Genomic DNA, 227,483 nt, shown 5'->3' with positions numbered 1-227,483 from the left:
CGGCCGCCACGATGTAGGCCAGGCCGGCCCAGGCCAGATACCACGGCCGGCTGACCTGCCAGATGGTCGGCTGGGCGAAGAGCAGCAGCCACGGCACGCCGACGATGGTGAGCGCAAGCCAGCCCCCGCCCACGATCCGGGCGCCGGGGCGCTCGCGCGGCGGCCCGTGAATCGCCCAGATCATCAGCGGCACCACCCACACCCAGTGATGGCTCCAGGAGATCGGGGACAGCAGCAGCCCGAACAGCTCGACCACCAGCAGCTTGCCCAGCCGATCCGAGGGCTCCAGCGCCCGCCACGCCAGGACGGCCAGGACCGCCGTGACCGCGATGGCGACCAGGACCGGCGGCCCGAAGCCGGCGTCGTGGCCCAGGATCCGGGAAATGCCGCCGCGCCAGGATTGATTGATCGACGTGGCGATGGGCCCCACGCGGTGCGCGTCGCCCAGCAGCTTCGTGAAGTAGTAGCGGGTCTGATCGCCGACGACCAGGACGGACACGCCGACGGTGCCGAGGAACACCACGAAGGAGAAGGCCGCCGCGGCCCAGCGCCGCACGCCGACCAGATAGACCCCGGCGATCGCGGGCGTCAGCTTGATCCCGGCCGCCACGCCTACCAGTAGCCCCGACAGCCACCAGCGCGCGGTCAGCGCCGCCCCCAGCACCGCGACCATCAGCAGCACGTTGACCTGTCCGTAGTCGAAGGTGCTGCGCAGCGGCTCGATCCAGATCGCGACCGCGGTCCACACCATGGCCGTGCGGTGGCCATCGGCGCCGGTCGCAACGCCCATCAACCGCTGGCTGATCCGGATCGCCGCGTACAGGGCGGCCATCGTCGCGATCTGCCACGCGAAGGCGACCACGCCGAACGGCAGCAGGCTCAGCGGATAGAAGACGACCGCCGCGAAGGGCGGGTAGGTGAACGGCAGCGGGAAGTCCGGTGTCTGGTCGGCGTAGACGTAGCTGTACAGCGTGCCGGGATGGTTGATCGCGGCGGCCCCGCCGAGGTAGACGTGCAGGTCGACGAAGTTCGCGCCGTGGGGCGTCAGATAGGTCCAGGCGAGCCGCGCGGCGACGCTGGCGGCCAGCAGCGCGGGCGCCGCCGCCCGCAGCAGACCCGCGATCCGCCGGCGCGGGGGGACCGCCGGGGGGGCCGAGGTGGTGTCTATCCGCCCGACTTTAGCGACGGCCGGGGCCCGCGCGGTATCGGCAGGCCTGGTCGCGGCCCGTCGGTCACCGCCGTCACTCGTATCAATAACGATCAAATAAATGCCACACGTGTCACTTGAGTCCCATCAGTATCAACGTAACTTCGGCGGCGGACCCGTTTTCCACAACCAGGGAGAGTCATGCCAACCATCTGGACTTACATGCGTGCAGCGGCCGTCGTCGTCGGTTCGTCCGCAGCCCTACTCACGGGCGGTATCGCCCACGCCGACCCGGTGCCGGCCCCGCCCATTCCGAACATTCCGCAGCAGCTGATCAGTTCGGCGGCCAACGCGCCGCAGATCCTGCAGAACCTCGCCACCGCCCTGGGTGCGACCCCGCCGGCCGCACCCGCCGCTCCGGGTATCACCTTCCCGGGCGTTCCGTCCGCCGCCGCGACGTCACCGGCGACGTCGGCCGGCGTGCCCTCGATTCCCGGGTTGCCGCAGGCGGCGACCCCGTCCGCGCCTGCAACGACGCAGGGGCTGCAGGGCCTGATTCCGGGTCTGACGCAGCAGGCACCCGCGGTACCCGCCGCCCCGGCCACGTCCCCCATTCCCGGACTGCCGGCCATCCCGGGGCTGTCGACGCCGACCGCCCCCGCCACGCCGCCGGCCCCGCAGATCCCGCAGGCCAAGGTCGATATGCCGGCGTTCCTGCCCAACCTGCCGGTCAACATGCCTGCGCAGATGACCCTGCCGCAGGACCTGCCGGCACTGGCCGGGGCTCCCGCCGCACCGGCCGCACCGGCCGCACCGGCAACCGGGGCCAACCCGGTCGCGCCGTTGCTCGCCGCCCTGCCCTGATCAGTTCGCCAGACAGCCAACGCCACCACCTAACGACCGGAGGACACACCGTGGCAACCACTTGGAATCTGTCCAAAGGTTTGGCCGCTGTCGTCACGGCATCGGCTGCCGCGTTCGGGCTCTGCCCGAGCGCGGCAGCCGATCCGGCGGCGCCGCAACCGAACTCGACTCAAGAACTTCCGGGCCTGCCGGCGCTCTCGCAGCTGAGCCCGATCATTCAGCAGGCGGCCGGCAATCCGGCGCAGGCGACTCAGCTCCTCATGGCCGCCGCGCAGGCCTTCAGTCACAACCAGGGCGCGCCCACCGAATCCCGCAACGTGGCCGCGTCGGTGAACCAGTTCCTGGCCGAGCCCGGCGCGGCCCTGCCGGACGGCTCACCGGTGCCGCACGTGCCGCCGGCCGGCGTCGAACCGGGCGCCCAGTCCCACCTGCCGACCGGCATCGACCCGGCCCACGCGGCCGGGCCCGGACCGGTCGCCTCCCCGCCCGCGGCGGGCTTCGAACCGGGCGCCCAATCGCACCTGCCGGCCGGCATCGACCCGGCCCACGCGGCCGGACCGGGACCGGTCGCGGCCCCGCCGGCCGCCGCCCCGTCGGTGGTCGCGCCGCCCGCGTCCGCACCGGCGGCGGGCACCGTCGCACCCGTGGCCGCGCCCGTACCGGTGCCGCCGGCGCCCGAGGCTGCACCGGCAGCCGCTCCGGCGCCGGACACCGCACCGGCTCCCGCGCCCGCCGCGGCACCCGCGGCGGCTCCGGGTTTCGGCCCCGACGCCCCGCCCACGCAGGACTTCATGTATCCCTCGATCGGCACCAATTGCCTGGCGGACGGCACCACCGCGATCGCCACCGCGCTCTCGGTGGCGGGGCCGGCGAAGATCCCGACGCCGGGGCCGGGGCCCGGGCAGACCGCCTACGTGTTCACCGCCGTCGGCACGCCCGGCCCCGCCGAGGTGCAGAAGCTGCCGTTGAACGTCACCTGGGTGAACCTGACGACGGGCAAGTCGGGAACGGTGGCGCTCAAGCCGCGCACCGATATCAATCCCGAGGGGCCGACGACGCTGACCGCGATCGCCGACACCGGGTCGGGCAGCATCATGTCGACCATCTTCGGTCAGGTCACCACCAAGGAAAAGCAGTGCCAGTTCATGCCCACGATCGGCTCCACGGTGGTGCCGTAGGCCGCACCGACACCGTTCCGGGCGCGCGTGTCCCCCACGGGACACGCGCGCCCGGAGTGTCGGCGCTAGTACGCCATGAACAGGATCGCGTCCCGGTCGTACTCGAGGCCCGGGTGATCGCTGGCCAGATGAGCCTGCGTCAGCTCGACCAGTTCGTCCTCATCCTTGCCGACGATGGCTTCCCCGCACGGACACGTCAGGTGTGTCTTCACGTTGCCGCCCTTCCCTTCTGGTCACCCAGCTACTTCGCCGCCTTGGCTGCTGCCTTCATCTGCTTCTTGTAGGAACGCACCTTGCCCATCGACTGGGCGTCGACGATGTCGGCGACGGAGATGTGGGTGCCGTCCTTGCCGAACTGCCCGGCCGCCGCGCGCCAGCCTTCGACGTCGACGCCGTACTGCTTGCCCAGCAGCGCCAGGAAAATCTGCGCCTTGACCTCGCCGAACCCTGGGAGCCCCTTGATGCGGCGCAGCAGCTCCGCGCCGTCCGGGTCGCCGGATGTCCACAGCGCCGCCGCGTCGCCGTCGTAACGGTCCACGATGATCTGCGCCAGGGCCTGGATCCGCTTGGCCATCGATCCGGGAAACCGGTGTATCGCAGGCTTTTCCGCGCACAGGGCGGCGAACTTGTCCGGGTCGTACTCGGCGATTTCATGGGCACCGAAGCCGCCCATCCGGTCCGCGATCTTCTTGGGCCCGGCAAATGCCGTCTCGAAGGGCACCTGCTGATCGAGCACCATCCCGATGAGCAGGGCCAACGGGTTCTCGTCCAGCAGCGCGTCGGCCTCGGGGTCTTGAGCGAGCCACAGTGTCACCGTCGACGACCTCCCTTTCCGCTGAACACCCTAAGCCCGAAGTCCCCCGTGGTCGACAGACTACCTACCGGAAAGGCGCTGACGACCAGCAGATAACCACCGCGTTATCGTGACCGGGTGGTGGACGAGGCCCGGTTGGCGCTGATGCTGGCCCGCGACGAACTGCACGCACTCGTCACTGCCTATTGCCGCGCGGTCGACCGCGCCGACTATGCGACGCTTCGCGGCCTGTACCACCCCGACGCGACGGACTCACACGGCTCGTTCTCCACCGGCGGCGTCGACGAGTTCATCGCGCAGCTGCGGGCGGCGGAACCGTATGTGCTTGTCTCCCAACACAACATCACCACGACGAACTTCGTGATCGAGGGTGACACCGCCCGCGGCGAAATCTACTGCCTGGTGTTTCACACCTTCGCCGGTCCCGAACACGACTCAGACGTCGTCATCGGCGGCCGGTACGTGGACTCCTACGCCAAACACGAGGGCCGCTGGAAGTTCACCCGGCGCACCATCGTCGCGGACTGGGCCTATCAGAACGACCCGTCGCAAGTGAACTTCGGGCACCCCAGCACCCGGGGCAGCCTGCGCGGCCAACCGGGCCAGGCCGACCCGTCGGTGGGCCTATTCGCACCGCCGAACGGCTGAGCCGGCTTTGCGACGAAAGCCGTCGTAGCACAACACGTCCCGGCGCCTCTCACCCGCTCTTGCGGCGGAATTCACGGCGGTTCTCCACCGGTCCGTGCGCACGCGACTGCTTGCCGGCGCCGTTCTTGTGGTCGGACCCGCCCGACGACTTGGCCATCTTGCGGTCGAGGGCTTCGCGGAACTTACGCTTGGTGTCGTCGTCCGATTGCGGCGCCTCGGAAGACTTGGGTTCAGCCATACCGGCAGCCTAGCCCGGGATCTCCGGAATCGGGCGGCTACCGCATCCCGGGCGGCATGCCGTACACGTGCGAGATCGGCAGCGTCAGCAGCACCCGCCGGTCGGTGACCATCGCCTGGCGGTATTCGTCCCAGTCCGGGTGTTCGCCGGCGATGTTGCGGTACAAGGCAATCAGCGCCTCGACGGTGTCGTCGCCGGGGTCGGCCGCCGGCGGCGTCAGGATCGCCGTGCCCTCGGCCACCGCGTAGGACCACCCGTCGTCGGCGTCGACCAGGATGGACGCCCGCGGGTCGCGGCGCAGGTTGCGGGTCTTGGCGCGCGGCTCGGTGATCGACACCCGCACCGCCAGGTCGCGCGGGTCGAAGTGGTAGCTCACGTTCGACAGCTGAGGGCGCCCGTCACGCTTGATGGTGGCCAGCACTCCGAGCGAGTTTCCACTGATCACGGCCAGCAGCTTGTCGTCGAAGACTTGGCGCCCCATGGGAGAAAGCCTACGTCGCGCGTCCAGCAACGGGTCCCGGATCGGGTCAGCGCGAGCCGCCCTGGTGAAATCGGATCATGACCGAGTACGCGGCCTTCCTGCGCGGTGTCAACGTCGGCGGCGTCAACCTCAAGATGGCCGAGGTGGCGCGCGCATTCACCGACGCCGGCTTCACGGGCGTGCGCACCATCCTGGCCAGCGGCAACGTCGTGCTGCAGTCACCCGCCGGTGCCGCCGCCGTGCGCAAAAAGGCCGAGGCCGCGCTGCGCGAGAGGTTTGGCTACGACGCCTGGGTGCTCGTTTATGACCTCGCGACGGTGCGGGCCGTCGTCGACGCCTACCCGTTCGAGCCGGAGGTCGACGGCTATCAGTCCTACGTCACGTTCGTCGCCGACAAAGCCGCGCTCGACGAACTCGCCGCACTGGGCGAGGATGCCGGCCCGCACGAGAGGATCGGCGCCGGCGCGGGCGTCATCTACTGGCAGGTGCCCAAGGGCGGCACCCTGGACAGCACGATCGGCAAGACGATGGGCAAGCCGCGCTACAAGTCCTCGACCACCACGCGCAACCTGCGCACGCTGGCGAAGGTGCTGCGTTGAGACGGCGCGCTCAGTCGTCCGGCACGTTGGTGAGGTAGCGCATCGCGTCGGATTTGGTCAGCCCCAGCGCCCGGGCCACCTCGACGTACTCCTTGGCGGCGGCGGCCATCGCGGCGTCCGTCGGGTCGAAGCGGGAGATGAAAGTGCCGAAGCGCCCGCGGGTTTCGACGATCGCCGCCGACTCGAGTTCCCGGTAGGCGCGGGCGACGGTGTTCGCCGCCACGCCCAGCTGCCCGGCCAGGTCGCGCACAGTGGGGAGCCGGGTGCCCGGGGGGAGCGCGCCCGCCCGAACGCCGTCGATGACCTGGGTCCTGAGCTGGTCGAACAGCGGTTTGCCCGCCTTCACATCGACCTTCAGCAAATCCCGCAGCTCCACGTCCTCAGTATGTCCCAAGCACGGCTATCTTTGTGGGATGCGAGTAACGGTGCTGAGCGGCGCGGGGATCTCCGCGGAGAGCGGGGTGCCGACCTTCCGTGACGACAAGAACGGATTGTGGGCCCGCTTCGATCCCTACGAGCTGTCCAGCACGCAGGGCTGGCGCGACAACCCCGAGCGGGTCTGGGGATGGTACCTGTGGCGTCACTACCTGGTGGCCGACGTCCAGCCCAACACGGGGCACCGCGCCATCGCCGCCTGGCAGGACGGCGCCGAGGTCAGCGTGATCACCCAGAACGTCGACGACCTGCATGAGCGCGCCGGCAGCATGCCGGTCCACCACCTGCACGGCAGCCTGTTCGAATTCCGTTGCGACCGTTGCGGTATGCCTTACACCGGCGCGCTGCCCAAGATGGCGGAACCGACGCTCGAGGTCGAGCCGCCGGTCTGTCACTGCGGCGGCCTGATCCGGCCGGACATCGTGTGGTTCGGTGAGCCGTTGCCCGACGCGCCGTGGCAGAGCGCCGTCGAGGCGACCGAGGCCGCCGACGTGATGGTGGTGGTCGGGACCTCGGCGATCGTCTACCCGGCGGCCGGGCTGGCCGAGCTCGCGCTGTCCCGCGGCACGGCCGTCATCGAGGTCAATCCGGAGGTCACGCCGCTGTCCCGGAACGCGACGATCAGCATCCGCGAGACCGCGAGCCAGGCGCTGCCCGGCTTGCTGCAGCGGCTGCCCGCCCTGCTGAAGTAGCCGGCGACTACGGCCTGCGGGCGCGGCCCAGCAGCAATTCGGACACCGGCATCGGCGCCCACGCCGGCAGCGTGAACTCGCGCCGGGAAACGCCGACTTCGAATCCGGCGTCGACGATCGCACGCTCGGTGTCCCGGTGGGTGTGGCAGTTGCCGAACAACCGGGGCCACACCGTCGCGTCGGCGATCCGTTGCAGGCGGCCCCGCGCGCCGGCGCTCGCCACGTGCTCGAGGTACCGCAACTCGCCACCCGGGCGCAGCAACGAATACAGCCGCCGCAGCACGCCGCCGGGGTCGCGCACCGAGCACAACACCAGCGAGCACACCACGGCGTCGAACGGCTCACCGCCGCTGAAATCCTCCGCCGTCTCCCCCGTCACCAACACCCGGGCGGGCACCACGTCCGCCGCGGCCCGCGCCTGGGCCGCCAGCCGCGGCTCGGGCTCCACCGCGACCACCTCGTGGACCGACTCCGGGTAGTGGGGAAAGTTCGTCCCGATGCCCGCGCCGACCTCGAGCACCCGCCCCGACAACCCGGCCAGGTTCTCGCGGCGCAGCGCGCGGATGGCCTCGGTCTCGTGGGTGGCGACGACGGGCCAGATGCGCGCGAAGAACGGGTTGTCCACCGCCGTTGTCATACAGGTCAACCTTCCGATCGAATCGGCCTCAGGATAGGGGTGTTGCCGGCGAGGGCGGGTGCTTAACCGATGTTGGCCACGGGTTCCCCCAGCGGGCCGCCGTCAAGCGGGATCGCCTCGACGTATCCGCGCTCGTGGGCCCCGCCCTCGCTGATGCCGAACCGCTCGTGCAGCCAGGCCAGCGGCCTGGGCGCCCACCAATTCCACCGGCCCATCACGTGCATGAAGGCGGGCACCACGACCATCCGCACCAGGGTGGCGTCGGCGAACACGGCGAGCGTCAGGCCGAGGCCGAACATCCGCATGAACGACACGTGCGCGGCGATCAGCGCGGCGAACGACATCGACATCACCAGCGCGGCGGCGGTGATCACCCGGCCGGTGCGGGCCACCCCGAGCGCCACGCTCTCGTCGTTGGCGGCGTCGGCCTGCTTCGGGCTCGGCTTCGCCGGTCGAGCGGCCCCGGACGCGAGCCAGTACTCCCGAATACGGGACAGCAGGAACACCTCGTAGTCCATCGACAGCCCGAAGGCGATGCAGAACAGCAGCACCGGCATGTTCGCGACCAGCGTCCCGCTCGGCGTCGTGCCGAGCGCGCCGAGATGCCCGTCCTGGAAGATCCACACCAGCGCACCGAACGCCGCGGTCAGCGACAGGATGTTGCAGGCCAGCGCCTTAACCGGCAGCAGCACGCTACCGGTGAGCAGGAACAGCAACGCGAAGGTGATCGCGGCCATCAGCCCGAGCACCAGCGGCAGGCGGTCGGTGACCGCGTCGACGCTGTCGCGGTTGACCTGCGCGACGCCACCCATCGCGACGGACCGCCCCGCCGGCCCGGGCACCTGGTGCAATCGCTGGAGTTGGGCGTCGCTCGCCGCGGAGAACAGCGGCGCTGTGCTGCTGACGGTCAGGAACGCGCTGCCGTCGGCCAGGCCGGTGGCCCCCACCGGCGGCCCGGTCCGGTTCCCGCCGACGAACGCCCCGCCGGGGGCCGACACGGCCGCGACGCCGGGCACCCGCGACAGGTCTGCGGCGTAGGTGTCGAGGTCCGCCGGGTTCAGGCCGCGCGCGTCGGGGACGACGACCGGCACGGACGTCGCGGAGTCGTTCGCGAAATCGTTGCGCAGCTGGTCACCGACCTGGTGCGACGAGGTCGACCGCGGCAGCACCCGGTCGTCCGGGAAACCCCATTTGACGCCCATGAACGGCAGCCCGAGCAGGAGCAGCAGCGCAACGACGGTCACACCGATCGGCGCCCAGCGGCGCATCACCAACTTGGTCGATCGATACCAGAACAGCTCTTCGACGGGCTTGCGCACCGGCTCCGGACGCCGGAAGACCCGGCGCATCAGCCGGCGCACGTCGAGCGCGTCCAGCCGGGGGCCCAGCAGCACGATGGCGGCCGGGGTGATCACGATCGAGGCGGTCGCGACGAAGGCCACGGTGGCCACGCCGGCGTAGGCGAACGACTTGAGGAAGTACATCGGGAACGCCACCGTCGCCGACATGGACAGCGCCACGGTGACCGCGGAGAACAACACCGTCCGCCCGGAGGTCGCCATGGTCCGGATCAGCGCCTCGTCCCGGTCGGCGCCCTCGGCCAACTCGTCGCGGTAGCGGCTGACGATCAGCAGCGTGTAGTCGATGGCCAGCGCCAGGCCCAGCGCGGTGCTCAGGTTGAGCGCGAAGATCGACACTTCGGTGGTGAACGTGATCAGCCGCAACACCGTCATGGACCCGACGACGGCCAGCGCGCCCAGCGCCATCGGCAACGCCGCCGCCAGCAGCCCGCCGAACACCCAGATCAGGATCAGGAAGCTCAGCGGCAGCGCGATCATCTCCATCACCAGCAGGTCGGCCTGGTTCTGCGTGTTGATCTGCGCGTACTGCATGGCCGCGCCGCCGGCGCGGACGGTGACGCCGTCACGGTCGTGGACGAATTGGTCGGCGACGGTTTGGGCGTTGCTCTGTGCGTAGTTCTCGCCGCCCTTGAGGTTCACCACGATCAGGCCCGACTTGCCGTCGCGGCTGAGCAGATCGGCGGCCGCTTGAGGTGGGACCGTCCACGGTGACGACGCGTTGTAGACCAGGGGTGACTTCTGCAGCTGGTTGACGAGGTCGGTGCCCACGGTGCGGGCCTGTGCGCTGTCGCTGCCGCCGGGAGCGGTCACCACGATCAGCATCTGCTGACCGCTCTGGCCGAACTTGTCGGTCAGCACCTGGATCGCGCGGGCGGACTCCGAGTGGGGGTCCTGGAAACCGCCGGGAGACAGACTCTTGGCGACCGGGATGCCGAAGATCGCGGCGGCGACGAAAACCAGGACACCGATGGCGATGATGCGGCGGGGCGCCGCGATGGCCATGCGGGCGATCCCCTGCAGCATGTCGAGCCCTTCCGCCGCCGTGCTGATCGCGCTGGCCGCTGGCGTACCGGCGACAACCTAACAAACGCTAGTTTTCACGCGTCAAACAGATTCCTCTTCAAGCACGCGCGGGGGCGGCCGCAGGGTTCAACGCGCGATTTCTAAACCGGTGCCACCCTAAGAGTCCGGCCAGAAACTTGGCCGGTAATTAAGCAGGTCACGAGGCCAAAAGCCGGGCTTGACAGCCCTGAACCTACCCGCCGGTAAATTGCCACCATTTTCCGAATCGTGACTCAAAGATTCCTTAATGGTGGCCCATACGCTCAGTGTCATGTGGATCGACGACACGAGTGCAGACGTCATCAAGGTTGACTTCGAAGCCCTCTACCACGGCGACGTGCTGGTGGAAGGCGAGACCTCCGAGCAGTTCGAAGAACTGCAAGCGGCGAGCTGAGCTGACGCCATGAGTATGCTCGCACGGCTGTTGATGGCCGAACCCGCTGTCAGTCGATGGTTCCGTCGATAAAAGTCTCTCTCCGATACGAAAGCCCCCCGCTTCTCGCGGGGGGCTTTCGTGTTCGGGGGACTCAGCGGGGCGCCATGCGGATGGCACCGTCCAGGCGGATGACCTCGCCGTTGAGCATCGGGTTTTCGATGATGTGGACCGCGAGCGCGCCGTACTCGTCGGGGTCACCGAGCCGGGCCGGGTGCGGCACCTGCTTGCCCAGCGACTTCTGGGCCTCCTCGGGCAGCGAACCGAGCAGCGGGGTCTTGAACAGCCCGGGCGCGATGGTGACCACGCGGATGAGTTCGCGCGACAGGTCGCGCGCGATCGGCAGCGTCATGCCGACCACGCCGCCCTTGGACGCCGAGTAGGCGGCCTGGCCGATCTGGCCCTCGAACGCGGCGACGGAGGCGGTGTTGATGATGACGCCGCGCTCCTCCCCGATGGGCTCGGTCTTGGCGATGCGCTCGGCGGCCAGCCGCAGCACGTTGAACGTGCCGATCAGGTTGACCCCGACCACCTTCTTGAACGCATCGAGCGGGAACGGGCCGTCCTTGGACAGCGTCTTGATGGCGTTGCCGATGCCCGCGCAGTTGACGTTGATGCGCAGCGGGCCCATCGACTCGGCGGTGTCGAGCGCCTTGCCGACGGCCGCCTCGTCGGTGACGTCGGCCTGCACGAAACGGGCGCGCTCGCCGAGTTCTTGGACGGCCTCTTCGCCCCGCAGGTCGATCACCACCACCTGCGCCCCGGCGTCCAGCAGCCGCTTGGTGGTGGCCAAGCCCAGGCCCGAGGCGCCCCCGGTGACGACGGCGACGGCGTCCTTGATCTTCATACGAGTCCTTCCTTGAGAATCGTTGCGAGTCCAGCCAACCAGTTGGTTGGCGACTATACCCAGTCGCTCAGAACGGCTTCGACGTCGGGCAGCGGCGCGGCCGGCGGCCGGGGAACGTCGGGCTTGGTGCGGGAGAACCGCGGCGCCGGCAACGGCTGCAGACCGCCGTCCACGTCGTAGAACGTGTTCCGCTCGGTGATGTGCGGCTCGGTGTGCACCTCGCCGAACGCCAGCACCGGTGTCACACAGGCGTCGGAATCGGCGAACACCTTCGCCCAGTGGTCGCGGTCATGCCCGGCGAAGGCCGCCGTCAGCGCCTCGCGCAGCTCGGGCCAGCGGCTGACGTCGTTCTGCGCCGGCAGGTTGGCGGCGTCCAACCCCAGCCCGGCCAGCATGGCCGCATAGAACTGCGGCTCGATGGCGCCGGCGGCGACGTAGCGCCCGTCGGCGCACTCATAGGTGTCGTAGTAGGGCGCGCCGCCGTCGAGCATGTTGGTGCCGCGCACGTCCGACCACATGCCCAGCCCGCGCATCGCCCACATCATCTGGATCAGCACGCTGGAGCCGTCGACCATGGCAGCGTCGATGACCTGGCCCTTGCCGGAGGTCTGCCGCTCCCACAGCGCGGACAGGATGCCGACCAGCAGGAACATCGAGCCCCCGCCGAAGTCACCGACCAGGTTCAGCGGCGGCACCGGTCGCTCGCCGGCCCGGCCGATGGCATGGAGGATCCCGTTGAGCGAGATGTAGTTGATGTCGTGGCCCGCCTGCTGACTGCGCGGGCCGGCCTGCCCCCAGCCGGTCATCCGGGCGTAGATCAGCCGCTCGTTGACCTCGGCGCACTGCTCGGGCCCGAGGCCGAGCCGCTCGGTGACACCGGGACGGAAGCCCTCGATCAACACGTCGGCCTTGGCCACCAGCTGGAGCACGACGGCTCGGCCCTCGTCGGACTTGAGGTCGACGGTCAGGACGCGCCGGTTGCGCAGCATGGCGTCCTTCGCGACACCGCCGGGACCGGTCCATGGCCGGTCGATGCGCACCACGTCGGCTCCCAGATCCCCCAGGATCATCGCCGCGTGCGGGCCCGGCCCGATGCCGGCCAACTCGACGACCCGAAGTCCCTTCAGCGGTCCAGCCACGACCCACCGACCTTTCGTCTGCTCTGACGTCCGTTGTTGTTGGCATCTTCGCAGCCGCCCGCAACGGGCGCGCAGCCCGGTCACTTAGGGTGAGCCCATGCCGCAATCCGCGATCGACACCCTGACCCCCGTCGCAGGCCTTTCCGTCACGCTGACCGACGGCGTGCTGTCGGTGACCATCGACCGGCCCGACAGCCTCAATTCGCTGACCGTGCCGGTGATTACCGGGATCGCCGACGCAATGGAACGCGCCGCGACGGATCCGGAGGTGAAGGTGGTGCGCCTCGGGGGTGCGGGCCGCGGCTTCTGCTCCGGCGCGGGGATCAGCGCCGACGACGTGTCCGGGACCGGGCTCTCGCCCGACGAGATCGTCCTAGAGATCAACCGGCTGATCCGGGCGATCGCCGCCGTGCCACACCCGGTGGTCGCCGTGGTCCAGGGACCGGCGGCCGGCGTCGGCGTTTCCCTGGCCCTGGCGTGCGACATCGTATTGGCTTCGGAGAGCGCTTTTTTCATGCTCGCCTTCACCAAGATCGGCCTGATGCCCGACGGCGGCGCGTCGGCGCTGATCGCGGCCGCCGTCGGCCGCATCCGGGCGATGCACATGGCGCTGCTGCCCGAACGCCTACCGGCCGCCGAGGCGCTGTCGTGGGGGTTGGTCAGCGCCGTGTACCCGGCCGCCGAATTCGAGGCCGAGGTGGCCAAGGTGATCGCCCGGCTGTTGGCGGGGCCCGTCGCCGCGTTCGGCAAGACCAAGCTGGCGATCAACGCGGCCACGCTCACCCAGTTGGAGCCGGCGTTGCAGCGCGAATACGAGGGGCAGGCAGTGCTGCTGCGATCCCACGACTTCGTGGAGGGCACAAAGGCTTTCCAACAGCGCCGCGCGCCGGAGTTCACCGATCGCTGAGCCCGTGGCGCTTACCGGTGGCCCACGCCGGTAATCCTCCCCGCGTCGGGTCCGAATAATTCCGAAGGCGACGGACGGAGAATCCATGGCTGGACAGGTGCGATGCCTGGTGACCGGGGCGACCGGCTACATCGGTGCCCGGCTGGTGCCCCGACTCCTGGACGAAGGCCACCCGGTGCGCGCCCTGGCCCGCAACCCGGCGAAGCTGGCGGACGTGCCGTGGCGGCAGCAGGCGGAGGTCGCGCGCGGGGACCTCGGTGACGTCGATTCGCTGATCGCGGCGTTCGCCGGCATCGATGTCGTCTACTACCTGGTCCATTCGATGGGCTCGGCGAAGGACTTCGCCGACGAGGAGACGCGCGCGGTGCGCAACGTCGTCACGGCGGCCCGTCGCACGGGGGTGCGGCGCATCGTGTACTTGAGTGGGCTGCATCCCGAGGGCCGCAAGCTCTCACCGCACCTGGAATCGCGGACGGCGGTCGGCGATGCGCTGATCGCCTCGGGCATCGAGACGCTGGTGCTGCAGGCGGGCGTCGTCGTCGGCTCGGGGTCGGCGTCGTTCGAGATGATCCGGCACCTCACCGACCGGTTGCCGGTGATGACCACCCCGAAGTGGGTGCACAACAAGATTCAGCCGATCGCGGTGCGCGACGTGCTGTACTACCTGGTGGCCGCGGCGACGGCCGCGGTGCCGTTCTCGCGCACCTGGGACATCGGCGGACCCGACGTGTTGGAGTACGGCGACATGATGCGCGTCTACGCCGAAGTCGCGGGGCTGGGTAAGCGCTATCTGATCGTGCTGCCGTTCTTGACGCCCACGATCGCCAGCCTCTGGGTCGGAACGGTGACGCCGATCCCGCCGGGGTTGGCGCGCCCATTGATCGAGTCGCTGGAATGCGACGCGGTGATGCGCAACCACGACGTCGACAGCGTCATCGCGCCCCCGCCGGGCGGCCTGATCCCCTACCGCCGGTCCGTCCAACTGGCGCTCAGCCGCGCCGCTCGGGGAGTCCCGGAACCCTCGTGGTCGTCGTTGCGGTCCGAACCGGCCGAGGCGCTGCCCAGCGACCCGCAGTGGGCGGGCGAAATCGTCTACACCGATGCGCGCGCCGCGCACACCCCCGCCGAACCCGCCGCCGTCTGGAAGGCGGCGGAGGACGCCGTGACTTCGCGGGCGGCCTGGACGGTCGAGGAGCGCAAGCCGGGAACGCTGTTGCGGCTGCGCTCCACCAAGCGGGCGCCGGGACGGGAATGGCTCGAGATCGCGGTCGCACCGCAACAGGGCCGCGGCAGCCGCTACACCCAGCGGTCCATCTTTCTGCCGCGCGGCATCCCGGGGCGGGTGTACTGGTTCTTCGCGCGGCCGGTCCACGCCGCCAGGATGCGTGCGCTGGCCCGCGAGGTCGTCGGCCCGGCCGGCGTTAGACCCCGAACATCGGGGGCAGCACGAGAACCATGATCAGCCCCCACACCAGGTGGGTGAGCATCGGCGCCAGGACCCCGCCGGTCGCCCGGCGCTCGAACGCGCAGACCGTCCCCAGGATGACCGCGGCGAAGCCGAGCATCGGATTGCCGCTGGCCAGCGTCGCGCAGGCGTAGAGGACGGTCGAAATCAGGACGGGGTGATAGCGGCCCAGGGCCGTGTAGAGCGCGCCGCGAAAGAACACTTCCTCGGCGACGCCGTTGACCAGGGTGATCGCCACGATCACCGGATACCACCCGTGGTGGGCGTATTCCAGCACCCTGGTTATCAACTCCGCCACCGGCGTGATCTCCCGGGCGATCAGCCCGCCCACCACGAAGACGGCGCCGAGCAGGAGACCGATCGTCGTTCCGGTGATGACCGGCCGTTGGTTGCGGCCACGCCAGCAGATGCCGCCCAGGTGTAGCGGGCCGGAGATGAGCCCACCGGCGAACCACACCCCCGCCAGCGCCAGCGTGAGCCAGTAGAAGCTCGACTCCCCCGGGTGACGCCGCAGCGAGAACCCGAGCATCGCCGCGCCGACCACCAGCGTGATCGTCACGATGACGCGCCGGCGTCGCACGACGGCCGGCGACTCATGATGGGGCACGGCGACCTTGTTGAGGGCGCGCCACCACTCGGACAGCACGCCGGTGTTGGACGGGGCGGTTGACTGGCTCATGCGGGATGCACCTTCGGGGTCAGGGCGATCAGGAGGTCGAGGCCGGTTCGAAGCGCGCCGGCGAGCGGACCGGGGACCATGCCCACCAGCCCCAAAGCCGGCCGCACGACGGGCGGGGTGAGGCGGCGGGCCAGGTGGCGGATGCGCCGCGCGTCACCGCCGGCCCACGCGGGATCGGTGTCGGCGAGGTGATGGGGGTCGGCCAGGGCGTTGACCGGGGACGGGCGATTCGGCTGATCGGCCAAGGCTAGGGCAATGGCGTCCTGGACGCCGAGCAACCCACCGGGCGGGTCGGCCACGCGATCGCGTAGGTCGCCCTTCGACGCCACCATCGGGTGATCCAGCGATTCGACCAGATCGCCGGCCAGCCCCGGCGGCACCGGAAGGGCGACGCCGGTGATCAGCGACGCCAGCCCCGTGTCGACCCTGCCGACCGGCAAGCCGGCGTGCCACCGGCCCGAGATGCGCGTATACGTCTTGAGCAGCTCGCGGTAGGACGTGGTGTCCGGGCCAGAGATGTCGTACGCCCCCGCCGGCACCACGCCCGGGTCGGCGGCGGCGACGAGGTAGTGCAGGACATCGCGAATCGAGATCGGGTCGATCGGGTTGTCCATCCAGGTCGGTATGGGGATGAGCGGAAAACGGTCCCCGACGTAGCGCATCATCTCGAACGAGGTCGATCCCGCCCCGATGATCATCGCCGCGCCCAGCCACACCACCTCCGGCCCGCCCGGGATCGTCAGCGCCTCGGCCACCTCGGCCCTGCTCGTCAGGTGCTCGGACAGCACCTCGTCGGCGGGCACGAACCCGCCCAGGTAGACGATGCGTCGCACGCCGGCGTCCCGGGCCGCCGCCGCCACGTTGGCGGCCGCGGCCTTGTCGGCGTCCCGGAAGCCGGGCTGACCGATGGCGTGCACCAGGTAATACACCACGTCAACGGGTCCGGATTCGGCGAAGGCCGCTCGGGTCGAGGCGGGATCCGCGGCATCGAGCGCCACCGGTGTGACCTCGCCGAACCAGCCGAACCGCCTGAGGCGCGCGGGTTTTCGGGTGGCGGCCACGACGTGGTGCCGGTCCGCCAGCAGCGCCGTGACCAGCCGCGATCCGACATAGCCGGTGGCGCCTGTGACCAGGATCCGCATACTTGGACACTAGCCCCGCGGCGATGCGCGCAAACCTAACGGGCACGAGAATCTCTCGTCGCGTACGTAACGCCACGGCGCTTTTCGGGCCGAATTTTCGCCATGCCGTTACGCTCGCGGGGTTGAACCGCCGCGTCGGCGGCACCGTGGGTACAAGGAACCCTCATCCATAGATAGTGGAGACATGTATTACCTGCTGGTCCTGGCAGTCGCCATCGAACGCGTCGCTGAGCTGGTGGTGTCCAACCGGAACGCGCGGTGGTCTTTTGCCCAGGGCGCCAGGGAGTTTGGTCGCCCGCATTACCCGGTGATGGTGCTCATCCACACCGCACTGCTGGTCGGCTGCATTCTCGAGCCGTGGGCGCTGCACCGGCCGTTCATCGGCTGGCTGGGCTGGCCGATGCTGGCGGTGGTGGCGCTCAGCCAGGGCCTGCGCTGGTGGTGCATCGCCACGCTGGGCCGGCGGTGGAACACCCGGGTGATCGTGCTGCCGGATGCCCCGCTCGTGCGCCAGGGCCCCTACCGCTGGCTGCACCATCCCAACTACGTTGCAGTGGTGGCCGAGGGGGTGGCGCTGCCGTTGGTGCACACGGCGTGGCTGACGGCCGCCGTGTTCACGCTGGCCAACGCGGCGTTGCTCAGGGTGCGGCTGCAGGTCGAGAATTCGGCTCTGGGTTACACGTGAGCGATTACGACACCGACCTGTTGATCGTCGGGGGCGGACCCGGGGGCCTGGCCACCGCGTTGCACGCACGCCGGCACGGGCTCTCGGTCATCGTCGCCGACCCGCGCGAGGGCCCCATCGACAAGGCGTGCGGCGAGGGCCTGATGCCCGGCGGGCTCGCCGAGCTCACCTCCCTCGGCGTCGACCCCGCCGGTATGCCCTTTCATGGCATCGCCTATGTCAGCGAACACCGCCGGGCGCAGGCGCGGTTTCACCGCGGGCCCGGCCGGGGGGTGCGACGGACCACGCTGCACGCGGCGCTGGCCGCGCGCGCGAAAGAGCAAGACACCGAATGGCTTCGGGCCCGGGTGACCACCGTGCACCAGGACGCTCGCGGGGTGGCCGCCGCCGGTGTGCGTGCGAGATGGATGGTTGCGGCCGACGGACTGCACTCACAGGTCAGGCGGGCCACCGGAATCGCGGCGACGGCCGGGACACCGCGGCGCTACGGCGTGCGCTGGCACTACCGGGTGCCCGCCTGGTCGGAATTCGTCGAGGTGCACTGGTCGCGTTGGGGTGAGGCGTATGTGACGCCGGTGGAGCCGGACCTGGTCGGCGTCGCGATCCTGTCCCGGGGCCGGCCCGACCTGGGCTGGTTCCCCGGGCTGGCCGGGCGGTTGCAGGGCGCGGCGCGGGGGCCGGCCCGCGGATGTGGCCCGCTGCGGCAGGTCGTGTCCAGGCGGGTCGCGGGGCGGGTGCTCCTGGTGGGCGACGCGGCGGGCTACGAGGACGCGCTGACCGGCGAGGGCATCAGCCTGGCGGTCAAACAAGCTGGCGCCGCCGTCGCCGCGATCGTCGACGAAACGCCCGCGTCGTATGAGCTTGCGTGGCAACGGATCACCCGCAGCTACCGGCTACTCACCCGGGGGCTGGTGCTGGCCAGCGCCCCGCCGGCGACCCGCCGCACCATCGTGCCGGCCTGCGCGCTGCTGCCTGGCGTGTTCCAGCGCGGGGTGAACGTCCTGGCGGGTTAGCGGGCCTTCCAGACCGGCTCCCGCTTCTCGGCGAAAGCGAGCGGCCCCTCCTTGGCGTCTTCGGACCTGATCAGGATGCTCATTTCGGCCATCGTCCGCGCCCAGCCCGCCTCTTCGTCGGTGATGACACCCTCGTCGACCCCGTAGGCGATGCGCTTGCTGGCCTGCACCGACAGGGGCGCGTTGACGGTGATTCGCGCGGCCAGGGCCAGCGCGGCCTCCAGCACCGTGCCCTCGTCGACGACCTGGTTGATCAGGCCCCACTCGAAGGCGTCGGCGGCGGTGATCGGCTCGCCGGTCAACAGCAGCTCCATCCCCACTTTGCGCGGGAGCTGCTGCACGATCCGGAAGACACCGCCGGCGGCCGCGACGAGCCCGCGTTTGACCTCCGGCAGGCCGAACTGGGCCCGCTCGTCGGCGACCACCAGGTCACTGGCCAGGGCCAGCTCGGTGCCCCCGCCGAACGCGGTGCCGTTGACCGCCGCGATGGTGGGCTTGTCGATGAAGTGATGCACGTAGCCGGCGAAACCCCACTCGCCGTGGTCGGGGTGATACAGGTTCTCCCGGCGGGAGATCGCCTTGAGATCGGCGCCGGCGCAGAACGACTTGTCGCCGGCGCCGGTGATCACCACGGCCCGCACTTCGGGGTCGTGCTGCGCCTCGTCGAGCGCGTCGCCGACGCCGATGCTCACGGCGCCGTTGACGGCGTTGCGGGCCTCGGGCCGATTGATGGTGATCACCATGACGTTGCCGCGGCGTTCGACCAGCACCGCCGGCTGGTCGGCGGGGGCGTCGGTCACAGGAGCTCCACGATGGTGGCGTTGGCCTGGCCGCCGCCCTCGCACATGGTTTGCAGGCCGTAACGAATTCCCTTGTCCCGCATGTGGTAGAGCAGGGTGGTCATCAGCCGCGCGCCCGAGCCGCCAAGCGGGTGACCCAGCGCGATGGCGCCGCCGTTGGGGTTGAGCTTCTTCTCGTCGGCCCCGATGTCCTTCAGCCACGCCAGCGGAACCGGCGCGAACGCCTCGTTCACCTCGTAGGCCCCGATGTCACCGATCGAGAGGCCGGACTTCTTGAGCGCCTTCTGCGTCGCCGGGATGGGCGCCGTCAGCATGATCACCGGGTCGGCGCCGGCCAGTACCGCGGTGTGCACCTTGGCGATCGGCGTGAGGCCCAGTTCCTTGGCCTTCTCGGCCGACATGAACAGCAGGGCGGCCGAACCGTCGGTGATCTGCGAGGAGTTGCCCGCGTGGATCACCCCGTCCTCCTTGAAGGCCGGCTTCAGCGACGCCATCTTCTCCATCGGGGTACCGCGGCGGATGCCCTCGTCCTTGAGAACCACGTTCCCGTCCTGATCCTTGATGCCGACGATCTGGTCGTCGAAAGCACCGGAATCCTGTGCGGCGGCGGCCTTTTCGTGCGATCCCAAGGAGAATTCGTCGAGCGCGAGCCGGTCGAAGCCCCACTGTTCGGCGATCATTTCCGCACCGATGCCCTGGTTCGGCGTCCGGTGGTATCTGTCCTTGAAAGCCTGGGGGTACGGGTTGCCGCCGTTGGCCAGCGACGATCCCATCGGCGTCCGTGACATCGACTCGACACCGCCGGCGACGACGACGTCGTAGTGCCCGGCGACCACGCCCGCCGCGGCGAAGTGGATGGACTGCTGGCTCGACCCGCACTGCCGGTCGACGGTCACGCCGGGCACGGTCTCGGGCCAGCCGGCGGCCAGCAGCGCGGTGCGGCCGATGTCGAGGGCCTGCTCGCCCGCCTGCATCACGCAGCCCCAGATGACGTCGTCGACGATTCCCGGGTCGATACCGGCCTTGTCGACCAGCCCATTCAGGACCTGCGCCGACAGGTCGGCCGGGTGCACCCCGGCCAGTCCGCCGTTGCGCTTCCCGAGCGGTGAGCGCACTGCCTCGACGATGACGGCTTCGGCCATGGTTGTGTCTCCTTTGACGCTAGAACCTCAGGTATTGGTGAAAGTGAGCCTCGCGTCGATTGTCAACCAACGCGTTGGGAGGGCGCGTGGCGGGGTGGGTTTGGTTGCGCTCACGGCCGCGCCGAGATCGCCGCGGTGGTCGCGGTCCGACCGCGAAGCGCGACCGTGGCGGCAATCTCGACGAAAGGTGAAGCCGAAAGGTGCAGCCCTAGCCGGCGGGGTACGCGACCGATTTGATCTCGGTGTACTGGTCGAACCCGGCGACGCCGTTCTGGCGTCCCACACCGCTGTATTTGTAGCCGCCGAAGGGGGTGTCGGCGCCGTACGGCGCGCCGCCGTTGACACCCATGAAGCCGGCCCGGATCCGGCGGGCCACCGCCAGCGAGCGCTCCAGCGAGCCCGACATCACGTTGCCGGCCAGCCCGTACTTGCTGTCGTTGGCGATCCGGATCGCGTCCTCCTCGTCGTCGAACGGGATGACGGCCAGCACCGGCCCGAAGATCTCCTCCTGGGCGATGGTCATCGAGTTGTCGACGTCGGTGAAAAGCGTTGGCCGGACAAAGAATCCCTTGTCGAAGCCGGTCGGCGCGTCGGGGCCGCCGACCAGCGCCGTGGCGCCCTCCTCCACGCCCTTACGGATGTAGCCCATCACGCGGTTGCGCTGCACCTCGGAGATCACCGGGCCGCACAGCGTTCCCGGGTCCTGCGGGTCGCCGCACGTGACGTTCTCGTAGATGCTCTTCAGAATCTCCACGCCCTCGTCGTAGCGCGACCGCGGCAACAGCATCCGGGTGGGGTTCGCACAGCCCTGCCCGGCGTGCATGCACGGCGCGATGCCGATCGCGCAGGCCATCCCGAAATCGGCGTCCTCCAGCACGATGGTGGCCGACTTGCCGCCGAGCTCCAGGAACAGCCGCTTCATGGTCGCGGCGCCCTTCTCCATGATCCGCTGGCCGACCACCGTCGACCCGGTGAACGAGATCAGGTCGACCTTGGGCGACAGCGTGAGCTCTTCACCCACAAAGTGATCCGACGCGGTGACGACGTTGACGACGCCCGCGGGAATGTCGGTCTTCTCGGCGATCAGCCGGCCGAGCCGGGTCGCGTTGAACGGCGTGTTGGGCGCCGGCTTGAGCACCACGGTGTTGCCGGTGCCCAGTGCCTGGCCGAGCTTGTTGAGGGTGACCTCGAACGGGAAGTTCCACGGCACGATCGCGCCGACCACACCCACCGGCTCGCGCCAGACCTTGCGGGTGGTCAACGTGCCGGTCAGGCTGACCACCTTGTCGCCCAGGTCGGTTTCCCAGGCGTATTCGTCGATCAGCCTGGCGGGGTAGCGCAGCCCGTCCTCCAGTGGGGCGTCCAGCTGCGGGCCGTACGTGATCGCCCGGGGCGAACCCACCTCCAGGATGAGCTCCTCGCGCAGCTCTTCCTTCTCCGATTCGATCGCCTCGTGCAGTTGCAGCAGGCAGCGCTTGCGCAGTTCGCGGTTGGTCGACCAGTCGGTCTCGTCGAAGGCCCGCCGGGCGGCGTCGATCGCCCGGTGCATGTCCTCTTTCGACGCGTCGGCGACCTCACCGAGCGGCTCCTCGGTGGCCGGGTTGATGTTGGTGAAGGTGCCGGCCTGCCCGTCGACGAGCTTGCCGTCGATCATCATCTTGGGCTCGAAGCGGACCTTTACAGCTTCGGTCATGTTTGTCACTCTCTTCTGAGTCGTTGAGGGGCTACTGAGAGCCTTACCGGAAACTAGCCGATTGGCAAGCGAAAACCCGTACGGGGCCGGTCATTGGGGGTCGAACAGCACCGGCACCGACGTCGGCGACCGGAAAACCTGCCCGCGGATGTGCGGGTCGTCCCCGTCGGGGTCGAGCCGCAGGTTGGGCAGCCGGTCGAGCAAAACGTTGATTGCGGTGCGCATCTCCAGCCGCGCCAGATGCATGCCGAGACAGACGTGCACGCCGTGCCCCCAGCCGAGGTGTGCCCTCGCCTGCCGGAAGATGTCGAACCTGTCCGGATCGGGATACCGGTCCTCCTGCCGGTTGGCGGAGCCCAGCATCGGCATCACCGTCGAGCCCTCCGGTATCGCCACCCCGCCGAGTTCGGTGTCGCGGGTCGCCACCCGGGTGATGGTCAGCAGCGGCGGTTCCCACCGCACACCCTCCTCGATGGCCTGCGGCAACAGCGACCGGTCGGCGCGGATGGCATCCAGCTGCGCGGGATTCGTCAGCAGCGCGAGCAGCAGGCTGCCCAGTGACCGGTACGTCGTCTCCACCCCGGCGGGCAGCAACAGCCGCAGGAACGAGTAGATCTCCTCGTCCTCGAGCTTCTCCCCGTCGATCTCGGCCTGCGCCAGCGCGCTGATCAGGTCGTCCCTGGGTTCGGCCCGGCGGGACGCGAGGATAGGCGCGAAGTACTCACAGAGCGCTGCCGAGGCGGCCAGGCCGCGTTCGGGATTGAGGATCCAGCTCAGCAATGAGATGGACCACCGCTGGAACTGCGGATAGTCCTCCTCCGGCAGCCCCAGCAGGCCCGCGATGATCCGGCTCGGGTAGTCGAAAGTGAACTCCTTGACCAGATCGGCCTTGCCGTTCGCCGCGAACTCGTCGATCAGGCTATTGCCCACCCGGCCGACCAACTCATCCTGCCAGCGCGCCAACGCCTTCTGCGAGAACGCCTTTGACACCAGCGACCGTAGCCGGCCGTGCACCGGCTCGTCCATGCCGAGCATCACGCGCTCCCCCAGCACGGGGCCGAAGGCTGCGATGACGGCCGCCGACGAGAACGTCTCGTTGTCGCGCAGCATCTGCTGGGCTTCCTCGAAGCGGTAGACGATGAAGACCGGTTTGGACTCCTCATGCGGCATCCCGGACACATCGAGCCGCTGGATGGGCTCCTCGCGGCGCAGCCGAGCCAGTTCGGTGTATGGGTCGCGCACGTCGCCGGAGACCGCGTCGTCGAAGGCGCCGAAGTCCTCCAGGTCGTCGAATAGCTGTTCCATACTTCCCCTCAGTCCCCTTGAGTTCCCTTGCGCTTCGCCGCCAGCGCGGCCAGGCGTTGCAACACCGGCGGCGGTAGAACGCGCGCGGCAAGCACCATTGCCCGCTGGCTCCAGGTCAGCGGCCACACCCCGTCCCGCATCGAACCCTGCCGCGGAATGCCCAGCACGGCCCGCGACACGTGGTGCATGCCGGAGGCCGGCAGGATCCTGTTGGCAACCAACAACATCGACGCATCCGGCCCGACGCCGCGTCGGCGGAACGGAGCCCGGTCATCGAGCGCCTTGAGCAGGCCGTCGGTGAACCGCTCGGGCGCTCGGGCCAGTCGCATCGCGGCCCTGCCCCGGGTGTTCATCGTGGTGTGCAGCCGGGCGTACGGGCCGCCGAAGTCGCGGTTGTCGGTGGTGCCCTCGTCGGTGATGATCTCGGTGTCGTACATGCCGGCCACCAGGACGGTGACACCCAGGCCGAAGGGCGCGATTTCACACGCCATCGATTCACCCCAGCGCTCCAGCGCCCCCTTGGCCGCCGAATACGGCGCGGTCGCCGGCTGCCCGCGCACCCCCGCCGCGCTGGACACCAGGACGATGCGCCCGCGTCCCGCGGCCCGCATCGACGGCAGGACGGCCTGGGTGAGCGCAACCGGACCCAAGACGCTGGTGGCAAACATGTTCTGCCATAGGGTCATATCGGTCTCCTCCACCATTCCGGCGGCGGAGATGCCGGCATTGTGCACCAGCGCGTAAGGAGCACCGACAGCTTCTTCGATGGCCTTTGCCGCCGCCGAGATCGATGCCGGGTCCAAGAGGTCGAGCTGCACGCCGATCAGCCGGTCGTCGTCGTCACGTGCGCCCGCCGCGTCCCGCAGCGACGGGAAGCCGCGGTCGGGTGTCCGCATGGCCGCGACGACGCGCCAGCCTTCGCGGTACAGGCGCACCGCCGACGCGAAGCCCAGCCCCCTGGACGCGCCGGTGATGACGACGGTGCGCGGCTCAACCATGCTGACCCGCAGTGGCGCAGGCGCCCTGGCCCGGTGGCGGCGGGTCGACGTGGGGCCGCCCGTTGGGCTCCCCGCTCGCCCAGGTCGACCAGATGCCGACGGAGTACGGACCCTGGGCACCGGCCTTCTCGTAAAACCCCTGCGGGTCGTAGACCTTGGCTTCGGGATAGGGCCAGGGGCAGGCGACGGAGGTCGCCGCATGGCTGGCCTTGATGGCCCAGAACCACGCTCCGTAGGCGAAGTAGGACACGTTGATGATCGCGAACATCACCAGGAACGTGCCGAGCACTGGGCGCGTCGGAAAGATCCTGGCCTTGGCGGCCAGCTTCTCGGCCACCGACTTCCCGGTGTCGTCGCGGTAGCAGAGGATCGCCGCGGGCACCATCACGAAGGTCACCGAGAACGACTCCCAGATCAGCGGGAACTCGAACGTGGTGCCGGTGAACATTGAGCCCCACGGGATCACCTGGGAGTAGATGTACATGCCCCAGTGGATCAGCGTGTTCTCCAGGAAGGCATCGAAGGCGAATCCGATCACCAGGGTGATCAGGCCCAGGGTGACCAGCGGGTGCCGCGACGCATAGCTCGTCGGCCCGTACTTCGCCTGCAATCTGCGCACCAGCCATACCGCGGGGAAGTAGGGCCCGAAGTAGAACATCACGTAGCCGAAGACCACGAACGGCTCGACCGTCGGCGACAGCGACACCAGCGGCCACGACTCCGGCCAGTGCACGAGGTCGGGGTTGTAGACCGCGAACGGTGACCAGTTCATGATCGGGTCCTGCCACACGATCAGCGTGGTGCACAGGAACATCAACATCACCGGGCTACCGGGATTGCGGCGCCAGCCCGTGATGAACACGATCAACAGGACGAGCAGGGCCACGACCGTGGCCCAGTCCAGGAACCCGATGTAGTCGAGCCCGAACATGAATTTCACCGGTCGCGGGCGGCCCTGCACGTTCGGGTTGGCGACGCGCGGGTCGAGGGCGACGCGGCAGTTGGCGATGAAGAAGAGCGCGAACGCCGCCAGCGCGACGCCGGCGATCCAGCCGCCCCAGCCGCGTTTGTCCGCACGCCCCGGGAGCGCCGAATCTTCCTGCGCGGCAAGCGGTGCCGATTGATCAGTGCTCATGTCGTTGCCAGCCTTACTCCCCGAAGCGATCGACCAGGTGCGAGTTGGTGCCGTCGGCGTCCAGAGTGCGGGCCACCAGATAGCCGGCGCCCATCCATGCGCGGCGCGTCCATTTGCCGAAGGAGACGCGCGTGCCGGGGGCGCCCGATGCGGCGGGCATCATCTTCACCCGCTCCAAAGCCTCTTTGACCCCGCGCGGGCTGAGCGGGTGCGCATCGGCGAACGCGCGGACGAGTGTCGTGGCAACGTCATGGTTGACCACCGATACGCAGTACTCGGGCCGGCTGCCGTTGTACTTCTGCGCGTACCGGTCCAGGAAGTCCTGGCCGAGCCGGTTCTCCTCGTCGTACTGGTCTACCCCGACCCAGCCCATGAACGCTTCCCACATGATCGGGTTCACCCACGCGTTTTGAAATGCGGTGGTGGTGAATCGCGGCGGATCCCAATCGACGGCCTGCAGCGCGGGGTTGATGAAGACGATGCCGAAGCCGAAGCCCAGATGCACGATCGCCTCGGCCTTGGCCTCGTGCAGCGTGCGGACGGAGTCGTTGATGTCCTGCGCGGTCTGGGCGATCGCCGCCTCCGCGACGATGCGAATCCCCTTGCGGCGGCAAGCGCTTCGCAGATTCTTCAGGTAGCTCTCACCGATCAGGTTCTGTTCCACGAGGACACCGATTTCGGAAAGCCCGCGTTTGGCGACGAGGTCGGCGATGAAGATCGGCTCGTCGGTCATCGAGCCCTGCGGGAACGCGAACGTCCAGTCGCCCAGCCAGTCGTCGGTGCCGGTGACGCTGATCGCCGGCACCTTGAACCGGTCCTCGATCGCCTCGCGGGTCGGCACGCAGTTGTCGGTGATGTGCGGTCCGAACACCACCAGACAGCCCTCGTCGACGAGCTCCCCGAACGCGTCGATCACCGCCTTGACCGAACCCTTGGGCAGGCCCTCCACCTCGCGGTAGATCATCTGCACGGGGCGATCGATCAGGCTCTGCTCCACGGCTTCTTCGAAGACGAGGTCGAAGCATCGCGTGAAACTCGCCATCAATTCCTCGGGGAAACCCGGTGGCAGCGTGAAGTCCATCAGGTAGCCGACCTTGATCGGCTCGGCGCTGCTTTCGTAGGACATCGGACCTCCCGGACTTCACGCGCGCCGATTCATGACAAACCTAATATTTGTTCAGACCCTAGCGGCGGCCGTATGCAGCGTCAATCATTCGCCCGGGCCGCCCAGATAGATCTCGATCATCTCGCCCAGGGCCCTGCCCACGACCACGTCGTCCGTGAGCGGTCCCGCGATCGCGGCCCGGGCCGCCTCCCGCATGGGGAGCGCCTCTGCCACCAGCCTGCCGGCGGCGATCAGCACACGGGTCGATGCGACCTCGCGCAGCCCACCGGTTTCCAGTCGGCGGATGGCCTGCCCCAACCGCACCAGCTCCGCGGCGGTGGTGGCGTCCACCCCGGCCTCGTGCGCGACGATGCCCTCTTCGACATCGGCTGCGGGAAAATCGAATTCGATGGCGACCATTCGCTGCCGGGTCGAATCCTTGAGGTCTTTCAGCACGCTCTGGTAACCGGGGTTATAGGACACCACCAGGCCGAACCCGGGCGCCGCGTCCAGCGTGACGCCGAGACGCTCGATCGGCAGTTGCCGCCGGTGATCCGCGAGTGGATGCAGGACAACCGTGGTGTCCTGCCGGGCTTCCACCACCTCGTCGAGGTAGCAGATCGCCCCCTCGCGCACCGCCCGCGTCAAGGGGCCGTCCACCCACACGGTTTCATCGCCCTGCAGCAGGTACCGGCCGACCAGGTCGGCGGTGGTGAGGTCGTCGTGGCAGGCGACGGTGATCAGCGGCCGGCCGAGATCGTGCGCCATCGCCTCGACGAATCGGGTCTTGCCACAACCCGTGGGCCCCTTCAGGACGAGGGCCAGACCCTGGCGGTACGCCGCCTTGAAAACGGCTTCCTCGCCGCCGATCGCCTGGTAGTAGGGGCGCGGCCCCTCGGCCTCGGGCATCGCGCCGTTCCGGTGCACCAGCCCGGACTCGTTGGCCATAGCGTCCCCTCTGCTACCTAATGAATGCAGCCTAGCGCGGAACAGATGTTTGTTTCAAGCTTCCTGACAAGCGCGTTTAGCCTCGAGAATCGATTTCCGGGCCGCGTCATGACACCCGGCGCCGGACCTCGGCCGAGCGCAGCGCGGACCGGAACAACGGGCCGATGACGCCCGCGAGTTGGTCCGGGCGCGCGATCGTGGCGTGCGCGGCGCCACCGAACACACGGCGCAGCGACTGCACGTCGGTCCCCGCGCCGATGGTCAGGCACACGCAGCCGGTGCCGCGGCGGCGGGCCTCGGTCAAGGCGCGACGCGCATCGGCCGCGCCGTAGGCCCGCTCGTAGCCGTGGTCGTAGGCCAGTCCATCGGAGAGCACCACCAGCAGCCGTCGCGACGTACCGCCGCGCGCCTCCAGCACCGCCGACCCGTGCCGGATGGCGGCACCGAGACGCGAATACGCGCCCGGTTCAAGGCTGTTGAGCCGTCGCATGACTCGGGCGTCGAGGTGGTCGTCGAATCGCTTGACCGGCACCATGTTCACCGCGCTCCGGCCCTGCGAGTAGTAGGCGTAGAGCGCAACCCGGTCGCCCAGGTCGTGCAGCGCGACCGTTAGGTCGGCGACCGCCGTGAGCTGTTGCTCGTGCACGGTGCGGCCAACCGTGCCAGGCTCGGCGGCCGAGCCCGAGACGTCGAGCAGAAGGAGCACCGACAGATCCCGCCGGCGCCGCAGGCTGTCCAGGTACACCGCCTCGTCGGGCACGGACCGCGCCAGCACCTCGACGCGGGCCTCGACCGCGGCGTCGATGTCGATGTCGTCGCCCTGCGGCTGCCGGTGGCGGCGGTGCAGGCCCATCCCGAGCCGCGACAGCGGGCGCCGCACGCTGATGGCGGCTTCGATCGCATGCATCGCCGACGGTTTGATCTCGGCCTCGATCTCGCGCACCGTGCACCAAGCCGGCCGGTACCTCCTGCGCCCGGCATCCCATTCCGGGTAGGTGAGGCCGTCCATGGACGCCGGCCGGTCCGCGTCGTGCTCGCTCGACGTGGCGGCCAGCGACGTCACCGCGTGCAACCCGCGCTTGGCGGAGTTGGTCCGGTGCGTCGGGGTGTCCGCGCCGGGCGGTCCCCCGCCGCTCCCGGTCTTGCGCACCGACGAGAGCATCTTCTTCAGCCACCTGCCGATGAAACCACCGCCCCCCACGGGGCTGGTGAACATGTCGGGATCGTCGGAATCGTCCGCCTCGTCGTCAAGTTCTTTCAGTTCGTTGGTGCCGTTGCTCCTCGGGATGTGCCCGGGCGATTCGTTGTCCCGCTGTTCGGCCGCCCGGGCGGAGGTGGCCAGTACCTTCGCCGCGCGGATGACACCGAATTCCGTTGGGGCATCGTCGATTGCATCCCGGCCGCTTGCGATCCGCAGCGAAGCGGCAGGCGAATCGCTGCGCGCCGCGGTGTCGGGGTCACCCAGGGACGCCAGAACTCCCGGCAGCAGGCGGGCATTGGCGGCGAGCGCCCGGTGCCCCTCCACGGCCAGGTAGCGCTTGGCCACCCTGGGGCGGCGCAGCAAGCGGCGCATCACGTCCGGATCCAGGCTGCCGGCCGCGATCATCGACGCCTGCACCGCAACGGCTTCTAGCTGCCGGCGAGGGCTGGCACCCGCGTCGACGTGAATGGTCCGTCCGTCGGTCCAGGACGGTTCGCCCGGACGCAGTTCGGCCACCGCCACGGCTCGGCCCGCGAGCGCGGATGCGAGCATGCCGAGGCCCGGCAGCCGGTCACCGCGAACGTCGGTGGACACGCTCAATCTCCGAACCGCTTGGACTCCGTTGACCAAATATCTGTTCCACCGTAGAGTCCGGTGCCACCGCAGTCAATCAGGGCAAGGAGCACATGGTGATTGACTTCACCGGGCAGGTCGCGATCGTCACCGGCGCCGGACGGGGACTCGGCCGGTTGTATGCGCTGGACCTGGCGAGCCGCGGCGCCGCGGTGGTGGTCAACGACGTCGGGTGCGGAATGCGCGGCCTCCCAGATGCGGCCACCGACTCCCGCGTCGCCGACGACGTGGTCCAAGAGATCAAGGAGGCCGGTGGCACCGCGATCGCCTCCTATGACTCGGTCGACAGCCCCGCGGGCGGCCAGGCGATCGTCGACGCGGCCGTCGCTTCATTCGGGCGGCTGGACGCGGTGGTCAGCAACGCCGGGATCTTCGGCACTGTCGCCTTCGAGGACCTCTCGCTCGACGACTGGGCCCGGATGCTGCGCGTGCATCTCGACGGCGGGTTCTATCTGTCCCAGCCCGCGTACCGCGTAATGAAGAACAAGGGGGGCGGCCGGTTCGTGTTCGTCTCGTCCTCCGCCGGGATCTTCGGTCAGCCGATGGAGGCCCACTACGCCGCGGCGAAGGCCGGCCTGGTGGGGTTGACGAACGTGATCGCGATCGAGGGTGAGGCGCACGGAATCGTCGCGAATTCCGTTATGCCGACCGGCTTCTCGCGAATGGTCACCGAAACCGTCGGCGACGAGAAATTCCTCGCCGAATCCGGCTTCATGCAGGCCATCCGGCCCGAGCTCGTGGTGCCGCTGGTGACCTTCCTCGCCAGCAGCGCCTGCAGGTTCACCCATCGCAACTATTCCGCATCCGCAGGCCGCTACGCGCGGGTGTTCGTCGGGCTGAGCGAGGGGTGGCTTGCGGACGCCGGGAGCCAGCCGACGGCCGAAGACATCGAGGCGCATCTCGACCAGATCTCGTCGACGGAGAAGTTCATCGTGCCCGCCTCCATCGTCGACGAGGTGCTCGAAGTGTGTGAGCGCCGTGGCGTCAGCCCGATGCCGGGCAACGCCGAGGTCGCCTTCCCCGAGCCAGGAGGCCACTGACCGTTATTGACCGGCTATCTGCTCAAACGTAAAGTCCCGAAAAATGGATTTCTCCTACCCGGCGGAAGTGGAGCAGTTCCGCGTCGAGCTGCGCGACTGGCTATCGAAGAACCTGACTGACGAGCTGGTGGCCGCCCGTCGACCCTCCGGACGCGATGATGCCGCCTTCGAGATGCTGCGCGCCTGGAGCGCGACGATGGCAGACGCGGGCTGGGCCGCGGTCTCGTGGCCACGCGAGTACGGCGGCCGGGGCGCGACGGTTCTCGAGCAACTGGTCTACACGGAGGAGACCACGCGGGCCCGAGCCCCGATGCCGCTCAACGTGATTGGGCTGAACAACATCGCACCGGCCATCATGCAATACGGGACCGAGTCGCAGAAGCTGACGCTGCTCCCCCGCATGATGCGGGCCGACGACATCTGGTGCCAAGGGATGTCGGAACCCGAAGCGGGTTCCGACCTCGCCGCACTGCGGACCCGCGCGGTGCGCGACGGCGACGACTTCGTCGTCAACGGCCAGAAGATCTGGACGTCGCTCGGGCATCGGGCGGACTGGTGCCAGCTCTACGTGCGCACCGACCCCGAAGCGCCCAAGCACAAGGGCATTTCCTGCCTGATCGTCGACATGACACTGCCGGGCATCGAAGTCCGTCCGCTGGTCACGCTCAACGGCGACGCCGATTTCGCCGAGGTTTTCTTTCACGACGTGCGCGTTCCGGCGGACGCGCTGCTCGGTCCGCTGAACGCGGGCTGGCAGGTGGCCACCACCACCCTCAGCCATGAGCGTGCCGGGGCGGCCCGGCTGTACGCCGAAATGCAGGTGCGGCTCGAAGAATTGACCGACGACATCGCCGCGCACACCGAGGCGCTCGCAGATCCCGTGACCCTGCGCCGCCTCGGCGAAATCGCGCTGCGCATCAAGTATTTGGAAGTCCTGTGCCAGCGGTCGATCTCGGCCGCGCTGCATGGCGGTGACGCCTTCGGATCGGCGAGCCTCGCCAAGACCGTGTGGGGTGAGATCGGACAGGATATGGCCGCGCTGGCGTTTGACGTGCTGGGCAGCAGCGGCGCCGGTGCGCCGTGGGCGAGCTACCGCCTGACGTCGCGCTCGCTGACCATTGCGGGCGGTACCAGTCAGATCAACAAGAACATCACCGCCCAGCGGGTACTCGGATTGCCGCGCAAATGAACCTCGAACTTTCCGACGAGCAGGTCGCGCTTCGCGACACCACCCGCCGTTATCTCGCCGAAAAGGCCTCCATCTCCAACCATGTGCGCCCGCTGCTCGACGACCCGACCGGCACCACGCAACCCGTGTGGCGCGGCCTGGCCGACCTCGGGACGACCGGTCTGCTGGTGCCGGAGACCTACGGCGGCGCCGGCATGACGATGGTCGAGGCCGGCATCGTGGCCGAAGAGCTGGGCGCGGCCCTGCATCCGGGTCCGTGGTTGTCAAGCGCGGTCGCCACCGCCCGGGCGCTGGCGCGGCTCCGTCCTGCCGAGGCCGTAGCCGAGTTGTTGAGCGGGATCGCCGACGGCACCAAGATCGCCACCGTCTGCTTCCTTGCTGACAGTCCGGTCGCCGCGAGCCGGGAGGACTCCGAGCGCATCGTCTTGTGGGGCGAGATGACCGCCGTTCCCGACGCTGCCGTCGCGGACGTGCTGTTGGTGCTCGCCGAGGATGACGGCGGTCAAGGGCTTTTCGCGGTGCGCAGCGGCTCGCCGGGTGTCTCGGTCGCGCCCGAGCGTGGTATCGACCAGACCCGCAAGCAATTCCGGGTCACACTCGACTCGGCGCCCGGGCAGCGACTCGCCGCGGCGTCCGCGGAGGACGTCGCCGCGGTGATCGACGATGTGCTGATCGCGATGGCCGCCGACGCTCTGGGCGCCGCGCGAGCCGTCATGGAGATGGCCATCGAATACGCGAAAGCCAGAACACAATTCGGGCAGCCGATCGGCTCCTTCCAGGCGGTCCAGCATCTATGCGTCGACATGTTCGAGACCGTGGAGTTGGCCCGCAGCGGCGTGATCCATGCGCTCTGGGCCGCCGACAGCGCCGACCCTGACGAGCGGCACCTGGCCGCGCTGCGGGCGAAGGCGTTCGCGGGGCGCATGGCCACGGTGGGCGACACGGCCATCCAGGTGTTCGGCGGGATCGGCTACACCTGGGAGCACGACGCGCACCTGTACCTCAAGCGCCTGCTCAGCTGGAGCGCGTTCCTGGCTGGTCCCGATCAGTATCTCACCGAACTCGGTGCGCGCCTTGCCAAGAGAGGCAAACCGTGATGGATGTCGAGTACCTGCTCACCGCAACCCGCTCGGCGCGCAAGACGCTCGACCTGGACGCGCCGGTCGACCTCGCGGAGGTCCGAGAGTGCTTGCGGATCGGTTTGCAGGCGGCCAACGGCTCCAATCAGCAGTCGTGGCGCTGGCTGGTGATCGCCGACCCGGCGTTGCGTGCCGAGATCGCCGAGCTGTATCGCGCGGCGTACCTACTGCGGGTCGGTGGCCAGCTGATCGCCGACCTGGTGCCGGCCGGAACGCCGGAAGGCCGGATCATGTCGTCGACGGAGTGGCTCGTCGAGAACATGTCGAGGGTTCCGCTGCTGGTGATCCCCTGCTATCAGCCATACCTACCCCGCATCGAGGGCGACGAATCGTTTCATCAGGCCACGCTGTACGGCTCGATCTTCCCGGGGGTCTGGAACTTTCAGCTGGCGCTGCACACCCGGGGATACGGGACCTGTATCACCACCCTGCACCTGCATCGCGAGGCGGAGGTCCGGCGGCTGCTCGGGATTCCCGAAAGCTACGTCCAGGGCTGTCTGCTTCCGGTCGGCCGGCTGCGTGCCGGGCAGACATTCCGGCCCGCCCGGCGACGCGCCGTCGGCGAGGTGGTCACGCGCGACGGTTGGGACGGGCCGGCGCTTTAGAATGGTCCCGAGAATGGTCCGGCACCGCCGTTATGCAGCGCATGCTTTGCGCCCGCTCTGATAGCCTTTAACAAAGATTTGGTTGGCGGGAGGGACGAATGCGCATGTTTGCCGGTCCGCAGTCGTCCGGATGCGCGCACGGCTGATCATGCCGAGAGCCGAGTCGTTGAAGGCAAGTCTCCCAGCCGATTTCGGTACCCGTCGGACCGAGATCCTCACCACGGCGGCCACGCTGATCGCACAGTCGGGACTGCGGACCTCGCTGCAGGAGATCGCCGACGCGGCCGGCATCCTTCCCGGTAGCCTCTATCACCACTTCGAGTCCAAAGAGGCGATCCTCATCGAGTTGATCCGCCGCTATCAGGACGACCTGGATCGCATCGGGCGGGCCGCGCAGGCCAAGCTGGACAAGCCGGACCCCCGCCCGGTCCCCGAGCAGATCGTCGAACTGGGCTCGGCGATCGCGGACTGCGCCGTGCGGCATCGCGCCGCGCTGCAGATGTCGTTCTACGAGGGACCGAGCACGGATCCGGAGTTGATGAAGCTGACCCGGCAGCGGCCCGCGGCGATTCAGGAGGCGATGCTGCAGACGCTGCGCGCGGGGCGGTGGAGCGGCTACATCAAATCCGACATCGACCTGCCCACGTTGTCCGACCGCATCTGCCAAACCATGCTGCAGGTCGGTCTCGACGTGATGCGCCACAAGTCGCCCGCAGACCAGGTGGCCGCCCTGCTGTGTCGAATCATGTTGGAAGGGTTGGCGACGCGGCCACCCACCGACTCGGCGCTGGACGGGTCCCCTGCTTTCGCCGCCGCCGGCGCGGTCATCGACACCTGGTCGGACGACAGCGACGCCGACCCCGACGACAAGGCGGCGCACGTGCGCGCGGTGGCGCGAACGGAATTCGGCCGCAAGGGCTACGAGGCCACCACCATCAGGGACATCGCGTCCGCGGCCGGCCTCGGCACGGGCACCGTCTATCGGGTGATCGGCTCGAAGGACGAACTCCTCGCCTCGATCATGGAATCCTTCGGCAGGAAGGTGGAGGCGGGTTGGGTCGGCGTCCTGCGCTCGGATGCGACGCCCATCGAGAAACTGGACGCGCTGAGCTGGGTCAACGTCAATGCACTCGATCGGTTTTCGGACGAGTTCCGGATTCAGCTCGCCTGGATGCGCCAATCGCCGCCGGACACTCCGAACCCCGGCTGGTTGTACGCCACGCGGCTCCGGCAGATGAAAACGCTTCTTTCCGAAGGCATCCGCTCGGGAGAGATCACCATCGACGCTGCGTCCACCGCGATGCTGGCCCGATGCGTCATCGCCTTGCAGTGGATACCGGAGAACATCCTGGCCGAGGTCGGCAAACGCGCCGCGCTGGTGCACGTCCGCGACACGGTCTTGCGTGGCGTCGCGGTTCGCGCCAAATAGGTATTGAACCAAAAAACTGTTACCCATACAGTTGGGCGATTAGAACCGCGTTGGCAGTGAGCGAGAAGGGGATTTCCATGACTGTTGTCGATCGGCTGCGCTACGACGGAAAGCGGGCTCTCGTCGTCGGCGGCGCCACCGGCATGGGCGCGGCGGCGGCCAAGTCGGCAGCCGAGCTCGGCGCCGAAGTGATCGTGATGGACTACGCGCCGGTGAACTACGACGTCGCCCAGGCCATCCAGGTGGACCTGCGCGACCCCGCATCGATCGACTCTGCGCTCGAGCAGCTCGACGGTCCGATCCACGCCGTCTTCTCGGCCGCCGGCATCGCGGACGGGACCACCGACCTGATGGCGATCAACTTCATCGGTCACCGCCACCTGATCGACCGCCTGCTCGAGAAGAACCAGCTTCCCCCGGGCTCGGCGATCTGCTTCATCTCCTCGGTCGCCGGGATGGGTTGGGAGAACGACCTGGAGCTGCTGACGGAGTTCCTCGCCACGCCGGACTTCGCGTCGGCCCAAGAGTGGGTCAAGGCGCACGAATCAGAAGGCATCATCCACTACGGCTTTTCCAAGAAGGTGGTCAACGCCTACGTCGCGACCCAGGGCTACCCGCTGCTCAAGAAGGGCATCCGGATCAACGCGATCTGCCCGGGTCCCACCGACACCCCCCTGGCCCAGGCCAACGCCGACCTCTGGCTGACCTTCGCGCAGGACTACCGCGACGAGACCGGATCGAAGGTGCACACCCCCGAGCAAATGGGTGACGTCATGGCGTTCCTCAACAGCGCCGCCGCCTTCGGCATCAGCGGGATCACGCTGCTGGTGGACTACGGGCACACCATGGCCTCGCTCACGGGCGCGTACCCGCCCGGGAAGCCGATCATCGATCTGATCATGGGGCGGGTGAAGCTCTAGCGGGGCTAGCTCGCGTCGACACCGATGAGTAGGCGTTTCGGGCTGCGGCCGAGGATGCGACGCCACGCAATGTCGGCGGGGTCCTGCCCCAAGTGCAGGGCGGGCCGTGCGGCGAGCAGGGCCCGTACGCACTCCTCCACGACGACTTTCGCGAGCGAGGTACCCAGGCAGTAGTGCGCACCGGCGCCGAAGTTCATCAGCCGGGGCGTGCCCGCACGCATGAACCGCTCGGGATCGAAGCGGTCCGGCGACGGCCACGCCGCGGCGTCACGGCACGCCGAGGCGATGCACAGCAGAACAATCGATCCCGCCGGGATGGTCGTGCCGTGCAGGTCAATCGGCTCGAGGGCGGTGCGCGGAATGAGGGGGATGCTGGGCTCGAGGCGCATGGTCTCGGCGACCGCGCTGGCAAGCCGCACGTCGTCGCCCGCTACCCCGGCAAGGCGGTCGCGGTGCTGCAACGCCACCAGCAGGCTGCACGGTATCTGACTGCCCGTCGTGTCGTGGCCGGCGACAAGAAGATTCGCGATCATCGCCACGGTCTCGTCGCGGCTGAGCCTGTCACCGTCGGCCGCTGCGGTCAGCAAGGCGGTGATGAGATCGGGACGGGGATCTTCGGTTCGACGCTGCGCCAGCGCCTCGATATAGCGCTGCAACTCGACGATCGCTCGCGTCGCCCCCGCGATCTGGTCGGGTGTCATCACGTAGAAAACCGGGCTCAGGGCATCCGCCCATCGCGTGAATGCGCCGACATCGCCGTCCGGGACTCCGAGGAGGCGGCAGATCAACCGGGTTGCCAGCCCCGCGCAGGACGCCACCAGATCTCCCCCGTCCAGCGTTGCAGAAGCGATGGCGGCAGCGGCCATGCCCGCTGCGGTCGACCTCAGCCCCTCGACGGAGCGCGGCGTGAAGGCACGGGACACCAGCGACCGAAGGCGGCGATGGGAGTCACCCTCGGTGGTGAACATCAGCCTGCTGTACCAGTCGCGCAGTGGGCCGTCGCTGATACCCATGACGTCGAACAGGGCCAGCCCGATGCCCTTCAGCCGCTCGTCGCGGGCCATTGTTTCAACGTCGCATTGACGCAACACCACCGTCGCGCCCGTGATCTCGTCGGTAGCCAACGGTCCCCGTCGCGCCGCCTCGGCGAGTACCTCGTGCATCCCTGTGGCGAAGCTACCGGTCAGGTCCACCATAGTTGTGGAACTCATACCTCACTTCCCTCCAGTCGACTCACAGAGCATGGTGGTGTCGCAGAATCTGCCCGGCGCGCTCGCCGATGATGACACAGGGAGCCATCGTGTTCCCGGTGGTGACCCGAGGCATGATGGAGGCATCGGCAATCCGAAGGCCTTCGACGCCATACACTTTCAAGGAGCCATCGACCACTGACATGCTGTCCCGGCCCATCTTGGCCGTGCATGTCTGGTGGTGGTAAGTCGTGGCCTCGTTGCGGATAAAGCGCACGAGGTCCGCTTTGTTCAGGCTCCCCGGCATGACTTCGCGCTTGCTAAATCTACGAAGAGGCCCCGAATTGCCCAGTTCGCGACACAGTTCAAGACACGCGAGTGCGGCACTGAGGTCGTCGGGGTGCGACAGGAGATTGGCGTGGATTCGCACCGGGTCGTCCGGGTTCGGCCCAGTCAGACGAATCTGTCCGCGGCTTTTCGGGCGCACCACTGCGCCATACATGCTCCAGCCTGACTCCGGTAAGCCGAATCTCTCGGCGTTCTTCTCGCTCGAGAACGGAAACTCGAGTTGATAAGCCTGGAGGTCCGGAGTCCGTAAACCCGAGTCGCTTCGGGCGAAGACGGTCATTTCACCACCGCTGTTGCGCCAGGGTAGCGGGTCCCGGTACTCCCAGACGCATGAGAAGCCCGGGTGGTCCTGGAGGTTTCGGCCGACGCCTGGCAAATGCTGTACGACCCGAATACCGTGCGTTTGCAGTTCATTCTGGTCGCCGATTCCGGATTGCATGAGAACCTTGGGCGTGTGAATCGCTCCGAGCGAGAGAACCACCTCGGATTTCGCTTCGATCCGGTGCAACTTGCCGTCGAGTAGGAACTCGACGCCGGTGGCGCGCCCGCCGTCGAGCGCCACTTGAGTAACCAACGCGCTCGTCAGAACCGTCACATTCGGCCGGTCCATCACCGGGAACAGGTAGGTGCGAAAGACTGACTGCCGCAACCCGTTCCGGATACGCAGATCAACGATCGACGCGCCGCCTTCTCCTTCCATCAGATCACCGTTCTGACTTGTGAAGGTCGGAATGCCGAGGGAGGTTGCGGCTGCGAGTCCTGCATGCGCGAGCGGGCTGGCCTCTGTTGCGGGTTCGACGTATACCGGCCCACCCGTGCCTCGGCGTTCTGGATCGGGAACACCGTGCCAATCCTCGATCGCCCGATAGATGGACAGCACCGATTGATAGTTCCATTGCGGGTCCTTGGCCTCAGAGGCGAAGTAGTTCCAGTCGTTTCTGTGGCCACGTGCCCACACCATGACATTGATGCTCGAACCGCCACCCAAGACCTTGCCCATCGAGTACGGGATGGCCCGCCCGTTCAAGTGGCAATTCGGTTCGGCGGTGAAGTTCCAGTCGCGCTCACTTCCCAGATTCGAAAGCCACATCTCGGGTTGCCTGATTTCTGGCCCGTCGTCGCAGCCACCGGCCTCTAGGACCAGCACGCTGACGTCGGGGTTTTCCGCCAGCCGGCGGGCCACCACGGAGCCGGATGAGCCCGAGCCACACACGATGAAGTCGTATTGCGGCTTCAGCCGGGCGGCAAGTCGCCTCTGATTGCGGTGCACGCGGTCCGCGAATACCGCTGCAAGAAAGCCTCTTTCATCTGACGCTGATGTCATTTCGTTTTCATCTCCTCGCACCGGCAAGACGACTTATCGACGCTCGTCGAAACCGCTTGATTTGAGCCATGTTTCATGGCTACACCACCGGTGTGAGCGCTGGCTACGTCCGGCGGGGACGGGTGCGCTGCGCGGCTATCGCTCCACGTTTTCCGGCTAGAGCGCGTTAGTCGGCGCGAGCACGAAGGGTCTGGGCCGGCGTCTCGCCGAACTGGGCTCGGTAGGCCGCGGCGAACCGACCGAGGTGGCCGAGCCCCCAACGCTCGGCGATGGCCGCGACGGTGGTTTGCGAGGAATGCGCCGAACGCAGATCGGCATGCGCACGGCGGAGCCTGACCACACGGAGGTAAACCATCGGCGACATCCCGAGGTGCCGCCGGAAGGCTTCCTGCAGTGCCCGCACGCTGACGTTGCATTGCCGCGCCAACGTCGCGGTCGACAACGCCGACTGCGGTGCTCTTTCGATGATGTCCATCGCTTCGCGCACAGCTGCTGGTCTGGCGGGCCGCACCGCGGAGTCCAACTCGTCGCGGTGGGGATGGTTTGCCACCAGGAGGAGACCGTAGACAAGGCTCTCCGCCAGTCGGTCCAGAACGGCCCAGTGCCGCAGCGGGTTGTCCACGCGCGCCAATTCGCGGTTGATCCAGAAAAGCTGACTCAGCCAGCTCCGGATGGGGCCGTCAGTGAGCGGCAAGGTCGGGTCGAACGCGACGGCGTCCTCGATCCGGCGGCCCAGGAGAGTCTCAAGCGCAGTGTCGACAACCAGTCGATCAATATTGACCCCCAGATGACGACTGCCGCCGGGCCATCGGGTCACCGCCATGTCGGCATTGGGGCGGTATACCGACGCGGTCATCGGAGATGACACCAGCTCCTGCCCAAGTTGGTGCGACTCGAGCCAACCCTGAATCGGAATGTGTATGTAGTAGCTGTCGCGGCCCTCCGCGAAAGCGAGCGACACGTCGGTGTCGTAGGTGAGGTCGGCCAGCGTGATCGATCCGGCCTGCACGAGTCGTTGGGTGAAGCCGAAACCCTTCGACGGACCGAGCAGGCGAAGTTTGTGGGGATGGAACGCCGATTCACAAAGATGGATCGCGTGCTCCGGTGACCGGGTGCGAAAGGTGGTCGATCCGTCGCCATCGGAAGCTACCCCTGCCATCGTTCCTCTCTCGTTCGACAAACCGCTCCTCTGCAAGTACGGCCGAGCACGGCCAGCAGTTCACTGCGTCGTTGTCAGCCGGCGAACCCGCAATTTGGGCACCGCGGCGCACCACCCGGAAGGCCTGTGAGCGGCACAAGCGCTAACGTCGGGGGCATGGCACGAATCGTCGTGATCGGCGGCCACGGCAAGGTCGCGCTGCAGCTGGCCCGCATCCTGACCGACCGCGGCGACGAGGTGAGTTCGGTCTTCCGCAACCCCGACCACGCCGACGACGTCGCGGCCACCGGTGCCGAGCCCGTGGTGGCGGACATCGAGCGGCTCGACACCGACGCCCTGGCCGGCCTGCTGGCCGGGCACGACGCGGTGGTCTTCTCGGCGGGAGCGGGCGGCGGCAATCCGGCGCGCACCTACGCCGTCGATCGCGACGCCGCGATTCGGGTGATCGATGCCGCCGCGAGGGCGGGCGTCAAGCGATTCGTCATGGTCTCCTACTTCGGCGCGGGGCCGGACCACGGTGTACCGCAGGAGAATTCGTTCTACCACTACGCGGAGGCCAAGGCGGCCGCGGATGCCCAGCTACGGGCCAGCAATCTTCAGTGGACCGTCCTGGGGCCGGGGCGGCTCACGCTCGAACCGGCCACCGGCCGCATCGCGCTGGGGCAGGGCAAGGGGGAGGTGTCGCGGGCCGATGTCGCGCTGGTGGTGGCCGCCGCGCTCGCGGACGACTCGACCGTCGGCCGAACGATCGACTTCAACAACGGCGAGACGCCGATCGCCGAAGCGCTGGCTGACCGGTGAACGCCGCTCCGGGCGTGGGGCCTTTCGAGCTGGGTCCAGCGCGCGCGACGCCGACGTGACAACCGAGGCGCGCGCACTCAGTCGATGCCCGGCGCCTAAGGTTGCGCGGGACGGGGCGCAACCGCGTTCCCCGACAGGCACTGCTGAAGCTCCGGACTGCCGGGGGCGAAGTTGAAGCCGCAGTTGCAATCGCGAGCGTCCTTGGCCGGGAGCGAATTGCAGAAGTCGGAGTCAGCCGAGACCGATGGCGCGGTCCACATAACACCGGCCGCCAAGATCGCCGCTGCCGCGCCGAACATGGCCACCAATAATTTCGCCTTCATGTTGGGATTCCCCTTCTCTGGAAAGCCCCGCGCGACCGCGGCGGACTGCCGCCGGTGGCGACAGTGGCGACAGCACGTGTAGCAGTTCGGACGGCCCCGGCCGATAACTAACGGGCACGTTAACAGACGATCAGTCACAGCTCACCTCGAGACGCGTTGAGCGCCAGGGCCTCGCTCTGATAGTCGACGCTGTAAACTCCGCTGCGCAGCTGGTCTGCCGTCGCCGCGAGGCGACGGCATCGAGCGGAGCACGTTAGTAACGCTTCGCGAGAGGGAACCCGGTGTGAGTCCGGGACTGTCCCGCAGCGGTATGCAGGAACGACCGCCGTCACCAAGCACTGGTCTCAGCAAGACTGGGAAGCGACGGCCAGTAGGAACACCGACAGGTGTGCGCCTGCGAGTCCGAAGACCTGCCAGCCGTGCCGGGCGCGCCGCGTCCGGCGGCTCACCGCCTCGTGGAATGGGCGTTCGGCTGAAGGCGTTGCGGTGTGCGGAAGGTGCACCGCGGCGGATCGGCTGCGCGTCCTCTGGCGGTGACCACCCCGCTGATCGATAGGACCACATCGTGACCGTTCAACCATTCACCGCCACCGTCATCGGCTCTCCGCGCATCGGGCCGAAGCGCGAACTCAAGCGCGCCACCGAGGGCTACTGGGCCGGACGAACCAGCCGGGCCGAACTCGAAAACGTCGCCGCCACCTTGCGCCGCGACATGTGGAAAGGTTTGGCCGATGCCGGCCTGGACTCGGTTCCGGTGAACACCTTTTCCTACTACGACCAGATGCTGGACACGGCCGTGATGCTGGGGGCGCTGCCCGCCCGTGCCGCACGGGTGTCCGACGACCTGGACCGGTACTTCGCCGCCGCGCGCGGCAACTCCGACGTCGCGCCCCTGGAGATGACCAAGTGGTTCGACACCAATTACCACTACCTGGTGCCCGAGATCGAGCCCGCGACCACCTTTTCGCTGAACCCGGACAAGGTGCTGTCCGAGCTGAAAGAGGCGCTCAGTCAAGGGATTCCGGCCCGTCCGGTGGTGATCGGACCGATCACGTTCCTGCTGTTGAGCAAGGGCGTCAAAGGCTCGGCCGCCCCCATCGAGCGGCTCGAGGAGCTGGTGGGAATCTATGCGGAACTGTTGTCCCTGCTCGCCGACAACGGCGCGCGGTGGGTGCAGTTCGACGAGCCGGCGCTGGTCACCGACATCTCCCCCGATGCTCCCGCGCTGGCCGAGGCCACGTACAACGCGCTGGGCAACGTCGCGAACCGGCCCGCAATCTTTGTCGCGACCTACTTCGGTGACCCCGGCGCCGCCCTGGCCGGGCTGGCCCGCACCCCGGTCGAGGCGATCGGCGTCGACCTGGTTTACGGCACCGGCACGGGGGTGGCGGGCATACCCGAATTGTCCGGCAAGACCCTGGTGGCCGGTGTCGTCGACGGACGCAACATCTGGCGCACCGATCTGGAGGCGGCGCTCGGCAAGCTGTCCCACTTGCTGGGTTCGGCTGCCGCGGTGGCGGTTTCGACCTCATGCTCGACGATGCACGTCCCCTACTCGCTGGAGCCCGAAACCGGACTCGACGACGCGTTGCGCAGCTGGCTGGCCTTCGGGCAGGAGAAGGTCGCCGAGGTGGTGACGCTCGCGCGCGCACTGCGCAGCGACCTTGGAGGACGCGACGTCGTCGCCGACGAGATCGCGGCGTCCACTGCCGCGGCGGCCTCGCGTCGGAGCGATCCGCGGCTGCACAACGATCGGGTACGCGCCCGCATCGACGCGATCGTCGCGTCGGGCACCCACCGGGGTGAGGCGGCAGCGCGCCGCGCCAGCCAGGATGAGCGGCTACATCTGCCGCCGCTGCCGACGACGACCATCGGCTCCTACCCACAGACCGCCGTGATCCGCAAGGCGCGCGCCGCGCTGCGGGCCGGCGAGATCGACCAGGCGGAGTACGAGAAACGGATGCGCAAGGAGATCGCCGACGTCGTCAAGCTGCAGGAGGAGCTCGGGCTCGACGTGCTCGTGCACGGTGAGCCGGAGCGCAACGACATGGTGCAGTACTTCGCCGAACAGCTGGAGGGCTTCTTCGCGACGCAGAACGGCTGGGTGCAGTCGTACGGCAGCCGCTGCGTGCGCCCACCGATCCTGTACGGCGACGTCATCCGCACCCACCCGATGACCGTCGAGTGGATCACCTACGCCCAGTCGCTGACCGACAAACCGGTGAAGGGCATGCTGACCGGCCCGGTCACGATCCTGGCGTGGTCGTTCGTCCGCGACGACCAGCCGCTGGCCGACACCGCCAACCAGGTGGCGCTGGCCATCCGTGACGAGACGGTGGACCTGCAATCCGCCGGCATCGCGGTGATCCAGGTCGACGAGCCGGCGCTGCGGGAGTTGCTGCCGCTGCGCCGCGCCCAGCAGGAGGAGTATTTGCGTTGGGCCGTAGGGTCTTTCCGGTTGGCCACCTCCGGGGTCGCGGACTCCACGCAGATCCACACCCACCTGTGCTATTCCGAGTTCGGTGAGGTGATCGGGGCCATCGCCGACCTGGACGCTGACGTGACGTCCATCGAGGCGGCACGCTCGCACATGGAGGTGCTGGACGACCTGAACGCGGCCGGCTTCTCCAACAGCGTCGGCCCGGGCGTCTACGACATCCACTCGCCGCGGGTGCCGAGCACGCAGGAGATGGCGGAATCGTTGCGCGCGGCCCTGCGCGCAGTGCCGGCGGAACGGCTGTGGGTCAATCCCGACTGCGGGCTGAAGACCCGCAACCCCGACGAGGTGACGGCGTCGCTGAAGAACATGGTTGCCGCGGCGCAGGAGGTCCGGGCCGGGGCCTAGGGTCCTCACCCCATCTGGTCCGCGAGCGTAACGCCACTGCGATATCCGGCCCGATTTTTCGCAGTGGCGTTACGCTCGGCGCAACCCCTATTCCGAAAGCACCTGCACGGGAACGTCGTCGGCCCACGGCTGCCGCGTCACCATGTCCGCGACCCGGACGATGCCGCGCTCGAACTCACCAGTCGCCGCGTCAACCAGCCGGTAGGCCTGGGTCTGCTTGTGGATGGGCTGGGCGTCGAGCAGGACCACTCGCACCTCGCCCGGCTCGAAGTGGCAGCGTTCCTGCAGCGCGGCGATCAACTGCTCGTTGTGCATGTGGCCGTCCCCGAAATTCCAGCCGATGGCGGTGCTGCAGATGCGCTCGCCGTCGATGAGGATGTAGTCGTCCTCGTTCTGGCCCGCCATCGCGCGGTGCGCCAGGGTGAACAACGCGCGGCCGTGAGTGTTGAACCCGCGGAACGCATATCCCATGTAGAGCGGGATCTGGGCGGCCTCCGGGCTGCCGTAGAACCGCTCCAGCTGGGCCTGCGGCATGCTCGCGATCGCCACGATGCCCCGGGTGATCTTGTCGTTGCCCGACGGCTTGATGCACCACAGCGTGGTGTCCCAGTTCCCGGCGTAATACCGCATTCCCGGCAGGAACGAGATCTTGCGGGGAAACAGGTTGCCCAGCACCACGATTCCCGCGATGACGACGAACAGTATCGCCACCGCCACGGGGTGTCTCAGGTCGCGCAGGCCTAGGCGGGCGTGCGCGACGAACAGCGCGAGCACGCCGTAGATCATGAAGACGTTCCACTCCAGCGGCACGCCCATCGGGATCGAGAGCAGGATTCCCAGGTGGAAGCAGACCATCACGATGGCGGCCACCGTGATGGGCCAGCCGCTGTGGCAGAAGAACAACGGCAGCGGCACCAGCATCTCGATGGCGGTGCTCAGGTGCGCCAGCCATCGCGACAGCCGCCCGGGCCGCAGATCGTCGGGAAATTTCTCGAAGAACTGCCGCTTCAGCCATCGGGGCCGCACCAACGGGTTGTTGGACATCATCGTGGAGATCACGAACGGGAAGTGCTTGTTGAGCTTCGACGTCGCGGCGCCCATCCAGATGACCAGGAACACCACCTTGGACGCGACGATCATGTCGACGCCCCCGAACAGGAAGGTCACCGCCATGGTCGCGTAGACCTCACCGCGGGCGGCCAGGAAAATGACTTTGTCGCGCAGCCCCAGCACGCCGAGCAGCAGCAGGATCAGCACGACCTTCCAGGTCGGCAGCAGCCCGACCGTCGTGCCCAGCTCGGGTATCGGCCCGGTGCCATCGGCGAACAGCGCGCTGAGCGTCACCAGCAGGAACAGCGCGTACAACGCGACATCGATCGGCTTGCGCTTGGTTCCCCTGGTCAGCGGGACCCGGTCGGGCCACGGTGGCAGGCGGATGGTGCCGAACCGCATCCAGTACAGGATCGAGCCCATGGGCGGGAAGAACCGGTTGTTCAGCGGCCCGAAGCCGCAACCCAGACCGATCACCTCGAACAGCATCGTGTAGAGCACGACCTTCTCGAAGGCGATGGGCTCCGACCACCATGAGGCGACGTTGGTGAAGCCGCCGAACCCTCTGGTCGCCGAGGCGAACAACCAGGCGCCGAGGATGTAGAGCAGGATCTTGAGGACGTAGAACAGGTGCAGCGCGACCGGCGTGCCGAAGCCCACCTCGGCCCAGTGCTTGGCCATCGGCCGGATCTTTTCGCTTCGGGTGCCCGTGTTCCACTCGGCCATGTCGAGCTGCGGCAGCTCGGGCTTGAGAAATCCCATGGTGGTCAGATTAGAACGCGCTCTGGGCGGGCGGGACCCAAGCCGCGCAATGAACCTTTGCCTGCTACTCGGGCGCCGGATAGCGTGGAGGCGGGTCGGCATGGCATGAGGAGACGCCACCATGAGCAGACTTCGAATCCTCGGCTCGGCGGCGGTGCTGGCCGGCTTCGCCGCCGTCTCACCGGTCGCCCGGGCCGACGCGCCCGCGCCGGGCGACGCGTGCACGGTGCTGCACGCGACCGCCCAGGACGCCAACAACAGGACGATGTGGTGCAACCCCACGATGACCGGCGCCCACGACCTGGTGTGGCAATACGGCGGGCCGGGCTATGCAGCCCAGGGCTTCATTGTGCGCTGAGGGCGAGAAATCCGCACAATTCCCGCCCTGGTTGCACACTCAAAGCCGTGAGTGCACAACCGATTTCACTCACCGAAGATTCCCGGGCCGATCACCGGCGCCCGTTCGAGCGCCCGCGGATCGACCCGCACGTTGAGCGCGTCCAGGTCGCCGGCTCGGAGATCGGCCAGCGCATCGACGGTGGAGAGAAACCGTTGCCGCTCAGCCGGTTCCACCACGTCGCCGGCGAGCTCGGTGAACTTCTGCACGTACTGCGGGCGCCGGAACGGCCGCGCGCCCAACGGGTGGGCGTCCGCCACGGCCAGCTCGTCGACGATCACTTCACCGCTCTTCAGGGTGACCTCGGCGCGCGCCCCGAACGCCCTCGCGGCCGGGTCCGCCGCGTGATAGCGGCGGGTCCACTCCGGGTCCTCGACGGTGGAGACCTTGCGCCACAGTCGGATGGTGTCGGGCCGGTGGGCCCGCTCCGCAGCGTAGGAGCGTTCGTGGTGCCAGCTGCCGTCCTGTAGCGCGACGGCGAAGATGTACGGCAGCGAGTGGTCGAGCGTTTCCCGTGACGCGTCGGGGTCGAACTTCTGCGGATCCCCCGAGCCCGTTCCGATCACGACGTGGGTGTGGTGGCTGGTGTGCAGCACTATCGTGGCCACCTCGTCGAGGTCACCGACGCGTGCCCGCAGCCGTCGCGCCAGGTCGATCGGCGCCTGGCTCTGATACTCCGCCGAGTGCTCCTTGGTGTAGCTGTCCAGGATGGCGCGCTTGGGCTCGCCGGGAGCGGGCAGCGGCACACGGTATTCGCGCTCGGGTCCGCCCAGCAGCCAGGCGATCACCCCGTCCTCCCCTTCCCAGATGGGCGCCGGCGATCCCTCACCGCGCATCGCGCGGTCCACGGCCTCGATGGCGACCTTGCCCGCGTGCGCGGGGGCGAACGCCTTCCAGCTGGAGATCAGGCCCTTGCGGGATTGGCGGGTGCTGGTGGTGAGGTGCAGCGCCTGCCCGACCGCCTGATAGATCGTCTCGGTGTCCAGCCGCAGCATGGTTCCGATTCCGGCGGCCACGGACGGGCCCAGATGTGCGACGTGGTCAATCTTGTGCTCATGCAAGCAGATTCCGCGCGACAGGTCGATCTGGATTTCGTAGGCGGTGGCCAGGCCGCGGATCAGGTCGGCGCCTCCCAGCCGCAGCTGCTGGGCGACCGCGACCAGCGGGGGGATGTTGTCGCCGGGGTGGGAGTACTCGGCGGCCAAAAACGTGTCGTGGAAGTCGAGTTCGCGCACCGCGACGCCGTTGGCCCAGGCGGCCCACTCGGCCGAGTAGGCTCCGTCGACGCCGAAAACCCTGGCCCCCCGGGACGCGGGATGGGCCAGCGCCTGCTGCCGCGCCACGGTGACCGGCCGGCGCAGCACGGCGGCCGCACTGACCGCCGCGTTGTCGATGATCCGATTCGCCACCATCTCCGCGGTCTCGGGCTCGACGGCGACCGGGTCGACGGCGACGGCGGCGATCTTCGCCGCCAGGTGTTGGGCGCGCGGGAAGTCGTCGGAGCTGCGCCGCGTCCGCACCGTATGCATCAACACAAACCCGAACCTTATGGGTGGCGAGAACGCGTCCGGAAATCTCCGTTAACCCACCGACACCCGCGCCGGGCAAGGTGTAGTTTGCTGCTGAGGCGGTGCCTAGGTTGAGGAGCCAGCCATGTCAGAGGTCGATTATTGCGTGGTCGGAGCGGGATTCGCGGGATTGACGGCCGCCCTGCGGTTGAAACAGTCGGGCCATTCGGTGGCCTTGCTGGAGGCGCGTGAGAGGGTCGGCGGCCGCACCTTCACCGAGTACCTGCCCGACGGCACATGGATCGATCGCGGCGGCGCGTGGATAGGGCCGGGACAGGACCGCATCTACGCGCTGATGGACGAGTTCGGGGTGTCCGAGTACAAACAGCACCACGACGGCGACGCCATGATGATCGTCGACGGCAAGAAGCACCGCTACGGGGGCACCATTCCGTGGACGATGAGCCCGTGGGCGGTCGCCAACCTCGGTGTGGGCCTGATGTCGATCGAAAACATGGCCAAATCCCTTCCGCGCGAGGCACCTTGGGACGCCAAGCAGGCCGACGAGTGGGATCGCATCAGTGTGGGGGAATGGATCGAGCAGAACACGATGTCCAAGGCGGCCCGCGAGATGCTGGACATGGCGCTGGCCGGCACCTACACCTCGGCGGGATCGGAGACGTCGCTGCTGTGGTGCCTCGCGCAGATGGGCTCCGGCGGCGGCCCCACCTTCGTCATCTCCGGCAAAGGCGGCGCCCAGGACGCCCGCCCGGTCGGCGGCATGGGCGCCATCTACGGTCGCATCGGGGCCGAACTGGGCGACTCTCTGCACCTTTCGCAGCCGGTGCGGCAGATTGCGCAGGACGCCGACGGCGTCACGGTCAGCGCGGCCGACCTGACGGTGCGCACACGGCGGGTCATCGTGGCCATTCCGCTGGCGATCGCCTCCTCGATCGTCTACGAGCCGATGCTGCCGGTGGATCGGGCGATGCTGCACCAGCGCATGCCCAGCGGCGCGGTCATCAAGACGTCGATCGTCTACGACGAGCCGTTCTGGCGCGCCGACGGGCTGTCGGGTCAGTCCGCCGCACCGGGATCACCGGCCACCCTGACCATCGACGCCTGCACCGACACCGGCGACCCCGGCGTCATGTGCGTCATCACCGAAGGGCCCGCGGCGCGTCGGTTGACGAAGCTCAACGAAGCCGAGCGTAAGGCGACGCTCGTCGGCGAGTTGGTCGACCGGTTCGGCGAGAAGGCCCGAACGCCGCGGGAGTACCACGAACAGAACTGGACGACCGAGCGCTATTCCGGCGGCGGGATGATCGGCCACGCCCCCACCGGCGTGCTGACCGAATTCGGCTACACCCTGCGCGAGCCGTGTGGTCGCGTCCACTGGGCCGGGACGGAGAGCTCGGCCGTCATGTGCGGGTGGATCGACGGCGCGATCCGCTCCGGCGAGCGCGCCGCGATGGAAGTCCGCGAAGCCGAGACCGCCGCGGTCACCTAGCCGGGCCAAATCTCTTGCGCCAAGCGGTCAGCCGCTGACCATAAGTTTGGAGGTAATGTCGCACTGGCCGGCAGACCGGCAGCACCGCCGTGAAGGAGACGCCGTGGGCCTGTTCAGGAAGAACACTCACCCCGCGCAAGCTGCCGGTGAGGCCAAGGTCTACTACTCCACCCCTTTTGGCAACACAAAGGACGGCAACCAAAAGCTGTTTCTCCTCGGACGCGGCGAAATGCAGTTCTTTCCGGTCTTCCGCAGCAAGGAGTCGCTCATCGCCTTCTACGAAAAAATGAATCGCGCGGCCTACATGATTCTCGAGGGTGACGTACAGCGAGTCCTCGAAACTACTCGCTCGATCGAGCTGATGAAGGACGTGGGCATTGTCATCGAGCCTTTCGGCGCAAATCCTGTTGAGATCATGCCCAACTCATGACGGGCGTCGGCTGACGAACGGACGAAAGGAAACCGGGTGCGCGCCAGGGCAATCGATGTAGTGGGCGTCGTAGCTGCCACAGCGTCCGCAGCATTGACGCTTCTGCCATGGGTCGATGTGAGCCCGTTGGGCTTGCCCGTTCGCTGGGACGGTCTGGGCATCTACATCGGCGAGTATGGCGAACACTATGGCGGTCTGTTCAGCGGCCTGATCAACGGAACGCCGGGCTGGGTCCTGCTGATCGCCTCGATCGCCGCCGGCGGCGCGCTGCTTGGCGCGAGCAGGGTGCGGGTGCTCGGACTCGTCGCGTGCGGATGCGCGGTCGTCGCATTCGGCAGCGCTGTCTTGTATTTGGTGTATCCCCCGGTACTGGCCGGCGATGCCAAGCAAGAACTGGGCATATCGCTGGTCCCGGACCGAGAAGTGCTGAACACCTCGGCGTTGGTCGCCGAAGCCGTGTCCACTGGCGTGCTGGTGGTGTGCGCCGTGCTCAGCGTCGCCCGGAGACGACCCGTAGCTAACCGGCCTGCTTAGCGGGCGGGCGGTAGAAGATCACCAGCTGGCCGATCGCGCCGGCGAGGCCGAGCACCACCGAGATCAGCAGGCCGTGCCAGCCGTCCATCCAGTTGTGGCCGAAGACCACGTAATCCAGGCTGAGCTTGCCGGCGCCCAGGGTGGCGACGGCGACGGCGCTGACCGCCAGGACCAGGTTGTACTCCCAGCCTTCCTTGACGATGAAGAAGCCGTTGGCCCGGTGCACGGTCCAGGCCGCGACCAGCATCAACGACACGAATCCCGCCGCGGGGATCGGTGTGAGCAGGCCGGCGGCCAGGCCCAGCCCTGCGGCCATCTCGGTGGTGGCGGCCACGGTGGCGTGAAACTTGCCGGGCTTCATGCCGATGCTTTCGAACCAGCGCGCGGTGCCGGGGATGCGGCCGCCGCCGAAGAATTTGTTGTAACCATGCGCGGCCAACGTCACGCCCAACACCAGCCGCAGAATCAGTAGCCCGACGTCGTAGGGAGTCATACCTGCAAACCTAGATCATGGGGCGGAGGGCATAACAGGAGCGGCGCGCAGCTAACTGCGCAGATTCGTGTGGGAACATTGCGGGCGTTCCGACGTTGGCCGATCAGCAGCAGATCACAAGGGGGTGCACCACGGCGCGTATCGCACGAGGCAGCGGCGCCCCCCACGGCGCGTCTGGGGCCGCTTCTGACGCGCAATCCGTGGTGTTACTCGACGGCACAGCAAGTCACCCCCGGGAGTTGCTGGGCAACAAGGGCCACGGCATCGAGATGATGCGCCGGCACGGTCTGCCGGTGCCACCCGCGTTCTGCATCACCACCGAGGTGGGCCTGCGCTATTTGGCCGATCCGCGGGCGGCGATGGACTCGATCTGGGACGACGTGCTCGACCGGATGAGCTGGCTGGAGGCACAGACCTCACGCACGTTCGGCCGGGGCCCACGCCCCTTGCTGGTCAGCGTGCGGTCGGGGGCCACCCAATCGATGCCGGGCATGATGGACACGATCCTGGACCTCGGTATGAACGACGACGTCGAGCGCGCGCTGACCGCCGCCGGTGCCGCCGCCTTCGCCCACGACACCCGCCGGCGGTTCGAAAGCATGTACCGGCGCATCGTCGGCCTTAACGAACACCAAGACGAACACCAAGCGGCGCCCGCCGATCCCTACGCGCAGCTACGCGCCGGCATCGAGGCGGTGTTCGCCTCGTGGAACTCGCCCCGCGCGGTCGCCTACCGCGCCCACTCCGGCGCCGACGACCGCAGCGGCACCGCGGTCGTCGTCCAAGCGATGGTGTTCGGCAACAGCGGCCCTAACTCCGGTGCGGGAGTTCTTATTTCGCGCAGCCCCATCACCGGTGACAACGCGCCCTTCGGCGAATGGCTGCCCGGCGGGCAGGGCGATGACGTGGTCTCGGGTTCGGTGGACGTCGAGCCGATCACCGCCCTGCGCGACGAGCAGCCGGCCGTGTACGACGAATTGATGGACGCCGCGCGCAGGTTGGAGCGACTCGGCTCCGACGTCCAAGAGATCGAGTTCACCGTCGAGCAGGGCAAGCTGTGGCTGCTGCAGACACGGGACGCGGAGCGCTCGGCGCAGGCCGCGGTCCGACTGGCGCTGCAGCTACGCCACGAGGGACTCATCGACGACGCCGAGACGCTGCGCCGGGTGACCCCCGCCCACGTGCGGACGCTGCTGCAGCCCGCCCTGCAGCCCGAAATACGTTTCGCCGCACGGCTCTTGGCCAAGGGGTTACCCGCCTGCCCGGGGGTCGCGTCGGGCAAGGCATACACCGACGTCGACGAGGCACTCGATGCCGCGGAACGCGGCGAGCCGGTGATCCTGGTCCGCGACCACACCAGGCCGGAGGACGTGTCGGGGATGCTGGCCGCGCAGGGCATCGTCACCGAGGTCGGCGGCGCCGCCAGCCACGCCGCGGTGGTCAGTCGCGAACTCGGACGGGTGGCCGTGGTGGGTTGCGGCCAGGGTGTCGCCGCGTCGCTGGCCGGCAGGCTGATCACCGTCGACGGCGCCGAAGGCGAAGTGCGCGAGGGCATTCTGAGCCTGTCCGCATGGTCGGAAAGCGACACACCCGAACTGCGGGAGCTGGCCGACATCGCGCGGCGACTCAGCCCGCTGCGCGCCCACACCTCCGGTGACCACCCGCGGCTGGGCGACACCACGCCGGCCGCCGTCGCGATGGCCATGAACGACGGGCACACCGACGTCGTCTCCGCCACCCCGCTGATCGTCATGCTGACCGCGCTGCGCCTGGCGAGCGGGACCACCTCATGACCGAATTGGCCGTGCTGCAGGCGGTTCGGCTGAAAGGCCGGGTGCGCCCCGCCGACCTGGCCGCGACATTGGACGCCGAGCTCGCCCAAGTGACGGCGGTCGTCGAACGGCTCACCGCGGCGGGCCTGCTCGCCGACGGCGCGACGGTGCGGATCACCCCTAGCGGGCGGGACAGGCTCGCATCGCTGCTCGACGAGGAACGCCGGCACGCGGACCACTCCGCGCTCGCAGCCGCCTACGCCGACTTTCGCCCGGTCAACGCCGATTTCAAGGCGGTGGTCACGGATTGGCAGCTCAAGGGCGGCCCGGGTGGTAGCCCCAACGCGCACGACGACGCGGAATACGACGCGGCAGTGCTGGCCCGGCTCGACGATGTGCACGCGCGGGTGCTGCCGATCATCGATGCGGCCGCGGCCCAGCTGCCGCGGCTGGCCGCCTACTCGGCGAAACTCGCTGCGGCGCTGGGGAAAGCACACACCGGCGAGACGGCCTGGCTGACCCGGCCGCTCATCGACTCCTACCACACGGTGTGGTTCGAACTGCACGAGGAGCTGATCTCCGCCGTGGGCCTGACGCGGGAGGAAGCGGCCAGATCCGGCGACGCGCAATAGCTACAGCGCCGCGTCCAGGAGCCGCAGGTAGGCGTCGACGTCGGTAACGGCCGACTCCGCCGCATGCACGCTGATCGCGATGGTGTCGCCGATGCCGTGCACGCCGTGCGTCAGCCCCATTACCGGCGACAGCGCCGGGTAGCCGGCCGTCAGGACCACCCGGGCGCCCCCGAAGGCCAGGTCGGCCGGTCCGCGGTGAACGCTGGACACCACCGTGTTGCCGGACACCTGCGACGGACGGACGTCGGCGTCGAACTGTGCTATGCCCCAACGCAATAGTGGTGCGGGCACGGCCGCGAAAGCCCGGTCGGCGTAACGCGTCGCCGGATGAGCGAAGCGACGCCGGCCATTGGCCAGCTCCGCGGCGATCCGCTCGGCGCGGGCATCCGATCCCAGCTTCGGGTACAGCCCGACGACGACGTTGCCGAAGTGGTTGTGTGCATGCGGTACACCGGGTTTGGCCATGGGGACCTCGGCGCCCAGCGTATCGGCGACATCGCCCAGCAGGCTGGACAGCGCGGTGGACACCGCGCTCAGCACGCCCACGGTGACCGTGGGGCCGCGCAGCTGATCGCGACGTCGCACCAGCGTGCGCACCGAGCGGGCCGCCCCGGGACGCGTGTTCGTCGGCAGCAGGGGTCGAGGACCGGGCCCGGGGGCCAGGAGCCCGGCACGGGTGTCGCGCTGGAGCTCGCGGTGGGCTCGGGCCGCCTGGGCCGCTCGCCACGGCAAGAATCCGCTCCGCAGCCGTCGGACCGCGGGCACGGGAGCGGGCCGACCGAACAGCCAGGCCGCCATCGCCGACGCCCGCGCCCCGTCGGCCAGCGCGTGCGCGACCTGCATGACCGTCACGCTGCCCGGGCCGGTCACGCCGGGGATGCCCAGCACCGGGGTGAAGACGTGCACCCGCCAGGGTGTGCGGTGCACGTTGAGCTGGTCGTCGGCGAGCGCGACGACCGCCGCCAGGCAGCCGGCCCAGGTCTGGTCGTCGAGGTCGTGGCGGACCACCCGCTCCGGTGTAACGGTCGCCGGCACCCACTTCGGGTAGGTCAGCGGGTTTCCGTCGCGCACCCGCGTCGTCAGCGCCGGGCAGGCGCGCGCCCGGCCGCAGAGGTGCTCGACGGCGGCAAGGTAGTCCGCGGGTTCGCCGTCGAAGGCGTACAGCAAGAACTCGTCGCTGGGGATCTTGGCCGACATCCAATAGAACTGCGCATCGACGGCGGCCATCCGCTGCGCGGGCATTCAGCCGGGCGAGCCGATGAACCCGAGCACCAGGTCGGCGACCTTGTCGGGCTGTTCGAGCTGCAGGAAGTGTCCCGCGTGTTCGACGATGGCCACCTCGCTGCCCGGCGGCAACACCTTCTCCGCCCAGCGGGCGAAAGCCGGTGTCATGCAGCCGTCGTCGCGGCCATGCAGGTACAGGCACGGCCACACGGGCTCTTGGGTCCACAGCTCGTTCAGCTCGGCATACTGCGCGGGCGGCCGGGTGTTGCGGATCGTGTCGCGGTAGGGGCCCAGCGCCGCCCGCCAGCTCTCCGGCGTCCCGATCGCGGCGTCGACGTGGCGCAGGTCCTCGTCGGCGCGGTACCCCGGCGACCACCGACGCCACAGCAGCGGCAGCACCCAGGACGCGGAATGCTCTGGCAGCCAGGGCAATTGGAAGTACATGATGTACCAGCTGCGCAGCAGTTGACGCGCCAGGTGCGCGGCCAGTCGACCCCGCTCGGCGGCGCCGGCCTTGCGACGGAAGGACGCCGAGGGCGGCACCGACATGATCACCGCCTTGGTGAACGGACTGTCGGGCATGGCGGCCAGACCGGTGGTGGCGATCGCCCCCCAGTCGTGGCCGATCACCACGTCACGGTCGGTGCCGCCCGCCGCCGAGCGCGCCCGCAGTGCGTCGTCCATCATCGCGCCGACGTGGTGGCTGCCGTCGGAGGGAATGGACGACGGCGCGTACCCGCGCATGAAGGGCGCCACCACCCGCCAGCCCGCCCCGACGAGCGGCGGGGCGATCTTGCGAAATCCGTAGGGGGTGTCCGGGAAGCCGTGCAGGCACAAGGCGATGGGGGCATCGCGTGGCCCCCAGGTGAGTGCCTTCAGGTTCCCAGCCGGGCTGGGCACGTCGATCCAGCCTGGTTCACCCATATTGACTCCCTGCTCGGCGCGTCCGCAGGGACCAACCTAACGCGTGCGGGTCGAATACGCACCGACCACATGCCACAAGCGGTCAAATTGCCAATGCGGCAAGGAGTTTCGCTATACCTGGGCGGCGGCTCGGTCCAGGTCGTCGATGACGATCTTTCGCATGCCATACATCGCCTGAGTGGCCGCCGCGGCGCGGGCCCGATCGGGATCTCCGATCAACTCGTAGAGCCGGTCCGGGATGATCTGCCAGCTCAGGCCGAAGCGGTCTTTGCACCAGCCGCACTGCGACTCCTCGCCGCCATCGGTCAACCGGTCCCAGTAGTAGTCGACCTCGTCCTGATCCTTGCAGTGGATGGTGAAGGACACCGCCTCGTCGAACCGGAAGTGCGGGCCGCCGTTGATGCCGATGAAGCGGGTGCCGTCGAGAACGAAACTGCCGGACAGGACGGTGCCCGGTTCGCCGGGGCCGGCCTCCGTGGTCAGGTTGAAGCCCTCTATGTGCGAGTTGGGGAAGATCGAGGTGTAGAACCTCGCCGCCTCCTCCAAGTCGTGGTCGAACCACAACGACGGGGTGATCGATGGCATTGGCCGCGGCCTCCTTGTTTCACTCGTGGTGTTGTCACCGGATAGACCCCGGCGGAGCCGGAAACTCACCGCGCCGTCGACCCGGCGACAGGTGCATATACGCGCTATGTAACGTCAGGTCGCATGAGCACCGTCACCAGCAGCCCCGAGACGGTCGAGTTTTCCGGCGCAGGCGGGATCACCCTGGTCGCCGACGAATGGAATCGCGGGACCGACGGCGCGGGCCGGCCCAGCGTCCTGATGCTGCACGGCGGCGGGCAGAACCGCCATTCCTGGAAGAACACCGGCCAAACCCTCGCCGACGAGGGCCTGCACGTCGTGGCGCTCGACAGCCGCGGGCACGGCGACAGCGACCGCGCGCCCAACGCCGACTACGACGTCGAGACCCTCACGGCCGACGTCCTGCGGGTGATCGAGGCGATCGGGCGGCCGGTGATGATCATCGGCGCGAGCATGGGCGGGCTGACCGGCATCCTCGCCGCCCACCGGGCGGGGCCGGCGGTGGTGACCCGACTGGTCCTCGTCGACGTGGTGCCCCGATTCGAGAAGGGCGGCAGCGCCCGCATCCGCGATTTCATGATCAGCGGCCTCGACGGGTTCGACTCGCTGGAGGAGGCCGCCGACGCGGTGGCCGCTTATCTCCCGTACCGGGACAAGCCGCGCAGCCCCGAGGGGCTGAAGAAGAACCTGCGCCTGCGCGACGGCCGCTGGTACTGGCACTGGGACCCGGCGTTCATGACCAAGCCCGGGGACGATCCCGAACTGCGCACGGAGAAGTTCGAACAGGCCGCCAAGAACCTGTCGATTCCCGTGCTGTTGATCCGCGGAAAGCTCTCCGACGTCGTCAGCCCCGAAGGAGTTCGGCACTTCCTGGCCAGCGTTCCGCGCGCGGAGTTCGTGGAGCTGCCCAAAGCCGGGCACACCGCGGCCGGCGACGACAACGACGCGTTCAGCGACGCCGTGGTCAAGTTCGTCAAACGCCACTGAATCAGCCGCCACAGTCAGTGGCGGTACCGGTCTAGTTCGCCGGCTTCTCGGCGTGCCCGCCGAACTGCTTGCGCATCGCCGACAGCGCCTTGTTGGCGAAGTCGTCGAGTGAACGCGACGCGAAACGGGACTGGAGCGCGGTCGTCAGCACCGGCGACGGGACGCCCTCGTCGATCGCCGCGATGGCGGTCCAGCGACCCTCCCCCGAGTCCGACACCCGTCCGGAGAACTCCTTGAGGTCGGGCGAGTCGTGCAGCGCGATCGCGGTCAGGTCGAGCAGCCAGGAACCGATGACGCTGCCGCGCCGCCACACCTCGGCGACCTCGGGGATGTCGAAGTCGTATTGGTAGAACTCCGGATTCGAAAGCGGCGCCGTTTCGGCGTCACCCTGCTGCACGTGCTTGCCGATGTCGGCGTTGCGCAGGATGTTGAGCCCCTCGGCGAGCGAGGCCATCATGCCGTACTCGATGCCGTTGTGCACCATCTTGACGAAGTGCCCGGCGCCGGACGGACCGCAGTGCAGATAGCCCTGCTCCGACCGGGCGACCTCGCCGTCGCGCCCCGGTGTGCGGGGCGCGGCGTCCACGCCCGGTGCGACGGTGGCGAAGATCGGCTCCGCGTGCAGGAAGGCCTCGTCGTCACCGCCGATCATCAGGCAGTAGCCGCGTTCCCGGCCCCACACGCCGCCGCTGGTGCCACAGTCGAGTAGGTGAATGCCCTTGTCGGACAGGGTTTTTGCGTGGCGGATGTCGTCGCGGTAGTACGAGTTGCCGCCATCGATGACGATGTCGCCGGACTCCAGCGTGTTGGCCAGCTCCTCGATGACCCCGGTCGTGATGGTCCCGGCCGGCACCATCACCCAGACGACCCGGGGAGCGGTCAGCTTTTCGGCGAGCTCTTTCACCGACGACACGCCGGTGGTCCGCTCCTCCCCCGCCATCGCCTTGACCGCGTCGGGGTTGTGGTCGTAGACCACGCATTCGTGTCCGTCCTTGGCGACGCGGCGGACGATGTTGGCACCCATCCGGCCAAGGCCGATCATCCCGAGCTGCATCTCTTCCTTTTCTCCTTACTGTGACGACGTCTGCTTGGGCAGCCACGGCTCCTGCCAGCTGCGGTGACCGTGCAGCAGCGACTGCGCGGCGTCGGGTCCCCAGGAGCCCGGATCGTAGTGATGGATCCGGCCCGGCTTGTCCAGCACGGGCTGCACGATCCGCCACGTCTCTTCGATGGCGTCTTCCCGGGCGAACAGCTGGCGGTCCCCGGTGAGCGCGGCGTACAGCAGCCGCTCGTAGGGCCGCACGGCCTCGCCGAGATCCTCGGCGAACGAGGAGTCCAGGTGGACGTCGTGCCACGCGTCGCCGACTTGGGCGGACAGCTGCAGCCGCATCCCGGGATCGGGGTCGATGCGGAGCACGATCTGATTGGGTTCGGGCGGCCGACGGTTGGGCAGGAACGAAAACCCGGGAACGTGGTGGAGGAACATGCGGACCTCGGTGACCTTCTCCGGCAGTGCCTTGCCGGCGCGCAGGAAGATCGGCACGCCGGCCCAGCGCCAGTTGTCGATCTCGGTCCGCAGCGCGATGTAGGTCTCGGTCTGGGAATCCTTGGCCACCCCGTCGACGTCGGTGTAGCCGCGGTACTGACCTCGCACGCAGCGCTCGGGATCCAGCGCAGGCATCGCCCGGAACACCTCGGCCTTCTTGTCGTTCAGGTCATCCGCGCTGGGCCCGACGGGGGGCTCCATCGCGACCAGCGCGAGCACCTGCAGCAGATGGTTCTGCACGACGTCACGCAGCGCGCCGACCGCGTCGTAGAACTTGCCGCGGTCCTCGATGCCGAAGTCCTCGGCCATGGTGATGTGGATTTCGGAAACGCTGTCGCGGTCCCACAGCTTGGCCAGGCCGTTGTTGGCGAACCGCAGGTACTGCAGTTCTTCGACGGGTTGCTTGCCCAGGAAATGGTCGACCCGCAGGATCTGGTCCTCGTCGAGTACCGCGCGCAGCCGGGTGTTGAGGTCGCGCGCCGAGGCCAGGTCGTGGCCGAAGGGCTTCTCCACGGCGACGCGCGCGCACTCCAACAGGTCGGCCTTGGCGAGGTTTTCCACGATCGGCGCGAACAACGACGGCGGCATCTCCAGGTAGTACAGCGGCCGGGAGTCCTCGCCGATCTCCTTGGCGAGCCGCCCGTAGAGCTCTTCGTCGGTGACGTCGCCGTGCAGATACGACAGCCGGTCGGCGAGCCGGTCGAACACGGCATCGTCGAACTCCTCGCCCGAGGCCTTGACGGCCTCGCGGGCCCGGTCGACCAGCTTCTCGAGGGGGATGTCGTCACTGGCCACGCCGATGATCGGGACGTCGAGCAGCTTGCGCGCCTCGAGGCGGTACAGGGCGCGGTAGGTCATCTTGCGGGCCAGATCGCCGGTAATACCGAAGATCACCAGCAGATTCGAAGAACTATCACCGTCGGCCAAGACGCGCACCTCCCTTGAGATTCGCTACCCGCGGCGGCCCGAGCTCAACCCTAGACATTGCATTTGGGCCCGACAACCTGAAGCCAATGCGGCCTTGGCAGGATGCTTGCGTGGGTGATGCGCTGCATGTCACGGCCTACGTGCTGGCCGGCGTCGCCGCGGTCGAAGCCGTCGCACTCGCCGTGCTGGCGCGGCTGCTGGTGCGCAGCCGCCAGGAGATCGAGGAGTTGCGGCACCAGACCGACACCCGCAATCAGCTGCTGTCGGGTGGGCGCGAGGCCGTCAAACGGGTGTGGAACACCGCAAACCTGCTGCGCAAAGAAGGCTTCGGCGCCGTCGTGCGCAGTTCGATCGAAGAGCTCGCCGACTGGGCGGAAGTGGAGCGTCCGGACCTGGCGCGGGTCACGCCCGACGGCCGGGTGGTGATCCTGTTCTCCGACATCGAGGAATCCACCGCCCTCAACGAACGCATCGGCGACCGCGCCTGGGTCAAGCTCATTGCGGCGCATGACAAGCTCGTGTCGGACCTCGTACAGCGGCGCTCCGGGCACGTGGTGAAGAGCCAGGGCGACGGCTTCATGATCGCCTTCGCCCGCGCCGACCAGGCGGTGCGGTGCGGCATCGACTTGCAGCGCGCGCTACGCAAGGACGCAAAACGCAAGAGGCACGAGGAGATTCGGGTGCGGATCGGCATCCACATGGGTCGCTCGGTGCGCCGCGGCGACGATCTGTTCGGCCGCAACGTCGCGATGGCGGCGCGGGTGGCGGCGCAGGCAACCGGTGGCGAGATCCTGGTGAGTCAACCGGTGCGAGACGCCCTGTCCGACTGCGACGACATCCACTTCGACGACGGGCGCGACGTCGCACTCAAGGGTTTTTCGGGTGATTACCGGTTGTTCGCCGTCGAGGCCCCGGCCGATCCGGATCGGGACTGAAAGCCCTCGGCGTCGTACTCGGCCAGCCGCTGATGCAGGCGGGACCGGACCTCGTCCGCGGTGTAGGCGCGCCGTTTCCGTTCGTCGCGAACCACCAGCGCGCCTCCGGCGACGACGCCGGCGACGCCGGCCAGCCCGAGCCACTTCCACACACTGCGCATGACCCCAGAGTATTCGCGCTGTGATTAACTTGTGTGCTCTTGCAACGCCGAACGGGCTCAAGCAGGAACTGCCGCATCGAAACCCTTCGCGACGAAGTCGCCGTCATCACCGGGGGTACCGGATCTCCCGGACACCCGATCGAAAGGCGGACCCAATGGCTGACCCCCGCGCCGAAGGCCTGAGCGTGTTCAGGGACATGGTGCCCGGCCTGATCCCGGACGACGCCACCACGCTGCGCGACGGCGGCATCGCCGACGAACTCCTCGAGTTGGGCGTCGACCACGTCTTCGGCGCGCTGTGGGCCCGGCCCGGGCTGGATCGACGCTCCCGCAGCCTGGTGACGCTCGGCGCGCTCATCGCCCTGCGGGCCACCGACGAATTGAAATCTCATTTCAAGATCGGGTTGCGCAACGGGCTGAGCATCACCGAGATCGAAGAGGTGGTCTACCACATGGCGGGCTACGCCGGCTATCCCGCCGCCAATGCGGCGCAGAGAGCCGCACGAGAAGCCCTCGCCGACTCATGATGCTGGCCCTGCATCAGGCGCTGAATGAGACGCGCACCGGCGATCTCTGGCTGTTTCGCGGCCGCTCGCGGCCCGACCGCGCGATTCAGACGTTGACGAACGCGCCGGTGAATCACGTGGGTATGACGGTGGCCATCGACGACCTGCCGCCGCTGATCTGGCACGCCGAGCTGGGCGACAAGCTGGTCGACATGTGGACCGGAACCAACCACCGCGGTGTGCAACTCAACGATCTGCACCAGGCCGTCCTGCAGTGGACGCAGCGCTACGACCAACGGTGCTGGCTGCGCCAGCTGACGCCCAACCCGACCCGCGAACAGGAGAACAAGCTGCTGCGGGTGATCGCACGGATGGACGGCACCGCGTTTCCCACCACCGCTCGGCTGACGGGCCGCTGGTTCCGCGGCCGGCTCCCGACCATCAACGACTGGGTGCGCGGAATCCCGTTGGTGGACAACAAGGTTCGAGAGCAGACCCGACGCCGGCGCGAAGAACGCAAGATGAGCCTTTCGACGGCCTATTGCGCGGAGACGGTGGCCATCACTTATGAGGAAATGGGATTGCTCGACACGGACAAGAACGCGAATTGGTTCGATCCGGGCAAGTTCTGGAGCGGCGACACGCTTCCGCTGGCTCCCGGCTATCGACTGGGCGACGAAATCACGGTCACCGTAAGCGAAGTCGGCTAGTCGACCGACATCTCCCCCATCTCCGACCAGCCCGACGCGTCGATCGTCTGGTTGATGATCTTCGGGGTCGACTTCAGGGCCTGCGGTAGCTCCCGCATCGCCCGCTGGAAGTGATCGCTGTTGACGTGGACGCCGCCCGCCTCAGCGTCACGGAAGGCCTCCACCAACACGTACTCGGCCGGATTGTCGAGGCTGCGCGACCACTCGAACCAGAGGTTACCTTCCTCGGCGCGGGTGGCGGCTGTGAACGAGGTGACGAGCTCTGGCCAGCGGTCCGTCCACTCGGGCTTGGTCTCGAACTTGACGACGATGAAGATCATTGCCGATTCCCGCCTAGGTTCGTCCTCAAGGTTGGGCCCGCTCGATCCCGGCGAGCAGGGCCAGCATATCCGCCGACCGTCCACGCCGGCTGCGGCCTCGCCGTCAGCAAAGTATGCCCCGGGCATCTTATTCGACACCCGGGGCACACTTTCGCATTGATTCCGTACAAATCGATCGCGACCGATCCGACGCGCGGCGTGGTCCATCTCACAAACCTTGCACGAACCGATCCATTTCACTCGGCTACCGGTTCCGCACTATTCACGTGTCTTATACACGTCAAATAGCACGACAATAGGCAGAGACCTTTACGAATCGAATTCGTTAGGGATTCGCAATTCCGGGATCGCCGGGCGGCGGCAATTCGGCAGGGCGCCCTCGCCATCCGGTGGCATCGGCAGGAACATGTGGTGGGTGAAGCCGGCCTGGTAAGCGCCCGCGCCGCCGACGTGCACGCCACCGCGCTCACCACTGGACACCGGCGTCCCGTCGGGCAGCGTCGCGGCCGTGTGGCCGCCGTTCCACCCGATCACGAGGGCATTGGGGGCGGTTCCGTATTGAAACCCGCGCGCCAACAAGGCCGCCTCTTCATTCCCGGTGTTGAACCGGTTTCCGAAGACCGGCCTGTCGGACGCCGCGTTGGCAACCCACGAAACGAGGCCCGAGCAATCCGTCCCGGCGGGAGAATCTCCACCCGGAATATAGGGCGTCCCGGAGACCTGATTGATCAATGACATCAATGTTGCAAGAACTACCATGGCCGGCGACGCTAGCAATGACAGTTATTGTTCACCAAAAATTGTGGCGCAGCTCATTCGCAAACAGGATAATGGCCTTCGCCGCACTTCAGCAAATGCGGCGCGGCGCCTTGGGCCCGCTACCAGCAAACTATTGCACTCACTTGTAGTCGAGCCCGCGCTCGGTTTCGGACGTCTCCCGGTCGATGCTGGCCTGGTCTCGCTTGACACGGGCTTCCCCGCGGGTCACTCGGTCGGATTCGCGGCCCAATCGCTCACGCTCGCGCTCTGCGGCCGTGCCCTCGCGCTCATCCGCCACCCGCTCGCGCTCATCCGCCGCCCGCTCGCGGTCGTCCGCGATTCGGTCGCGCTGGTCGGCGACCCGATCTCGTCTTCCCGCCAGCCACTCGCGCCTTCTGACCTCGGCCTCGCGGTCTTCGAGCCCCTCCTCGCGCTCATCGAGCGCGGCGGCCCGGCGTTCGAGTTCTTCCGGCGTGTCCGGGCAGTCGTCGGTGACCACAGACAACCTTAACGCCGGGCGGGCCACCGCGCACCGGTGACTACTCGCCGTTTACCGCCCGGGCCGCGTCACCTGACCGAGCGCCGTTTACCGGGGTCGAAACCCCTTGTGCCGCAGTCATACTCCGAACTTCGCACGCGCCTCGGCCGTGACGGGAGTGAACAGGTTGACGAGGTTTCCATCCGGATCGCGTAGCAGCACTGCCCGGTTGCCCCACGGCATGGTGGTCGGCGCCGTGACGACCTCCGGGACGCGCCGGTGCAGCCGGTCGTATTCCGCGTCGACGTCGTCCACCATGAACTCGACGATCACGCTGCGGTTGGCCGCGGGTTCGGCGGATCCGGCCGCGAACAGCGGCACGGTCTTGTCGCTGCCGATGGCCAGCGTGCCCGCCGACGTCGGAATCTCGGCGAAAAGCTCGTTGGCCCATACCGCGGGAACCTCGGTGACCGTCTCATAGAAATCGACGAGCCGGCTGACGTCGGCGGTGATGATGCGGGTGGAAACGAAGTTCATGGCGCCCTCCTGACTGCCGTGGCGTGCACGCTTGTGCGACGAGGGCATGCTACGGAGCACCTCCGACAAGGAGGTGGCCCTTTCGTGCTGGCCTTAGACCGGGGTCCAGATGCCGTGGTTCCAGAAGCCCCAGTTGCCGGCGCCGGTCGGGTTCCACATCAGCTGAGCCCCGGGCGCCCACGTCGGCGGGGGTGGTGGCGGCGGCGCCCATGCCGGCGGGGGGCCCCACGGCCCGGCGCCCGCCGGGAAGCTCTGCCCCGCGTGACCTTGCCAGTCGTGGCACTGGTTCCAGTCCCAGTTGTAGACGTTGCCCCAGCTCGGGTCCCAGGGATTGCCCGGGCACCAATGAGAGGCCGGCGCCGGCGCCGCGTGGCCGATTCCCCCCGTCAACCCGAAGGCGGACAACGCCAACGCGCAACCCACAATGATCTTCGTAGACCGGGGGGACCAGTTCATGGCATCCGATCATATCGGGCGGGCAGGGTCCGCCTTGCCTGCCAGGCGACGCCCGGGACCGTGTTGGCCAGGTCCGGCCGGCTCTTGGTGAGGGCGCGGATCGCGCGATAGAACGACCAAAGTTGCCGCGGGGTAGGGATTTTCGGTATCCACGCCAGCTCCCAGTGAATGCCGTTGATCGGGTCGTCGAAGAACACTGCGTAGTAGCCGGGCCAGTACTGCGGATACTCTTTCGGCTCATCGGTAACGGGAACACCCCGGTCCAGCAGAAACCCGCGATGGAAGCGGTCGACCTCTCCCCGGCTCCGCGCCCACAGCGCGATGTGGTTGATGCCGACCGCTTGGTCGTGGTGGGAAAGCTTCGCCCCGGTGCGGGCGGGCTGGATACCGATGTAGCTGTGCGGGTTCACATGCCGCGTCATGTAATACGTCGACTCGTATTCCATGTTGAGCGACGAAAAGCTGCTGTACCCGAGCCAGCCGAACAACGCGTCGTAGAACGCGATCGAGTCGTCGTAGTCGAGCACGGCGAACTCGACGTGACACACACCCCGCCACCGCATCAGGCTTTCTCCCGTATCTGCCGACCAGCCACGTTGAAGCTGAACTTCACCGGCGAACGGAACCATCCGCGCCCATGAGGTCTCATCATCTGTTCACAGCCGAGAGTGCGGCGACTACGCGCGCCGTACTGTAGAGCCGCACCCCGATACGGGCGAGATCGGCAAGCCTCTCATCGCTGGTCTGCGACACCGCATCGGTGGCTAGTGCTGTTCGAAAGTCGCGCTCGCTGGCATCGAACAATGTCGCGCGCGGGCAGTTCGGTAGGTTGCACCCGGCGACGAGCACCGTGTCGCAGCCCTCCCCGTGCAGCCACTCCTCGAGCTGAGTGCGATGAAATGCGCTCCAGCGAGGCTTGAACAGGATCACCTCTCTGCTCCCGACGTGCTGTAGGCGTCCCTCAGCAAGAAGCGCCGAATCGAGAGAAACCGCAGGTGGCAGGACCCCAGCGGCCGGCTCAGCGCCGCTCGAACCCGGCACGACGAGCCGGGCACCTTCCTCTACGGCCCGACGTCGAGGAAGGTCCACGTCCGATCCGCCCGGCTCATAGAGACGGACAACGTGAACGATGGGCCGCCCCGCCGACCGAAAAGCTCGGGCCAGCTCTATGACATTCGGAACGACGGATGACGTGCCGGGCACGGGAGAGGCACCCTCATCGAGGAAATCCCGTTGGAGGTCAATCACCACGAGCGCCGCTGCGCCCCAATGCGGCTCGGTGTAATCATCCATGATTTGCCTCCGACGCCCTCGGGATCGGCCACCCATTCGTCAACTTCATCGTCGCAGATGCAGAACGGCCGCCCGACACCCTGTCGAACCGGAACTCCGCCGGATCCCGTCGGCGGCCGCCCCAACCAACTGGGTGGGTGCGTGGTTACATGTATCAGCCTGGCCGCCTGACCCCCAAAGTCGGCGACGCAGGTTCAGTCCAGTCACCTTCGCCTGTCGAAGTTCAGGAGAAATCATGGCCGATGCCGATGCCGCAGCGATCCGAGCGACGCGAGGCAACTGGATCAGCGAGCACCTCGACACCTACCTGGCCTCCGGTGGCGCACGGGGCCACATCATGGATGTGAGTGCGGTCGGTGGCCGCGAGATGACGACGCATTGCCTGATCAGGTGCGTGGGCCGGAAGTCGGGGAAGGTATATGTCAGGCCATTGATCTACGGCAATTTCGGTGGCGAGGTCGTGATCGTCGCGTCAAAGGGGGGCGCCGATGCGCATCCGGGGTGGTATCTGAATCTCCTGGAGAGCGACACGATCGGCGTGCAGATCGCAACCCAAGCATTCGAGGCGACGTGGCGGGAACCCGAAGGCGAAGAGCGCCATCAAGTCTGGGCATACATGGCGCACCTGTACCCGCCGTACATCACGTATCAGCAGTCGACCAGCCGCCAAATCCCGCTGGTGATGTTGACGCTCGGACGGCCGATCGACGTCTTCACCGCGGACAGTTCCTCAACCGCCTAACGAGCTGCGGCTTCGCTCTAGACGTTGAACCGGAACTCCACCAGATCGCGTCAGCGATAAACGTCACGCCGGTGTGCGATGTGGATGATTCTGACGACCACGTGGTCCTCGAAAACCCGATATATGACTCGGAACTCGCCGCGCCGAGCCGAATACCGACCCTCAAGCTGACCACGAAGTGGCTTACCAACGCGGTAGGGATTTTCGGCTAGCGGTCCTCGGATGAATTCCCAACACGCGACGGCGACGGATTCGGGCAGCGATTCGGTGAGCGCCCGTTTCGCAGCTGCGGTCAGTTCAATTCGGTAGCTCAACGTGGGAGCCGGCCGGTGGCGCGCATCTCCTCGGTCACTTCGTCCAGCGTGAAGATCTCGTCATCCTGCTCAGCCGCTCGAACCTCGCGCATCAAATCCGAGTCGCTGAGGATGGCCAGCGTTTCCATGATCGAGTCATAGTCTTCGGCACTCAGGATCACCGCAGCACGGCGCCCCTGTCGAGTCACTTCGATGCGTTGGTGCGTGCGCACCGCCTCATCGACGAGTTTGGAGAGGTTTGCGCGGACCTCGGCGAGCGGCAGCGTCGTCATGTACAGAATTCTAGCGTGATGCGTTACGCCCGAATAGCCGTCGCGAGGGTTCTGTGGATCCAGACGACTTCGACCTAGAGTGCATTCACTGATTCGGTGCTTCAATCATCGGCGTGGCAGGCAGAGCGCCGAACGTTTGGATAAGGCCCTACTGGGATGAGTTCTTGGAAGACGGACACTCCGCCACGAGCGTCGACCCTGCGTCGTCACGCCGCGCATATCAGCACTGGCACTTAGCCGAGGAACTATCACAAACAGTCGCCCCAAACGACATAGTCCGAGGCACGATTGTGCAAAAGCTCTGGAATGCAGTCGATTCGAGAGTGCGCCTACTGCATGAGCTGTATCAACTCCGACAACTTGCCCGGACTCTCGGATGGGAGTCGGACAAACCAAATCTTCTCGAAATTCTTGCGCGCCTTGGACTCGTACGACCACTTGCACTCCAACAGCTGCAAGCAATTCGAAACTCGGTAGAGCACGCTGACCGCGGAGCGCCAGCCCACGACGCGTGCCTCAATTTTGTCGACATCGTGTGGTATTTCTTGCGCTCAACCGACCTCTTCGCCTCTCGCGTCATCACCGGCTTCGGTCTGGCTGGCGGACACAGCGACGGCGCTGGCGAGAATCCCTATTTCGCCTCGTTCGATTTCGAAGACCGCAACTGGCTGCCCGAGTTTCACGGGCGGTTACCTTCGACGGACGTAAGTGAGTTCATGTCAGACGAGGCACTACCTATTCGGCTGGAAAACCTACGAGAAATCGATGCCGACACTATTTATGTCATGGGACAGGTCGTGCCGCCGACGCGCATGCTCTTCGACCTCGTCCGGCGCTATTTCTTGGTAGACCTTCCGGATCACTTCCGGCCAGTGGACGACCTCTCGCGTCGGCAATTAGCGATTTAGGTCATACGTTGAACCTGAACTCCACCGCATTCAGTCACCGAGCAACGTGTCGGCGAGACAGGTAGCGCAGGTGAACGGTGCCGTCGTCGAAAAGGCTGTGCCCGGCGAGAATCAGATCCTGGCGCACGCCGTCAGGCAGGGCACGTAAGCCTCCGCCCACCATCTTCGGCACCACGAAGAACTGGAACTCGTCGATGAGGCCAGCCCGGATCGCAGCGGCCGCGGTGGTGGGCCCGAAGATCTCGACTACGCCCTCGGCCTGCGCGACGATCCGCTTCAATTCGGCCAAGCGCAGATCGGGTACCAGGCGGACACGGTCCGACTCGATCCCCTCGTGCGTCAGCGTCGACGAAACCACCACTTTGTGGATGCCTCGCCAGCGCTGGGCGAACTCCCGTTCCGCCGCGGCCCACTCTTCCTCCGCTGGATCGGTCTCCCAGTACTGCATCAGCGCGTAAGTCTTCCGCCCTAACACTTCGGTCGACACCTCAGCCATGCGGTCGACATGCGCGGCGAACACCGGATCGCTCGGTGCCGACCACTGGAAGTCGCCGCTGCCGTCGGCAACGTAGCCGTCGAGAGAGACCGTCGCGGTGTAACAGAGGGTTCCCACGGTATTAAGGACCTCCGCGATCGACAGAACTCATCGAGCCTCAGACGTTGAAGCGGAACTCCACCACGTCGCCGTCGGCCATGACGTAGTCCTTGCCCTCCATCCGGACCTTGCCGGCCGCCTTGGCCGCCGCCATGGAACCGGCGGCGACCAGGTCGTCAAAGGACACGATCTCGGCCTTGATGAAGCCCTTTTCGAAATCGGTGTGGATCACCCCGGCCGCCTTCGGCGCGGTGTCGCCCTGGTGAATCACCCACGCCCGCGCCTCTTTTGGGCCCGCGGTCAGGTACGTCTGCAGCTTGAGGGTGTGAAAGCCGGCGCGGGCCAGCGCGTCGAGACCGCGTTCGCTCTGCCCGATCGATTCCAGCAGTTCGGCCGCCGACTCGTCGTCGAGCTCGTTCAGCTCGGCTTCGATGGCCGCGTCCAAGAACACCGCGTCGGCCGGCGCCACCAGCTGCCGCAGCTCGGCGACCCGCGCCGCGTCGGTCAGCACCGCCTCGTCGGCGTTGAAGACGTACAGAAACGGTTTGGTGGTCAATAGGTTCAGCTCCCGCAGCAGCGACGTGTCCACACCGGCACCGAACAGCGTCTTGCCGCCGTTCAAGGTCTCCTGGGCTGCGACGGCCGCGTCGTACACCGGCCGGCGTTCCTTATTGGTGCGAGCCTCTTTTTCCAGCCGCGGCAGGGCACGCTCGAGCGTCTGCAGGTCGGCCAGGATGAGCTCGGTCTCGACGACCTCGATATCCGACCTCGGATCCACCTCACCGGCCACGTGGGTCACGTCGTCGTCGGAGAACACCCTGACCACCTGACAGATGGCGTCGCATTCGCGGATGTGGGCCAGGAACTTGTTGCCCAGGCCCGCGCCCTCGGACGCGCCCTTGACCAGGCCGGCGATGTCGACGAACGTCACCGGCGCCGGGACGGTGCGCTCGGAGCCGAACAGCTCGGCCAGCTTGTCCAGGCGCGGATCGGGCAGCGGAACGACCCCCTCGTTCGGTTCGATCGTCGCGAACGGATAGTTGGCCGCCACCACGTCGTTGTGGGTCAGCGCGTTGAACAGAGTCGACTTACCGACGTTGGGCAGACCCACGATTCCCAGGCTCAGGCTCACAGGGACCCAAGTCTAGGGGTCGGCGGCGGCGCGGGTCGCCATGGACCTTTCGTGGGCCGCTCACGAGTAGGGCCATGGCACGCCCGGGATCGCTACGAGGTATTTACGGGGCTTTCGGCCCATTGCCGGTACGGTCTACATGTGTCAGGACAGCGGCCGAAGTCGGCGGTGGAGCCATCCCACCGTTCGATCCACCCGAATATCCCAGGTATCCCGTGGTATGCCGCCCTGCTCCTCGCCGTCACCGCCACCGCGATCGGTTACGGAATCGACGCCGGCCACAAGGAGCTGACCCATGTCTTCGCCGGCTTCTATATAGCCGGCTGCGTGGCGGCGGTACTGGCGGTGCGCCAGGACGGGCTGTTCACCGCGATCATCCAGCCCCCGCTGATACTTTTCTGCGCGGTGCCCGGCGCCTACTGGTTGTTCCACGACGCCAAAGTCGGCCATCTCAAGGACCTGCTGATCAACTGCGGCTATCCGCTCATCGAACGCTTCCCGCTGATGCTGGGAACCGCCGGCGTCGTGCTGCTGATCGGGCTGGTCAGGTGGTATTTCGGCATGTCGCAGCGGACGACCGCCGACCCGAAGACCTCCGACGACGCCGAGTCCGCCGACGTGAAGTCCGTGGTCAGCGGGATCATCGCCAAACTGCGCGACATGTGGCATCCGGAGTCCGACGCCGAGGACGCCGACGACGTGGCCCCCGCCAGGGCGCGGCGCGACCGCGGGGCCGGCAGCTCGTCCCGCGCCCGCCGCACGGCGCGCAGCGACCGGTCCGCCGCGCGTTCCGCCCGAGCCCGTTCCCGGCATTCCCGGGAACCGCTGGACGACGGGGCCGAACCCGGCGAACGGCGCTCGAGTCGGAGAAGCTCGGCGACCGCCCGGGACTACGACGCCGCGGAACCGCCCCGGCGCGCGCGGCGCCGCCCCAGGCCGGACGCGGATTCGGATTCGCGCGGCCAATCGCCCCGGGAAGGCCGACGGGAACCGCGCACCCGCCGCAGCCCCTACGAGCGGCCCGCGCCGCGGAGCAGCCGATTCGACGGCTATGAGCCGTACGACCCGCCCGGGGCCTCGGAGCACTTCGGTCGGTATGACAGCTACGACCGCTATGAACCGACGTATGAGCCGAGGCGCCGCCGCCCCGCCGCGAACGGCAACAACGGGACGCATCACCCCATCTCGCAGGTCCGCTACCGGGGGGCCGGCGCGGCGGACGAGCCGGCGGCCGAGCGGCGCCCGGAGCGCCGCAACCGCTCACGGACGTATGGGCGGCCGCAGCGGCCCCCGACGGAATCCTGGGAATACGACGCCTGAGCGCCCAACGGCTACAGCAGTGACCGGATCTCGCGCGGCAGCGCGAACACCAGGGTTTCCTGGGCCGTGGTGACCGGCTGCACCACGTCGAAGCCGTAGTCGGCGAGCCGCTCGAGGACACCACGCACCAAGACCTCGGGGACGGAGGCGCCGGAGGTCACGCCCACGGTGGTCACCCCGTCCAACCAGGCGGGGTCGATGTCGTCGGCCCAGTCCACCAGGTGGGCGGCCCCTGCCCCGCCGCCCAGGGCCACCTCGACCAGCCGCACGGAGTTCGACGAATTCTGCGAGCCGACGACGATCACCAGCTGGCACTCCGGGGCCATCGCCTTGACGGCGACCTGCCGGTTCTGGGTGGCATAGCAAATGTCGTCGCTGGGCGGGTCCTGCAACTTCGGGAACCGTTGCCGCAGCCGGTCGACGATCTCCATGGTCTCGTCGACCGACAGCGTGGTCTGCGACAGCCAGACCACCTTGTTCTCGTCACGGACCGTCACGTTGTCGACCGCGGCGACCCCGTCCACCAGCTGCACGTGGTCGGGCGCTTCCCCGGAGGTCCCGATGACCTCTTCGTGGCCCTCGTGCCCGATCAGCAGGATGTCGTAGTCGTTGCGGGCGAACCGGCGGGCCTCGTTGTGCACCTTGGTCACCAGCGGGCAGGTGGCGTCGATGGTCTTCAGGTTGCGTGCGGCGGCCGCGGCGTACACCGTCGGCGCGACCCCGTGCGCGGAGAACACCACGATGGACCCCTCGGGCACCTCGTCGGTCTCCTCGACGAACACGGCGCCGGCCTTTTCCAGCGTGCTCACCACGTGCCGGTTGTGCACGATCTCGTGGCGCACATACACCGGTGCGCCGTGCTTCTCCAGCGCGCGTTCGACCGTCTCGACGGCCCTGTCCACCCCCGCGCAATAGCCACGCGGCTCGGCCAGAAGCACTCGCTTGCGGGCTGGATCGGTGGCTACCGAGCTGGACGCACCGGGAATTCCCATGTCGACAGTCGGCGGCATGACACCCAGGGTACGTTCCGCGGACACGGGGTCGCCAGCTCGCGCCGGCGCGCTTGGAGTTAGCCGCCGCTTGAGGCAGTCTTGGTCCCATGGCTCACGCACCGTATGGAGTTCGGCTGCTGGTCGGCGCGGCGACAGTCGCCGTCGAGGAGACGCTGAAGCTGCCGAAGACCATCCTCATGTACCCGATGACGTTGGCCAGTCAGGCGGCGCACCTGGTGATGGTTTTTCAGCAGAACCTGGCCGAGCTGGTGATCAAGGGCGACAGCACCCTGGAGAGCATCTTCCCGCCGAAGGACGAGCAGCCGGAATGGGCGACCTTCGACGAGGACCTGCCCGATGCGGTAGAAGCGCCCGGCACCGAGCCCGGTGCCGGCGAAGGCGACCGCCGAACCGAGGGCCGGTTCGCGTTGTACTCGCTCGCCGACGCCGCGTCCGATGCGGCCCCGTTGAAGCAGGGCAGGAAATCCGAGGACGCGCCGGCGGCTCCGCAACCGTCGGTGGTGACCGAGCTGGATTACGCGACGCTGACGCTGGCGCAGCTGCGGGCGCGCCTGCAGTCGCTGAGCGTCGACGAACTCGAAGCCCTGCTGGCCTACGAGCAGGCCACCAAAGCCCGCGCTCCGTTCCAGACCCTGCTGGCCAACAGGATCACCCGCGCGAACGCGAAGTGACCCCGGCCGCACATTCCGAACCCAACTCCGCCGAGAACCCGTTTCCGGTGCGCGCGGTGGCCATTCGCGTCGCCGGCTGGATCGACAAGCTCGGCACCGTGTGGGTCGAGGGGCAGCTGGCCCAGATCAGCGCGCGGCCCGATTCCAAGACGGTGTTCATGGTGTTGCGCGACCCGGCCGCCGACATGTCGCTGAGCGTGACCTGTTCGCGCGACCTGGTGGCCAACGCGCCGGTGAAGCTGACCGAGGGCACGCAGGTGGTGGTCTGCGGCAAGCCGTCGTTCTACACCGGCCGGGGCACCTTCTCGTTGCGGCTGTCCGAGATTCGTGCCGTCGGCGTGGGCGAGCTGCTGGCCCGCATCGATCGGCTGCGCCGGCTGCTGGACGCCGAAGGGCTCTTCGACCCCCGGCTCAAGCGACCAATCCCCTTCCTGCCCAACATGATCGGGCTGATCACCGGGCGGGCCAGCGCCGCCGAACGCGATGTGACAACCGTGGCAACCGGACGCTGGCCCGGGGTGCGCTTCGCCGTGCGTAACACCGCGGTCCAGGGCCCCAACGCGGTGGCGCAGATCGTCGAGGCGCTCTACGAACTCGACCGCCACGTCGAGGTCGACGTCATCGTGGTGGCCCGGGGCGGCGGCAGCGTCGAGGACCTGCTGCCGTTCTCCGACGAGACGCTGTGCCGCGCCATCGCCGCCTGCCGCACCCCGGTGATCAGCGCGGTCGGTCACGAACCCGACAACCCGCTGTGTGACCTGGTGGCCGATGTGCGCGCCGCCACCCCCACCGACGCGGCGAAGAAGGTGGTGCCCGACACCGCCGCCGAGCAGCGCCTGATCGACGACCTGCGCCGGCGAAGCGCGCAGGCCCTGCGCAACTGGGTGTCTCGCGAACAACGCGCCCTGGCCCAGGTCCGCAGCCGGCCGGTGCTCGCCGAACCGTTGAGCGCACTGACGGCGCGCGCCGACGAGATCCACCGCGCCCGCTCGGCGATCCGCCGCGACATCACCCGCCTGGCCGCCGCCGAGACGGAGCGCGTCGGTCACCTCAGCGCGCGGCTGGCGACGCTGGGCCCGGCGGCGACACTGGCCCGCGGCTATGCCGTGGTGCAGGCGGTGCCGGCCTCCGGGCCGCCGGTGGTGCTGCGGTCGACGGCCGATGCCCCGGCGGGCAGCCGGCTGCGGGTCCGGGTTGCCGACGGCGCGGTCGCCGCCGTGAGCGAGGGGCCGACCGATGGCCGATAAAGTGCCCGACAAAGGAGACCAGTCAATTACGCCCATTAGTAGCCTGGGCTACGAAGCGTGCCGTGACGAGCTGATAGAGGTCGTCCGTCAGCTGGAGCAGGGCGGCCTGGATCTAGATGCGTCGCTGACGCTATGGGAAAGGGGCGAGGAACTCGCAAGACGCTGTGAGGAGCACTTAGCTGGCGCCCGCAAGCGGATCGAGGATGCGCTCGCGGCCAGCCAGCCGGACGACGCCTGATTTGGCCATTCAACGAAAGTTTGAGCCGTGACTTTTTTTCAAATTGGAACACGTTTCAGTTATGCTGCGGCCCATGGCTGATGCATCACTGACCACCGAACTCGGCCGCGTCCTGGTCACCGGCGGCTCCGGGTTCGTCGGCGCCAACCTGGTCACCACACTGCTGGACCGCGGGTATCGGGTGCGGTCGTTCGACCGTGCGCCGTCACCGCTCGCACCGCACCCGCAGCTGGAGGTGCTCGAGGGGGACATCACCGACACGGCGGTGTGCGCGCAAGCGGTGGACGGCATCGACACGGTCTTCCACACCGCGGCGATCATCGACCTGATGGGCGGCGCGTCGGTGACCGACGCGTACCGGCAGCGCAGCTTCGCGGTCAACGTCGGCGGCACCGAAAACCTCGTGCACGCCGGGCAGGCGGCCGGGGTGAAGCGATTCGTCTACACCTCGTCCAACAGCGTCGTGATGGGCGGCCAGAACATTCCCGGCGGGGACGAGACCCTGCCCTACACCGACCGGTTCAACGACCTGTACACCGAGACGAAGGTCGTCGCCGAGCGATTCGTGCTGTCGCAGAACGGTGTTGGCGGGATGCTGACGTGTGCGATCCGGCCCAGCGGCATCTGGGGCCGCGGGGACCAGACGATGTTCCGCCGGTTGTTCGAAAGCGTGATCGCAGGCCACGTCAAGGTGCTGATCGGCCGCAAGTCGGCGCGGCTGGACAACTCCTACGTGCACAACCTGATTCACGGCTTCATCCTGGCCGCCGAGCACCTCGTCCCCGGGGGCACCGCTCCCGGCCAGGCGTACTTCATCAACGATGACGAACCCATCAACATGTTCGAGTTCGCGCGGCCGGTGGTCGAGGCCTGCGGGGTGAGCTGGCCCCGGGTCCGGGTCAACGGCCCGATGGTCCGCGCGGCGATGACCGGCTGGCAGCGGCTGCATTTCCGATTCGGCATACCCGCTCCGCTGCTCGAGCCGCTGGCCGTCGAGCGGCTGTATCTGGACAACTACTTCTCGATCGCCAAGGCGCGCCGCGACCTCGGCTATGAGCCGCTGTTCACCACCGAGCAGGCGATGTCGCAATGCCTGCCCTACTACGTCGACATGTTCCGGCGCATGAAGGACGAAGCGCAGCAAGGCAATACCGCCGCCAAGCCGACGGTCTAACCCGCCCTTACCGAAAGCCCACCATCTCACTGCCCCACGCGGCGCGGATGCGCGCGTCGACATCGCACGCGACGGTGTCACGCTTGTCGATGATCAGGCACGCGCGATCGGCCGCGCGGTAGGGCGTCCAGTCCGGCTCGCCGTCCGGACCCGCGGGCTCTGACCGTGCGGCGAAGTTTACCCACCTCGTCCGCATTCTCTTGGACACCGCCTTGGCGGTCGCGGCACCGCCGAGCTTCAGTGTGGGGTCCTTCGGACCGCCGAGATTGCCCCAGACATAAGGCAACTCGGTCGCGTGAGCGGCGTTGACCAACAGCAGCTTCAGCAGCGGGGTCGCGTAGTCGAAACGGTACAGATACACCGGGGCGACGCGGGAGTGCCCCTCGGCCAGCCACACCGACGGCATCCGGAACCCGACGTCGGTCGCGATGCTCAAACTCCTTGCCCTGCGCCGCAATCGCGAATAGGCCGACCCGATCTGCTCCTCGGTGGGCAGTTGCAGGTCAGGTTGTTCGGCGGCGATCTGATCGAACATCGACGTGATCGCGCGGGGGGTGATCGGCATCAGCCGTGAGCGCATCAACCGAAACAGCGCCGCCTCGTGCCGGTTGGTGCCGATGATCAACGGGACGGGAAGCGAACGGCCCTCCTGCACTCGCTTGACCGGGTAGTCGTCCAGCAGCTCGCCGTCGATGATCGGGACGAACGCCAGAATCCCCGGATTACGCACGGGCACTTCGTCGAAGACCTCTTGGGAGGCGGCCAGCAGCACCGCGGTGGGCACGGTCGGCAACCGGTCCGCATCGACGTCGAGCCGCTCGAGGACCGTCTCGGCCACCCGCTCCGCCCTGCGCCGGTCGTACACCGACGTGGCCGGCGAGCTCTGGGCGATCGCGCGGGCGAACAAGCCCTCGGCTGCCGGGCAGGCCAGGAGGGTCGTCACGATCCCCGCACCGGCGGATTCGCCGAACAGCGTGACGTTGCGGGGATCCCCGCCGAACGCGGCGATGTTGTCGCGCACCCACGTCAGCGCCGCGAGCACGTCGCGCAGTCCGACGTTGGAATCGAACCGCCGCCGCGAGGTGGTGAATGACGACAGGTCCATGAAACCGAGCGCTCCGACGCGGTAATTGACCGTCACCACGACGACGTCGCCGCCGCTGACCAACCGGCGACCGTCGTACAACGCCTGGCTGCCCGAGCCCAGGACGTAAGCCCCGCCGTGCAGCCAGACCATCACCGGCTTGCGGTCACCCGGCTGGGTGCCGGACGACGCCCAGACGTTCAGCCGGAGGCAGTCCTCGCCCTGCGGCGCGCCCAGGTCGAGCGGCATGTTGGGAAAGACGGGTTGCGGGCAGGCCGGCCCGTAGCGGGTGGCGTCGGCGACCTGGGTCCACCGCTGGGGCAGCTGCGGCGCCCGGAACCGCAGGTCGCCGACGGGCGGCGCGGCGTAGCGGATGCCCTTCCAGGCTCGGGCGTGGCCGAGGTCCGCGCCCCGGACCGGGCCGTAGCCGGTGTCGACGACGAGAGTGTCACTCGGCATGCGGTTGCCTAGGTGAGCCTCTGGGTGAGGAACTCGATCACCCGCTTGCGGGCCTCGTAAGCCGGCTGTCCGTCGACTTCGCGAACCTCGTCGGTCAGCACCGAATGCGCCATTTTGCCGAAACCGCCCACGTTGCCCGGGCTCGAATCGATCTCGATCACCTCGAACGCGTCGCCCAGTCGCTGTTTGAGCACCGCAAAGCGTTCGCGGGGGACGGCGCTGTCCTCGCTGAACCGCAGGCCCATCGCGCACAGGCCGTCGTTCGCGGCGCGCTCGGCCACGGTGGCCAGTTCGGCTTCGCTCAGTCCGGGATCCTGGCGGCGCGCGCGACCCAGCGGCAGCGGTACCGACGGCTGCGAGAGCACCGGGGCCAGGACGGCGTCGTCGACCGCCGCGGCCAGCGCGAAGCCGCCCGTGAAGCATTGGCCGATCACGCCGACCCCCTTGCCCGGCGTCGACGCGTTCAGGTCACGCGCCAGCGCCCGCAGGAACAACGACACGGGCCGCTGCTTGTTCGTCGCGAACGCCGCGAATTCCTTTGCCACGCACGCCCGGCTGATGCTCGCGGCGATATAACCGACCGTCTTGGCCCTGCCCGGCTCGCCGAACAGCGACGGCATGGCGACGGTGAAGCCGTTGTCCACCAGATGATTGCCCAGGGCCAGCACGCCGGGATGGATTCCGGGGATCTCGGGGATCAGGACCACGCCCGGCCCGCTGCCCTTGCGGTAGACGTCATGGGTGTAGCCGCCGCCGGTGAACGGCGCCACCGACCATCCGGACAGATCCGCTTGGGGTGCAGTCACACTCGGCCCTTCCTCAGCGCGGGGGGAGCGGCGGTTGGGATTGCGTCGCCGAAGCCAGCGTACGGAACTGATCGGTGTTTCCGGCACCCGTAATCGCGATTTGGGTGGCGCCGGACGGGCCGGTGAGCCGGGTGGTCCACACCGGCTCCGCGTCCGCCCCGCTCTGGCCGGCGCCGTTGTAGACCACCCAGTTCGTCCCCGCGACGTCGACCGTTCCGGCCGGATACGCCGAGGAATGGATCGAACCCACCAGCTTGTCCTCGTCGGCGTTGCTCTGGGTGAGGCTCAGATACATTCCGGTCGGGCTGATGTAGCCGACGATCGAGGTGGGCGCGTTCACCCGCTGACCGGTCGCCGGGTCGGTGCGGCCGCCCTGGATGCCGCCGCGGCTGCCCGAGTTGGCCTGCCAGCCGGCGGGCAGCTTGGGCAGCCGGACGGGGAAGCCGAGGGTCGCGGCATCAGCCCGCAGAGCTGTTGCCGCGTCGTAGGACGGCACCACACCCTGGTGGTTGCCGGGCTGAAACGAGCACATGCCCACCAGGCCCGCCAGCAGGATGCAGCCGAGCACCAACGGCATCAACGACCAGAACATGTCGCGGCCGTCCTGCAACAACCGCGGTTTGGCGGGCCGTGGAACGGGCCCCGGCACGGCCCCGGCCACCAAGGCCGGCTCGCCCGTGACGGGGGCGTCCGAGCTGGCGTTCAGCGGCGACTCTTCGGTCATCCCCTGAGTATCCCAGTTCCAGCAGACCGATCCGCTTCTGGGACAATCACCAACCATGACAGTTGAGGGCGACGGCCCATCCGGACGGCCACGTGGTGAAGCCCCGGACCGCAACCTGGCCCTGGAACTGGTCAGGGTGACCGAGGCCGGTGCCATGGCCGCCGGCCGCTGGGTGGGCCGCGGCGACAAGGAGGGCGGCGACGGCGCGGCCGTCGACGCGATGCGCGAGCTGGTGAACACGGTGTCGATGCGCGGCGTCGTGGTGATCGGCGAGGGCGAGAAGGACAACGCGCCGATGCTCTACAACGGCGAGGACGTCGGCAACGGCGACGGCCCGGAGTGCGACTTCGCCGTGGACCCGATCGACGGCACCACGCTGATGAGCAAGGGCATGCCCAACGCGATCTCGGTGCTGGCGGTGGCCGAGCGCGGCGCGATGTTCGACCCGTCGGCCGTGTTCTACATGAACAAGATCGCCGTCGGGCCCGAGGCGGCCCATGTGCTGGACATCACCCAGCCGATCTCCGAGAACGTGCGCGCGGTCGCCAAGGCGAAGAACCTGTCCGTGCGGGACATGACCGTGTGCATCCTGGACCGCCCCCGGCACGCCCAGCTGATCGAGGACGTCCGGGCGACCGGGGCGCGCATCCGGCTGATCACCGACGGCGACGTCGCCGGGGCGATCTCGGCCTGCCGGTACCTCTCCGGCACCGACATGCTGGCCGGGATCGGTGGCACGCCGGAGGGCATCATCGCCGCCGCCGCCATCCGCTGCATGGGCGGCGCGATCCAGGCGCAGCTGGCGCCGAAGGACGACGAGGAGCGCCAGAAGGCGATCGACGCCGGCCACGACGTCGACCGGGTGCTGACCACCGAGGACCTGGTGTCCGGAGAGAATGTCTTCTTCTGCGCCACCGGGGTCACCAACGGCGACCTGCTCAAGGGCGTGCAGTACTACCCCGGCGGCTGCACGACGCAGTCGATCGTGATGCGGTCGAAGTCGGGCACCGTGCGCATGATCGAGGCCTACCACCGGCTCTCGAAACTCAACGAATACTCCGCCATCGACTTCACCGGGGACAGCACCGCCGCCTATCCCCTGCCCTAGACCGAGAATCACGCCTGAAACGACAAGGACAGTTACCTATGGCCTTTGATGCCACCGATACCGAATACCGCATCGAACACGACACCATGGGCGAGGTCCGGGTGCCCGCAAAGGCGTTGTGGCGCGCGCAAACCCAGCGCGCGGTGGAGAACTTCCCGATCTCGGGCCGCGGTTTGGAGCGCACCCAGATCCGCGCGCTGGGTCTGCTCAAGGGGGCCTGCGCACAAGTCAACAAGGACCTCGGATTGCTGGCGCCGGAGAAGGCGGACGCGATCATCGCCGCAGCCGCCGAGATCGCCGACGGCCTGCACGACGACCAATTCCCCATCGACGTCTTCCAGACCGGTTCGGGCACCAGCTCGAACATGAACACCAACGAGGTGATCGCGAGCATCGCGGCCAAAAACGGTGTCACGGTGCACCCCAACGACGACGTCAACATGTCGCAGTCGTCCAACGACACCTTCCCGACCGCCACGCACATCGCGGCCACCGAGGCCGCGGTGCGCCACCTGATCCCGGCGCTGGAGGTGCTGCACGACGCGCTCGCCGGCAAGGCCCGCGAGTGGCACACGGTGGTCAAGTCGGGCCGCACGCACCTGATGGACGCCGTTCCGGTGACCCTGGGCCAGGAGTTCAGCGGCTACGCCCGCCAGATCGAGGCGGGGATCGAGCGGGTGCGCGCCACCCTGCCGCGGCTGGGCGAGCTGGCGATCGGCGGGACCGCGGTGGGCACCGGCCTCAACGCCCCCGACGGCTTCGGCACCAAGGTGGTCGAGACGTTGATCGCCTCCACAGGTCTGGGCGAATTGCGCACCGCCGCCAACTCGTTCGAGGCGCAGGCCGCGCGCGACGGCCTGGTCGAGGCCTCCGGCGCGCTGCGCACCATCGCCGTGTCGCTGACCAAGATCGCCAACGACATCCGCTGGATGGGATCCGGCCCGCTGACCGGGCTGGCCGAGATCCAGCTGCCGGACCTGCAGCCGGGCAGCTCGATCATGCCGGGCAAGGTGAATCCTGTTCTGCCGGAAGCGGTTACGCAGGTGGCCGCGCAGGTGATCGGCAACGACGCGGCGGTCGCCGTCGGTGGTTTGAGTGGCGCATTCGAGCTCAACGTCTACATCCCGATGATGGCCCGCAACGTCCTCGAGTCGTTCAAGCTGCTGACCAACGTGTCGCGGTTGTTCGCCGAGCGCTGCATCATCGGGCTGCGGGCCAACGTCGATCACCTGCGCGAGCTGGCCGAGTCGTCGCCGTCGATCGTGACGCCGCTGAACTCGGCGATCGGCTACGAGGAGGCGGCCGCGGTGGCCAAGCAGGCCCTCAAGGAACGCAAGACGATTCGCCAGACCGTGATCGACCGCGGCCTGATCGGCGACAAGCTGTCCGAGGAAGAGCTGGACCGCCGCCTGGACGTCTTGGCGATGGCCAAGGTCAAGCCGGAAGCCTAGGCGGGGTGGTGCAGCGATGACGGCTCCGCCCGGCGGCCCCTACGATCAGGGCCCCTACGGCCAGGGTCCCTACGGCAACCCGTATGGGCAGCAACCGTATTGGGGAGGCCAGCCGCAGGGTGGCCCGCAACCGTACCCGCCGACCGGCCCCTACCCGTATCCACCGCCGGGGTATCCGCATGCCGGGCAGCAGTTCCCGCCCGGGCCCTATCCACCCGGGCCGCCACCGGGCGGCCCCGGCTCGAAGCTGCCGTGGCTGATCATCGGTGGTCTGGTCGTCCTGGCCGTGATCGCGCTGGTGGCCACCCTGATCGTGATGCGGGGCGGCAGCCACGGCAAGTCCGCGACCGCCGCGCCCTCGACGTCCAGCACCACCGCCAGCCAGCCGAGGGGTCAGCAGACCGCCACCGATTGCACCCCTAACGTGTCCGGCGGCGAGATGCCCAGGACGGACTCGATCACCGCAGGCAAGCTGTCGTTCCCGGCCTCTGCCGTGCCCCCCAACTGGACGGTGTTCTCCGACGACCAGGACCCGAATCTCATCGGAGCGGTCGGCGTCGCCCAGGATGTGCCGGGCGCCAATCAGTGGATGATGACGGCCGAGGTGGGCGTGACGAACTTCGCGGCCAGCATGGACGTCACCGCCCAGGCGTCGAAGTTGCTGCAGTGCATCGCCAACGGGCCGGGCTATGCGAACGCGTCGCCGACGCTAGGTCCGACGAAGACCTCGTCGATCACCGTCGACGGAACCAAGGCCGCCCGCGCGGACGCCGACGTCACGATCGCCGACCCCAGCCGCAACGTCAAGGGCGACTCCGTCACCGTCATCGCCGTCGACACCAAGCCGGCCACCGTCTTCATCGGCAGCACGCCCATCGGTGACACCGCGTCGGCGGACATCATCGGGCGGATCATCGCCGCGCTCAAGGTCAACAAGTCCTGAGCCGGCTCCCGGCGGCCAGTCCAGCTAGCCGGCCGGCGCCGAGACGTGGGTGGCTTCGGACCGTCCCCGCAGGACGGTGGAATAGCACTCCGCCCAATGCCTTCCCTCGGCTTCGCCGGCCCGCTCGATGGCCGCCGCTGCGCAGAGGATGCGCCGGTCGGCGGTCTTGGCGAGATCGGCCAGCCGGGCGGCCTCGTTGACCGCGTCGCCGATCACCGTGTACTCATAGCGGTTCTCGGCGCCGATGTTGCCGGCGAAGACGGGGCCGGCCGAGACGCCGATGCCGAAATCGACCGGCAGCCGGCGCAGCTGGGCGCCCAGGGCGCGGGCGGTGGCCAAGGCCGCCGACGCCGGCTCGCCGGCCGGTAGCGGCACCCCGAAGACGGCCAGCGCGGCGTCCCCGGCGAATTTGTTGACCAGCCCCCGGTTTTCGTCGACGGTGCCGACGACGATGCGGAAGAAGTCGTTGAGAACCTCGGCGACCTCCTGCGGGGGACGGCTTTCCGCCAGCTGCGTCGAACCCACCAGGTCGATGTAGAGGACCGCCGCCTCGACCACGTCTCCCGACAGTGTTGCGCCCTCCTCGAGGGCGCGCTGGGCGACGTCGGTCCCGACGTGGCGCCCGAACAGGTCGCGCAACCGCTCCCGCTCGGCCAGCCCGGCCACCATCCGGTTGAATCCCGTTTGCAGACGCCCGATCTGGGACCGTTCATATGCCCCGACGTAGGTTCCGATGCGGCCGCGCTCGACCTCCGCCATGGCGTCGACGACCTCCCCCAGCGGGTCGGAGATGGATCGCGCCGTCAAGATCATGGTCGGCAGCCCGAGCACCAGCGCGGCCAGCGCGACCACCAGGATCGGGACATCCAGCGACGCGGACTTCTCGATCAGCCATCCGTAGGAGCGAAGCACGACCAGCGTCGCGATCACCCCGATGGGGAAGGCGCTGGACAAGAACCACAGCAGGACCAGACGCGCGTACACCCCGGGCACGGCCAACCGTGGCTCACAGCCCAGGGTGGCGGCGCGCATGATGGGGCGCAGGACGCGCTGCGCCAGCAGCATCGCGGTACCGGCGGCGGCCGGCCCGCCCAGCAGCGCGCCGAGCGCAATGGGCAGCAGCAGCTGGGCCCCGCCACCGAGATTGAGCAGCATGAAGATGCCACCGCTGGCGGCCCATGCCCCGAACAGGATGGCCGACTGGCGCCCGGGCAGCTTCAGCGCGATTTCCCGCTGCTGCTGGTCGGGTTCGGCCCCGGACGCGTACCAACGCAGCGTCGGGGTGATGCTCAGGACGCCGGCGGACGCGACGGCGGCGATGCCCAGCAGAACGAGCGCCACCACCGCCGCCGGATTGGTTTGGGCGAAGTCGACGTTGGCCGCGACGGAGGTGTGGCCGCGCAGCGGGATCAGGATGGCGGCCGCCTCGACGACGGCCAGCACGTACGAGCACGCGAGGTCGGCCCCGTATTCGATCGCCAACCGGCGGGCGGACTTTCGCTGCCCCACCGGCGCTTGCGGGCGCCACTTCCCCAGCCGAGTGGCCACGAGTGCCCGCAAGCCCGTGCTAGGCACCGTTGTTCGGCCCGCCGGAGTTCTGGCCCGGGATGTCGGTGATCGGGAAGTTGGGCATCGGCTTGGGCGACGACGTGTTGGGCAGCGTCGGGATGTCGCCGGGCGGGATGTCGTGGAGTTCGTTCGCGGGTGGCCCGTTCTCGCGGCTGCCGTAGCTGCTGCCCGGCGCCCGGGGGCCCAGGAGTTCGCTGACCGTCACCATCCGGTAGCCGTTGGCCTTGAGCACCGGGATGAACTGGTAGATCAGGTCGACGGTGCTCGAGTAGGTGTCATGGAACAGCACCACCGAACCCGGCTTGGTGTAGGTCATCAGCATGTACCGCGTCGCCGCCGTGTTCGAGTCGTTCGCCCAGTCGAAAGGGATGACGTCCCAAAGGATTTCGGCGAGCCCGAACTTGGCGGCGGTCTGCCGGACCGCGTCGGTGGACAGTCCGCCGGCAGGCCGGTAGATGGAAGGCGTCCGCCCGGTGGCGGCGGTGATCGCGTCGTTGGCCTTGGCGAACTGGGGCGCGATGTCCTCCGGTGGGATCGTCGCCATGTTGGGGTGCTCCCAGGTGTGGCTGCCGATCTCCATCCCCGCGTCGGCCACCTGCTTGGCCCCCGCGGGGTTGGCCGCCACCTTGTTGCCGATCTCGAAGAACGTCGCCTTGGCGTCGTTGTCCTTCAGGATCTGCAGCAACCGGGCATCGAATGGGCTGGGCCCGTCGTCGAAGGTCAGCGCCACACACTTGACCACCGCGCAGCTGAGGTTGTCGGCGCGCGTCACGTGACCGGTCAGTCCGCCGATCACCAGCACGGCGACGGCCGCGACGACACCGACCACCGTGCGCCAGTAGCGCCAGGCCTGGTTGTCGGGTCTTTTCGGCACGGTAAGAGCCTACCCACCGCGAGACTGCACCTAGCGACGTGTTTCGCGAGTGGAGGCGTCGCGGAATACAGTTTCGCGGCCCACGAGGCGCGTCACTGCGGTCCGGCGATCTCCTCGAGCATCTCGGTCACCAGCGCCGCAATCGGTGACCGCTCGCTGCGCAACAGGGTGATGTGGGCGAACAGCGGGTGACCTTTGAGCTTCTCGATCACCGCGGCGACACCGTCGTGCCGGCCGACGCGCAGGTTGTCGCGCTGGGCGATGTCGTGCGTCAGCACCACGCGCGACCCCGCGCCCAGCCTGGACAACACCGTCAGCAACACGTTGCGCTCCAGGGACTGGGCCTCGTCGACGATGACGAACGAGTCGTGCAGCGAGCGGCCCCGGATGTGGGTCAGCGGAAGCACCTCGAGCATGCCGCGGGACAGCACCTCCTCGAGCACGGCCGGGCTGGCCAGGCCCTCGAGCGTGTCGAAGACCGCCTGCGCCCAGGGACCCATCTTTTCGCTCTCGCTGCCGGGCAGGTAGCCCAGCTCCTGGCCGCCCACGGCGTACAGCGGGCGGAAGACCACCACTTTGCGCTGGGTCCGCCGTTCCAGCACGGCCTCCAGGCCCGCGCACAACGCCAGCGCCGACTTCCCGGTGCCGGCCTTGCCGCCCAGCGAGACGATGCCCACCGATTCGTCGAGGAGCAGGTCGAGCGCCACCCGCTGCTCGGCGGAACGGCCCCGCAGGCCGAACGCCTCGCGGTCGCCGCGGACGAGCTGAACCCGCTTGTCGGCATTGACCCGGCCCAGCGCGTGCGAGCTGCCGCCGAGCAGGCGAATACCCGTGTGGCAGGGCAGGTCTCGCGCCTCGGCCAGATCGATCTCGCCCTCGGCGAACAGCGCGTCGATGTCCTCGGTGGCCGTCTCGATCTCCCGCATCCCAGACCACCCGGAGGCCACCACGTCTTGCGCGTGATACTCGTCGGCGGCCAGCCCCACGGCGGCGGCCTTGACGCGAAGCGGAATGTCCTTGCTGACCAACGTGACTCGCTTGCCCTCGGCGGCCAGGTTGGCGGCGCAACTCAGGATCCGGCAGTCGTTGTTATCGCTGCGGAAACCGGCGGGCAGCACCGCGGGATCCGTGTGGTTGAGTTCGACGTGCAGCGTGCCGCCTTGCGCCCCAACGGGAATGGGCTGATCGAGCCGTCCGTGCACGAGCCGGAGGTCGTCGAACAGACGCAGCGCCTGCCGGGCGAACCACCCCAGCTCGTGGTGATGCCGTTTGGCCTCCAGTTCGCTGATCACCACCAGCGGAACCACCACCTCGTGCTCGGCGAACCGGCTGCACGCCCACGGGTCGGACAGCAGCACGGAGGTGTCGATCACGTAGGTCCGGATTTCGGTCACGTAGCGCTCCTCGAGCGGGATGAGCCCGCGCGGACCCGCACAGGCATGTCGGCGGGAACTGCGACACCAGGACCGGGGCCGGTCCTTCCGTTGTGGTGACGGGAGGTGCCGCCCTGGCAGCAGAGCATGACGCTGACCATCGAGATCGACGCTACTCTCGTCGCCGCTTCGCAGCAGCGCAGGCGCGCCGACGACTAAGTCGCCACGCGCGAAGATCGGGCTAGCCGATGACGAACTGCTTGAGGGCGGGCTCGTCGGCCACACCCCATGCGGTGATGCGATCCGAGATCGCCTGCCGCAGCTGCTGTTGGTCGAAGATGCCCGCATCGGCGACGTTGCGCAGCTTGTCCCGATAGGAGTCGATGTCGGCGCCCGGCACCTGCAGGTCGGCCGCGCGTGCCGCGATGGCCGCGATGGTCTCGTCGCGGGTGTACTGCAGGCAGTGCTCGACGAGGTTGGAGAAGAACAGCTCGTGGCGCCGCTCGTCGCGCGCGATCCGGTCGATCAGCCCGGCCAGGATGGGCTCCTCGAGCTGCGCCGCGAGGTTCTCGCAGAAGACGGCGTGCGTGCGCTCGGTGAACGCCATGTACACCAGGGTTTCGACCTGCGTGTACGTGTCGGCGCGGTAGCCCTTCATGACGTACTGGACCCGGGCCTCCTCGTTGGCGGTCGGGTCGACCTCGCGGGTGACCACCAGGTACTCGCGCAGCGCAATCGCGTGCAGGTGCTCCTCGGCGGTCCAGCGGCCCAGCCAGCGGCCCCACCAGTCTTCGAGGATGAAGTGCTCGACGAGCTCACGGTGATGGCCGGCGAGGTTGTCCTTGAGCAGCAGCAGGATCTCGCAGGCGTCCGTGTACTTCCGGGGCAGCGTCGCATCGGACGGTTCCCAGTCACGTCCGCCCAGGAATGCGAAGTTCTCGCCCCGGTCGAACGGCACGTAGTCGTGAGCGAACCAGAGTTCCTCGGTGCTCAGATGCCGGTCCATGTTGGCTTCGCACACCGGCTCGAGTTCCAGGGTCAGCGCGTTAGCTACAGGTTTCTGTGCCATGCGGTTACTGTAACTTGCATACACAGGTTCGTGAAATCGCTTGCGCCGTGTCGCGACAACTGGTGACTTTGGTCCCTAAACCGGTCCGGCCCGCGGTCAGCGGTCGACCAGCGTCCACTCCTCGAGACCGCCGTACAGCGGGAAATCCCTGGCCAGCCGCGTCACCCGCTGCCGCAGGGCGGACAGGTCCGCGGCGGTCCCCGCGGCCAACGCTGTGGCGATGACGTCGGCGACCTCGGCGAACTCCGCATCACCGAAGCCGCGGGTCGCCAGCGCCGGCGTGCCCACCCGCAGGCCCGACGTCACCATGGGCGGCCGCGGGTCGTTGGGTACCGCGTTGCGGTTGACCGTGATGCCGATCTCGTGCAGCAGGTCCTCGGCGGCCTTGCCGTCCAGCGGGGAGTCGCGCAGGTCCACCAACACCAGGTGGACGTCGGTGCCGCCGCTGACCACCGACACACCGGCCTTGGCCACGTCGGGGGCGGTCAACCGTTCGGCGAGGATCCGCGCGCCGGACAGCGTGCGCTGCTGCCGGTCGGCGAACTCGGGGGTGCCGGCGATCTTGAGCGCGACGGCCTTGCCCGCGATGACGTGCATCAGCGGGCCGCCCTGCTGGCCGGGGAACACCGCGGAGTTGACGGACTTGGCGTACTCCTGCTTGCCCAGGATCAGGCCGGAACGCGGGCCGCCCAGCGTCTTGTGCACGGTGGTGGACACCACGTCCGCGTGCGGCACGGGCGAGGGGTGCAGCCCGACGGCGACCAGGCCGGCGAAGTGCGCCATGTCCACCCACAGCTTGGCGCCGACCTCGTCGGCGATCGACCGGAACGCCGCGAAGTCCAGGATCCGCGGGTAGGCCGACCATCCGGCGATGATGACCTGCGGGCGAAACTCGAGGGCCTTGGCCCGCACCGCGTCCATGTCCACCAGGTGCGTCACGGGATCCACACCGTAGAAACCGGTTTCGTAGAGCTTGCCGGAGAAGTTCAGTTTCATCCCGTGGGTGAGGTGCCCGCCGTTGGCGAGGTCGAGGCCCAGCAGCCGCTCCCCCGGCGTCATCAGCGCCTGCAGCACCGCGGCGTTGGCCTGCGCGCCCGAATGCGGCTGCACGTTGGCGAAGTCGGCGCCGAAGAGCGCCTTCGCGCGGTCCCGGGCGATGTTCTCGACGACGTCGACGTACTCGCAACCGCCGTAGTAGCGCCGGCCGGGCAGGCCCTCGGCGTACTTGTTGGTCAGCACGCTGCCCTGGGCCTGCAGCACCGAGCGCGGCACGAAGTTCTCGGAGGCGATCATCTCCAGGGTGTCGCGCTGACGGCCCAGCTCCTTGCCGAGCAATTCGGCGATGTCGGGATCGACCGCGGCGAGCGGCGCGGACATCACGGACGTGGAGGGGCGGGCGTCGGGTGCAGCAGTCACGGGGCCAGTCTATCGAGCCATGGTTTAGCCAGCCCAGCCGTCGGGCGCGCGTCCGCCCCTGCGACACTTGCAGTATGCCGCGGCTTAGCGAGCCGAGCCCCTACGTGGAGTTCGACCGAAAGCAATGGCGCGCGCTTCGCATGTCGACGCCGCTGGCCCTCACCGAGGAGGAACTGGTCGGGCTGCGCGGTCTCGGTGAGCAGATCGACCTGCTGGAAGTGGAAGAGGTCTACCTGCCGCTGGCCCGGTTGATCCACCTGCAGGTCGCGGCCCGCCAGCGGCTGTTCGCCGCCACCGCGGAGTTCCTCGGCGAGCCGCAACAGAATCCGGACCGGCCGGTGCCGTTCGTGATCGGCGTGGCCGGCAGCGTCGCGGTCGGCAAGTCGACCACCGCCCGCGTCCTGCAGGCGCTGCTGGCGCGCTGGGACCACCACCCTCGGGTGGATTTGGTGACCACCGACGGCTTCCTATACCCGAACGCCGAACTCGATCGACGAAGCCTGATGCACCGCAAAGGTTTTCCGGAGAGCTATAACCGCCGGGCGCTGATGCGCTTCGTGACCTCGGTGAAATCGGGATCCGACTACGCGTGCGCGCCCGTCTACTCGCACCTGAAATACGACATCATCCCCGGCGCCAAGCACGTCGTCCGCCATCCCGACATCTTGATCCTCGAGGGCCTCAACGTCCTGCAGACGGGCCCGACCCTGATGGTGTCGGACCTGTTCGACTTCTCGCTGTATGTGGACGCCCGGATCGAAGACATCGAACAGTGGTACGTCTCCCGGTTCCTGTCGCTGCGCGGCACGGCGTTCGCCGACCCGGAATCGCACTTCCACCACTACTCGGCCCTCAACGACACCAAGGCCGTCGCCGCCGCGCGGGAAATCTGGCGGTCCATCAACCGGCCCAACCTGGTCGAGAACATCCTGCCGACCCGGCCCCGGGCCACGCTGGTGCTGCGCAAGGACGCCGACCACTCCATCAACCGGCTGCGGCTGCGCAAGCTCTAGCCGGCGACCGCCGCGGTCAAGCCGTCTCGAGGCGGCGCAGGCCCAGGTACTGCAGTCCCGCGAAGGCTGCGGTGTACACGCCGCCGGCCAGCGCGGCGGCGATCCCGGTCGCGGACAGCGGCAGCACTTCGGCGGCCACGATCGCTGCCAGGGTGAACGCCACGTTGGCCACCACGACGCCGATTCCGACGCGGCGCAGGTTCGGCGCCGCCGCCAGCAGGAACACGGCCAGGCCGCTGAACACGAAGAAGGCGCCGAGGCTGTATTCCTGCAGCGAGCTCAACCCCGTCAGCGACGACAGCGGGTCGGCGAGAAATGCGACGACCAGACCGCACAGTCCCGTGAAGGTGGCGTCGGCGCGCATGGCGAAACGCAACAGCGAGTCGGTCGCGTCGTAGAGGGGTCGGGTTGCCAGACCGGGTGCGCCAGATGCAGACATCATGTGATTACTCCTCGCGATGGCGAATTGGGTCGAACATCAGCGTGCTACCGGTGCACCTGCCATATCGACTCGTGGCACTGCCAACTACTGCCACGGAAACAAGGACCAGGGTGTGGGCCCGGCTATTCCCTTCTGCGAGCACGAATCCGATTTGTTATTCGACAGACGCCAGTCTGGCGTTCACCTGCCCCACCAGTCACAAGATGCGAAGACACGACCGCGTGCCCGCTTCCGAGCGACAAAGTCACTCGCTGGGCACCGGGATCCGCCCGCGCAGGTCCGCGGCGATCAGCCGGGCCGCGGCGTTCTGCCAGTTGTGCAGCGAGCGCTGCGGGACCTCGGTGACCAACCAGTGCCAGGCCTGGCGGGCGACCGGATCCAATCCGGCGGCGGTGGCGTTCTGCGCATACGCGCGCACGCCGACTACGTACGGGAAATACAGCGAGTTGTAATGGCGCCACTGCTCGGTGGTCCCGAAATCGCCCGCGTCGCGGGGTTTCAGCCGCCCGATCGCGTCAGCGAGGACCGCCTTGAGTTCGTTGGCCCGCTCCAGCGGATGGTCCGGCGCGCCCCGCGCGGCGAGCCGCTCGTCGATGACCGGCAGCGCGGTCAACGGGCTGGCGACCAACTTGGTCAGGTCGCCGTAGTGGCCCAGCGCCCGGCGGGTGAGCCTGGCGAAGGTCTGGTCGTCGACGTCGACCAGGGGATCGGCCGACCGCAATGGCAACGCCGCCCCGGTGTGCCGCAACGCCGCCCGGTCGGCCCGCAGCGCGGGCGACTTCGAGAACGCCATCCGGTCGAGCGCGCCGGCCAGCGGATCGGCCAGCACCTGCACCGCGATGGCGATCGCGAGGCTGCTGAACAACAGCACGCCCAGCACCGTCCGCCCGGCGGGCTCGTCCCGCGTGACCGCCAGGCCGACCAGCGCCTGGCCGCCGAACAACACCGCCACCGCCATCGAGCCGGTGAACGAGCGCAGCATGTCGGCACGCAGCGCCTGGCCCTCCTCGAACGCGTCCCACAGGGCTACGGCGAGCCCGAGCGAGAGGACGTCGATGCTCGTCGACGCCAGCGCCACCCAGCTGGGCACCAGGCCCAGCGGAATGATCAGGATGGCGTTGCCGAGCGCGAAGAACAGGGTGGCGACGACGGCGAGCCCGACGGCCGACCGGGGGCGGCGCGGCTGCCGCAACGCGACGGCCATCGCGCCGAACGTGGACAGCGAGATCACCGCGAACATCAGCCAGTGGCCCGTCCGCAACGGTCCCTCGACGCTGCCGGCCAGCATCGCCCCGAACAGGGTCAGCGCGCCGACCCCCGCCACCAGCAACACCTCGCGGCTGCGCGCCCGCCCGCCGTCCCTGGGCCGGGACAGCTCGACGAGCACCGCGAACCACGCCACGCCGGGAACGGCCACCAGGTAGACCTCAACGCGACTGAGCAGGTGCGCGTAGCCAGGGCTGGTGTTGCGCACCGCGTCCAGCGCGACCACCAGCGCGAAACCGCACAGACCGATCGCCGCCATCACCAGCACCGGCTTGCGCGGATCGCGGGCCAGCAGGTACAACCCGAGCCACCCGCTCAGCGTGAACACCACCGCCGACAGCGCAGCCATGAACCAAGTGTGTCACGGGCCCGGCCGACCGCCGAGGCCGTTTACTTGCCGTACCTGCGGTGCCGCCGGCTGTAGTCGCGCAGCGCGCGCAGGAAGTCGACCCGGCGGAACGCGGGCCAGTGCGCTTCGGTGAACCACATCTCCGAATAGGCGCTCTGCCAGAGCAGGAACCCGGACAGGCGTTGCTCCCCCGAGGTGCGGATCACCAGGTCGGGATCGGGCTGCCCGGAGGTGTACAGGTTTTCGGAGATGCCGTCGACGGTCACCGCGTCGATGAGTTCCTCGGCGGAGGCACCGTTGGCGAGCTCCTTGCTCAGCAGCGCCCGCACCGCGTCCACGATCTCGCGGCGGCCGCCGTAGCCGACGGCGACGTTGACATGGAAGGGCGCGACCACGGGCGTCGACTCCACCGCGTCACGCAGCCGCCGGGCCGGCTCCTCGCCCAGCAACTCCAGATCGCCGACGGTGCGCACGCTCCAGCGATTGGCCGGCGCGCAGATCTCCTCGACGACATCGGTGATGATCTCGATGAGTCCCGCCAGCTCGTCGGGGTCGCGTTGCAGGTTCTCGGTGGACAGCAGGTAGACCGTGGTCATCTCGATGCCGGCTTCCTGGCACCAGCGCAGCATCTCGGCGATCTTGACCGCACCCATCCGGTAGCCGTAGCTGACGTCGGCGTAGCCGGCATCGCGGGCCCAGCGCCGGTTGCCGTCGCACAGGACGGCGATGTGACGCGGAAGGTCGGACTTGGAGGAGGCCAGATCCTGCCTCAGCCGCAACTCGTAGACGCGATACAGCGGCTCTTTGAGACGCGGCGGGATAATTTCCACGGAGATTCAGCCTACTGCGAGCCGCACCGAATTCCCCTGCGATTTCGGCCCGGTTTCGCGCCGGTCACCGGGCGGCAGTCACCACGCCGTGACGATTGCCGATTACTGTTGGCGGTGAGCAGCCACTGGCAATTGCCGACCTGCAAGACAAGGCACAGGAGACATGAGCAGCCAGACGAGCACGTCTGCCAATCCGGAGCGTTCGGATCGCGAATCCGAGGCCATCACCCCCGGCAACACCGTCGAACACCTGGTCGAGGGTGCCGCCCACGTCCTGACCAAGCCGCGCATGCGCGGCTGGATCCACTTCGTGTCCGCGTGGCTGGCGATCATCACCGGCGCCACGCTGGTCTCGGTCTCGTGGGCCGCCTCCTCGCCGCGCGCGGGTCATTCGACGCTGGTCTACGCGGCGGCGACGGTGGCGATGTTCGCCGTCAGCGCCACCTACCACCGGGTGCAGTGGAAGTCCGATGCGGCCCGCAATCGCATGAAGCGGCTCGACCATTCGATGATCTTCGTGTTCATCGCCGGGAGCTACACGCCGTTCGCGCGCCTGGCCATGCCGCAGCAGACCGGGGTGCAGGTGCTGTGGATCGTGTGGGGCGGCGCGGCCGCGGGCATCCTGCTCAAGGTGTGCTGGCCGTCGGCCCCGCGCTGGCTGGGTGTGCCCCTCTACCTGCTGCTGGGCTGGGTGGCCGTGTGGTACTGCCCGACGATCCTGCACACGGCCGGGGTGGCCGCGATGGTGTTACTGGCCGTCGGCGGCGTGTTCTACAGCATCGGTGGGATCTTCTACGGGCTCCGCTGGCCCGACCCGTGGCCCAGGACGTTCGGCTATCACGAGTTCTTCCACGCCTTCACCGCGATCGCGGCGATCCTGCACTACATCGCCATGTGGTTCGCGGTGTTCTACGTCGGCCACCAGGCCTGGCTGCACTGAGCCGGCTACAGGTGCGTGACGTCGGCGGGTGACCAGTAGGCCTTCATGTGGGCGACCTTGCCGTCCTCGTCGAACGCCATCACGTCGATCGGCTCGATCACCATCCGGTGCTCCCCCGCGGTGATGGTGAGGCGGAAATGGAAGGCCGCCTCGTTGCCCGCGACCCTCAGCGTGACCAGTTCGCATTCGCGCTGCACGTCGTTGACCGCGGAGTAGAAGCCGTGGATCGCCTGGCGGCCGATGTGCACCTCGCCGCCGACGGGGTCTTCGACGGTGGCGTCGTCGGCGTACAGCTCGACCAACTCGTCGGCGCCACCCTTGGCGACCAGTTCGATGTAGCGGTTGACCGTGTCGGTGATGTGTTGGGCGCTCGGCATGAAAGGTCACGCTACCGTGGGGCGGCCAGCGCCCCCGCGAGGTCTGCGGCCGTGGTGACCGGCAGGTCGCACGCGCGGCCCCGGCACACGTAGGCGGCGTCGGCGCCGGCCACCCGGTCCCGCCCGGCCAGCAGCGCCGAGGAGCCCTTCTTGCCGCCCACGACGATCCCCCCGCCGGGCGCCAACCGTCGCGCGTCGGCCAGCAGCGGAGACCGCGACGGATCGCAGGCGACCGCGACCTGCAGCGGACCGCGAACCGCGGCCTCCGCCACGGCCAGCCAGTGCCCCGCCGAACGCGGCGCGCGCTCCAGCAACACCGAATGCGCGCTCAGGGCGTCTGCCGCCGCGCGCAGATACCGCTCCGCGCGCTCCCCGTCGACCAGGTGCGCCGCGGTCAGCAGCGCCTCGGTGATGCTCGACGCGCCGGAAGGGGTGGCCCCGTCCAGTGGGTCGGCGGGCCGAAGCATCAACCGCTCGGCGTCGTCGGCGGTGTCGAACCAGCGGCCCGGCTGCTGCGGGTCGGCGAAGTGCCGCAGCGCGGTGTCCAGCAGCTCGACCGCCGCGCCCAGCCAATCCGCGTCGGTGTCCAGCTGGTAGAGCGCGAGCAGGCCGGTGGCCAGCATCGCGTGGTCCTCGAGGATGGCGGCGCTGTCCCCGACGACCCCGCCCAGGCTGGCGCGCCGCAGCCGCCCGTCGACCAGGTGCAGGCCCAGCAGCGCGGTCGCGCAGTCCCGGGCGGCGCTGGCCAGCTCGGGCTCGCCGAGGGCCACGCCGGCCTCGGCCAGCGCGGTGATCGCCAGCCCGTTCCAGGACGTGACGACCTTGTCGTCGCGGCCGGGCTGGGCCCGGCCGCGACGGGCCGCCAGCAGCGCGGCCCGGACCCGTCCGGCGCGTTGCGGGTCATCGGGGTCGGCGGGCAATTGCAGCACCGAGGCCCCGTGTTCGAAGGTGCCCGCCGCCGTGACACCGAAAAGCGTTGCGGCCCAATGGGCGTCGTCAGGCCCGAGCACCTCGGTGAGCTGCCCGGGCGTCCAGACATAGGTCGAGCCCTCGCGGCCGTCGGCGTCGGCGTCCAGCGACGACGTGAACATGGCGCCGTCGGCGAGGTCGTCGAGCAGAAAACGCGCCGTCTCGGCGGCGACTCGGCGCGCCAGCGGATCACCGGTCCGCCGGGCCCAGTGCGCATAGGCGCGCAGCAACAACGCGTTGTCGTACAGCATCTTCTCGAAATGCGGCACCACCCAAGCGTTGTCGACGCTGTAGCGGGCGAACCCGCCGGCGAGTTGGTCGTAGATGCCGCCGCGCGCCATCGCGTCGCCGGTGCGCGCGACCGCCTCCAGCGTGGCCGCCGACCCGGTGCGCTCATGATGGCGCAGCAGCGCCTCGAGCAGCGCCGACGGTGGGAATTTCGGTGCGCCGCCGAAGCCGCCGTGCGCGGTGTCCTGCTCGTCGAGCACCGCGGCGACCGCGTGATCACACAGCGCCGGCGCCACGTCGGGGCCGCCGGAGGGCAGCCCGGACGCCATCGCGCGCAGCTCGCCGGCAATGTGGTCGGACGCCCGCTCCACCTCGTCGCGGCGCTGCTGCCACGTGGCGGACACCGCCGAAAGCAGCTGCAGGAAGCCCTCTTTCGGGTAGTAGGTGCCGCAGAAGAAGGGCCGGCCGTCGGGCGTCAGGAAGCACGTCATCGGCCATCCGCCGTGTCCGGTGAGCGCCACGGTGGCGTTCATGTACACCGCGTCGAGGTCCGGGCGTTCCTCCCGGTCGACCTTGATGCAGACGAACCCGGCGTTCATCGCGGCGGCCACCTCGTCGTCCTCGAACGACTCGTGGGCCATGACGTGACACCAGTGACAGGCCGCGTAGCCGATCGACAGCAGGATCGGCACGTCACGTTCGGCCGCGGCCACCAGCGCCTGCGGGTTCCACTGCTGCCAGTGCACGGGGTTGCCGGCGTGCTGGCGCAGATACGGGCTGGTGGCCAGCCCGAGGGTGTTCGTCGCCGCGGCGTCAGCCGGGCTCATCACCGGGCCCCGGTGAGCGCTCCGATCCGTTAGCCCTGCCCGGCGGGTGTCCGTCGGCGTCGTCGACCGCGTCGGTGCCCTCGTCCGCGGCCTGGTCGGGCTCGGGGTGCTTGGGATCGAACGAGTCGGGCACCTTCTTCAGTTGCTTGTTCATCGATCGCAGCAGAAACAACGTGGCGATCAACAGCACCACGACGATCAGCAGCCCGATCGGGCTGGCCTTGCCGAAATCCGGCCCGGTGTGCTTGGGCGGGGCGTCGGCCAACACACTCGCCATCAGGAGGTGGTTCACCCGTCGATCTCGATTCCGGCGAACAGGTCGTCCTCGGGCAGCCGGACCGGGACGCGCGAGCGCGCCAGCTCGAACTCCTCCGTCGGCCACAACCTCTGCTGCCACGCGATGGGCGCGGCGAAGAAATCGTGCTCGGGGTCGATCTGGGTGGTGTGCGCCCGCAGCGCGTCGTCGCGCTGGCTGAAGTACTTCGAGCACTCGACGCGCGTCGTGACCCGGGATTCGAAGGGGTCGTGCGAGGCATCCCAGTGCTCGAGCCACTTCTTGAACGGGGGTTCGTGACCGTGCTTGACGGCCTCGTCGTGCAGCAGCTGCATCCGCGCCCGCAGGAAACCGTGGATGTAGTAGAGCTTGGACACCGCCCACGGCTCGCCCGCATCCGGAAAGCGCCGATAGTCGCCGGCCGCCTCGAAGGCGCCGACCGAAACCTGGTGGCAGCGGATGTGATCGGGATGCGGATAGCCGCCGTTCTCGTCGTAGGTGGTGAGCACGTGCGGGCGGAACTCGCGGACCAGCCGCACCAGCGCCTCGACCGACTCCTCCAGCGGCACCAGCGCGAAGCATCCTTCGGGCAGCGGGGGCGGCGGGTCGCCCTGAGGCAGGCCGGAGTCAACGAAGCCCAGCCAGTGGTGCTCGACACCGAGGATCTCGGCGGCCTTCGCCATCTCGTCGCGGCGGATCTCGGCGATGTGGCCGTGCACTTCGGGCAGGTCCATGGCCGGGTTGAGAATGTCGCCGCGCTCGCCGCCGGTCAGCGTCACCACCAGCACCCGGTGGCCCTCGTCGGCGTAGCGGGCGAGGGTGGCCGCGCCCTTGCTGGATTCGTCGTCGGGGTGGGCGTGCACCGCCATCAACCGCAGTTCGCTCACGTGCCCCCTTGTCGGTCTGCTGGTCGCCGGATACGAACCTATAATTCCAGTTCTTCAGATCGTTGCATGCCGCCGGCCGCCGGCCGGCGGCCGACCGCTCAAGGCATACCCAGGCATGACCGAAACCTCTCCTTCGCGTCCGGAGGCCCGCTACGGGCGTTCCGGGCGCGCGCGCGTGCCCCGGCGCTGGGTGATCGGCGGGCTGGGTGCACTGGTGGTGGCGGCGGGCCTGGTGATCGCCGTCGTCGGCTACCACCGGCTTGGCACGAGCGCCGTCACGGGCTCGCTGGTCGGCTACCGGGTGCTCGACGACCAGACCGCGTCGGTAACGATCAGCGTGACGCGATCCGATCCGTCGCGGCCGGTGGACTGCATCGTGCGGGTCCGGGCGAAGGACGGTAGCGAAACGGGCAGGCGCGAAGTGCTGGTCCCGGCCTCCGATGCGGCCACGGTGCAGCTGACCACCACGGTGAAGTCCAGCAAACCCCCGGGGGTGGCCGATATCTATGGGTGCGGCACCGACGTGCCCGCCTATCTGCGGCCGGCGTGACCCCTTAACAACAGGCGAACTGCGAATTTGGAGTCATCAATTGTTTGCGCGGTGGTAACATGGGTGAATGCACGGTTCCTGATGGGACCGTGTATTGCTGCATTAAGGCCGTGAGCAGAACGGATCGGCAGCACACGGGAGGAAGACCCGGATCACTCCGGCGGCGGGGTCAACAGGCTTACGCGGTTACGCGAAAACGAGAACACGAGGAGCACGACAAGATGACGGACACTTCGGTGACGTGGCTGACCCAGGAGTCACATGACCGGCTGAAGGCGGAGCTCGATCAGTTGATCGCTAATCGTCCGGTCATCGCCGCGGAGATCAACGACCGCCGTGAAGAAGGGGACCTGCGCGAGAACGGCGGTTACCACGCCGCCCGCGAAGAGCAGGGCCAGCAGGAGGCCCGGATTCGCCAGCTGCAGGACCTGCTCAACAACGCCAAGGTCGGCGAGGCGCCCAAGCAGTCCGGCGTCGCGCTGCCCGGCTCGGTGGTCAAGGTGTACTACAACGGCGACAAGTCGGACACCGAGACGTTCCTGATCGCCACCCGCCAGGAGGGCGTGAACGACGGCAAGCTCGAGGTGTACTCGCCCAACTCACCGCTGGGTGGCGCGCTGATCGACGCCAAGGTGGGCGAGACCCGCAGCTACGTCGTGCCCAACGGCAACACCGTCGAGGTCACGCTGGTCAGCGCGGAGCCCTACCACTCGTAGCGGCCGCCAGCCGCCTCGCGATCGCCACTAGCCCAGCGCCTGGTCGAGGTCGGCCAGCAGGTCGGCGACGTCCTCGATGCCGACCGACAGCCGCACCAGGTCGTCGGGCACTTCCAGTTGCGAACCGGCCGTCGACGCATGCGTCATGGCGCTGGGGTGTTCGATCAGGGACTCGACGCCGCCGAGCGATTCGGCCAGGATGAACACCTCGGTGCGGGCGCACAGATCCCGCGCCGCTAGCCGGCCGCCCCGCATGCGGACCGACACCATGCCACCGAAGCCACGCATCTGCCTGGCGGCGACGTCATGCCCGGGGTGGCCGGGCAGACCGGGGTACAACACCGTGCTCACAGCCGGATGTCCGGCCAGGAATTCGGCGACTGCCGCGGCGTTTTCGCTGTGCCGCTGCATCCGCAGCACCAGCGTCTTCAGCCCGCGCATGGTCAGGTAGGCGTCGAACGGGCCGGGCACCGCGCCGGCCCCGTTCTGCAGGAACGCAAAAGCCTCGTCCAGCTCCGCGTCGTCGGTGATCAACGCGCCACCCACCACGTCGGAGTGGCCACCGATGTACTTGGTGGTCGAATGCAACACCACGTCCGCGCCCAGCGTCAACGGCTGTTGCAGCGCTGGCGACGCAAACGTGTTGTCCACCAACACCTTTACCGACGACTGCTTGCCGATCTCGGCCAAGGCCGCGATGTCGGCGATGGACAGCAGCGGGTTGGTCGGCGTCTCCACCCAGATCAGGCGCGTGTGCGGGCTGATCGCGGCCCGGACGTCGTCCAGGCCGGACAGCGCCACCGGCGTGTAACGAATCCCCCACTGGGTGAACACCTTGTCGATCAACCGGAAGGTGCCGCCGTAGGCATCGTTGGGGATGATGACGTGGTCGCCGGGCCGCAGCATCGCCCGCAGCGCGCAGTCGGTGGCGGCCATGCCGGATCCGAACGCGCGCCCGTAACCGCCACCTTCGACGGCGGCGAGCGAGGCCTCCAGCGCGGCGCGCGTCGGGTTGCCGGTGCGCGCGTATTCGAACCCGCCGCGCAGCGCACCGACGCCGTCCTGGGCGAACGTGCTGCTGGCGTAGATCGGGGCGTTGACCGCCCCGGTCGCCGGGTCCGGCCGGTAGCCGGCGTGAATGGCCTTGGTGGCGAGTCCGGTGAAGTGTCCGTGTCGGTCGGCGCTCATCGACGCTCAGCCTAGGCGACGGCCACCCCGGCTAGGTCGCGCGCACGACTAGCTCGGCCGTTCCTCGGTTCCGTCGAACGGCAGGCAGACCGTCGTCATGATCTTGTCCGCCAGCGTCTGCCGCTTGGAATCCCACAGCGGGAAAAGGAACCCGATGAAGCAGATGATCGCGTCGACGAAGTGGGCCAGGGAACGCACCACCGACATGCCGAAACCGATCGGCCGGCCGGTGACCTCGCTGACCACCTTGAACTTCATCACCGACTTGCCGACGCTGGATCCGGTGAGGCCCTGGCGGTAGCCGTAGTTCCAAATCAGATAGACCAGGCCCACCAGCGATGCCAACCACTGCGCGGCCATGCCGATGGTCGAGTTCTGCGTGGCGCAGTACTGGTTGACCGCGTACTGCGTGACGTCGGTGACGCACGACGTCTGCTGTGTCGCGACGAGGATGCCCGTCCCGATTCCGTGCACGACCGCGTACGGGAGGATGTCGATGATGAACGCCACCACCCTGGTGAGCCACGGCGTGTAGGACTCCGTCGGCAACGTACGGATCGCCGGTCCCGGAGGGGGTGGCGCATACCCGCCCGCGGACGGCGGGGGCGGCGGGTATGCGCCACCCCCTCCGGGACCGGCGATCCGTACGTTGCCGACGAGGGGGCGGGGTTTCCTGCCCACCGGTTGACTCGGGCGACGGGGGAGGTGGCGGATTTGTGCCGCCGGGCGGCGGTTGATCGGTCATGGGCACCCCTTCCACTACGGACCAGCTGAGCCAGGCCGCATTACAGTACCTGAGCGCGCGGCGGCCGGGCGAGACTCGCTAGCGACGCCCCGCTGGTCCACGAGGCGCCTCCGAGAGGAAGCCCAGCAGGTCGTATCGGGTGATCACCCCGACCGGTTTGCCCTCCTCGACCACCATCAACGCGTCCCAGTCGCGCAGCGCCTTGCCGGCCGCACTGACCAGCTCCCCCGCGCCGATCATCGGCAGCGGCGGGCTCATGTGCAACGAAACGGCGTCGGCCAGTTTGGCGCGGCCCTCGAAGACCGCGGACAGGAGTTCGCGCTCGGAGACGCTGCCCGCCACCTCTCCGGCCATCACCGGCGGCTCGGCGCCGACCACGGGCATCTGGGACACCCCGTACTCGCGCAGGATGCCGATGGCGTCGCGCACGGTCTCGGACGGATGGGTGTGAACCAGGTCGGGCAGCTCGCCCGATTTGCGGCGCAGCACGTCGCCCACCCTGGCCTGCTCGGTCGACCCGTCGAGACGGCTGCGCAGGAACCCGTACGACGACATCCAGGCGTCGTTGAAGATCTTCGCCATGTACCCGCGCCCGCCGTCGGGCAGCAGGACCACGACGAGCGCGTCGGGCCCGGCCTCCTCGGCGACCTTGAGCGCGGCCACCACCGCCATCCCGCACGACCCCCCGACCAGCATCGCCTCCTCGCGGGCCAGCCGCCTGGTCATGTTGAACGAGTCCGAGTCGGACACCGCGATGATCTGGTCGGGCACCGTGCGGTCGTACGCGTCCGGCCAGAAATCCTCGCCGACGCCCTCGACCAGGTAGGGGCGGCCGGTGCCGCCGGAATACACCGACCCCTCGGGGTCCGCGCCGATGATGCGCACCGCTCCGCCGGACACTTCCTTCAGGTAGCGGCCGGCGCCGGTGATGGTGCCGCCGGTGCCGATGCCGGCAACGAAGTGGGTGACCTTGCCGTCGGTGTCGGCCCAGATCTCCGGGCCGGTGGTGGCGTAGTGGCTGGCCGGGCCCTCCGGGTTGGCGTACTGGTCGGGCTTCCACGCACCGTCGATTTCGCGGGTCAGCCGGTCGGAGACGCTGTAGTAGCTGTCCGGGTGCTCGGGCGGCACCGCGGTCGGGCAGACGACCACCTCGGCGCCGTAGGCGAGCAGCACGTTGCGCTTGTCCTCGCCGACCTTGTCGGGGCAGACGAACACGCATTTGTAGCCGCGCTGCTGAGCCACCAGCGCAAGCCCGACGCCGGTGTTGCCGGAGGTGGGTTCGACGATGGTGCCGCCCGGCTTCAGGAGTCCGCCCGCTTCGGCGGCGTCGATCATCCGCACCGCGATCCGGTCCTTCGAGCTCCCCCCGGGGTTGAGGTACTCGACTTTGGCCGCCACGGTCCCGGCGCCCTCGGGGACGACGGAGTTCAGGCGTACCAGCGGCGTGCCGCCGATGAGCTCACTGATGTGCTGGGCAATCCGCATGCGTTCATCGTCTCAGGCACCCCTCGGGGGTGCACGACGTGCTTCCCCTCGGCGCCCACGGCGGTTGCGCTAGCCGGTGGCCTCTCGGATGTAGTCGCCGATCTGGCGAAGCGACCGGGCCGCCTCCGGCACCACCGGTGCCGCCAGCTGAAAGTCGTGAATCTGGCCGGGCCACACCCGCACCTCGGCCGGCACGCCGACCGCCGCCAACCGGCTCGCCGCCAGCCGCGCGTCGTGCAGCAGCACCTCGGAGCCCGAGACGTGGATCAGGGTCCGCGGCAGGCCCGGTTTGATGTGCTCCAGCGGCTCATAGACCTCTTCGGGTTTGCCGGCGATCGTGCGCTTCCGCGCCGCGCTGGCGACCAGCTCGGCGAGCGCGTCGAACGCCCGGGCGGAGAACATCGCGTCGGTGTCGATGTTGGGGTGCGCCTGCTTGTATTCCTTGGCCAGCTGCAATAGCGGCGAGATCATCACGAGGGCGGCGGGTTCCTCGTCTTCCTCCTGGAGGCGTTGCGCGAGCGCGAGCGCCAGGTAACCGCCCGCGGAGTCGCCGGCGAGCACGATCTGATCCGGCTGGTATCCCCGCAGCCGCAGCCATTGGTAGCCGTCGTGGCAATCGTCGAGGGCCATCCCGATCGAGTGCTTGGGCAGCAGCCGGTAATTGACCACCAGGACGGGTGCGTCGGCGAAGTTCGACAGCGCTTCCACCAGCCGGCCGTGGGAGTTCGCCCCGCACGTCAAGAAGGCGCCGCCGTGGAAGTAGACGACCACCCGGCGGGTGCCGTCGGCCGGCAGCACGCCGGGTGCGCGCACCAACTGCGCCGAGGCGTTGGGCAGCTTCACCGTTTCGCGGACGGTGGCCGACACCGGCAGCACCGCCCGGGCGGCCAGGTCGATGAGGCCCCAGGGCCAGGGGAAGTTCGGCACATGGCTGCCGACGGACAGCACCGGCCGGACGGTGATCCGCGACGTCAGGTTGGCCACCCGCGCGGCAACGCTGGGCCCGGATTCGAGGACCTCGACCGGCGTGCCGTCGCTCATCGCGAACTTGCGGGTCTTGGCCCTGCGGGCCCTCAGCACGTCGTGGGGGCGTACGGCATTCTGGGGCCAGCCGGATACCTTGCCGGGTGCGCTCATGCTCAACACTTCCTACGCCTTTGTAGTGCGATACAGCATGTGACGAGGCGGCCAAGCGTCTGGTTCAGCCGTTTGCTCGAGGCGCTCAGCCAACCCCTGGGGATCAGGGTGACAGGCATTTTCTACGACAACGTCGGAAAAGCCCGATTCGATACCAATTCGTTTCCCGCCGTGACCGGATTGTTGGTCAGCCGACCCCGCAAACAAGCGAGCCGAACTAAACTGGCTTCCGTGACCATGCGGCTGCCACGTCGTTCGGCGATCGCTCTGGCCACAGCGGGTGCACTCGCCTCGACGGGAACTGCCTACCTGGGGGCGCGAAACCTGCTCGTCGGCCAGGCGACGCACGCGCGCACCGTCATTCCCAAGGCGTGGGACATCCCCCCGCGCGCCGACGGCGTGTACACCCGTGGCGGCGGGCCGGTGCAGCGGTGGCACCGCGGCGTGCCCTTCGACCTGAGCCTGATGATCTTCGGCGACTCGACGGCCGCCGGCTACGGGTGCATCAGCGCCGAGGAAGTGCCGGGGGTGCGCATCGCGCGGGGCCTCGCCGAGCAGACCGGCAAGCGGATCCGGCTGAGCACCAAGGCCATCGTCGGCGCCACGTCGAAAGGCGTTTGCGGCCAAGTGGATGCGATGTTCGTGGCGGGGGCGCCGCCCGACGCGGCGGTCATCATGGTCGGCGCCAACGACGTGACCGCCCTCAACGGCGTCAGCCAGTCGGCCCAGCGGCTCGGGTTGAGCGTTCGCAAACTGCGCGCCCGCGGCGCCGTGGTGATCGCCGGCACCTGTCCGGATCTCGGGGTGATCACCGCCATCCCCCAGCCGCTGCGTTCGCTCGCGCACGAGCGTTGTTCCCAACTTGCGCGTGCCCAAGCCGCGGCGGTGCGGTCCGCCGGCGGCATGCCGGTACCGCTGGGCCAGCTGATGACCCCGCAGTTCCGGTCCACGCCCCACGTGATGTTCTCCCCGGACGGCTTCCACCCGTCCGCCCCGGCATACGCGATCGCGGCCGACGCGCTGCTGCGCGCGCTGTGCGAGGCGCTGGGCGAGAAGGTCGACATCCCGCCGATGGACCTGGCGGCATCGACGACCGAGCCGGTCCTCGGCCAGCGCCACACCCGAACCAGCGTGATGTCGCGGCTCTGGCGGCGCCCCGTGCCGGGACCCGCCCCGTCGTCGTACCCCCTGGTGGGCACCGACTAGATTCGAGCTAGCCCGTCGGCGTGGAGCCACCACCCGTTTTTCAGATAGCGAGCTCGTCGGAATCCGGAAGGGATTTGAAGGGAACCGTCATGCCTGAAGCCGTCATTGTCTCAACCGCCCGCTCGCCGATCGGCCGCGCGATGAAGGGGTCGCTGGTCTCCATGCGGCCCGACGACCTGGCCGCCCAGATGGTGCGGGCCGCGCTGGACAAGGTGCCCGCGCTCAACCCTCATCAGATCGACGACCTCATCCTGGGCTGCGGCCTGCCGGGCGGCGAATCCGGCTTCAACATGGCCCGCGTCGTCGCCGTCGAGCTCGGCTACGACTTCCTGCCCGGCACCACCGTCAACCGGTATTGCTCGTCGTCGCTGCAGACCACCCGGATGGCCTTCCACGCGATCAAGGCCGGCGAGGGCGACGCTTTCATCTCCGCGGGCGTCGAGACCGTCTCCCGCTTCGGCAAGGGCAATTCCGACTCGTGGCCCGACACCAAGAACCCGCTGTTCGACGAGGCGCAGGAGCGTTCGCAGGCCGCGGCGGCCGGCGCCGACGAGTGGCACGACCCCCGCGCCGACGGCAACCTGCCCGACGTCTACATCGCGATGGGCCAGACCGCGGAGAACGTCGCCATCATGACGGGCATCAGCCGCGAAGACCAGGATCACTGGGGCGTGCGCAGCCAGAACCGCGCCGAGGAGGCGATCAAGAGCGGGTTCTTCGAGCGCGAGATCTCCGCGGTGACCCTGCCCGACGGCAGCACCGTCAGTACCGATGACGGCCCGCGCGCCGGAACCACCTACGAGAAGGTCTCCGAACTCAAGCCGGTCTTCCGGCCCAACGGCACCGTGACCGCCGGCAACGCCTGCCCCCTGAACGACGGTGCCGCCGCGCTGGTGATCACCAGCGACACCAAGGCCAAGGAACTGGGCCTGACCCCGCTGGCGCGCATCGTTTCGACCGGGGTCAGCGGTCTGTCACCGGAGATCATGGGCCTGGGCCCGATCGAGGCCTGCAAGAAGGCGCTCGCCCGGGCGGGGATGTCGATCAACGACATCGACCTGTACGAGATCAACGAGGCCTTCGCGGTTCAGGTGCTGGGCTCGGCGCGCGAGCTGGGCATGGACGAGGACAAGCTGAACGTGTCCGGCGGGGCGATCGCGCTGGGCCACCCGTTCGGCATGACCGGCGCGCGCATCGCCACCACGCTGATCAACAACCTGCAGACCCACGACAAGACGTTCGGCCTGGAGACCATGTGCGTCGGCGGCGGGCAGGGCATGGCGATGATCATCGAGCGGCTCAGCTGACGCCTCGCCGGAGCTAGCTGTCGAGCGTGCGCCCATGGCGGCGACACGCCGAGCGGGTCCGCCCGCAGCGCACACTCGACGCCAGCGCACACGAAAAGACCGGCACGCCGATCGGCGTGCCGGTCTTTTCGTTGAACAGAACTAGTCGTTCTGCAGATAACTCAGCAGACGCAGGATCTCGATGTACAGCCAGACCAGGGTCACGGTCAGGCCGAGGGCGATGCCCCAGGCCGCCTTCTCCGGCGCACCGGCACGCACCATCTGGTCGGCCGCGTCGAAGTCGATCAGGAAGCTGAACGCCGCGATCGCGATGCACACCAGCGAGAAGATGATCGCCACCGTTCCGCCGCTGCGCAGGCCCAGGCCCGTACCGCCGTTGACGTGGAACATCGCGAGCACGAAGTTGCCGAGCATCAAGGCCAGGACGCCGAACATCGCGGCGACCAGCATCCGGGTGAACTTGGGTGTCACCCGGATCGCGCCCGTCTTGTAGACGACGAGCATGCCGAAGAACACCCCGAAGGTGCCCAGCACGGCCTCCCCGATCAGCGCGCCCGCGTTGGCGTGCGAGACCGAGAAGTTCGCGAAGACGAACGAGATGGCGCCCAGGAAGAGGCCTTCGAGGACGGCGTAGCTGAGCACGATCGCCGGGCTGTCCTGTTTGCGGCCGAAGGTCGCGACCAGCACCAGCCCGAGGCCGCCGAGCGCGCCGACCATGGTCAGCGGCATCGCCAGCGCGAGGTTGGACGCCACCAGGAAGTAGGAGACCACGGCGGACACCGCCAGCACCGCCAGCGTGATGCCGGTCTTGGTGACGACGTCGTCGATGGTCAGCGGACGCGAAGCCCTGGCCTCCTGGTAGGGAGCTTGGTAGGGGGCCGCGTAGGGGTCGGCTCCATAGCCCTGCATTGGGGCCGCACCCGTACCGAATTGCGCGTATCCGCCTCGCTGCTTGGGCAGCGAACGAAATACCGGGTTGCTTGTCTCCCGCACCGTCGGATCCTCTCTATTGGCTCGAGCTGTGCGAACACACTCTCAACGCGCAGCGCCCGCTCCGGGTTCCCAGTCGACCTGGCCAGGCCTCGGGGCATTTGCTGCCGTGGTCGCGTTAAAGATAACCCTTACCCGCGGGGATCGCGCCGGTCGTCACGATCTAGATTTTTCGTCGAGGGTGGACCGGCGATGGGAGGCCAGGGCGTGACCGACGGATCCGATGAGGTTCTGACCCACATCGACGGCAACGTCGGTCTGATCACGCTCAACCGCCCCAAGGCGATCAACTCGCTCAACCAACCGATGGTGGACGCGCTGAGCGCCGTGCTCGCCGACTGGGCGAAGAACGACGCGGTGGGCGCGGTGGTGCTCTCCGGTGCCGGCGAGCGCGGGCTGTGCGCAGGTGGCGACGTCGTCTCCATCTATCACAGTGCCCGCAAGGACGGGGTCGAGGCGCGGCGGTTCTGGCGGGACGAATACCTGCTCAACGCCCAGATCGCCGATTTCGCCAAGCCTTACGTGGCGCTGATGGATGGCATCGTGATGGGCGGCGGCGTAGGGGTCAGCGCGCACGCGAACACCCGCGTCGTGACCGACACCTCCAAGATCGCGATGCCGGAGGTCGGCATCGGATTCGTTCCCGATGTCGGCGGGATGTTCCTGCTGGCCCGGGCGCCCGGCGGGCTGGGCCTGCATGCCGCGCTGACCGGAGCTCCGTTTTCCGGAGCCGACGCCATCGCCATGGGATTCGCCGACCACTACGTGCCGCACGACGACCTCGGGGCGTTCACCCGGGCGATCATCGCCGACGGCGTGCAGGGCGCGCTTGCCGAGCATGCCGTCGAGCCTCCGCCGAGCAGCCTTGCCGCACAACGCGATTGGATCGACGAATGCTACGCCGCTGACACGGTCGAAGACATCGTCGCCAGCCTGCGCGGCCATGACGCCGGACCGGCTGACGACGCCGCCGACCTGATCGGCACCCGCTCGCCGATCTCGTTGTCGGTGACCCTGGAGGCCGTCCGCCGCGCCGCCGACCTGCAGACGGTCAAAGACGTTCTGGTTCAGGACTATCGGGTCTCGTCGGCGTCGCTGCGATCACACGATCTGGTGGAGGGCATCCGGGCGCAGCTGATCGACAAAGACCGCAACCCGAAGTGGTCGCCGTCCTCGCTGGCCCAGGTGACCCGGGCCGATGTCGAGGCGTACTTCAAACCCGTCGACGACGACTTGAGTTTCTAGAAAGGCGATTTGCGATGACTGACACCTCCCCCGGGAACTACGAGACCATCCTGGTCGAGCGCGACGGCCGGGTGGGCACCATCACCCTGAACCGGCCCAAGGCGCTGAACGCGCTGAACACCCAGGTGATGAACGAAGTGACCAGCGCAGCAATGGATTTCGACAACGATCCCGGCATCGGCGCGATCATCATCACCGGGTCGGCCAAGGCGTTCGCCGCCGGCGCCGACATCAAGGAGATGGCCGCGCTGACATTCGCCGACGCGTTCGACGCCGATTTCTTCGCCCCCTGGGCCAAGCTGGCCGCCGTGCGGACCCCGACCATCGCCGCGGTGGCCGGGCACGCGCTCGGAGGCGGCTGTGAGCTCGCCATGATGTGCGACGTGCTGATCGCCGCCGACACAGCGAAGTTCGGGCAGCCGGAGATCAAACTCGGCGTCCTGCCCGGCATGGGCGGCTCACAGCGCCTGACCCGCGCCATCGGCAAAGCCAAGGCCATGGATCTCATCCTGACCGGGCGCACCATCGACGCCGCCGAAGCCGAACGCAGCGGCCTGGTTTCGCGCGTGGTGCCGGCCGACGACCTGCTGGCCGAGGCCAAGGCCGTCGCCACCACGATTTCACAGATGTCCCGCTCGGCGTCCCGGATGGCCAAGGAGGCCGTCAACCGCGCGTTCGAATCGACACTGTCCGAAGGACTTCTCTACGAACGCCGGCTGTTCCACTCGACCTTCGCGACCGAGGACCAGACGGAAGGCATGGCAGCCTTCGTCGAGAAGCGCACTCCGAACTTCACCCACCGGTAAGCCTGCGATGAGCGAGCCGGGCCCCGCGACGAACAATCCGACGGCCGTCACCGAGGAGGCCGAACCGGGCGCACCTCCGGAAGCCACACCCGAAGCCCGCCCGGCGGCTAGCGGCCCCCGGTGGACCGAAAAGCCTTGGTGGGTCCGCCACTACACATTCACCGGCACCACGGTCGGTCTCGTCTTCATCTGGTTCTCTCTGACGCCGTCGCTGCTGCCGCGCGGTGCGCTGTTTCAGGGGCTGGTCAGCGGGATCTCCGGCGCCATCGGCTACGGGCTGGGCGTCTTCGCCGTATGGCTGGTGCGCTACATGGGCGCCATGGATCACAGCCCCCCGCCGCCGCGCTGGGCGTGGAAGGTGCTGATCCCGATCGGTGCGCTGGGCATGGTGCTGATGGCCGTCTGGTTCCACGTGTGGCAGGACAACGTGCGCGACCTGATGGGCGTCGCCCACCTGCAGTGGTACGACTACCCGGTGGCCGCGGGCCTGTCGCTGGTGGTGCTGTTCACCCTGGTCGAAATCGGCCAGTTCATCCGGTGGCTGGTCCGGTTCCTGGTCGGGCAGGTCGACCGGATCGCGCCGTTCCGGCTGTCGGCGACCATCGTGGTGGCGCTGCTGGTGGTCCTCACCATCACCTTGCTCAACGGTGTCGTGCTCAAGTCCGCCATGCGCACCATGAACAACACCTTCGCCTCGGCGAACAACGAGATGAATCCCGACACCGCGCCGCCGAAGACCCCACTGCGCTCCGGCGGCCCCGAGTCGCTGGCGTCGTGGGAATCCCTTGGCCACCAAGGTCGCATCTTCGTGGAAGCCGGGCCCACGGTCGCCCAACTCTCCGCCTTCAACGGCACACCCGCGACCGAACCGATCCGGGCCTACGCCGGGCTGAACTCGGCGGACGGGATCACGGCGACCGCCGAACTCGCCGCGCGGGAGCTGCAGCGCACCGGCGGACTGCAGCGCGCCGTCGTCGCCGTCGCGACAACCACCGGCACCGGCTGGATCAACGAGGCGGAGGCCGACGCGCTCGAGTACATGTACAACGGCAACTCCGCGATCGTCAGCATGCAGTACTCGTTCCTGCCGAGCTGGCTGTCCTTCCTGGTGGACAAGGAGAACGCCCGCCACGCCGGGCAGGCGCTGTTCGAGGCCGTCGACCGCCTGATCCGCCAGATGCCCGAGGCGCAACGCCCCAAGCTCGTCGTGTTCGGCGAAAGCCTGGGATCGTTCGGCGGTGAGGCGCCGTTCATGAGCCTCAACAACGTCCTCGCCCGAACCGACGGCGCCCTGTTCAGCGGACCGACCTTCCAGAACACCATCTGGACCGACCTGACGTCCACGCGCGATGCCGGGTCCCCGGAATGGCTGCCGGTGTACAACGACGGCAAGAACGTCCGGTTCGTGGCTCGCCCAACCGATTTGGGCCGCCCGAACGCCCCGTGGGACCACCCCCGGGTGGTCTACCTGCAACACGCCTCGGATCCGATCGCCTGGTGGTCCCCCGACCTGCTGTTCAGCCAGCCCGACTGGCTGCGGGAGCGGCGGGGCTACGACGTGCTGCCCGAGACGCGCTGGATCCCAGTGGTGACGTTCCTGCAAGTCACGGCCGACATGGCGGTGGCGGTCGAGGTACCCCAGGGGCACGGCCACCACTACGTGGCCGACGCGGCCGACGGCTGGGCGGCGGTGCTGTCACCGCCCGGATGGACGCAGGAGAAGACCGACAGGCTGCGGCCACTGCTCCATTCGGACGCCACCTCCACCGGGTAGCTAGAGCCAGCGGCGACCCGGGGTGCCGGAGTTGGCGAGCACTCCCGGGCCGGCGTCGAGCGGGGCGGCACCCGAAAGCTGTTCGAGCACACCGGCTCCCGCGAGCGCGTGGTAGCCGCCGACGACGTCGGTGGCGCGGTGCAGCCCGATGTCCAGCAGCGCGGCCGCCGCGAGGCTGGAGGTGTAGCCCTCAGAGCACACGATGACCCACTCGACGTCGTCGCCGACGGCCTCGGGCAGCCTGGCCTCACTGGTCGGGTCGCAGCGCCACTCCAGGACGTTGCGTTCGATCACCAGGGCGCCGGGGATCTCACCCTCGCGGAAACGCTGTGCCTGCGGCCGGATGTCGACGAGCACCGCCCCGCGCCGCAGCGCGTCCGGCACTTCGGCGGCGGGAAGGCGGCGAAAGCGGCGGCGGGCGGATCTCAACACGACGTCGATGCGGCTCATCACGGTCCTTCCGGTTGATCGGTCAGTTCGGTGCGCTGGCGGCGCAACCGGTTTCGGCCGGTGACCTCGTAGTAGGACATCGCGGTCAGCGGCGGTGAGTAGGCATGCACGCTCAGCGAGGGCCGCACCGGACCCGAGACGGACACGGCCACGGGCCGGGGCGCCCACACCACGTCGTGCACCCAGCCCAGTGGGAACCCGGCCTGATCGCCGGCGTCCAGTCGGCGCTGGCGCAGAACGCGGCCGTCCCAACGGAATTCGGTGAGCGACCCGGACACCACCGTCAACGCGCCCAGGGAGCCGCCGTGATCGTGCAGTTCGGTGTGATGGCCGGGAACCCAGCTGATCAGCCAGACGTCCAGCTCGTCGTCACCGTGGATGCGGGTGAACCAGCGCCGCGACTCCGGTATCCCGCCCGGCGGCAGCAGGTGGTCGCAGCGCCCGCTCAGCACGTCGTCGGCGGCCCGGTCGGTGGCGTGCAGCAGGTCGGGCACGCGCAACCGGGTCGGGCCCGGCGACGGGGACGCGGACGAGAAGGTGCGCGGGCGCAACGCGGCCGGCGCGGCGAGGGACACAGGACTCGCCAGGGGCAGTGACATCGTGGAGCTCCAGGGAAAACGGGATCGGACAGGCGGCGGCGTGTTACGGCCGACAACACTCGCAAGATCCGAAGCGCTCCATCACGGCCGCCAGTGTTGCATAGATTGGGTCGGTGCGCTGGTGCGGTCACCGGCCCCGGCTGTGGGGCACGCTCGTCGTGGCGGCCGCTGTGTTCGCGGGCACAGCGTGCTCGGCCGGCGCCCCGAGCCGCACCCCGGCCTCCCCGCCGGGGCGGCCGGCGGGCGTGCCGGGTAGCCCCGACGCGGCGCCGCCGGGCGCCGTCGGGCTCTCCCCCTCCGGCGTGACGACCAGAGTCGACGTCCCCGCGAATTCGACGGAGGAGGAGTATTACCAGGCCTGTCACGCCGCCAAAGTGTGGATGGACGCCCAGCCCAGGACCGATCAGTCGCTGTTCGAGCCCTATCTGGCGATGGTCCAGGCCGCGCCCTCGGGCACCGCGGGCAGCTGGAACGCCCGCTGGGCGGATCTGGCGCCGGCCCGGCAGGCGGCCGTGATCACCGCCGCGCGCGCCGCCGCCAACGACGAATGCGGCTAGCCCGTTCGAACCCGTGCGCGATTGAATTCACGGGTACCTAAAGTGACGGCCCGGCCGGTGTGCCGGCCGGCTCCGCCGCGCAGAATGAAGGAATGCCGGATGGAACGGGCGGTGTTGGCGTGCGCCGATCACCGACGCGGGTGGCGTTGGCGCTGGGCAGCGGCGGGGCCCGCGGCTACGCCCACATCGGGGTGATCGAGGCGCTGCGCGCCCGGGAGTACGAGATCGTGGGCATCGCGGGCTCGTCGATGGGCGCACTGGTCGGCGGTTTGGAGGCGGCCGGGCGCCGCGACGAGTTCGCCGAGTGGACGAAGTCCCTGACGCAGCGCACCATCCTGCGGCTGCTGGACTTCTCGATCAGCGCGGCCGGGGTGATGCGGGCCGAGAAGATCCTGGACGCGGTGCGCGACATTCTCGGCCCGGTCGCCATCGAGCAGCTGCCGATCCCCTTCACCGCCGTGGCGACCGACCTCTTGGCCGGCAAGTCGGTGTGGTTTCAGCGCGGCCCCGTCGACGCGGCGATCCGCGCCTCCATCGCCATACCGGGCGTGATCGCGCCCCACGAACTCGACGGGCGCCTGCTGGCCGACGGCGGAATCCTGGACCCGCTGCCGATGGCACCCCTCTCGGCGGTCAACGCGGACGTGACCATCGCGGTGAGCCTGTCCGGCAGTGAGGCGATCGCCAACCGTGAGGGGGAGGCCGGCGCGACCGCCGACTGGCTGAACCGCATGGTGCGCAGCACTTCCTCGCTGCTCGACACCTCCGCGGCCCGGTCGCTGCTCGACCGGCCGACCGCACGCGCGGTGCTTGCCAGATTCGGGGTGTCCCCCGCGGAAGCGGACGCCTGGCCGGACGACGCCGACGTCGCCGAGGCCGCCGAGGCCGCCGAGGCCGCCGCCGGGGATGATCCGGCCGGCGAATTGTCCGACACCACAACCGAAGTCCCGAAGCTGGGCAGTTTCGAGGTGATGAACCGGACGATCGACATCGCGCAGGCCGCGCTGGCGCGCCACACGCTGGCGGTCTACCCGCCCGACCTGTTGATCGAGGTTCCGCGATCGATCTGCCGGGGCCTGGAATTCCACCGGGCGGCCGAGGTCATCACCGTCGGCCGGGCACTGGCGGACGAGGCCCTGGACGCGTTCGAGGCCGACCGCGCCGCGCCCCCCACAGCCGAAGACTGAAAATTCTTCTGCCGCAAACGATCCCCGGCTCGATCAGACGCCGAGGAACCGCGCGAGGGCCGGGGCTTCGCGGCGGCCCTGTTCGCGTCCGGCCAGCGCCGAGGTGACGCGGCACTTCGGGTCCAGCGGATTGGGTCCGAAGGCCGCCACCGAGCCCGTGTCGGCGAACACCGCGAACGTTGCGCCGGGAAAGGCGGAGATCTCCGCGGCAGGCCCGGCGCCGAACGGCGAGGGCGCGTCCGCGCCCGAGGGCACCAAGACAACCGCCGCGTCGCAATCACCGGCCACGCCGAGGTTGACCGAGCTGGCGACGCCGCCGTCCATGTAGCGTCGGCCCCCGATCGCCACCGGCGGCCATGCGCCGGGCACCGCGCAGCTGGCCGCCACCGCGTCGACGAGGTCGACGCCGGACTCGCGATCGAAGACGACCAATTCGCCGGTGCTTACGTCGATGGCCGTGATCCGCAGCGTCCGGTCGGGCCAGTCGTGCGACGGCAGGCGCTGGGCGATGACCTGCCGGCGCAGCGGTGGCGGAACGGTTTCGGCCGCCAGCGCCACCGCACCGATCCGCTGCAGCTGCTGCCGCGTCTTGTCCGACCCGTCGGCGTAGGGCTCCGCCAGGGCCGCCAGGAACATCCCGGTGATGGTGTCGACGTCCACCCCGGAATCGATCTCGGCCGACGCTTCGGCGACCTGCCGGCCGAACAGCGCGTCGAGCGTGCTCCCACTGCCGATCTGCGCGGCGACCGTCGAGCCGGCCGAGGTCCCCACCAGCACGTCCGAATCCAGCAACAGCCCGGCCGCCGCGGGCGACTCGTCGGCGATGCCGCGCAAAACACCTGTCTCCCAGGCAATTCCCGCTATCCCACCGCCCGCCAGCACAAGCGCCCGTCTGGTTGCCATGCCCACCCACTCTGCCAGGCCGGCATCGGGCTAACTCTGAGCGCTCGGCACCGCGTGTTGCGCGTCGTGGACCGGCGCGCTCAGTTCGGCCCGGCGGAGCTGATGCGCGGGCGGGTGGGGCAGGATCACCGTGCGCTCGACATGCAGGCCGGCGTCGACGTGGACCAGCTCACCGGGCTCGAGCAGACGCCAGCGGGGGTCGTCGTCCATGCGTTCGGTGGCGAACACCACCGACGGGCGGGTGCACAGGTGTTCCGATCGCGCGTTGATTCTCTTGGTGCGCATGTCGAATTTCGGGGCTTGGGCGGGGGCCTCGCCGGACCGGTCCAGGACGTAGAGATCATGGGTGTCCGGGTACCGCAGCGCCCACATGTCGGTGGCCGTGCTCAGCAGCACGTTGACCGCATAGATCGGCACATTGGCCGCAAGCCATGTCATAGCATCGACCAGACCCGCGGTCACGTCACCGTCGAGCGCCCGGATCGAGGCGGTGACCAACGCGAACACCCGCTCGGAATCGGTGTCGCCCAGGACCAGTTCGTCGATGCCGACCGCGCGCAGCCGCTCCTCGAGGATGTCCAGGCCCTCCAGGACGCCGTTGTGCGCGAAAATCCGGCCGTCCTGCAGGAACGGGTGGGTGTTGCGGACGTCGAGCGAACCGGTCGTCGCGTAACGCACATGCGCGATGAACGTGGTGCCGGTCAGCTCGTGCGCTTCGGTGGCGAACGCGGCGTCCTCCCAGGCCGCCATGGGCTGCTTGTCCAGCTGCGGGCGGCCCCGGCGGTCGAAGACCCCCAGGCCGGTCCCGTCCGGATTCCTCCTGCTCTGTTGGGCGAGGCTGTCGGGGGCGCCCAGCAACCAGAAGGTCGCGGTGCATACGTCCGTCCCGGCGTGCAGCCCGAATAGTCGGCACATACCGGCACGGTACCCAGCTTCAGCGGGTCAGCACCTGGGCGAGGTCCTGTAACGCTCGCCGCGCGTAGCGCTTCCACAGCATCCCGAACAGTGGCAGGCCCGGCGCGGACAGCGGCGACTTGGGGTAAATGGTCCAGCGCCAGGTGATCTCGGTGCCGTCGCCGGCCGGGGTGAAGGTCCACTCGCCGGTGACCGAACCGACCAGGAGCGCCATCGGCCCGTGGATTCCGGTGAGCCGGTAACCGAACGATCGCGGCGCGTCGACACTGGTCAGGTCTTCCCGCGCGCTACCGCCGACCAACATGATCGTGCGGCTCCGGCCCGCGGTGTCCCAGTCGCCGGTCTGGTCCCGCACCTCCCTGATCGGCGGGATCGGGCCGTACCAGCGGCCGAAGATCTCCGGAAGGGAGACGGGCAGCGTGCCGTGGAACGCCGCGTCCTGCGCGACGGGCACCACGCGCGATTGCTCGACGACGAGGGGCTGGGTCATCGGGGATCCTTCCGCAGGGCTGGTGAATCTCGAATACACCGAACAAGCCGACCCTATTCGTGAGCAGTCGCGGCCCGCGCTCAGTCGCGGGCCTCGACCACCCAGTAGCCGTGCTCGGCGTAGCGCGCCCGGATGGCCTTCTTGTCGTACTTGCCCACGCTGGTGCGCGGAATCTCGTCGACGAATGCCCACCTTTCGGGCAGCCACCACCGAACCACCTTCTCCGCCAGGAACTTTCGCAGATCCTCGGCGCTGACCGTGGTGCCCTCCTTGGCCACGACTACGGCCAGCGGCCGTTCCTGCCACCGCTCGTCGGGCACGCCGACCACCGCGGCCTCGACGACATGCGGGTGCCCGATCAAGCCGTTCTCCAACTCGACCGAGGAGATCCACTCGCCGCCGGACTTGATCACGTCCTTGGCCCGGTCGGTCAGCGTCACGAATCCCTGCTCGTCGATCCGCCCCACGTCACCGGTGCGCAGCCAGCCGGAGTCGAACTTCGAGTCGTCGGCGGTGAGGTAGTAGGAGCCGGCGATCCACGGGCCGCGGACTTCCACCTCGCCCACGGCGGCACCGTCGTTGGGCAGCGGCCGGTCGTCGTCGTCGACGATGCGCATTTCCACGCCGCAGAGCGGCTGGCCCTGGGTCGCCCGGAACGCCCAGTGCCGGTCCGCGGGCGTTCCCGGCGGCGGCCACGCCATGGTTGCCATCGGCGAGGTTTCCGTCATGCCCCACAGCTGCCGGATCTCCACGCCGTGGTTCTCCTCGAAGGTGCGCATCAGCGACACCGGAACGGCCGATCCTCCGCAGACCACCAGCCGCAGCGACGACATGTCGTGGCCGGGTTCTTCCTCCAGGCGGTGCAGGACGTCGTTCCAGATCGTGGGCACCGCACCCGCCACGGTCGGCCGCAGGTCCTCCACCGTGCGGATCAGCGACCGCGCGTCGAGGTGGCAGTCGGGCAATACCAGGTCGGCACCGGCCATCAGCGCCGCGTAGGGCAGCCCCCACGCGTTGGCGTGGAACATCGGCACGATCGGCAGCACGCTGTCGACGGATCCCACGCCGATGCCGTTGGTGGTGCAGGCCGCCATGGTGTGTAAGTAGCTCGAGCGATGGCTGTAGACAACGCCTTTGGGGTTTCCGGTGGTACCACTCGTGTAACACATTGCGGCCGCGGACTTCTCGTCGAGCTCCGGCCATTCGAAGTCGGGGGACTCGCCGTCGAGCACGTCGGCATACCGCAGCACGGCCTTGCCCGATCCCTCGACCGCGGCGGTGTCGCCCTCCCCGACCACGATCACGGTGTGCACGGTCTTGAGGTCGCCCAGCACCGGGGCGAGCAACTTGGTCAGCGACGCGTCGACCAGCACCACCTGGTCTTCGGCCTCGTTGGCGACATAGGCGATCTGCTCGGCGAAGAGGCGGATGTTCAGGGTGTGCAACACGGCACCCATCGACGGCACCGCCAGGTAGGTCGCCAGGTGTTCGGCGTTGTTCCACATGAACGTCGCCACCCGCTGGTCCCCGGTGACGCCCAGGCGTCGCAGACCGTTCGCCAACCGAGCCGCATCTTGACCCAGCTCACGGTAGGTGATTCGCCGGTAGCCCGCACCGGTGGCGGTGGCGACGGTACGCGCACCGTGGATACCGCAGCCGTGCCGCATGATCGCGGTGATCGTCAACGGAAAGTCCTGCATCGTGCTGTCCATCGAGATACCGCCTTTGGATCGAGGCGCAGCGTCGCCTGATGTCAACCCTGCGGAACGCGTGGTGCTGGCCGCGTCCCGGGGCCGGCAACGCCTGGCCGCCGGCAGCCTCCACCCTAAGCCCGGGCTCGGCGACCGGTGCGCAATTTCCCTAGGCGAGCACGGGTTCCCGCGGCACCGCCACGGGCAGCCGGGTGGTCGACGCCTCCTCCGGCCCGCCGCCGGCGGCGATCGGCACGACGGTGACGACGCCGGAGTGGCCGGCGATGTAGAGGTATCTGCCGTCGGGGCTTTCGACCACGCAGGACGGGTGCCTCGCCACCCCGATGTCACCGACGACGTCGTGGGTGCTTGTGCACACGACGGCGACATGCTCGTCGCTGACCAGGTAAGCGTGGCGCCCGTCACGACTGAGCGCCAGGCGGGTGAGCGGACCGGCGAGCTCGCTGAGCTTGCGCGTCCCGGTGATGTCGCGGGCCCGGGTGTCGACGACGTCGAGCACCGCGCCGACCACCGGGCCGCAACTGGCAACGTAGGCGGTGCTGCCGTCGCTGCTGAGCGCGACGTCGCGGATGGGCAGACCCAGCTCGTAGGCCCCGACGATGCGGGAGCCGCCGTCGGAGGGTGCGCCGGTCTCGATGACGACAAGTTCGCCGCCGGAGGGCCCGTTGGTGGCGGCATAAAGCTGAGCGCCGTCGGGGCTGAGGCGCACGCAGTCCGCGGTGACACCCGCCGCGCCGGCCAGGTCGATCACCTCGGTCTCGTCGGTGGCGGTGTCCACGACCACGACGTCGGCACCGCGGGCGTGGTTCCGGCCGGCGTAGACGAACCTTCCGTCGGCGCTCACGGCGAGGTCGCTCACGCTGTGGGCCAGCGGATGCGTCGCGATGCGCGCGTTCGACGCGACGTCGACGACGGTGACGGAGTCATAGGACGGGGTTGCGGTGCTGATGTAGGCGCGCGGGGCGTCGCCGCCGCTCAGGGCGACCGCGAACGGCTCGTCCAGGGCGAGGGTTTGCACCACGAGGCGGGCATCGGTGTCGACGATGGAGACCGTGTCGCGGCCGTGGTTGGCCACGACCAGCCGGCTGCCGTCGGGGCTGATGCCGATGTCGCTGATCGGACCGTTTCGCACCGGAATTGCGACGATCGAAGTGTCGTCGAATTGGAACACCCGGTCATCCGGGAAGGCCTTGCGGCCGGTCGAAGCGTTCACGCTGTACCGCCTTTGCTGTGTTGTCGGCGCGGGGCGAAGTCGCCGGGACTTGCGCGACAGTTCGGCCTCCGGATCCCGCAGGATCTCAGCACCCAAAAGGCGCCGACGCGACTGGTTTTGCGAGTCTACCGGCCAAAATTCGCGTCAAACGGTTCGAAAATCCCCCGACGTTAGCTACGTCACTCCCCGCACTCAGGTTCTGCTCAGGCTTTCAATTACGCTGTATCGCAGTCGCTTACCCGTAGCGAAACTGACGCAAACGCGCATCCGGGGTATTTCGCTTTCACCGCTAACGTTCCCGGTCAGCGCCCTGAGGCCATCCGCGTTAAGAAATTCTCAGCGTTCACTTCCCGGGGAGGGGAAGATCACAGGCCTTCACTGGCTGAACTGGGTCTGCGGCCTGGCCAAGGCGGCACCGTCGACGAAGATGTCGAGCTTTTCGTTGTAAAACGCCACCAGACCGGCGATCTGGCCCACCGCGGGCAACGGGTAGTGGTACGTCCAGGCCAGGTCCGGGTGCACGACACCACCGGAACGCACCGACCAGTAGCCCGACGTCACGCCTTTGTACGGGCACAGCGTCTGTGTCGCGCTGGGTTCCAGATGCTCGAAGGCGACATCCGTTGGATCGATGTAATACCTTGTCGGCAAACCTGTTTCGAATAGCAGCACAGGAGAACTGGTGTCCGCCAAGATCATTCCGTCCAACTCCACACGAACATGCCGGTGTGAGCGTAGCGCATCCACCCGCGAGTAGGGATTGCGCGGATGGCCGTAGATCGGCTCGTCTTCCTCGAACCAGCGCAACGATTCCCATTCGAATCGCACGGTCCCGGCCACCGGGCCGCCACCGTCGGCGTCGAACACCCGCGCGGCGGACGGGTAAGTCGCACCGGCGCCCTGCAAGGAGTGCAGCCGCGACGGACCGAACTGCACCTTCTGCGGATGGTCCTCGTCGCGCAGGAACTCCGCGCGGACATCAATCAACGGGATGTAGTACTGCGGGTAGTAGGGGACCTCCCACACATAGCGGGCGGCGGTGGTGTCGAAGACCAGCGCGTCGCCCAGATAACCGCGCACCCGGCGCGGCGCGGGTTCGACCCTGCCGCGCATGGCGGCCATCTGGGGGTAGTCGCGATCGGCGGTCACGTCTGATCCTTGGCGGCCAGGCCGGCCGGCGCGTGGGCGATCGCCGCCCGGATGGCGTCGGCCAGCGCCAGGGCGCTTTCCTCGGTGAGCTCCAGCGCCACCCGCGCCGACGGCCCCAGCTGCGGGTTGAGCACGTCGATGTTGACGGTGTGGCCGTAGGGCGCGTGGACCGGGTGATCGACATACACCGTCGCGCGGCTGGCGCCGAACCACCCGGTGGCGCCCTTGCCGCTGCCGTCGATCGCGACGTGTTCGGTGAGATGAGTGCACATGACGGGCGTACCTAGCCTTTCAGGTGGGTGGCGAAGAAGTCGTCGATGCGCCGCCAGCCGTCGACCGCCGCCACCGGCCGGTAGGCGGGCCGGTCGACGGAGAAGAACGAGTGGCCCGCGCCCTCGTAGGAGTGAAACTCGTGCGGCTTGTCGAACCGGCTCAATGCCTCGTCCAGTGCGGCCACCGCGGCCGGCGCCGGGAATCGGTCGTCGAGCCCGAACAGGCCCAGCATCGGACAGCTCAGATGCGGCGCCAACTGCAGTATCGGCTTCATCGCCTTGGGCATGCCCTCGGGTGGATCCTCGACGATGAAGGCGCCGTAGCAGTCCACCGCCGCGTCGAACGGCAGCGAACACGCCGCCAGGTACGCGTGTCGCCCACCCGAGCAGTGGCCGATCACACCGAACTTCCCGTTGGCGCCCGGCAGCGAACGCAGGTGCTCGACCGCGCCCGCGACGTCGCCGACCAGCCGCTCGTCGGGCACCCCGCCGGCGGCCCGCGCCGCCGCCGCCGCGTCGTCGGGCGACGCGCCCGGCGCCTCACGCGAATAGAGGTTGGGGGCCACGGCGTGGTAGCCGCTGACGGCCAGCCGCCGGACGAATTCCTTGGTCTCGCGGTCGTAGCCGGGCATGTGGTGGATCCACACGACTCCCCCGCGCGTCCCTTCGGCTAGGGGTGAGGCACGGTATGCCTCGATCTCGTCGCCGCCGTGGCCGGTGATCGTGATGGTTTCCGCCCGAATGGCGTCGGGGCTGAGCGCGTTCATCGCAAACCTTCCGAGCTCGCCGGCTGGGCCGCAACCGGACGGAGCGCGTGCGGCCGGTCGGGCCGCCCCGCCGGACACCAACGTATCGGAACACCCGGGCGCCCGGGCGATTCGTGTTCTCCCCCGGGCCCGGCGCCGGCCCGCAACTCGCGTGTCGTGTGACCCCGCCACCCCGGGTGGACGTCACGCTGTAGGGGACGCCGAGCAGGAACTGGCCGCGCTGACGAATGGGGCACCGCACGTGGTTGACAGCGCTGAACATCGAGAGCCGCGAAGCCATGCCGCAGAACAGGGCCATCACCGGCTGGTGGGTCGGCCGCACCGCGACGACGAGGGTGTGATCGTCGAAGCCGAACAGCGGGCCGCCCGGTTGCGTTCCGAGGAACATCGCTTCGGCCGGCGCGGCGAGCGGTTCGACCGGCGTTCCCCTTTCGTCATGGGAATGACCGCCGCGGCCGGCGTGGCAGTGACCTATGGGGCGGTCCGCGTCCTCGGGTCGATGTCGTCGGTGCTGGTCTTGATCGGTGTGGCCATGTTTTTCGCGCTCGGGCTCGAGACCGCCGTGTCGTGGCTGGTCAACCACAAGCTGCCGAGGTGGGCGGCGGTGACGGTCGTGGTGACTCTCGTGTTCGCCCTCATCGCAGGGACAGTGGCCGCGACCATTCCCCCGCTGGTGCAGGAGGCACGCCAGCTCGTCGAGCAACTGCCGCATTATCTGCAGCACATCCAAGACCGCTCGTCGCTCATCGGCAGGCTCGACGAGCGCGTCCATCTGCAACAGCGGATCACCGAGATGGTCAACGGGTCCGGCCGCTTCACCTTCGCGGGGATCATCAGAACCGGGTCGGAGGTGTTCGGTGTCCTGTCCCACATCGGCATCGTGGCGATGCTGACCATCTACTTCCTGGCCGACATGCGCCGGATCCGGGCCGGCTTCTACCGGCTCATGCCCAATTCCCGTCGGCCGCGCGCCATCCTGATCGGCGACGAAGTGGTGGCGAAGTTCGGCGCCTATCTCTTCGGGAACGTGCTGACGTCGGTCATCGCGGGGTTCGCCACGTTCGTGTGGTGTGTCCTGCTCGATGTCCCCTACGCGGTCCTGCTGGGTGTCGTGGTCGCCGTCTTGGACCTTTTTCCCTACGGCTCCACGGTGGGCGGATTCGTCGTCGCCGCCGTCGCGGTCAGCGTCTCGATCCCGGTCGCCATCGGGACCGTCGCCTTCTACATGGGATTCCGGCTGGGCGAGGACTATCTGTTGACGCCCAGGATCATCGGGCGGGCTGTCAGGGTGCCGGCCGGCGTCACGGTCGTCGCCGTGCTCCTCGGCGCCGCGTGGCTGGGCGTGGTCGGAGCGCTGGTGGCGATCCCGCTGGCGGCGGCGCTCCAGCTGCTGGTGCAGGAACTGCTGTTCCCGGTTTTGGACGAGGCGTGAGCGGCGCCGAATACCGTTGGGGGCGAGCGGTCTACGCCCGCGCCGCCTCGCGGCCGCCGGTGAGGTCGAGTGCGATGTCGACGAGCATGTCCTCCTGGCCGCCCACCATCCCGCGACGCCCGGCCTCGACCAGAAGCGTGCGCGCGTCGACGCCGAACCGTTCGGCCGCCGCCTCCGCGTGGCGCAGGAAGCTCGAATACACGCCGGCGTAGCCGAGAGTGAGCGTCTCGCGATCCACGCGCACCGGCCGCTCCTGCAGCGGGCGGACGAGGTCGTCGGCGGCATCCTCGAGGGCGTCGAGGTCGCAGCCGTGTTGCCAGCCGATCCGGGTGGCGGCCGCGATGAACACCTCGAGCGGGGCGTTGCCCGCGCCGGCGCCCATGCCGGCCAGGGATGCGTCCACGCGCCGGCACCCGTGCTCGACGGCGACCATCGAGTTGGCGACGCCGAGGGAAAGGTTGTGGTGGGCGTGGATGCCGATTTCGGTCTCGGCGGAAAGCTTTTGGCGCACCGCGTCGACGCGCTCGGCGACGTCACGCATGGTCATCGCACCGCCGGAGTCGACGACGTAGACGCAGCCGGCGCCGAACCCCTCCATCAACTTGGCCTGGTCGGCCAGGGCCCCCGGGGTGGTCAGGTGGCTCATCATCAGGAAGCCGACGGTGTCCATGCCCAGCTCGCGGGCGGCGGCGATGTGGTGCGCCGAGATGTCGGCCTCGGTGCAGTGGGTGGCGACCCGCACCACGGTGGCGCCGGCCCGGTGCGCCGCGGCGAGGTCGCGGATGGTGCCGATTCCCGGCAGGATCAACGTGGCGATCTTCGCGCGGCGGACCACCGCGGCGACCACCTCGATCCACTCCAGATCGGTGTGTGCGCCGAACCCGTACACGCAGCTGGAGCCGCCGAGCCCGTCGCCGTGGGCGACCTCGATCGAGTCGACCCCGGCGGCGTCGAGCGCCGCGGCGATGCCCGCGGCCTGTCGCAGTGTGTACTGGTGGCGCACCGCGTGCATCCCGTCCCGCAACGTGACGTCGCTGATGTAGAGCTGATCGGTCATGACGACACCCCCACTCCCGCCAACGCGTGTGCGGCAATGCTTTTGGCGGTGGCCAGCGCCGCGGAGGTCATGATGTCGAGGTTTCCGGCGTAGGCGGGCAGGTAATCCGCGGCGCCGGTCACCTGCAGCAGGGTGGTGACCCGGGTGCCGATGAACTTTCCAGTCTCGGGAATGTGCAGCGGGTTGTCGGGCCCGAACGACTCGAATTGCACGGGCTGCTTGAGCCGGTAGCCGGGCACGTAGCCCTGGACTCGCTCGATCATCGCCGCGATGGACGCCTCGATGGCGGCGTGGTCGCAGTCGCCTTCGACGAGGCAGTAGACCGTGTTGCGCATCAGGATCGGCGGATCCGCCGGGTTGAGCACGATCACCGCTTTGCCCCGCTGCGCCCCGCCGACGACTTCCAGTGCGGTGGCAGTGGTTTCGGTGAACTCGTCGATGTTGGCCCGGGTGCCCGGGCCCGCGGACTTCGAGGAGATCGATGAGACGATCTCGGCGTAGGCCACCGGCGCCGAGCGGTTCACCGCGGCCACGATCGGCACGGTGGCCTGCCCGCCACAGGTCACCATGTTCAGGTTGGGCGCGTCGATGTGGTCGTCGAGATTGACCACCGGGACGCAGAACGGACCGATGGCGGCCGGGGTCAGGTCGAGGACGCGTACGCCGTTGTCGCGCAACGCCTCCCAGTGCCTGCCGTGGGCCTCGGCGGAGGTGGCGTCGAACACGAGGCGCACCCGCTCGAAGCCCGGCATGGCCAGCAGGCCGTTGACGCCCTCCGACGACGTCGGCACGCCCAGGCGTTTCGCCCTGGCCAGCCCGTCGGACGTGGGGTCGATGCCGATCATCGCGGCCATCGTCAGCGGTCCGCCGCCGCGCAGGATTTTGAGCATCAGATCGGTGCCAATGTTGCCCGATCCGATGATCGCCACCGGAAATTGACCGTCGGCCATGGGTTTTCCTCTCGATCTAGGTGAAGCTGACGCCGACCGACCCGAGCCCGGTGATCGCGGCCCTCGCGCGGTCGCCGGCCTCGACGAACGCGGCGGTGGTGTAGGAGCCCGACATCACGAACTGCCCGGCCTCGATCGTCGTGCCGTGCTCGGCCAAGGCGTTGGCCAGCCACGCGACGGCCACCGCCGGATCGCCCATCACGGCGGTGCCGCAACCCGATTCGACGAGCGTGTCGTTGAGGTAGAGCGTGGCGGTGGTGCCCGGCAGGGGCGGTGCGTCCGCGATCGGCACCCAGTCGCCCAGCACCACAGCGCCGGAACTGGCGTTGTCGGCGATGGTGTCCGCCAGGGTGATCCGCCAGTCGGCGATGCGACTGTCCACGATCTCGAGCGCCGCGGCCACCGCTTCGGTGGCCGCCAGCACGTCGGCCGCCGCCACCCCCGGCCCGCGCAGCGGTGCCCGCAGCAGGAACGCCACTTCCGGTTCCACCCGCGGCGTGCAGAACGCCCGCCTGGACACCGGCGTCCCCTCGCTCAGCACCATGCTGTCCAGCACGTAGCCGAAGTCGGGTTCGTCGACGCCGAGCAGCGCCTGCATCGGCGCGGAGGTCAGTCCGATCTTGCGGCCCCGCAGGCGCGCGCCGGCAGCGAGGTGGCGCGCGAGGTTGCGTCGTTGCACCGCATAGGCCTGGGCCACATCAAGGCCCGGATAGGCCTCGGTCAGCGGCGGGATCGGGCTGCTGTTCGCCCCTGCCGCAAACAACCGCCGGGCGGCCTCGTCCAGCCGGCCGTTTTGGGCGGTCGTCTCGATCATGTGAAGTCCCCGGATTCCAGCAGCTGGGTCGCCGACTGGAAGACCAGGCGGGCGTGCAGGTCGAAGAGCTTGATCAGGTCCACCGAGTCACCACCGATCTCTTTGGCGATGAACAGGCCGTCAGCTCCGGCGATCGCGTAGGTGGTCAGCAGCCGCACCCCCTCCTCGTCGAGCCCGGGCGCAACGTCGCGCACGACTGCCTCGAACCGGTGAAAGGCCGCGTCGCGCACCTGGAGGAACATCTCCCTCGCGCGCGGCTCGACGGGTCGGCGCTCCAGCGCCAGCATCAAGCCCAGGCGGATGAAGTCGGGCGCGTCCAGCAGCGCCTTGGCCACCTGCGTCCCCAGGTCGGCCACCCGCTCCTGGACCAGGGCGCCGCCGGGCAGGTCGAGGGCGGCCAGCCAGCGGCCGAAGCTGCGCTCGATGACCGCGGCGATCAGGTCGTCCTTGTCGGCGAAGTGCCAATAGATCGATGTCGGCGGCAGGCCGCTCTTCTTGCTGACCAGCGAGATGGTGGTGCCTTCGTACCCGCGCTCGGTGGCGACCTCGGTCGCCGCGTCGAGGATCCGCTCGCGCGACTGCTCCCCGTTGGCCCGGGTGCGTCTGCCGGCGCGGGATCCGCTGGAGCCAGTGCTGCCCGAGCCTCTGGTCACGTTGCCCCCTTTTGAGTGTTGACCGTCACGCCATCGAAGCTTACTGTATGGATCACTACATTAACAAGCCGGCGGAAGGGCCGAGATGACTGAGCAAAAAACCTATGACGTGGCGATCGTCGGCTACGGCCCCGTCGGCTGCACCGCGGCGAACCTGTTGGGCCAGCTGGGCCTGAATGTTGTTGTGGTGGAACGTGACCCGGACATCTATGCGCGGGCGCGCGCCATCTCCACCGACGAGGAAGTGGTACGGATCTGGCAGCAGGTGGGGCTGGCGGACCGGCTCAACGCCGACATGCAGCCGGGCTGCGGGGCGAACTTCGTCGACGCCAACGGCGTGCCGTTCGTCAAGCTGTTGCCCGTGTCGAGGGGTAACGGGCACCCCCCGCAGCAGTTCATTTACCAGCCGGCGCTCGAGAAGGTGCTGCGCGACGGGGTCGATCGCTTCCCCAACGTCTCCGTCCTGCTTCGGCACGAGTGCCTGCGTTTGCTCCCGCAGGGCGACTTCGTGGAGTTGATGCTCGCCGACCTGACCACCGACGAGTTCCGGCGGGTCCGCGCCTCCTACGTGATCGCCGCCGACGGCGGGTCCAGCGCCACCCGCGCCCAGCTGGGTGTCGGCTTCAGCGGCCGCACCTACGCCGAGCGTTGGATCGTCATCGACACCAAGGTGCTCAAGGAATGGCCCGGCCACGACCGGCTTCGGTTCCATTGCAACCCCGAACGGCCGACCGTCGACTGCCCCACCCCACTGGGACACCACCGCTGGGAGTTCCCGGTGCGCGACGAAGAGGACGAGCGGGACCTGCTCTCGGAGGACGCGATCTGGCAGGTGCTGCGCGGCCAGGGGATCTCGCCGGACAACGTGCAGATCCTGGGGTTCGCCTGCTACAGCCACCACGTTCGCTTCGCCGACCGGTGGCGGGTGGGCCGGATCTTCCTGGCCGGCGACGCCGCCCATGCGATGCCACCGTGGATCGGCCAGGGCATGTGCGCCGGGGTGCGGGACGTGGCGAATCTGTGCTGGAAGCTCGGGGCCGTGCTGAACGGGTCGCTGCCGGAATCGGTGCTCGACACCTATCAGACCGAGCGGCTGCCCCACGTGAAGGAGGTGACCAATCGCGCGGTGAAGACCGGCAAGCTCATCATCGAGCGGAACCGGTTGCGCGCGGCGGCCCGCAATCACATCTTCCGGACCGCGAGCAGGGTGCCCTACTTCTCCACCTGGCTGCGCGACCACCGCTGGTTGCCCGACGCGCGCTACCGCGACGGTCTGCTCGCGCGCAACGGGAACGGGGCCGTCGGCTGGCTGATCCCGCAGCCCTGGGTCCGCGACGAGAAGGGCGACAGCGTGCGCCTCGACGACGTGGTCGGCGGCCGGTGGACCGTGCTGCACACCGGGCGCGCAGTCACAGCACCGGACTGGCTGGCCGCGGGCGTGCCGGCCCTGAAAGTCATCCCGCCCCAAAGCGTTCCGCGCGCCGACTGCGTCGTCGACAGCGACGGATCGCTGACCGCCTGGCTGGACAGCAAGGGTGCGTCGGCGGTGGTCGTGCGGCCCGACGGCTTCGTCTACGCCGGGGCCACCGACGGCCAGCCCCTTCCGCCGCCGCCGGCCGGCTTCAAGTCGTAAGGAAAGACCCAGTGACCACTACCACCCTCACCGAACGCACCGTCAGCGTCAAAGGAAAAGACATCTTCGTCGCCGAGACCGGCAGCGGCCCGGCCCTCGTGTTGCTGCACGGCGGCGGACCGGGCGCGTCGGGCGTATCGAATTACGGGCGCAACATCGAGGCACTCGCCGAGAACTTCCGGGTCATCGTTCCGGACATGCCCGGGTACGGCCGCTCCACCAAGGGCGTCGACCGGGGCGACCCGTTCGGGTACCTCGCCGATCACATCCGGGGCATGCTCGACGAGCTCGGCATCGACAACGCGCACCTGGTCGGCAATTCCTACGGCGGGTCGTGTTCGCTGCGCCTGGCCCTGGACACGCCCCACCGGGTGAACAAGCTCGTGCTGATGGGTCCCGGTGGCGTCGGGACGACCCGCGGACTGCCCAGCGAGGGCCTGCGGAGCCTGCTGGCCTACTACGGCGGCGACGGACCGAGTCTGGAGAAGCTGCGCACGTTCATCCGGTCATACCTGGTGTATGACGGCGCCGCGGTGCCCGACTCGCTGATCGAGTCCCGCTACCGGGCGTCGATCGATCCCGAGGTGATCGCAAACCCGCCGCTGCAACGGCCGTCGGGGTTGCGCACGCTGTGGCGGATGGACTTCACCCGCGACCACAGGCTGGCCGGCCTCGCGACGCCGACGCTCATCGTCTGGGGCCGGGAAGACAAGGTGAACAAGCCGAGCGGCGCAGCGATGCTGGCCGACCGGCTGCCCAACGCCGACGTCCTGCTGGCCGCCAACACCGGACACTGGGTCCAGTGGGAGCGTGCCGAACTGTTCAACGCCGTCGCTGCCGCGTTCCTGAAAACATAACCACTGCAATCAATTACAAGGATCAACATGTCTACCACCCACCGGCCCTCGGTGTTCGGCAATGCGCACCTGGGTTATGTCGTGATCGAAACCGACAAGATCAGCGACTGGAAGCGCTTCGGCCGCGACGCGATCGGCATGCACCTCGACGAGATGGCGCCCGACACCGTCCGGTTCCGCCTCGACGACAACGAGTGTCGCGTGCTGCTGCGGCGGGGGCCGGCGGAAGACGTCGTCGCGCTCGGTTGGCAGCTCGACGGTCACGCAACGTTCGACGAGATCAGTCGCCGCGTCGCCGACCACGGGGTGCCCAGCGTCGAGGGCAGCGACGAAGAGGCGAAGCTGCGCGGGGTCGAGCGCTTCCTGCGGTTCCCCGGCCCGAACGGACTCGCCCAGGAGATCTACACCACCGCCCGCAGCGCGCCGCTGTCCCTGGACATCCCGGGCAGCGGATTCGTCACCGGCACAGGCGGAATGGGCCACGTCGCCCTCACCACGAAGAAGCCCCACGAGGTGCGCGGCTATTACAACCACGTCTTCGACGCGCGGCTTTCGGACTACATCGACGAGACCATCAGCGGAATGCGGTTCAAGATCCGGTTCCTGCGAGTCAACGACCGACACCATTCGGTGGCGATCGCATCGGTGAACGCGTTGCCGATCAACCCGATTCGCACCCGCGTCCAGCACGTCAACGTGCAGGTCGCGGCCCTCGACGATATGGTCACCTCCTACCAGCGGGTCAAGGCACTGGGTTTCGGCATGGCCCTGTCGATCGGGCAGCACACCAACGACAAGGAGCTCTCCTACTACGCGGCGACGCCGTCGGGCTTCGAATGGGAGGTGGGCTGGAACCCGATCGTCGTCGACGAAGCGACCTGGAGCCCCACCACCCACCAGGGCATCAGCATCTGGGGCCACCGGCCGGAAGGGCAGGCCGTCATCGCCAAGCTCCACCAGTTCGCGGCGGCCACCCGCTCGCTACGGCACCGGGAAGACACCGTCGCGGCGCTCAGCGCGCCGGGCATCGCCGACGATTAGCGGCGATCGCGAGCGCGGCGAAGCCGGGCGAAGCGGGTCGCCGACGACTAACGGCCCGCGCACCGGTCAGCGCCGCTTGTCGCGCACCTTGTAGGTCGACGGCCACGACTTGCGCGATTCGTCCCCGGTCAACGGGGTGCCCATGCCCCCGACCTTGACGTTGTAGGCCTCCTTGCCGGGGCCGACCTCCCGGTTGGCGTGTTCCTGCGCGAGGAAGTACAGCTCGTCGATGGTGGCTTCGTCGTAGGCGACGAACGAGGTCTCGCGCTCGAGGTCATCGACGCCGATCAGCATCCGCGCGGGGAGGAATCGCGAGGCCAGCGCCGCCAGACCCAGCAGCGTGAACGGAATCAGCCAGTAGCACACGTACGACAACGGGGTCCCGGTGTCCCGGATCGTGGCGTCCCCCCGCAGGATCGGCGGGATCGCCGACGACACCGTCATGCTGGCCGCCGTCGCCACCCAGATCCAGCTCAGGACGCGGACGGTCCGGCCGAACAGTTCGGTCTTCACGACGTCGGCGGGTTGTTCCGCGGCGGCGAACGCGCGCACGAAGGTCCTGCCCGTCAGCGTGCCGACCAGCGCCACCATGAGGAAGCCTCCGGTGCTGAGCGGCAGCATCCACCGTCGGGCGAATGTGTCGCCCAGCGCGAAGGTCAGCGCCACCAGAACCACAAAGACTGCGACAGAACCGATTTCGAGCGTTCGCTCCGGCTTGCCGCCGACCGCCCCGATCACCATGGCGATGACCGCGACCGCCAGAGCGGTCAACGCGGCGGCGCCGAACGGCACGTTGCCGACGAGCACCCAATAAACGATCCACGAAGCAAGACCAAACAGCATGCCCACGATGCGCCAGTCTATGAGTGGCGGATCGCCGCGCCGCCGGCGGCAGGCCAGAAATTTGGTCCGCGGGCCAAACCGCGCACCGTCGAGTCCGGGCTGACCACCGTGATCACCGCGCCACCAAGCGCTTTCCTCGGCGTGCGCCCGCGCCAAGTAGGGGCCTTACGACCCTTGGCGTCATGCCCAGCCGGCGTCAGTCTTGACCCAGACGTTTGCAGGCGGTGGCGGGCTCCGGAAGCTGTCAGCCAGGACAGGGTGAGGCTGGGTCGAGCTATGGAACGCACGGCGACACCGGCTGAAGGCGTGGTGGCGATCGGTGCATCCGCAGGAGGCATCGAAGCGTTGTGCGAACTGGCGGCGGGCATGCCGGCCGACTTCCCGTTCGCTGTCATGATCGTCATCCACATGAGCCGGGGAGCGCCTTCGCTGCTGGCCCAGATCATCGGCAGGTGCGGTCCGTTGCCGGCGGTCGCGGCCGTCGACGGCGCGGTCCTGGAGGCCGGACGTATTTACGCCGCCGTGCCCGATCACCATCTGCTTGCCCGCGACCACCGGATAGCCCTGTCGGATGGTCCGTGGGAGAGCGGTCGCCGACCGGGGATCGATGCGCTTTTCAGGTCCGTCGCGCTGGACTACGGCCCCAGGGCAATCGGTGTCCTGATGTCGGGCCTGCTCGACGACGGCGTGGCCGGGCTGCGCGCCATCAAGGGGAAGGGAGGAGTCGCCGTGGTCCAGGAACCGGCGGACGCGCTGTTTCCCGATCTGCCGAACAACGCCATCAAGGCCTCCGTGACCGATCACACCGCGGCGGCCAAGGACATCGGGAGCCTGCTCGCCGAGCTGGCCGGCCGGAACATCGAAGAGCCGGCGGCGGACCCGGACGGGCGGCTCGAGTTGGAGAACCAGATCGCAATGGACAGCCAATTCGCGGCGGCGGTCGGCATCGAGGACCTGGGCCCGCCGACCGGGTACACCTGCCCCAGCTGCAACGGCGCGCTGATGGCCGTTGCCGACAACGGGTACCGCTGCCAGGTCGGGCACGCGTGGACCGCACAGGCGCTGCTGGTGGCTTACGGCGACGAACTCGAGGAAGCGGTCTGGGCGGCCATCCGCACCCTGAAGGACACCGCGCGACTGTCTCGCACCTTGGCCGAAAATGCGGAGAGCGCAGTCGATTTGGAAGGCTACACCGCCGCGGCAAACCAGGCCGCGCACGCGATCGCCGCGCTTCGCCAGGGCCTTCTGGCGGCCAAGGCCGGCAACAACGGGACCACCGAGGCGTCGTCGTGAAAGGCTAGCCGGACGCGCCGGTGTTCAGCGCCATCGCCAAGAAGTCGAGACGCCACAGCGACTGGAACAACTTGCGTCCGAATTCCTTTACCAGATCGGCGTTTTCCGGCCCGACATCGTCACGCTGTGCCACGGACTCGATGATCTCCCGAATCGTGCGGCGGCCGTCGACCTGCTGGACGAAGGGCAGCTGGGCCGGGTTGAGCTTCAACTTCGCACCGGGCAAATGGATCTCGTCGCCGGACAGTAGGCATGCCGTGCGCAGCAGCGGGACGTAGTCGAACGCTTCAGCCGTGGAAAAGTCGATTGCGTAATGCTCTTTCGGACGTTCCGGGCGGCAGGCCATGAAGAAGTGGGTGGCACTGGCCGGCTGCAGCCGTTCCATGACGGACCACAGTTCGACGTCCGGGAGCCGGTCCAGCACGGCCTGGAACCGGCTCGCCGGCGCGGCGAAATCGTGCGGGTAGTAAGGCGTTTTGTGAAACCATCCCTGGAATGCCAGCCCGGCGGAGCTGACCAGGTCCAGGCATTCCGTGACGGTGTAGCTTCGCTGGCGACTGTGCAGAAACGTATCGACCAGGGCGCCGTCGGACATCAGATCGTTCGCGCGGTTGAGGTAGGACCGCACCGGGTGATCCGCCGGTAGCACCGTGATCGCCTCTTTGACCATTTGGACCGATGCATCGTCCTGCGTCAGTCCGAGGTCGCGAAACACCGATTCGAGCATGTCGACGCCGATGCGGCCGTACTTCGCGTAAAGCATGACGGCCAGCACCCCATCGGCGCGCAGACGTCCGCCCAGCGCTTTGAGGCCGGCCAGCGGCTCCGCCATGTGGTGCAAGACGCCGGTGGAGACGATCAGGTCGAAGTCGCGGGACAGCGTCGCCACTTCTTCGATGGGAAGCAGACGCAATTCCAGGTTGTCGAGCCCGTGCTTGTCCTTCAAGTATTGCTGGTGCTTCAGCGCCGACCGGCTGACGTCGATGGCGACCACTGTGGCGGCGCGGTTCATGAACGCGATCAGGGCCGCCTGGAAGGTGCCGCAGCCCGCGATGAGAATGTCGAGATCCGGCTTGTAGCCCCGGTCGGGCCACAACACCCGGTGCGCCCAGAAGGGATCGAACCAATCCCAGTGGTTCGTGCTCCATGCCGCGAGGTCGGTCACGGGAGGCGGATATTCCCACCGATCGTATTGGCGGGAAACAGCGTCGGCCCGCGGATCGTCGGTCACTTCGGCGCAACTCCTTCGCGGTGGCGGTCGCGACCAACTTACTGTGCTTGGCCTCGGTCGGCCCGCCGACGGTGTGCCGCGATGACCGGCGTTCGCGTTCACATCAGCGGGGGACCCGGTATCAGCCAGATCAGCGAGGTGTCGATGAGCCCGCGGTACTGCGGGCAGTAGGCGGCCACCGACAGGCCGATGAAATAACCGGACTCCCGCATCGTGAGGTCGGTGTCGCGCATCACCTTCATCGCCAAAACGCTTGCATTCGCGTTGTTGTCGAATCCCGTACACACGCGGTGCGCCATGGCGATCGCGGTGCCGCTGTCCCGGACCTCGATCCCGTAATTCACCAGCGACGCGATGAACGCATCATCGACCGGATCCGCCGATGCCGACCCCGAACAAAGCGCCGCGGTGGCGGACAGCAGGAGCACGCAGGCGACCACCCACCGCTTCCCACGCGGGACGTTCATCCGGCTGGGCATCCCTTCTGTGCGGACCTTCGGTGCGGACTACTGCGTCCCCGCGCCGTCGGCGACCCGGTCAATTCGGCGAAGACACCGATACTTTCGCCCCGGGCGCCCCTTGCGCGGACTGCCCGTTGGTCTGCGGCGCGCTCATGTCGCGCAGCGCGACGGGTTGTGAACGCCACCCGGCGTATCCGAGGGCCGCGCTGATCGCCGTGTAGACAACGGCCTCCGTCCACATGAACCCGACGCCCCACTTCCTGCCGAGGAAGATGGGCTCGTCGATGATGCCGGCTGATGCGGCGACGGCGTAGCCCGCGTGCGCATAAGCGATTCCGGCGAACGCTCCGCAGAAGAATTTGCTGATTTCGCGATTCATGTCATTGCCCTCTCTCGGTTGCCACGAAGTCGTGTGGTTTCACTGTCGCGGCTCCCCCGTAACCGGGCATAGGGGCCAAGGTCCTCCCGCACCGGACCTTTCGTCGCATTCCGTCGAGCGCCGCAAAAGGCCCGCTCGACCGATGACCTACGGGTGTTCGTTGAGGACGCGATCGCGGATGGCGGTGGCGGTGGACAGATGCCCCTCCGCGGAATTCATGAACTCCCCCGCATGGCGGGCCTCGTTCGCATCCTTGTCCTCGACCGCGGCGACGCAGAAGTGGGACGCGGCGTCGAAGTCGTCGAGGCTGGCTTGCAGCGCCGTGGTGAGTTCTTTGTCGGGAGACGGCAGGTGGCCCTGCAGGAAACTCGCTGCCTCATGGCCATCGTGGCAGGCCGCCCCGAGGCCGGGGTAATCCTGGCTGCCGATGGCGAAGGTGGCCTTGCCCATGGCGATTCCCAGGTCCTGCATGTGGTCTTTGGTCAGCTCGACCCATTCGCGCACGGCCTGGGAATGCGGCGTTGTCGTGGTGGTGGTGCCCCCGCCGGTGTGTGTCCGAGTTGAACACCCCGCGATGAGAAGAACCACCGCAACGACCCCAATGGCTTGCTTGATCACCCTGGTGATCCTTCGCCCCGGCGACGCCAGTCAGACAGGGCATAAAGGCTCTACCTCCGATAGGAAGACGACCCAGATTTGCTCAGACTACTGCGTACGATGCGTTGAACTGCACGGACGCTCGGTGCCCCAGTGGACTCGACAAGGGACCAAAGTCCCCTTCCCACCGGAGTTCTCGTCCGGGCCTAGCAAGCCAGTTATGGTGACGCCCATGTTCTGGCGTCGTGGCCGGCAGTCTGCGGCACTGCTTGCCGTGCTGCTTTCCGCGTGCCATTCGACCGGAGGCACCCCACACTCCGCGCCGTCGCCGGTCACCCCGACGTCATCGTCTGCTCCGGTGTCCAACCGGGCCGGCGCATTGTTCTACGCCAAGGCGGGGTCGCTGTACGTCAGCGCGCCTGCGGGCGAGCCGGGGCGCAAGCTGACGGACGGCCCTGCGGACACCCAGCCCGCGCCATCGCCCGACTTGGCGCACGTCGCGTTCGTGCGAAAGGTGAAGGGTGACGACTACGGCGGTGAGTTATGGGTGCAGGACCTCTCGCGAGAGCTCATGCCCGTCGGTCCGCCGCGGCGGCTCGTGGACCCGGCGAAAATTCCGCAGGTCCCCGACGAGGGACCGACCATGATCGCAAGCCCCAGATGGTCGCCGAAGGGACAACAGGTGGCCTTCGTCGACCACCCCGCTAACGGGATCATCAACGGTGGCCGCCTGCTCGTCGCGGCCACGGACAATGGCGCGCTGGTGCCCGCAGAACCGCCGCTGTTCGCCGTACCCGACTTCGCGTGGTCACCCGACGGCGGCCACATCGTGTGGGTCAACTCGCGCAGCGACGTGCGGCCTGTCGATGTCAATGTGCTCGTGGTCGGCGGCGCATCCAGACGGGTCGCGGCCGGCACGAATGCGTTCTCGGTGACCTATGGCAAGGACGGGCAGACCATACTGTTCACCACCGGTGACGCTTCGGGTCCGGATTTCACAAGTATTCCCTTCGCTCTGCGTACCGGCGGCATCTACTCCGTCCCAGCCGACAAGGCTGGCGCCCAGCCCACCATCGTGTTCACGCAACAGGGTTCGAACTACAGCGATATCGCCGTGCTGGACTCCGGTGCGGTGGCATTCACGAAGCCGGGCCCCTCGGACTCGTCGAAGGCGATCCAAATTCTCGGCAAGGCGGACTACATGCCGCGTACGACGGCGACTGACGTCGAAGCAAGCGGCCAAGGACCGGCGTGGGGCGCCGGCAACTTCGTGGCCTACCTCGACACCTCTCCGGAAAAGGCGTTGGTGGTAGCCGATTTCGACAACCGCAATCCCAAGCGCGTTGACACCGGCGTCGATGCCTTCGCCTGGACGCCCTAGCCGCTACCAGAGCACGTCGCGGTCGGCGGAGACGATGAAGCCGTGATTGCCCTACGCCTGGCAATGCACCGCACCGGCGTTGTCGACCGCGAGGGAGCGCCGGGCCTCTGTACACGCTCGCCGGCGGGAGAACGAGAACGTCGCGGGTGAAGATCGCGATGCCCGAATGGCGGTACGCGACACCGTTTCGGCCGCCGAGCGGACCGCGAACTCGTCGGCGATCCGGTAACCGCGATCGAAGGCTTCAGGTCACCTGTGCTTGTAGCCACGCGTACAGGTTCGCCGGATAGGACTGGCCCTGGTAGGCGGCCCATGCCACGCCGAGAAAGTTGTCGGTGTCCTTGGTCCACACCACGGCGCCATCGCGGTCGGTCTGGAAGGTGCGCGCCCGGCCACAGGCAACAGACCCGTACGTGGTTCCGTCGGAGATTCGGAGTCGAATGGGATCGGGAGACTTCGCCCCGGGACACGTCGTAGCGGTCCAATCCACGCCATTGACCACCGCCGAGAAAGCCTTCTGCAGCGTTGCCTGGTCACCGAAAATTTGATAGACCGCCGACGTCGGCCCGCCCGCGAACGAGTTAGGCCCACAACTCATTGCGGCCACGGCCGTCCCACGATCAATGGCGTGGCAGGTATCGCTGCTGTAGCCGGCCGGTAGCAGGTCACGTAGCGTGACGGCCGGATCAGCACGGGCCGGAATGGTCGGGACCATGGACGTCAACGCGACAGTCGCAGCGACGCAGGCGAGCCGGTTCATGACGCAACACTCGTCTGGTGCGGGCACGATGACTAGGGACTTCGGACCTCGGTTGAGACAAGGGCTGCGCCTTACCGCGGTCAAAGACCTACGTCACTATCGCGCCGGCCGGCTCAGGATGGGGCTCGCACATTGTGCTTTTCGTTGGTAGCTACCAGACGACAACTTCAGCGTTGTCACCGGCGTAGCAGTTCCAAGAATCGATGACCATGCCGTTCTCGAAATATGCAGGACGCTTGGTGGGGTCACAGAACACCTCATACCACTGATCAGTCGTGGGCGAATAAGCCAGGAAGTGAAGCCCGCCTGCAGTGAATTTGTCGTGGACGTTCCTGGCGAAAGGACAACTGGTGTGACCGCCAGCCACGCCCTCATGGCCGTCAGGGCACATAGTGAACACTGTCACAGTGGCACGCGTTGACGGCGCCGCCAGCAGGCCTGAGCCCAGCAGAGTGATTAACAGGGCAGCGCCCAACAGCCACACGCAAGCGGCGGCCAGCCACAGCCTTCTGACGCCTGAGCGTGTATGGCGGTGAACTGCTGCTGCACGTTTCGCGGTGATCTTCATCAGGTGCCCCCTCGGGAGCCATTTGCCGGATAGAGCATTAAGGGTCCGCCATCGCCACCAGCACGCAAGGGCCGTTCGGCCCCGACAGCTCGGGCCCTAGTGCCCAAATGAATCGGAAGTACGCGATCAGCAGTCGGCCAATCGCCCCGAACGGCAACGGGAGGGGTCTCGCCTTGCTAAGAACGATTCGGATGTTTCGGAAAACCGGTGAACCATTTGATCTACCGACGCTAGTCTTACGCTCTCGACTCCCTCGAAATGGGAGCAAAGTATTTGCCTTGGGCTACAAAACATTTGACGTCAAATCAGACGCGAAGATCCTGACCGAACGCATGATAGGAATCGAGCAAGACCTCCACTATTCGTCGGGTGAAAAGAAGACAGGCGCGGCCTTAATCGGCGTTTATTGCCTGCATATGCACCTTCGGGAGCGACCGGACGGAAACGTGGATTTGGAGTTCTTGGGCAAAGAGGGCCAGTTGTCTGCCGCGGTCAGCGAGAAAGAATGTCCATCTACCCGCCGACCAACTTAGACTGCTGGCCGACAAGGCAGACCGCTACCGTTCCCTAGTGCTGCTGCTGGGGGTTGGCGGCTTGCGATGGGGCGAGGCTGCCGCTCTGCGGATGATCCATGCCGGGGCCAACCCGAAGGTAGTGCAGCGGATGCTGGGGTATGCCAGCGCGGTCATGACGCTCGATGTACAGCGATTTGTTCGACAGCGACCTGGACCATGTCGCCGAAAGTGTGGCCAACCAGGGCGGCCGGCGGCCACCGACGCCGGTGCCCCCAGTCGGACTCGAACCGACACTTGACGGATTTTAAGTCCGCTGCCTCTGCCAATTGGGCTATGGGGGCTCGGCGGCGAATCTAGCGCGCGGCCGCCGAATCCGGGACACCGCATCCCGCCGTATCGAGCGAAATCGCCCACATGCGGCACTGCAGGGCATCGGCTAGGATCCGCGCCCACGCGCCTTAACCACGGCTTTCCGGCAGATGACAGATCACGCCGCCATGTCGTCCGGCAGGACCATGTTAAAACTGCCGCCCTCATCGTTAAGAAGCCGTAAACGGCTGTCACCCCGGCCCTTTCGGCCGGGAACGTGGAGTCGGGGGTCGTTAGTGTTACGCCAACGCACAGGGGCCGTTACGCGAACACTCAGGGTCGATCCACCGCATGGGGGTCGGCCGTTCCGAACACAAGGAGCAATCGATGTCATTTCTGACGACACAGACACAAGAGATGTTAGCTGCGGAGCAGCTGCTGTCGGGGATCAACACCAACCTGGCGGCGCAGAACGCGGGTGCGGCGCCGGCGACGACGGCGATCATCCCCGCGGGCGCCGACCCGGTGTCGGCCCAGCAAGCGGCCATCTTCACCGCGTACGGCACCCAGTACCAGACCATCGCCGCCGAGGCCCAGACGCTGCTGGAAAACTACGCGCAGACCCTGGGCATCAGCTCCAACAGCTACGGGACCACCGAGGCCATCAACGCGGCCCAGTCCGGTATTCAAGCCTTGGATTCGACAGCTCCCACCACGACGGCTGCTACTGCTACCGCGACGCCTGGCAGTGCCCTCGACTGGCTCTCATATCTGCTCGGTAGCACCGGCAACGGCACCAACCCAGCCATGCTCGGCGGGATGTTCGGCCTCTCGAGCAACGGCGCCAACATCTTGAACATCGGTGGTGGCAACTGGGCCTCCGCCGCGTCCGACCTGCTGGGCCTGGCCGGTGGCGGGCTGCTCGACACTTCCGCGGCGGATGCAGCCGGTGCGGCCGCCGACGCGGCGGGCCTGGCCGACGTCACGGCGCCCGTGGCCGGCGGAGGCATGGCCGGGCTGGGTGCCATGCCGATGGCCTCGATGGGCTCGGCGACCATGGTCAGCAACCTCTCGGTGCCGCCGAGTTGGGCCGGCTCGGCCACCCCGGTGGTGGGCACCAGCGCCGCGCCGCTCGAGACGGTCGGCTGGACCGCCGCCGCCCCGCAGGCCGGCATGGGGACCGTCATCCCCGGGATGCCGGGGATGGGCGCGGCCGCGCGCAACAGCGCCGGCTTCGGTGCGCCGCGCTACGGCGTCAAGCCGATCGTCATGCCGAAACCAGCGACCGTCTAACCCTTCGGGCAATTCCCACAGACTTCCAATTCCAAAAGACAAAAGGAGCAGGAAACACAAATGGTTCTTGACTTTGCAGCAATTCCCCCGGAGATCACCTCCTCGCTCATCTACTCCGGTGCGGGCTCGGCGCCGCTGATGGCAGCCGCGGCGGCCTACGCCAACCTCGGTGCCGAGATCAGCACCACGGCGACACAGTGGGAGTCGATCATCGCTTTGTTGACCAGCGAGCAGTGGACGGGAGGCGGATCGGCGGCGGCGGCGGCCGCGGCCCAGCCGATCATCACCTACCTGACCGAGACCGCGGCGACGCTCGAGCAGGCGAGTGCCCAGGCCACGGCGTCGGCGGCGGCGTTCGAGGCGGTGTACGCGGCGGTGGTGCCGCCGCAACTGGTCATCGCCAACAGAACTACGCAGGCGGCATTGTTGCCGTTCGCCGTCATCCCGACCGTCGCCGCCGAGATCGCGGCGTTGGACGCGCAGTACGCCGAAATGTGGGCCCAGGATGCCGCCGCCATGGCGGCGTACCAGGCGGCCTCGCTGGCCGCCGGGGTGCTGACTCCCGTAACGCCGCTGACGTCGACCACGAGCCCGGCGGCCGCCGCGGCCGCGGACAGCGCCGCCCTTGGCACTGACTCGACGGCCGGGACCGCCCAGGCGCTGCTTGCCCCGGTCACCTCGGCGGCGACGGTGGCCGCCGACCCCATCACGCCCACGTTCCCGGGCCTGCTGGGCTCGATCGACAACTTCCTCGGCACGCCCGCCGTGCTCAACGGCATCAACGGCGGTGTGAACACCGCGGCCTGGTTCGTCATGAACACCATCCCGACGGCCGTGTCGCTGGGCCACACGCTGGGCACGGTGCCCGCGATCCCGTTCGCGCTCACCGACTCGGTCACGCCGCTCGCCGGTGGGATGGTGCAGGGCACCATGGTCGGCTCGGTGTCCGGTGCGGGCGCATCGGCCGCCCTGGGCGAGGCCTCCGCGGTCGGCGGGCTGTCCGTGCCGGCCGGCTGGAATGCGGCCGCCCCGGCGTCGTTGGCGTCCTCCACCGCACCCCTCGAGGGCTCCGGGTGGACGGCCGCGGCCGAGGCCGAGCCGGTCGCCGCGATGCCTGGCATGCCGGGTATGGCCGCGGCGGCCAAGGGCGCCGGCGCCTACGGCACCGGGCCGCGGTACGGCTTCAAGCCGATCGTCATGCCCAAGCAAGTTGTTGTCTGATGTCGGGACCACCGATACGGGAAATTAGGGGGTATATGTCACCCGTTTGAGGCGATCAGTTAACCGGTAGGCCGTAATCTGTCTATAACGCGGCCACCACCGCATCAATTGCAACTGTTAAGACTTCGACACTGAAGGCTTGCAAGGATAAGGAGAAAGCAACATGGCAACACGTTTCATGACCGACCCGCACGAAATGCGGGCGATGGCGGGCCGCTTCGAGGTCCACGCCCAGACCGTCGAGGACGAGGCCCGCAAGATGTGGGCGTCGTCGATGAACATCGCCGGCTCGGGCTGGAGCGGTCAGGCGCAGGCCACCTCGTACGACACCATGGGTCAGGTCAACCAGGCCTTCCGCAACATCGTCAACATGCTCCACGGGGTGCGCGACGGGCTGATCCGCGACGCGAACAACTACGAGCAGCAAGAGCAGGCCTCGCAGCAGATCCTGAGCAGCTAGCAGCCGAAAACTACTGCTGTCCAATACTTTTAAGGAGCTAAGCAATGACAATCAATTACCAGTTCGGCGATGTCGACGCCCACGGTGCCTTGATCCGGGCCCAGGCCGCGTCTCTGGAGGCTGAGCACCAGGCCATCGTTCGCGATGTGCTTGCTGCCGGTGACTTCTGGGGCGGTGCCGGTTCGGTGGCCTGCCAGGAGTTCATCACCCAGTTGGGTCGCAACTTCCAGGTGATCTACGAGCAGGCCAACGCCCACGGCCAGAAGGTGCAGAGCGCCGGCAGCAACATGGCCAGCACCGACAGCGCCGTCGGGTCCAGCTGGGCCTGACGCCGCGTCCTCACTCGAAGGGCCCGCACACCACGGTGTGCGGGCCCTTTCGGTTTGTTCGGAAACCCTTGCGGGCCGGGCTATCCGGCCACCGGCGAACGCGGAATCAGTGAGGGACGGAACCCGATCCGGTGAACCCCGCCGTCGGACTCACGCCCGACCATGGCGCCCAGCGGCAGCTTGGAGATTCCGGTGGCCTGCGGCGCCGTCGGCGCCGCGCCCCACCCGGCCGGCGCGACGTTGGCGTCGAGGGCGGCGGGCAGCGGTGTCACCGACGAGACGGTGTCTGCCCAACTCGGCGGCACCGACAACGTTCCCAGCGAGGCCGCCTGGCCCACGCCCGCCGACGCGCCTTCGCCGAGGCCCCCGACCGGCCCGAGGGCTCCCAGGCCGGCCGCGTCCCCGAGGCCGCCCAACCCGGGGACCGCACCGCCTTCGGCCCCGAGGATCGAGCCCGCACCCTGCAGGTCGATTCCCAGGCCGTACACGTCCATCCCGATTCCGGCGCCGTCGGCGCCCAAACCCGCGCCATCCCCGCCCAGACCGGCGAAATCGGATCCCACGCCGACCACGTCCGAGGCCAGCCCGGCCGCATCCCCCGTGCCGGCGGTGCCGCCGAGAGCCGTCCCCAGACCCGACGCGGCGCTCAGGCCCGTACTGGCCGTCTTCGTCGCGCTCTTCGACGTGCCGGTCAAGCTGGAAAGCGCACTGAGGGGACTCGAGGCCCCGGACGTTCCCAATGACGCCCCGGTGCCCACCGCCGCCTGCGACAGGCCCGCGCCGGACGTGGACCCGGGCGTCGACATACTCTGCAGCGCCTGCGGAACGCTGGACATCGCCTGCGATGACGCCGTCTGGGCGGCGCTGCCGGCCTGGGTGCCGGTCGCCTGGCTCACCGCGCCCGCCTGGCCGGCGATGCCGCCCGGATTGGTCGTCTGCGGGGGCGGGGCGAAGGCGCCGAAGGTCGACGCGGAGGCGGAGCTGGCGGCGTAGGTGTACATCGCGGTCGCATCCTGCGCCCACATCTCGCTGTATTCGGCCTCGGTCGCCATGATGGCCGGCGTGTTCTGCCCCAGGACGTTCGTGGCGATCAACGCCATGAGGCGGGCACGGTTGGCCGCGATGAGCGGGGGCGGCACCGTCATCGCGTACGCCGCTTCGTAGGCCGCCGCCGCGGCGGTGGCCTGGGTCGCCGACTGCTCGCACAGCTCAGCGGTGGCCCGCAGCCACACCACGTAGGGAGCGACCGCGGCGGCCATAGCCGTCGATGTCGACCCCAGCCATTCGTCCGTCAGGGTCGTGATCACCGACTCATAGCCACCGGCCGCCGAGTTCAGCTCCAGGGCCAGCGAGTCCCATCCCGCCGACGCGGTCAGCAGCGTCGCTGGCCCGGGCCCCACATACATCCGGCCGGAATTGACCTCCGGAGGCAACGCGCCAAAGTCCATTGCTTTCCTTTGCTAGTTGAGTGACCGCAGTCGAAGCGGCGTTCCGCCGGCCCGTACCTCTGAAAAACGTTTCAGACGACCAGGATTCGTAACACCACGTAACTTGCTCTTAACGACAATTGGAGACGTCGTCGTCCCCGGCCGTCGTGGGTACGCGTTCGGCACCGACGGTGCGCGTCGCGATAACACGGGATTCGATTGCCGAAATCGACTCTTGCGCTGACGATTTGGAGAGCCTAACCTCGCAAATACTCTGGCCCGCCAGACCAACGACCATGCATCCCAGTATTTTTGGGAACTCAGCTCATCTCAAGCTGGCTGATGCGACACATATGAAACTCATATTTGAGCGGCATGTGATGTGACGCGGCCGACATCCGCACATTTGAGGTTTCTATGAGCTCCGTGACAGTTCGGTGTGTGATTTGCCAAAATGGAGGGACATGACGGCAATGTCGGGATACGCGGGAGGCCAGCGCCCTCGCCAAGCCATCCTCGGGCAGCTACCCAGGATTTACCGCGCCGACGGGTCTCCGATCAGGGTCCTACTGGTCGATGACGAGCCGGCGCTGACCAACCTGGTGAAGATGGCGTTGCACTACGAGGGCTGGGTTGTCGACATCGCCCACAACGGGCGCGAAGCGCTGGCGAAGTTCGACAAGGTCAGCCCCGACGTCCTGGTGCTCGACATCATGCTTCCCGACGTCGACGGGCTGCGGATCCTTGAACGCGTCCGCCAGTCCGAGCCCTATACCCCGACGCTCTTCCTGACGGCGCGGGACTCCGTCATGGACCGGGTCACCGGCCTGACCGCGGGCGCCGACGACTACATGACCAAGCCGTTCAGCCTCGAAGAGCTCGTCGCCCGGCTGCGCGGATTGCTGCGCCGTTCGGGCCAGCAGACGCCGCCGGCCGCCGAAACCCTCAAAGTCGGCGACCTGAGGGTCGACACCGCCAGCCGCGAGGTGACCCGCGACGGCACCCAGATATCGCTGTCCTCGACCGAGTTCGAGTTGCTGCGCTTTCTCATGCGCAACCCCCGCCGCGCATTGAGCCGCACCGAAATCCTCGACCGCGTCTGGAACTACGACTTCGCCGGCCGCACCAGCATCGTCGACCTCTACATCTCGTACCTGAGGAAGAAGATCGACTCCGGCCGGGAACCCATGATTCACACCGTGCGCGGTGTCGGGTACATGCTGCGGCCACCGGAATGACCACGGACCGGGATGCCCTGGCCGGAGACCTTCCGCGGTGGCTACCCCGTTCATTGCGGCGCCAATTGCTGTTGGGCGTACTGGCCGTGGTCAGCGTGGTGCTGATGACGGTGGGAATCGTCTCCGTGCTGAGCCTGCGCGGCTACGTCACCTCGATGAGCGACGCCGACGTCGCCGGTTCCCTGGACGCGCTGGGCCACTCCTACGCCAAATACCTTGAGGGCGAACGCAATCCGTCCGCCGGTGCCAAGCCGCTGGACCAGGCGATGCTGCAGTTCCCCGACCAGACGCCGGGGAACCTGATCGTGGTGCTGCACAACGGGACCGTCATCGGATCGGCGGTGTTCTCGGAAGCCGAGGCGCGGCCGGCGCCCGCCGACGTGGTTCGCGCCATCGAAGCGCAGTCATGGGGCGAGGGGCCGCCACGGACCGAAAACCTGCGCAGCCTCGGGTTCTACCGGCTCAACAGCCACGTCGACGGATCCGACGTCCTGATCGCCGGGGTGTCGCTGAATCTCGCCGACCAGATCATCGCGCGCAAGCAGCTCACCACCACCGTGCTCATCGCGGCCGCTCTGGCGGTCACCGCCGGGCTCACCGTGTGGGTCGTCGGCTACACCCTTCGGCCGCTGCGCCGGCTGGCCGGCGTCGCGGCCGAAGTCGCCGCCATGCCGCTCACCGACGACGACCACCGCATCAGCGTCCGGGTGAGACCGCGGGACACCAACCAGCAGAACGAGGTCGGCATCGTCGGCCACACCCTGAACAGGCTGCTCGACAACGTCGACAGTGCGCTGGCGCAGCGTGCCGAATCCGATCTGCGCATGCGGCAATTCATCACCGACGCCAGCCACGAACTGCGCACGCCGCTGGCGGCGATTCAGGGATACGCCGAACTCACCCGCCAGGACAGCTCCGAGTTGCCGCCGACCACCGAATACGCGCTGGCCCGCATCGAGTCCGAAGCGCGGCGCATGACGCTGCTGGTCGACGAGCTGCTCCTGCTCTCCCGCCTCGGCGAAGGGCAAGACCTGCAGAGCGAGGACGTCGACCTGGCCGAGCTCGTGGTCAACGCCGTGAACGACGCGGCGGTCGCGGCGCCCACGCACCACTGGGTGAAGGACCTGCCCGACGAGCCGGTGTGGGTCCGCGGCGATCATGCGCGGCTACACCAGCTGGTCAGCAACCTGCTCAACAACGCCCGGGTGCACACCCCGCCGGGGGTCACCGTCACGACTGCGATCGCCTGCCACCGCGACGGGCCCGGCGGCCCCGTCGCGGAACTGAGCGTCACCGACGACGGGCCGGGCATCGACCCCGAGCTGCTGCCCCGCTTGTTCGAACGTTTTGCCCGGGCCGACAATTCGAGGCTCAACAGCTCGGGCACCGGGCTGGGCCTGGCCATCGTCGATTCGATCGTCAAGGCCCACCACGGCTCCGTCACCGCCGAATCCGCCGAGGGCAGAACGGTTTTCCGGGTGCGGATCCCGATGATCGCCGGCCCCGGCGCCTAGGGTGTGACCGTCATCGGGGGCTGCCCGACGCAGGCCGCTTCCCGTGGTTGGCCTTCTTCTTCCGGCGGGCGCGCTTCTTGTCGGCTCGCTTGGACATCGTCTGCCTCCCTTACCTTTAGCGCAACGCGGACGCGACAAGGCGCGCGCTGAGCTTTGCCAGTCGGTCGCGAGCCCGCGGGTTATCGATCAGCGCTGCAGTCTTTCCGGGCCGCAGGCCTTCGTAGAAGCCACCATTCATCACGCCGTAGTCAGGCGATCCAAGCGTGGTGAGTATCGGAGCAGCCTCCTCGGCCACCTGACCGACGCGACCGTAAATGGGCAGCAGCCGAGTGTCGAAGACGCCGGGATCGAGGCTCAACGCGGTGAACGAATCCCCGACAGTCTCGGCCAGAGTCTTGGTGTACATCGTCAGCGCCAGCTTGGATTGCGCGTAGGCCGCCAGCGGCCAATACTGCTCGCCGGCCAGATTCTTCCACTTGATGGTTCCGCCGCGGTGCATCACCGAAGAGACGTTGAGTACTCGTCCGCCACTCGCGACGAGCCGGGGCGTCAATTTGGTGGTCAGTAGATAGGGCGCGAGATAGTTGACCTGGAAGGTCAGCTCCGTGCCATCTTGCGTGTGGGTGCGCCGCTCCGCGGCAAAGACCGCGGCGTTGTTGACCAGCAGATCCAGGGCCGGCAGGGTCGCTGTGAGCATGTCGCCCAACTCAGCAACCTCCTTGAGGCGGGTGAAGTCGGCAACGACCAAAAACAGGCGCAACGGTTCCGCGCCGTCTTTGACCAAACGCGTCATCGCGTCTTCACCACTGTCGTGGTCTGGGGCGTGCAGATAGACGGTCGCGCCCTCGTCGACGAATCGGCGGGCGGTCGCAAACCCGATGCCGTCGGTGGCACCGGTGACGAGAACTACCAGAGATTTCGAATTGATCATGCGAATAACAGCTTTCAGGTATGGCGGGACCAACTGCGGCCACCATGGAATGAGAGGACGAATTGACGGAGCGATCCGAACCGCTACGTGCCGAAGAGCAAGGTTCAGAAGATGATTGAGCCACGCGACGGTGGCTCGTCGTCCCAACCCGCACCGTAGCGCTCCAGCACCGAAGGCACTGCAATGGCGACAGCAGCGGTACGGGTCATGACTCCATGGCAGCCTGCGGCAGGGCACGTACGCCATGCAACTGTCGATTTCTTGATGCGAATGTTGCTTTCCCTGACGCGTTGTTAACGCCGTGCCGGCGCTTCCTCAACCAGACGGTGGCGATTGTTGTGACCACGCAGAAGACGGTTAACAAGGTCGCCGCCGCGGCAACGGCATCGGGAATTGCACCAGGGCGTCAGACATCCGCGAACGCCGCGACGCTGTCATAGGCTTCCCACCAGGTGGCCTCATGCTCGACCGGTGAGATTTCATGAGTCGCCAACATGCGGTCGGCATCAATGAGCATTTCGACCAGCGCTCGCCACTGCATGTACCTGCGCAGCTCCCGCACGTCGCCGGTGTTGGGCATGAGGATGATCGACAACGATCTGGCTCGGACGCTGCGGGGCCCGGCCCGTAAGAAGAGGAGCATGCTGGTACTCAGGTAGGCGACCGCAGCGACTGTCAGCACGGCACCGGGTGAGGTCGTCGCATTGCCAAACACCATGACACCGAGCAGCATCAGTGCGGCGGCGGTTATCGGCCAAGCACGCCAGAGCCGTGCCAGCCGCCGATCAGTGGTACTGACTCCGGGTGGGTAGATGATCAGGCTATAGCGGCGAACCCCGTACCGGCTGACCACGGCCTCATACGATCCCCATGGGTGCGCGCCGTCGAGCAGGCGCGACAACCAACCCAGCCCAGCAATTGGTGCCTGGGTCGGCTGGGCAACTACGCGTTCAACGGTTCGGTCTTGAGCGTCACGCATGGTTTTGGGTCTACGCCGAGCGCACGGCGCCCACCGTGACCCGAACGGCATCCATACGCCCGAGCCGCGAATGTTTACGGATCCTTTTCGACCTATGGCATGGCTCGGCGTGTCTGATCAGAATCCGGTGAGCACCACACTTGCAATTATCGGCCCAGGTCAGTTATAAATCCGCCGTGATGGCGAGCGCTACGGTGCTCATTTCGTGGGCGGTCGCACCGATGTGACGCCAAGCCTCGGCGTGATGTGGCCACAGTGGCGGCGGGAAGAGCTGCGCACCAATCTGTGGCTGGTCCCGACGATCGTAATCTTCGGGGCCCTCGGACTTTTCGGCGTTACATTGCGGCTGGACCGAGCCGCTTACTACGGGCGGTTTCGGCCTCCTTCGTTCGTGATCAGCGGCACCGCCGATGCAGCGCGTCAGATCCTGACCTCCATTGCGGCATCGGTGATCACTGTGGTTGGGATCGTCTTTTCCATCACGATCGTGACGCTGACACTGGCGTCGACGCAGTTTGGTCCGCGAATGTTGCGCAATTTCATCCGTGACCGGGGCACCCAACTCACCTTGGGAACATTCGTAGCGACGTTTGTGTATTGCGTCGTGGTGCTGGTTTCGATCGGACCTGGTGATCGGGGCGAGTTCGTCCCCCACATTTCGATCACGACTGCGTTCGGTTTGGTGCTGATCGATCTGGCGGTGCTGATCTATTTCATTCACCACATCGCCACCCAGATCCAGCTCCCCCAGGTGATCGCCGGCATCGCCAAAGACCTTGCCCAAGCAGTCGCCGCGCAAAGCGAGGATCAGCCGCGATTCGCGACGCGAAGGCCAGCGCAGGGCCCCTCTCTCGACGAGCTGCTCGCCCGAATAGAAACGTCAGGAAGCGTCATCCGTACCCCAAAGAGTGGCTACCTTCAGTTCATCCGTCACCAGACGCTGGTCCGCATCGCCACCGAGGCGGACGCGGTGATCCGGCTGCCCTACCGCCCCGGGCATTTCCTCGTCGAAGGCCGCGAACTGGCCAGTGTCTGGCCCCCGGACACCGCCGAGCGGGTGGCTCAATCCCTGGCCCGCGCTCAGGCGACCGGCCCGCACCGCACGCTGTCGCAGGACGTCGCCTTCGGCGTCGACCAGCTCGTGGAGATCGCCATCCGAGCACTATCGCCGGCCGTCAACGACACGTTCACCGCGCTCACGTGCGTCGACTGGCTAGGCGATTGCCTGTGCAAGATCGCACCGGTATGGTCCCCGACCCAAGTCCATCGCGACCAGCGCGGGGTCATCCGCGTCATCTCCGATCAGGTCAGTTACGAGCGGCTGGTGCAGCGGGCATTCGAAAAGATCCGCCAGGCCGGGCGCGGCATGCCGGCGGTGATGATCCGCCAGCTCGAGGCGCTGACGACGATCATGGAACAGACGATCGATCCGCAGCGCGCGCAAGTCCTGATGGATCAGGCTGACATGGTCGAGCGCGCGAATCTGGAATCAGTTCCCGAACGGTCCGACCGCGCTGACGTCGAACGCCGATACGGCGCATTACGAGCCCTCTACGAACGCCTCGTTGCGTGAGCCGGCCGACCGGCGCTTGTCAAAGTCATTGCTGCAGTTGACTTTTGGAATCCAGATCACATCGCAGGTGATTGAGGCGGCACTCGGCCGAGCGGGCGGCGACAACTTCGAACTGACATGCGTAAACAAACCGTAAAGGTGCGCCGTGAGCCCGTTAGGAAAGTGTCAACCAAAGGCCCTATCGGATCGACCCCAGCTAACTTCAAGCTGACCTTGCCTCCGAGGAAAGCGCTGTGGCTACCTCGATGAGGTCCTTTCGTATGCACGCGATGGGCGCGGAACGGAGACAAGATGGGCGTGTTGGCATTCGTACTGCTCACGGTGGCGGTGTTCGCCGTACTGGGCTTGGTGCAGAAGTTGGTCGAGCGGCTGTGAACTACGAAAACATCGTCGGTTTGGTGCTTTCCGTCGTGCTTGCCTTGTTCCTCGGGTGCGCCTTGTTGTTCCCGGAGAGGTTCTAGTGAGCACAACAACAGCAGGCGTCATCTTCCTGCTCGTCCTCGTCGTGGCCTTGGTGCTGGTGCACGTGCCCTTCGGTGACTACATGTACCGGGTCTACACCTCAGACAAGGACTCCTATGTCGAGCGCGCGATCTACCGGTTAATCGGTGTTGACTCCCGCTCGGAGCAGACGTGGGGGGCCTACGCGCGAAGCGTCTTGGCGTTCTCGTCGATCAGCATCCTGTTCCTGTTCGTGTTCCAGCTCGTGCAGGGCAAGCTGCCGCTGCACTTGCATGACCCCGCGACGCAGATGACCCCGGGGCTGGCGTGGAACACCGCCGTCAGCTTCGTTACCAACACCAACTGGCAGGCCTATTCCGGCGAATCGACACAGGGCCATCTGGTGCAGATGGCCGGGCTGGCGGTGCAGAACTTCGTCTCGGCCGCGGTCGGCATGGCGGTGGCGATCGCGCTGGTGCGCGGGTTTGCGCGCAGGCGCACCGGCGATCTCGGAAACTTCTGGGTCGACCTGGTTCGGGGCACGCTGCGCATCCTGCTGCCCATCGCGGTCCTAGGCGCGATCGTGCTGGTCGCAGGTGGAGCGATTCAGAACTTCCACCTGAACGACCAAGTCGTCACCACCCTCGGCGGCACCCAACAAACCATCACCGGCGGCCCGGTCGCCAGCCAAGAAGTCATCAAGGAGCTCGGCACCAACGGCGGCGGCTTCTACAACGCGAACTCCGCCCACCCGTTTGAGAACCCCAACGCGTGGACGAACTGGATTGAGATATTCCTCTTGCTGGTGATCAGCTTCTCGCTGCCACGCACGTTCGGGCGCATGGTGGGTAACACCAAGCAGGGCTACGCGATCGCGTCGGTCATGGCGTCGCTGTACTTGATCAGCGTGACATTCATGATGTGGTTCCAGCTCCAGCATCACGGCACGGTGCCGACCGCGATCGGCGCGGCGATGGAAGGGGTCGAGCAGCGGTTCGGTGTCGCCAACTCTGCGGTGTTCGCCGACTCGACGACGCTCACCTCCACCGGCGCCGTCGACTCGTTCCACGACTCTTACACCAGCCTCGGCGGGATGATCACCATGTTCAACATGCAGCTGGGTGAAGTCGCGCCCGGCGGCACCGGCTCGGGCCTCTACGGCATGCTGGTCCTGGCGGTGATCACCGTATTCGTCGCGGGGCTGATGGTCGGGCGCACCCCGGAATACCTCGGCAAGAAGATTAATCCTCGCGAAATCAAGCTTGCCGCAAGCTATTTCCTGGTTACGCCGCTGATCGTCTTGACCGGCACCGCGATCGCGATGGCGCTACCGGGAGAGCGCGCCGGGATGCTGAACACCGGCCCGCACGGCCTGTCCGAAGTCCTCTACGCGTTCACGTCGGCGGCCAACAACAACGGGTCCGCCTTCGCCGGCATCAGCGTCAACACCAACTGGTACAACACCGCCCTCGGCTTGGCCATGGTGTTCGGCCGATTCCTGCCGATCGTGCTCGTCCTGGCCTTGGCCGGCTCACTGGCCAGGCAGGGCATGACGCCCGAATCGGCCGGCACTCTGCCCACCCATCGGCCACAGTTCGTCGGAATGGTCGCCGGCGTCACCCTGATCCTTGTAGCCCTCACCTTCCTGCCCATGCTTGCTCTCGGGCCTCTCGCCGAAGGAATCCACTGATGACTGCCTCCACCATCGACACGGCTGAGGAGACCCAGCCGACGGAGCACACAAGCACAAAACGGGTGCAGGGCGGCCTGCTCGACCCGAAGATGCTGTTGAAGTCGACACCCGATGCGCTGCGCAAACTCGACCCGCGCACCCTGTGGCGCAACCCGGTGATGTTCATCGTTGAGATCGGGGCCACCTGGAGCACCGTGCTCGCGATCATCAACCCGACCTGGTTCGCATGGTTGATCGTGGTCTGGTTGTGGCTAACCGTATTGTTCGCGAACCTCGCGGAGGCAGTAGCCGAAGGCCGCGGCAAGGCTCAGGCAGAAACGCTGCGGCGAGCCAAGAGTCACACGTTGGCGCGACGGCTCAAGGACTGGAGGCCAGGCGCGCCGGTCACCGAAGAAGAGGTCGCGGCACCGCTGCTGCAACAGGGCGACATCGTCGTGGTCGAAGCCGGGCAGGTGATACCGGGCGACGGCGACGTCGTCGAAGGCATTGCCTCCGTGGACGAATCGGCGATCACCGGCGAGTCCGCGCCCGTGATCCGCGAGTCCGGTGGTGACCGCTCGGCGGTCACCGGAGGCACCACCGTGCTGAGCGACCGGATCGTCGTGCAGATCACCCAGAAGCCCGGGGAAAGCTTCATCGACCGAATGATCGCCCTCGTCGAGGGCGCCAACCGGCAGAAGACCCCCAACGAGATCGCGCTGAACATCCTGTTGGCCGCGCTGACGATCATCTTCGTCTTCGCCGTTGCCACCCTGCAGCCGCTGGCGGTCTATTCGAAAGCGAACAACCCGGGCGTCCCGGACACCCAGGCGCTCAACGCAAATGGCGTCACCGGAATCGTGATGGTGTCGCTGCTGGTGTGCCTGATCCCCACCACAATCGGCGCGCTGCTGTCGGCCATCGGCATCGCCGGGATGGACCGGCTGGTCCAGCGCAACGTGCTCGCCATGTCCGGGCGCGCGGTTGAAGCGGCGGGCGACGTCAACACACTGTTGCTCGACAAGACGGGGACCATCACCCTCGGCAATCGACAGGCTGCCGCCTTCGTCCCCCTCGACGGGGTCACGAATGAGCAACTTGCCGATGCCGCTCAGTTGTCCAGCCTCGCCGACGAAACACCGGAGGGACGCTCGATCGTCGTCTACGCGAAGCAGCACTTCGGGCTGCGCGCGCGCACACCCGGCGAACTCTCCCAGGCCCAATGGGTGGCCTTCTCTGCCACGACCCGCATGTCGGGTGTCGACCTCGACGGGCATCTGCTGCGCAAGGGTGCGGCCAACTCGGTCGCGGAATGGGTACGCGGCCAAGGCGGCAAGGTGCCCCACCAGCTCGGCGAGATTGTCGACGGCATCTCCGCCGCCGGCGGCACCCCGCTCGTCGTCGGGGAGTGCCGTGACGGCGCGGCGGCGGTGCTAGGTGTCATCCACCTCAAGGACGTCGTCAAGCAGGGCATGCGGGAACGCTTCGACGAAATGCGCAAGATGGGCATCCGGACGGTGATGATCACCGGGGATAACCCGCTGACCGCCAAAGCGATTGCCGACGAGGCAGGTGTCGACGACTTTCTGGCCGAGGCCACTCCCGAGGACAAACTCGCGTTGATCAAGCGCGAGCAGGAAGGCGGCAAGCTAGTCGCGATGACCGGCGATGGCACCAATGACGCGCCGGCCCTGGCTCAGGCCGACGTGGGCGTGGCGATGAACACCGGCACGTCGGCGGCAAAAGAGGCCGGCAACATGGTCGACCTCGACTCCGACCCGACCAAGTTGATCGAGATCGTCGAGATCGGCAAGCAGCTGTTGATCACCCGCGGCGCGCTGACCACCTTCTCGATCGCCAACGACATTGCCAAGTACTTCGCGATCATCCCGGCCATGTTCGTCGCGCTGTTCCCGGGACTGGACATGATCAACATCATGCGGCTGCACAGTCCGCAGTCGGCGATCCTGTCGGCGGTGATCTTCAACGCGGTCGTCATCGTGGCGCTGATCCCGTTGTCTTTGCGCGGCGTCCGCTACACACCGAGCAGCGCGTCAAAATTGTTGAGCCGCAACCTCTACATCTACGGTCTCGGCGGCATCGTGGCCCCGTTCATCGGAATCAAGGCGATCGACCTGATCATCCAATTCGTCCCAGGGATGTCCTGACATGAAATTCTCGAATTTCGTCCGCGTGCATTGGGCGGCCTTCCGCGCGCTGCTGGTGCTGACCGTGATCACCGGTCTCGCCTACCCGTTGCTCATCTGGCTGGTCGCACAGCTGCCCGGACTGCACGACAAGGCCGAAGGATCGATCCTCACGGCCAACGGAAAGCCGGTCGGCAGCCGCCTGATCGGTCAGCTGTTCACCGATAAGGACGGCAACCCGCTGCCGAAGTACTTCCAGAGCCGCCCCTCGGCGGCCGGCACGGGCTACGACCCGACGTCAACGAGCGCAAGCAACCTCGGGCCGGAGAGCATCGTCGACACACCCGCCGATCCCGCGCAGCTGACGACGGGCAAGTCCGCGTCTGACGCGGGATTCAAGCCGGGCCTGTTGACGACGGTGTGTTCGCGCAGCACCGCGGTGGGCCAGCTCGAGGGTGTGGACGGATCGCGACCGTTCTGCACCGGCGGCGGTGTGGGTGCCGTTCTTTCGGTGATCGGACCCCGTGACGCGCGCGGAAACGTCGTCCATCCCACCCGGGTGATCAGCGTCAACGAGCCGTGCCAGACGACACCGGCACCGTTCCTTACGCTCTACGAGGGGGTCCGCGTCGAATGCGCAAAGTACGGCGAGGACTACTCGATCGGCCAGATCGTGCCCATCCGCGGCGCCGCACCGGCAGACCCCGCCGTGCCCGCCGACGCCATCACCGCCAGCGGCAGCGGCCTCGACCCGAATATCTCGCCTGCCTACGCCGCAATCCAAATCCCCAGGGTGGCCAAGGCCCGGCACGTCAGTCCGGATCAGATACGCGCGGTGGTAGCCCAGTACACAAGCGGCCGCACTCTTGGTTTGTTCGGTGAACCTTGCGTCAGCGTGTTGCAGTTGAACCTGCAACTCGATCAAAAATATCCAGTCTCGAGCTAGGGCGATAGGTGGATGATGGTTGACGTGAGTGTCGTTGACCACCGTCCCAAGCGCGGCGAGCTGCGGATTTACCTCGGTGCGGCTCCTGGCGTCGGTAAGACGTATGCGATGCTCGGCGAGGCGCATCGCCGGCTTGAACGCGGCACCGATGTGGTGGCGGGCGTCATCGAGACGCACGGAAGGGCGAAAACCGCTGAGCTTCTTGAGGGCATCGAGTTCATCCCGCCGCGCTTCATTGAATATCGCGGCGGCACCTTCCCCGAGCTCGACGTCCCGGCCGTCCTGGCGCGCAGACCCCAAGTCGTCCTGGTCGACGAGCTCGCGCATACCAATACCCCGGGCAGCAAGAACGCCAAGCGCTGGCAGGACGTCGAGGAACTGCTCGACGCCGGGATCACGGTGATCTCCACCGTCAACGTCCAGCACCTCGAGAGCCTCAACGACGTCGTCGCGCAAATCACCGGCATAGAACAAAAGGAGACGATCCCGGACTCAATAGTCCGGCAGGCCTCGCAGGTCGAGCTCATCGACATCACACCGGAGGCGTTGCGCCGCAGGCTTTCCCACGGCAACGTCTACGCCCCAGAGCGCATCGACGCGGCGCTGTCAAACTATTTCCGGCGCGGAAACCTCACCGCCTTAAGAGAATTGGCGCTGCTGTGGCTGGCTGACCAGGTGGACACGGCGCTCGCCAAGTACCGCGCGGAGAACCAGATCACCGACATGTGGGAGGCGCGCGAGCGAGTCGTGGTCGCGGTAACCGGCGGCCCGGAATCGGAAACGCTGGTTCGACGGGCATCTCGGATCGCGTCGAAGTCCAGCGCGGAGCTCATGGTGGTGCATGTGATCCGCGGCGACGGCCTGGCCGGCCTGTCGGAATCCCGGATGGCGAAGATCCGTGAGTTGGCGAGCAGCCTCGACGCCTCACTGCACACCGTAGTCGGCGACGACGTGCCCACTGCCCTGCTCGATTTCGCCCGCGAGATGAATGCCACACAGTTGGTGATCGGCACCTCTCGACGGTCCCGGTGGGCGCGCATCTTCGAGGAGGGGATCGGCGCGACGATCGTTGAGCGGTCTGAAAAGATCGACGTGCACCTCGTCACCCACGAGGAATCCAAACGCGGCTTCCGCGCGGCGTCGATCTCACCGCGCGAAAGACGGGCCGCATCGTGGCTTGCGGCACTCATTGTGCCGTCGGCCATCTGTGCCGTCACCGTGAACTTTCTCGACCCGTATCTGCAAACGGCCGGCGAAAGCGCCTTATTCTTCGTCGGGGTTCTGCTGGTGGGCCTGCTGGGAGGAGTTGCGCCAGCGATCCTTTCGGCGGTGCTGTCCGGGCTGCTGCTGAACTACTTCCTGACAGCCCCCCGGCACAGCTTTACCATCGCCGAACCCAACGCCGCGGTCACCGAACTGGTGCTGCTGATGATCGCGGTCGCTGTCGCGGTCCTCGTCGACGGCGCGGCCAAACGCACCCGGGAAGCCCGTCGCGCCTCCCAGGAGGCCGAGCTGCTGACCCTGTTCGCGGGCTCGGTGCTGCGCGGCGCTGATCTCGAGACGCTCCTCGACCGGGTGCGCGAGACCTACGCACAGCGCGCGGTCAGCATGCTGCGCGAACCCGCCGAGGAGGACCGCGCCGAGGGCAAGAAGGCCGACGTCGTCGCGTGCGTGGGCAGGGATCCGTGTGTCACCGTCGCCTCCGCCGACACCGCGATCGAGGTCGGCGACGACGAGTTCTGGATGTTGTTGGCGGGCAGGAAGCTTTCGGCCCGCGATCGCCGGGTGCTGAGCGCGGTGGCCAAGCAGGCCGCGGGGCTGATCCGGCAGCGAGAGCTGGCCGAGGAGGCCAGCCGGGCCGAGGCGATCGTGCGGGCCGACGAGCTGCGGCGTTCCCTGCTGTCGGCGGTCAGCCACGACCTGCGCACGCCGCTGGCGGCGGCCAAGGTCGCGGTGTCCAGCCTGCGCGCCGAGGACGTCGCCTTCTCCCCCGCGGACACGGCGGAACTGCTGGCGACCATCGAGGAGTCGATCGACCAGCTGACGGCGCTGGTCGGCAACCTGCTCGATTCGTCGCGCCTGGCCGCCGGTGTGGTGCGCCCGGACATGCGAAGGGTGTATCTGGAGGAGACCGTGCAGCGGGCGCTGATCAGTATCGGCAAGGGCGCCACCGGCTTCTATCGATCCGCCATCGATCGGGTCAAGGTCGATGTGGGTGACGCCGTGGTGCTGGCCGACGCGGGGCTACTCGAGCGCGTGCTCGCCAACCTGATCGACAACGCGCTGCGGTACGCACCCGACTGTGTGGTTCGGGTCAACGCGGGTCGCGTGGTCGACCGCGTCCTGATCAACGTCATCGACGAGGGGCCCGGCATCCCGCACGGGACCGAAGACCAGATCTTCGAAGCGTTTCAGCGCCTCGGCGACCACGACAACACCACGGGGGTGGGCCTGGGCATGTCGGTCGCGCGCGGCTTCGTCGAGGCCATGGGCGGCACGATCGCGGCCGGCGACACTCCCGGCGGCGGCCTCACCGTGACGGTGGAACTGGCCGCGCCAGAAATGGTCGGGGCGCAATGACCCGGGTATTGGTGATCGACGACGAGCCGCAGATCCTGCGCGCGCTGCGCATCAACTTGTCCGTGCGAGGTTACGAGGTGATCACCGCGTCCAGCGGTGCCGGCGCGCTGCGCGCCGCCGCCGAGCACAGACCCGACGTGGTGATCCTCGACCTGGGCTTGCCGGACATCTCCGGAATCGAGGTGCTGGCCGGGCTGCGGGGCTGGCTCACCGCGCCGGTGATCGTGTTGTCGGCGCGCACCGACTCGTCCGACAAGGTGGAGGCCCTCGACGCCGGGGCCGACGACTATGTGACGAAACCCTTTGGGATGGACGAGTTCCTGGCCAGGCTCCGGGCGGCCGTCCGCCGCAACACCGCGGTGTCCGAGCTGGAGCAACCGGTGATCGAGACGGAGGCGTTCACCGTCGACCTGGCTGCCAAGAAGGTCACCAAGAACGGCGCCGAAGTCCACCTGACGCCCACCGAGTGGGGGATGCTGGAGGTGCTGGTCCGCAACCGCGGCAAGCTGGTCGGCCGCGAAGAGCTCCTCAAAGAGGTGTGGGGCCCGGCGTATGCCACCGAAACGCATTATCTAAGAGTCTATTTGGCGCAGCTGCGACGCAAACTCGAGGACGACCCGTCCCACCCCAAGCACTTGGTGACCGAATCGGGGATGGGTTACCGCTTCGAGGCGTGAGTGTTTGCGCGGCCGACGCCGCGCGCCCGACGCCGCGGTCGGCGACCGACGTCCTGGTCACATCGGTCACTTCCGCCCCGCGTCGGAGCAATCGTCGATGTGCCCGCCTCACAGCGACTTTAGGCTCGCTGGTGCTCGGGCTCGCGGAGGATGAGTCACATCCGCCACACCGGCCCCTGGCCGGAGGAATCGACGAGTTGTCCGCCTCATAGCGACAACCTCGTCGCCTGCCGCAGAGACAGCACGCGCTGATGAATACGGTATTCGGTGGACCGCGGCATGGATCTAGGCCCGTACCGACCGCGGCCCATCCGACGCACTCTGCCGCGGCCCATCTCCCACCGCAAGGCGTCTGAGATGACTTTCGATGCCCTACCGCGGATCCGAAAGCCCTGTTTATTAAGGGCTTCGATCATTTGACCGATGGTGGCCGGCCCATTGTGGGCGAGGTGCATCGTCAACACGTAACGCAGCTCGATTCCCTGGAGATTCATCCCTGCACCATTGCACCCCGGTACGACACCCCGGTCTTGTCGCTGCGAGGCGGGCAAATCGACGATTTCTCCCGCCAGGGACCGGTGTGGCGGGTGTGACTCGACCCCCTATCCCGAGGGCCCCGCTGACCGAAAGTCGCTGTGAGGCGGGCACATCGCCGCTTCCCCCGGCGAGAAACGCATGTGGCCGCTGTGACTCAGCTCGCGACCGACAGCACGATGCCGTCCAGGATGTCGTGCTCGCTGACGGTCAGCTCGTCGATGCCGGCGCGGGCGCGCAACTCGCGCGCCAACTCCTCGACCACGATCGCGCCGCCGCCGATCACGTCCGCCCGCCCCTCGTGCATGGGCCCCAAAGCGGCGCGCTCGGAGCGGGTCATGCCGATCAGCCGCTCGCACACCGCCAACAGGTCGCCGCCGGGAACGCGCGAAAGGTGAATGGCCGCAGAGTCATACGCCGTCATGTTGTGGGACAGCGCGGACAGTGTGGTCATCGTGCCGGCCAGCCCGACCCAGGTCCGCGCGCCCTCGACGGACACCACGCCCAGCGCGACGTCCAGCCGCTCGCGCACCACCGCGCGGGCCGCGGCCACCTCATCGGGCGTCGGCGGGTCCGAGTGCAGGCAGCGCTCGGTCAGCCGCACGCAGCCGATGTCGGCCGAGTAGCTCGCCGTCACCGAGTCACCACCCACCACGATCTCGGTGGATCCGCCCCCGAGGTCCACCACTACGAAAGGCCCAGCCGCAGGGTCTAATTCGCCGACCGCACCGCGGAACGACAGGGCGGCCTCCTCGGCCCCGGTGATCACCTCCGCCACCGCGCCCGGCACCGCCGCGCCCAGCACGTCGGCCGTCATCGCGAAGAAGACGTCGCGATTGGCGACGTCGCGGGCGGCCGAGGTGGCCACCATCCGCACCCGCTCGACGCGGTGGCGGCGCAGCAGCGCGGCGTAGTCGGTCAGCGCCTGCCGGGTCCGGGCGATCGCCTCCGGCGCGAACTGGCCGGTCGCGTCGACACCCTGGCCCAGCCGCACGATCCGGGTCTCCCGGTGCACGTCGCGCAGGCGTCCGCCCGTCACGTCGGCGATCAGCAAGCGAATCGAGTTGGTGCCACAGTCGATTCCGGCGAGCCTGCTCACCATTGCCCCGCCACCAGAATGCCGGTCATTGCGGGCTCGGGCGCCAGAATGGCCAGCGCCTCGTCGCCGAGCGGGTTGCACCCCGGCCCCTTGGCCAACGAGTGCGCGATCAGCACGTGCAGGCACTTGACCCGGTCCGGCATTCCTCCCCCGGAAAACGTGGTGCCCAACGGCTCGATCGCGTCCCGCTCGGCCACATACGACTCGTGGGCCCGCCGATACGCGGCCGCCAATTCGGGGTCATGCCGCAGCCGCTCGGACATCTCGCGCATCAACCCCGTCGTCTCCAGCCGGCTTGCGGCCGCGGTCAGTACCGGATGTGTCAGGTAGTACAACGTCGGAAAGGGCGTGCCGTCAGGCAGTTTCGGCGCGGTCTTCACCACTGCAGGCTCACCGTTGGGGCAGCGGTAGGCGATGTCGAGCACGCCCCGCGGCTCACGCCCGAGCTGACGCGCCACGGCCGCCAGATCGGCACGCTCAACCACCGGGCGCCGTGGGGTTCGGTGCGGCCGGTGGGACGGGACCGCCCGGGCCCGGTTGCGACGGAGGGACTTCCGGCGGCGGCACATTGGCCGGCGGCAGGTGCGGCGCGTCGGCGATGGTGTGCCACAGCGCGGTGTACCAGGGATCGGTGTTGGCGGGTTTCGCCGCCTGCCCCCCGGGTTCGGACGGGGTGGCCCCCGACGGCGCAAGCTGCACCTGGAACGGGATGTCGCCCGGCTTCACGAATCCGAGCCGCTCGCGCGCCTGCGCCGCGATGTAGGCCGGATCGCCGAGCTTGGCCTTTCTCTGCTCGAGGTCGGCGATCTGCCGGCGCAGCGCGGCTTCGCTTGCCGTCAACTGATTCATCTCGGTGCGCTGCGCGAAGTAGGTGCGCACCGGGCCGGCGATGGTCAGCGTCAGCACGCAGATCACCGCGGCCAGCACCGCCGCGCGCCGCGCGGTGAAACCCAACCGCTGCTCGGACCGTTGCTCGACGGACTCGGCGACCTGCCGCTTGATCGGCTCGACCACATGCTCGAAAGCCGACCGCGCGCCGGCCTGCTTCGCGGTCGGCGAGGGCTTGGAGGCCGGCTTGGTGGTGCGGCGGCGCCGAACCGAATCCCCGGCCTTCCCCGGACGCGATGCCGGGGAACGCCGTTTCGGATCCGGCTTGGCGGGCAAGCTATTTGGCCTCCGGCGCATACCGCGGGAACGCCAGATCGCCGGCGTAACGGGCGGCGTCGCCCAGCGCCTCTTCGATCCTCAGCAGCTGGTTGTATTTGGCGACCCGCTCGCTGCGGGCGGGCGCACCGGTCTTGATCTGCCCGCTGCCGACGGCCACCGCCAGGTCGGCGATCGTGGTGTCCTCGGTCTCGCCGCTGCGGTGGCTCATCATGGTGCGGTACCCGCTGTGGTGGGCGAGCGAGACGGCGTCGAGGGTCTCGGTCAGCGTGCCGATCTGATTCACCTTGACCAGCAACGCGTTTGCGACACCCTTCTCGATGCCTTCCTCGAGGCGCTCGGGATTGGTGACGAAGATGTCGTCGCCGACGATCTGCACGCGGTCACCGATCGACGCCGTCAGCGCGGCCCAGCCGGCCCAATCGTCCTCGGACAGCGGGTCTTCGATGGACACCAGCGGATAGGAGCCGAGCAGCCCGGCGTAGAACTCCGCCATCTGCTCGGCGCTGCGTGTGCTGCCCTCGAAGGCGTATCCGGTGCCGTCGGTGTAGAACTCGGTGGCGGCGGCGTCGAGGGCCAGCGCCACGTCGACGCCCAGCTTGAAACCGGCCGACTCGATGGCCCGGCCGATCAGGTCCAGGGCCGCGGTGGTGCCGGCTACGTCGGGCGCGAAACCGCCCTCGTCGCCCAGGCCGGTGCTCAGGCCCTCCTTCTTCAGTACCGACTTGAGCGAGTGGTACACCTCGGCGCCCCAGCGCAAGGCTTCGGCGAAGCTCGGAGCGCCGATCGGTGCCACCATGAATTCCTGGATGTCGACGGCGGTGTCGGCGTGCGCGCCGCCGTTGAGGATGTTCATCATCGGCACCGGCAGGATGTGCGCGTTCGGCCCGCCGATGTAGCGGAACAGCGGCAGCTCGGCGGAGTCGGCGGCGGCCTTGGCGACGGCCAGCGACACACCGAGGATGGCGTTGCCGCCCAGCCGGGACTTGTCGGGGGTGCCGTCGAGGTCGACCAGCGCCTGGTCCACCAACCGCTGGTCGTCGGCGGCCAGGCCGATGACCGCCGGACCGATCTCGTCGAGGACGGCCTCCACGGCCTTGTGCACGCCCTTGCCACCGTAACGCTCACCGCCGTCACGCAACTCGACGGCCTCGTGCTCACCGGTCGACGCGCCGGACGGCACCGCCGCGCGGGCAAACGTCCCGTCCGCCAGGGCGATCTCGACCTCGACCGTCGGGTTGCCGCGGGAGTCGAGGATCTCGCGGGCCCCGACCTGCTCGATAATCGGCACTGAGTTTCTCCTTGTGTTCCGTAGCTGGTGCCGGCCTCGCCGCCGTTAGCGTAAAGCCTGGTACATCCTGCTACAGCGGGTGACCCGCCGCATAAGCGGTCGCCCAGTCGCGCACCGCCCGCGCGTAGACGCCGGAGTTGTTGTAGGCCCGCAGCGCGGTGATCCAGCCGCGCGGTGTGGCCAGATCCTTTCCCCGCCAACACAGGTAACCGGCCGCCGCGAGGGCGGCATCGTCGATGTTGTCCGGGCTGACGCGGCCGTCGTTGTGGGCGTCCACGCCGTACAACCGCCAGGTCTCGGGGATGAACTGCATCGGGCCCATGGCGCGCACCACCCCGTCGTCGTCCGTGGCCGGTTCCTCGCTGTCGACGATGCGCAGGGTGCCGCCGCTTCCGTCCAGGCGGACACCGCGAATCGGGGGGCTGACATCCCCGTTGGGCGCCAGCCGCGCGCCGCGATAAGTGCCATGGTGGCTCTCGACCTGCCCGATGCCCGCCAGCGTGGTCCACGCGATGTGGCACCTCGGGTTCTCGACCTCGGCGACCCGGGCGGCGTACGCGTAGGCCTCCAATGCGATCACGGGAATCTCCAACGTGGCCGACCGTTGCTCGGCCCAGGCCCGAAGCTGGTCCGCGGGCCGGCCGCTGGCGTGCGTGTCCACCGGCGGCACCGGAGCCCCGGCCGGCGGCGGGACGCCCTCCGGGATGAACAGGCTGAGCTGCCACGTGCAGCTGGAGGCCAGCAGCATCGCAGTCGCGCCGATCACGGCGGCCGCGCGCAACCAAGGCCTCGGCGACACCATGCTGGTTAAAGCTCCCTCGGACTCCCCTGCACCAAATTCCGCCCCACCATCGTCCCATGGGTTCCGGTGTGCCCGGCCGCGTTCGGGCTGCAGCGCACGATCAGGCGTCGTCGGCCGCGGCGTCCACCGCGGATTCGTCGACCGCCTCGTCGGGCATGGCCGGCTCGTCGGCGGCGGCCCCGGCCGAGGGCCAGTGCTCACGCCACTCGTCTTCCGTGATCTCCCCGAGCGGGGCCACGTCGAACTCCTCGGGGACGCCTACGCCGCGGCGCGTGGCCGCGATCGCCCGCTCGACCTCGCGGACCGTGTCGACGAACTCCAGCACGGCGGTGCGCAGCGCGCCTTCCGCGTCGCCGTCGGCCGACACGGAAACGAAGGTGATCTCGGCGGGGACGAGGTCGGCGGGCAGGCCGGCCTTCTGGGCCCGCTCGATCACCTTCTGCGCCAGGGCCAGCGCCGGCTGCCCGGTGTGCACGTCGTCCATCACGGATTTCCGCGGCTTTTCGGCCGCCTTGCGCTCTTCCCACTGGGCCAGCTGCTCTTCCAGCGAAATGGTCTGCCCTGCAAGCACACCCGGAACCCGGTTGCCCAACTTCCGCATCAGCGTGACCGCGACGTCGTCGATGGTGAAGGGCAGCTGCGGGGCATCCTCGGCGATTCGCGCGTGAAAGAGCACCTGCAGCAACACGTCGCCGAGTTCTTCCCGCAGCTGGTCGGCGCTGCCGCTGCGCACCGCGTCCAGCAGTTCGTAGGTCTCCTCCAGCAGGAATCGGCGCAGGGAGTCGTGGGTTTGCTCGCTCTCCCACGGTCCGGCGGTGCGCAGCTTGTCCATCATCGCGACCACGTCGACCAGACGTTCGCCGCGCGGCGTCTCCGGTGCGGAGATCAATCGCGCGCCCGCGGACAGCCGGGCGGTGACGGCGGGATGGTCGGGGTCCGACGACAGCAGCACCGGCGCCGGATCATCGGGGTCCCCGGCATGCACCGGGCGCGCCGCGCGCAGCGACCACGGCACCGCGACGGGCATCTCCTCGGTGTACTGCACCTCTCCGCCGAGGTGCTCAATGGCCTCGACGGGCACCAGCGACGGGCGCCGCGGGTCGCACAAGACGACGATCATGGGCGCCTCTCCTCTCCCCCGCAAGCGGGAGGTACCCCCACATCGCTTCGTCCCCCGCAAGCGGGTGGTGCCCCCACCGCATCGTCACCGGCGCGGATCATCGCGCTTGCCGTTCCTCACTGGACATCGGTGCAGGTGAACCCGTTATACCAATATCGGTCTGGGGCTTACCTTCCAGCGCCGTCACCAGGTTGGCCACCATCTGCAGCAACTCGACGTCGCGGATGCGTGCGGCGCCGACCCCGCCCGCCCGCGGGATGGGCACCTGCACGGTGGACGTCGTGGCGCGGTAGCTCGCGGCCGGATACATCCGCTTGAGCCGCACCTGGGCCGAGTCGGGCAGCGTCATCGGCGACAACCGCACGGTCGCCGCCGACGGGGCCGACACCTCGGTGATGCCGGCGGCGCGGCACAGCAGCCGCAACCGCGCCACCGCGACCAGGCGCAGCGCCGGTTCGGGCAGCGCACCGTAGCGGTCGACGAGTTCCTCGATGACGGCGCCGATGGCCGCGTCATCCGAAGCGGCGGCCAGGCGACGGTAGGCCTCCAGCCGGAGCCGGTCACTGGCGATGTAGTCCGGCGGCAGGTGCGCGTCCACCGGCAGGTCGATGCGCACGTCCTTGAGCTCCTCGGCGGTGGTCACCGTCTGCCCGGTCGAGGCCGACTCCAAGGCGGCCCGATAGGCCTCCACGGCCTCCCCCACCAGCCGCACGTAGAGGTCGAAGCCGACCCCGGCGACGTGCCCGGACTGCTCGACGCCCAGCACGTTGCCCGCCCCCCGGATCTCGAGGTCCTTCAGCGCCACGGCCATGCCCGCGCCCAGTTCGTTGTTCTGCGCGATGGTCGCCAACCGGTCGTAGGCCGTCTCGGTCAGCGGCGCGTGCGGCGGATACAGGAAGTAGGCGTAGCCGCGCTCGCGGCTACGCCCCACCCGGCCGCGCAGCTGGTGCAGCTGCGAGAGCCCGAAGGTGTCGGCGCGCTCGACGATCAGCGTGTTGGCATTCGAGATGTCCAGCCCGGTCTCCACGATCGTGGTGCACACCAAGATGTCGTACTCGCGGTTCCAGAAGCCCTGCACGGTGCGTTCCAGCCGCTCCTCGGGCATCTGCCCGTGCGCGACGACCACCCGCGCCTCCGGGACCAGCTCGCGGACCCGGGCGGCCGCGCGGTCGATCGAGCTGACCCGGTTGTGCACGTAGAACGCCTGCCCGTCGCGCAGCAACTCGCGCCGCAGGGCCGCCGCGACCTGCTTGTCGTCCTGGGGGCCGACGTAGGTCAGCACGGGGTAGCGCTCCTCGGGCGGCGTCAGGATCGTCGACATCTCGCGGATGCCCGCCAGGCTCATCTCCAGGGTCCGCGGGATCGGCGTGGCGCTCATGGTCAGCACGTCGACGTGGGTGCGCAGCGACTTGATGTGCTCCTTGTGCTCGACGCCGAACCGCTGCTCCTCGTCGACGACCACCAGGCCCAGATCCTTCCAGCGCACCCCCGTTTGCAGCAGCCGGTGGGTGCCGATCACGACGTCCACCGACCCGTCGGCCATGCCCTCGACGACGGCGCGCGACTCGGCGTTGTCGGTGAACCGCGACAGGCCCTTGACCGTCACGGGGAACCCGGCCATCCGGTCGGTGAACGTCTGCAGGTGCTGGTCGGCCAGCAGCGTGGTGGGCACCAGCACCGCGACCTGCTTGCCGTCCTGGACCGCCTTGAACGCCGCGCGCACCGCGATCTCGGTCTTGCCGTAGCCGACGTCGCCGCAGATCACCCGGTCCATCGGGATGGGCTTTTCCATGTCGGCCTTGACCTCGGTGATGGCGGTGAGCTGGTCGACGGTCTCGGTGAAGCCGAACGCGTCCTCCATCTCGGCCTGCCAGGGGGTATCCGGCGCGAACGCGTGCCCCGGGCTGGCCTGCCGCTTGGCGTACAACGCGACGAGCTCGCCGGCGATCTCGCGCACCGCGCGGCGGGCCTTGGTCTTGGTGTTGGCCCAGTCGCTGCCGCCCAGCTTGGAAAGCGCCGGTGCCTGCCCGCCGACGTAGCGCGACAGCTGGTCCAGCGAGTCCATCGGGACGTAGAGCTTGTCCGACCCACCGCCGCGCTTGGCCGACGCGTATTCGAGGACGAGGTATTCGCGGCGCGCGCCGCCGACGGTGCGCTCGACCATCTCCACGAAGCGGCCGATGCCGTGCTGGTCGTGCACCACCAGGTCGCCGGCCGTCAGCGCCAGCGGGTCGACGGTATTGCGGCGCTTGGCCGCCAGCCGCTTGCCCTCGACGGCGGTGGCCCGGCTGCCGGTCAGGTCGGTCTCGGTGATGATGACCAGGTTGGCGCCGGGGATGATGACACCCTCGTGCAGCGGGCCCTTGAGGACGCTGACGATCCCCGGTTTGAGCGTGGTGTCCGCCGCGTCCGGTTCCAGCATGGCGGCGGGAGTGTCGGAGTCGGCGAGCCGCTCGACCACCCGATGCGCGGTCCCGACGCCGGGCGCGACCACCGCTGCGTAGCCGCCGGTCGAGACGTGGGCGCGCAGCATGGCGAAGATGCCGTCAATGTCGCGCTGATGCCCGCGGGCCGACGGTGCCGCCCGGATGTCCAGCTCCACCGCGGACTCGTCGGACAACTGGCTCAGCGTCCACCACGGGTGACCGGACTTCGCCGCCGCGGCGCGCACGTCGTCGAGCTCGGCGAAGCCCGATCCGCCGAACTGCGTCACGTCCACGGGTGCGTCCGTGCCCAGCGCCGCGACCGACCAGGACGCCTCGAGGAATTCGCTGCCCGTCTTGATCAGGTCCGCCGCCCGGGTGCGGACCTTTTCGGGGTCGCACAGCAGCACCGGCGTGCGCGGGGCCAGCTGGTCGGTCAGCAGCACGTGCTCGCCGGGCCGCAGCACCGGCAGCAGCGCCTCCATTCCGTCGACCGCGATGCCCTCGGCCAACTTGGCCAGCATGTCGGTGACGCTGCCGGTGATGGCGGGCTCGGCGCCCGAATGCCGGGCGGCCAGCGCCGCGGCCCGTTCCCGGACGTCGTCGGTCAGCAGCAGTTCGCGGCAGGCCACCGCGATGACCGTGTCGACCTCGATCTCGGGAATGGAGCGCTGGTCGGCGACGGCGAACATCCGCATCTCGCTGACCTCGTCGCCCCAGAACTCGACGCGGACCGGGTGTTCGGCGGTCGGTGGGAAGACGTCGAGAATTCCGCCACGGACGGCGAACTCGCCCCGCCGGCCCACCATGTCGACCCGGGTGTAGGCCAGCTCGACCAGCCGGGCGACCACATCCTCGAAGGCGATCTCCTGCCCCACGCTCAGGGTTACCGGCTCGACCAGCCCCAGCTGCGGCGTCATCGGCTGCAGCAGCGAGCGCACCGCCGTCACCACCACTTGCAGTGGCGGTCCCAGCCGTGCGTCGTCCGGGTGGGCCAGCCGGCGCAGCACGGTCAATCGGGCGCCGACGGTGTCGACGCCCGGTGAGAGCCGCTCGTGCGGCAGCGTCTCCCACGACGGGAAGGCCGCCACGGCGTCGCCGAAGACGCCGCGCAGCTCGGCGGTCAGGTCATCGGCTTCGCGCCCGGTCGCGGTGACTACCAGCAAAGGACCCGACCGCGCCAGCGCACTGGCGACGAACAACCGTGCGCTGGCTGGACCCACCAGGTGAAGCTCGGCCGGTCGTTCGGCCGCGCTTTCGATCAGCTGCTGGAAGGCCGGCGCGGTGAGCGCCAATTCAACGAGCCCCGCGATCGGGGGTTCTGGGCGAGCAGGCCCCGGTGCGGTCATGATGAATCCATTCTAGGGGCGCCAAGATTCGTCAATTTCGAGCCCGGCGCCGTCAAGGGGTCGTAAGGAAAACCCCGACCGCCTCGGCGCGGGCGCACCGTGGACTCATGACATTGCTGGACATCCTGCCGTCCATCGGTGACGCGGCGCCCCCGCTGTGCGCCGGCGCCGGACGCCACGCCCCGGCCGGCGTGGCCGACGAGGCCGATTTCCGGGAGCGCGCCCGCCGTTGGCGCAAAGCGCTGCGGGGTGCGCGCGTCGTCTACTTCGGCCGGTCGCCGCTGACCGCCGAGGTCGCGCGCTTCGTACGCGAACAGGGCCTCGGCATCGGCGTCCGCTCGGACGGCGAGCTGGCGGTCGCCCTCGCCGCGGGGACGGACCCGGCACGCATCGTCGCGCACCCAGGATCGCCCGAGTTGTTGCGCGACGCGGTGGGCGTCGGCGTCGGGCGCATCGTGCTGGACTCGCCCATCGAGGCTCCCCACGTCGCCGGCCCGGCGCGGCGCGGGCCGGCGCGCACCACCTTCGACCTGGTGGGCCTGCACTGCCGGCCGGATCCTTCGGCCACCCGGGCCGGCGCCGCGGCCCGCTACGACGAGGCGATCCGCCGGACGATTGCCGCCATGGCGGACGTCCGCGCCCGGCACGACATCATCCTCACCGAACTTCACTTGGGTGGTGACCAGGCCGATCCCTACGTCGTGGGCGGATCGGAACCCGGTGCCGACGAGCTGGCCGCCATCATCGAGGACGCGCTCGACGAGGCCTGCGCCGCAGAGCATTTCCCCCGGCCCGTCGTCGCGGTGGGTGTGACGCTGACCGCATGAACCCGCCGGGCCGAGCCCCTACTGGTCCTGCAGCCTGGGGTCGGCCTCCAGATGGGTCAGCCCGTTCCACATCAGGTTGACCAGGTGCGCGGCGACCACTTCTTTCTTGGGCTCGCGGGTGTCGAGCCACCACTGCGCCGTCATCGACACCGAGCCCACCAGCGCCTGCGCGTACAGCGGCGCCAGCTCCGGGTCCAGGCCGCGACGCGCGAAGTCGCCGGCCAGGATGGAACTGACCTGGCTGACGGCGTCGTTGAGCAGGCTGGAGTAGGTGCCGGAGCTGATCGCGGCCGGCGAGTCGCGGATCATGATCCGGAAGCCGTCGGTGCGCTCCTCGACGTAGGTGAGCAACGCCAGCGCGACCCGTTCGACGCGCACCCGGGACCGGTTGTTGGTCAGCGACGAGGTGATGCCGTCGAGCAACGCCGACATCTCCCGGTCGACGACCACGGCGTACAACCCCTCCTTGCCGCCGAAATGTTCGTAGACGACCGGCTTGGACACGTTGGCGCGCAGCGCGATCTCCTCGATCGAGGTGCCCTCGTAGCCGCGTTCGGCGAACAGCGAGCGTGCGATGCCGATGAGTTGCTGTCGGCGCTCGCTGCCGGTCATCCGCGCGCGCGGCGCGCGCACCTCCTTGTCCGGCTCCTTATCGAGAACAGCCACGTCAATCAGCGTATAGCGTCGACAGGCCCGAAAAGCCGGTGTATCACTCGGCGCCGCGGTCGGCGCGCACACCGTCTAAAGTCTTGGGTTGGCGCGGTCTGCCGCCCGGTCCGTCGTGGTGTAATCGGCAGCACCTCTGATTTTGGTTCAGATAGTTCAGGTTCGAGTCCTGGCGACGGAGCACGGCTCGCGAGTGTGGGGCCTATGGACGAATTCGCGGCAGTTTCCATACCTAGGGCCCACAGTCGGCGAGTCGACCTAGGCGCCAGCCCTGGGCGCGGTCTTTGCGTCAACATCAGATGAAGTGCCACGCTTGACGGCGTGTCGTCCTACGGAGACGGCGTCCCCGCCGGGGTTGAGGAGAGTTGATGGCGTCTCGTGGTGATACCGCGGTCCTGGTGCTCGCGGCCGGGCCCGGCACCCGGATGCGTTCGGACACCCCCAAGGTGCTGCACGAGATCGGCGGGCGCAGCATGCTGTCGCACCTGCTGCACGCCATCACCAAGGTCGCGCCGCAGCACCTGGTCGTCGTCCTGGGCCACGATCATCAGCGCATCGCGCCGCTGGTGGCCGAATCGGCCGACGCCCTCGGCCGTGGCATCGAGGTCGCCCTGCAGGACCGGCCGCTGGGCACCGGCCACGCGGTCCGCTGCGGGCTGTCCGCGCTGCCCGACGACTACGCCGGCGTGGTCGTCGTCACCTCCGGCGACACGCCGCTGCTGGACCCCGACACCCTGGCGGGCCTGATCGAGACGCACAACGCCGGGGCTGCCGCCGCGACCGTCCTCACCACGACCCTGGACGACCCCACCGGCTATGGCCGCATCCTGCGCACCCAGGACGACGAGGTCACCGCGATCGTGGAGCACGCCGACGCAACGCCGTCCCAGCGGGAAATCCGCGAGGTGAACGCCGGGGTCTACGCCTTCGACGTCGCGGCGTTGCGCTCCGCGCTGAGCCGGCTGAGCTCCGACAACGCCCAGCAGGAGCTCTACCTGACCGACGTCATCTCGATCCTGCGCGGGGACGGGCGGGCCATCCAGGCCCAGCACGTCGACGACAGCGCCCTGGTCGCCGGCGTCAACAACCGCGTGCAGCTGGCGCAACTGGGCGCCGAGCTCAACCGCCGCCTCGTCGCCGCCCATCAGATGGCCGGGGTGACCATCGTGGACCCGGCGACCACCTGGATCGACGTCGACGTCACGATCGGGCGCGACACCGTCATCCACCCCGGCACGCAGCTGCTGGGGCGCAGCCAGGTCGGGAGCCACTGCGTCGTCGGCCCCGACACCACACTCACCGACGTCACCGTTGGCGACGGTGCGTCGGTGGTGCGCACGCACGGCACGTCGTCGTCCATCGGTGCGGGGGCCACGGTCGGCCCGTTCACCTATCTGCGGCCCGGCACCGTGCTGGGCGACGAAGGCAAGCTCGGGGCGTTCGTCGAGACCAAGAACTCCACGATCGGCACGGGCACCAAGGTTCCGCACCTGACGTACGTCGGGGACGCCGACATCGGCGAACACAGCAACATCGGGGCGTCGAGCGTCTTCGTCAACTACGACGGCACGTCCAAGGCCCGCACCACCGTCGGCTCGCACGTGCGCACCGGGTCGGACACCATGTTCGTCGCCCCGGTGACGGTCGGCGACGGGGCGTACACCGGCGCGGGAACCGTGGTCCGCGACGACGTCCCGCCGGGCGCGCTGGCCGTGTCCGCGGGCCCGCAGCGCAACATCGAGGGCTGGGTACAGCGCAAACGACCGGGCAGCGCGGCCGCCGAGGCGGCCGAGAAGGCGGCCCGAAAACCGTCCGGGGCCGTCGAAGGGAAATCCGAGCCCGAACAGACACCGTGATGTCGGTTTCTGGTAACCCGGCCACTTTTCCGTACGATTCGCTACGTACGATTGGCCATCCACTTTTGATCCGAACGGCGAGGGCAGTGCGTTGAGCCACGACTGGACCGACAACCGCAAAAACCTGATGCTCTTCTCCGGCCGTGCGCACCCGGAGTTGGCCGAGCAGGTGGCAAAGGAGCTCGACGTCCACGTCACCGCTCAGACGGCGCGCGAGTTCGCCAACGGCGAGATCTTCGTGCGGTTCCACGAGTCGGTGCGCGGGTGCGACGCGTTCGTCCTGCAATCACATCCGAATCCGGTGAACAACTGGCTGATGGAACAGCTGATCATGATCGACGCGCTCAAGCGGGGCAGCGCCAAGCGGATCACCGCGGTCATGCCGTTCTACCCGTACGCCCGGCAGGACAAGAAGCATCGCGGCCGCGAACCGATCTCGGCGCGGCTGGTCGCCGACCTGCTCAAGACCGCGGGCGCCGACCGGATCGTGACCGTCGACCTGCACACCGACCAGATCCAGGGATTCTTCGACGGGCCGGTCGACCACATGCGCGCCCAGAACCTGCTGACCGGGTACATCCGCGACAACTACCCCGACGGCAACATGGTGGTCGTCTCCCCCGACTCGGGCCGGGTACGCATCGCCGAGAAGTGGGCCGACGCATTGGGTGGCGTTCCACTGGCCTTCATTCACAAGACCCGCGATCCGCGGGTGCCCAACCAGGTGGTGTCCAACCGGGTCGTCGGCGAAGTGCAGGGCAGGACCTGCGTGCTCATCGACGACATGATCGATACCGGCGGCACCATCGCGGGCGCGGTCAAGTTGCTGCGCGACGAGGGCGCCGGTGACGTGATCATCGCGGCCACCCACGGCGTGCTGTCCGACCCGGCCGCCGAGCGGCTCGCCGCGTCCGGCGCGCGGGAGGTGATCGTCACCAACACGCTGCCGATCGGCGAGGAGAAGCGTTTCCCCCAGCTCACCGTCCTGTCCATTGCGCCGCTGTTGGCCAGCACCATTCGCGCCGTCTTCGAAAACGGCTCCGTGACGGGGCTTTTCGACGGGGACGCCTAGATGGCTGTACAGCCTGCCGAAGCCGTCATCTACCACAATCCCCGGTGCAGCACCTCCCGTAAGACGCTGGATCTGTTGCGCGACAACGGCGTTGAGCCGACGATCGTCGAGTACCTGAAGACCCCGCCGTCGCGCACCGAACTGGCTCGCATGATCAGCGATTCGGGGATCGACGTGCGGACCGCGGTACGCAAGAAGGAATCGCTGTACGCAGAGCTCGATCTGGCGGATGCGACCGACGATGAGTTGCTCGACGCCATGGCCGAGCATCCGATCCTGATCGAGCGGCCGTTCGTCGTGACGGCGAAGGGCACCCGGCTGGGCCGGCCGGTCGAGAAGGTCCGCGAGATTCTGTGAGGCGCGCGTGCGCGGCCGCGGCCATCGCGCTGACGCTGCCCGCGGCGGCGTGCGGCCCGAAAACGCCTGACTATCAATCGATCTGGTCGACGACTCCGACGACCACGACCACCACGACGCGGGTGGCGAAACCCGTCCCGCTGTCGCAGTATCTGCAGAACATCGGCGTGACCGGCCAGCAGGTCGCGCCGGGCAACCTGCCCGACCTGACGGTGTCGATCCCGACTCCCTCGGGCTGGACGGCGGCGAACAACCCGCACATCGCGCCCGAGACGGTGATGATCTCCAAGGGCGGCAAGTATCCGACCGCCCGGCTCGTAGTCTTCCTGCTGCGCGGCGACTTCGATCCGGCCCAGGTGATCCAGCACGGTAACGACGACGCCCAGTTGTTCGAGAACTTCAAGCAGCTGGACGCCTCGTCGACGCCCTACAACGGCTTCCCCTCGTCGATGATCCAGGGCAGCTACGACCTGGACGGCACGCGGCTGCACAGCTTCAACCGGATCGTCATCGCGACCGGGTCTTCGCCCGCCCACCAGCGGTATTTGGTTCAGCTCACCATCACCGACCTCGCGAACGAGGCGGTCGCGCAGTCCACCGACATCGAGGCGATCATGCGGGGGTTCGTCGTCGCGGCGAAGTGATTTCAGACCGCCGGGCTTCGCCGAGATTGCCACCACGGTCGTGATCGCCGCCGCAACCACCGCCGCGGCGGCAATCTCGGCGCGATCCCGCTGAGCCGGCCGGATTAGGCTCGTCAGCCATGACCAACTGGACCGCCGCAGACCTGCCCTCGTTCGCCGGGCGCACCGTCATCGTCACGGGCGCCAACAGCGGGCTGGGCGCGGTGACCGCCCGCGAACTGGCGCGGTGCGGCGCGACGCTCGTCATGGCCGTCCGCGACGTCCGCAAGGGCGAGAAGGCCGCGCTGCAGATCCGGGGCTCCCACACCGGCCCCGTCGAGGTGCGCTCACTCGACCTGCAGAACCTCTCTTCGGTGCGCGAATTCGCCGGCGGGGTCGACAAGGTCGACGTGCTGATCAACAACGCGGGCATCATGGCCGCCCCGTACCGGCAGACCTTCGACGGCTTCGAGAGCCAGATCGGCACCAACCACCTCGGGCATTTCGCGCTCACCAACCTGTTGCTGCCCAAGCTCACCGATCGCGTGGTGACCGTGTCGTCGATGGCGCACTGGGCGGGCCGGATCAGCCTCGACGACCTGAACTGGAAGACGCGGCGCTACTCGCCGTGGCTGGCCTACAGCCAGTCCAAGCTCGCCAACCTGCTGTTCACCAGCGAGCTGCAGCGCCGGCTGGACGGGGCCGGTTCCGCGCTGCGCGCGCTGGCCGCCCACCCCGGCTACTCGCACACCAACCTGCAGGGGGCCTCGGGTCGCAGGCTGGGTGACGCGATGATGTCGGCGGTCACCCGGATCGTCGCCACCGACGCCGACTTCGGGGCCCGCCAGACGTTGTATGCCGCGTCGCAGGACCTTCCGGGCGACACGTTCGTCGGGCCGCGGTTCGGGCAGACCGGCCGCACCCAGCCGGTCAGGCGCAGCCGGCGGGCACAGGACCGGGCGATGGCGACGGCGCTGTGGGGACTGTCGGAGCAGCTCACCGGCACCGAATTTCCGCTCTGAGGTGCGCATGCGCTAACCTGACCGGGCGTCACGGCGAGGGTGGCTGGCCAGCCAGCACCGTTATCGACGGAGACCGACGAACTGTCGCGACCCTGGCCGTGCCCACACTCAGGCACCGAGCACACAGGAGCGACACGATGGCCAAGTCCGCGGGCAACCAACTCACCGCCACGGTACGAACCGAGACCGGCAAGGGCGCGTCCCGCCGGGCCCGCCGCGAAGGCAAGATTCCCGCCGTCCTCTACGGCCACGGCGCCGAGCCGCAGCACCTGGAGTTGCCGGGTCACGACTTCGCGGCGGTGTTGCGCCACGCGGGCACCAACGCGGTGCTGAGCCTGGACATCGACGGCAAGGAACAGCTGGCGCTGACCAAGGCGCTCGACATCCACCCGATCCGCCGCACCATTCAGCACGCCGACCTGCTGGTCGTGCGCCGTGGCGAGAAGGTGGTCGTGGAGGTCAACGTCGTCATCGAGGGCGACGCCGCACCCGGCACCCTGGTCACCCAGGACACCAACACCATCGAGATCGAGGCCGAGGCCCTGTCGATCCCCGAGCAGCTGACGGTGTCGGTGCAGGACGCCGAGCCCGGCACCCAGTTCGCCGCCGGGCAGATCGAGCTGCCGCGGGGCGTCAACCTGATCTCCGACCCGGAGATGCTGGTGGTCAACGTGGTGGTCGCGCCGACCGCCGAGGACCTCGAGGAAGAGGGCGCCGGCGAGGCCGCCGCGGGCGCACCCGCCCCGGCGGAAGAGGAAGCCGGCGAGGCCACAGATTCCGGGGCCCCCGCGGGCGAGTCCGAGTAGGCGGACCGCAACGTGGCCGAGCCGTTGCTGGTGGTCGGCCTGGGCAACCCCGGAGACAACTACGCCCGCACCCGGCACAACCTCGGGTTCATGGTCGCCGACCTGCTCGCCGACCGGTTGGGCTCGAAGTTCAAGGTGCACAAGCGGTCCGGGGCCGACGTGGTCAGCGGTCGACTGGCGGGGCACTCGGTGCTGGTCGCCAAGCCGCGCTGCTACATGAACGAGTCCGGCCGCCAGGTCGGGCCGTTGGCGAAGTTCTATTCGGTGCCGCCGGCCGACATCGTCGTCGTCCACGACGACCTCGACCTCGATTTCGGCCGGATCCGGCTCAAGGTCGGCGGCGGCGAGGGCGGCCACAACGGCCTGCGCTCGGTGGCGTCCGCGCTGGGCACCAAGGAGTTTCAGCGCGTCCGTATCGGGATCGGCCGGCCGCCGGGACGCAAAGACCCGGCGGCATTCGTGTTGGAGAACTTCTCGGCCGCCGAGCGCGCCGAGGTCCCCACCATCTGCGAGCAGGCGGCCGACGCCACCGAGTTGCTGATCGAGCTGGGGCTGGAGCCGGCGCAGAACCGCGTCCACGCCTGGTAGAGCCGCCCCTAGGTGACCAGGGTCGCGGAGTGCGACCGGCGCAGCTTGCCCGACGGTGTCTTCGGGATGGTGCCCGGCCCGAGCACCACCACGTTGCGCGGCCGCATGTCGACCTCGGCCACCACCTCGCGGGCGACCTGGTGCTCGATCCGGCGCACCTCGGCCGGGTCCTGCCAGGCGTTGGATTCGACGGCGACGGCGAAGGTCTCGCGTGAGTGGCCGGCGTCCAGGCGCACCGCCACGGCGCACCCGGGCCGCACCCCCTCGACACGGCCGGCGGCCCGCTCGATGTCGGTCGGATAGATGTTGCGGCCCGCCATGATGATGACGTCCTTGACGCGGCCGCACACCACGACGTGGCCCTCTTCGGTCATGTAGCCGAGGTCGCCCGTGTCGTACCAGCCGTTCTCGTCCTGCGCCGGGATAAAGCCGCCCATGGTCAGGTAGCCGGGCGTCAGCGACTCCCCGCGCAGTTCGATGACGCCGACGCCGCGCGGCGGCATCACGTCGCCGTTCTCGTCGATGATGCGCGCCTCGAGGTCCTGCAGCAGCGGGCCGAGCGTGGCCAGCCTGCGGGTGTTGCCCTTGGTGGCGGGCACGGCCCGGCGCAGCGCGGCCAGCAGGTCGGCGTCGACCTCGTCGACGACCAGGCCGGCGTTGCACTCCGAGAACGACACCGCCAGCGTGGTCTCGGCCATGCCGTAGGCCGGCAGGATCGCCGAGGGCCGCAGGCCGAACGGCTTACCCGCGTCGAGCAGGTCCTCGACGTCGGCGGGTTCGACCGGCTCGGCGCCCGACAGCGCGAACCGCAGGGTGGACAGGTCGAAGTCGCCGGGCTTGGCGTTGCGGCGCAGCCGCTTGGCGAGCAGCGCGTAGGCGAAGTTGGGCGCCGCGGTCATGGTGCCCTTGTACTTGTCGATGAGCTTGGCCCACAGCAGCGTGTCGCGCAGGAAGTCCATCGGCGTGACCTTGACCAGCTCCGCGCCGAAGTACATCGGGATGGTCAGGAAGCCGACCATCCCCATGTCGTGGAAGCAGGGCAGCCAGCTGACCATGACGTCCCTGTCGACGTCGTACTGCGCGCCGATGAACATCGCCTCGGCGTTGGAGTAGATGTTGCGGTGGGTGATCTGGACGGCCTTGGGAGACCCGGTGGAGCCGCTCGTCAGCTGCATCAGCGCCAGGTCGTCCTCGCCGACCTCGATGGGGTCGACCGGATCCGAGGCCAGCAGGTCGGCGACGGTGAGGACCTTGATGCCCTTCTCCTCGAGCACGGGGATGGCCACCAGGAAGGGCTCGGAGACGATGACGGCCCTCGCCTCGATCATGCCGATGACGGTCATGGTGTCTTCCGCCCACACGGCCAGGTCGGTGCGCGGGGTGGGCTGGTGCAGCATCGTCAGGCTGGCGCCGCGCATCCACAGGCCCTGCGCCGTCGGGGCGATCTCCACCGGGAAGCCGGCCAGCACACCGACCGCGTCGCCCAGCCCGATACCGGCGGCGGCCAGGCCGCCCGCGATGCGGCGGGCGCGCTCGTGGACCTCGCCCCAGGTGTGGCGGACCGGTTCGTGGGGTTCACCGGTGACCATGCCCGTCGTCGCGTTGCGGGCATTGCGGTACATCTTCTCGGTAAACCTGCTCACACAAACCTCCTCGGTTCTGGCGCTCGCCACAACGCCCGGGATCTCATATTCCGCTCCCCGGGTAATGCTTGGGAGCAGGCACGCAAACACAGTCGGGCGGCAGTTAGGTCTCGAATCGGCGATGGGTCGACGGCCAGGCATCCGGCCATCCGGTCGGCGCGAATCGAGCCCCGAAAACGCCGGTGGGCCCGAAGTATCAGTCGTCCGCCGGAAACCCCGGCGGACGACGAAAATAAGTGTTGTTGCTCAGCGCTACCCGTCACCGCGGATTATCTTAAACTCCTCTTAGGGAACAGCCCAAACGAATGCCCGATTTGGGGCGATTTTCACACTTCGGTGGGGGCGGGCACGACCCGCGCGCCGGCCACCGGCCCGCTGGCGACGCGCACTGTGCGGCAGACTCCCACGCCGGACACCTCGGTGCCCACGTCGACCGCCGAGGCCGCCGAGGAGCACAGGAAGGCGCACGTCGGGCCGGAGCCGGACACGATGCCCGCCAGGGCGCCGGCCTCGACCCCGGCGCGCAGGGTGCGGCGCAGTTTGGGATTGAGGCTAACCGCGGCGGCCTGCATCTCGTTGCCCAGCAAGGACGCCAGCTGGTCGGCGTCGCCCGCGGCCAGCGCCGCCAACACCGGTCCGGGCCCGGCAAGCCGCGGCGGGTGCCCCGCCTCCCGCAGCCGGTCCAGCTCGGCGAACACCGCCGGCGTGAGCAGCTCGCCGTCGGCGAACGCCAGCACCCAGTGGAAGGTGTTCCGGGACAACACCGTGGCCAGTTCCTCGCCGCGGCCGGTCCCCAGCGCGGTGCCGCCGTGCAGCGCGAAGGGCACGTCGCTACCCAGCCGTGCGGCGAGCATCCGCAGGTCGCGGCGGGGCACGTTGAGCTCCCACAGCGAGTTCATGGCGACCAGCACGGCCGCCGCGTCGGCGCTGCCGCCGGCCATCCCACCGGCCACCGGGATGGATTTGTCGATCATGATCGAGACGTCGGGCGCCCGGCCCACGTGCTCGGCCATGAGTTCGGCGGCCTGCCAGGCGAGGTTGCGCTCGTCGGTCGGCAGTTTGTCGGCGCCCTCCCCGACGACCTCGAGGGAGAGCACGTCGGCGTTGCGGACCGTCACCTCATCGAGCAGGGAGACGGCCTGGAAAACGGTCGTCAGCTCGTGGTAGCCGTCCTCGCGGCGGTCGCCGACCTCCAGATACAGGTTGACCTTCCCGGGCACCCGGACGGTGACCGACCCGGTGGGCACCCACTGGGCGGCGGTGTTGCCGTCAGTCATCGTCACCCACCGCAGCAGACTATCGCTGCGACCGGCCGGCTACACGCATTCGCCACCCGGAAGAAGCCGCAGTCAGCTCGGGGACGGCTGCTGTTCGGCCGCGGGCGGGCCGGGCGCGGGCGCGGTGCCGGAAGATTCGGTCGATCGCCGCAACAGCCGCACGAAGTCGTCGATCGACAGCGTCTCGCCGCGGCGGGCCGGGTCGATGCTGGCCGCCAGCAGCCGGTTCGCCGACTCGTTGCCCGAGCCGGCCCACTCCGCGAACGCGTTGCGAACGGTCTTGCGCCGCTGCGCGAACGCGATGTCCACCAACTGGAACACCTGGCGCCGGAAGGCTTCGTCGGTGGGCCACTGCGCAGTGGCGTAACGGTCGATGCGAACCAGTCCCGAGTACACGCGGGGAATCGGCCAGAAGACCGTCGGCGACACCATGCCACACCGCCGAACCGTTCCGAAGAAGCGGACCTTGACGCTGGGCACGCCGTAGTCCTTGCCGCCAGGCTCGGCGGCCAGGCGTTCGGCCACCTCCGCCTGCACCATCACCGTCACGGTCCGGATGGACGGGAACCCGGCGAGCAGGTGCAGCAGCGCCGGGACCGCCACGTTGTACGGCAGGTTGGCGACGACCGCGTTGGGCGCGGCGGCCAGCTCGTCCGGCCGCAGGGTCAACACGTCACGGTTGAGCACGGTCAGCCGCTGGATCTCGCTGTTCGAGTGCTCGGTGACGGTCTGCGGCAGGCGATCGGCCAGCACCGGGTCGATTTCGACGGCGGTGACGGTGGCGCCGCGGTCGAGCAAGGCCAGCGTCAGCGAGCCCAGGCCGGGGCCGACCTCGAGGACGTGGTCGGCCCGGCCGACCCCGGAGGTCGAGACGATCCGGCGGACCGTGTTGGCGTCGTGGACGAAGTTCTGACCGAGGGATTTCCGGGGCCGAAAATCAAGTTCTTTGGCAAGCCGCCTGATCTCGGTGCGACCGAGCAGCCGGATGGTCAGTTCGCACCAGCTCTTCCGCTGCACACCGGCCAGGCGCCCCAGCCCTGGCGCTGGCGGGTCACCTCGGCGACCGCGATCTGTTCTTCTCGGGTGGCCAGGTCCGCGCGCGAGGCGAAGCGCAGCCCGCCGTTGCGCTCCCAGGTGCCCTGGTCGAACTGCACGCCGCCGTAGTAGCCGTTGCCGGTGTTGATCGCCCAGTTTCCGCCGGCCTCGCAGCCCGCGATCGCGTCCCAGATGGATCCGTTGGTCACCGGTGGGACATCGGTGCCGGGCCTGGTGCCCACCCGCACCACCGCCTCACGGGCCGGGGTGATCACCGTGTTGGCGATCGGCAACCGCCCGGTCTCGACGCCGTTGACGGTGGCCACCGCGAAGGTGACGTCCTGGGTGCCCGGGGCGCCCGGGTCTTCGACCACCTGGCGGCTCATGTTCATGTCCGGGTCCTCGACCCGGCGGGCGTTCGGCGGCAACGGCATCCGCTCGGTGACCCGCTGGATCCGGTTACGGGTCACCTGGATCTCCATGCCGTCGACGATGGGCGACGACGCGCTCGGCACCGCCTGATCGCCCTCGAGCAGCGGCGCGCCGGCGGCGCTCAGCAGCCCCGCGACATTCGGTGCGGGCAGGTGGACCGTGCGGGTCGCGCCGCCGTCGTTGATGCGGACGGTCTTCGCGCTGACGACGGGCAGGGCCATTCCGGCCAGCGGGACCCGGCTGCCGCGGGAGGCCGCGGCCGGGGCGGTGTCGGTCATGGCGAGTTGGGCCAGCGCCTCGTCGACGGTCGACGCCGTCGTCCACACCTGCTTGGTGTCGCGGCCGTCCAGCGAGATCTGCAACGGCCGGCTGCGGCGCAACACGATGTTGGCGGCGTCGTGCACCTTGACGTCTCCGGCGGGGTACAGGTCGTCACGTTCGTCGACGGGGAAGCCGTTCTCCTGCACGATGTCGATCACCCGCGACTTCATCGTCGTGACCCGCATGGCGATTCCGTCGACGGTCAGCGTCACCGTCTTGCACGCGGAGACCGCGAATCCGCCGGCGAACGCCAGGACTACGAGCAGCCCTCCGACGACAAGCCGCAACATCGGCGACGGGGTCTGATGAAGTTTTGTTAATACAGTCAACGTGCGTCTATCCCGACCACAGCAAGCACTCCAACGACCTAATCAGCACCAAACGACAAATTAGGGCCCGGAGGCCCCACCCTTTCGATCACAAGACGGTAACGAACCGGCCAATGTTGAGCAACTCCTGCGCGACTTTGTTCACGCGATCGCGCCGGTCCGCGGGTCAACCGGGAGGCAGTCCGTAGACCCGGCGGGCGTTGTTCGTGGAGGCCAGCGCCAGCTCTTCGGCCGGACGACCTACCAGTTCAGCGACCGCCCGCACAGTATAAGGAAGGCAGTACGGCTCGTTGGGCGACCCGCGGTAGGGATGCGGCGTCAAGAAGGGCGCATCGGTCTCCACCAGAAGCTGCTGCAGGGGTATCAACGGAATGGCGTCCCGCAGCTCGCGGGCGTTGCGGAAACTCGCCGTCCCGGACAGGCTGAGCAGCCACCCGGCGTCCACGCATCGCCGGGCCATCGCGGCGCCCGACGAGAAGCAGTGGAAGATCACCGCGTCGGGGGCGCCCTCGGCGGCCAACACGTCGAGCACCTCGACATCGGCCTCGCGGTTGTGGATCATCAGCGGTTTTCCGCACCGCTTTGCCAGGTCGATATGCCAGGCGAAGGCGTCGCGCTGCGTGCCCGGCTGCGCGCACCCGTCGAGGCGGCCGGGCCAATACAGGTCCAGCCCGGTCTCGCCGACGGCCACCACCCGCGGATGCGCCGCCAGTCGCTCGATCTCGGTACGCGCGTCGTCGTCCAACGCGTCGGCGCGGGTCGGATGCAGTCCCACCGCGGCGTACACCCGCGGATCCCATTCGGCGGCGCGTGTCACCCAGCGCGCCGAATCCAGGTCGTCGGCGATGGTGACCACCGCGCCCACCCCGACCGCCGCGGCGCGGTCCACGATGGCGCGCACGTCCCCGGCGTCTCGCGCGCCGCAGGCGTCGAGGTGGGTGTGGGCGTCGATGAGGGGCGTCAGCGGTTCAGGCGCGGGCGGCGCCTCTCGTTCACCAGAGCGGTTGGAACTCACGGCCACACAATAGGGTGGACTCTCGATGAGGCCCTACTACGTCACCACGGCGATCACGTACCCCAACGGTGATCCGCACGTCGGGCATGCCTACGAGTACATCGCCACCGACGCCATCGCCCGGTTCAAGCGGCTGGACGGGTTCGACGTGCGATTCCTGACCGGGACCGACGAGCATGGCCTCAAGATGGTCGAGACGGCCGCGGCCGAGGGCATTCCCACCGCGGAGCTGGCGCGGCGCAACTCCGACGCGTTCCAGCGCCTGCAGGAGCGGCTGAACATCTCGTTCGACCGGTTCATCCGCACCACCGACCCGGACCACCACGAGGCCTCCAAGGCGATCTGGCGGCGGATGCAGGCCGCCGGGGACATTTACCTGGACACCTACTCGGGCTGGTATTCGGTGCGCGACGAGCGGTTCTTCGTCGAATCCGAGACCGCGATCGTCGACGGCACCCGGATCGCCGTCGAAACCGGCACCCCGGTGACGTGGACCGAGGAGCAGACCTATTTCTTCCGGCTGTCGGCGTATGCCGACAAGCTGCTGGCCCACTACGACGCCAACCCCGATTTCATCGGGCCCGAGGCGCGCCGCAACGAAGTCGTCAGCTTCGTCTCCGGCGGGCTGCGGGACCTGTCGATCTCGCGCACCTCCTTCGACTGGGGGGTGAAGGTGCCCGAACATCCCGATCACGTCATGTACGTCTGGGTCGACGCACTGACCAATTACCTGACCGGCGTCGGCTATCCGGACACCGAATCCGAGCTGTTCCGCCGTTACTGGCCGGCGGACTTGCACATGATCGGCAAGGACATCATCCGGTTCCACACGGTGTACTGGCCGGCATTTCTGATGTCAGCCGGGATCGAATTGCCGCGCCGGGTTTTCGCGCACGGCTTTCTCCTCAACCGCGGCCAGAAGATGAGCAAGTCGGTGGGCAACATCGTCGACCCGGTCGCCCTTATCGACACTTTCGGCGTGGACCAGCTCCGCTACTTCCTGTTGCGGGAGGTGCCGTTCGGTCAGGACGGCAGCTACACCGAAGACGCGATCGTCACCCGGATCAACTCCGACCTGGCCAACGAGCTCGGCAACCTGGCCCAGCGGTCGTTGTCCATGGTGGCCAAGAACCTCGGTGGGGTCGTCCCCGAACCGGGCGAGCTGACCGCCGCGGACGCGGACCTGCTGGCAACCGCCGACGGGTTGCTGGAGCGGGTGCGCGCCAGCTTCGACGGGCAGGCCATGCATCTGGCGTTGGAGGCGATCTGGCTGATGCTCGGCGAGGCCAACAAATACTTCTCGGCCCAGCAGCCGTGGGTGTTGCGCAAGAGCGAGTCCGAGGCGGATCAACTCCGGTTCCGGACCGTGCTGTACACCACCTGCGAGGCGGTCCGCATCGCGGCTCTGCTCGTCCAGCCGGTGATGCCCGACTCCGCCGGCAAGCTGCTCGACCTACTCGGGCAGCCGGCGGACCGGCGGGCGTTCGACGCCGTCGGCGCGCGCCTGGCCCCGGGCACGAAACTGCCGCCGCCCACAGGCGTGTTCCCCCGTTACCAGCTTCCCGAAGGCGGGTGAGCGGACACCGAAACGTGGTGGCCGGAAAAGAGGTGGCGCGCGGACCGGCGCATCCGCATCTGCCCAAAGGCCTCGTGTATAGCCTATGTTATGCGCCATAATCGGCCGGTGGAGCGACGACGCAATCGGCAGCACGCTGACTCGCCGATGACGGCCTTGAAGCAGTTGCCGGCATTGGTTGTGCTAGAGCGGATCCCGATCCCCGTGCTGGCCATCGAGAACGACGGCCGCATCCTGTTCGCCAACGCCGCGTTCGCCGAGATGATGGGTTACGAGCCGGAGGAGGTCTTGTCGCTCCGGTTCCACCAGATCTTCCATCACGCGCCGGACTCGGAATCGTTGTTATCGGTCGTTCATTCGCTGGCCAACATGGTCGTCGAGTTGGAGCACAAGGACGGCTCGGTGGTGCGCGCCCTGATGAGCAAGTCGGCGGCGATGCGGGCCGACGATCAGTTCGTCCTCGCGGCCTTCCAGGACCTGACCGAGCAGTTGTGGAAGGAAGACCGCTAGCCGCGGCAGGGCCGGCGGGTCGCAGCGCCGATCGGCGAATCCCGGCGTGGCGGACAACAACGCCCGGCGGATGCCGCGGGCGCGGACAACCGCGAAACAGAGTGCGGCACAACCGTCCTGAACTTCGGTGGGGAAAGCGGTCTACCCGATCAGGGGCTCGGTGTCGGCGTCTGCACGAGGCAGGGCAACGGAGCCATGGCGCATCACTTCGCGACTGAGGTATTGCCGGAAATAGGGAAGCGAAGCCTCCGTGACGGTGCCGGGCAGCAGCAGTTCCAGGATCTGACGCAGGCGCCCGGCGATGTCACCGGGGAGGGTGCGGTGCGCGTCGTGGCGAGCTGTCGCATTGAATACCAACCGCGTTCCGAACATGGCTCCGACGAGGAACTCGGAGAGCACTTCGGGATCGACGTCCTTGCGAAGGTCCCCCTCGCCGATCGCGCGCCGGGCCTGTTCTTCGACCATCGCCGAGAGGTCCGCATAGAAGCTCGCGGCGGCCTCGTTCAATCCGCTTAGGGCAGAGGCCAATTGCTCGGCCGTGCGAACCATCTTGTCCGAGTTCAGCACTTCGACGATGGTGAAGGCCCCGTGCAGCAGGTTCTCCAGTCCCGGCGACGACGACCCGCATACGTTGCGGAAGGCGGTGAGAAGAGTGTCGGAGCCCTCCTTGAGGATGTCCGATGCCAACGATTCCTTGGAATCGAAGTGATGATAGAGGGCGCCCTTGGTCATCCCCGTGCGTTCGATGATCGCGCCCCACCCGGCGGCGGCATATCCGACTTCGCCGAACACTTCGATCGCGGCATCGAGGATCTTGCGCCGAGTGGCCTCGGATCGGATCTGGCGCGCCACTGTGTCTGCACCTCCGGAGTCGCGTCGGATGCGCGGAGCCCCAGGTCTGGCCTCACATCGCCCGCCAAGACGTCCAAGGTTAGCAGCCGGTGCGACGGCGGGCGGGCCGTGTGGCCAGCCCGCTTCGGTTACCGCGAATCTTCCCCGGTCGAACCGGCGCTGACGGCGAGCGCCGCACGCCGCCTTAGGAATTGGCGGAAGTAATCGGCCCGGTCCGGTTGCAGGATTCCGCCCAGGATGAGCATCCAGCACCTCTCCAGGTCGAGCAGGAATCTTTCCGGGTCGTCGAGATTGCTGGTCTTGCGCAGCCCCATGTGCAGGGACACCATCAGTCGTCCCACGTCGTGGGGATCGCATTGGCCGTCGATGTCGCCCTCGTCAATGGCCTGCTGGGCCACGTCGGACAGGGCGTTCACCCAGCCGTTCATCAACGTGTCCTGCAGCCCCTCCGACGACCCGACCGACTCGATCAGATTCAGTCCGGCCCGGACCAGATCGGTCTTGATGTCCTGGACGGCGATGAGATACGAGAAGTCGATGAGGGTTTCCAGACCGGAAAGGCCCCTGGTCATCAACTCTCCCACCGCGACGGTGGCCGCGGCGATCTGCTTGTCGATGAGTTCCGCCGCAAGGGCGTGTTTCGACTTGAAGTGAAAGTACATCGCGCCTTTGGTCAGCTGCGCCTCGGCGAGAATGTCATCGAGACCGACGTCGTGGTACGGCCGGCGCGCGAACTGATGCGAGGCGGCCCGCAGAATCTGTCGCCGCGTCGCGTCGGCGCGCCCGTCGCTTGAATGGGTCGTCATCGGACGTGCCGGCTTAGCTCTCGTTCGGCCAGAAGGCCGTGACCCTGGCGCGGGGAGTCGAACGCGGCAGTGCTGGCGGGCGCTACGACGGCGCCGTGGCTGTCGCGAGCGATCTTGCCGGGGGTGGCGACCCGGGCCTGGTCGTTCGCCATCAGGTTGTTGAGCAGGGCACACACCTCGGTTCTCAGACGGTCTGAAACGACACCGACCGGCCACCCCCGGGCAGTTCTTGGGCCAAGTCCGAGATTAGCAGCCGGACGCGCTGCCTTGACGCTCCCGTAAATACCTGTAGTGCATATCACAGGATCTTTACAGACTATTAGTATGCTTTCTAAGCTATTATCAGATTGTCAGTTTGTATGCCGGGACTGCACGGATCCTGCATCCGGGCGTCTGAGCAGCCCATACACCCGATAACGGCCACCTCTAGCGGCGTTAGGAGAAGCACATGCCGGTCGTGACCACAAGGCCACGCTGGCTGGCGGCGTCAGCAGGTGGAACAGCAAGGAAGGGACCAAGTGCCTTCCGGGGCGCAGCCCAAATACTCTTCGCAAGCAGAACGGAAGCAAGCCATACTTTTAGTATGTCAGATCGCCAGTTACCTGCAGCGGAGTACGTCGCGGTCGCGGTGACCGCCAACGCCTCCTCCCCTGCTCGCGGACGTTCGGGCGGCGCGATCCGCGCCGCCGACAAGGCCGGGGTCTGACGTGATCGATTTCGGTGCCTTCCCGCCGGAGTTCAACTCCGCGCGGATGTATGCCGGTCCCGGGCCGGTTTCACTGGTGGCTGCGGCCGTGGCGTGGGACAGCCTCGCAGCCGAATTGCATGCCGCCGCAAGTTGTTACCGGTCAGTGATCGCGGGCCTGACGACCGGGCGCTGGATGGGCCCGTCGTCATTGGCCATGGCGTCCGCCTTCGCCCCCTACATGGCATGGATGGCCGGGGCGGCGGCGCGGGCGGCGGAGACGGCCGGCCAAGCCAGGCTCGCCGTCGAGGTGTATGAAGCCGCCTTCGCGATGACCGTTCCCCCGCCGGCCGTCGCCGCCAACCGGGTGCAGCTCGCGACGCTGATCGCCACCAACTTCTTCGGCCAGAACGCGGCGGCGATCGCGGCCACCGAGGCCGAATACGGCGAGATGTGGGCACAGGACGCCGCGGCCATGTACGAGTACGCCGCGGGCTCGGCGGTCGCTTGCGAGCTCACGCCGTTCAACCCACCGCCCGACGTCACCAACCCGGCGGGCGTCGCCAGCCAGAGCAGCGCGGTCGCCCAGGCCGAAACGTTGACGGCGACGCATACGTCGCTCTCGAACGTGATGTCGACGGTGCCCAGCACCCTGCAAGGGCTTTCGTCACCGATGACCGCCGGGACCGTCACGCTGACCGACGCGGGTGCCGGTGCCGGCAGCGCGGCAGGCACGGCGACCAATTCGGCCAGTTCGTCGCTGATGTCGGCCCTCGCGTCCAGCATCCCCAGCTCCGTTCCCAGCTACTTGATGGCCGCAGCGACCCCGCTGTACGGGATGTCCTCCATCCTCGGCATGGCGCAGACCGCGCAGGGTTTGGCGAGCGGGGCGATGGCGGCCGCGGGCACCGCGGCGTCGACTGCGGCGAGCGCGGCGAGCACGGGCGCGGGTGCGCTCGGGTCGCTCGGATCACTGGGATCGGGTGTCATCGGCAGCCTGGGCAGCGCCGCCTCGCTGGGCCCGCTGGCAGTGCCGGCCAGTTGGACCAGCGTGATCCCGGCCGCCCAGAGCGCCGCCTCCGCATTGCCGACGATCAGCCTCGCCGGCGCCAACAATGTGCCACCCAGCATCATGGGCTCCCTCCCGCGCCTGGCGGCCGCGTCGGGCAAAAACCTCGGGCCGCGGTACGGGGTCATTCCGACCGTGATGACGCGCCCGCCGTCCGGCGGATACGCGTAGGACGGCACATGCACCGACCCACGACTACCGGTTACGGAAGGAGCGGCACATGAAGTACACGCCCACCCAGGTCGCCGGCGTGACGATCATTGACGTCGAACCGCACCGCGACCATCGCGGCTTCTCTTCCCGTTCTTTTTGCGCCGAGGAATTCGCCAGTCGCGGGCTGGCTTTCGACGTCACCCAGACCAACATCTTTTTCAATTACACCCGCGGCACGGTGCGGGGCCTGCACCATCAGGTGCCGCCATACGCCCAAACCCAGTTGGTCCGCTGCACCCGCGGTGCCATCGTCGCGGTTGCGGTCGACATCCGCCCCGGGTCACAGACCTACGCCGAGCACGTCATGGTCGAGTTGAGCGCGGACAACCACCGGGCGCTGTTCTTGCCGCCATTTGTCGCACACGGCTTCCAAACCCTGCTCGATAACACCGAAGTCAGCTATCAGGTCGGCGGTCAACATGCTCCGTCCGACGAGCATGGATTCCATTGGAGCGAACCCGAATTCGGGATCGTGTGGCCGCTGCCGGTCACGGTCATTTCCGAGCGGGACGCCAGTTGGCCCTCCCGAACGGCGAGCCTCGCCCCGATCGAAAGTGCGGCGTCATGTCTAACCCGTTGATGACCCAGGAAACGGTGGAAACCGTGCACGCCGAGCCAGGTCCCGCTGAGCGAACACCGGAAGACATGACGTCGTTGCCCCGCCACCTGGCCAACGCGTCGCCGGTGCCCACCGCCGCGGCGCCCTCGGCTGGTGGTCACGACATCCGACGCTGGCAACACCAGTATTCGCACCGTCTGCGCTTCAGCGACACGGTGATCGTGTGCGCGTCGGTAATGCTCGCGCAGTACGTCCGATTCGGCGAAATCGCCAACACCTCAGGTTACTCCGACGTCGTGATGACGCTGTTGTCAATTCTGTTCGCGGCGCTCTGGCTGTCGTCGCTGGCGATATTTCAAACGCGCTCGCCTCGAGTCATCGGCGCCGGAATCGACGAGTATCGGCGGATCGGCAGCGCGTCGTTCTGGACGTTCGGGATAATCGCGATGGCGACGCTGCTGGCCAAGGTCGACCTGGCCCGCGGTTATCTCGCGATCGCGCTCCCAATCGGGACCCTGGGTCTGCTGGGAAGCCGCAGCCTGTGGCGCAAGCACATTCGCCAGATGCGCGCGAACGGCCAATGCCAGACCAGGGTGTTGGCGATCGGAGACCGGCAGGCGGTTTCCCACCTCGCACACGAACTGGCCCGCAATCCGCTGGACGGCTACGTCGTGGTAGGGGTCTGCATTCCGGGATATGGCCCACCGCGCGGCAACACCCTCACCATCGGCGGCAGCGCAGTGCCGGTTCTCGGCGATGTCACCGACGCGGTGGCAGGGATCCACAGCTGCGGCGCGGACACCGTAGCGGTCACCCAGACGGATCACTTCGGGATGCGCGGGATCCGAGAGTTGATGTGGCAGTTGGAGACGACGGACGTCGATGTCGTGGTCTCACCCGGGGTAATGGACGTCGCGGAAACGCGCTTGACCCTGCGGCCCACTGCGGGCATGCCCCTACTGCATGTGGAGAAGCCGCAATACGAAGGGACGCAACGCTTTCAGAAGCAAGTGTTTGATTTCCTGTTCTCGCTGGCGGCCCTCATCGGTACGGCGCCCATTCTGATCGCGGCCGCCATCGCCATCAAGCTGACCAGTAAGGGGCCGGTCTTTTACCCGTCCGAGCGGATCGGCATCGACGGGAAGCCCTTCACCATGCTCAAGTTCCGGACGATGACCGTCGGGGCCGACAACCAAATCGAGGACCTGCTGGGGCGCAATGAAAGCGCCGGCGGCGTGCTCTTCAAGATTCGTCAAGACCCGCGGGTCACGCCGGTCGGCCGCATCTTGCGCAGGTTCAGCATTGATGAGCTGCCGCAATTCATCAATGTGCTCAAGGGGGACATGAGCGTCGTCGGGCCGCGACCCCCGTTGCAGCGAGAAGTCGAAAACTACGACGGTGATGCCAAGCGGAGACTGCTGGTGAAGCCGGGCGTCAGCGGCTTGTGGCAGGTGAGCGGCCGATCGGACCTGTCGTGGGAAGAGTCGGTGCGGTTGGACCTGTCCTACGTCGACAACTGGTCAATGTCGGGTGACCTCATGATCATCGCCAAGACGGTCAAGGCCGTTCTCACCAGTCACGGCGCATACTAGCGAGGTATGACTGAGCTGACGGCGTCCGGTAGGACCGTCAGATCGGTGCCGCTATCGTCGCACGATCGAAAGCCTTGCTGGCGGCTACCGTCATTGGTGCGGAGCGAAAGCGGGCGCATCGCGCGGTATGTCGATCGTTGCGAGCGGGTAGCCCCCGGATTCGTCGCGTCCGGAGCGCGCGAGCTGCATGGGCGGATAGTTCACCACATGCGACGCGTCCGGCTTGTGCTGTTGCCAATCTACGGAAGCACGCAGCGTGTAGTGCCCGGGTGCCAACCCCGCCAGGTCGACGGTCACCGACTCGGTAAACGACGCCGGGACCGGTTTGGTACCTGAGTTGTCCCCCGACGGCACCAGTTTGTTCAGGCGCACGGCTGTGGGCAGCGTGCGGACCACCGCGCCCGAGAAATCCACCAGCCGGTAGCTGGGCACCCACTTCTCGATTGCGCCGGCGGCACCGTAGTTGGTCCAAACCACCGACATGGTCGCCACTCCGTCGCGAAACGACGCCGATCCCGGCCGAACTTCCACAGAGTATCGATAGCCGGCCGAAACGTTGGCCTGCGCCCACAGCAGGTACAACGACCTGTCCATCGGAGTGCTCGAATCCACGGCGGGGAAATCGAAACTCGAGGTCATCGAGACGTGATACTTGACGACGTCGCGCAATCCCTTTTCGTAATAGGCCTGCGGCTTGGTTCCAGCGGGCAACTGGCACCATTCAGTGATCACCGGCGCCGAGGCCATCCGGTCCTTCAGTTGGCTGACGAGCGGATCTTTCGTGCGCACGTAGTACGAGGCATCCGTCTCGGCCCAAAAGGGCAACGGCGCGTATACGCCGAGACAATCCGCGCGAATACCTACGGGCGCGGACAATTTCTTGGTGACGTCGTCGGCCAGCAGCTCGCGGACGATTTCGGCGTTCGGCGCGGTGGTCACCAGTTGGGTGTGGGGGAAGGCGTTCACGTTCGCCGCGACGAGCTGTCCAATAGCCGCTTTGGTGATGCTCTGATCCCGAAACTGGCTGTAGTAGCCCAGCTTCGCGAGGCTCTCCTCGGGTGAGGGGCCCGGCGCGCCCAGCGTGTCGCGCAGATAGGCGATGTGGTTCTCGCTGAAATCCCCGTAGCCGGAGAACTCGAAAACGCTGAGCCGCTCGTCGCCGTCGTAACGGCGGCCGAGCGCGGCGAGCAACTGCCCGAAGGCGTTCAGGTAAGCGGGGTCGTTCCAGTTCGGTACGACCTGGGTCACCCCGGGCGTCCACCAGTATCGTTGCGGCCCGGTATAGCTGGTGGACGCGGGACGCATCCAATCCGGGATCGCGATGTTGGTGTTGTTCGCATAGGTGACGTCGCAACAGGAGCTGTAGGCGAACACGCGCAGGGTAAGCCGCATGTTTCGTCCGGCCAGCTTGGTCAGCGCGTCGTCGATCACGCTGAAGTCGAATTTGCGGTCGTCGGGGGCGTCGGGGGGCAGAGTGCCCGGGTCGGTGGGTTGCAGCTGCCGCCACGAAACCCGCACGCTGGCGTCGTACGACGCGGGCCACGGCGGATAGCGTCGCTGCGCGGGATTGGCTTGCGGGAACAGCGGCATCAGCAGGTCTTCGTATTGGCCCCGTAGGGGATTCGAAACCTCTTGCACGCCCAGCGGTATGGCGGGACTGATCACCGGGGACAACGGATCGGACTCGCTGTGGCCGCCGCATCCGCTCAACAGCGCCATCGCGCACGCGGCGACCACCGCCACGCCTCTTCTCAATATTGCGACCATCGGTGCGATGCTAGATGCCGCCCGTCGGCAACGCCTTGCGGTCGGCCAAAAACGGCAGCGACAGCCAGCGTGCGGACAACAGGGCTTCCATCGCCTCGCCGGGGACAGGACGCGACAACAGGAAACCCTGCGCGCGTCGGCACCCGTGCTGGATCAAAGTCATTGCCGCCACCGGCGTTTCAACTCCCTCGGCGACGACTTCCAGACCGAACGCCTCGGCCAGACCGATGATCGCGCGAACGATCGCCAGGTCGCCGGCGTTGTTACCCAGGTCGCGCACGAACCCGGTGTCGATCTTGAGCATGTCGACCGGCAGGGACTTCAGGTGCGACAACACCGCGTAGCCGGTACCGAAGTCGTCGATGGCCAGCTGGACCCCCACTTCCTTGAGCTCCGCCAAGGTTTTTCGCGTGGTCTCGATGTCGTGCACCACGGCGCGCTCGGTGATCTCCAGGCACACCGAGCCGGCGAGGCCGAACTCGTCGATGGTGGCGGCGACGTCGTGTACGAAACCCCGGGTGATGAGCTGGATCGGCGACACATTGATGCGCATGACGGCCCCTTGGCCGACGCCCTTGGCCCGCCAACTGCTGAACTCGGCGCACGCGGTGCGCATCACCCAGTGCCCCAACTCCGCCGCCAGGTTGGTCGATTCGGCGATCCCGATGAAGGAGTCCGGTTGCAGCAGGCCCCAGATCGGGTGCCGCCAACGGACCAGCGCCTCCGCGCCGACGATGGCGCCCGTCGACAGGTCGATCTCGGGCAGGTAGTGCAGGAGCAGCGCCTCGCTGCCGATGTCGCCTTGCAGGTGCAGCTCGATGTCGTTGCGGAACGCGCGCTTGAGGGACATGTCGTCGGTGGACACCGCGATCTGGTTGCCGCCGCCGCGCTTTGCCGTCAGCACCGCCTCGTCGGCGCGGCGGAGCAGGTCGGTGCAGTTGTCCCGTCCCGGCTGCCCCACCGCCAGCCCGATGCTGACCGTGCGGCTGATCACGTGGCCGCCGATGGCCAGCCGCTCGCACAGCATCGCCGAGAGACGCCGGGCGAATGACTCCGCGGCCTCCGGTGACATCGGCTGGTCGGGAACGACGACGAACTCGTCACCGCCCAACCGGGCGATCGTGCTGTCGGGGGCGCAGACCCGGATGCGTTGCGCGAAGACCCGGATGAACCAGTCACCGGCGGTGTGGCCGAGGTAATCGTTGATCGGCTTGAGCCGGTCGAGGTCGAGGTACATCACCGCGACGGGCCCGGCGCATCCCGTCGCGAGCCGTCCGGACAGATGCGCGACCAGCGCGCGACGGTTGTAGAGGCCGGTCAGGTCGTCGTGCTCGGCGAGATAACGAAGCTTTTCTTCAGCGGCGATGCGGGCCTGCAGCTGCGCGAACAGCGCCGCGACCGCCTCGAGCGTGTTGATCTCTTCCTGCTCCCACTTGCGGGCACCGACCTTGACGAAGCCGAGCAAGCCGGTGGTCGTCTCACCCGAGACCAACGGTGCGGCCGCCACCGAGGGCGAGGCGGCCACCTTCGCCCCGCCGAGCCTGCGCCGGAAATAGCGTTTGGACTGCGCCGGACGGATCACCACCGGTTTGTGCCCGTGCCCGCACTGGGCGAGGGCCGACTCGGCGATGTCCAGCTGAGCGAAGGCCGTCGGATCCGGGTCCGCGGCGTCCGAGCGGGGCGGCCACTCGGCAACCAGCGCCGAGGCCCGGGTGTGCGGGTCGAGGTGCCGCAGGAAGCTGGCGTCCACGTCGAACTGCTCGACCAGTTGCGCGAGCACCTTTTCGCTCACCAGGGTGGCCGTGGCGGCGGTGGCCTCCATCAACTGGGTGGCGACGGAGGTGACGACCAGGTCCAGGCTGCGTGGCACGGTCTCCTCCGATACGGGCATACATCCCACGGGGCGGCCACCGTGGTGACGGCTGCCCGATCGGGGGACGGTCATGATGACGAACCCCGCCGGATGCGCGCCCAGCGCGTCGACGTACCCCTTCGGTTCGCGTGTGTGGCTGTCGGATGTTTTCGGACCAGGGCAGGTCACGCTCGGTTTTGGTCAGCAAAACCTACCACGCGGTACCCGCCCCATCCGGGCTAACGAACAACTTCCGGCGAGGGTCTGCCGGCCGGCGCGAACGAGGGCCGTCGGCCCGTCATCGAGGCGCTAGGACCCGTTGGCGGCCGCCGCGTCGCTCGCGATGTCGAGGGTGGCTATCGGATACAGGCCAGAGCCGTCCCGCCCGTCGCGGGCCAGCGCCATGGGCGCGTAGTTCACCACGTGGGAGGCGCCGGGCTTGTGCTGCTGCCAGTCCACGGATGCGCGCAGCGTGTAGTGCCCGGGCGCCAGGCCGGTCACGTCGACGCGCACCGACTCGGTGGCCGACTCGGGCACCGCCTCCTCGCGGGACGAGCTGGAGTCGTCGTGGACCAGCGTCTTGAGGTTGACCGTCGCGGGAATGGTACGGACCACCGCTCCGGAGAAGTCGACCAGTTTGTAGCCGGGTGCCCATTGCTCGGTGGCCGCCGCCGAGCCGTAGTTGGTCCAGACGACGGAGATGGCCGCCACCTTGCCCTGGATCGACTGCGAGCCCGGCTTGGCCTCCACCGAGTACCGGTAGCCGGCCGAGGCGTTGGCCTTGGCCCAGAGGAGATACAGCTTGGGGTCCATCGCCGACGTCGCATCCCGGTCGGGGAAGTTGGAGCTCGACGTCATCGAGACGTGATACCTGACGACGTCGTGCAGGGCCTTCTCGTAGTACGACCGCGGGTCGGTCCCGTTCGGCAATCCGCACCACTGGCTGACCACCAGCGCCGAGGTGAGCCGCTGCTTGATCGCGTTGACGGCGGCGTCGTTGAACCGCACGTAGTGCGAGTCGCTGGACTCGGCCCATTCCGGCAGCGGCGCTTGCACGCCAAGGCAATCCGCGCGGATGCCGACCGGAGCGGAGAGTTTCTTCGTCACGTCGTCGGCGAACAACTCGCGGACGATCTCCGGATTCTCCCCGGTGACCACCAACTGCGTGTGGCCGAACGCGCCGACGTTCGCCGCGACCAGCTGCCCGATGGACGCCTTGGTGATGCTCTGATCGCGAAACTGGCTGTAATAGCCCAACTTCGAGAGGCTGTCGTCCGGCGCCGGCCCCGGCGCACCGAGCGTGTCCCGTAGGTAGGCGAGGCTGGTCTTGCCGGAGTCGCCGTACCCGGAGAACTCGAACACGCTGAGGCGCTCGTCGCCGTCGTAGCGCCGGCCGAGCGCGGCGAGCAGCTGCCCGAAGTTGTTGAGGTAGTCGGCGTCGTTCCAATTCGGGACCACCTGGGTGACACCGGGCGTGGACCCGTTCGGCGCCGGGGGGTAGCTGGTGGCCGCGGAGCGGATCCAGTCCGGGATCGCGATGTTGGTGCCGTTGGGATAGGAATCGTTACAACAGGATCTGTAGGCGTACACGCCGAGGATCAGCCGCATGTTTCGGCTGCCGACCTTGGCCAGCGCGTCGTCGATCGCGCTGAAGTCGAACTTGCGGTCGTCGGGCGCGTCGGGCGGCAGCGTGTGCGGGTCGACGGGCTGCAACTGCCGCCACGAGACCCGCAGGCTGGCGTCGTACGACGCGGGCCAGGCGGCGTACCGCTGCTGAGCGGGATTGCCTTGCGGGAAAAGCGGATTCAAGCCTTCCTCGTATTGGCCGCGCAGCGGGTTGGGGATCTCTTGCGCGCTGGGCGGGATGGCCGGGCTGACCATCGCGGACAGTGGACCGGGATCGCTCTTGCCACCGCATCCGCTCAGCACCACCGCCGCGCACACGACAGCGGCCAGCGCGCTCTTCCTCGTCTTCACGGTTGCTTCTCCCAACACACACCGATGCACACTGAAGTGGCCCCATAGTGCCTGGGTTATCTGGTGCGCGTATACGACGCGGGGCTGGTCACGAATTGGCGTAGCGCAGCCTAGCACGCACCACCCGTCCCTCCCCCGGTCCGCCGCGGGCCGGCCCGACCCCGCAAGCGGCACCCGTGAGGCGCGTCACAATGTGGGCGGCCCTGTCACGCTCGAGGACCCCGCGGTGTCTCAAGGGCATCAGGCCCGCGAGAACAGGAGACAGCAAATGACCGAGGTGATCGCCCAGAAAACTCATGTCGTCGTGGTCGGCGGCGGATACGCCGGAACCCTGGCCGCAAACCGGCTCCGGCAACGTCGCGACGTCGACGTCACCCTGGTGAACCCGCGCCCCGTCTTCGTGGAGCGAATCCGGCTGCACCAGTTGGTCGCCGACACCGGCCCCGCGACCGCCGACTACGCGACCCTGCTCGCCGACGGGATCCGGTTGGTCGTCGACGCCGTCGACCGCATCGAGGCCACCGACCGGCGCATTCTGCTGTCCTCGGGCCGCGAGCTCGGCTACGACTACCTCATCTACGCGGTCGGCAGCACCGGCGCCGCACCCGCTGCGGTGCCCGGGTTCGCCGACTTCGCGTACCCGATAGCCGACCTGGAAAGCGCGCAGCGGTTGCGCTACGCGCTGGCCGACCTGCCGCTGGACGCGCCCGTGATCGTCGTCGGCGGCGGGCTGACCGGCATCGAGACGGCCGCCGAGCTGGCCGAACGGGGCCGCCAAGTGACCCTGGTGTGCGGCGCCACGCTCGGCCCGTCGCTGAGCAGGCGCGGCCGGCGTTCCGTCGCCAAGCGCCTGCGCGGCTTCGGGGTCAACGTGCTGGAATCGGCGACCGTGACCGAGGTGCGATGGGACGCGGTGGTGCTCGGCGACGGAGCAGTGCTGCCGAGCGCGGCGACGGTCTGGACCGCCGGATTCGCCGTGCCGGACCTGGCCGCGCGCAGCGGGCTGAGCACCGACGCGCTGGGCCGGCTGCTCACCGACGAGACGCTGACCAGCGTCGACAACCCCTACGTCGTCGCGGCGGGCGACGCGGCCGCGCCGTCGGGCCAACCCTTACGGATGAGCTGCCAGGCCGCCGGCCCGCTGGGTGCGCAAGCCGCCGACACCGTGCTCAGCCGCATCGACTTAACCGCTCCGGCCCGGCTCAACCAGGCGTTCGTCGGCCAGTGCATCAGCCTGGGCCGCACCTACGGCACGCTGCAGTTGGCCCACACCGACGACACTCCGGTGAACCTGGCGATCGGCGGCCGGACCGCCGCGTCGATCAAGGAGGCCATCTGCAAGGGCACCCTGTGGGCCATTCGGCGCGAGGCCGCCAAGCCCGGCTCGTACCGCTGGCTCAAGGGCGGCAAGCGGCCCGCGCAGGAGTCCGCCGAGGTCGCGCTGCAATGACGCACGCGCCCGCCGGCAACGAGCACGCCGAACGGTTCACCGTGCTGCGGCCGCTGCTGTTCACCATCGCCTACGAGATGCTCGGTTCGGCCACCGAGGCCGACGACGTCCTGCAGGACAGCTACCTGCGGTGGGCGGCGGTCGAACTGTCGACGGTGCGTGACACCAAGTCCTACCTGGCTGCGCTGGTGACCCGGCAGGCGCTCAACGCGTTGCGCGCCGACGCGCGCCGGCGCGAGGAGTACGTGGGGCCGTGGCTGCCGGAGCCGCTGCTGCTCGACGAGCAAGATGCCTCGACGGATGTCGTTCTGGCGGAATCCATTTCGATGGCGATGTTGGTCCTGCTGGAAACGCTGAGCCCCGACGAGCGGGCGGTGTTCGTGTTGCGCGAGGTGTTCGGCTTCGACTACGGCGAGATCGCCGAGGCGGTCGGCAAACCGGCGCCCACGGTACGCCAGGTGGCGCACCGGGCGCGCGAACACGTGCGGGCGCGGCGGAAGAGGTTCGAGGCGACGGACCCGCAGCGCAACGCGCGGCTCACCGCCCAGTTCCTCCAGTCGGCCGCCAGCGGTGACGTCCAGACGCTGATGACGATGCTCGCCCCCGACGCCACCTGGACGGCCGACAGCGGCGGCAAGGTGTCCGCGGCGCGCCGGCCGGTGGTCGGCGCCGACCGGGTGGCCAGGGCCATCGTCGGCCTGATCCGCAAGGCGAGCGAGTTCGCGGAGTTCCGCATCGAGATGGTGACCTGCAACAGCGCCCCGGCGGTGCTGCTCTACCTGGGCGATCACCTCGAGGGAGTGATCACCCTGGAGATCGCCGCGGACAAGATCACGAACTTCTACGTGACGCGCAATCCGGACAAGCTGGCGGCGCTGGCGACCGCGCGCGACGTCAGCCGCGGCTAGGCGGGCGCTCTTCTGTCAAGCTAGGGCGGTGCGTATCGACCGGCTCGGCGACCTTGGCGCCGCCCCCGCGGTGCTGCGCGCCGTGGGGGACGCCACCGCCCGGCTCGGGCTGCCGCCGCCGGCCGCGCTGACCGGCGAATGGTTCGGCGCGCTGGCGGTCATCGCGCCGAGCGTGCCGGTGCGGCCCGTCGATGCCGACGCCGCCTTCGCGGTCCAGCCCGGCCCGCAGTCGCTCGACTCGGAAGCCGTGGGTGGCGGCTGGATCGGTTACCTTTCCTATCCCGATCCCGGCGCCGGCGGCGAGCCGAACCGGATCCCCGAGGCCGCGGGCGGCTGGACCGACTGCGTGCTGCGGCGCGACCGGGACGGCCGGTGGTGGTACGAAAGCCTGTCCGGCGCGCCGATGCCGGACTGGCTTGCCGCCGCCCTGGCAACGGGGCCGCCGCCGACGCGCGACTGCCGCATCGACTGGGCCCCGGCCGATCGGGCGGCCCACCGCGACGGCGTGCTGAACTGCCTGGAGGCCATCAGCGCCGGCGAGGTGTACCAGGCGTGCGTGTGCACGCAGTTCATCGGAACGGCCAGTGGCGCCCCCCTGGACTTCTTCGCCGACGGCATCGCCCGCACTGCCCCGGCGCGGGCCGCCTACCTCGCCGGGCCGTGGGGTGCGGTGGCGTCGCTGTCCCCGGAACTCTTCCTGCGACGGCGCGGGACGCTGGTGACGTCCAGCCCGATCAAGGGCACCCTGCCGCTGGATGCCTGGCCGTCGGCGCTGCGGGCGTCGGCCAAGGAGGTGGCCGAGAACATCATGATCGTGGACCTGGTGCGCAACGACCTCGGCCGGGTGGCGATCGTCGGCACCGTCACCGTGCCCGAGTTACTGGTGGTGCGACGCGCCCCGGGCGTGTGGCACCTGGTGTCCACCGTGTCGGCACGCGTCCCGGTCGAGCTGCCGACGTCCGCGCTGCTGGACGCCGCCTTCCCGCCCGCCTCGGTCACCGGAACACCCAAACACCGTGCGCGCCAGCTGCTCTCGCAATGGGAGCCGCATCGCCGTGGAATATATTGCGGCACAATCGGTTTGGCTTCACCCTTGGCGGGGTGCGAACTGAACGTGGCCATCCGGACGGTGGAGTTCGACGCTGCGGGCGGCGCTGTCCTCGGTGTCGGCGGAGGGATCACCGCCGACTCCGATCCCGACGCGGAATGGGCCGAATGCCTGCACAAAGCGTCCCCGATCGTGGGGCAGCCGCGGATCGCGGCCGCGTTCTCGGCGGGCTGACCCTCAGGCCTGGCGCGACCGCAGGACGGCGTCGTAGAGCTGGCGCGAGCGCACCCCCGGATTGGCGGCGGCCACCTCACCGCAGGCGTCCTTCACGCGCGCGCCGCCGTCGACCAGCTCCTGCACCTGCCCGAGCAGCGCGGGCAGGTCGGCGCGCGGGGTGGCGCCGGCCAGCACCACGGTGATCTCGCCGAGCACCCCGTCGTCGGCCCACGCCGCCAGCTCGTCGAGCGATCCACGCACCACCTCCTCGTGCACCTTGGTCAGTTCCCGGCAGATCGCGGCCCGACGGGCGCCGCCGAGCTGGTCGACGGCGTCCTGCAGGCACGCGGCCAGCCGGCGCGGCGATTCGAAGAACACGCAGGTGCGCCGCTCGTCGGCCAGCGAGTCCAGCCAGGCCCGCCGCGCGGCCTTCTTGCGGGGGGCGAATCCCTCGAAGCAGAACTTCTCCGCCGGCAGGCCGGACAGGGCGAGCGCCGTCATCCCCGCCGACGGGCCGGGCAGACACGTCAGCGGCAGGCCGGCGTCCACGCACGCCGCGACCAGCCGGAAGCCGGGATCGCTGACCAGCGGCATCCCGGCATCGCTGACCACCAGCACCGTCGCGCCGGCCTTGACGGCGGCGATCAGGGGCTCCACCCGGGCCGCCTCGACGCGGTCGAACAGGCTGACCACCCGGCCGGTGATCGTGACGTCCAGGGCCTTCGCCAGCGTCCGCACCCGGCGGGTGTCCTCGGCCGCCACCACGTCGGCGCGGGCGAGGGCGTCGATCAGGCGGGGCGAGGCGTCCGACGGCTGGCCCAACGGGGTCGCGCCCAGCAACAGGCGGCCGGTGGTCATGACGGACAGCCTACGATCGACACCGATGTCCGCCCCGCCCCGCGAAACCCCGGTCGCCGGCCAGGAGCGCGTCGTGCCCGTCGTCAGCCCGGGGCCGATGGTTCCGGTGGCCGATTTCGGGCCGACCGATCAGATTCGCGGCTGGGTCGTGACGGGCGTGATCGCCGTGCTGGCCGCGATCAGCCGGTTCCTCAACCTGGGTTCGCCGACCGATGCCGGCACGCCCATCTTCGACGAGAAGCATTACGCGCCGCAGGCCTGGCAGGCGTTGCACAACCACGGGGTCGAGGACAACCCCGGGTTCGGCCTGGTGGTCCATCCGCCGGTCGGCAAGCAACTGATCGCGATCGGTGAGGCGGTCTTCGGCTACACCGGCGTCGGCTGGCGATTCACCGGCGCCCTGCTCGGCGTGGTGCTGGTCGTGCTGGTGATGCGGATCGTGCGGCGGATCAGCCGCTCGACGCTGGTCGGCGCCATCGCCGGCGTGCTGGTGATCTGCGACGGCGTCAGCTTCGTCACCGCCCGGACCGCCCTGCTCGACGGCATCCTCACCTTCTTCGTGGTCGCGGCGTTCGGCGCGCTGATCGTCGACCGGGACGAGGTGCGCCGGCGCATGCACGTCGCGCTGCTCGAGGGCCGCGCCGCCGAGACGCTGTGGGGCCCGCGGCTGGGGGTGCGCTGGTGGCGGTTCTCTGCGGGCGTCCTGCTCGGATTGGCGTGCGGGACAAAGTGGTCCGGTGTGTATTTCGTGCTGTTCTTCGGCGCGATGTCGTTGGCCTTCGACGTCGCGGCGCGGCGCCAGTACCAGGTGACCCGGCCGTGGGCGGGGATGTGGGGCCGGGATCTGATCCCCACCGTCTACGCGCTGGTGCTCATCCCGTTCGCCGTCTATCTGGCCAGCTACGCGCCCTGGTTCGCGTCCGAGACGGCGATCGATCGGCACGAGGTCGGTCAGTCCATCGGCCCCCGTTCGGTGGTCCCGCTCCCGGACGCCATCCGCTCGCTATGGCACTACACCGCCATGGCGTTCAAATTCCACAAGAGCCTGACGAACGCCGCCGGTAACCACCACCCGTGGGAGTCCAAGCCGTGGAGCTGGCCGATGTCGTTGCGGCCGGTGCTGTACGCGATCGACCAGCAGAACGTCTCCGGATGCGGCGGGCAGTCGTGCGTCAAGGCGGAGATGCTGGTGGGCACCCCGACCATGTGGTGGCTGGCCGTGCCGGTCCTGCTCTACGCCTGCTGGCGCACCTTCGTCCGCCGCGACTGGCGTTATGCCGTTGTGCTGACCGGGTATTGCGCCGGGTGGCTGCCCTGGTTCGCCGACATCGACCGGCAGATGTACTTCTTCTACGCGGCGACGATGGCGCCGTTCCTGGTGATGGGGATCGCCCTGATATGTGGGGACATTCTCTATCCGCCCGGCCGGACGCGCGGTCTCACCCAGGAGCGACGCACGCTGGGGCTGATCGCCGTCTGTTGTTACGTCGCGTTGGTGGTGACCAATTTCGCCTGGCTGTTCCCGGTGCTCACCGGGCTGCCGATTTCGCAGCAGACGTGGGACATGGAGATCTGGCTGCCCAGCTGGCGCTGATGGCTTTGCCCGCCGTTCGTCGCCGAGATTGCCGTGAGGGCTGCGCTTCGCACGCTGTCCACAACCCTGGCGGCAATGTGGACGCGAGATCGGTCGTGGCGTCCATGATGGGCGCGTGGCGGGGACCTTTATCGGAAGCGAAGCGATAGCGGGCGGTTCGCTCACGCGCGGCCAATTGCGTTGGCGCTACCGGCGAATCCATCGCGACGTGTACGTGCCGAAGAATGCGCCCAGGTCGCTTCACGACAATATCTGGGCGGCCTGGCTGTGGTCGGGCAGGCGGGCGATCATCGCCGGCCGGGCGGCCGCCGCGCTGCACGGGGCGAAATGGGTCGACGACCTCGCGCCCGTCGAGATCATCGGGCCTTTCCACCACCCGCCACCCGGCGTCATCATCCGCCGCGAACGCATCAGCGCAGAGGATGTCGTCGACCTCGATGGGCTACCGGTCACCAGCCCGACGCGCACGGCTTTCGACCTGGGACGCCATCTAACGCGCGGTCTCGCGGTGGCCCACCTTGACGCGTTGTCGGCCGCGACCGGCCTCGCCCCGGCCGACGTGGCTCCGCTCTTCGCCCGCAATAAGGGGGTCCGGGGCGTTCGGCGATGCCGGGCAGCCCTGTCCCTGATGGACGGGGGTGCACAGTCGCCGAAGGAAAGCTGGCTGCGCCTCGTGTTGATCGACGCCGGCTTGCCGCGGCCCACCACGCAGATCAGAGTGACCGACGGTCGGCTGGTCGCCTACCTGGACATGGGGTGGGAAGAACCGATGGTGGCGCTGGAGTACGACGGCGAACAGCACCGCACCGATCGCGGCCAGTATGTGAAAGACATTCGCCGGGCCGAGATCGTGGGAAGCCTCGGCTGGACCGTGATCAGGGTCATCAACGAGGACCGCCCCAGCGTCATCGCCCGGCGGGCCCGCGAGGCGCTGGCCCGCCGTTCGTCGCCGAGATTGCCGTGAGGGTTGCGGTTCGGCCCCCAGCGACGACCATGGCGGCAATCTCAGCGCAACGGCTACAGCGGATCGCGGGCGACCGGACAGGACATGCAGCGGGGGCCGCCGCGGCCGGTGCCCAGCTCGGACCCCGCGATGGTCAGCACCTCGATGCCCGCGTCCAGCAGGCGGGCGTTGGTCTGGGCGTTGCGCTCGTAGGCGACGACGACCCCCGGCGCCAACGCCAGGGTGTTGTTGCCGTCGTCCCACTGCTCCCGCTCGGCGATCACGGGGTCCAACCCCGTGTCGATCACCCGCAGCCGGTCGATCTCCATCGCCTTGGCGGCGGCCTCCAGAAACGGAGCCTCATCGCTGATCGCCACACCGTCCGGCGTGCGCTCGATGGTGAACGCCGACAGCGTGTCGACCACATTGGCGTACATCACCACGGTGTCGATGTCGACCATCGTGCACACCGTGTCCAGGTGCATCTGCGCACGCCGCTGCGCGATCGGCACGGCGAGCACCTTGTGGGCCAGGTCGTCGTCGAAAAGGCTGCGGGCCAACGCTTCCGCGCCCGCCGGGGTGGTGCGTTCACCGACGCCGACCGCGACCACACCGGGAGCGAGCAGCAGCACGTCGCCGCCCTCGACCGGGGCGGTGCGCGACTCGTAGGCGCGCCGTACCCCGGTGAACCGCGGGTGATGCGCGTAGATCAGATCGGTCAGCGACGCCTCGCGGACCCGGGCGCGCAGCGCCAGCGTGGGGATGACCACCCGCGGGCCGATCCATATCGACGAGTCGCGGGTGAACACCAGGTTGGGCAGCGGCTCGATGACGAAGTCCGCCCCCTGGTGCATGCGCAGCACCAGCGACACGTCGGTCCGGATGTCCGAGGGCAGTTCGTTGAACGTCATGCCGGCCATCAGCACCTGAGCCAGCCTGCCCGGGTCCAGCCCGCGCAGGTAGGACGAAAGCGCTTGCGCCAGGGGCACTCCGAGCCTCCGCGCGTCGACCGCGGCGGCGACGCCCTGCATCCGCGCCGCCCCGCTGTGGGTCAACGCCTCGGCCAGCAGGTCCGACAACAGCAGCACCTCGACGCCCCGTGACCGCAGCAGCGCGGCGAAGCGGTCGTGTTCGTCCTGCGCGCGCGCGACCCAGGGCAGCCCGTCGAAGAGCAACTGATCCATGTTGCGCGGATTGAGCCGCCGCAGCTCGCCGCCCGGTCGATGCAGGATCACGACCCGCAGCGTGCCCACCTCGGAATTGGTGCCCAGCTCAACCACACCCACAAGGAAAACGGTAGCCGCTCGGACGGCCGGTCCCCTCTTCATCGAACGGATGTGCGATAGACTGGCCGCCGTGGAGATCGCGGTACAAGGCTCCCTGTTCGCACACACCGAGCGCAGAGAACTCGGTGACGGCGCCTTCATCGAGATCCGCGCGGGCTGGCTCACCGACGCCGACGATCTGCTCGACGGCCTGCTGTCGGGCGTGCCCTGGCGGGAGGACCGCCGCAAGATGTACGCCGGGGTGGTCGCCGTGCCGCGGCTGGTGATCTTCCACGCCCTGCCCGTGGAGGCCCCGCCGCACCCGCTGCTGGCCAGGCTGCGGCGCCGGCTCAACGACATCTACGCGGGCGAGCTCGGTGAGCCGTTCACCACCGTCGGGTTGTGCTGCTACCGCGACGGCTCGGACAGCGTCGCCTGGCACGGCGACACCATCGGGCGCAGCAGCTCCGAGGACACCATGGTGGCGATCGTCAGCCTGGGCGCCACCCGCACCTTCGCCATGCGGCGGCGCGGTGGCGGGCCGTCGTTGCGGCTGCCCCAGGCGCACGGCGACCTGCTGGTGATGGGGGGCTCGTGCCAGCGCACCTGGGAGCATGCCGTGCCCAAGACGACCACACCGGTGGGCCCGCGCATCAGCATCCAGTTCCGGCCGCGCGGCGTGCGTTAGGCCCGGCCCATTCGCTAGCCGCGGACCGACTTCACCGCGCTGACGAGCAAGTCGCGGGCGCGTTGCGTATCGACCGGCGCGACCGGCTGCCCGGGGACCACCAGCGGATTGGCGGTGACGATCACCTGGTAGTCACCGAATTGGGCCGAATAGTCGTAGAGCTCGCCCGTGCGGGCACCGCCCGGGGCCAGGGCCTGCAGGACGCGGTGCACCCCCAGCGTGCGGGCCCCGTCGATGTGCGGCGCGTCGACCACCTCGAGGCCGCCACGCAATTGCGGTCCGGTGAACGCCACCTTGGCGCACTCTTTGCCGGGGTCGTTGAACGGCAAGGCTTTTGAGGTTTCCACGGCGATGACGACGAATCGGTTGCCCTTGCCCTCGGCGGAGACGGCGGCCATGTTGCCCTGCAGGTCGGGGGGCATCTCCGGTCCCGTCGCCGCCTTGGCGCAATTGGCCGGGTCGAACGTGAGGCCCTCCGGGAGCTTGCGGCCGGAGAGCACCTTGGGATCGATCCCCCGCTCCCCGATGTCGGTGACCTTGAACTCCGGCCCGAAGCTCGACTTCACGTCGGCGACCTTCTTGATGTCGACGTCCGCCGAGCTAGGCCCCCCCGACGAGCACCCGGCGAGCACCCCCACCGCCGCGCCCGTGACCGCCACTTTGAACACCGTGGCTAATCTACCGAAGGCCGGCGCGTCAGCTGCGCAACGTGGACACCGTTTTGACGAGCAGATCGGCGGCGAATTGCGGCGGCAGCGCTGGGACCACCGAACCCGGATCGGTGGTCAGCGTGGTGAACGCGTAGAAGTTGCCCAGGTATGCGATGAAGGTGTATGTGCGCGAATCAATCTCGGTGCCCGACTCGACGGACGACTTGACGTCGGCCACCATGCCGAGGGTTTGGGCGCCGTCGATGCGGGGAGCGTCGATGAGGTGCACGCTCGCCGTGCTGCGTGCGACGGTCATGGTCCACTGGCCGCACGCGGCGACCACGTCGTCGGGCCGGACCACCGGCCCCGGCAAAGCCACCACCACCGCGTCGACGATGCCGCCGCTGCCCGAGGCGGACACTCCCTGCGCCGACTGGTCACGTCCGTTGCCGGGGTCGGCCAGCGCCCCGCATTGCGGCGGCCGCACCTTGGTGTCCGAAGCATTGGGCCCCAGGCTCCAGATCACTTGCGGGGACGCCCCGCTCGGGATGCCCGTGGTCGCCTCGTAACCGGGCGGCAGCTCGCGAACCACCCGCTTGATGTTGGCCGGGTTGACCGCCGTCGGCGGTGGCGCCTTCGTGGGCGTCGGCGACGGGGCGGGCGCCGGTGCGTGGGTGCACGCGGCCACCAGCAACGCCAGCGCGGGAGTTGTCACCGCGCCAAACCGGAACGGCCGCATGCTCGTTCGTAGCACCGGGTGCGGCGTCAGCCGACCACCTCGATCATCTGGCGGGCGACGTGCTCGATCTGGGCGGCCACGTCGCGCCGAAAACCGTGGTCACGCCGGCGCGGGACGTCGATGACGGTGGTGATGACGCCGACGTCCTCGCGCTGCCAGATCGCGCCGTGATGGTCCATGATCGTCCGCATCGGCAGGTTATCGGAAAGCATTCGGGCCGAGAATCTTTCGACGCCGGCGACCCGGGCGGCAATGGACAGGGCGTTGATCAGAAAGGTGCCGATCCCGCGCCCCTGATAGGCGTCGGCGACGGTGAACGCGATCTCGGCGACGTTGCGGTCACCTTCGTCGCGCACGTAGCGCGCGTCGGCCACCGGGTTCCCTGAGTCGATCACCACCCAGACGAAGTGGTCGACGTAGTCGACCTCCGAGAGGTAGTGCATCAGCGCCGGGGTGGGAAGGCGCGGTGTCATGAACCGCCGGTACAGCGTCTCGCTGGAGAATTGGATGTGCCCGTGCACGGTTCGCTCGCTGTCGCCGGGCAGCACCGGCCGCAGCATCAGGTCTGTTCCATCGCGGACACGAATGGGGATCGGCGTGATGAACGCGGCGAGACGCTGGCGCACCGTGCGCAGCAGCCGCTCCATGACCCCGGGGATGTGGACCATACGGACGAAGGCGTCGTTGTCGCCGATCCACCCGGTCAGCGGGCCGGCGGTGGTGACGGTAGCGGTCCGCGGGATGTGCCGCAGCAGGGCGATCTCCCCGATGAGCATCCCGGGAAAGGCGTGCTCCACGATGACCACGCCGTCATCGCCGACATGGGCGATCTCCACGATTCCCGAGGAGATGAGCAGGAAGGAGACCGCCTGCTCGCCCTGCTGCATCAGCACCTGGCCGGGCGCGGCGCGCAGCGGTTGCAGCGACGCGGCCAGCGGCGCCAGATCGGCGGTCGGACACCCCTCGAAGATGTCCATCGCCGCCAGCTCGTCGGCCCGCGCGCCGGTCAAGGCCACCGCGATAGCCCGCCGTTCATGCCCTCACGGCGCGGGTCTGCGCGTCGCGATGACCGCCGCTCTGCCATGACCTGCCCGCCTGCGTCGCCGTCGTCTACCGCGCCAGGCCGAGTCCCCTGGCCGCGGTCGGATGTTGCCCAGGTTATGGGCTGGCTTCCAACCGCGGCAAGGAATGCGCGTCGGCCGTAGGTGTCCGCGAGGCCGCGAGGCATGATGAGCGGGTGAGCGAGCCCACCGCAGTTCACCGCGCCCGGCCGGCGCTGGGCCGCGCAAGGTGCGGGTGGGCGGCCTCTGGTTCGACGTCTCGACCGAACGACAGGTCGTCGACACCGTAGGGGCGGCCTGGGCCGCCCGCCGGGCAGCCGGATCGTGCCGGATCGGCGGAAAAATGGGGATCCACCCGCGGGTTATCCCAACACGTGCACACCCGAACGAAAGCGATGAAATGAGCCAGGACGCAGTCGGATTGACCCGGGGTCTGCTGACCGAGCCCGCCGTGCCGCGGCACGGATTCCTCGACGTACTGGGCGAATCGACGAGCTCGCCGGCCCCGACGCTCGCGCAGCGCGCCATGAACAGCCCCCTGGTCGCCACGGTCTACGAACGGCTGTGGCGCCCGGCCGCGTTCTACGCGGCCAGCGGTGTCACCACGGGCGCCGAGCAGCGGCGCGCGGCGTCGACGCTTCGGCTGTCCACCGCGCACAGACTGCTCGACGTCGCCTGCGGCCCAGGCAACTTCACCGGCTCGCTGGCAGAACAACTACCGGATGGCGGACTCGCGGTCGGCTTCGACATCTCCGAGCCGATGCTCACGCGGGCCGTCCTGGACAACAGCACCCCGCGGACCTGCTACGTGCGCGGCGACGCCCGCGCGTTGCCGTTCGCCGACGCGACGTTCGACGCGGTCTGCTGCTTCGGCGCGCTGTACCTGATGCCCGAACCGTTCAACGTCGCACGCGAAATGGTGCGGGTGCTCAAGCCCGGGGGCCGGATCGCGGTCCTCACCAGCTACGTCCCCGACCTGCCCGGAATCCGGCACGCGATGACCGCCGGTGCCCGCGTCATCGGGCTCTCGATGTTCGACCGGCACGCCTTCGTCGACCTGTTCTCGTCGGCCGGGCTGATCGACATCGAGCAACAGACCCAGCGCGCGCTGCAGTTCGTTGCCGCGGCAAAGCCGGGCTGACGGGACTAGGAAGCCGCCTTGCACACGCCGAGCACCCGGACCACCGGCGTGCCCGCCTCGCACTCGAGTACCCACGGGGCACCGCCGTCGAGGGCCTCGGAGGTGAGCGTGAACATCACCGGCTGACCGCTGCGCTGTGTCATCTGCGTGCATTCCACCCGGAACAGGCGATAGTCACCGCGTTCACCGATGGCGAGCGAAAAGCCCGGCCGCACCGACTCGACCGGCACCTTCTGCAGGTAGTAGTCAACGTTCATCCGTCGACCGTAGGACGGGTATTCCGACGCGCCCGGCGCCGCCACGCGCCTCTTAGTCAATGTTCAGGCAATTTTTGGGGCCGCATTAGTCTTCGTCCCGGGCATGCGCACCGGGCTGCAGCACGAACTCGGCGATGATCGACGCCATGTCGTCGATGGCGCTGCGCGAGATGACTTCATAGCCGTGCGTGCTCAGCGTGGGCACGCACAGCAGACCCGCACGCGGTGTCAGCCCGTTGGCCTTCGAGTGCGACGCGTCGGATTCGAAGGCGCCCAACACCGCCGCCTGCGGGGACAACCCAAGGTCGGCGGCGATGCCCATCAGCCGGTCGGCGACGTCCTTGTCGTAGACGCACAACGCGTCGCTGTAGCCGACGATGGGGCCGCCGGTGACGCTGGTGCCGTACTCGCGCTCGGTGGGGCCGACCTCGAGGGCCAGGGTGAGGGTGCCGGGCAGCGACCCGCTGGCGTACGTCCCGCCCACCCCGCCGATCTCCTCGTTGGTGGTGAACACGAGATACACGTCGTCGACGGGCCGTTGGGCGCGCTCGCGCAACAGGCGTGCGGCGCGCAGCAGGGCGGTCGCCGCGGCCCGGTCGTCGAGGAAGTAGCAGCCCAGGTAACCGCCGAACTCGACGAGCGTCCGCTTGGTGCGGTCGACGCACACGCGGGTGCCCGGGCGCACCCCGGCGACCTCCAATTCGTCGGTGCTCAGCCCCGTGAAGACGTAGACGTGGTCCCAGTCCAGCGCCTTGTCGCCCTGGTCGGGCTTGGTCTGCCAGATCCGCTGGCTCTCCTGGGTGGTGTGTTCGGAGCCGAGCGTCAACACCGCGGTCAGCGTCTCGTGCTCGCCGAGCACGGCGACCGGGCCGAGGCCGAAGTTGCCGGGATACATCGTGCCCAGCTGGGTCACATGCAGGGTGCCATCCGGTTCCACCCGCTTGACGAGCATGGACAGCTCGTCCAGGTGCGCCATGACTCGCGTCGCGACGCCGGGCTCGGCCGCCGAGGACACCCGGTGGCGGTGCACGCGCCCGGCGTCGTCGCCCGGGGGCGTGGCGGCGATGTACCCGATCAGGTTGCCGGCGTCGTCGGTCCACATGTCGTCGACGACGGGTTGCAGTTCGCGGGCGCACACCGCGCGGACGTCGGCTTCCTGGCCGCACGGCCCGTAGGCCCACAGCAGTTCCTGCAACAGGCCGTCGGTGGCGGTGTGCTCGCGCGTCGGCATGCGGTCCTTTCGGATTCGTGACTCGGTCCGAAGAGATCAGTACCCGCGTCAAGTGGCGGGCAATCGCGCTTACGCGTACGCGAGTTCCAGGCGTTCGAGGCGCCGCACCAGGAGACTGGGGAGCCACTTTCCGACGTCGGCGGCCGTGATGTTCGACGTCCGCGCGAGCAGCTCGCCCAGGACGATGTTCGCCTCCAGTCGCGCCAGCGCCGCTCCGACGCAGAAGTGGATTCCCTTGCCGAAGCTGATGTGTCCCTTCCCCGCAGGCCGATCGAGTCGAAACTCTTCCGGATCGTCGAAGTGCGCGGGATCCCTGTTCACCGCTCCCCACAACAGAAGCAGCCGCGAACCCGACGGTAATTCGGCGCCGCATAGTTCGGTGTCGTTGACGACGTGCCGGTAGTGGCCCCGGAAAGGCGGTTCGTAGCGCAGCACCTCTTCCAGGAACGCCCCGAGCAAATCCGGCCGATCGCGCACCTGCCGCTGGACGTCCGGCCGCGTCGCCAAAACCCAAGCGGCAGAACCGATCAAGGAGGCGGTCGATTCACCCCCTGCACTGAACAAGGTGATCATGATCGCTAGCGCGGCCAAGTCGTCCAGTTCGCCGGAGGCGCACGCGACGGCGAGGTCTCCCAGCAGATTGTCCTGTGGGTGGCTTGCCGCGTTCCGGAACTGTTCGGTGACGTAGCCACTGAGCTCCATCACGGCCACCCCGGCGGCATCCAGCTGATCTCGGGTGACCAGCCCTTCGACCACCTGGGTGGCGGAGTAACCCCATTGGATGATCTTGTCGATGTCGGCGTCGGGGACACCGATGATCCTCCCGACGATCATCATGGGTAGCCGATTGGCCATCGCGCTCATCCATTCGATGCGTCCGCCTCGCGCGTGGCGATCCCACAGGCGGGCAGCGGTGTCGGCGATGAATGGCTCGAAGGCGCGGATGCGCTTCGCCGCCAGCTGTGGGAGCAACATCTTTCGATGCGCCGAATGGACCGGTTCGTCAGCGGTCGCCAACGCTTGAGTGGGACCGCCGAGTTCTCCCATGGGGAAGGCGTCGACGCCGCCGGCGGGCTGATAAATCATCGTCGCCGTCAGGTTGGACGAGAAGTCGGCACAGCGTGCGACAACCTCGTTCACGGCTTCCCAACTGCTCACCGCATAGAAGCCGGATTCGCCGATGCGATGGACGTGTCCGGCCCGGTGCATTTGTTCGTAGAGCAACTGCGGATTTTGGATGAACCGCTCGTCGAACAGCGCGAGCCCGAGGCCGCCGGCATTCGAATCCATTGCTCAACGCTGAGTTCCCACGACATCTGCCGTCAATGGACATGCCGAAAGTTGCAATCCGCAGGGCCATCCTGGCGCGTCCGCCGTCTCACCTGCGTTGAGCTAGCTGCGCCGATGCTGGAACATATGGCTGAGCTCGTCTCAGATGTGAGAACGCATGGACCCGACTACTCAGGGGAGGGAAACGCCCATGGCCGGCCATGACTGGGTCCTCGGTGGCGATCGTCGGGCCGCCGCGGCGGATCGTATCTACGCTGCCGCGACCGATCTCGTGCTACGCGAGGGGCTGGATGCGTTCGACATCGACTCCCTGGCGGCGCGGGTGCACTGCTCAAGAGCCACCATCTATCGCTACGCGGGCGGCAAGGCCCAGATCCGAGACGCGGTGCTGATCCGCCTGTCGGCCGGGATCATCGAGACGGTTCGGCGTGCCGTGGATGGGCTGAGCGGCCCCGACCGCGTCATCACCGCCGTCACCGTCGCACTCGAACAGATCAGGACGGACCCGCTGCGGCGGCTGATGCTCAGTCCGGGCAGTTCCCCGGATCTTGGCGAGTTGCATTCGTCCCCGGTGCTCAGTCACCTCGCCGCCGAGCTCACGGGAATCGCCGACGACCCGGAGGCGGCGCAGTGGATCGTGCGCGTGGTGTTGTCCCTGGCTTACTGGCCGCTCGCGAACAGTCGCGTCGAACGAAGAGTCTTGGAGCGGTTCCTGGCTCCGGGCTTCACACGTGGGTGAACGGGCGGTGCCATTCGCTGACGGCCGTCATTGACGATCGTCAGCGAATGGCGGTACCGTCCGTCCATGGAGTCGTCGCACGCCCCAGCGGTGGCCGAGGCATCGGCCGTTGGCGCACGGGAGGCGCGCCGGCTGGAAACCCGGGCGCGCCTGTTCGACGCCGCGTTGACCGAATTCGCGCGGAGGGGGCTGGCCGCCGCCGACGTGAGCGCGATCGCCGCCGCGGCCGGCGTGGTGCGCGGAACGTTCTACTTCCACTTCCCCACCAAGGAGCACGTTCTCGCCGAGTTGGAGCGCAACGAGGAAACCCGGATCATCAGCGAACTCGGCGACGCCAAGGGTGATCTTGCATCGGTATTGTCGAAGCTCGTCGCTCACGTGCTGGCCGCCGAAAGTCGTTTGGGTGCAGCGGTTTTCCGCGACATGCTCGGTCTGCACTTCTCGTCGTCGCGTCCGGTCGAGGACGAGCTGGCGCAACACCCGCTCGCGGGATTTCTGGTGGGCGTGATCGCCCGGGCGCAATCCGCGGGGCAGGCCCGCACGGAGATTGACGCCGCGGAACTCGCGACGTTCTTCCTGACCGGGCTGTTCGCCCTGCTGGCCACCGGAACACCCGACCCGGCGCAGTTAAGCCGTTACGTGACAACGATTGTCAAGGGAATGGAGAAGCGATGAACGGTACGGGCATCGAGGGCTACCGGGAATTCTTGGCCCGACGTGACGGCGAGGCCGACCTGCTCAACCGGCGGTTGGCGAATCGCGAGCGATTCTTCGCTCAACTCGAGGCCAATCCGGTCCGGTCGGCCCACCCTGTCGATCAACAGACATTCCATCGCAACCTGCGCCGCCGTCGCCCGGAGGCCGGGCTGGACAGGAAAATGCTGTTCCTCTTGGCGACGGCCAAGCTGAATCAGGCGGAACGGTTCGGCGTCGGGCTTGGCGAAACCTATGGGCGCAACAGCGATCAGAACCTGCCGCCCGAAAACGTCTACCTCGAGCTCGAGGAGCATTACCACACCCGCCTACTCGCGTATGCGCTCGACATCTTCGATCTGACGTTCCAAGTGGTTCCCCCGCCTTTCGTGATGCGACAGTTCGTCAAAACCGGGGTCTTCATGCCCGCACGGTTGGGCTTCCTGTTCGTCGGGGCCGCAGAGATGGCGGGCTGCATCATGTTCGACGAATTGCGCCGCGCCGGCAGGGAACTGTTCGCCGACGAACCGGACGTCGCCGAGCGAATCGAACTGCTCTACAGCGACATCCTGACCGACGAGATCGGTCACGTAGGGTACTGCGCATCGCGTTGCACCGCTGCGGAACGGGCGATCATGCGCCGCATCTATCCGCTCATCGGGCGCCTGTTCGCCGGCCAAACGGCCGAAATCAGCTTGCTGATCGATCCGAAGGCGTTGCACGCCCGGCTCGACCGGCCTTTCAACGTCGAAGAACTCACGGCCGACCTGGACAACGAAACGTATCTGGTCACTCACCCATGACGGGCAACCGCGCCGTGATCCCGCTCCGTCGGGAGCCAGGAAACGAAGGATCCGCCGAAAAGTGAATGGTTCCCGCTCGCCGACTATGGCCGGGGACCGCCCGCGGGGCAGACTCGACGTCGGAGGGGCTGAACCGAGTCCTATAGGAACGAGCCCGAGGCCAGGCCGTGCCGCTCAAGAAGAGGGCGGTAGCGCGAGGCATCACCCTTTCAGCCCCTCCCAAATCGGTCGATCCGGTCTGGGTGCGCAGCCAAGCAGTGGTACAGCGCGCCGCCCCACTATTTAGGTCAGCCGTTCCCGTCCGGGTCGCCGATCGCCCGGCCGAAATCACTGATCCTCGTCAGGCCGTAGCGCGCCGCGGTCGCGGCGGTCACGACGACGCCGTTCTTGTTCTCGGCCGGCGCCGGCTGCAGAGCCACAAGGCCCGTTCCCTGCAACGCCTGGTCGAGCGCCGCGTGGGCTTGGTGCGGATCCGAGATCGGGCTCCCGCTGTCGTCCAGGTACGCGAGGAGGCTGCCCACGTACTCGGGGATGAGGCCGACTGTGCCGTCGCGGAGCAACGGAAAGTACGTGTCGCGGTTGCCGATCTCGAGGCGCCGCTCGACCGGAAAGCCTGCGTCCGCCAGCGCGTGGGCGTAAAGCTCGGCCACGGTCACGCTCTCGGCGAAGTTGGCCGACCCGATGACGATCGCCGGTCGGTCCCTCCGCGGTGCGCGTGGCGGCAGGCCGTACCGCCTCTCGGTCAGGAATTCGGCCGCCGCCGCCGCCGGAGATGCCCCGCCCAGGACGCGGCCATTGAGGTCGGCGAGGCGCTCGGTCGTGAGTTCCGCGCTCACGGCATCGATGGTCTCGGCGAGGCCATCGCCGTGCGCGACGCGCACCTCGTCGCGCAGGATCGGCGTCACGCTCTCGGCGGGCTGAGCGTGCAGGTCATCCTCGAGCAGAACGAAGTCGCCGGCGAGCAGGCGCGGATCGGTCGTGAAGAGCACGCCGACCTGAATCTCCCCCGTTGTGAGCGCGTCGACAGTGCGCGGCCCGCCGGCATCGGTGACACGAAATTCCTTGAAGGTAAGCCCGTACCGCGCGCGCAGCAGCGGCAGACAGAGCAGTTCGGTGGGGCACTCGGGACCGGAGCCGAACACCAACGTCTTGGCCAGGATCACGCCCGGCTCCGCGGTTCACGGGTCAAGCTTGTCGCTTTCGAAGACCAGGAAGCTCGCCCCCTGCGGGTCGCGCAGCAGGCTGAAGACACCCTTCGGCTGTTCGGTCGGCCCCGCGAGAACCGCACCGCCGGCGGCGATGGCGGCTGCGCCGGTCTCCGCGACGTCGGTCACGACGAAGTAGGGCAGCCAGCGCGAAGGTGCGCCGGCGTCCGCCGCCGTCAGACCGCGCAGCCCGCCGTTGTCCCGCGGTCCGACACGAATCACCCAGTAGGGCACCGGCATGCCGGCGAGGAACTCGATGCGCCAGTCGAACAGCCCCGAGTAGAAGGCGATCGCCGCATCGACATCCGGGGTGGCCAGCTCATTCCACGTCAGGTACCCGGGCTCGTTCACGCGGGTCGCGCCGAAGTACCGACCGGGCTCACAGAGGTGGATGACGGGCCCGTGCGGATCGCGCACGACCACCAACCTCCCTCGGTCTCCGAAATCCAGTGGCCCGGCGAGGATGCTGCCGCCCAACGCACGGGCACGGGCGGCCGCCGCGTCGACGTCGGCGACCGAGACGTGCGAGTTCCAGCGTGTCTCACCGCCGGCGGGGTCGCCCGCAGGCAGGGCATAGAGCCCGGCGACCTCCTCGCGTTCTCGGCAAAAGACCGTGTACGCGCGCCCGTCCGCCATGCGCCGCTCGTCCGGGGTCCAGCCGAAGAGCGTTCCATAGAACGCTGTGGCCGCCTCCGGCTCAGTCGTGGCAAGGTCGACCCAGCTGAACGTCCCCTCCGCGTACCCGGTGCGCGCTCCCATGAGGGGCAGCCTATCCAAGCGCTAACGGCGCTGCAGGCCCATCTGGCTGGAGACGCCAACCGATAGATTGCGCCGCTCATGCGCGTTCGACGATCGATCGCGATGCCGCCGCAGATCCAACTTCGTTGGCGCACTGAGTCGTCCCGGAATGGTCCCGTATTCATCGGAACCTTTGCGGTGACGCCCATCCGGCGGGCGGTACCACCCGCGACGACGCTCAGCTCAGCGCGGCCAGCGCAGAGTCGTAGTCAGGCTCCTGCTCGATTTCCGGGACCAACTCCGTGTACGCGACGTAGCCGTCGGCGTCAATCACCACGATGGCCCTTGCAAGGAGCCCGGCCATCGCGCCGTTGGTCATCGTGACGCCGTAGTCTTCGCCGAAGCTGTCACGGAACGCCGAAGCCGTCTTGACGTGCTCGATGCCCTCTGCACTGCAGAATCGTTGAAACGTGAAAGGCAGGTCTTTCGACACACAGAGCACGCACACACCGCTCGCGGCGGCGCGCTCGTTGAAGTGCCGTACGGTCGCCGCACAAACCGGCATGTCGACCGACGGAAAAATGTTCAGCACCAACGGTTTGCCGCGGAACTGCTCGATGCCGACCTCCCATAGGTCGTGGCCGGTCAAATTAAAGGTGGGGGCTTTAGATCCGAGGGCAGGCAGTTCGCCGACAGTGTTGATGGGATTTCCACTCAAGGTTATCTGTGCCATGGGCACAGTGTGCCAATTGCCGATCAGGCCCGCTCGAGTTACGTCGCGATCCCAGAGTTGACGGAGTCCTCGGTGACCAGTTGCACGTCGCAGGCAGGCTGATGCCGGCCTCCAGACACAACGTGCGGTAGCGAGAGCATCAGGCCAGCGCCCTCTAGGACGGTCGACATGAACGCGGCGCGAGGGCCAGCCGGCAGGGCGCATCTGGGTAATAATCATCCGCATGAGTGACGGACTCAAACGCCGCTGGCAACGTGCAACTCAGCTCACTTATCTCAGCACTTTCGAACGCAGACTCAACCGATCGCTCTGGGGTCTGGCATGGGTTGCGTTGATCTACTCCGTTGCCGAGCATGTTTGGCTGGCCGACAATCCCGAAGCCTTCCCAGGTGCTGAGCGGCTCGGCGACCTTCTTTTCCACCTCGCACTCGAATACGTGACGGCATTCATTTTCTACCTGCTGATAGTCCGGCTGCCGTTGCGGCGAGATCGCCAAAACATCTACAGGAACCTAGAACCGTTGCTATCTCGCGTCGTCGGCGAGGCGACCGCCCTCATGGGCACGTTGCACCAAGCGGCCGGGTTCGATAGCCAACGAGAGAATACGTTGGCGCACGTCCAAGAGACCTGTAGCAAGATTGGGCCCGAAACGCCTACGAAGATGCTGATCGCGTCGGCCGCCCCAGCCGCACACGCGCCCATGCTTGACGCGATTCACTATCATATGGAGCGCGCCCGCCGTGTGAATTCCGAAATTCTCGACCTTTCAGCGTTCGTCGCGTCAGATGTCATCAGCATTGTGAACGACATCGAAAACCGGGGCTATTTCAGCGCATTCGAGTTCGTCTATCCGTTGTTCAAGGTCAACCAGCTCAGTAAGTCCGACCTGTCGTTTCTCTCTCGGCACATCTTCGACTACCTATTGCTTGCGGACCGACTGGACACCTACTGCCGCGACTTCCTTCCGGCGCCGGCACCGCGACCCGAGTACCTCATTTCGGGGACAGTGCGCGACAGCGACGAAGTTCCGCTAAGCCGCTTCTCGACCCCCGAACGAAGAGGGGAAGGGAACGGGGCCCCAAAGAAGCCCGCTGAAAAGCCCCGAGCCCCCCGGCCGGTTAACACCTGAACAGCGCACCAACCGCGATCACCGCGACTTCGTGTAGCGGCCGGGCCTACTGACACACACCCCGCTGCCCGCCACCTCAGAGGCATCCCGCCCGCTGAGTTCGAAGCCATCTTCGACGCCCCGAAAGGGAGCGCCCAAACACCGGTCGGAATTCGATAGCCGGAGCATCACATGTGGTGGAGCTAAGGGGATTCGAACCCCTGACCTACTCGATGCGAACGAGTCGCGCTACCAACTGCGCCATAGCCCCTGATCGCTAGCAGGCTACCAGCCGCAGCCCCAACCGCCGAAATGCGAGCACTACTCGCCGACGGCTCGCGGCAAGTCCCTGGGCCAGCCGTAGTTGCGCATCGGCATCGCGTAGTCCAGGTGCTCGAAGATCGGGTCCTCGTCGTCGATCTCGAGAACCACCGCGCCGGGGCGCCGCAGCCGCGACGGCACCACGTCGTAGTCGCGGTCGTAGGCGTTCTCCACGCCCATTCGCGCCCGGGCCATCCGCTGCATCCGGCGGCGACGGATCTTCTCCTCGATGCGGGTCTGCCGGCGCAGATACGCCAGGTAGACCAGCGTGACGGCGGTGGCGGTGCCGCAGGCCCACCAGGCGGTGGGCGAAATCTTGAACGCGGCCGTGGCCGTGCCGACCAGCACCACCGCCATCACCATCAGCACGCGCTTGCGGAACTTGTACTTCCGGGCGCTGACCGCGGCGGCGGCCTTGGCGTCAAACCGGCGGCGCCGCGAGGCGCTCCGCGGCACCGGCGCCGGCATCTCCTCCTCGTCGGCCTCGGCTTCGGCTTCCGGCTCGAGTCCGGAGGAGTCGTCGACGTATTCGTATCCCTCGTCGTCGTCTTCGCCGCCGCCGCGGGCGACCACGTCGGTGTCGGAGTCCTCGTCGGCCTCGTCGGCCTCGGCTTCTTCCTCGACGACCGCTTCGACGCCCGCCGGCAGCGCCTGCGAATCCTCGACGACATCGACGTCGAGGTAGTCGGGCTCGGTGCGCTCGGGCGTCGCGATCTTCATGACGACGGGGCGCGCGGCCCGCAGCTCCTCGGTGTCGTGCTCTTCGTCGTCGTCATCCCCGGCGAGGTCGCGCTCGTCGTCAACCTCGCTGTCGGCCGCCTCCTCCGGCGGCTTCCAGTTCGGGTCGGAGCGGTGACCGGCGGCCGGACCACTCCGCTTGATCAGGCGGGAATTCGCGCCACCGTTGAGGACGCGGGTCGCCAGCGCGACGTCGCTGGTGCGGCGCACGGCATCGCGTTTGCTGACCAGCATGGGCACCAAGACGAACAGCCAGAGCACTACGAGCGAGATCCACAACAGTGACTGCGGAATGCTTGGCATGACGACCTGCTCTCTTCGGTTCCGATCCCCGCGAAGCCCACCGGTGGCCAGCGCGGCCGGGTCTTAGTGACCAGGACAATTACACACCTGTAATTTGGCTCTCACAAGCACCACAAGTCACTCGTGTCGCGGTAGCCACACGCGGGCCGCGGCGCTTGGGGCGTTCAGACCCAGCTGGCCTGCCCGGCGCGGACCAGGGCCGAGGCCACCGATCCGGACACCTCTTCGGCCGTGATGGCCATCAGCAGGTGGTCGCGCCAGGCCTTGTCCACCTCGAGGTAGCGCTGCAGCAGCCCCTCCTGGCGGAACCCGACCTTCCCCAGGACCGCACGGCTGGCGGCGTTCTCGGGCCGCACCGTCGCCTCCACGCGATGCAGCATCACCGGGCCGAAGCAGTGGTCCAGGCCCAGCGCCAACGCCGCCGTGGCCACCCCACCGCCGGTCGCCGACCGCGGCACCCAGTAGCCGATCCACGCCGACCGCAACGCCCCGTGCGTGACATTGCCGATGGTCAGCTGTCCGCAGAACTGCCCGTCGAGCTCGATCACGTACGGCAACATGCGGCCCGCGCGGGCCTCCGCGCGCAAGCCGGAACACAGCGGCGGCCAGGCCGAAACCGTGTGCCGGCTCGTCCAGTCGCCCTCCGCGCTGGGCTCCCACGGCTCGAGGTGCGCGCGGTCGGCCAACCGGATGCGGCTCCACTGGGTGCCGTCGCGCATCCGCACCGCCCGTAACCGCACCACTCCCGCCGGAACCCGTAACGGACCCACGTCCAGCGGCCAACCCGGATGGCGGGCGTTGGTGCGCAACCGGTTCACCAGCGTGCGGAGCGGTTGCACTTAACCGCGCTGAGCCAGGAAGGCGACGTCGACGATCTCGCCGGTGCGGATTTGTTCGGCGCCGCTGGGCACCACGACGAGGCAGTTCGCCTCGGCGAGGGTGGCCAGCAGGTGAGAGGACGCCCCGGGGGGACCGCCAAGCGCCTGCACCAGATACTCCCCGGTCTCCTGATCGCGCATCAGCTGGCCGCGCAGGTAGCCCTTGCGACCGGCGACCGACGCGATCGGGGACAGCGTGCGGGCCTGCACGATTCGGCGCATCGGCTGACGTTTGCCCAGCGAGAGGCGGATGAGCGGCCGCACCATCACCTCGAAGACCACCAGGGCGCTCACCGGGTTCGCGGGCAGCAGGAACGTGGGGACGCCGTCGCGGCCCAGCTGACCGAATCCCTGGACGGACCCGGGATGCATCGCGACGCGGACGACTTCCATCTCCCCCAGCTCGGAAAGCACCGAGCGCACCGGCTCGGCCGCGGCGCCCCCGACACCGCCGGCGATCACCACCACCTCGGAACGGTTGACCTGGCCCTCGACGACCTCGCGGAATTCGGCGGGATCGTTGCTGACGATGCCGATGCGGTTGACCTCCGCGCCGGCATCCCGGGCCGCCGCCGCCAACGCATAAGAGTTGACGTCGTACACCTGGCCGTTGCCCGGGGTGCGCGAGATGTCGACCAGCTCGCCTCCGACGGCCATCACCGTCACCCGGGGCCGCGGATGTACCAGCACGCGCTCGCGGCCGACCGCGGCCAGCAGGCCGACCTGGGCCGCGCCGATCACCGTGCCGGCGCGCACCGCGACGTCGCCGGGCTGCACGTCGTCCCCGGTGCGGCGCACGTACGCGCCCGACGGCGCGCCCCGCAGGATCCGCACCCGCGTGCTTCCGCCATCGGTCCAGCGCAACGGGATGACGGCGTCGGCCAGCGTGGGCAGCGGGGCGCCGGTGTGCACCCTGGCGGCCTGGCGGGGTTGCAGGCGGCTGGGCGTGCGCGCACCGGCCTCGACGGTTCCCATCACGGGCAGGACCAGGCCCTCGCGGCGGTCTTCGTCGAGCTCCGCGTCGCCGGGCGGCTCACCCAGGGCGTCGACGCCCACTTCGCCGACGCCCAGCACGTCGACGCTGCGCACCGCGTAACCGTCGATCGCGGCCTGATCGAAACCGGGCATCGGGCGCTCGGTGACGACTTCCTCGGCACACATCAATCCCTGCGCCTCGGCGATGGCCACCCGGATGGGCCGCGGAGCCACCGCGGCGGCCGTTATCCGGGCCTGCTGCTCCTCCACAGAACGCACAGCGCGCCTCTCTGCCCTACTGCCCTGACGGGCCGCTAACGACCTGACGGGCACCGTCGCGAGCCGGGCGTTGTAGACCGGCTACTTCTCGGCCAGGCCTAACCGCGCCACCAACCATCGCCGCAAATCGGGGCCGTAGTCGTCACGATCCAATGCAAAGTCAACCGCAGCCTTGAGGTAGCCGCCGGGATTTCCCAAGTCGTGTCGAGATCCGTGATGCACGACGACATGCACGGGGTGGCCCTCGGAAATGAGCAACGCGATCGCGTCGGTGAGCTGGACTTCGCCGCCCACGCCGCGGTCGACGCGGCGCAACGCGTCGAAGATGGCGCGGTCGAGCACGTAGCGGCCCGCCGCGGCCAACATCGAGGGGGCGTCCTCGCGCTTGGGCTTCTCGACCATGCCCTTGACCTTCAGCACGTCAGGGTTGTCGCCCCCGGGCACCGGCTCGACGTCGAAAACGCCGTAGGCGCTGATCTCCTCGGGCGTCACCTCGATGGCGCACAACACCGTGCCGCCGTACTGCGCGCGCACCTTCGACATCGTTTCCAGGACGCCGGTGGGCAGCACCAGGTCGTCGGGCAGCAGGACCATCACGGCGTCCTCGTCGGGCGCCAGGGCGGGCTCCACGCAGCTGATGGCGTGTCCCAGTCCGAGCGGCTCGGCCTGGACGACGGACTCGACCTTGATCAGCTGCGGGGCGCGGCGCACCTTGTCGAGCATCGCTTTCTTGCCGCGCGCCTCCAGCGTCCCCTCGAGGACCAGGTCCTCGACGAAATGCGCGACGACGCCGTCCTTGCCCTCGGAGGTGATGATCACCAGGCGGTCGGCGCCCGCCTCGGCCGCCTCGGCCGCGACCAGCTCGATGCCGGGGGTGTCGACGACCGGCAGCAACTCCTTGGGCACCGTTTTCGTCGCGGGCAGGAAGCGGGTACCAAGACCGGCGGCGGGCACGATCGCCGTGTGTGGGACCACCACTTTTGGGCTGGACATTGTTCACACGATAACCCGAACGCGGTTCGCCGAGTCGATGTGGCGCGGGCGAAGAGTCGGCTGCCATGGTTGACATATGGCGACCCCCAGCAAGGCCGCGTTGCGTTCGCAGCTGCAGGCGGCCCGGCGCCGCGTTGCCGACGACGTGCGGGCCCGCGAGGCGCGCATGCTGTGCGAGCACCTGGAAGGCGCGGAAAACGTCGTGAGCAGCGGCAACACGGTGTGCGCCTATGTGCCGGTGGGCGCCGAGCCCGGCTCGCTCGAAATGCTCGACGTGTTGCTGCGGCGCGCCGGACGGGTCCTGTTGCCGGTGGCGCGGACCACGGCCGACGACGCGCCGCAGCCGTTGCGCTGGGGCGAATACCGGCGCGGCGCACTGACCTCCGCGCGGTGGGGACTGCTGGAGCCGCCGGAGCCGTGGCTCGCGGCATCGGCGATCGCGGAGGCGAGCCTGATCCTGGTGCCGTCGTTGGCCGTCGACCGCCGGGGGGTGCGGTTGGGCCGGGGCCGCGGCTTCTACGACCGCTCGCTGGGCTATCGGGACCCGCGGGCGCGGCTGATCGCGGTGGTGCGCGACGCGGAGTTGGTGGACCGGTTACCCGCCGAGCGGCACGACGTACCGATGACCGATGCACTCACGCCGCGGGCCGGGTTCACCGCCCTCGATCCGCGGTGACCCATCGGGAATGAGTGACGTCACGTGGCGGTTCTAGCACTTGAGACGCTAGAGTGCTAACAAGCTTTGCAATCATCCGGAGGTATTCGTGCCGACTTACAGCTATCAGTGCACCGAGTGCGACGATCGCTTCGACATCGTGCAGGCCTTCACCGACGATGCGCTGACGACGTGTGAGCGCTGCTCCGGCCGGCTGCGCAAGCGCTTCAACTCCGTCGGGGTGGTGTTCAAGGGCAGCGGCTTCTACCGCACCGACAGCCGGGAGTCCGGCAAGAAGTCCACGACGTCGACCAACGGATCCTCGTCGACCGACTCCGGATCGAGCTCGGGTTCGAGCGAGAAGTCCACCTCCAGCGAGAAGTCGACCAGCAGCGCCACGGCGCCCGCCGCCGCGTCGAGCTGACGGGGTTATCCACAACCGCGCCTTCCGCGGCATTCGCCGCTGACCTCGCTGCGCCTACCGTTGCGGCGTGGGCGAATCGTCGCTGAATCCGGCCTTGTTGAGCCGCCTTTCGGGGTGGCTGCGTCCCGATTGGAGCCGGACCGTGCTGGCGCGGCGCGTCGCCGCGGGCGGCCTGGTCGTGCTGGCCGGCATAACCGCGCTGAGTTCCGACCCCGACGGTGACTACGCCGAGGTGGTGGTCGCCGATCACGACCTGGGGCCCGGCACTGCGTTGACCCTTGCCGACGTCCGGCTCGAAAAACGTTTGACGGCAACCGTTCCCGACGGGGCACGAACCGACGTGGGCGCCGTCGTCGGTTCCACGCTGGCCGGCCCTGCCCGGCGCGGCGAGGTCCTCACCGATGTGCGGGTGCTGGGCAGCCGACTGGCCGAGGCCGCGATCGCACCGAAGGCCGGGCCCGGCGCCCGCATCGTCCCGCTGCGTCTCGCCGACAGCGCCCTGATGGACCTCGTTCGCGTTGGCGACATCGTCGACGTGCTGGCCGCGCCGTCGACGGGGTCGCCGGAATCGCCCCAGGCCGCGCCCAAGGTGGTGGCCACCGACGCCGTCGTGGTGCTCGTGTCCGCCAAGCCGAAAGCCCAGGCAGGAGACGGGGACCGCGTAGTGTTGGTGGCGCTGCCGGCTCGCGTGGCGAACACGGTGGCGGGCTCGGCGCTGGGTCAGGCGGTGACCCTCACCCTGCACTGAGTGCCCCGCCGCCGTTGGTCGCGCAACCGACAGCAAACTCTGTCCAATCCCAGGAAGGACATCTGGAATGTTCAAAGGGTTCAAGGAGTTTCTGTCGCGGGGCAACATCGTCGACCTCGCCGTCGCGGTCGTCATCGGTACCGCCTTCACCGCGCTGGTCACCAAGTTCACCGATAGCATCATCACGCCGCTGATCAACCGGATCGGCGTCAAACAGCAGTCCAACGTCGGCATTTTGAAGATCGGCATCGGCGGCGGCCAGACCATCGACCTGAACATCCTGCTGTCGGCCGCGATCAACTTCGTGCTGATCGCCGCGGTCGTCTACTTCTTCGTCGTGCTGCCCTACAACACGCTGCGCAAGCGCGGTGAGGTGGAGCAGGCGGACGACGCCCAGGTCGTTCTGCTCACCGAGATCCGCGACCTACTCGCGCAGACCAACGGCGACCTGTCGGGCAAGCACGGCGGAGCGGGCACGACGCCCCCTCCAGACCACGGACCCCGCGCCGACGCCGAGTCGCGGTAGCGGACGGAGCCTTTCGGGCGGTCAGATCTCCAGGCTGGACAGCTGCCCGATGATCTGGGCGGCCAGCGGGTTCAGCGTCGCCATCCCGTCGCGCACCGCATACCGGGAGCCGGCCAGGTTCACCACCAGCGTGCTGCCGGACACCCCGGCCAGACCGCGTGACAATCCGGCGTCGATGATGCCCGCGGACAGCCCCGATGCCCGAATCGCCTCGGCGATGCCCAGGATTTCGCGATCCAGGATCTCCCGGGTGGCTTCCGGGGTGACGTCACGCGGCGTGACGCCCGTGCCACCGACGGAGACCACCAGGTCGACGCCACCGATCACCGCGGTGTTGAGCGCGTTGCGGATCTCCACCTCGTCCGCCGCGACCGCGACCACGCCGTCGACCACGAAACCCGCCTCGGTCAGCAGCTCGGTGACCAGCGGACCGCTGTGGTCCTCGTCCCCGTGGGCGGTGCGATCGTCGACGACCACGACCAGGGCCCGTCCGACCACCAGCTCCGCGCCCGTCTCCATGGGTGCCACCGTATAACCGAGCTCCGACAGTCCCGCCGCCGAGGGTTCTTCGACTCGCATTACTGATCCGCCTTCCCCAGAGTCACCGGCACGGTACGGCTGCCACCACCAGCGGGATCCTGGAAGGTCAGCGAAATCTTGTCGCCGGGCGCCTTGGACCGCACGGCGGCCACCAAGGCGTCGGCGCTGTTGATCGGGCGGTCGTCGACCTTGGTGACGATCACGTTCTTGGGGACCCCGGCGGTCGCGGCCGCGCCGTTGGGCACGACGTCGACGACCTTGGCGCCCGGGGAGCCCTTGTCGTTCGTCACCTGCACGCCCAGCGAGGCGTGGGACGCCTTGCCGGTGCTGATGAGCTCGTCGGCGATGCGCTTGGCCTGATCGACCGGGATCGCGAACCCGAGCCCGATCGAACCGCTCTGCGCGTCGGGCGAGTCCGCGCCCAGGGTGGCGATCGCCGAGTTCACGCCCACCAGCTGGCCGTTCATGTTGACCAGCGCGCCGCCGGAGTTGCCGGGGTTGATCGCGGCGTCGGTCTGGATCGCGTCGAGCACGGTGTTCTGGTTGCCCGACTCACCGGTGGTGGACACCGGCCGATTCAGCGCGCTGACGATCCCGGTCGTCACCGTGCCAGACAAGCCCAGCGGCGACCCGATGGCCACCACCGGCTGGCCGACGCGCAGATCCGACGAGGAACCCAGGGAAATCGGGGTCAGGCCGTTGACTCCCTGCACTCGGATCACCGCGATGTCGCTGGTCGGATCCGCGCCGACGACGGTGAACGGCGCGGTGCGGCCGTCGGAGAAGGTCACCGTCGTCTTGGGAGCCGGACCACCAGGTCCGCCACCGGGACCCCCGGGAGGGGCGGCGGGGGGAGCGCCGGGAACGCCGGGCGCCTTCGGCGGCCCCGCGGCCGCCGCGACCACGTGGTTGTTGGTGAGGATGAGCCCGTCCGCGGACAGGACGATGCCGGAGCCCTCTTCGGACTGGCGGCCCAGATCGGTCTCCAGCATGACGACGCTGGGGACCACCTTGGAGGCGACCTGTTCCACGCTGCCGGGCGGCATGTTCGCCGCGGGAACGCTGGGGGCACCGATGACGGTGCGCCCGTTGCCGTTGGACGGGTGCGTGCCCAGCTCGACGGCCGTGGCCGCGGCTCCGCCGACGCCGGCGGAGACCACCGCGATGGCCAAGGCGCCGACCGCCAACAGCCCTGCGCGGGGCCGCTTTTGGGGGCCGGGCGGCATCGGCGGCATCATGCCGGGGATCGGGCCGGTGCCGGCGGCCCCGGGCATGGGGCCTACCCCGGTCCCCCCTGGTATCCGGCCGGGGCCCGTGCCGTTGAACGGGTCGTAGGGCTGCCGAAACTGGCTCGTCTGGGATTGCTGCCGCCAGTCGAATGGCTGGCTATACGGTGGCTGATGCCCCTGGCCGTAAGCAGAGGTCCCCGGATGGGTCGGAGTGGGCGCAGGCTGATTCGGCACGGGACGGTATCCCGGCTGCTGCGGCGGTGGCGAATACCTCGGGTCATTCGTCATGTCGCTGGGTCGCACTTCCTCTATCTCGGTATTCGGCTCGTCGGCTCGACGAGCTTCTCAAACAGTAGCTGCAGACCTACCTTGCCCGCGCGGACTGAGAGTCCACTGAGATAACGTTCGCCGGTTCCCGAGAGTTCGACTGGTCGGTGGCCACCGGGACGGTGGCATCCGATCCTTCTTCGGGGTTCTCGGCGGCGGGCGCCGGATACGGGGAGAGCGGCATCGGCCGGCCGGGCAGCAGGACGTAGAACGAGGTCCCCGGCGGCTGTCCGCCGGGCACGGTGTCCTCGACGCGAAGCAGCCCACCGTGATTCAGCACGACCTTCTTGACGATCGCCAGCCCAAGGCCGGAGCCCGGCATGGCGCGTGCCGTCGTCGAACGGTAGAACCGCTCGAACACCAGGCGGCGTTCGTGCGGCGGGATGCCGGGGCCTTGATCGGACACCACCAGCTCCGCGTGCGACGGGTCGAGCTGGCGCATGGTGACGCCGACGCGCCCGCCCGGCGGGCTCCACTTGGCCGCGTTGTCCAACAGGTTCAGCACCGCCCGCGACAACCCGGCGGCGTCGCCGTACACCTGCCAGGGGGTCACGTTCACGTCGAAGTGAATGTCGTTGCGGCGCCGCCGGACCCGCTCCAGGCTGCGATCGATCACCTCGGACATGTCGACCGGCTCGTGCACCACCTGTCCGGCATCGTCGCGGGTGAGGTCCACCAGATCGCCCACCAGCGTGGACAATTCCTCGATCTGCGCCAGCACGTCGGCGCGCAGCTCGACCATCTCCTGCTCGGGCAGCCGCGGCGCGCCCGGTTCCATCGAAGCCATCAGCAGCTCGACGTTGGTGCGCAGCGACGTCAGCGGGGTGCGCAATTCGTGTCCGGCGTCGGTGACCAGCCGCGCCTGCCGCTCGCGGGATTCGGCCAGCGCACGCAGCATCAAGTTGAACGCCTCGGTGAGCCTGGCCAATTCGTCGCTGCCGAACACCGGGATGGGCCGCAGGTCGTCGGTGCGCGCCACCCGTTCGGCCGCCTCGGTCAGGCGGGCCACCGGTCGCAGACCCGCCCTGGTGACCATGCCGCCCGCCACCGCGGCGACGGCGACGCCGATGCCGCCGACGATCAGCAGCACCAGACGCAGCTTGGTCATCACCGCCTCGGTCGGTTTGAGGCTCTTGGAGATCAGCAGCGAACAGCCGTTGGGCAGGTGGATGGCCAGCACCCGCTGATCGAGCGCGGTGCGCCGGGACATGAACAGGTCACCGCGGATCACCGCCTTTTCCGGCGCGCCGACCGGCAGCGTCTGACCCGGCTGCTGCGCGGTGTAGATCGAGTGGCCCGGGTTCACCAGCATCGCGTTGACGTCCGAATAGGCGGTTCCCTCGATGGCCTTCCCGGGGTCGGCGGCCAGTGAACCGCTGGCGATGAGCAGCTGCGCCCGGCTCTGCAACTGGTTGTCGATATCGCTATACAGCGCAGCCGAAATCACCGCATACACGGCGAACGCCATGAGCACGACCACCATCGCCACCATCGACATCGCCAGCAGCATGACGCGCCACCGCAACGACAGCGAGCTGGTGGCGCGAAGCGGAACGCGTTGGGGCCGTTGGTATCGGATCATCGTCGAATGCGGCTCGTCACGGCGGCGTCTCGCGCAGCACGTAGCCCACGCCGCGGACCGTGTGGATCAGTCGGGGCTCACCGTCGGCTTCGGTCTTGCGGCGCAGGTAGCCGACGTAGACCTCCAGCGCGTTGCCGGAGGTCGGGAAGTCGAATCCCCACACCTCTTCCAGGATCCTGCTGCGGGTGAGCACGCGGCGAGGATTGGCGATCAACATCTCCAGCAGGGCGAATTCGGTGCGCGTCAGGCTGATCTGGCGCTGCCCGCGGGTGACTTCGCGGGTCACCGGGTCCAGCGTCAGGTCGGAGAACGTCATGGCCACCGAGTCGGCGTCCTCGTCAGGCTTGGTGCGGCGCAGCAGCGCCCGCATCCGGGCCAGCAGCTCCTCCAGCGCGAACGGCTTCGGCAGGTAGTCGTCCGCGCCGGCGTCCAGCCCGGCGACCCGCTCGGAGACCGAGTCACGCGCGGTGAGCACCAGGATCGGCAGGTCGTCTCCGGTGCTGCGGAGCTGACGGCACACCTCGAGGCCGTCCAGCCGCGGCATCATCACGTCGAGGACGAGCGCGTCGGGCCGGTCGCTGGCGATCATCTCCAGCGCCTCCAGCCCGTCATGGGCCAACTCCACCGAGTAGCCATTGAAGGAAAGCGACCGCCGCAGCGACTCACGCACTGCGCGATCGTCGTCGACGACCAGTATCCGCACGGGGCTAGTGTCGTCCCGACGCCTGAGAGCGGCCTGAGAGGCGCGCCGGGTGTTTGCCGAGATTAACTAACGCCGGTCCAGGTCGATCAGGCCAAGCCGGGCGGCCTTGAGCAGCCGGCGGGGGACCTTGTGCTTCTGGCCCGCGACCGTCACACCGACGAGCTCGGTCTTGGTGGCCTTCCACTGCGCGCGACGGCTACGGGTGTTCGCGCGCGACATCCTGCGCTTGGGTACGGCCATGGTCGGGCCTAACTCCTCGTGTCGGGGGCGTGTCGCGGGGGGTGGCCCGGGGGGCCGAACGTGCGACGATTGCTACCAGGATAGTCGGTGGCCTGCTGCGCACCAAAACGACGGCCGCCGGCGCCCGGATTGCCGTGACGGCTGCGATCCGGCGCCGTCATACGACCGTGGTGGCGATCTCGGCGCCGGAGGCGATCGGACGTCCTTGACGGGGCACCGGCGCGACCCGCTAACCTACCGGTTGGTTGGTTGGTTTGCGCTCACCGGTGAATCGCAGATGGGAGGACCGCATGGCCTCTGACGCTGGTCACGACCCTGTCCGGATCGCGAACTGCTCCGGGTTCTACGGCGACCGGCTGTCGGCGATGCGGGAGATGCTCACCGGCGGGGAGGTGGACTACCTCACCGGCGACTACCTGGCCGAACTGACCATGCTGATCCTGGGCCGCGACCGGATGAAGCATCCCGAGCGCGGCTATGCCAGGACCTTCCTGACCCAGCTCGAGGATTGCCTGGGCGAGGCATGCGACCGCGGCGTCCGCATCGTCGCCAACGCCGGTGGCCTCAACCCGGCCGGGCTGGCCGACGCAATCCGCGCCCTGGCCGAACGGCTCGGCATCCCGGCCCGCGTCGCCCACGTCGAGGGGGACGACCTGCTGGCGCGCGCCGCCGACCTCGGCCTGGGCACCCCCCTGACCGCCAACGCCTACCTGGGCGCGTGGGGCATCGCCGACTGCCTGGGCGACGGCGCCGACGTGGTCGTCACCGGCCGGGTCACCGACGCCTCGGTGATCGTCGGCGCCGCGGCGGCCCACTTCGGCTGGGGACGCACCGACTACGACGCTCTCGCCGGTGCCGTGGTCGCCGGCCACGTCATCGAGTGCGGCGTGCAGGCCACCGGCGGCAACTACTCCTTCTTCACTGAAATCGCCGACCTGACCCACGCCGGCTTTCCGCTGGCCGAGGTGCACGCGGACGGCTCGTCGGTGATCACCAAGCACCCCGGCACCGGCGGCCTGGTCAGCGTCGACACCGTCACCGCGCAGCTGCTCTACGAGATCACCGGCGCCCGCTACGCCAACCCCGACGTCACCGCCCGGATGGACACCGTCGAGCTGTCCGTCGAGGGCCCCGACCGGGTGCGCATCAGCGGCGTGCGGGGCGAGCCGCCGCCGCCCACCTACAAGGTGTCGCTCAACGGCATCGGCGGATTCCGCAATTCCATGACGTTCGTGTTGACCGGGCTGGACATCGAGGCCAAGGCCGACTTGGTGCGCCGGCAGCTCGAGGCCGCGCTGACCGTCAAGCCCGCGGAGCTGCAGTGGTCGCTGGCGCGCACCGACCACACCGACGCCGACACCGAGGAAGCCGCCAGCGCGCTGCTGCACTGCGTGGTCCGCGATCCCGATCCTTCAAGCGTCGGGCGTCAATTCTCTTCGGCCGCCGTCGAATTGGCACTCGCCAGTTATCCCGGCTTCCACGTGACCGCCCCGCCGGGCGACGGCCAGGTCTACGGCGTGTTCACCGCCGGCTACGTCGACGCCACCCAGGTGCCGCACCTCGCGGTGCACGCCGACGGCTCCCGCGTCGAGATCCCTTGCGCCACCGAGACTCTGGAGTTGGCGCCCGCCGATCCCCCGGCGTTGCCCGAGCCGCTTCCGGACGGCCCGACCCGGCGCGTTCCGCTGGGCCGCATCGCCGGCGCGCGCAGCGGCGACAAGGGCGGCTCGGCGAACGTCGGGGTCTGGGTCCGCACCGACGAGCAGTGGCGCTGGCTGGCCAACACGCTGACCGTCGAGCTGCTCACCGAACTGCTGCCCGAGGCCGCGGAGTTCGACGTGACCCGCCACGTGCTGCCCAACCTGCGCGCGGTCAACTTCGTTGTCGACGGCATCCTGGGCCAGGGCGTCGC

The 227,483-nt window shown here is 68.3% G+C and carries 224 protein-coding genes, 3 tRNA genes, 4 pseudogenes and 1 riboswitch (2 of these 232 only partly in view); of the genes and pseudogenes, 99 read left to right on the top strand and 132 right to left on the bottom strand.

All coding sequences use genetic code 11. The features are described 5' to 3' along the window. On the bottom strand, positions 1-1,168 hold the 5' portion of the coding sequence (locus C1737_RS26165; protein WP_233214861.1) for a mannosyltransferase. Its footprint begins 56 nt before the window's first position; the window shows 1,168 of its 1,224 coding nt (coding positions 1-1,168); the start codon lies at positions 1,166-1,168; the stop codon falls past the left edge of the window. A 180-nt stretch (positions 1,169-1,348) separates the two neighbouring features. On the opposite strand from C1737_RS26165, the gene C1737_RS26160 reads away from it, so the two are divergent. Beyond that, positions 1,349-2,011 (top strand): hypothetical protein, encoded by a 663-nt coding sequence (locus tag C1737_RS26160; RefSeq protein ID WP_102419821.1) that lies wholly within the window; start codon positions 1,349-1,351, stop codon positions 2,009-2,011. Then, positions 2,011-3,189, top strand: coding sequence for a hypothetical protein (locus C1737_RS26155; protein ID WP_199183012.1), 1,179 nt, complete (start codon positions 2,011-2,013; stop codon positions 3,187-3,189). The genes C1737_RS26160 and C1737_RS26155 overlap by 1 nt, the downstream gene beginning before the upstream one ends. Before the next feature lie 65 nt (positions 3,190-3,254). On the opposite strand, the gene C1737_RS26150 is transcribed toward C1737_RS26155, so the two are convergent. Together C1737_RS26150 and C1737_RS26145 are read right to left on the bottom strand one after the other, a co-directional pair. Next, positions 3,255-3,401: a DUF1059 domain-containing protein gene (locus C1737_RS26150; protein ID WP_067277197.1), complete on the bottom strand. Its 147-nt coding sequence runs from the start codon at positions 3,399-3,401 to the stop codon at positions 3,255-3,257. A 29-nt stretch (positions 3,402-3,430) separates the two neighbouring features. Continuing rightward, positions 3,431-4,003, bottom strand: coding sequence for an HhH-GPD-type base excision DNA repair protein (locus tag C1737_RS26145; protein WP_067916765.1), 573 nt, complete (start codon positions 4,001-4,003; stop codon positions 3,431-3,433). 117 nt (positions 4,004-4,120) lie between these two features. On the opposite strand from C1737_RS26145, the gene C1737_RS26140 reads away from it, so the two are divergent. Further along, entirely contained in the window at positions 4,121-4,651 is a 531-nt protein-coding gene (locus tag C1737_RS26140) for a nuclear transport factor 2 family protein (RefSeq protein ID WP_233214823.1), read from the top strand. Between the two features lie 49 nt (positions 4,652-4,700). On the opposite strand, the gene C1737_RS26135 is transcribed toward C1737_RS26140, so the two are convergent. Further along, on the bottom strand, positions 4,701-4,889 hold the full coding sequence (locus tag C1737_RS26135; protein ID WP_067916767.1) for a DUF5302 domain-containing protein: 189 nt from the start codon (positions 4,887-4,889) through the stop codon (positions 4,701-4,703). Positions 4,890-4,926: 37 nt separating this feature from the next. Continuing rightward, a complete protein-coding gene (locus tag C1737_RS26130; RefSeq protein ID WP_067916770.1) occupies positions 4,927-5,370 on the bottom strand; it encodes a PPOX class F420-dependent oxidoreductase in 444 nt (147 codons plus the stop codon). Positions 5,371-5,447: 77 nt separating this feature from the next. On the opposite strand from C1737_RS26130, the gene C1737_RS26125 reads away from it, so the two are divergent. Beyond that, positions 5,448-5,969, top strand: coding sequence for a DUF1697 domain-containing protein (locus C1737_RS26125; protein ID WP_067916772.1), 522 nt, complete (start codon positions 5,448-5,450; stop codon positions 5,967-5,969). A 10-nt stretch (positions 5,970-5,979) separates the two neighbouring features. Here the strand turns inward: C1737_RS26125 and C1737_RS26120 are convergent, their stop codons facing one another. Next, positions 5,980-6,345 carry a GntR family transcriptional regulator gene (locus C1737_RS26120; protein WP_067277218.1) on the bottom strand — a complete coding sequence of 122 codons (366 nt, stop codon included), beginning with the start codon at positions 6,343-6,345 and terminating at the stop codon, positions 5,980-5,982. A gap of 37 nt (positions 6,346-6,382) precedes the next feature. Between C1737_RS26120 and C1737_RS26115 the strand changes: the two genes are divergently transcribed. Then, positions 6,383-7,096 carry an NAD-dependent deacylase gene (locus tag C1737_RS26115; RefSeq protein WP_102419819.1) on the top strand — a complete coding sequence of 238 codons (714 nt, stop codon included), beginning with the start codon at positions 6,383-6,385 and terminating at the stop codon, positions 7,094-7,096. 7 nt (positions 7,097-7,103) lie between these two features. Here C1737_RS26115 and C1737_RS26110 read toward each other — a convergent pair whose 3' ends face one another. Beyond that, a complete protein-coding gene (locus C1737_RS26110; RefSeq protein WP_067920882.1) occupies positions 7,104-7,733 on the bottom strand; it encodes a class I SAM-dependent methyltransferase in 630 nt (209 codons plus the stop codon). Positions 7,734-7,795: 62 nt separating this feature from the next. Then, positions 7,796-10,117 (bottom strand): MMPL family transporter, encoded by a 2,322-nt coding sequence (locus C1737_RS26105; RefSeq protein WP_102419818.1) that lies wholly within the window; start codon positions 10,115-10,117, stop codon positions 7,796-7,798. A gap of 310 nt (positions 10,118-10,427) precedes the next feature. Between C1737_RS26105 and C1737_RS27410 the strand changes: the two genes are divergently transcribed. After that, positions 10,428-10,550 (top strand): hypothetical protein, encoded by a 123-nt coding sequence (locus C1737_RS27410; RefSeq protein WP_085981634.1) that lies wholly within the window; start codon positions 10,428-10,430, stop codon positions 10,548-10,550. A gap of 133 nt (positions 10,551-10,683) precedes the next feature. Here C1737_RS27410 and C1737_RS26095 read toward each other — a convergent pair whose 3' ends face one another. Together C1737_RS26095 and C1737_RS26090 are read right to left on the bottom strand one after the other, a co-directional pair. After that, the gene (locus C1737_RS26095) at positions 10,684-11,436 is read right to left on the bottom strand and encodes a 3-hydroxyacyl-CoA dehydrogenase (RefSeq protein ID WP_068053923.1); all 753 of its coding nucleotides are present in this window, start codon (positions 11,434-11,436) and stop codon (positions 10,684-10,686) included. 53 nt (positions 11,437-11,489) lie between these two features. After that, positions 11,490-12,575: a CaiB/BaiF CoA-transferase family protein gene (locus C1737_RS26090; RefSeq protein ID WP_102419817.1), complete on the bottom strand. Its 1,086-nt coding sequence runs from the start codon at positions 12,573-12,575 to the stop codon at positions 11,490-11,492. A gap of 97 nt (positions 12,576-12,672) precedes the next feature. Here C1737_RS26090 and C1737_RS26085 point away from each other — a divergent pair, with 97 nt between their 5' ends. Next, positions 12,673-13,482 (top strand): enoyl-CoA hydratase, encoded by an 810-nt coding sequence (locus C1737_RS26085; protein ID WP_102419816.1) that lies wholly within the window; start codon positions 12,673-12,675, stop codon positions 13,480-13,482. An 85-nt stretch (positions 13,483-13,567) separates the two neighbouring features. After that, the gene (locus tag C1737_RS26080) at positions 13,568-14,941 is read left to right on the top strand and encodes a DUF2867 domain-containing protein (RefSeq protein WP_102419815.1); all 1,374 of its coding nucleotides are present in this window, start codon (positions 13,568-13,570) and stop codon (positions 14,939-14,941) included. Here C1737_RS26080 and C1737_RS26075 read toward each other — a convergent pair. Both C1737_RS26075 and C1737_RS26070 read right to left on the bottom strand, forming a co-directional pair. After that, positions 14,904-15,626, bottom strand: a complete 723-nt coding sequence (locus C1737_RS26075) for a CPBP family intramembrane glutamic endopeptidase (RefSeq protein ID WP_067920870.1) — start codon at positions 15,624-15,626, stop codon at positions 14,904-14,906. The two genes, C1737_RS26080 and C1737_RS26075, sit on opposite strands and share 38 nt — an antisense overlap. Beyond that, on the bottom strand, positions 15,623-16,768 hold the full coding sequence (locus C1737_RS26070; RefSeq protein WP_102419814.1) for an NAD(P)H-binding protein: 1,146 nt from the start codon (positions 16,766-16,768) through the stop codon (positions 15,623-15,625). The genes C1737_RS26075 and C1737_RS26070 overlap by 4 nt, the downstream gene beginning before the upstream one ends. Positions 16,769-16,952: 184 nt before the next feature. Here C1737_RS26070 and C1737_RS26065 point away from each other — a divergent pair, with 184 nt between their 5' ends. Together C1737_RS26065 and C1737_RS26060 are read left to right on the top strand one after the other, a co-directional pair. After that, positions 16,953-17,453 (top strand): isoprenylcysteine carboxyl methyltransferase family protein, encoded by a 501-nt coding sequence (locus tag C1737_RS26065; RefSeq protein ID WP_067920865.1) that lies wholly within the window; start codon positions 16,953-16,955, stop codon positions 17,451-17,453. Further along, positions 17,450-18,466 (top strand): NAD(P)/FAD-dependent oxidoreductase, encoded by a 1,017-nt coding sequence (locus C1737_RS26060; RefSeq protein WP_102419813.1) that lies wholly within the window; start codon positions 17,450-17,452, stop codon positions 18,464-18,466. The genes C1737_RS26065 and C1737_RS26060 overlap by 4 nt, the downstream gene beginning before the upstream one ends. Here C1737_RS26060 and C1737_RS26055 read toward each other — a convergent pair. The 9 genes from C1737_RS26055 to C1737_RS26015 form a co-directional block, all read right to left on the bottom strand. Continuing rightward, the gene (locus tag C1737_RS26055; protein WP_082973168.1) at positions 18,463-19,266 is read right to left on the bottom strand and encodes a crotonase/enoyl-CoA hydratase family protein; all 804 of its coding nucleotides are present in this window, start codon (positions 19,264-19,266) and stop codon (positions 18,463-18,465) included. The genes C1737_RS26060 and C1737_RS26055 overlap by 4 nt on opposite strands. Continuing rightward, on the bottom strand, positions 19,263-20,408 hold the full coding sequence (locus tag C1737_RS26050) for a thiolase family protein (RefSeq protein ID WP_067924686.1): 1,146 nt from the start codon (positions 20,406-20,408) through the stop codon (positions 19,263-19,265). The genes C1737_RS26055 and C1737_RS26050 overlap by 4 nt, the downstream gene beginning before the upstream one ends. A 208-nt stretch (positions 20,409-20,616) precedes the next feature. Continuing rightward, positions 20,617-22,101, bottom strand: a complete 1,485-nt coding sequence (locus C1737_RS26045; RefSeq protein ID WP_067924679.1) for an aldehyde dehydrogenase family protein — start codon at positions 22,099-22,101, stop codon at positions 20,617-20,619. A 90-nt stretch (positions 22,102-22,191) separates the two neighbouring features. Continuing rightward, entirely contained in the window at positions 22,192-23,406 is a 1,215-nt protein-coding gene (locus tag C1737_RS26040; RefSeq protein ID WP_102419812.1) for a cytochrome P450, read from the bottom strand. Between the two features lie 8 nt (positions 23,407-23,414). Beyond that, on the bottom strand, positions 23,415-24,404 hold the full coding sequence (locus C1737_RS26035; RefSeq protein ID WP_102419811.1) for an SDR family NAD(P)-dependent oxidoreductase: 990 nt from the start codon (positions 24,402-24,404) through the stop codon (positions 23,415-23,417). Next, positions 24,397-25,539 (bottom strand): spirocyclase AveC family protein, encoded by a 1,143-nt coding sequence (locus tag C1737_RS26030; protein ID WP_102419810.1) that lies wholly within the window; start codon positions 25,537-25,539, stop codon positions 24,397-24,399. Before C1737_RS26030 ends, C1737_RS26035 begins: the two co-directional genes overlap by 8 nt. 13 nt (positions 25,540-25,552) lie before the next feature. Continuing rightward, positions 25,553-26,665 carry an ABC transporter substrate-binding protein gene (locus C1737_RS26025; protein ID WP_102419809.1) on the bottom strand — a complete coding sequence of 371 codons (1,113 nt, stop codon included), beginning with the start codon at positions 26,663-26,665 and terminating at the stop codon, positions 25,553-25,555. Between the two features lie 84 nt (positions 26,666-26,749). Continuing rightward, positions 26,750-27,592 (bottom strand): CbbQ/NirQ/NorQ/GpvN family protein, encoded by an 843-nt coding sequence (locus C1737_RS26020; RefSeq protein WP_102419808.1) that lies wholly within the window; start codon positions 27,590-27,592, stop codon positions 26,750-26,752. A gap of 106 nt (positions 27,593-27,698) precedes the next feature. Next, entirely contained in the window at positions 27,699-29,345 is a 1,647-nt protein-coding gene (locus tag C1737_RS26015) for a nitric oxide reductase activation protein NorD (protein WP_102420140.1), read from the bottom strand. A 137-nt stretch (positions 29,346-29,482) separates the two neighbouring features. On the opposite strand from C1737_RS26015, the gene C1737_RS26010 reads away from it, so the two are divergent. The 6 genes from C1737_RS26010 (at position 29,483) to C1737_RS25985 (ending at position 35,748) form a co-directional block, all read left to right on the top strand. Further along, the gene (locus C1737_RS26010; protein ID WP_102420139.1) at positions 29,483-30,466 is read left to right on the top strand and encodes an SDR family NAD(P)-dependent oxidoreductase; all 984 of its coding nucleotides are present in this window, start codon (positions 29,483-29,485) and stop codon (positions 30,464-30,466) included. A gap of 43 nt (positions 30,467-30,509) precedes the next feature. Continuing rightward, complete coding sequence (locus C1737_RS26005) at positions 30,510-31,655, top strand: acyl-CoA dehydrogenase family protein (RefSeq protein WP_102419807.1); 1,146 nt, start codon at positions 30,510-30,512, stop codon at positions 31,653-31,655. After that, the gene (locus C1737_RS26000; protein ID WP_102419806.1) at positions 31,652-32,752 is read left to right on the top strand and encodes an acyl-CoA dehydrogenase family protein; all 1,101 of its coding nucleotides are present in this window, start codon (positions 31,652-31,654) and stop codon (positions 32,750-32,752) included. Before C1737_RS26005 ends, C1737_RS26000 begins: the two co-directional genes overlap by 4 nt. Next, positions 32,752-33,399 carry a nitroreductase family protein gene (locus C1737_RS25995; protein ID WP_102420138.1) on the top strand — a complete coding sequence of 216 codons (648 nt, stop codon included), beginning with the start codon at positions 32,752-32,754 and terminating at the stop codon, positions 33,397-33,399. The genes C1737_RS26000 and C1737_RS25995 overlap by 1 nt, the downstream gene beginning before the upstream one ends. Positions 33,400-33,547: 148 nt before the next feature. After that, positions 33,548-34,828: a TetR/AcrR family transcriptional regulator gene (locus C1737_RS25990; protein ID WP_102420137.1), complete on the top strand. Its 1,281-nt coding sequence runs from the start codon at positions 33,548-33,550 to the stop codon at positions 34,826-34,828. A 77-nt stretch (positions 34,829-34,905) separates the two neighbouring features. Beyond that, positions 34,906-35,748 carry an SDR family oxidoreductase gene (locus C1737_RS25985; protein ID WP_102419805.1) on the top strand — a complete coding sequence of 281 codons (843 nt, stop codon included), beginning with the start codon at positions 34,906-34,908 and terminating at the stop codon, positions 35,746-35,748. Between the two features lie 5 nt (positions 35,749-35,753). On the opposite strand, the gene C1737_RS25980 is transcribed toward C1737_RS25985, so the two are convergent. The 3 genes from C1737_RS25980 to C1737_RS25970 form a co-directional block, all read right to left on the bottom strand. Beyond that, the gene (locus tag C1737_RS25980) at positions 35,754-36,959 is read right to left on the bottom strand and encodes a cytochrome P450 (protein ID WP_102419804.1); all 1,206 of its coding nucleotides are present in this window, start codon (positions 36,957-36,959) and stop codon (positions 35,754-35,756) included. Between the two features lie 22 nt (positions 36,960-36,981). After that, positions 36,982-38,610 carry a GMC family oxidoreductase gene (locus C1737_RS25975; protein ID WP_102419803.1) on the bottom strand — a complete coding sequence of 543 codons (1,629 nt, stop codon included), beginning with the start codon at positions 38,608-38,610 and terminating at the stop codon, positions 36,982-36,984. A gap of 166 nt (positions 38,611-38,776) precedes the next feature. Then, positions 38,777-39,769 carry an AraC family transcriptional regulator gene (locus C1737_RS25970; RefSeq protein WP_102419802.1) on the bottom strand — a complete coding sequence of 331 codons (993 nt, stop codon included), beginning with the start codon at positions 39,767-39,769 and terminating at the stop codon, positions 38,777-38,779. A 156-nt stretch (positions 39,770-39,925) separates the two neighbouring features. On the opposite strand from C1737_RS25970, the gene C1737_RS25965 reads away from it, so the two are divergent. Continuing rightward, a complete protein-coding gene (locus tag C1737_RS25965; protein ID WP_102419801.1) occupies positions 39,926-40,570 on the top strand; it encodes an SDR family oxidoreductase in 645 nt (214 codons plus the stop codon). 560 nt (positions 40,571-41,130) lie between these two features. Beyond that, a riboswitch (cobalamin riboswitch) is annotated at positions 41,131-41,326 on the top strand. 132 nt (positions 41,327-41,458) lie between these two features. Beyond that, a complete protein-coding gene (metE, locus tag C1737_RS25955) occupies positions 41,459-43,738 on the top strand; it encodes a 5-methyltetrahydropteroyltriglutamate--homocysteine S-methyltransferase (protein ID WP_102419799.1) in 2,280 nt (759 codons plus the stop codon). Between the two features lie 87 nt (positions 43,739-43,825). Here the strand turns inward: metE and C1737_RS25950 are convergent, their stop codons facing one another. Further along, the gene (locus C1737_RS25950; RefSeq protein ID WP_102419798.1) at positions 43,826-45,550 is read right to left on the bottom strand and encodes a DUF3556 domain-containing protein; all 1,725 of its coding nucleotides are present in this window, start codon (positions 45,548-45,550) and stop codon (positions 43,826-43,828) included. 121 nt (positions 45,551-45,671) lie between these two features. Between C1737_RS25950 and C1737_RS25945 the strand changes: the two genes are divergently transcribed. Further along, positions 45,672-45,908, top strand: coding sequence for a hypothetical protein (locus C1737_RS25945; RefSeq protein ID WP_102419797.1), 237 nt, complete (start codon positions 45,672-45,674; stop codon positions 45,906-45,908). Between the two features lie 65 nt (positions 45,909-45,973). On the opposite strand, the gene prpD is transcribed toward C1737_RS25945, so the two are convergent. Further along, positions 45,974-47,482 carry a 2-methylcitrate dehydratase PrpD gene (gene prpD / locus C1737_RS25940; protein ID WP_199182943.1) on the bottom strand — a complete coding sequence of 503 codons (1,509 nt, stop codon included), beginning with the start codon at positions 47,480-47,482 and terminating at the stop codon, positions 45,974-45,976. Positions 47,483-47,600: 118 nt separating this feature from the next. Here prpD and C1737_RS25935 point away from each other — a divergent pair, with 118 nt between their 5' ends. The 3 genes from C1737_RS25935 to C1737_RS25925 all read left to right on the top strand — a co-directional run bounded on the left by C1737_RS25935 (position 47,601) and on the right by C1737_RS25925 (position 49,929). Further along, on the top strand, positions 47,601-48,965 hold the full coding sequence (locus C1737_RS25935) for an FAD-dependent oxidoreductase (RefSeq protein ID WP_067924629.1): 1,365 nt from the start codon (positions 47,601-47,603) through the stop codon (positions 48,963-48,965). 103 nt (positions 48,966-49,068) lie between these two features. After that, positions 49,069-49,395 carry a hypothetical protein gene (locus C1737_RS25930; protein ID WP_067924694.1) on the top strand — a complete coding sequence of 109 codons (327 nt, stop codon included), beginning with the start codon at positions 49,069-49,071 and terminating at the stop codon, positions 49,393-49,395. A 93-nt stretch (positions 49,396-49,488) separates the two neighbouring features. Beyond that, positions 49,489-49,929 carry a hypothetical protein gene (locus tag C1737_RS25925; RefSeq protein WP_233214822.1) on the top strand — a complete coding sequence of 147 codons (441 nt, stop codon included), beginning with the start codon at positions 49,489-49,491 and terminating at the stop codon, positions 49,927-49,929. On the opposite strand, the gene C1737_RS25920 is transcribed toward C1737_RS25925, so the two are convergent. Next, positions 49,913-50,422, bottom strand: a complete 510-nt coding sequence (locus tag C1737_RS25920) for a DoxX family protein (protein WP_067924626.1) — start codon at positions 50,420-50,422, stop codon at positions 49,913-49,915. The genes C1737_RS25925 and C1737_RS25920 overlap by 17 nt on opposite strands. A gap of 140 nt (positions 50,423-50,562) precedes the next feature. On the opposite strand from C1737_RS25920, the gene C1737_RS25915 reads away from it, so the two are divergent. After that, entirely contained in the window at positions 50,563-52,215 is a 1,653-nt protein-coding gene (locus C1737_RS25915; protein WP_233214860.1) for a pyruvate, phosphate dikinase, read from the top strand. Beyond that, on the top strand, positions 52,212-52,826 hold the full coding sequence (locus C1737_RS25910; protein WP_102419794.1) for a winged helix DNA-binding protein: 615 nt from the start codon (positions 52,212-52,214) through the stop codon (positions 52,824-52,826). Before C1737_RS25915 ends, C1737_RS25910 begins: the two co-directional genes overlap by 4 nt. Here C1737_RS25910 and C1737_RS25905 read toward each other — a convergent pair whose 3' ends face one another. From C1737_RS25905 to C1737_RS25895, 3 genes are all read right to left on the bottom strand, one after another. Continuing rightward, positions 52,827-54,068: a WS/DGAT domain-containing protein gene (locus C1737_RS25905; protein WP_233214821.1), complete on the bottom strand. Its 1,242-nt coding sequence runs from the start codon at positions 54,066-54,068 to the stop codon at positions 52,827-52,829. Next, positions 54,069-54,974 carry an alpha/beta fold hydrolase gene (locus C1737_RS25900; protein ID WP_102419793.1) on the bottom strand — a complete coding sequence of 302 codons (906 nt, stop codon included), beginning with the start codon at positions 54,972-54,974 and terminating at the stop codon, positions 54,069-54,071. 111 nt (positions 54,975-55,085) lie between these two features. Continuing rightward, complete coding sequence (locus C1737_RS25895; protein WP_067924616.1) at positions 55,086-55,559, bottom strand: VOC family protein; 474 nt, start codon at positions 55,557-55,559, stop codon at positions 55,086-55,088. Between the two features lie 123 nt (positions 55,560-55,682). Between C1737_RS25895 and C1737_RS25890 the strand changes: the two genes are divergently transcribed. Beyond that, on the top strand, positions 55,683-56,546 hold the full coding sequence (locus C1737_RS25890; RefSeq protein WP_067924613.1) for an alpha/beta fold hydrolase: 864 nt from the start codon (positions 55,683-55,685) through the stop codon (positions 56,544-56,546). A gap of 31 nt (positions 56,547-56,577) precedes the next feature. On the opposite strand, the gene gnd is transcribed toward C1737_RS25890, so the two are convergent. Together gnd and C1737_RS25880 are read right to left on the bottom strand one after the other, a co-directional pair. After that, positions 56,578-57,600 carry a phosphogluconate dehydrogenase (NAD(+)-dependent, decarboxylating) gene (gnd, locus tag C1737_RS25885; RefSeq protein WP_067924610.1) on the bottom strand — a complete coding sequence of 341 codons (1,023 nt, stop codon included), beginning with the start codon at positions 57,598-57,600 and terminating at the stop codon, positions 56,578-56,580. Positions 57,601-57,615: 15 nt separating this feature from the next. Next, positions 57,616-59,019: a glucose-6-phosphate dehydrogenase gene (locus tag C1737_RS25880; protein WP_068099171.1), complete on the bottom strand. Its 1,404-nt coding sequence runs from the start codon at positions 59,017-59,019 to the stop codon at positions 57,616-57,618. Positions 59,020-59,129: 110 nt separating this feature from the next. Between C1737_RS25880 and C1737_RS25875 the strand changes: the two genes are divergently transcribed. Then, entirely contained in the window at positions 59,130-59,954 is an 825-nt protein-coding gene (locus C1737_RS25875) for an adenylate/guanylate cyclase domain-containing protein (protein ID WP_369804535.1), read from the top strand. Here the strand turns inward: C1737_RS25875 and C1737_RS25870 are convergent. Beyond that, on the bottom strand, positions 59,906-60,115 hold the full coding sequence (locus C1737_RS25870) for a hypothetical protein (RefSeq protein ID WP_067924603.1): 210 nt from the start codon (positions 60,113-60,115) through the stop codon (positions 59,906-59,908). The two genes, C1737_RS25875 and C1737_RS25870, sit on opposite strands and share 49 nt — an antisense overlap. Before the next feature lie 155 nt (positions 60,116-60,270). On the opposite strand from C1737_RS25870, the gene C1737_RS25865 reads away from it, so the two are divergent. Then, positions 60,271-60,642, top strand: coding sequence for a carboxymuconolactone decarboxylase family protein (locus C1737_RS25865; protein ID WP_067924601.1), 372 nt, complete (start codon positions 60,271-60,273; stop codon positions 60,640-60,642). Further along, positions 60,642-61,331: a guanylate cyclase gene (locus C1737_RS25860; RefSeq protein WP_068098351.1), complete on the top strand. Its 690-nt coding sequence runs from the start codon at positions 60,642-60,644 to the stop codon at positions 61,329-61,331. The genes C1737_RS25865 and C1737_RS25860 overlap by 1 nt, the downstream gene beginning before the upstream one ends. Here the strand turns inward: C1737_RS25860 and C1737_RS25855 are convergent. The 7 genes and pseudogenes from C1737_RS25855 to C1737_RS25825 all read right to left on the bottom strand — a co-directional run bounded on the left by C1737_RS25855 (position 61,328) and on the right by C1737_RS25825 (position 65,174). After that, the gene (locus tag C1737_RS25855) at positions 61,328-61,651 is read right to left on the bottom strand and encodes a putative quinol monooxygenase (protein WP_067924598.1); all 324 of its coding nucleotides are present in this window, start codon (positions 61,649-61,651) and stop codon (positions 61,328-61,330) included. The genes C1737_RS25860 and C1737_RS25855 overlap by 4 nt on opposite strands. Before the next feature lie 366 nt (positions 61,652-62,017). Beyond that, positions 62,018-62,410 (bottom strand): annotated as a pseudogene (locus C1737_RS25850) (peptidoglycan endopeptidase); the annotation flags it as partial. A gap of 139 nt (positions 62,411-62,549) precedes the next feature. Continuing rightward, a complete protein-coding gene (locus C1737_RS25845) occupies positions 62,550-62,909 on the bottom strand; it encodes a hypothetical protein (protein WP_067924592.1) in 360 nt (119 codons plus the stop codon). Positions 62,910-63,026: 117 nt separating this feature from the next. After that, positions 63,027-63,425 carry a VOC family protein gene (locus tag C1737_RS25840; protein ID WP_067924590.1) on the bottom strand — a complete coding sequence of 133 codons (399 nt, stop codon included), beginning with the start codon at positions 63,423-63,425 and terminating at the stop codon, positions 63,027-63,029. Between the two features lie 93 nt (positions 63,426-63,518). Then, positions 63,519-63,881 (bottom strand): hypothetical protein, encoded by a 363-nt coding sequence (locus C1737_RS25835; protein ID WP_197514334.1) that lies wholly within the window; start codon positions 63,879-63,881, stop codon positions 63,519-63,521. Continuing rightward, positions 63,878-64,444: a VOC family protein gene (locus C1737_RS25830; RefSeq protein ID WP_067924588.1), complete on the bottom strand. Its 567-nt coding sequence runs from the start codon at positions 64,442-64,444 to the stop codon at positions 63,878-63,880. Before C1737_RS25830 ends, C1737_RS25835 begins: the two co-directional genes overlap by 4 nt. Before the next feature lie 85 nt (positions 64,445-64,529). After that, on the bottom strand, positions 64,530-65,174 hold the full coding sequence (locus tag C1737_RS25825; RefSeq protein WP_068093739.1) for a cysteine hydrolase family protein: 645 nt from the start codon (positions 65,172-65,174) through the stop codon (positions 64,530-64,532). Positions 65,175-65,409: 235 nt separating this feature from the next. On the opposite strand from C1737_RS25825, the gene C1737_RS25820 reads away from it, so the two are divergent. After that, a complete protein-coding gene (locus tag C1737_RS25820; protein WP_102419792.1) occupies positions 65,410-65,916 on the top strand; it encodes a nitroreductase/quinone reductase family protein in 507 nt (168 codons plus the stop codon). Positions 65,917-65,966: 50 nt separating this feature from the next. Here C1737_RS25820 and C1737_RS25815 read toward each other — a convergent pair whose 3' ends face one another. Continuing rightward, a complete protein-coding gene (locus C1737_RS25815) occupies positions 65,967-66,230 on the bottom strand; it encodes a type II toxin-antitoxin system RelE/ParE family toxin (protein ID WP_082962333.1) in 264 nt (87 codons plus the stop codon). After that, positions 66,227-66,502: a type II toxin-antitoxin system Phd/YefM family antitoxin gene (locus C1737_RS25810; protein WP_067924575.1), complete on the bottom strand. Its 276-nt coding sequence runs from the start codon at positions 66,500-66,502 to the stop codon at positions 66,227-66,229. Before C1737_RS25810 ends, C1737_RS25815 begins: the two co-directional genes overlap by 4 nt. Before the next feature lie 533 nt (positions 66,503-67,035). On the opposite strand from C1737_RS25810, the gene C1737_RS25805 reads away from it, so the two are divergent. Further along, complete coding sequence (locus C1737_RS25805) at positions 67,036-67,410, top strand: hypothetical protein (protein ID WP_102419791.1); 375 nt, start codon at positions 67,036-67,038, stop codon at positions 67,408-67,410. Between the two features lie 34 nt (positions 67,411-67,444). On the opposite strand, the gene C1737_RS25800 is transcribed toward C1737_RS25805, so the two are convergent. After that, positions 67,445-68,023 (bottom strand): dihydrofolate reductase family protein, encoded by a 579-nt coding sequence (locus C1737_RS25800; RefSeq protein ID WP_102419790.1) that lies wholly within the window; start codon positions 68,021-68,023, stop codon positions 67,445-67,447. Between the two features lie 40 nt (positions 68,024-68,063). Further along, positions 68,064-69,137 carry a redox-regulated ATPase YchF gene (gene ychF, locus C1737_RS25795; protein ID WP_102419789.1) on the bottom strand — a complete coding sequence of 358 codons (1,074 nt, stop codon included), beginning with the start codon at positions 69,135-69,137 and terminating at the stop codon, positions 68,064-68,066. Positions 69,138-69,278: 141 nt separating this feature from the next. On the opposite strand from ychF, the gene C1737_RS25790 reads away from it, so the two are divergent. Beyond that, entirely contained in the window at positions 69,279-70,457 is a 1,179-nt protein-coding gene (locus tag C1737_RS25790) for a DUF6542 domain-containing protein (protein WP_199182941.1), read from the top strand. A gap of 11 nt (positions 70,458-70,468) precedes the next feature. On the opposite strand, the gene C1737_RS25785 is transcribed toward C1737_RS25790, so the two are convergent. Next, entirely contained in the window at positions 70,469-71,467 is a 999-nt protein-coding gene (locus C1737_RS25785; RefSeq protein WP_067924564.1) for a 4-hydroxy-3-methylbut-2-enyl diphosphate reductase, read from the bottom strand. Positions 71,468-71,556: 89 nt separating this feature from the next. Between C1737_RS25785 and C1737_RS25780 the strand changes: the two genes are divergently transcribed. From C1737_RS25780 to C1737_RS25765, 4 genes are all read left to right on the top strand, one after another. After that, on the top strand, positions 71,557-72,141 hold the full coding sequence (locus C1737_RS25780) for a lipid droplet-associated protein (RefSeq protein WP_068051834.1): 585 nt from the start codon (positions 71,557-71,559) through the stop codon (positions 72,139-72,141). Continuing rightward, positions 72,138-73,388, top strand: a complete 1,251-nt coding sequence (gene xseA, locus C1737_RS25775; protein WP_102419787.1) for an exodeoxyribonuclease VII large subunit — start codon at positions 72,138-72,140, stop codon at positions 73,386-73,388. Before C1737_RS25780 ends, xseA begins: the two co-directional genes overlap by 4 nt. Then, positions 73,378-73,626 (top strand): exodeoxyribonuclease VII small subunit, encoded by a 249-nt coding sequence (locus tag C1737_RS25770; protein WP_102419786.1) that lies wholly within the window; start codon positions 73,378-73,380, stop codon positions 73,624-73,626. Before xseA ends, C1737_RS25770 begins: the two co-directional genes overlap by 11 nt. Before the next feature lie 61 nt (positions 73,627-73,687). Then, entirely contained in the window at positions 73,688-74,800 is a 1,113-nt protein-coding gene (locus C1737_RS25765) for an NAD-dependent epimerase/dehydratase family protein (RefSeq protein WP_068058510.1), read from the top strand. Between the two features lie 7 nt (positions 74,801-74,807). Here the strand turns inward: C1737_RS25765 and C1737_RS25760 are convergent, their stop codons facing one another. The 3 genes from C1737_RS25760 to C1737_RS25750 are packed head-to-tail and all read right to left on the bottom strand — an operon-like array spanning position 74,808 to position 77,873. After that, entirely contained in the window at positions 74,808-76,343 is a 1,536-nt protein-coding gene (locus C1737_RS25760; protein WP_102419785.1) for a carboxylesterase/lipase family protein, read from the bottom strand. An 8-nt stretch (positions 76,344-76,351) separates the two neighbouring features. Further along, positions 76,352-77,149, bottom strand: a complete 798-nt coding sequence (locus C1737_RS25755) for a dienelactone hydrolase family protein (protein ID WP_068058506.1) — start codon at positions 77,147-77,149, stop codon at positions 76,352-76,354. A gap of 13 nt (positions 77,150-77,162) precedes the next feature. Continuing rightward, the gene (locus C1737_RS25750; RefSeq protein WP_068058504.1) at positions 77,163-77,873 is read right to left on the bottom strand and encodes a DUF4245 domain-containing protein; all 711 of its coding nucleotides are present in this window, start codon (positions 77,871-77,873) and stop codon (positions 77,163-77,165) included. 55 nt (positions 77,874-77,928) lie between these two features. Between C1737_RS25750 and glpX the strand changes: the two genes are divergently transcribed. From glpX to C1737_RS25735, 3 genes are read left to right on the top strand one after another with little or no spacing between them, the layout of a single operon-like run. Continuing rightward, complete coding sequence (glpX, locus tag C1737_RS25745) at positions 77,929-78,981, top strand: class II fructose-bisphosphatase (RefSeq protein ID WP_067916828.1); 1,053 nt, start codon at positions 77,929-77,931, stop codon at positions 78,979-78,981. 38 nt (positions 78,982-79,019) lie between these two features. Next, positions 79,020-80,432 (top strand): class II fumarate hydratase, encoded by a 1,413-nt coding sequence (locus C1737_RS25740; protein ID WP_067916831.1) that lies wholly within the window; start codon positions 79,020-79,022, stop codon positions 80,430-80,432. A 16-nt stretch (positions 80,433-80,448) separates the two neighbouring features. Continuing rightward, positions 80,449-81,375, top strand: coding sequence for a hypothetical protein (locus C1737_RS25735; protein ID WP_068093724.1), 927 nt, complete (start codon positions 80,449-80,451; stop codon positions 81,373-81,375). Positions 81,376-81,399: 24 nt separating this feature from the next. On the opposite strand, the gene C1737_RS25730 is transcribed toward C1737_RS25735, so the two are convergent. The 5 genes from C1737_RS25730 to glyA all read right to left on the bottom strand — a co-directional run bounded on the left by C1737_RS25730 (position 81,400) and on the right by glyA (position 87,637). Continuing rightward, the gene (locus C1737_RS25730) at positions 81,400-82,857 is read right to left on the bottom strand and encodes an adenylate/guanylate cyclase domain-containing protein (RefSeq protein ID WP_082962860.1); all 1,458 of its coding nucleotides are present in this window, start codon (positions 82,855-82,857) and stop codon (positions 81,400-81,402) included. Between the two features lie 85 nt (positions 82,858-82,942). Beyond that, positions 82,943-83,818 carry a polysaccharide deacetylase family protein gene (locus C1737_RS25725; RefSeq protein ID WP_067916835.1) on the bottom strand — a complete coding sequence of 292 codons (876 nt, stop codon included), beginning with the start codon at positions 83,816-83,818 and terminating at the stop codon, positions 82,943-82,945. A gap of 92 nt (positions 83,819-83,910) precedes the next feature. Further along, positions 83,911-85,212, bottom strand: coding sequence for a PhoH family protein (locus C1737_RS25720; protein ID WP_055404939.1), 1,302 nt, complete (start codon positions 85,210-85,212; stop codon positions 83,911-83,913). A gap of 220 nt (positions 85,213-85,432) precedes the next feature. Further along, positions 85,433-86,260 carry an acyl-ACP desaturase gene (locus C1737_RS25715; protein ID WP_067916837.1) on the bottom strand — a complete coding sequence of 276 codons (828 nt, stop codon included), beginning with the start codon at positions 86,258-86,260 and terminating at the stop codon, positions 85,433-85,435. A gap of 96 nt (positions 86,261-86,356) precedes the next feature. Then, a complete protein-coding gene (glyA, locus tag C1737_RS25710) occupies positions 86,357-87,637 on the bottom strand; it encodes a serine hydroxymethyltransferase (protein ID WP_067916839.1) in 1,281 nt (426 codons plus the stop codon). Between the two features lie 113 nt (positions 87,638-87,750). On the opposite strand from glyA, the gene coaA reads away from it, so the two are divergent. After that, a complete protein-coding gene (gene coaA / locus C1737_RS25705; protein ID WP_067916841.1) occupies positions 87,751-88,689 on the top strand; it encodes a type I pantothenate kinase in 939 nt (312 codons plus the stop codon). Between the two features lie 16 nt (positions 88,690-88,705). On the opposite strand, the gene C1737_RS25700 is transcribed toward coaA, so the two are convergent. The 3 genes from C1737_RS25700 to C1737_RS25690 form a co-directional block, all read right to left on the bottom strand. Continuing rightward, entirely contained in the window at positions 88,706-89,131 is a 426-nt protein-coding gene (locus C1737_RS25700) for a hypothetical protein (RefSeq protein ID WP_067916843.1), read from the bottom strand. 244 nt (positions 89,132-89,375) lie between these two features. Then, a complete protein-coding gene (locus tag C1737_RS25695; RefSeq protein ID WP_102419783.1) occupies positions 89,376-90,746 on the bottom strand; it encodes a hypothetical protein in 1,371 nt (456 codons plus the stop codon). A gap of 41 nt (positions 90,747-90,787) precedes the next feature. Then, the gene (locus tag C1737_RS25690; protein WP_067916848.1) at positions 90,788-91,576 is read right to left on the bottom strand and encodes a (2Z,6E)-farnesyl diphosphate synthase; all 789 of its coding nucleotides are present in this window, start codon (positions 91,574-91,576) and stop codon (positions 90,788-90,790) included. A gap of 163 nt (positions 91,577-91,739) precedes the next feature. Between C1737_RS25690 and C1737_RS25685 the strand changes: the two genes are divergently transcribed. After that, the gene (locus C1737_RS25685; RefSeq protein WP_102419782.1) at positions 91,740-92,516 is read left to right on the top strand and encodes a hemolysin III family protein; all 777 of its coding nucleotides are present in this window, start codon (positions 91,740-91,742) and stop codon (positions 92,514-92,516) included. A gap of 5 nt (positions 92,517-92,521) precedes the next feature. Here the strand turns inward: C1737_RS25685 and C1737_RS25680 are convergent, their stop codons facing one another. The 4 genes from C1737_RS25680 to mca are packed head-to-tail and all read right to left on the bottom strand — an operon-like array spanning position 92,522 to position 96,078. Beyond that, the gene (locus tag C1737_RS25680) at positions 92,522-92,893 is read right to left on the bottom strand and encodes a nuclear transport factor 2 family protein (RefSeq protein ID WP_068093709.1); all 372 of its coding nucleotides are present in this window, start codon (positions 92,891-92,893) and stop codon (positions 92,522-92,524) included. Positions 92,894-92,904: 11 nt separating this feature from the next. After that, positions 92,905-94,917, bottom strand: coding sequence for a thioredoxin domain-containing protein (locus C1737_RS25675; protein WP_102419781.1), 2,013 nt, complete (start codon positions 94,915-94,917; stop codon positions 92,905-92,907). After that, entirely contained in the window at positions 94,904-95,209 is a 306-nt protein-coding gene (locus C1737_RS25670) for a hypothetical protein (RefSeq protein WP_067916856.1), read from the bottom strand. Before C1737_RS25670 ends, C1737_RS25675 begins: the two co-directional genes overlap by 14 nt. Continuing rightward, on the bottom strand, positions 95,206-96,078 hold the full coding sequence (gene mca, locus C1737_RS25665; protein WP_102419780.1) for a mycothiol conjugate amidase Mca: 873 nt from the start codon (positions 96,076-96,078) through the stop codon (positions 95,206-95,208). The genes C1737_RS25670 and mca overlap by 4 nt, the downstream gene beginning before the upstream one ends. Positions 96,079-96,193: 115 nt before the next feature. Here mca and C1737_RS25660 point away from each other — a divergent pair, with 115 nt between their 5' ends. Both C1737_RS25660 and greA read left to right on the top strand, forming a co-directional pair. Then, a complete protein-coding gene (locus C1737_RS25660; protein WP_067916860.1) occupies positions 96,194-96,628 on the top strand; it encodes a DUF4307 domain-containing protein in 435 nt (144 codons plus the stop codon). 221 nt (positions 96,629-96,849) lie between these two features. Continuing rightward, a complete protein-coding gene (gene greA, locus C1737_RS25655) occupies positions 96,850-97,344 on the top strand; it encodes a transcription elongation factor GreA (RefSeq protein WP_007168983.1) in 495 nt (164 codons plus the stop codon). Between the two features lie 27 nt (positions 97,345-97,371). On the opposite strand, the gene C1737_RS25650 is transcribed toward greA, so the two are convergent. The 4 genes and pseudogenes from C1737_RS25650 to C1737_RS25635 all read right to left on the bottom strand — a co-directional run bounded on the left by C1737_RS25650 (position 97,372) and on the right by C1737_RS25635 (position 101,899). Beyond that, on the bottom strand, positions 97,372-98,532 hold the full coding sequence (locus tag C1737_RS25650; RefSeq protein ID WP_102419779.1) for a cystathionine gamma-synthase: 1,161 nt from the start codon (positions 98,530-98,532) through the stop codon (positions 97,372-97,374). Positions 98,533-98,580: 48 nt separating this feature from the next. Next, positions 98,581-99,277: pseudogene (locus C1737_RS25645) on the bottom strand (RDD family protein). Positions 99,278-99,355: 78 nt separating this feature from the next. Beyond that, positions 99,356-100,762: a cystathionine beta-synthase gene (locus tag C1737_RS25640; protein WP_067928164.1), complete on the bottom strand. Its 1,407-nt coding sequence runs from the start codon at positions 100,760-100,762 to the stop codon at positions 99,356-99,358. Positions 100,763-100,831: 69 nt separating this feature from the next. Then, positions 100,832-101,899, bottom strand: coding sequence for an alpha/beta hydrolase fold domain-containing protein (locus C1737_RS25635; protein ID WP_068091261.1), 1,068 nt, complete (start codon positions 101,897-101,899; stop codon positions 100,832-100,834). 243 nt (positions 101,900-102,142) lie between these two features. On the opposite strand from C1737_RS25635, the gene C1737_RS25630 reads away from it, so the two are divergent. After that, positions 102,143-103,105, top strand: a complete 963-nt coding sequence (locus tag C1737_RS25630) for an SGNH/GDSL hydrolase family protein (RefSeq protein WP_102420134.1) — start codon at positions 102,143-102,145, stop codon at positions 103,103-103,105. A gap of 89 nt (positions 103,106-103,194) precedes the next feature. Next, on the top strand, positions 103,195-104,412 hold the full coding sequence (locus tag C1737_RS25625; protein ID WP_102419778.1) for an acetyl-CoA C-acetyltransferase: 1,218 nt from the start codon (positions 103,195-103,197) through the stop codon (positions 104,410-104,412). 141 nt (positions 104,413-104,553) lie between these two features. On the opposite strand, the gene C1737_RS25620 is transcribed toward C1737_RS25625, so the two are convergent. After that, positions 104,554-105,405 carry a Bax inhibitor-1/YccA family protein gene (locus C1737_RS25620; RefSeq protein WP_067928173.1) on the bottom strand — a complete coding sequence of 284 codons (852 nt, stop codon included), beginning with the start codon at positions 105,403-105,405 and terminating at the stop codon, positions 104,554-104,556. A 204-nt stretch (positions 105,406-105,609) separates the two neighbouring features. Between C1737_RS25620 and C1737_RS25615 the strand changes: the two genes are divergently transcribed. The 3 genes from C1737_RS25615 to C1737_RS25605 are packed head-to-tail and all read left to right on the top strand — an operon-like array spanning position 105,610 to position 109,227. Further along, on the top strand, positions 105,610-106,647 hold the full coding sequence (locus C1737_RS25615; protein WP_102420133.1) for an enoyl-CoA hydratase/isomerase family protein: 1,038 nt from the start codon (positions 105,610-105,612) through the stop codon (positions 106,645-106,647). A gap of 14 nt (positions 106,648-106,661) precedes the next feature. Then, positions 106,662-107,453: an enoyl-CoA hydratase gene (locus C1737_RS25610; RefSeq protein ID WP_067928176.1), complete on the top strand. Its 792-nt coding sequence runs from the start codon at positions 106,662-106,664 to the stop codon at positions 107,451-107,453. Between the two features lie 7 nt (positions 107,454-107,460). Further along, complete coding sequence (locus C1737_RS25605) at positions 107,461-109,227, top strand: alpha/beta-hydrolase family protein (RefSeq protein ID WP_102419777.1); 1,767 nt, start codon at positions 107,461-107,463, stop codon at positions 109,225-109,227. Here C1737_RS25605 and C1737_RS25600 read toward each other — a convergent pair whose 3' ends face one another. Beyond that, entirely contained in the window at positions 109,228-109,677 is a 450-nt protein-coding gene (locus C1737_RS25600) for a rhodanese-like domain-containing protein (RefSeq protein ID WP_067928182.1), read from the bottom strand. It abuts the gene before it with no gap. Continuing rightward, positions 109,677-110,276, bottom strand: a complete 600-nt coding sequence (locus tag C1737_RS25595; RefSeq protein ID WP_233214820.1) for a cysteine dioxygenase family protein — start codon at positions 110,274-110,276, stop codon at positions 109,677-109,679. The genes C1737_RS25600 and C1737_RS25595 overlap by 1 nt, the downstream gene beginning before the upstream one ends. A 113-nt stretch (positions 110,277-110,389) precedes the next feature. Between C1737_RS25595 and C1737_RS25590 the strand changes: the two genes are divergently transcribed. After that, positions 110,390-110,833 carry a lipoprotein LpqV gene (locus C1737_RS25590; RefSeq protein ID WP_369807555.1) on the top strand — a complete coding sequence of 148 codons (444 nt, stop codon included), beginning with the start codon at positions 110,390-110,392 and terminating at the stop codon, positions 110,831-110,833. Positions 110,834-110,925: 92 nt separating this feature from the next. Then, positions 110,926-112,020: a patatin-like phospholipase family protein gene (locus C1737_RS25585; RefSeq protein WP_102420130.1), complete on the top strand. Its 1,095-nt coding sequence runs from the start codon at positions 110,926-110,928 to the stop codon at positions 112,018-112,020. Between the two features lie 33 nt (positions 112,021-112,053). On the opposite strand, the gene C1737_RS25580 is transcribed toward C1737_RS25585, so the two are convergent. The 8 genes from C1737_RS25580 to C1737_RS25545 all read right to left on the bottom strand — a co-directional run bounded on the left by C1737_RS25580 (position 112,054) and on the right by C1737_RS25545 (position 119,441). Then, positions 112,054-112,923 (bottom strand): patatin-like phospholipase family protein, encoded by an 870-nt coding sequence (locus tag C1737_RS25580; RefSeq protein ID WP_102419776.1) that lies wholly within the window; start codon positions 112,921-112,923, stop codon positions 112,054-112,056. Positions 112,924-112,953: 30 nt separating this feature from the next. Continuing rightward, positions 112,954-113,838 (bottom strand): class II glutamine amidotransferase, encoded by an 885-nt coding sequence (locus C1737_RS25575; RefSeq protein ID WP_102419775.1) that lies wholly within the window; start codon positions 113,836-113,838, stop codon positions 112,954-112,956. A 19-nt stretch (positions 113,839-113,857) separates the two neighbouring features. Beyond that, positions 113,858-114,328 (bottom strand): SRPBCC family protein, encoded by a 471-nt coding sequence (locus C1737_RS25570; RefSeq protein WP_067928195.1) that lies wholly within the window; start codon positions 114,326-114,328, stop codon positions 113,858-113,860. Between the two features lie 80 nt (positions 114,329-114,408). After that, complete coding sequence (locus tag C1737_RS25565) at positions 114,409-116,040, bottom strand: long-chain fatty acid--CoA ligase (protein ID WP_102419774.1); 1,632 nt, start codon at positions 116,038-116,040, stop codon at positions 114,409-114,411. A 148-nt stretch (positions 116,041-116,188) separates the two neighbouring features. Next, positions 116,189-117,253, bottom strand: coding sequence for a YncE family protein (locus C1737_RS25560; protein WP_102419773.1), 1,065 nt, complete (start codon positions 117,251-117,253; stop codon positions 116,189-116,191). 375 nt (positions 117,254-117,628) lie between these two features. Next, entirely contained in the window at positions 117,629-118,375 is a 747-nt protein-coding gene (locus C1737_RS25555) for a DUF427 domain-containing protein (RefSeq protein WP_102420129.1), read from the bottom strand. A gap of 23 nt (positions 118,376-118,398) precedes the next feature. Continuing rightward, positions 118,399-118,674 (bottom strand): DUF6295 family protein, encoded by a 276-nt coding sequence (locus C1737_RS25550; protein ID WP_067928202.1) that lies wholly within the window; start codon positions 118,672-118,674, stop codon positions 118,399-118,401. Between the two features lie 11 nt (positions 118,675-118,685). Continuing rightward, positions 118,686-119,441, bottom strand: a complete 756-nt coding sequence (locus C1737_RS25545; protein ID WP_067928204.1) for a dienelactone hydrolase family protein — start codon at positions 119,439-119,441, stop codon at positions 118,686-118,688. Positions 119,442-119,748: 307 nt separating this feature from the next. Here C1737_RS25545 and C1737_RS25540 point away from each other — a divergent pair, with 307 nt between their 5' ends. After that, the gene (locus C1737_RS25540; protein WP_102419772.1) at positions 119,749-120,873 is read left to right on the top strand and encodes an AI-2E family transporter; all 1,125 of its coding nucleotides are present in this window, start codon (positions 119,749-119,751) and stop codon (positions 120,871-120,873) included. 31 nt (positions 120,874-120,904) lie between these two features. Here the strand turns inward: C1737_RS25540 and dmpG are convergent, their stop codons facing one another. The 4 genes from dmpG to C1737_RS25520 are packed head-to-tail and all read right to left on the bottom strand — an operon-like array spanning position 120,905 to position 124,347. After that, a complete protein-coding gene (gene dmpG / locus C1737_RS25535; RefSeq protein WP_102419771.1) occupies positions 120,905-121,930 on the bottom strand; it encodes a 4-hydroxy-2-oxovalerate aldolase in 1,026 nt (341 codons plus the stop codon). Next, complete coding sequence (locus C1737_RS25530) at positions 121,927-122,859, bottom strand: acetaldehyde dehydrogenase (acetylating) (protein ID WP_102420128.1); 933 nt, start codon at positions 122,857-122,859, stop codon at positions 121,927-121,929. The genes dmpG and C1737_RS25530 overlap by 4 nt, the downstream gene beginning before the upstream one ends. Before the next feature lie 37 nt (positions 122,860-122,896). Further along, complete coding sequence (locus C1737_RS25525; RefSeq protein ID WP_102419770.1) at positions 122,897-123,694, bottom strand: 2-keto-4-pentenoate hydratase; 798 nt, start codon at positions 123,692-123,694, stop codon at positions 122,897-122,899. Further along, positions 123,691-124,347 carry a TetR/AcrR family transcriptional regulator gene (locus C1737_RS25520; protein WP_102419769.1) on the bottom strand — a complete coding sequence of 219 codons (657 nt, stop codon included), beginning with the start codon at positions 124,345-124,347 and terminating at the stop codon, positions 123,691-123,693. Before C1737_RS25520 ends, C1737_RS25525 begins: the two co-directional genes overlap by 4 nt. 85 nt (positions 124,348-124,432) lie before the next feature. Between C1737_RS25520 and C1737_RS25515 the strand changes: the two genes are divergently transcribed. The 3 genes from C1737_RS25515 to C1737_RS25505 are packed head-to-tail and all read left to right on the top strand — an operon-like array spanning position 124,433 to position 127,878. Next, positions 124,433-125,980, top strand: coding sequence for a bifunctional 3-(3-hydroxy-phenyl)propionate/3-hydroxycinnamic acid hydroxylase (locus C1737_RS25515; RefSeq protein WP_067928218.1), 1,548 nt, complete (start codon positions 124,433-124,435; stop codon positions 125,978-125,980). A gap of 11 nt (positions 125,981-125,991) precedes the next feature. Further along, positions 125,992-126,837 (top strand): alpha/beta fold hydrolase, encoded by an 846-nt coding sequence (locus C1737_RS25510; RefSeq protein WP_102419768.1) that lies wholly within the window; start codon positions 125,992-125,994, stop codon positions 126,835-126,837. A 27-nt stretch (positions 126,838-126,864) separates the two neighbouring features. After that, entirely contained in the window at positions 126,865-127,878 is a 1,014-nt protein-coding gene (locus tag C1737_RS25505) for a VOC family protein (RefSeq protein WP_067928222.1), read from the top strand. 66 nt (positions 127,879-127,944) lie between these two features. On the opposite strand, the gene C1737_RS25500 is transcribed toward C1737_RS25505, so the two are convergent. Then, positions 127,945-128,727 (bottom strand): hypothetical protein, encoded by a 783-nt coding sequence (locus tag C1737_RS25500; protein WP_199182935.1) that lies wholly within the window; start codon positions 128,725-128,727, stop codon positions 127,945-127,947. Between the two features lie 270 nt (positions 128,728-128,997). Here C1737_RS25500 and C1737_RS25495 point away from each other — a divergent pair, with 270 nt between their 5' ends. Further along, complete coding sequence (locus C1737_RS25495; RefSeq protein ID WP_102419767.1) at positions 128,998-130,014, top strand: chemotaxis protein CheB; 1,017 nt, start codon at positions 128,998-129,000, stop codon at positions 130,012-130,014. Positions 130,015-130,018: 4 nt separating this feature from the next. Here C1737_RS25495 and C1737_RS25490 read toward each other — a convergent pair whose 3' ends face one another. The 4 genes from C1737_RS25490 to C1737_RS25475 form a co-directional block, all read right to left on the bottom strand. Then, positions 130,019-131,245, bottom strand: coding sequence for a methyltransferase (locus C1737_RS25490; RefSeq protein ID WP_102419766.1), 1,227 nt, complete (start codon positions 131,243-131,245; stop codon positions 130,019-130,021). Positions 131,246-131,343: 98 nt separating this feature from the next. Further along, positions 131,344-131,712, bottom strand: a complete 369-nt coding sequence (locus tag C1737_RS25485) for a DUF732 domain-containing protein (protein ID WP_067928229.1) — start codon at positions 131,710-131,712, stop codon at positions 131,344-131,346. A gap of 70 nt (positions 131,713-131,782) precedes the next feature. Further along, positions 131,783-132,085, bottom strand: a complete 303-nt coding sequence (locus C1737_RS25480; RefSeq protein ID WP_197516349.1) for a hypothetical protein — start codon at positions 132,083-132,085, stop codon at positions 131,783-131,785. A 147-nt stretch (positions 132,086-132,232) separates the two neighbouring features. Continuing rightward, positions 132,233-132,703, bottom strand: a complete 471-nt coding sequence (locus C1737_RS25475; protein WP_067928231.1) for a hypothetical protein — start codon at positions 132,701-132,703, stop codon at positions 132,233-132,235. A gap of 199 nt (positions 132,704-132,902) precedes the next feature. Between C1737_RS25475 and C1737_RS25470 the strand changes: the two genes are divergently transcribed. Then, positions 132,903-134,063 (top strand): hypothetical protein, encoded by a 1,161-nt coding sequence (locus C1737_RS25470; RefSeq protein ID WP_233214819.1) that lies wholly within the window; start codon positions 132,903-132,905, stop codon positions 134,061-134,063. A gap of 244 nt (positions 134,064-134,307) precedes the next feature. Here C1737_RS25470 and C1737_RS25465 read toward each other — a convergent pair whose 3' ends face one another. The 3 genes from C1737_RS25465 to C1737_RS25450 all read right to left on the bottom strand — a co-directional run bounded on the left by C1737_RS25465 (position 134,308) and on the right by C1737_RS25450 (position 136,247). Further along, positions 134,308-134,823 (bottom strand): hypothetical protein, encoded by a 516-nt coding sequence (locus tag C1737_RS25465; RefSeq protein ID WP_068095017.1) that lies wholly within the window; start codon positions 134,821-134,823, stop codon positions 134,308-134,310. A gap of 151 nt (positions 134,824-134,974) precedes the next feature. Then, positions 134,975-135,391, bottom strand: coding sequence for a hypothetical protein (locus tag C1737_RS25460; RefSeq protein ID WP_142393497.1), 417 nt, complete (start codon positions 135,389-135,391; stop codon positions 134,975-134,977). 782 nt (positions 135,392-136,173) lie between these two features. After that, positions 136,174-136,247, bottom strand: a tRNA-Leu gene (locus tag C1737_RS25450). A 355-nt stretch (positions 136,248-136,602) separates the two neighbouring features. Here C1737_RS25450 and C1737_RS25445 point away from each other — a divergent pair. The 4 genes from C1737_RS25445 (at position 136,603) to C1737_RS25430 (ending at position 139,518) form a co-directional block, all read left to right on the top strand. Further along, on the top strand, positions 136,603-137,508 hold the full coding sequence (locus C1737_RS25445; RefSeq protein WP_068095063.1) for a PE domain-containing protein: 906 nt from the start codon (positions 136,603-136,605) through the stop codon (positions 137,506-137,508). A 60-nt stretch (positions 137,509-137,568) separates the two neighbouring features. Next, the gene (locus tag C1737_RS25440) at positions 137,569-138,729 is read left to right on the top strand and encodes a PPE domain-containing protein (protein WP_068095022.1); all 1,161 of its coding nucleotides are present in this window, start codon (positions 137,569-137,571) and stop codon (positions 138,727-138,729) included. Between the two features lie 163 nt (positions 138,730-138,892). After that, positions 138,893-139,189, top strand: coding sequence for a WXG100 family type VII secretion target (locus C1737_RS25435; protein WP_007168951.1), 297 nt, complete (start codon positions 138,893-138,895; stop codon positions 139,187-139,189). A 44-nt stretch (positions 139,190-139,233) separates the two neighbouring features. Next, positions 139,234-139,518: a WXG100 family type VII secretion target gene (locus tag C1737_RS25430; protein WP_046182844.1), complete on the top strand. Its 285-nt coding sequence runs from the start codon at positions 139,234-139,236 to the stop codon at positions 139,516-139,518. A gap of 80 nt (positions 139,519-139,598) precedes the next feature. Here C1737_RS25430 and C1737_RS25425 read toward each other — a convergent pair whose 3' ends face one another. Beyond that, the gene (locus tag C1737_RS25425; protein ID WP_102419763.1) at positions 139,599-140,966 is read right to left on the bottom strand and encodes a PPE domain-containing protein; all 1,368 of its coding nucleotides are present in this window, start codon (positions 140,964-140,966) and stop codon (positions 139,599-139,601) included. 443 nt (positions 140,967-141,409) lie between these two features. Here C1737_RS25425 and C1737_RS25420 point away from each other — a divergent pair, with 443 nt between their 5' ends. Both C1737_RS25420 and C1737_RS25415 read left to right on the top strand, forming a co-directional pair. After that, entirely contained in the window at positions 141,410-142,183 is a 774-nt protein-coding gene (locus C1737_RS25420; RefSeq protein ID WP_068095028.1) for a response regulator transcription factor, read from the top strand. Beyond that, entirely contained in the window at positions 142,180-143,697 is a 1,518-nt protein-coding gene (locus C1737_RS25415) for a cell wall metabolism sensor histidine kinase WalK (protein ID WP_067928252.1), read from the top strand. The genes C1737_RS25420 and C1737_RS25415 overlap by 4 nt, the downstream gene beginning before the upstream one ends. 10 nt (positions 143,698-143,707) lie before the next feature. Here C1737_RS25415 and C1737_RS27595 read toward each other — a convergent pair whose 3' ends face one another. The 3 genes from C1737_RS27595 to C1737_RS26645 all read right to left on the bottom strand — a co-directional run bounded on the left by C1737_RS27595 (position 143,708) and on the right by C1737_RS26645 (position 145,607). Continuing rightward, positions 143,708-143,794 (bottom strand): 50S ribosomal protein bL37, encoded by an 87-nt coding sequence (locus tag C1737_RS27595; protein ID WP_369807572.1) that lies wholly within the window; start codon positions 143,792-143,794, stop codon positions 143,708-143,710. Positions 143,795-143,812: 18 nt separating this feature from the next. Then, the gene (locus tag C1737_RS25410) at positions 143,813-144,775 is read right to left on the bottom strand and encodes an SDR family NAD(P)-dependent oxidoreductase (protein WP_158244001.1); all 963 of its coding nucleotides are present in this window, start codon (positions 144,773-144,775) and stop codon (positions 143,813-143,815) included. Positions 144,776-145,034: 259 nt separating this feature from the next. After that, positions 145,035-145,607, bottom strand: coding sequence for a DUF6611 family protein (locus tag C1737_RS26645; RefSeq protein ID WP_142393495.1), 573 nt, complete (start codon positions 145,605-145,607; stop codon positions 145,035-145,037). 205 nt (positions 145,608-145,812) lie between these two features. Between C1737_RS26645 and C1737_RS25400 the strand changes: the two genes are divergently transcribed. The 7 genes from C1737_RS25400 (at position 145,813) to C1737_RS25370 (ending at position 155,643) form a co-directional block, all read left to right on the top strand. Next, complete coding sequence (locus tag C1737_RS25400; RefSeq protein WP_231985842.1) at positions 145,813-147,180, top strand: DUF2254 domain-containing protein; 1,368 nt, start codon at positions 145,813-145,815, stop codon at positions 147,178-147,180. 245 nt (positions 147,181-147,425) lie between these two features. Continuing rightward, on the top strand, positions 147,426-147,641 hold the full coding sequence (locus C1737_RS27590; protein WP_369807571.1) for a potassium-transporting ATPase subunit F: 216 nt from the start codon (positions 147,426-147,428) through the stop codon (positions 147,639-147,641). Then, positions 147,641-149,311 (top strand): potassium-transporting ATPase subunit KdpA, encoded by a 1,671-nt coding sequence (gene kdpA / locus C1737_RS25390; protein ID WP_067928262.1) that lies wholly within the window; start codon positions 147,641-147,643, stop codon positions 149,309-149,311. Before C1737_RS27590 ends, kdpA begins: the two co-directional genes overlap by 1 nt. Continuing rightward, positions 149,311-151,461, top strand: coding sequence for a potassium-transporting ATPase subunit KdpB (gene kdpB, locus C1737_RS25385; protein WP_102419759.1), 2,151 nt, complete (start codon positions 149,311-149,313; stop codon positions 151,459-151,461). Before kdpA ends, kdpB begins: the two co-directional genes overlap by 1 nt. Before the next feature lies 1 nt (position 151,462). Beyond that, positions 151,463-152,386, top strand: coding sequence for a potassium-transporting ATPase subunit C (locus C1737_RS25380; RefSeq protein WP_102419758.1), 924 nt, complete (start codon positions 151,463-151,465; stop codon positions 152,384-152,386). Positions 152,387-152,398: 12 nt separating this feature from the next. Then, entirely contained in the window at positions 152,399-154,966 is a 2,568-nt protein-coding gene (locus tag C1737_RS25375; protein WP_102419757.1) for a sensor histidine kinase KdpD, read from the top strand. Then, on the top strand, positions 154,963-155,643 hold the full coding sequence (locus tag C1737_RS25370; protein WP_067928272.1) for a response regulator: 681 nt from the start codon (positions 154,963-154,965) through the stop codon (positions 155,641-155,643). Before C1737_RS25375 ends, C1737_RS25370 begins: the two co-directional genes overlap by 4 nt. Positions 155,644-155,849: 206 nt before the next feature. Here the strand turns inward: C1737_RS25370 and C1737_RS27350 are convergent, their stop codons facing one another. The 9 genes and pseudogenes from C1737_RS27350 to mfd form a co-directional block, all read right to left on the bottom strand. Continuing rightward, positions 155,850-156,137: a hypothetical protein gene (locus C1737_RS27350; protein WP_067919054.1), complete on the bottom strand. Its 288-nt coding sequence runs from the start codon at positions 156,135-156,137 to the stop codon at positions 155,850-155,852. A 197-nt stretch (positions 156,138-156,334) separates the two neighbouring features. Further along, positions 156,335-157,279: a Ppx/GppA phosphatase family protein gene (locus C1737_RS25360; protein ID WP_102419756.1), complete on the bottom strand. Its 945-nt coding sequence runs from the start codon at positions 157,277-157,279 to the stop codon at positions 156,335-156,337. Then, complete coding sequence (locus C1737_RS25355) at positions 157,273-157,761, bottom strand: DUF501 domain-containing protein (protein ID WP_102419755.1); 489 nt, start codon at positions 157,759-157,761, stop codon at positions 157,273-157,275. The genes C1737_RS25360 and C1737_RS25355 overlap by 7 nt, the downstream gene beginning before the upstream one ends. Beyond that, complete coding sequence (locus C1737_RS25350; RefSeq protein WP_233214818.1) at positions 157,754-158,461, bottom strand: septum formation initiator family protein; 708 nt, start codon at positions 158,459-158,461, stop codon at positions 157,754-157,756. Before C1737_RS25350 ends, C1737_RS25355 begins: the two co-directional genes overlap by 8 nt. Beyond that, on the bottom strand, positions 158,442-159,731 hold the full coding sequence (eno, locus tag C1737_RS25345; protein WP_067920283.1) for a phosphopyruvate hydratase: 1,290 nt from the start codon (positions 159,729-159,731) through the stop codon (positions 158,442-158,444). The genes C1737_RS25350 and eno overlap by 20 nt, the downstream gene beginning before the upstream one ends. A gap of 70 nt (positions 159,732-159,801) precedes the next feature. Beyond that, positions 159,802-160,530 (bottom strand): lytic transglycosylase domain-containing protein, encoded by a 729-nt coding sequence (locus C1737_RS25340; RefSeq protein ID WP_102420125.1) that lies wholly within the window; start codon positions 160,528-160,530, stop codon positions 159,802-159,804. Between the two features lie 103 nt (positions 160,531-160,633). After that, positions 160,634-161,653, bottom strand: coding sequence for a nucleoside triphosphate pyrophosphohydrolase (locus C1737_RS25335; protein ID WP_102419754.1), 1,020 nt, complete (start codon positions 161,651-161,653; stop codon positions 160,634-160,636). A 29-nt stretch (positions 161,654-161,682) separates the two neighbouring features. Beyond that, positions 161,683-161,754: pseudogene (locus C1737_RS27585) on the bottom strand (hypothetical protein); the annotation flags it as partial. After that, positions 161,751-165,425 (bottom strand): transcription-repair coupling factor, encoded by a 3,675-nt coding sequence (gene mfd, locus C1737_RS25330; RefSeq protein WP_102419753.1) that lies wholly within the window; start codon positions 165,423-165,425, stop codon positions 161,751-161,753. The gene mfd and the pseudogene C1737_RS27585, both read right to left, overlap by 4 nt. Before the next feature lie 107 nt (positions 165,426-165,532). Here mfd and C1737_RS25325 point away from each other — a divergent pair. Further along, positions 165,533-166,231 (top strand): annotated as a pseudogene (locus C1737_RS25325) (diaminopimelate decarboxylase); the annotation flags it as partial. A gap of 39 nt (positions 166,232-166,270) precedes the next feature. On the opposite strand, the gene C1737_RS25320 reads toward C1737_RS25325, so the two are convergent. Beyond that, on the bottom strand, positions 166,271-166,864 hold the full coding sequence (locus C1737_RS25320) for a TetR/AcrR family transcriptional regulator (protein ID WP_142393504.1): 594 nt from the start codon (positions 166,862-166,864) through the stop codon (positions 166,271-166,273). A 163-nt stretch (positions 166,865-167,027) separates the two neighbouring features. Here C1737_RS25320 and C1737_RS25315 point away from each other — a divergent pair. From C1737_RS25315 to pth, 8 genes are all read left to right on the top strand, one after another. Continuing rightward, positions 167,028-167,099: transfer RNA gene (locus C1737_RS25315), tRNA-Gln, on the top strand. A 187-nt stretch (positions 167,100-167,286) separates the two neighbouring features. Further along, on the top strand, positions 167,287-168,774 hold the full coding sequence (glmU, locus tag C1737_RS25310) for a bifunctional UDP-N-acetylglucosamine diphosphorylase/glucosamine-1-phosphate N-acetyltransferase GlmU (RefSeq protein ID WP_067920295.1): 1,488 nt from the start codon (positions 167,287-167,289) through the stop codon (positions 168,772-168,774). Positions 168,775-168,865: 91 nt separating this feature from the next. Further along, on the top strand, positions 168,866-169,846 hold the full coding sequence (locus C1737_RS25305) for a ribose-phosphate diphosphokinase (RefSeq protein ID WP_067920297.1): 981 nt from the start codon (positions 168,866-168,868) through the stop codon (positions 169,844-169,846). Further along, positions 169,847-170,203, top strand: a complete 357-nt coding sequence (arsC, locus tag C1737_RS25300) for an arsenate reductase (glutaredoxin) (protein WP_067920299.1) — start codon at positions 169,847-169,849, stop codon at positions 170,201-170,203. It begins immediately after the preceding gene. Then, positions 170,200-170,847: an LpqN/LpqT family lipoprotein gene (locus C1737_RS25295; protein WP_067920301.1), complete on the top strand. Its 648-nt coding sequence runs from the start codon at positions 170,200-170,202 to the stop codon at positions 170,845-170,847. Before arsC ends, C1737_RS25295 begins: the two co-directional genes overlap by 4 nt. Positions 170,848-170,966: 119 nt before the next feature. Continuing rightward, positions 170,967-171,848, top strand: coding sequence for an oxidoreductase (locus tag C1737_RS25290; RefSeq protein WP_102419751.1), 882 nt, complete (start codon positions 170,967-170,969; stop codon positions 171,846-171,848). A gap of 137 nt (positions 171,849-171,985) precedes the next feature. Continuing rightward, a complete protein-coding gene (locus C1737_RS25285) occupies positions 171,986-172,654 on the top strand; it encodes a 50S ribosomal protein L25/general stress protein Ctc (protein ID WP_068095254.1) in 669 nt (222 codons plus the stop codon). Positions 172,655-172,666: 12 nt separating this feature from the next. Continuing rightward, positions 172,667-173,242 (top strand): aminoacyl-tRNA hydrolase, encoded by a 576-nt coding sequence (gene pth / locus C1737_RS25280; protein ID WP_102419750.1) that lies wholly within the window; start codon positions 172,667-172,669, stop codon positions 173,240-173,242. 8 nt (positions 173,243-173,250) lie between these two features. Here pth and C1737_RS25275 read toward each other — a convergent pair whose 3' ends face one another. The 5 genes from C1737_RS25275 to C1737_RS25250 all read right to left on the bottom strand — a co-directional run bounded on the left by C1737_RS25275 (position 173,251) and on the right by C1737_RS25250 (position 179,300). Then, positions 173,251-174,885 carry a fatty acyl-AMP ligase gene (locus tag C1737_RS25275; RefSeq protein WP_102419749.1) on the bottom strand — a complete coding sequence of 545 codons (1,635 nt, stop codon included), beginning with the start codon at positions 174,883-174,885 and terminating at the stop codon, positions 173,251-173,253. A 326-nt stretch (positions 174,886-175,211) separates the two neighbouring features. Further along, positions 175,212-176,168, bottom strand: coding sequence for a 4-(cytidine 5'-diphospho)-2-C-methyl-D-erythritol kinase (locus C1737_RS25265; protein WP_197509130.1), 957 nt, complete (start codon positions 176,166-176,168; stop codon positions 175,212-175,214). A gap of 66 nt (positions 176,169-176,234) precedes the next feature. Further along, entirely contained in the window at positions 176,235-177,188 is a 954-nt protein-coding gene (gene rsmA, locus C1737_RS25260; RefSeq protein WP_067920312.1) for a 16S rRNA (adenine(1518)-N(6)/adenine(1519)-N(6))-dimethyltransferase RsmA, read from the bottom strand. Then, entirely contained in the window at positions 177,152-178,279 is a 1,128-nt protein-coding gene (locus C1737_RS25255; protein WP_197509131.1) for a resuscitation-promoting factor, read from the bottom strand. The genes rsmA and C1737_RS25255 overlap by 37 nt, the downstream gene beginning before the upstream one ends. A 166-nt stretch (positions 178,280-178,445) precedes the next feature. Continuing rightward, a complete protein-coding gene (locus tag C1737_RS25250) occupies positions 178,446-179,300 on the bottom strand; it encodes a TatD family hydrolase (protein ID WP_102419748.1) in 855 nt (284 codons plus the stop codon). A 19-nt stretch (positions 179,301-179,319) separates the two neighbouring features. On the opposite strand from C1737_RS25250, the gene metG reads away from it, so the two are divergent. After that, positions 179,320-180,870, top strand: a complete 1,551-nt coding sequence (gene metG, locus C1737_RS25245) for a methionine--tRNA ligase (protein WP_102419747.1) — start codon at positions 179,320-179,322, stop codon at positions 180,868-180,870. Between the two features lie 147 nt (positions 180,871-181,017). Further along, positions 181,018-181,380, top strand: a complete 363-nt coding sequence (locus C1737_RS25240; protein WP_102419746.1) for a PAS domain-containing protein — start codon at positions 181,018-181,020, stop codon at positions 181,378-181,380. A 141-nt stretch (positions 181,381-181,521) separates the two neighbouring features. On the opposite strand, the gene C1737_RS25235 is transcribed toward C1737_RS25240, so the two are convergent. Together C1737_RS25235 and C1737_RS25230 are read right to left on the bottom strand one after the other, a co-directional pair. Beyond that, positions 181,522-182,232 carry a TetR/AcrR family transcriptional regulator gene (locus tag C1737_RS25235; RefSeq protein ID WP_102419745.1) on the bottom strand — a complete coding sequence of 237 codons (711 nt, stop codon included), beginning with the start codon at positions 182,230-182,232 and terminating at the stop codon, positions 181,522-181,524. A 128-nt stretch (positions 182,233-182,360) separates the two neighbouring features. Beyond that, positions 182,361-183,038, bottom strand: coding sequence for a TetR/AcrR family transcriptional regulator (locus C1737_RS25230; protein ID WP_102419744.1), 678 nt, complete (start codon positions 183,036-183,038; stop codon positions 182,361-182,363). Between the two features lie 583 nt (positions 183,039-183,621). Here C1737_RS25230 and C1737_RS27405 point away from each other — a divergent pair. The 4 genes from C1737_RS27405 to C1737_RS25210 all read left to right on the top strand — a co-directional run bounded on the left by C1737_RS27405 (position 183,622) and on the right by C1737_RS25210 (position 187,156). Next, complete coding sequence (locus C1737_RS27405; RefSeq protein ID WP_255413414.1) at positions 183,622-183,744, top strand: hypothetical protein; 123 nt, start codon at positions 183,622-183,624, stop codon at positions 183,742-183,744. Between the two features lies 1 nt (position 183,745). Beyond that, positions 183,746-184,963 carry a PPE family protein gene (locus C1737_RS25220; protein WP_102419742.1) on the top strand — a complete coding sequence of 406 codons (1,218 nt, stop codon included), beginning with the start codon at positions 183,746-183,748 and terminating at the stop codon, positions 184,961-184,963. A gap of 49 nt (positions 184,964-185,012) precedes the next feature. Next, complete coding sequence (locus tag C1737_RS25215; RefSeq protein WP_102419741.1) at positions 185,013-185,585, top strand: dTDP-4-dehydrorhamnose 3,5-epimerase family protein; 573 nt, start codon at positions 185,013-185,015, stop codon at positions 185,583-185,585. Between the two features lie 65 nt (positions 185,586-185,650). Beyond that, positions 185,651-187,156: a sugar transferase gene (locus C1737_RS25210; RefSeq protein WP_233214859.1), complete on the top strand. Its 1,506-nt coding sequence runs from the start codon at positions 185,651-185,653 to the stop codon at positions 187,154-187,156. A 90-nt stretch (positions 187,157-187,246) separates the two neighbouring features. On the opposite strand, the gene C1737_RS25205 is transcribed toward C1737_RS25210, so the two are convergent. From C1737_RS25205 to C1737_RS25195, 3 genes are all read right to left on the bottom strand, one after another. Beyond that, on the bottom strand, positions 187,247-188,923 hold the full coding sequence (locus C1737_RS25205) for a hypothetical protein (protein ID WP_369807554.1): 1,677 nt from the start codon (positions 188,921-188,923) through the stop codon (positions 187,247-187,249). 10 nt (positions 188,924-188,933) lie between these two features. Beyond that, on the bottom strand, positions 188,934-190,793 hold the full coding sequence (locus tag C1737_RS25200) for a bifunctional diguanylate cyclase/phosphodiesterase (RefSeq protein WP_102420122.1): 1,860 nt from the start codon (positions 190,791-190,793) through the stop codon (positions 188,934-188,936). A 291-nt stretch (positions 190,794-191,084) separates the two neighbouring features. Continuing rightward, a complete protein-coding gene (locus C1737_RS25195) occupies positions 191,085-192,752 on the bottom strand; it encodes a hypothetical protein (RefSeq protein WP_233214817.1) in 1,668 nt (555 codons plus the stop codon). Between the two features lie 268 nt (positions 192,753-193,020). On the opposite strand from C1737_RS25195, the gene C1737_RS25190 reads away from it, so the two are divergent. Genes C1737_RS25190 through C1737_RS25180 form a run of 3 tightly spaced genes read left to right on the top strand, consistent with a single transcriptional unit; the run spans position 193,021 to position 196,392 of the window. Beyond that, the gene (locus C1737_RS25190) at positions 193,021-194,202 is read left to right on the top strand and encodes an NAD(P)/FAD-dependent oxidoreductase (RefSeq protein ID WP_102419739.1); all 1,182 of its coding nucleotides are present in this window, start codon (positions 193,021-193,023) and stop codon (positions 194,200-194,202) included. Beyond that, a complete protein-coding gene (locus C1737_RS25185) occupies positions 194,199-195,110 on the top strand; it encodes an RNA polymerase sigma-70 factor (RefSeq protein WP_102419738.1) in 912 nt (303 codons plus the stop codon). Before C1737_RS25190 ends, C1737_RS25185 begins: the two co-directional genes overlap by 4 nt. A 28-nt stretch (positions 195,111-195,138) precedes the next feature. Beyond that, a complete protein-coding gene (locus C1737_RS25180; protein ID WP_102419737.1) occupies positions 195,139-196,392 on the top strand; it encodes an aminodeoxychorismate synthase component I in 1,254 nt (417 codons plus the stop codon). Positions 196,393-196,395: 3 nt separating this feature from the next. Here the strand turns inward: C1737_RS25180 and rsmI are convergent, their stop codons facing one another. Next, positions 196,396-197,232: a 16S rRNA (cytidine(1402)-2'-O)-methyltransferase gene (gene rsmI, locus C1737_RS25175; RefSeq protein WP_102419736.1), complete on the bottom strand. Its 837-nt coding sequence runs from the start codon at positions 197,230-197,232 to the stop codon at positions 196,396-196,398. 25 nt (positions 197,233-197,257) lie between these two features. Between rsmI and C1737_RS25170 the strand changes: the two genes are divergently transcribed. Further along, positions 197,258-198,826, top strand: a complete 1,569-nt coding sequence (locus tag C1737_RS25170) for a dolichyl-phosphate-mannose--protein mannosyltransferase (RefSeq protein ID WP_102419735.1) — start codon at positions 197,258-197,260, stop codon at positions 198,824-198,826. A gap of 115 nt (positions 198,827-198,941) precedes the next feature. After that, positions 198,942-199,790 (top strand): DUF559 domain-containing protein, encoded by an 849-nt coding sequence (locus tag C1737_RS25165; RefSeq protein WP_199182931.1) that lies wholly within the window; start codon positions 198,942-198,944, stop codon positions 199,788-199,790. Positions 199,791-199,843: 53 nt separating this feature from the next. Here the strand turns inward: C1737_RS25165 and arcA are convergent, their stop codons facing one another. Next, positions 199,844-201,097, bottom strand: coding sequence for an arginine deiminase (arcA, locus tag C1737_RS25160; RefSeq protein WP_369807553.1), 1,254 nt, complete (start codon positions 201,095-201,097; stop codon positions 199,844-199,846). A gap of 28 nt (positions 201,098-201,125) precedes the next feature. Here arcA and C1737_RS25155 point away from each other — a divergent pair, with 28 nt between their 5' ends. Next, positions 201,126-201,722 (top strand): alpha-ketoglutarate-dependent dioxygenase AlkB, encoded by a 597-nt coding sequence (locus C1737_RS25155; RefSeq protein ID WP_199182929.1) that lies wholly within the window; start codon positions 201,126-201,128, stop codon positions 201,720-201,722. Between the two features lie 14 nt (positions 201,723-201,736). On the opposite strand, the gene C1737_RS25150 is transcribed toward C1737_RS25155, so the two are convergent. The 3 genes from C1737_RS25150 to C1737_RS25140 are packed head-to-tail and all read right to left on the bottom strand — an operon-like array spanning position 201,737 to position 204,088. Beyond that, a complete protein-coding gene (locus tag C1737_RS25150) occupies positions 201,737-202,390 on the bottom strand; it encodes a DUF5642 family protein (protein ID WP_102419732.1) in 654 nt (217 codons plus the stop codon). A 28-nt stretch (positions 202,391-202,418) separates the two neighbouring features. Beyond that, the gene (locus C1737_RS25145) at positions 202,419-203,111 is read right to left on the bottom strand and encodes a DUF5642 family protein (protein ID WP_102419731.1); all 693 of its coding nucleotides are present in this window, start codon (positions 203,109-203,111) and stop codon (positions 202,419-202,421) included. A 26-nt stretch (positions 203,112-203,137) separates the two neighbouring features. Next, positions 203,138-204,088 carry a GNAT family N-acetyltransferase gene (locus C1737_RS25140; RefSeq protein WP_102420119.1) on the bottom strand — a complete coding sequence of 317 codons (951 nt, stop codon included), beginning with the start codon at positions 204,086-204,088 and terminating at the stop codon, positions 203,138-203,140. Between the two features lie 484 nt (positions 204,089-204,572). Here C1737_RS25140 and C1737_RS25135 point away from each other — a divergent pair, with 484 nt between their 5' ends. Further along, positions 204,573-205,313 (top strand): class I SAM-dependent methyltransferase, encoded by a 741-nt coding sequence (locus C1737_RS25135; RefSeq protein ID WP_102419730.1) that lies wholly within the window; start codon positions 204,573-204,575, stop codon positions 205,311-205,313. Between the two features lie 5 nt (positions 205,314-205,318). On the opposite strand, the gene C1737_RS25130 is transcribed toward C1737_RS25135, so the two are convergent. The 3 genes from C1737_RS25130 to C1737_RS25120 all read right to left on the bottom strand — a co-directional run bounded on the left by C1737_RS25130 (position 205,319) and on the right by C1737_RS25120 (position 208,091). Then, the gene (locus C1737_RS25130; protein ID WP_067919652.1) at positions 205,319-205,570 is read right to left on the bottom strand and encodes a hypothetical protein; all 252 of its coding nucleotides are present in this window, start codon (positions 205,568-205,570) and stop codon (positions 205,319-205,321) included. Positions 205,571-205,655: 85 nt separating this feature from the next. Further along, positions 205,656-206,801: a M20/M25/M40 family metallo-hydrolase gene (locus C1737_RS25125; RefSeq protein ID WP_102419729.1), complete on the bottom strand. Its 1,146-nt coding sequence runs from the start codon at positions 206,799-206,801 to the stop codon at positions 205,656-205,658. 69 nt (positions 206,802-206,870) lie between these two features. Beyond that, entirely contained in the window at positions 206,871-208,091 is a 1,221-nt protein-coding gene (locus C1737_RS25120) for a cytochrome P450 (protein ID WP_102419728.1), read from the bottom strand. A 190-nt stretch (positions 208,092-208,281) separates the two neighbouring features. Between C1737_RS25120 and C1737_RS25115 the strand changes: the two genes are divergently transcribed. From C1737_RS25115 to C1737_RS25105, 3 genes are all read left to right on the top strand, one after another. Next, positions 208,282-208,830, top strand: a complete 549-nt coding sequence (locus tag C1737_RS25115) for a TetR/AcrR family transcriptional regulator (RefSeq protein WP_102419727.1) — start codon at positions 208,282-208,284, stop codon at positions 208,828-208,830. 66 nt (positions 208,831-208,896) lie between these two features. After that, a complete protein-coding gene (locus C1737_RS25110; RefSeq protein WP_102419726.1) occupies positions 208,897-209,505 on the top strand; it encodes a TetR/AcrR family transcriptional regulator in 609 nt (202 codons plus the stop codon). Next, positions 209,502-210,326, top strand: coding sequence for a hypothetical protein (locus C1737_RS25105; protein WP_067921381.1), 825 nt, complete (start codon positions 209,502-209,504; stop codon positions 210,324-210,326). The genes C1737_RS25110 and C1737_RS25105 overlap by 4 nt, the downstream gene beginning before the upstream one ends. Positions 210,327-210,613: 287 nt before the next feature. Here C1737_RS25105 and C1737_RS25100 read toward each other — a convergent pair whose 3' ends face one another. From C1737_RS25100 to tpx, 3 genes are all read right to left on the bottom strand, one after another. Next, positions 210,614-211,489 (bottom strand): glycine betaine ABC transporter substrate-binding protein, encoded by an 876-nt coding sequence (locus C1737_RS25100; protein WP_102419725.1) that lies wholly within the window; start codon positions 211,487-211,489, stop codon positions 210,614-210,616. A gap of 15 nt (positions 211,490-211,504) precedes the next feature. Next, positions 211,505-212,290 (bottom strand): VOC family protein, encoded by a 786-nt coding sequence (locus C1737_RS25095; protein ID WP_102419724.1) that lies wholly within the window; start codon positions 212,288-212,290, stop codon positions 211,505-211,507. A gap of 217 nt (positions 212,291-212,507) precedes the next feature. After that, positions 212,508-213,002 carry a thiol peroxidase gene (gene tpx, locus C1737_RS25090; protein ID WP_102419723.1) on the bottom strand — a complete coding sequence of 165 codons (495 nt, stop codon included), beginning with the start codon at positions 213,000-213,002 and terminating at the stop codon, positions 212,508-212,510. 223 nt (positions 213,003-213,225) lie between these two features. On the opposite strand from tpx, the gene C1737_RS25085 reads away from it, so the two are divergent. Next, a complete protein-coding gene (locus C1737_RS25085) occupies positions 213,226-214,131 on the top strand; it encodes a hypothetical protein (RefSeq protein WP_142393494.1) in 906 nt (301 codons plus the stop codon). Between the two features lie 174 nt (positions 214,132-214,305). On the opposite strand, the gene C1737_RS25080 is transcribed toward C1737_RS25085, so the two are convergent. The 5 genes from C1737_RS25080 to C1737_RS25060 form a co-directional block, all read right to left on the bottom strand. Next, positions 214,306-214,381 (bottom strand) — tRNA-Ala (locus C1737_RS25080). A 50-nt stretch (positions 214,382-214,431) separates the two neighbouring features. Beyond that, positions 214,432-215,472 (bottom strand): gephyrin-like molybdotransferase receptor GlpR, encoded by a 1,041-nt coding sequence (glpR, locus tag C1737_RS25075; protein WP_102419721.1) that lies wholly within the window; start codon positions 215,470-215,472, stop codon positions 214,432-214,434. A 164-nt stretch (positions 215,473-215,636) separates the two neighbouring features. Continuing rightward, complete coding sequence (locus tag C1737_RS25070; RefSeq protein ID WP_199183010.1) at positions 215,637-216,290, bottom strand: GNAT family N-acetyltransferase; 654 nt, start codon at positions 216,288-216,290, stop codon at positions 215,637-215,639. Positions 216,291-216,311: 21 nt separating this feature from the next. After that, positions 216,312-217,604 carry a gephyrin-like molybdotransferase Glp gene (gene glp, locus C1737_RS25065; protein ID WP_067921392.1) on the bottom strand — a complete coding sequence of 431 codons (1,293 nt, stop codon included), beginning with the start codon at positions 217,602-217,604 and terminating at the stop codon, positions 216,312-216,314. 81 nt (positions 217,605-217,685) lie between these two features. Continuing rightward, positions 217,686-218,597 carry a UTP--glucose-1-phosphate uridylyltransferase gene (locus C1737_RS25060; RefSeq protein ID WP_102419720.1) on the bottom strand — a complete coding sequence of 304 codons (912 nt, stop codon included), beginning with the start codon at positions 218,595-218,597 and terminating at the stop codon, positions 217,686-217,688. Between the two features lie 76 nt (positions 218,598-218,673). On the opposite strand from C1737_RS25060, the gene C1737_RS25055 reads away from it, so the two are divergent. The 4 genes from C1737_RS25055 to mscL all read left to right on the top strand — a co-directional run bounded on the left by C1737_RS25055 (position 218,674) and on the right by mscL (position 220,950). Beyond that, positions 218,674-219,273 carry a 5-formyltetrahydrofolate cyclo-ligase gene (locus tag C1737_RS25055; RefSeq protein WP_067921396.1) on the top strand — a complete coding sequence of 200 codons (600 nt, stop codon included), beginning with the start codon at positions 218,674-218,676 and terminating at the stop codon, positions 219,271-219,273. Between the two features lie 88 nt (positions 219,274-219,361). Continuing rightward, complete coding sequence (locus C1737_RS25050) at positions 219,362-219,676, top strand: FmdB family zinc ribbon protein (protein ID WP_067921397.1); 315 nt, start codon at positions 219,362-219,364, stop codon at positions 219,674-219,676. A 67-nt stretch (positions 219,677-219,743) separates the two neighbouring features. Continuing rightward, positions 219,744-220,424 carry an SAF domain-containing protein gene (locus tag C1737_RS25045; protein WP_102419719.1) on the top strand — a complete coding sequence of 227 codons (681 nt, stop codon included), beginning with the start codon at positions 219,744-219,746 and terminating at the stop codon, positions 220,422-220,424. Positions 220,425-220,491: 67 nt separating this feature from the next. Beyond that, positions 220,492-220,950 carry a large-conductance mechanosensitive channel protein MscL gene (mscL, locus tag C1737_RS25040; protein ID WP_067921402.1) on the top strand — a complete coding sequence of 153 codons (459 nt, stop codon included), beginning with the start codon at positions 220,492-220,494 and terminating at the stop codon, positions 220,948-220,950. Between the two features lie 21 nt (positions 220,951-220,971). Here the strand turns inward: mscL and C1737_RS25035 are convergent, their stop codons facing one another. From C1737_RS25035 to rpmF, 5 genes are all read right to left on the bottom strand, one after another. Then, complete coding sequence (locus C1737_RS25035; RefSeq protein ID WP_067921405.1) at positions 220,972-221,529, bottom strand: molybdenum cofactor biosynthesis protein B; 558 nt, start codon at positions 221,527-221,529, stop codon at positions 220,972-220,974. Further along, positions 221,529-223,007 carry a S1C family serine protease gene (locus tag C1737_RS25030; RefSeq protein ID WP_067921407.1) on the bottom strand — a complete coding sequence of 493 codons (1,479 nt, stop codon included), beginning with the start codon at positions 223,005-223,007 and terminating at the stop codon, positions 221,529-221,531. The genes C1737_RS25035 and C1737_RS25030 overlap by 1 nt, the downstream gene beginning before the upstream one ends. 76 nt (positions 223,008-223,083) lie before the next feature. Continuing rightward, positions 223,084-224,628 (bottom strand): HAMP domain-containing sensor histidine kinase, encoded by a 1,545-nt coding sequence (locus tag C1737_RS25020; RefSeq protein ID WP_067921409.1) that lies wholly within the window; start codon positions 224,626-224,628, stop codon positions 223,084-223,086. Between the two features lie 16 nt (positions 224,629-224,644). Continuing rightward, positions 224,645-225,331: a two-component system response regulator MprA gene (mprA, locus tag C1737_RS25015; protein ID WP_067921411.1), complete on the bottom strand. Its 687-nt coding sequence runs from the start codon at positions 225,329-225,331 to the stop codon at positions 224,645-224,647. Positions 225,332-225,397: 66 nt separating this feature from the next. After that, positions 225,398-225,571: a 50S ribosomal protein L32 gene (gene rpmF / locus C1737_RS25010; RefSeq protein WP_007168835.1), complete on the bottom strand. Its 174-nt coding sequence runs from the start codon at positions 225,569-225,571 to the stop codon at positions 225,398-225,400. 290 nt (positions 225,572-225,861) lie between these two features. Between rpmF and C1737_RS25005 the strand changes: the two genes are divergently transcribed. Next, positions 225,862-227,483, top strand: partial view of an acyclic terpene utilization AtuA family protein gene (locus C1737_RS25005; protein ID WP_068098764.1) — the 5' portion only. The gene runs 88 nt beyond the window's last position; only the first 1,622 of its 1,710 coding nucleotides appear in the window; it begins with the start codon at positions 225,862-225,864; its stop codon lies off the right edge, out of view.

The organism is Mycobacterium sp. 4858 (assembly GCF_900240975.1).
In the GTDB taxonomy this organism is placed as follows: Bacteria; Actinomycetota; Actinomycetes; order Mycobacteriales; family Mycobacteriaceae; genus Mycobacterium.
This window is presented reverse-complemented; position numbering and strand designations above follow the sequence as displayed.

Bases quoted from the DNA above. Each gene is read 5' to 3' on its own strand.
- C1737_RS25505 (WP_067928222.1), top strand. From the start codon at position 126,865: ATGTCTACCACCCACCGGCCCTCGGTGTTCGGCAATGCGCACCTGGGT.
- arcA (WP_369807553.1), bottom strand. From the start codon at position 201,097: ATGAAGAGGGGACCGGCCGTCCGAGCGGCTACCGTTTTCCTTGTGGGT.
- C1737_RS25285 (WP_068095254.1), top strand. From the start codon at position 171,986: ATGGCCAAGTCCGCGGGCAACCAACTCACCGCCACGGTACGAACCGAG.
- C1737_RS25525 (WP_102419770.1), bottom strand. From the start codon at position 123,694: ATGATCGAGACGACCGCCCAAAACGGCCGGCTGGACGAGGCCGCCCGG.
- C1737_RS25900 (WP_102419793.1), bottom strand. From the start codon at position 54,974: ATGGGTGAACCAGGCTGGATCGACGTGCCCAGCCCGGCTGGGAACCTG.
- C1737_RS25980 (WP_102419804.1), bottom strand. From the start codon at position 36,959: ATGAGTTCCACAACTATGGTGGACCTGACCGGTAGCTTCGCCACAGGG.
- C1737_RS25970 (WP_102419802.1), bottom strand. From the start codon at position 39,769: ATGGCAGGGGTAGCTTCCGATGGCGACGGATCGACCACCTTTCGCACC.
- kdpB (WP_102419759.1), top strand. From the start codon at position 149,311: ATGACTGCCTCCACCATCGACACGGCTGAGGAGACCCAGCCGACGGAG.
- C1737_RS25640 (WP_067928164.1), bottom strand. From the start codon at position 100,762: ATGCGGATTGCCCAGCACATCAGTGAGCTCATCGGCGGCACGCCGCTG.
- C1737_RS25435 (WP_007168951.1), top strand. From the start codon at position 138,893: ATGGCAACACGTTTCATGACCGACCCGCACGAAATGCGGGCGATGGCG.
- C1737_RS25595 (WP_233214820.1), bottom strand. From the start codon at position 110,276: ATGTCACTGCCCCTGGCGAGTCCTGTGTCCCTCGCCGCGCCGGCCGCG.
- C1737_RS25570 (WP_067928195.1), bottom strand. From the start codon at position 114,328: ATGACCCAGCCCCTCGTCGTCGAGCAATCGCGCGTGGTGCCCGTCGCG.
- C1737_RS25440 (WP_068095022.1), top strand. From the start codon at position 137,569: ATGGTTCTTGACTTTGCAGCAATTCCCCCGGAGATCACCTCCTCGCTC.
- C1737_RS25660 (WP_067916860.1), top strand. From the start codon at position 96,194: ATGACCGAAACCTCTCCTTCGCGTCCGGAGGCCCGCTACGGGCGTTCC.
- C1737_RS26110 (WP_067920882.1), bottom strand. From the start codon at position 7,733: ATGACAACGGCGGTGGACAACCCGTTCTTCGCGCGCATCTGGCCCGTC.
- C1737_RS25735 (WP_068093724.1), top strand. From the start codon at position 80,449: ATGACGGCTCCGCCCGGCGGCCCCTACGATCAGGGCCCCTACGGCCAG.
- C1737_RS25135 (WP_102419730.1), top strand. From the start codon at position 204,573: ATGAGCCAGGACGCAGTCGGATTGACCCGGGGTCTGCTGACCGAGCCC.
- C1737_RS26135 (WP_067916767.1), bottom strand. From the start codon at position 4,889: ATGGCTGAACCCAAGTCTTCCGAGGCGCCGCAATCGGACGACGACACC.
- C1737_RS25895 (WP_067924616.1), bottom strand. From the start codon at position 55,559: ATGCCATCGATCACCCCGTCGTTGTGGTTCGACCACGACTTGGAGGAG.
- C1737_RS25185 (WP_102419738.1), top strand. From the start codon at position 194,199: ATGACGCACGCGCCCGCCGGCAACGAGCACGCCGAACGGTTCACCGTG.
- C1737_RS25105 (WP_067921381.1), top strand. From the start codon at position 209,502: ATGAACGGTACGGGCATCGAGGGCTACCGGGAATTCTTGGCCCGACGT.
- mfd (WP_102419753.1), bottom strand. From the start codon at position 165,425: ATGACCGCACCGGGGCCTGCTCGCCCAGAACCCCCGATCGCGGGGCTC.
- gnd (WP_067924610.1), bottom strand. From the start codon at position 57,600: ATGCAGCTCGGGATGATCGGCCTTGGCCGGATGGGTGCCAACATCGTC.
- C1737_RS25470 (WP_233214819.1), top strand. From the start codon at position 132,903: ATGGTGACGCCCATGTTCTGGCGTCGTGGCCGGCAGTCTGCGGCACTG.
- C1737_RS26115 (WP_102419819.1), top strand. From the start codon at position 6,383: ATGCGAGTAACGGTGCTGAGCGGCGCGGGGATCTCCGCGGAGAGCGGG.
- C1737_RS25870 (WP_067924603.1), bottom strand. From the start codon at position 60,115: ATGCGCAGTGTGTGGAAGTGGCTCGGGCTGGCCGGCGTCGCCGGCGTC.
- C1737_RS25685 (WP_102419782.1), top strand. From the start codon at position 91,740: ATGAGCAGCCAGACGAGCACGTCTGCCAATCCGGAGCGTTCGGATCGC.
- mscL (WP_067921402.1), top strand. From the start codon at position 220,492: ATGTTCAAAGGGTTCAAGGAGTTTCTGTCGCGGGGCAACATCGTCGAC.
- C1737_RS25145 (WP_102419731.1), bottom strand. From the start codon at position 203,111: ATGCGGCCGTTCCGGTTTGGCGCGGTGACAACTCCCGCGCTGGCGTTG.
- C1737_RS27405 (WP_255413414.1), top strand. From the start codon at position 183,622: ATGTCAGATCGCCAGTTACCTGCAGCGGAGTACGTCGCGGTCGCGGTG.
- C1737_RS25125 (WP_102419729.1), bottom strand. From the start codon at position 206,801: ATGCCGACGCGCGAGCACACCGCCACCGACGGCCTGTTGCAGGAACTG.
- C1737_RS25515 (WP_067928218.1), top strand. From the start codon at position 124,433: ATGACTGAGCAAAAAACCTATGACGTGGCGATCGTCGGCTACGGCCCC.
- C1737_RS25975 (WP_102419803.1), bottom strand. From the start codon at position 38,610: ATGACATCAGCGTCAGATGAAAGAGGCTTTCTTGCAGCGGTATTCGCG.
- C1737_RS25910 (WP_102419794.1), top strand. From the start codon at position 52,212: ATGACCGAATTGGCCGTGCTGCAGGCGGTTCGGCTGAAAGGCCGGGTG.
- C1737_RS25855 (WP_067924598.1), bottom strand. From the start codon at position 61,651: ATGATCTTCATCGTCGTCAAGTTCGAGACCAAGCCCGAGTGGACGGAC.
- tpx (WP_102419723.1), bottom strand. From the start codon at position 213,002: ATGGCACAGATAACCTTGAGTGGAAATCCCATCAACACTGTCGGCGAA.
- glpR (WP_102419721.1), bottom strand. From the start codon at position 215,472: ATGCCAAGCATTCCGCAGTCACTGTTGTGGATCTCGCTCGTAGTGCTC.
- C1737_RS25810 (WP_067924575.1), bottom strand. From the start codon at position 66,502: ATGACGACGCTGCCGCTCGCCGAGGTCCGCGCAAACCTCTCCAAACTC.
- C1737_RS26105 (WP_102419818.1), bottom strand. From the start codon at position 10,117: ATGCTGCAGGGGATCGCCCGCATGGCCATCGCGGCGCCCCGCCGCATC.
- C1737_RS25420 (WP_068095028.1), top strand. From the start codon at position 141,410: ATGACGGCAATGTCGGGATACGCGGGAGGCCAGCGCCCTCGCCAAGCC.
- C1737_RS25350 (WP_233214818.1), bottom strand. From the start codon at position 158,461: ATGCGCCGGAGGCCAAATAGCTTGCCCGCCAAGCCGGATCCGAAACGG.
- C1737_RS26075 (WP_067920870.1), bottom strand. From the start codon at position 15,626: ATGAGCCAGTCAACCGCCCCGTCCAACACCGGCGTGCTGTCCGAGTGG.
- glmU (WP_067920295.1), top strand. From the start codon at position 167,287: ATGGCGTCTCGTGGTGATACCGCGGTCCTGGTGCTCGCGGCCGGGCCC.
- C1737_RS25240 (WP_102419746.1), top strand. From the start codon at position 181,018: ATGACGGCCTTGAAGCAGTTGCCGGCATTGGTTGTGCTAGAGCGGATC.
- C1737_RS25680 (WP_068093709.1), bottom strand. From the start codon at position 92,893: ATGCCGAGCGCCCAACACATCACCGACACGGTCAACCGCTACATCGAA.
- C1737_RS25545 (WP_067928204.1), bottom strand. From the start codon at position 119,441: ATGAACGCGCTCAGCCCCGACGCCATTCGGGCGGAAACCATCACGATC.
- C1737_RS25370 (WP_067928272.1), top strand. From the start codon at position 154,963: ATGACCCGGGTATTGGTGATCGACGACGAGCCGCAGATCCTGCGCGCG.
- C1737_RS25035 (WP_067921405.1), bottom strand. From the start codon at position 221,529: ATGCGAGTCGAAGAACCCTCGGCGGCGGGACTGTCGGAGCTCGGTTAT.
- C1737_RS26015 (WP_102420140.1), bottom strand. From the start codon at position 29,345: ATGCTCGCATCCGCGCTCGCGGGCCGAGCCGTGGCGGTGGCCGAACTG.
- C1737_RS25460 (WP_142393497.1), bottom strand. From the start codon at position 135,391: ATGAAGATCACCGCGAAACGTGCAGCAGCAGTTCACCGCCATACACGC.
- C1737_RS25430 (WP_046182844.1), top strand. From the start codon at position 139,234: ATGACAATCAATTACCAGTTCGGCGATGTCGACGCCCACGGTGCCTTG.
- glyA (WP_067916839.1), bottom strand. From the start codon at position 87,637: ATGTCCGCGCCGCTCGCCGCGGTCGATCCCGACATCGCCGAATTGCTC.
- C1737_RS25990 (WP_102420137.1), top strand. From the start codon at position 33,548: ATGCCGAGAGCCGAGTCGTTGAAGGCAAGTCTCCCAGCCGATTTCGGT.
- C1737_RS25020 (WP_067921409.1), bottom strand. From the start codon at position 224,628: ATGATCCGATACCAACGGCCCCAACGCGTTCCGCTTCGCGCCACCAGC.
- C1737_RS25190 (WP_102419739.1), top strand. From the start codon at position 193,021: ATGACCGAGGTGATCGCCCAGAAAACTCATGTCGTCGTGGTCGGCGGC.
- C1737_RS27410 (WP_085981634.1), top strand. From the start codon at position 10,428: ATGTGGATCGACGACACGAGTGCAGACGTCATCAAGGTTGACTTCGAA.
- C1737_RS25290 (WP_102419751.1), top strand. From the start codon at position 170,967: ATGACCAACTGGACCGCCGCAGACCTGCCCTCGTTCGCCGGGCGCACC.
- C1737_RS25820 (WP_102419792.1), top strand. From the start codon at position 65,410: ATGGCCGATGCCGATGCCGCAGCGATCCGAGCGACGCGAGGCAACTGG.
- C1737_RS26080 (WP_102419815.1), top strand. From the start codon at position 13,568: ATGGCTGGACAGGTGCGATGCCTGGTGACCGGGGCGACCGGCTACATC.
- C1737_RS25785 (WP_067924564.1), bottom strand. From the start codon at position 71,467: ATGCCGCCGACTGTCGACATGGGAATTCCCGGTGCGTCCAGCTCGGTA.
- C1737_RS25140 (WP_102420119.1), bottom strand. From the start codon at position 204,088: ATGGACATCTTCGAGGGGTGTCCGACCGCCGATCTGGCGCCGCTGGCC.
- C1737_RS25740 (WP_067916831.1), top strand. From the start codon at position 79,020: ATGGCCTTTGATGCCACCGATACCGAATACCGCATCGAACACGACACC.
- C1737_RS27350 (WP_067919054.1), bottom strand. From the start codon at position 156,137: ATGAATCTCCAGGGAATCGAGCTGCGTTACGTGTTGACGATGCACCTC.
- C1737_RS25625 (WP_102419778.1), top strand. From the start codon at position 103,195: ATGCCTGAAGCCGTCATTGTCTCAACCGCCCGCTCGCCGATCGGCCGC.
- C1737_RS25085 (WP_142393494.1), top strand. From the start codon at position 213,226: ATGAGTGACGGACTCAAACGCCGCTGGCAACGTGCAACTCAGCTCACT.
- C1737_RS25995 (WP_102420138.1), top strand. From the start codon at position 32,752: ATGGATGTCGAGTACCTGCTCACCGCAACCCGCTCGGCGCGCAAGACG.
- coaA (WP_067916841.1), top strand. From the start codon at position 87,751: ATGCCGCGGCTTAGCGAGCCGAGCCCCTACGTGGAGTTCGACCGAAAG.
- C1737_RS25485 (WP_067928229.1), bottom strand. From the start codon at position 131,712: ATGAACGTCCCGCGTGGGAAGCGGTGGGTGGTCGCCTGCGTGCTCCTG.
- C1737_RS26000 (WP_102419806.1), top strand. From the start codon at position 31,652: ATGAACCTCGAACTTTCCGACGAGCAGGTCGCGCTTCGCGACACCACC.
- C1737_RS25610 (WP_067928176.1), top strand. From the start codon at position 106,662: ATGACTGACACCTCCCCCGGGAACTACGAGACCATCCTGGTCGAGCGC.
- C1737_RS25335 (WP_102419754.1), bottom strand. From the start codon at position 161,653: ATGATCGTCGTCTTGTGCGACCCGCGGCGCCCGTCGCTGGTGCCCGTC.
- C1737_RS25425 (WP_102419763.1), bottom strand. From the start codon at position 140,966: ATGGACTTTGGCGCGTTGCCTCCGGAGGTCAATTCCGGCCGGATGTAT.
- C1737_RS25585 (WP_102420130.1), top strand. From the start codon at position 110,926: ATGCCGGATGGAACGGGCGGTGTTGGCGTGCGCCGATCACCGACGCGG.
- C1737_RS26160 (WP_102419821.1), top strand. From the start codon at position 1,349: ATGCCAACCATCTGGACTTACATGCGTGCAGCGGCCGTCGTCGTCGGT.
- C1737_RS25760 (WP_102419785.1), bottom strand. From the start codon at position 76,343: ATGCCGAGTGACACTCTCGTCGTCGACACCGGCTACGGCCCGGTCCGG.
- C1737_RS26645 (WP_142393495.1), bottom strand. From the start codon at position 145,607: ATGCGTGACGCTCAAGACCGAACCGTTGAACGCGTAGTTGCCCAGCCG.
- C1737_RS25550 (WP_067928202.1), bottom strand. From the start codon at position 118,674: ATGTGCACTCATCTCACCGAACACGTCGCGATCGACGGCAGCGGCAAG.
- C1737_RS25765 (WP_068058510.1), top strand. From the start codon at position 73,688: ATGCTGCGGCCCATGGCTGATGCATCACTGACCACCGAACTCGGCCGC.
- greA (WP_007168983.1), top strand. From the start codon at position 96,850: ATGACGGACACTTCGGTGACGTGGCTGACCCAGGAGTCACATGACCGG.
- C1737_RS26020 (WP_102419808.1), bottom strand. From the start codon at position 27,592: ATGGCCAACGAGTCCGGGCTGGTGCACCGGAACGGCGCGATGCCCGAG.
- C1737_RS25860 (WP_068098351.1), top strand. From the start codon at position 60,642: ATGCTGGCCCTGCATCAGGCGCTGAATGAGACGCGCACCGGCGATCTC.
- C1737_RS26070 (WP_102419814.1), bottom strand. From the start codon at position 16,768: ATGCGGATCCTGGTCACAGGCGCCACCGGCTATGTCGGATCGCGGCTG.
- C1737_RS25415 (WP_067928252.1), top strand. From the start codon at position 142,180: ATGACCACGGACCGGGATGCCCTGGCCGGAGACCTTCCGCGGTGGCTA.
- C1737_RS26065 (WP_067920865.1), top strand. From the start codon at position 16,953: ATGTATTACCTGCTGGTCCTGGCAGTCGCCATCGAACGCGTCGCTGAG.
- rsmI (WP_102419736.1), bottom strand. From the start codon at position 197,232: ATGACCACCGGCCGCCTGTTGCTGGGCGCGACCCCGTTGGGCCAGCCG.
- C1737_RS25600 (WP_067928182.1), bottom strand. From the start codon at position 109,677: ATGAGCCGCATCGACGTCGTGTTGAGATCCGCCCGCCGCCGCTTTCGC.
- C1737_RS25495 (WP_102419767.1), top strand. From the start codon at position 128,998: ATGGAACGCACGGCGACACCGGCTGAAGGCGTGGTGGCGATCGGTGCA.
- C1737_RS25170 (WP_102419735.1), top strand. From the start codon at position 197,258: ATGTCCGCCCCGCCCCGCGAAACCCCGGTCGCCGGCCAGGAGCGCGTC.
- metG (WP_102419747.1), top strand. From the start codon at position 179,320: ATGAGGCCCTACTACGTCACCACGGCGATCACGTACCCCAACGGTGAT.
- C1737_RS25905 (WP_233214821.1), bottom strand. From the start codon at position 54,068: ATGCCCGCGCAGCGGATGGCCGCCGTCGATGCGCAGTTCTATTGGATG.
- C1737_RS25445 (WP_068095063.1), top strand. From the start codon at position 136,603: ATGTCATTTCTGACGACACAGACACAAGAGATGTTAGCTGCGGAGCAG.
- C1737_RS25650 (WP_102419779.1), bottom strand. From the start codon at position 98,532: ATGAGCGCCGACCGACACGGACACTTCACCGGACTCGCCACCAAGGCC.
- C1737_RS26035 (WP_102419811.1), bottom strand. From the start codon at position 24,404: ATGGTTGAGCCGCGCACCGTCGTCATCACCGGCGCGTCCAGGGGGCTG.
- C1737_RS26125 (WP_067916772.1), top strand. From the start codon at position 5,448: ATGACCGAGTACGCGGCCTTCCTGCGCGGTGTCAACGTCGGCGGCGTC.
- C1737_RS26040 (WP_102419812.1), bottom strand. From the start codon at position 23,406: ATGGAACAGCTATTCGACGACCTGGAGGACTTCGGCGCCTTCGACGAC.
- C1737_RS25555 (WP_102420129.1), bottom strand. From the start codon at position 118,375: ATGGCCGCCATGCGCGGCAGGGTCGAACCCGCGCCGCGCCGGGTGCGC.
- C1737_RS27590 (WP_369807571.1), top strand. From the start codon at position 147,426: ATGAGGTCCTTTCGTATGCACGCGATGGGCGCGGAACGGAGACAAGAT.
- dmpG (WP_102419771.1), bottom strand. From the start codon at position 121,930: ATGACCGATCAGCTCTACATCAGCGACGTCACGTTGCGGGACGGGATG.
- glpX (WP_067916828.1), top strand. From the start codon at position 77,929: ATGACAGTTGAGGGCGACGGCCCATCCGGACGGCCACGTGGTGAAGCC.
- C1737_RS26025 (WP_102419809.1), bottom strand. From the start codon at position 26,665: ATGTCCTACGAAAGCAGCGCCGAGCCGATCAAGGTCGGCTACCTGATG.
- C1737_RS25130 (WP_067919652.1), bottom strand. From the start codon at position 205,570: ATGAACGTTGACTACTACCTGCAGAAGGTGCCGGTCGAGTCGGTGCGG.
- C1737_RS25635 (WP_068091261.1), bottom strand. From the start codon at position 101,899: ATGAGCGCACCCGGCAAGGTATCCGGCTGGCCCCAGAATGCCGTACGC.
- C1737_RS26005 (WP_102419807.1), top strand. From the start codon at position 30,510: ATGGATTTCTCCTACCCGGCGGAAGTGGAGCAGTTCCGCGTCGAGCTG.
- arsC (WP_067920299.1), top strand. From the start codon at position 169,847: ATGGCTGTACAGCCTGCCGAAGCCGTCATCTACCACAATCCCCGGTGC.
- C1737_RS26130 (WP_067916770.1), bottom strand. From the start codon at position 5,370: ATGGGGCGCCAAGTCTTCGACGACAAGCTGCTGGCCGTGATCAGTGGA.
- C1737_RS25110 (WP_102419726.1), top strand. From the start codon at position 208,897: ATGGAGTCGTCGCACGCCCCAGCGGTGGCCGAGGCATCGGCCGTTGGC.
- C1737_RS25920 (WP_067924626.1), bottom strand. From the start codon at position 50,422: ATGACTCCCTACGACGTCGGGCTACTGATTCTGCGGCTGGTGTTGGGC.
- C1737_RS25465 (WP_068095017.1), bottom strand. From the start codon at position 134,823: ATGAACCGGCTCGCCTGCGTCGCTGCGACTGTCGCGTTGACGTCCATG.
- C1737_RS25715 (WP_067916837.1), bottom strand. From the start codon at position 86,260: ATGGCACAGAAACCTGTAGCTAACGCGCTGACCCTGGAACTCGAGCCG.
- C1737_RS26095 (WP_068053923.1), bottom strand. From the start codon at position 11,436: ATGAAGATCAAGGACGCCGTCGCCGTCGTCACCGGGGGCGCCTCGGGC.
- C1737_RS25565 (WP_102419774.1), bottom strand. From the start codon at position 116,040: ATGGACAGCACGATGCAGGACTTTCCGTTGACGATCACCGCGATCATG.
- C1737_RS25965 (WP_102419801.1), top strand. From the start codon at position 39,926: ATGGCACGAATCGTCGTGATCGGCGGCCACGGCAAGGTCGCGCTGCAG.
- C1737_RS25770 (WP_102419786.1), top strand. From the start codon at position 73,378: ATGGCCGATAAAGTGCCCGACAAAGGAGACCAGTCAATTACGCCCATT.
- C1737_RS25055 (WP_067921396.1), top strand. From the start codon at position 218,674: ATGGCGACCCCCAGCAAGGCCGCGTTGCGTTCGCAGCTGCAGGCGGCC.
- C1737_RS25230 (WP_102419744.1), bottom strand. From the start codon at position 183,038: ATGACGACCCATTCAAGCGACGGGCGCGCCGACGCGACGCGGCGACAG.
- C1737_RS25095 (WP_102419724.1), bottom strand. From the start codon at position 212,290: ATGGGAGCGCGCACCGGGTACGCGGAGGGGACGTTCAGCTGGGTCGAC.
- C1737_RS25030 (WP_067921407.1), bottom strand. From the start codon at position 223,007: ATGACGAATGACCCGAGGTATTCGCCACCGCCGCAGCAGCCGGGATAC.
- C1737_RS25825 (WP_068093739.1), bottom strand. From the start codon at position 65,174: ATGGATGATTACACCGAGCCGCATTGGGGCGCAGCGGCGCTCGTGGTG.
- rpmF (WP_007168835.1), bottom strand. From the start codon at position 225,571: ATGGCCGTACCCAAGCGCAGGATGTCGCGCGCGAACACCCGTAGCCGT.
- C1737_RS26030 (WP_102419810.1), bottom strand. From the start codon at position 25,539: ATGAGCACTGATCAATCGGCACCGCTTGCCGCGCAGGAAGATTCGGCG.
- C1737_RS25480 (WP_197516349.1), bottom strand. From the start codon at position 132,085: ATGAATCGCGAAATCAGCAAATTCTTCTGCGGAGCGTTCGCCGGAATC.
- C1737_RS25115 (WP_102419727.1), top strand. From the start codon at position 208,282: ATGGCCGGCCATGACTGGGTCCTCGGTGGCGATCGTCGGGCCGCCGCG.
- C1737_RS25700 (WP_067916843.1), bottom strand. From the start codon at position 89,131: ATGATGTCTGCATCTGGCGCACCCGGTCTGGCAACCCGACCCCTCTAC.
- C1737_RS25695 (WP_102419783.1), bottom strand. From the start codon at position 90,746: ATGGCTGCGCTGTCGGCGGTGGTGTTCACGCTGAGCGGGTGGCTCGGG.
- C1737_RS26050 (WP_067924686.1), bottom strand. From the start codon at position 20,408: ATGGCCGAAGCCGTCATCGTCGAGGCAGTGCGCTCACCGCTCGGGAAG.
- C1737_RS25835 (WP_197514334.1), bottom strand. From the start codon at position 63,881: ATGAACTGGTCCCCCCGGTCTACGAAGATCATTGTGGGTTGCGCGTTG.
- C1737_RS25580 (WP_102419776.1), bottom strand. From the start codon at position 112,923: ATGGCAACCAGACGGGCGCTTGTGCTGGCGGGCGGTGGGATAGCGGGA.
- C1737_RS25890 (WP_067924613.1), top strand. From the start codon at position 55,683: ATGAGCACCGTCACCAGCAGCCCCGAGACGGTCGAGTTTTCCGGCGCA.
- C1737_RS25865 (WP_067924601.1), top strand. From the start codon at position 60,271: ATGGCTGACCCCCGCGCCGAAGGCCTGAGCGTGTTCAGGGACATGGTG.
- C1737_RS25780 (WP_068051834.1), top strand. From the start codon at position 71,557: ATGGCTCACGCACCGTATGGAGTTCGGCTGCTGGTCGGCGCGGCGACA.
- C1737_RS25830 (WP_067924588.1), bottom strand. From the start codon at position 64,444: ATGCGGTGGCGGGGTGTGTGTCACGTCGAGTTCGCCGTGCTCGACTAC.
- C1737_RS25950 (WP_102419798.1), bottom strand. From the start codon at position 45,550: ATGGGATTTCTCAAGCCCGAGCTGCCGCAGCTCGACATGGCCGAGTGG.
- C1737_RS25215 (WP_102419741.1), top strand. From the start codon at position 185,013: ATGAAGTACACGCCCACCCAGGTCGCCGGCGTGACGATCATTGACGTC.
- C1737_RS25575 (WP_102419775.1), bottom strand. From the start codon at position 113,838: ATGTGCCGACTATTCGGGCTGCACGCCGGGACGGACGTATGCACCGCG.
- C1737_RS26085 (WP_102419816.1), top strand. From the start codon at position 12,673: ATGCCGCAATCCGCGATCGACACCCTGACCCCCGTCGCAGGCCTTTCC.
- C1737_RS25120 (WP_102419728.1), bottom strand. From the start codon at position 208,091: ATGGATTCGAATGCCGGCGGCCTCGGGCTCGCGCTGTTCGACGAGCGG.
- C1737_RS25675 (WP_102419781.1), bottom strand. From the start codon at position 94,917: ATGAGCCCGGCTGACGCCGCGGCGACGAACACCCTCGGGCTGGCCACC.
- C1737_RS25750 (WP_068058504.1), bottom strand. From the start codon at position 77,873: ATGACCGAAGAGTCGCCGCTGAACGCCAGCTCGGACGCCCCCGTCACG.
- C1737_RS25060 (WP_102419720.1), bottom strand. From the start codon at position 218,597: ATGTCCAGCCCAAAAGTGGTGGTCCCACACACGGCGATCGTGCCCGCC.
- C1737_RS25605 (WP_102419777.1), top strand. From the start codon at position 107,461: ATGAGCGAGCCGGGCCCCGCGACGAACAATCCGACGGCCGTCACCGAG.
- C1737_RS25210 (WP_233214859.1), top strand. From the start codon at position 185,651: ATGACGTCGTTGCCCCGCCACCTGGCCAACGCGTCGCCGGTGCCCACC.
- C1737_RS25360 (WP_102419756.1), bottom strand. From the start codon at position 157,279: ATGGTGAGCAGGCTCGCCGGAATCGACTGTGGCACCAACTCGATTCGC.
- C1737_RS25320 (WP_142393504.1), bottom strand. From the start codon at position 166,864: ATGACCGGCAGCGAGCGCCGACAGCAACTCATCGGCATCGCACGCTCG.
- C1737_RS25375 (WP_102419757.1), top strand. From the start codon at position 152,399: ATGATGGTTGACGTGAGTGTCGTTGACCACCGTCCCAAGCGCGGCGAG.
- C1737_RS25945 (WP_102419797.1), top strand. From the start codon at position 45,672: ATGAGCAGACTTCGAATCCTCGGCTCGGCGGCGGTGCTGGCCGGCTTC.
- C1737_RS25985 (WP_102419805.1), top strand. From the start codon at position 34,906: ATGACTGTTGTCGATCGGCTGCGCTACGACGGAAAGCGGGCTCTCGTC.
- C1737_RS25935 (WP_067924629.1), top strand. From the start codon at position 47,601: ATGTCAGAGGTCGATTATTGCGTGGTCGGAGCGGGATTCGCGGGATTG.
- C1737_RS25840 (WP_067924590.1), bottom strand. From the start codon at position 63,425: ATGAACTTCGTTTCCACCCGCATCATCACCGCCGACGTCAGCCGGCTC.
- C1737_RS27595 (WP_369807572.1), bottom strand. From the start codon at position 143,794: ATGTCCAAGCGAGCCGACAAGAAGCGCGCCCGCCGGAAGAAGAAGGCC.
- C1737_RS26045 (WP_067924679.1), bottom strand. From the start codon at position 22,101: ATGACCGAAGCTGTAAAGGTCCGCTTCGAGCCCAAGATGATGATCGAC.
- C1737_RS25205 (WP_369807554.1), bottom strand. From the start codon at position 188,923: ATGGTCGCAATATTGAGAAGAGGCGTGGCGGTGGTCGCCGCGTGCGCG.
- C1737_RS25380 (WP_102419758.1), top strand. From the start codon at position 151,463: ATGAAATTCTCGAATTTCGTCCGCGTGCATTGGGCGGCCTTCCGCGCG.